The sequence below is a fragment of the Nocardia terpenica genome (genome assembly GCF_013186535.1).
GTDB lineage: Bacteria > Actinomycetota > Actinomycetes > Mycobacteriales > Mycobacteriaceae > Nocardia > Nocardia terpenica.
Genome location: NZ_JABMCZ010000002.1, coordinates 629,634 through 853,608, shown reverse-complemented (window position 1 = coordinate 853,608; position 223,975 = coordinate 629,634). Strand labels below are relative to the sequence as shown.

224 protein-coding genes, 3 tRNA genes, 1 pseudogene and 1 riboswitch (2 of these 229 only partly in view) are annotated in these 223,975 nt (G+C 69.5%); of the genes and pseudogenes, 133 read left to right on the top strand and 95 right to left on the bottom strand.

Features of this window, described 5'->3' with window-relative positions; translation table 11 throughout:
- Positions 1-225: the 5' portion of a Pls/PosA family non-ribosomal peptide synthetase gene (locus HPY32_RS15410; RefSeq protein ID WP_231951393.1), read on the bottom strand. 3,813 nt of this gene lie to the left of the window's left edge; the window shows 225 of its 4,038 coding nt (coding positions 1-225); the start codon lies at positions 223-225; the stop codon falls past the left edge of the window.
- Positions 226-644: 419 nt separating this feature from the next.
- Between HPY32_RS15410 and HPY32_RS15405 the strand changes: the two genes are divergently transcribed.
- Positions 645-1,403, top strand: a complete 759-nt coding sequence (locus HPY32_RS15405; RefSeq protein WP_197696364.1) for a BPL-N domain-containing protein — start codon at positions 645-647, stop codon at positions 1,401-1,403.
- A 150-nt stretch (positions 1,404-1,553) separates the two neighbouring features.
- On the opposite strand, the gene HPY32_RS15400 is transcribed toward HPY32_RS15405, so the two are convergent.
- The 3 genes from HPY32_RS15400 to HPY32_RS15390 all read right to left on the bottom strand — a co-directional run bounded on the left by HPY32_RS15400 (position 1,554) and on the right by HPY32_RS15390 (position 3,936).
- A tRNA-Pro gene (locus HPY32_RS15400) sits at positions 1,554-1,627 on the bottom strand.
- A 55-nt stretch (positions 1,628-1,682) separates the two neighbouring features.
- Positions 1,683-2,942, bottom strand: a complete 1,260-nt coding sequence (locus HPY32_RS15395; protein ID WP_067580433.1) for a DUF8017 domain-containing protein — start codon at positions 2,940-2,942, stop codon at positions 1,683-1,685.
- A 31-nt stretch (positions 2,943-2,973) separates the two neighbouring features.
- On the bottom strand, positions 2,974-3,936 hold the full coding sequence (locus HPY32_RS15390; protein ID WP_067580435.1) for a metallophosphoesterase: 963 nt from the start codon (positions 3,934-3,936) through the stop codon (positions 2,974-2,976).
- Between the two features lie 116 nt (positions 3,937-4,052).
- On the opposite strand from HPY32_RS15390, the gene HPY32_RS15385 reads away from it, so the two are divergent.
- Complete coding sequence (locus HPY32_RS15385; protein ID WP_067580438.1) at positions 4,053-4,517, top strand: GatB/YqeY domain-containing protein; 465 nt, start codon at positions 4,053-4,055, stop codon at positions 4,515-4,517.
- Positions 4,518-4,529: 12 nt separating this feature from the next.
- On the opposite strand, the gene HPY32_RS15380 is transcribed toward HPY32_RS15385, so the two are convergent.
- Positions 4,530-6,899, bottom strand: a complete 2,370-nt coding sequence (locus HPY32_RS15380; protein ID WP_067580441.1) for a penicillin-binding protein — start codon at positions 6,897-6,899, stop codon at positions 4,530-4,532.
- A 334-nt stretch (positions 6,900-7,233) separates the two neighbouring features.
- Between HPY32_RS15380 and HPY32_RS15375 the strand changes: the two genes are divergently transcribed.
- Complete coding sequence (locus HPY32_RS15375; protein ID WP_024800988.1) at positions 7,234-7,557, top strand: WhiB family transcriptional regulator; 324 nt, start codon at positions 7,234-7,236, stop codon at positions 7,555-7,557.
- 96 nt (positions 7,558-7,653) lie between these two features.
- Here the strand turns inward: HPY32_RS15375 and bagB are convergent, their stop codons facing one another.
- Together bagB and bagA are read right to left on the bottom strand one after the other, a co-directional pair.
- Positions 7,654-8,787, bottom strand: a complete 1,134-nt coding sequence (bagB, locus tag HPY32_RS15370) for an ATPase BagB (protein WP_067580444.1) — start codon at positions 8,785-8,787, stop codon at positions 7,654-7,656.
- Positions 8,787-9,806, bottom strand: coding sequence for an ATPase BagA (gene bagA, locus HPY32_RS15365; protein WP_067580446.1), 1,020 nt, complete (start codon positions 9,804-9,806; stop codon positions 8,787-8,789). The genes bagB and bagA overlap by 1 nt, the downstream gene beginning before the upstream one ends.
- A 105-nt stretch (positions 9,807-9,911) precedes the next feature.
- On the opposite strand from bagA, the gene sp36 reads away from it, so the two are divergent.
- Genes sp36 through HPY32_RS15350 form a run of 3 tightly spaced genes read left to right on the top strand, consistent with a single transcriptional unit; the run spans position 9,912 to position 11,377 of the window.
- The gene (gene sp36 / locus HPY32_RS15360; protein ID WP_156674076.1) at positions 9,912-10,076 is read left to right on the top strand and encodes a Sp36 family protein; all 165 of its coding nucleotides are present in this window, start codon (positions 9,912-9,914) and stop codon (positions 10,074-10,076) included.
- Complete coding sequence (locus HPY32_RS15355) at positions 10,076-10,543, top strand: RidA family protein (RefSeq protein WP_067580448.1); 468 nt, start codon at positions 10,076-10,078, stop codon at positions 10,541-10,543. The genes sp36 and HPY32_RS15355 overlap by 1 nt, the downstream gene beginning before the upstream one ends.
- Before the next feature lie 42 nt (positions 10,544-10,585).
- A complete protein-coding gene (locus tag HPY32_RS15350) occupies positions 10,586-11,377 on the top strand; it encodes an MBL fold metallo-hydrolase (RefSeq protein ID WP_067580449.1) in 792 nt (263 codons plus the stop codon).
- A gap of 67 nt (positions 11,378-11,444) precedes the next feature.
- Here the strand turns inward: HPY32_RS15350 and HPY32_RS15345 are convergent, their stop codons facing one another.
- Both HPY32_RS15345 and HPY32_RS15340 read right to left on the bottom strand, forming a co-directional pair.
- Positions 11,445-12,119 carry a Crp/Fnr family transcriptional regulator gene (locus tag HPY32_RS15345; protein WP_011206875.1) on the bottom strand — a complete coding sequence of 225 codons (675 nt, stop codon included), beginning with the start codon at positions 12,117-12,119 and terminating at the stop codon, positions 11,445-11,447.
- Between the two features lie 179 nt (positions 12,120-12,298).
- A complete protein-coding gene (locus tag HPY32_RS15340; protein WP_067580450.1) occupies positions 12,299-12,541 on the bottom strand; it encodes a hypothetical protein in 243 nt (80 codons plus the stop codon).
- A 241-nt stretch (positions 12,542-12,782) separates the two neighbouring features.
- Here HPY32_RS15340 and nth point away from each other — a divergent pair, with 241 nt between their 5' ends.
- From nth to HPY32_RS15320, 4 genes are read left to right on the top strand one after another with little or no spacing between them, the layout of a single operon-like run.
- Entirely contained in the window at positions 12,783-13,490 is a 708-nt protein-coding gene (gene nth, locus HPY32_RS15335; protein WP_067585039.1) for an endonuclease III, read from the top strand.
- Positions 13,487-14,122, top strand: coding sequence for a TlpA disulfide reductase family protein (locus HPY32_RS15330; RefSeq protein ID WP_067580452.1), 636 nt, complete (start codon positions 13,487-13,489; stop codon positions 14,120-14,122). Before nth ends, HPY32_RS15330 begins: the two co-directional genes overlap by 4 nt.
- Positions 14,119-14,847, top strand: a complete 729-nt coding sequence (locus HPY32_RS15325; protein ID WP_067580454.1) for an NUDIX hydrolase — start codon at positions 14,119-14,121, stop codon at positions 14,845-14,847. Before HPY32_RS15330 ends, HPY32_RS15325 begins: the two co-directional genes overlap by 4 nt.
- Positions 14,844-16,037: a MarP family serine protease gene (locus tag HPY32_RS15320; protein ID WP_067580457.1), complete on the top strand. Its 1,194-nt coding sequence runs from the start codon at positions 14,844-14,846 to the stop codon at positions 16,035-16,037. The genes HPY32_RS15325 and HPY32_RS15320 overlap by 4 nt, the downstream gene beginning before the upstream one ends.
- A 12-nt stretch (positions 16,038-16,049) precedes the next feature.
- On the opposite strand, the gene HPY32_RS15315 is transcribed toward HPY32_RS15320, so the two are convergent.
- The 4 genes from HPY32_RS15315 to acs all read right to left on the bottom strand — a co-directional run bounded on the left by HPY32_RS15315 (position 16,050) and on the right by acs (position 21,186).
- Positions 16,050-17,012 (bottom strand): alpha/beta fold hydrolase, encoded by a 963-nt coding sequence (locus HPY32_RS15315; RefSeq protein ID WP_067580460.1) that lies wholly within the window; start codon positions 17,010-17,012, stop codon positions 16,050-16,052.
- A 22-nt stretch (positions 17,013-17,034) separates the two neighbouring features.
- Positions 17,035-17,535, bottom strand: a complete 501-nt coding sequence (locus HPY32_RS15310) for a phage holin family protein (protein WP_067580463.1) — start codon at positions 17,533-17,535, stop codon at positions 17,035-17,037.
- Complete coding sequence (gene nhaA / locus HPY32_RS15305) at positions 17,532-18,779, bottom strand: Na+/H+ antiporter NhaA (protein ID WP_067580465.1); 1,248 nt, start codon at positions 18,777-18,779, stop codon at positions 17,532-17,534. Before nhaA ends, HPY32_RS15310 begins: the two co-directional genes overlap by 4 nt.
- Before the next feature lie 445 nt (positions 18,780-19,224).
- Positions 19,225-21,186: an acetate--CoA ligase gene (gene acs / locus HPY32_RS15300; protein ID WP_067580467.1), complete on the bottom strand. Its 1,962-nt coding sequence runs from the start codon at positions 21,184-21,186 to the stop codon at positions 19,225-19,227.
- Between the two features lie 381 nt (positions 21,187-21,567).
- Here acs and HPY32_RS15295 point away from each other — a divergent pair, with 381 nt between their 5' ends.
- The 5 genes from HPY32_RS15295 to HPY32_RS15275 all read left to right on the top strand — a co-directional run bounded on the left by HPY32_RS15295 (position 21,568) and on the right by HPY32_RS15275 (position 27,676).
- Complete coding sequence (locus HPY32_RS15295) at positions 21,568-23,160, top strand: peptide ABC transporter substrate-binding protein (RefSeq protein WP_067580468.1); 1,593 nt, start codon at positions 21,568-21,570, stop codon at positions 23,158-23,160.
- A gap of 50 nt (positions 23,161-23,210) precedes the next feature.
- On the top strand, positions 23,211-24,137 hold the full coding sequence (locus tag HPY32_RS15290) for an ABC transporter permease (RefSeq protein ID WP_067580470.1): 927 nt from the start codon (positions 23,211-23,213) through the stop codon (positions 24,135-24,137).
- The gene (locus HPY32_RS15285; protein ID WP_067580471.1) at positions 24,130-25,095 is read left to right on the top strand and encodes an ABC transporter permease; all 966 of its coding nucleotides are present in this window, start codon (positions 24,130-24,132) and stop codon (positions 25,093-25,095) included. Before HPY32_RS15290 ends, HPY32_RS15285 begins: the two co-directional genes overlap by 8 nt.
- Before the next feature lie 5 nt (positions 25,096-25,100).
- Positions 25,101-26,792, top strand: a complete 1,692-nt coding sequence (locus HPY32_RS15280; protein WP_067580473.1) for a dipeptide ABC transporter ATP-binding protein — start codon at positions 25,101-25,103, stop codon at positions 26,790-26,792.
- Between the two features lie 65 nt (positions 26,793-26,857).
- Positions 26,858-27,676 (top strand): Fic family protein, encoded by an 819-nt coding sequence (locus HPY32_RS15275; RefSeq protein ID WP_067585041.1) that lies wholly within the window; start codon positions 26,858-26,860, stop codon positions 27,674-27,676.
- Positions 27,677-28,305: 629 nt separating this feature from the next.
- Here HPY32_RS15275 and HPY32_RS15270 read toward each other — a convergent pair.
- Positions 28,306-29,139 (bottom strand): HAD family hydrolase, encoded by an 834-nt coding sequence (locus HPY32_RS15270; RefSeq protein ID WP_156674307.1) that lies wholly within the window; start codon positions 29,137-29,139, stop codon positions 28,306-28,308.
- Between the two features lie 383 nt (positions 29,140-29,522).
- Between HPY32_RS15270 and ssd the strand changes: the two genes are divergently transcribed.
- The 7 genes from ssd (at position 29,523) to HPY32_RS15235 (ending at position 34,442) form a co-directional block, all read left to right on the top strand.
- Complete coding sequence (gene ssd, locus HPY32_RS15265; RefSeq protein ID WP_067580475.1) at positions 29,523-30,611, top strand: septum site-determining protein Ssd; 1,089 nt, start codon at positions 29,523-29,525, stop codon at positions 30,609-30,611.
- The gene (locus tag HPY32_RS15260) at positions 30,608-31,795 is read left to right on the top strand and encodes a TadA family conjugal transfer-associated ATPase (RefSeq protein ID WP_067580477.1); all 1,188 of its coding nucleotides are present in this window, start codon (positions 30,608-30,610) and stop codon (positions 31,793-31,795) included. Before ssd ends, HPY32_RS15260 begins: the two co-directional genes overlap by 4 nt.
- Before the next feature lie 262 nt (positions 31,796-32,057).
- Positions 32,058-32,858: a type II secretion system F family protein gene (locus tag HPY32_RS15255; RefSeq protein WP_067580479.1), complete on the top strand. Its 801-nt coding sequence runs from the start codon at positions 32,058-32,060 to the stop codon at positions 32,856-32,858.
- On the top strand, positions 32,855-33,454 hold the full coding sequence (locus HPY32_RS15250) for a type II secretion system F family protein (RefSeq protein WP_082870775.1): 600 nt from the start codon (positions 32,855-32,857) through the stop codon (positions 33,452-33,454). The genes HPY32_RS15255 and HPY32_RS15250 overlap by 4 nt, the downstream gene beginning before the upstream one ends.
- A 75-nt stretch (positions 33,455-33,529) precedes the next feature.
- A complete protein-coding gene (locus HPY32_RS15245; RefSeq protein WP_373686646.1) occupies positions 33,530-33,721 on the top strand; it encodes a DUF4244 domain-containing protein in 192 nt (63 codons plus the stop codon).
- Entirely contained in the window at positions 33,718-34,077 is a 360-nt protein-coding gene (locus HPY32_RS15240) for a TadE family type IV pilus minor pilin (RefSeq protein WP_067580483.1), read from the top strand. The genes HPY32_RS15245 and HPY32_RS15240 overlap by 4 nt, the downstream gene beginning before the upstream one ends.
- A complete protein-coding gene (locus tag HPY32_RS15235) occupies positions 34,074-34,442 on the top strand; it encodes an Rv3654c family TadE-like protein (RefSeq protein WP_067580486.1) in 369 nt (122 codons plus the stop codon). Before HPY32_RS15240 ends, HPY32_RS15235 begins: the two co-directional genes overlap by 4 nt.
- 296 nt (positions 34,443-34,738) lie before the next feature.
- Here the strand turns inward: HPY32_RS15235 and sftH are convergent, their stop codons facing one another.
- Positions 34,739-37,135 carry a DEAD/DEAH box helicase gene (sftH, locus tag HPY32_RS15230; protein ID WP_067580488.1) on the bottom strand — a complete coding sequence of 799 codons (2,397 nt, stop codon included), beginning with the start codon at positions 37,133-37,135 and terminating at the stop codon, positions 34,739-34,741.
- Between the two features lie 435 nt (positions 37,136-37,570).
- On the opposite strand from sftH, the gene HPY32_RS15225 reads away from it, so the two are divergent.
- The 5 genes from HPY32_RS15225 (at position 37,571) to HPY32_RS15205 (ending at position 43,010) form a co-directional block, all read left to right on the top strand.
- On the top strand, positions 37,571-37,777 hold the full coding sequence (locus HPY32_RS15225; protein ID WP_019044597.1) for a cold-shock protein: 207 nt from the start codon (positions 37,571-37,573) through the stop codon (positions 37,775-37,777).
- A gap of 287 nt (positions 37,778-38,064) precedes the next feature.
- Positions 38,065-40,962 carry a type I DNA topoisomerase gene (gene topA / locus HPY32_RS15220; protein ID WP_067580489.1) on the top strand — a complete coding sequence of 966 codons (2,898 nt, stop codon included), beginning with the start codon at positions 38,065-38,067 and terminating at the stop codon, positions 40,960-40,962.
- Between the two features lie 116 nt (positions 40,963-41,078).
- A complete protein-coding gene (locus HPY32_RS15215) occupies positions 41,079-41,603 on the top strand; it encodes a DinB family protein (protein WP_067580491.1) in 525 nt (174 codons plus the stop codon).
- A 69-nt stretch (positions 41,604-41,672) separates the two neighbouring features.
- On the top strand, positions 41,673-42,878 hold the full coding sequence (locus tag HPY32_RS15210) for a DNA polymerase III subunit delta' (protein WP_067585047.1): 1,206 nt from the start codon (positions 41,673-41,675) through the stop codon (positions 42,876-42,878).
- 56 nt (positions 42,879-42,934) lie between these two features.
- Positions 42,935-43,010 (top strand) — tRNA-Thr (locus tag HPY32_RS15205).
- Positions 43,011-43,100: 90 nt separating this feature from the next.
- Here the strand turns inward: HPY32_RS15205 and HPY32_RS15200 are convergent.
- Both HPY32_RS15200 and HPY32_RS15195 read right to left on the bottom strand, forming a co-directional pair.
- Positions 43,101-44,474, bottom strand: a complete 1,374-nt coding sequence (locus tag HPY32_RS15200; RefSeq protein WP_067580493.1) for a site-specific integrase — start codon at positions 44,472-44,474, stop codon at positions 43,101-43,103.
- Between the two features lie 23 nt (positions 44,475-44,497).
- Entirely contained in the window at positions 44,498-45,187 is a 690-nt protein-coding gene (locus HPY32_RS15195; protein ID WP_156674077.1) for a hypothetical protein, read from the bottom strand.
- 58 nt (positions 45,188-45,245) lie between these two features.
- Here HPY32_RS15195 and HPY32_RS15190 point away from each other — a divergent pair, with 58 nt between their 5' ends.
- The 3 genes from HPY32_RS15190 to HPY32_RS15180 are packed head-to-tail and all read left to right on the top strand — an operon-like array spanning position 45,246 to position 47,271.
- Positions 45,246-45,497: a helix-turn-helix domain-containing protein gene (locus HPY32_RS15190; protein ID WP_067580496.1), complete on the top strand. Its 252-nt coding sequence runs from the start codon at positions 45,246-45,248 to the stop codon at positions 45,495-45,497.
- A complete protein-coding gene (locus HPY32_RS15185) occupies positions 45,494-46,018 on the top strand; it encodes a hypothetical protein (RefSeq protein ID WP_156674079.1) in 525 nt (174 codons plus the stop codon). The genes HPY32_RS15190 and HPY32_RS15185 overlap by 4 nt, the downstream gene beginning before the upstream one ends.
- Positions 46,015-47,271, top strand: coding sequence for a DUF3631 domain-containing protein (locus HPY32_RS15180; protein WP_231951396.1), 1,257 nt, complete (start codon positions 46,015-46,017; stop codon positions 47,269-47,271). The genes HPY32_RS15185 and HPY32_RS15180 overlap by 4 nt, the downstream gene beginning before the upstream one ends.
- Positions 47,272-47,486: 215 nt before the next feature.
- Here HPY32_RS15180 and HPY32_RS15175 read toward each other — a convergent pair whose 3' ends face one another.
- From HPY32_RS15175 to HPY32_RS15155, 5 genes are all read right to left on the bottom strand, one after another.
- Entirely contained in the window at positions 47,487-47,984 is a 498-nt protein-coding gene (locus HPY32_RS15175) for a hypothetical protein (protein ID WP_156674080.1), read from the bottom strand.
- A complete protein-coding gene (locus HPY32_RS15170) occupies positions 47,981-48,319 on the bottom strand; it encodes a hypothetical protein (RefSeq protein WP_067580501.1) in 339 nt (112 codons plus the stop codon). The genes HPY32_RS15175 and HPY32_RS15170 overlap by 4 nt, the downstream gene beginning before the upstream one ends.
- The gene (locus HPY32_RS15165) at positions 48,316-48,462 is read right to left on the bottom strand and encodes a hypothetical protein (RefSeq protein WP_156674081.1); all 147 of its coding nucleotides are present in this window, start codon (positions 48,460-48,462) and stop codon (positions 48,316-48,318) included. Before HPY32_RS15165 ends, HPY32_RS15170 begins: the two co-directional genes overlap by 4 nt.
- Positions 48,459-48,695, bottom strand: a complete 237-nt coding sequence (locus tag HPY32_RS15160) for a hypothetical protein (protein WP_156674082.1) — start codon at positions 48,693-48,695, stop codon at positions 48,459-48,461. Before HPY32_RS15160 ends, HPY32_RS15165 begins: the two co-directional genes overlap by 4 nt.
- Positions 48,696-48,866: 171 nt before the next feature.
- On the bottom strand, positions 48,867-50,027 hold the full coding sequence (locus tag HPY32_RS15155; protein WP_067580503.1) for a helix-turn-helix domain-containing protein: 1,161 nt from the start codon (positions 50,025-50,027) through the stop codon (positions 48,867-48,869).
- Between the two features lie 620 nt (positions 50,028-50,647).
- On the opposite strand from HPY32_RS15155, the gene HPY32_RS46805 reads away from it, so the two are divergent.
- A protein-coding gene (locus HPY32_RS46805; protein ID WP_444939652.1) for an IS630 family transposase occupies positions 50,648-51,720 on the top strand; the annotation gives its coding sequence in 2 pieces (ribosomal slippage) (positions 50,648-51,185 and positions 51,185-51,720; 1,074 coding nt in all).
- A 132-nt stretch (positions 51,721-51,852) separates the two neighbouring features.
- Positions 51,853-52,191 carry a hypothetical protein gene (locus HPY32_RS15140; protein WP_171982872.1) on the top strand — a complete coding sequence of 113 codons (339 nt, stop codon included), beginning with the start codon at positions 51,853-51,855 and terminating at the stop codon, positions 52,189-52,191.
- Here the strand turns inward: HPY32_RS15140 and HPY32_RS15135 are convergent.
- Entirely contained in the window at positions 52,188-53,267 is a 1,080-nt protein-coding gene (locus HPY32_RS15135; RefSeq protein ID WP_067580508.1) for an NAD(P)H-dependent amine dehydrogenase family protein, read from the bottom strand. The two genes, HPY32_RS15140 and HPY32_RS15135, sit on opposite strands and share 4 nt — an antisense overlap.
- Before the next feature lie 13 nt (positions 53,268-53,280).
- Positions 53,281-54,069, bottom strand: coding sequence for an SDR family oxidoreductase (locus HPY32_RS15130; RefSeq protein ID WP_067580510.1), 789 nt, complete (start codon positions 54,067-54,069; stop codon positions 53,281-53,283).
- Between the two features lie 81 nt (positions 54,070-54,150).
- Between HPY32_RS15130 and HPY32_RS15125 the strand changes: the two genes are divergently transcribed.
- The 3 genes from HPY32_RS15125 to HPY32_RS15115 are packed head-to-tail and all read left to right on the top strand — an operon-like array spanning position 54,151 to position 55,257.
- A complete protein-coding gene (locus tag HPY32_RS15125) occupies positions 54,151-54,528 on the top strand; it encodes a glyoxalase superfamily protein (protein ID WP_067580512.1) in 378 nt (125 codons plus the stop codon).
- A gap of 39 nt (positions 54,529-54,567) precedes the next feature.
- Entirely contained in the window at positions 54,568-55,014 is a 447-nt protein-coding gene (locus tag HPY32_RS15120; RefSeq protein WP_082871117.1) for a DUF2752 domain-containing protein, read from the top strand.
- Positions 55,015-55,068: 54 nt separating this feature from the next.
- Positions 55,069-55,257, top strand: coding sequence for a hypothetical protein (locus HPY32_RS15115; RefSeq protein WP_171982871.1), 189 nt, complete (start codon positions 55,069-55,071; stop codon positions 55,255-55,257).
- 22 nt (positions 55,258-55,279) lie between these two features.
- Here the strand turns inward: HPY32_RS15115 and HPY32_RS15110 are convergent, their stop codons facing one another.
- The 4 genes from HPY32_RS15110 to HPY32_RS15095 all read right to left on the bottom strand — a co-directional run bounded on the left by HPY32_RS15110 (position 55,280) and on the right by HPY32_RS15095 (position 58,322).
- A complete protein-coding gene (locus tag HPY32_RS15110; protein WP_171982870.1) occupies positions 55,280-56,599 on the bottom strand; it encodes an aminotransferase class V-fold PLP-dependent enzyme in 1,320 nt (439 codons plus the stop codon).
- Between the two features lie 48 nt (positions 56,600-56,647).
- Positions 56,648-56,761, bottom strand: a riboswitch (SAM riboswitch).
- A gap of 102 nt (positions 56,762-56,863) precedes the next feature.
- On the bottom strand, positions 56,864-57,328 hold the full coding sequence (locus HPY32_RS15105; RefSeq protein ID WP_082871118.1) for a flavin reductase family protein: 465 nt from the start codon (positions 57,326-57,328) through the stop codon (positions 56,864-56,866).
- Between the two features lie 147 nt (positions 57,329-57,475).
- Entirely contained in the window at positions 57,476-57,949 is a 474-nt protein-coding gene (locus HPY32_RS15100; protein ID WP_067580515.1) for a YbaK/EbsC family protein, read from the bottom strand.
- Between the two features lie 52 nt (positions 57,950-58,001).
- The gene (locus HPY32_RS15095; RefSeq protein WP_067585050.1) at positions 58,002-58,322 is read right to left on the bottom strand and encodes a 2-oxo-4-hydroxy-4-carboxy-5-ureidoimidazoline decarboxylase; all 321 of its coding nucleotides are present in this window, start codon (positions 58,320-58,322) and stop codon (positions 58,002-58,004) included.
- 139 nt (positions 58,323-58,461) lie between these two features.
- On the opposite strand from HPY32_RS15095, the gene HPY32_RS15090 reads away from it, so the two are divergent.
- Both HPY32_RS15090 and HPY32_RS15085 read left to right on the top strand, forming a co-directional pair.
- Complete coding sequence (locus tag HPY32_RS15090; protein WP_067580517.1) at positions 58,462-59,283, top strand: crotonase/enoyl-CoA hydratase family protein; 822 nt, start codon at positions 58,462-58,464, stop codon at positions 59,281-59,283.
- Between the two features lie 6 nt (positions 59,284-59,289).
- Positions 59,290-62,235, top strand: a complete 2,946-nt coding sequence (locus HPY32_RS15085; protein ID WP_067580520.1) for an AfsR/SARP family transcriptional regulator — start codon at positions 59,290-59,292, stop codon at positions 62,233-62,235.
- 35 nt (positions 62,236-62,270) lie between these two features.
- On the opposite strand, the gene ppa is transcribed toward HPY32_RS15085, so the two are convergent.
- Complete coding sequence (ppa, locus tag HPY32_RS15080; RefSeq protein WP_067580521.1) at positions 62,271-62,762, bottom strand: inorganic diphosphatase; 492 nt, start codon at positions 62,760-62,762, stop codon at positions 62,271-62,273.
- Positions 62,763-62,961: 199 nt separating this feature from the next.
- Here ppa and HPY32_RS15075 point away from each other — a divergent pair, with 199 nt between their 5' ends.
- The 5 genes from HPY32_RS15075 to HPY32_RS15055 all read left to right on the top strand — a co-directional run bounded on the left by HPY32_RS15075 (position 62,962) and on the right by HPY32_RS15055 (position 68,984).
- Entirely contained in the window at positions 62,962-64,425 is a 1,464-nt protein-coding gene (locus tag HPY32_RS15075; protein ID WP_067585053.1) for a D-alanyl-D-alanine carboxypeptidase/D-alanyl-D-alanine-endopeptidase, read from the top strand.
- A gap of 14 nt (positions 64,426-64,439) precedes the next feature.
- Complete coding sequence (locus tag HPY32_RS15070) at positions 64,440-65,561, top strand: Rv3626c family coenzyme F420 biosynthesis-associated protein (protein WP_082870777.1); 1,122 nt, start codon at positions 64,440-64,442, stop codon at positions 65,559-65,561.
- Positions 65,562-66,093: 532 nt separating this feature from the next.
- Entirely contained in the window at positions 66,094-67,077 is a 984-nt protein-coding gene (gene tilS, locus HPY32_RS15065; RefSeq protein ID WP_309247528.1) for a tRNA lysidine(34) synthetase TilS, read from the top strand.
- Positions 67,078-67,110: 33 nt separating this feature from the next.
- Complete coding sequence (gene hpt / locus HPY32_RS15060) at positions 67,111-67,665, top strand: hypoxanthine phosphoribosyltransferase (RefSeq protein ID WP_067580523.1); 555 nt, start codon at positions 67,111-67,113, stop codon at positions 67,663-67,665.
- Positions 67,666-68,096: 431 nt separating this feature from the next.
- The gene (locus HPY32_RS15055) at positions 68,097-68,984 is read left to right on the top strand and encodes a LysR family transcriptional regulator (protein ID WP_067580525.1); all 888 of its coding nucleotides are present in this window, start codon (positions 68,097-68,099) and stop codon (positions 68,982-68,984) included.
- Between the two features lie 106 nt (positions 68,985-69,090).
- Here HPY32_RS15055 and HPY32_RS15050 read toward each other — a convergent pair whose 3' ends face one another.
- Complete coding sequence (locus HPY32_RS15050; RefSeq protein ID WP_231951398.1) at positions 69,091-70,452, bottom strand: amidase; 1,362 nt, start codon at positions 70,450-70,452, stop codon at positions 69,091-69,093.
- Positions 70,453-70,965: 513 nt separating this feature from the next.
- On the opposite strand from HPY32_RS15050, the gene HPY32_RS15045 reads away from it, so the two are divergent.
- From HPY32_RS15045 to HPY32_RS15030, 4 genes and pseudogenes are all read left to right on the top strand, one after another.
- On the top strand, positions 70,966-71,493 hold the full coding sequence (locus HPY32_RS15045; protein ID WP_171982869.1) for a hypothetical protein: 528 nt from the start codon (positions 70,966-70,968) through the stop codon (positions 71,491-71,493).
- A pseudogene (locus tag HPY32_RS15040) lies at positions 71,409-73,532 on the top strand (serine/threonine-protein kinase); the annotation flags it as partial. The gene HPY32_RS15045 and the pseudogene HPY32_RS15040, both read left to right, overlap by 85 nt.
- The gene (locus tag HPY32_RS15035) at positions 73,529-74,236 is read left to right on the top strand and encodes a cyclase family protein (protein ID WP_082870780.1); all 708 of its coding nucleotides are present in this window, start codon (positions 73,529-73,531) and stop codon (positions 74,234-74,236) included. The pseudogene HPY32_RS15040 and the gene HPY32_RS15035, both read left to right, overlap by 4 nt.
- Positions 74,237-74,275: 39 nt before the next feature.
- Positions 74,276-74,968, top strand: a complete 693-nt coding sequence (locus tag HPY32_RS15030; RefSeq protein ID WP_067580531.1) for a nucleoside/nucleotide kinase family protein — start codon at positions 74,276-74,278, stop codon at positions 74,966-74,968.
- Here HPY32_RS15030 and HPY32_RS15025 read toward each other — a convergent pair.
- The 3 genes from HPY32_RS15025 to HPY32_RS15015 are packed head-to-tail and all read right to left on the bottom strand — an operon-like array spanning position 74,962 to position 78,273.
- A complete protein-coding gene (locus tag HPY32_RS15025; RefSeq protein ID WP_067580534.1) occupies positions 74,962-75,843 on the bottom strand; it encodes a PfkB family carbohydrate kinase in 882 nt (293 codons plus the stop codon). The two genes, HPY32_RS15030 and HPY32_RS15025, sit on opposite strands and share 7 nt — an antisense overlap.
- Positions 75,844-75,883: 40 nt before the next feature.
- On the bottom strand, positions 75,884-76,738 hold the full coding sequence (locus HPY32_RS15020) for an SDR family oxidoreductase (protein ID WP_067580538.1): 855 nt from the start codon (positions 76,736-76,738) through the stop codon (positions 75,884-75,886).
- Positions 76,735-78,273, bottom strand: coding sequence for an aldehyde dehydrogenase family protein (locus tag HPY32_RS15015; protein WP_231951399.1), 1,539 nt, complete (start codon positions 78,271-78,273; stop codon positions 76,735-76,737). Before HPY32_RS15015 ends, HPY32_RS15020 begins: the two co-directional genes overlap by 4 nt.
- 145 nt (positions 78,274-78,418) lie before the next feature.
- Here HPY32_RS15015 and HPY32_RS15010 point away from each other — a divergent pair, with 145 nt between their 5' ends.
- Positions 78,419-79,660, top strand: a complete 1,242-nt coding sequence (locus tag HPY32_RS15010) for a PucR family transcriptional regulator (RefSeq protein WP_067585063.1) — start codon at positions 78,419-78,421, stop codon at positions 79,658-79,660.
- 18 nt (positions 79,661-79,678) lie between these two features.
- Here HPY32_RS15010 and HPY32_RS15005 read toward each other — a convergent pair whose 3' ends face one another.
- A complete protein-coding gene (locus HPY32_RS15005; RefSeq protein WP_067580543.1) occupies positions 79,679-79,930 on the bottom strand; it encodes a DUF2277 domain-containing protein in 252 nt (83 codons plus the stop codon).
- Between the two features lie 195 nt (positions 79,931-80,125).
- Between HPY32_RS15005 and HPY32_RS15000 the strand changes: the two genes are divergently transcribed.
- A complete protein-coding gene (locus HPY32_RS15000) occupies positions 80,126-80,956 on the top strand; it encodes a DUF1266 domain-containing protein (RefSeq protein WP_067580544.1) in 831 nt (276 codons plus the stop codon).
- On the opposite strand, the gene HPY32_RS14995 is transcribed toward HPY32_RS15000, so the two are convergent.
- Positions 80,953-81,894, bottom strand: a complete 942-nt coding sequence (locus HPY32_RS14995) for a hypothetical protein (RefSeq protein ID WP_231951400.1) — start codon at positions 81,892-81,894, stop codon at positions 80,953-80,955. The two genes, HPY32_RS15000 and HPY32_RS14995, sit on opposite strands and share 4 nt — an antisense overlap.
- A gap of 308 nt (positions 81,895-82,202) precedes the next feature.
- On the opposite strand from HPY32_RS14995, the gene ftsH reads away from it, so the two are divergent.
- The 19 genes from ftsH (at position 82,203) to HPY32_RS14900 (ending at position 100,686) form a co-directional block, all read left to right on the top strand.
- Positions 82,203-84,602: an ATP-dependent zinc metalloprotease FtsH gene (gene ftsH, locus HPY32_RS14990; protein ID WP_171982868.1), complete on the top strand. Its 2,400-nt coding sequence runs from the start codon at positions 82,203-82,205 to the stop codon at positions 84,600-84,602.
- 74 nt (positions 84,603-84,676) lie between these two features.
- A complete protein-coding gene (gene folE, locus HPY32_RS14985) occupies positions 84,677-85,297 on the top strand; it encodes a GTP cyclohydrolase I FolE (protein ID WP_082870783.1) in 621 nt (206 codons plus the stop codon).
- A 7-nt stretch (positions 85,298-85,304) separates the two neighbouring features.
- Positions 85,305-86,174, top strand: a complete 870-nt coding sequence (gene folP, locus HPY32_RS14980) for a dihydropteroate synthase (protein ID WP_067580550.1) — start codon at positions 85,305-85,307, stop codon at positions 86,172-86,174.
- Complete coding sequence (folB, locus tag HPY32_RS14975) at positions 86,171-86,566, top strand: dihydroneopterin aldolase (protein WP_067580552.1); 396 nt, start codon at positions 86,171-86,173, stop codon at positions 86,564-86,566. The genes folP and folB overlap by 4 nt, the downstream gene beginning before the upstream one ends.
- On the top strand, positions 86,563-87,096 hold the full coding sequence (gene folK, locus HPY32_RS14970; protein ID WP_067580553.1) for a 2-amino-4-hydroxy-6-hydroxymethyldihydropteridine diphosphokinase: 534 nt from the start codon (positions 86,563-86,565) through the stop codon (positions 87,094-87,096). Before folB ends, folK begins: the two co-directional genes overlap by 4 nt.
- Before the next feature lie 5 nt (positions 87,097-87,101).
- Entirely contained in the window at positions 87,102-87,572 is a 471-nt protein-coding gene (locus HPY32_RS14965) for a DUF3180 domain-containing protein (protein ID WP_067585069.1), read from the top strand.
- A gap of 70 nt (positions 87,573-87,642) precedes the next feature.
- On the top strand, positions 87,643-88,428 hold the full coding sequence (locus tag HPY32_RS14960) for a DUF6779 domain-containing protein (RefSeq protein ID WP_067580554.1): 786 nt from the start codon (positions 87,643-87,645) through the stop codon (positions 88,426-88,428).
- Between the two features lie 115 nt (positions 88,429-88,543).
- Positions 88,544-89,476: a Rossmann-like and DUF2520 domain-containing protein gene (locus HPY32_RS14955; RefSeq protein ID WP_216676123.1), complete on the top strand. Its 933-nt coding sequence runs from the start codon at positions 88,544-88,546 to the stop codon at positions 89,474-89,476.
- Entirely contained in the window at positions 89,476-90,405 is a 930-nt protein-coding gene (gene panC, locus HPY32_RS14950) for a pantoate--beta-alanine ligase (protein WP_067580556.1), read from the top strand. The genes HPY32_RS14955 and panC overlap by 1 nt, the downstream gene beginning before the upstream one ends.
- Positions 90,406-90,419: 14 nt before the next feature.
- Complete coding sequence (gene panD, locus HPY32_RS14945) at positions 90,420-90,839, top strand: aspartate 1-decarboxylase (protein WP_067580557.1); 420 nt, start codon at positions 90,420-90,422, stop codon at positions 90,837-90,839.
- A gap of 14 nt (positions 90,840-90,853) precedes the next feature.
- A complete protein-coding gene (locus HPY32_RS14940) occupies positions 90,854-91,645 on the top strand; it encodes a type III pantothenate kinase (RefSeq protein WP_067580559.1) in 792 nt (263 codons plus the stop codon).
- Positions 91,646-91,808: 163 nt separating this feature from the next.
- Positions 91,809-92,393 (top strand): cysteine dioxygenase, encoded by a 585-nt coding sequence (locus HPY32_RS14935; protein ID WP_082870784.1) that lies wholly within the window; start codon positions 91,809-91,811, stop codon positions 92,391-92,393.
- A 5-nt stretch (positions 92,394-92,398) separates the two neighbouring features.
- Positions 92,399-92,821: a rhodanese-like domain-containing protein gene (locus tag HPY32_RS14930; protein ID WP_067585077.1), complete on the top strand. Its 423-nt coding sequence runs from the start codon at positions 92,399-92,401 to the stop codon at positions 92,819-92,821.
- A gap of 299 nt (positions 92,822-93,120) precedes the next feature.
- A complete protein-coding gene (lysS, locus tag HPY32_RS14925; RefSeq protein ID WP_067580561.1) occupies positions 93,121-94,587 on the top strand; it encodes a lysine--tRNA ligase in 1,467 nt (488 codons plus the stop codon).
- Positions 94,588-94,701: 114 nt separating this feature from the next.
- Complete coding sequence (locus tag HPY32_RS14920; protein ID WP_067580563.1) at positions 94,702-95,067, top strand: histone-like nucleoid-structuring protein Lsr2; 366 nt, start codon at positions 94,702-94,704, stop codon at positions 95,065-95,067.
- A gap of 205 nt (positions 95,068-95,272) precedes the next feature.
- Entirely contained in the window at positions 95,273-95,896 is a 624-nt protein-coding gene (locus HPY32_RS14915; protein WP_067580565.1) for an FHA domain-containing protein, read from the top strand.
- A 42-nt stretch (positions 95,897-95,938) separates the two neighbouring features.
- The gene (locus HPY32_RS14910) at positions 95,939-96,880 is read left to right on the top strand and encodes an esterase/lipase family protein (protein ID WP_067580566.1); all 942 of its coding nucleotides are present in this window, start codon (positions 95,939-95,941) and stop codon (positions 96,878-96,880) included.
- A gap of 336 nt (positions 96,881-97,216) precedes the next feature.
- On the top strand, positions 97,217-99,760 hold the full coding sequence (locus HPY32_RS14905; RefSeq protein WP_067580567.1) for an ATP-dependent Clp protease ATP-binding subunit: 2,544 nt from the start codon (positions 97,217-97,219) through the stop codon (positions 99,758-99,760).
- Between the two features lie 134 nt (positions 99,761-99,894).
- On the top strand, positions 99,895-100,686 hold the full coding sequence (locus tag HPY32_RS14900; RefSeq protein ID WP_067580569.1) for a phytanoyl-CoA dioxygenase family protein: 792 nt from the start codon (positions 99,895-99,897) through the stop codon (positions 100,684-100,686).
- Here HPY32_RS14900 and HPY32_RS14895 read toward each other — a convergent pair.
- The 3 genes from HPY32_RS14895 to HPY32_RS14885 form a co-directional block, all read right to left on the bottom strand.
- Positions 100,674-101,468 (bottom strand): LLM class flavin-dependent oxidoreductase, encoded by a 795-nt coding sequence (locus tag HPY32_RS14895; protein WP_216676122.1) that lies wholly within the window; start codon positions 101,466-101,468, stop codon positions 100,674-100,676. The two genes, HPY32_RS14900 and HPY32_RS14895, sit on opposite strands and share 13 nt — an antisense overlap.
- Before the next feature lie 77 nt (positions 101,469-101,545).
- The gene (locus tag HPY32_RS14890; protein ID WP_067580570.1) at positions 101,546-102,220 is read right to left on the bottom strand and encodes a response regulator; all 675 of its coding nucleotides are present in this window, start codon (positions 102,218-102,220) and stop codon (positions 101,546-101,548) included.
- Entirely contained in the window at positions 102,217-103,434 is a 1,218-nt protein-coding gene (locus tag HPY32_RS14885) for a sensor histidine kinase (RefSeq protein WP_067580572.1), read from the bottom strand. The genes HPY32_RS14890 and HPY32_RS14885 overlap by 4 nt, the downstream gene beginning before the upstream one ends.
- Before the next feature lie 126 nt (positions 103,435-103,560).
- Between HPY32_RS14885 and HPY32_RS14880 the strand changes: the two genes are divergently transcribed.
- The 4 genes from HPY32_RS14880 to HPY32_RS14865 all read left to right on the top strand — a co-directional run bounded on the left by HPY32_RS14880 (position 103,561) and on the right by HPY32_RS14865 (position 108,916).
- On the top strand, positions 103,561-104,571 hold the full coding sequence (locus HPY32_RS14880; protein ID WP_171982866.1) for an ABC transporter ATP-binding protein: 1,011 nt from the start codon (positions 103,561-103,563) through the stop codon (positions 104,569-104,571).
- 152 nt (positions 104,572-104,723) lie between these two features.
- Complete coding sequence (locus HPY32_RS14875; RefSeq protein ID WP_309247526.1) at positions 104,724-105,419, top strand: ABC transporter permease subunit; 696 nt, start codon at positions 104,724-104,726, stop codon at positions 105,417-105,419.
- 165 nt (positions 105,420-105,584) lie between these two features.
- Complete coding sequence (locus tag HPY32_RS14870) at positions 105,585-106,028, top strand: OsmC family peroxiredoxin (protein ID WP_067580573.1); 444 nt, start codon at positions 105,585-105,587, stop codon at positions 106,026-106,028.
- A gap of 158 nt (positions 106,029-106,186) precedes the next feature.
- Positions 106,187-108,916, top strand: a complete 2,730-nt coding sequence (locus HPY32_RS14865) for a discoidin domain-containing protein (protein ID WP_067580575.1) — start codon at positions 106,187-106,189, stop codon at positions 108,914-108,916.
- An 18-nt stretch (positions 108,917-108,934) separates the two neighbouring features.
- On the opposite strand, the gene mhuD is transcribed toward HPY32_RS14865, so the two are convergent.
- Positions 108,935-109,252, bottom strand: a complete 318-nt coding sequence (mhuD, locus tag HPY32_RS14860) for a mycobilin-forming heme oxygenase MhuD (RefSeq protein ID WP_067580576.1) — start codon at positions 109,250-109,252, stop codon at positions 108,935-108,937.
- A 36-nt stretch (positions 109,253-109,288) separates the two neighbouring features.
- On the opposite strand from mhuD, the gene HPY32_RS14855 reads away from it, so the two are divergent.
- The 3 genes from HPY32_RS14855 (at position 109,289) to HPY32_RS14845 (ending at position 112,229) form a co-directional block, all read left to right on the top strand.
- On the top strand, positions 109,289-110,041 hold the full coding sequence (locus HPY32_RS14855) for an alpha/beta fold hydrolase (protein WP_067585089.1): 753 nt from the start codon (positions 109,289-109,291) through the stop codon (positions 110,039-110,041).
- 92 nt (positions 110,042-110,133) lie between these two features.
- Entirely contained in the window at positions 110,134-111,306 is a 1,173-nt protein-coding gene (locus HPY32_RS14850) for an acyl-CoA dehydrogenase family protein (protein WP_067580578.1), read from the top strand.
- A 116-nt stretch (positions 111,307-111,422) separates the two neighbouring features.
- The gene (locus HPY32_RS14845; RefSeq protein WP_067580579.1) at positions 111,423-112,229 is read left to right on the top strand and encodes an enoyl-CoA hydratase/isomerase family protein; all 807 of its coding nucleotides are present in this window, start codon (positions 111,423-111,425) and stop codon (positions 112,227-112,229) included.
- Between the two features lie 3 nt (positions 112,230-112,232).
- Here HPY32_RS14845 and HPY32_RS14840 read toward each other — a convergent pair whose 3' ends face one another.
- The 6 genes from HPY32_RS14840 to carD form a co-directional block, all read right to left on the bottom strand.
- On the bottom strand, positions 112,233-112,535 hold the full coding sequence (locus HPY32_RS14840; protein ID WP_067580580.1) for a DUF4190 domain-containing protein: 303 nt from the start codon (positions 112,533-112,535) through the stop codon (positions 112,233-112,235).
- Positions 112,536-112,609: 74 nt separating this feature from the next.
- On the bottom strand, positions 112,610-113,566 hold the full coding sequence (gene rlmB / locus HPY32_RS14835; protein WP_067585094.1) for a 23S rRNA (guanosine(2251)-2'-O)-methyltransferase RlmB: 957 nt from the start codon (positions 113,564-113,566) through the stop codon (positions 112,610-112,612).
- Entirely contained in the window at positions 113,566-114,957 is a 1,392-nt protein-coding gene (gene cysS, locus HPY32_RS14830) for a cysteine--tRNA ligase (protein ID WP_067580581.1), read from the bottom strand. Before cysS ends, rlmB begins: the two co-directional genes overlap by 1 nt.
- A 101-nt stretch (positions 114,958-115,058) precedes the next feature.
- Positions 115,059-115,544 carry a 2-C-methyl-D-erythritol 2,4-cyclodiphosphate synthase gene (gene ispF / locus HPY32_RS14825; RefSeq protein ID WP_067585097.1) on the bottom strand — a complete coding sequence of 162 codons (486 nt, stop codon included), beginning with the start codon at positions 115,542-115,544 and terminating at the stop codon, positions 115,059-115,061.
- Positions 115,545-115,558: 14 nt separating this feature from the next.
- Positions 115,559-116,260: a 2-C-methyl-D-erythritol 4-phosphate cytidylyltransferase gene (gene ispD / locus HPY32_RS14820; protein WP_067580582.1), complete on the bottom strand. Its 702-nt coding sequence runs from the start codon at positions 116,258-116,260 to the stop codon at positions 115,559-115,561.
- 20 nt (positions 116,261-116,280) lie between these two features.
- Positions 116,281-116,769: an RNA polymerase-binding transcription factor CarD gene (gene carD, locus HPY32_RS14815; protein WP_019931623.1), complete on the bottom strand. Its 489-nt coding sequence runs from the start codon at positions 116,767-116,769 to the stop codon at positions 116,281-116,283.
- A 268-nt stretch (positions 116,770-117,037) separates the two neighbouring features.
- Here carD and HPY32_RS14810 point away from each other — a divergent pair, with 268 nt between their 5' ends.
- From HPY32_RS14810 to disA, 3 genes are all read left to right on the top strand, one after another.
- Entirely contained in the window at positions 117,038-117,742 is a 705-nt protein-coding gene (locus tag HPY32_RS14810) for a copper chaperone PCu(A)C domain-containing protein (RefSeq protein ID WP_309247525.1), read from the top strand.
- Between the two features lie 64 nt (positions 117,743-117,806).
- A complete protein-coding gene (radA, locus tag HPY32_RS14805) occupies positions 117,807-119,201 on the top strand; it encodes a DNA repair protein RadA (protein WP_067580584.1) in 1,395 nt (464 codons plus the stop codon).
- On the top strand, positions 119,198-120,352 hold the full coding sequence (disA, locus tag HPY32_RS14800; RefSeq protein WP_082870785.1) for a DNA integrity scanning diadenylate cyclase DisA: 1,155 nt from the start codon (positions 119,198-119,200) through the stop codon (positions 120,350-120,352). Before radA ends, disA begins: the two co-directional genes overlap by 4 nt.
- Before the next feature lie 81 nt (positions 120,353-120,433).
- Here the strand turns inward: disA and HPY32_RS14795 are convergent, their stop codons facing one another.
- Entirely contained in the window at positions 120,434-121,102 is a 669-nt protein-coding gene (locus HPY32_RS14795) for a hypothetical protein (RefSeq protein ID WP_067580585.1), read from the bottom strand.
- 61 nt (positions 121,103-121,163) lie between these two features.
- The gene (locus HPY32_RS14790; RefSeq protein WP_067580587.1) at positions 121,164-121,787 is read right to left on the bottom strand and encodes a carbonic anhydrase; all 624 of its coding nucleotides are present in this window, start codon (positions 121,785-121,787) and stop codon (positions 121,164-121,166) included.
- A gap of 101 nt (positions 121,788-121,888) precedes the next feature.
- On the opposite strand from HPY32_RS14790, the gene HPY32_RS14785 reads away from it, so the two are divergent.
- Complete coding sequence (locus HPY32_RS14785; RefSeq protein ID WP_067580589.1) at positions 121,889-122,767, top strand: HhH-GPD family protein; 879 nt, start codon at positions 121,889-121,891, stop codon at positions 122,765-122,767.
- Between the two features lie 240 nt (positions 122,768-123,007).
- Here the strand turns inward: HPY32_RS14785 and HPY32_RS14780 are convergent, their stop codons facing one another.
- The 5 genes from HPY32_RS14780 to kstR form a co-directional block, all read right to left on the bottom strand.
- The gene (locus HPY32_RS14780; protein ID WP_156674310.1) at positions 123,008-123,856 is read right to left on the bottom strand and encodes a metal ABC transporter permease; all 849 of its coding nucleotides are present in this window, start codon (positions 123,854-123,856) and stop codon (positions 123,008-123,010) included.
- A 29-nt stretch (positions 123,857-123,885) separates the two neighbouring features.
- Positions 123,886-124,749: a metal ABC transporter ATP-binding protein gene (locus HPY32_RS14775; RefSeq protein ID WP_082870786.1), complete on the bottom strand. Its 864-nt coding sequence runs from the start codon at positions 124,747-124,749 to the stop codon at positions 123,886-123,888.
- Positions 124,750-124,764: 15 nt separating this feature from the next.
- On the bottom strand, positions 124,765-125,640 hold the full coding sequence (locus HPY32_RS14770; RefSeq protein WP_156674084.1) for a metal ABC transporter solute-binding protein, Zn/Mn family: 876 nt from the start codon (positions 125,638-125,640) through the stop codon (positions 124,765-124,767).
- A gap of 151 nt (positions 125,641-125,791) precedes the next feature.
- Positions 125,792-128,368 carry a trehalose-phosphatase gene (gene otsB / locus HPY32_RS14765; protein ID WP_067580593.1) on the bottom strand — a complete coding sequence of 859 codons (2,577 nt, stop codon included), beginning with the start codon at positions 128,366-128,368 and terminating at the stop codon, positions 125,792-125,794.
- 182 nt (positions 128,369-128,550) lie between these two features.
- On the bottom strand, positions 128,551-129,210 hold the full coding sequence (gene kstR / locus HPY32_RS14760; protein ID WP_067580595.1) for a cholesterol catabolism transcriptional regulator KstR: 660 nt from the start codon (positions 129,208-129,210) through the stop codon (positions 128,551-128,553).
- 147 nt (positions 129,211-129,357) lie between these two features.
- On the opposite strand from kstR, the gene HPY32_RS14755 reads away from it, so the two are divergent.
- From HPY32_RS14755 to HPY32_RS14700, 12 genes are all read left to right on the top strand, one after another.
- Entirely contained in the window at positions 129,358-131,658 is a 2,301-nt protein-coding gene (locus HPY32_RS14755; protein ID WP_373686645.1) for an acyl-CoA dehydrogenase family protein, read from the top strand.
- Positions 131,659-131,740: 82 nt separating this feature from the next.
- A protein-coding gene (locus tag HPY32_RS14750; protein ID WP_373686626.1) for an IS5 family transposase occupies positions 131,741-132,546 on the top strand; the annotation gives its coding sequence in 2 pieces (ribosomal slippage) (positions 131,741-132,071 and positions 132,071-132,546; 807 coding nt in all).
- A gap of 40 nt (positions 132,547-132,586) precedes the next feature.
- A complete protein-coding gene (locus HPY32_RS14745) occupies positions 132,587-133,651 on the top strand; it encodes an acyl-CoA dehydrogenase family protein (protein WP_067580600.1) in 1,065 nt (354 codons plus the stop codon).
- Positions 133,636-134,805, top strand: coding sequence for an acyl-CoA dehydrogenase family protein (locus tag HPY32_RS14740; RefSeq protein ID WP_067580601.1), 1,170 nt, complete (start codon positions 133,636-133,638; stop codon positions 134,803-134,805). Before HPY32_RS14745 ends, HPY32_RS14740 begins: the two co-directional genes overlap by 16 nt.
- A 20-nt stretch (positions 134,806-134,825) precedes the next feature.
- The gene (locus HPY32_RS14735; protein ID WP_067585112.1) at positions 134,826-135,758 is read left to right on the top strand and encodes a bifunctional MaoC family dehydratase N-terminal/OB-fold nucleic acid binding domain-containing protein; all 933 of its coding nucleotides are present in this window, start codon (positions 134,826-134,828) and stop codon (positions 135,756-135,758) included.
- Positions 135,755-136,171: a MaoC family dehydratase gene (locus HPY32_RS14730; protein ID WP_067580604.1), complete on the top strand. Its 417-nt coding sequence runs from the start codon at positions 135,755-135,757 to the stop codon at positions 136,169-136,171. Before HPY32_RS14735 ends, HPY32_RS14730 begins: the two co-directional genes overlap by 4 nt.
- Positions 136,168-137,340, top strand: a complete 1,173-nt coding sequence (locus HPY32_RS14725; RefSeq protein WP_067580606.1) for a lipid-transfer protein — start codon at positions 136,168-136,170, stop codon at positions 137,338-137,340. The genes HPY32_RS14730 and HPY32_RS14725 overlap by 4 nt, the downstream gene beginning before the upstream one ends.
- Positions 137,341-137,520: 180 nt before the next feature.
- Entirely contained in the window at positions 137,521-138,648 is a 1,128-nt protein-coding gene (locus HPY32_RS14720) for a DUF4129 domain-containing protein (RefSeq protein WP_231951401.1), read from the top strand.
- A complete protein-coding gene (locus HPY32_RS14715) occupies positions 138,645-139,172 on the top strand; it encodes a hypothetical protein (protein ID WP_231951402.1) in 528 nt (175 codons plus the stop codon). Before HPY32_RS14720 ends, HPY32_RS14715 begins: the two co-directional genes overlap by 4 nt.
- Before the next feature lie 38 nt (positions 139,173-139,210).
- Positions 139,211-140,161 carry an AAA family ATPase gene (locus HPY32_RS14710; protein ID WP_373686644.1) on the top strand — a complete coding sequence of 317 codons (951 nt, stop codon included), beginning with the start codon at positions 139,211-139,213 and terminating at the stop codon, positions 140,159-140,161.
- Positions 140,158-141,432, top strand: a complete 1,275-nt coding sequence (locus HPY32_RS14705; protein WP_067580611.1) for a DUF58 domain-containing protein — start codon at positions 140,158-140,160, stop codon at positions 141,430-141,432. The genes HPY32_RS14710 and HPY32_RS14705 overlap by 4 nt, the downstream gene beginning before the upstream one ends.
- Complete coding sequence (locus HPY32_RS14700) at positions 141,429-141,866, top strand: hypothetical protein (protein WP_067580613.1); 438 nt, start codon at positions 141,429-141,431, stop codon at positions 141,864-141,866. The genes HPY32_RS14705 and HPY32_RS14700 overlap by 4 nt, the downstream gene beginning before the upstream one ends.
- Before the next feature lie 90 nt (positions 141,867-141,956).
- Here the strand turns inward: HPY32_RS14700 and chsH3 are convergent, their stop codons facing one another.
- A complete protein-coding gene (gene chsH3 / locus HPY32_RS14695) occupies positions 141,957-142,820 on the bottom strand; it encodes an enoyl-CoA hydratase ChsH3 (protein ID WP_067580615.1) in 864 nt (287 codons plus the stop codon).
- Positions 142,817-144,508 (bottom strand): 3-oxosteroid 1-dehydrogenase, encoded by a 1,692-nt coding sequence (gene kstD / locus HPY32_RS14690; protein ID WP_067580616.1) that lies wholly within the window; start codon positions 144,506-144,508, stop codon positions 142,817-142,819. Before kstD ends, chsH3 begins: the two co-directional genes overlap by 4 nt.
- Before the next feature lie 110 nt (positions 144,509-144,618).
- On the opposite strand from kstD, the gene HPY32_RS14685 reads away from it, so the two are divergent.
- The 3 genes from HPY32_RS14685 to dmpG are packed head-to-tail and all read left to right on the top strand — an operon-like array spanning position 144,619 to position 147,381.
- Positions 144,619-145,404 carry a 2-keto-4-pentenoate hydratase gene (locus tag HPY32_RS14685; RefSeq protein ID WP_067580618.1) on the top strand — a complete coding sequence of 262 codons (786 nt, stop codon included), beginning with the start codon at positions 144,619-144,621 and terminating at the stop codon, positions 145,402-145,404.
- 10 nt (positions 145,405-145,414) lie between these two features.
- Entirely contained in the window at positions 145,415-146,326 is a 912-nt protein-coding gene (locus tag HPY32_RS14680) for an acetaldehyde dehydrogenase (acetylating) (RefSeq protein WP_067580622.1), read from the top strand.
- A gap of 14 nt (positions 146,327-146,340) precedes the next feature.
- Positions 146,341-147,381: a 4-hydroxy-2-oxovalerate aldolase gene (dmpG, locus tag HPY32_RS14675; protein WP_067580623.1), complete on the top strand. Its 1,041-nt coding sequence runs from the start codon at positions 146,341-146,343 to the stop codon at positions 147,379-147,381.
- A 17-nt stretch (positions 147,382-147,398) separates the two neighbouring features.
- On the opposite strand, the gene HPY32_RS14670 is transcribed toward dmpG, so the two are convergent.
- From HPY32_RS14670 to HPY32_RS14650, 5 genes are all read right to left on the bottom strand, one after another.
- The gene (locus HPY32_RS14670) at positions 147,399-148,577 is read right to left on the bottom strand and encodes a serine hydrolase domain-containing protein (RefSeq protein ID WP_067585118.1); all 1,179 of its coding nucleotides are present in this window, start codon (positions 148,575-148,577) and stop codon (positions 147,399-147,401) included.
- Between the two features lie 87 nt (positions 148,578-148,664).
- Positions 148,665-149,639 (bottom strand): hypothetical protein, encoded by a 975-nt coding sequence (locus HPY32_RS14665; protein ID WP_156674085.1) that lies wholly within the window; start codon positions 149,637-149,639, stop codon positions 148,665-148,667.
- Complete coding sequence (locus tag HPY32_RS14660; RefSeq protein ID WP_067580627.1) at positions 149,636-150,175, bottom strand: ImmA/IrrE family metallo-endopeptidase; 540 nt, start codon at positions 150,173-150,175, stop codon at positions 149,636-149,638. Before HPY32_RS14660 ends, HPY32_RS14665 begins: the two co-directional genes overlap by 4 nt.
- 7 nt (positions 150,176-150,182) lie before the next feature.
- Positions 150,183-150,584, bottom strand: coding sequence for a hypothetical protein (locus HPY32_RS14655; protein ID WP_067580629.1), 402 nt, complete (start codon positions 150,582-150,584; stop codon positions 150,183-150,185).
- The gene (locus tag HPY32_RS14650) at positions 150,581-151,282 is read right to left on the bottom strand and encodes a hypothetical protein (RefSeq protein WP_067580631.1); all 702 of its coding nucleotides are present in this window, start codon (positions 151,280-151,282) and stop codon (positions 150,581-150,583) included. The genes HPY32_RS14655 and HPY32_RS14650 overlap by 4 nt, the downstream gene beginning before the upstream one ends.
- Before the next feature lie 599 nt (positions 151,283-151,881).
- Here HPY32_RS14650 and HPY32_RS14645 point away from each other — a divergent pair.
- The 3 genes from HPY32_RS14645 to HPY32_RS14635 all read left to right on the top strand — a co-directional run bounded on the left by HPY32_RS14645 (position 151,882) and on the right by HPY32_RS14635 (position 154,044).
- The gene (locus HPY32_RS14645; RefSeq protein ID WP_156674086.1) at positions 151,882-152,139 is read left to right on the top strand and encodes a hypothetical protein; all 258 of its coding nucleotides are present in this window, start codon (positions 151,882-151,884) and stop codon (positions 152,137-152,139) included.
- A gap of 15 nt (positions 152,140-152,154) precedes the next feature.
- Positions 152,155-153,306: an FAD-dependent monooxygenase gene (locus HPY32_RS14640; RefSeq protein ID WP_067580635.1), complete on the top strand. Its 1,152-nt coding sequence runs from the start codon at positions 152,155-152,157 to the stop codon at positions 153,304-153,306.
- 81 nt (positions 153,307-153,387) lie between these two features.
- Entirely contained in the window at positions 153,388-154,044 is a 657-nt protein-coding gene (locus tag HPY32_RS14635) for a peroxiredoxin-like family protein (RefSeq protein WP_067580636.1), read from the top strand.
- Between the two features lie 147 nt (positions 154,045-154,191).
- On the opposite strand, the gene HPY32_RS14630 is transcribed toward HPY32_RS14635, so the two are convergent.
- From HPY32_RS14630 to hsaA, 6 genes are read right to left on the bottom strand one after another with little or no spacing between them, the layout of a single operon-like run.
- Positions 154,192-154,986, bottom strand: coding sequence for an enoyl-CoA hydratase/isomerase family protein (locus HPY32_RS14630; RefSeq protein WP_067580638.1), 795 nt, complete (start codon positions 154,984-154,986; stop codon positions 154,192-154,194).
- The gene (locus tag HPY32_RS14625) at positions 154,925-156,004 is read right to left on the bottom strand and encodes a TIGR03617 family F420-dependent LLM class oxidoreductase (protein WP_082870787.1); all 1,080 of its coding nucleotides are present in this window, start codon (positions 156,002-156,004) and stop codon (positions 154,925-154,927) included. Before HPY32_RS14625 ends, HPY32_RS14630 begins: the two co-directional genes overlap by 62 nt.
- Position 156,005: 1 nt before the next feature.
- On the bottom strand, positions 156,006-156,575 hold the full coding sequence (hsaB, locus tag HPY32_RS14620) for a 3-hydroxy-9,10-secoandrosta-1,3,5(10)-triene-9,17-dione monooxygenase reductase subunit (RefSeq protein WP_067580641.1): 570 nt from the start codon (positions 156,573-156,575) through the stop codon (positions 156,006-156,008).
- Between the two features lie 17 nt (positions 156,576-156,592).
- Positions 156,593-157,498 carry an iron-dependent extradiol dioxygenase HsaC gene (hsaC, locus tag HPY32_RS14615; protein WP_067580643.1) on the bottom strand — a complete coding sequence of 302 codons (906 nt, stop codon included), beginning with the start codon at positions 157,496-157,498 and terminating at the stop codon, positions 156,593-156,595.
- On the bottom strand, positions 157,498-158,376 hold the full coding sequence (gene hsaD / locus HPY32_RS14610; protein ID WP_067580644.1) for a 4,5:9,10-diseco-3-hydroxy-5,9,17-trioxoandrosta-1(10),2-diene-4-oate hydrolase: 879 nt from the start codon (positions 158,374-158,376) through the stop codon (positions 157,498-157,500). Before hsaD ends, hsaC begins: the two co-directional genes overlap by 1 nt.
- Positions 158,377-159,540: a 3-hydroxy-9,10-secoandrosta-1,3,5(10)-triene-9,17-dione monooxygenase oxygenase subunit gene (hsaA, locus tag HPY32_RS14605; RefSeq protein ID WP_067580645.1), complete on the bottom strand. Its 1,164-nt coding sequence runs from the start codon at positions 159,538-159,540 to the stop codon at positions 158,377-158,379.
- Positions 159,541-159,752: 212 nt separating this feature from the next.
- Here hsaA and HPY32_RS14600 point away from each other — a divergent pair, with 212 nt between their 5' ends.
- Entirely contained in the window at positions 159,753-160,937 is a 1,185-nt protein-coding gene (locus tag HPY32_RS14600; RefSeq protein ID WP_067585122.1) for a 3-ketosteroid-9-alpha-monooxygenase, oxygenase component, read from the top strand.
- Positions 160,937-161,257, top strand: coding sequence for a hypothetical protein (locus HPY32_RS14595; RefSeq protein WP_067580646.1), 321 nt, complete (start codon positions 160,937-160,939; stop codon positions 161,255-161,257). Before HPY32_RS14600 ends, HPY32_RS14595 begins: the two co-directional genes overlap by 1 nt.
- 4 nt (positions 161,258-161,261) lie before the next feature.
- On the opposite strand, the gene HPY32_RS14590 is transcribed toward HPY32_RS14595, so the two are convergent.
- From HPY32_RS14590 to HPY32_RS14570, 5 genes are all read right to left on the bottom strand, one after another.
- Positions 161,262-161,669 carry a cupin domain-containing protein gene (locus HPY32_RS14590; RefSeq protein WP_067580648.1) on the bottom strand — a complete coding sequence of 136 codons (408 nt, stop codon included), beginning with the start codon at positions 161,667-161,669 and terminating at the stop codon, positions 161,262-161,264.
- A gap of 37 nt (positions 161,670-161,706) precedes the next feature.
- Positions 161,707-162,339 carry a TetR/AcrR family transcriptional regulator gene (locus tag HPY32_RS14585; RefSeq protein ID WP_067580649.1) on the bottom strand — a complete coding sequence of 211 codons (633 nt, stop codon included), beginning with the start codon at positions 162,337-162,339 and terminating at the stop codon, positions 161,707-161,709.
- A gap of 106 nt (positions 162,340-162,445) precedes the next feature.
- Positions 162,446-162,844 (bottom strand): type II toxin-antitoxin system death-on-curing family toxin, encoded by a 399-nt coding sequence (locus tag HPY32_RS14580; RefSeq protein ID WP_067580651.1) that lies wholly within the window; start codon positions 162,842-162,844, stop codon positions 162,446-162,448.
- Entirely contained in the window at positions 162,841-163,041 is a 201-nt protein-coding gene (locus HPY32_RS14575) for a hypothetical protein (protein ID WP_067580653.1), read from the bottom strand. The genes HPY32_RS14580 and HPY32_RS14575 overlap by 4 nt, the downstream gene beginning before the upstream one ends.
- 54 nt (positions 163,042-163,095) lie before the next feature.
- Positions 163,096-163,848: a DUF427 domain-containing protein gene (locus tag HPY32_RS14570; RefSeq protein WP_067580654.1), complete on the bottom strand. Its 753-nt coding sequence runs from the start codon at positions 163,846-163,848 to the stop codon at positions 163,096-163,098.
- 175 nt (positions 163,849-164,023) lie between these two features.
- Here HPY32_RS14570 and HPY32_RS14565 point away from each other — a divergent pair, with 175 nt between their 5' ends.
- Positions 164,024-165,442, top strand: coding sequence for an amino acid permease (locus HPY32_RS14565; protein ID WP_171982865.1), 1,419 nt, complete (start codon positions 164,024-164,026; stop codon positions 165,440-165,442).
- Between the two features lie 25 nt (positions 165,443-165,467).
- Here HPY32_RS14565 and HPY32_RS14560 read toward each other — a convergent pair whose 3' ends face one another.
- The 6 genes from HPY32_RS14560 to HPY32_RS14535 all read right to left on the bottom strand — a co-directional run bounded on the left by HPY32_RS14560 (position 165,468) and on the right by HPY32_RS14535 (position 172,066).
- Positions 165,468-166,079 carry an LLM class oxidoreductase gene (locus tag HPY32_RS14560; protein WP_067580658.1) on the bottom strand — a complete coding sequence of 204 codons (612 nt, stop codon included), beginning with the start codon at positions 166,077-166,079 and terminating at the stop codon, positions 165,468-165,470.
- Positions 166,080-166,099: 20 nt separating this feature from the next.
- Complete coding sequence (locus HPY32_RS14555; protein WP_067580660.1) at positions 166,100-167,155, bottom strand: acyl-CoA dehydrogenase family protein; 1,056 nt, start codon at positions 167,153-167,155, stop codon at positions 166,100-166,102.
- A 110-nt stretch (positions 167,156-167,265) separates the two neighbouring features.
- Positions 167,266-168,270 carry an acyl-CoA dehydrogenase family protein gene (locus tag HPY32_RS14550; RefSeq protein WP_067580661.1) on the bottom strand — a complete coding sequence of 335 codons (1,005 nt, stop codon included), beginning with the start codon at positions 168,268-168,270 and terminating at the stop codon, positions 167,266-167,268.
- A 27-nt stretch (positions 168,271-168,297) separates the two neighbouring features.
- Complete coding sequence (locus tag HPY32_RS14545) at positions 168,298-169,428, bottom strand: acyl-CoA dehydrogenase family protein (RefSeq protein ID WP_067580662.1); 1,131 nt, start codon at positions 169,426-169,428, stop codon at positions 168,298-168,300.
- Positions 169,428-170,312 (bottom strand): enoyl-CoA hydratase, encoded by an 885-nt coding sequence (locus HPY32_RS14540; protein ID WP_067580663.1) that lies wholly within the window; start codon positions 170,310-170,312, stop codon positions 169,428-169,430. Before HPY32_RS14540 ends, HPY32_RS14545 begins: the two co-directional genes overlap by 1 nt.
- Positions 170,309-172,066, bottom strand: coding sequence for an AMP-binding protein (locus tag HPY32_RS14535; protein WP_171982864.1), 1,758 nt, complete (start codon positions 172,064-172,066; stop codon positions 170,309-170,311). The genes HPY32_RS14540 and HPY32_RS14535 overlap by 4 nt, the downstream gene beginning before the upstream one ends.
- A 53-nt stretch (positions 172,067-172,119) precedes the next feature.
- Between HPY32_RS14535 and HPY32_RS14530 the strand changes: the two genes are divergently transcribed.
- The 6 genes from HPY32_RS14530 to HPY32_RS14505 all read left to right on the top strand — a co-directional run bounded on the left by HPY32_RS14530 (position 172,120) and on the right by HPY32_RS14505 (position 179,065).
- Complete coding sequence (locus tag HPY32_RS14530; protein WP_373686635.1) at positions 172,120-173,349, top strand: acyl-CoA dehydrogenase family protein; 1,230 nt, start codon at positions 172,120-172,122, stop codon at positions 173,347-173,349.
- Positions 173,350-173,362: 13 nt separating this feature from the next.
- On the top strand, positions 173,363-174,157 hold the full coding sequence (locus tag HPY32_RS14525; RefSeq protein ID WP_067580664.1) for an SDR family oxidoreductase: 795 nt from the start codon (positions 173,363-173,365) through the stop codon (positions 174,155-174,157).
- A gap of 158 nt (positions 174,158-174,315) precedes the next feature.
- Positions 174,316-175,053 (top strand): hypothetical protein, encoded by a 738-nt coding sequence (locus tag HPY32_RS14520; protein WP_067580667.1) that lies wholly within the window; start codon positions 174,316-174,318, stop codon positions 175,051-175,053.
- A gap of 224 nt (positions 175,054-175,277) precedes the next feature.
- Positions 175,278-175,892 carry a TetR/AcrR family transcriptional regulator gene (locus tag HPY32_RS14515; RefSeq protein WP_067580668.1) on the top strand — a complete coding sequence of 205 codons (615 nt, stop codon included), beginning with the start codon at positions 175,278-175,280 and terminating at the stop codon, positions 175,890-175,892.
- A 46-nt stretch (positions 175,893-175,938) separates the two neighbouring features.
- Entirely contained in the window at positions 175,939-177,090 is a 1,152-nt protein-coding gene (locus tag HPY32_RS14510; RefSeq protein ID WP_067585128.1) for an acetyl-CoA C-acetyltransferase, read from the top strand.
- A gap of 13 nt (positions 177,091-177,103) precedes the next feature.
- Positions 177,104-179,065, top strand: a complete 1,962-nt coding sequence (locus HPY32_RS14505) for a molybdopterin-containing oxidoreductase family protein (protein ID WP_067580669.1) — start codon at positions 177,104-177,106, stop codon at positions 179,063-179,065.
- 33 nt (positions 179,066-179,098) lie between these two features.
- On the opposite strand, the gene HPY32_RS14500 is transcribed toward HPY32_RS14505, so the two are convergent.
- The 4 genes from HPY32_RS14500 to HPY32_RS14485 are packed head-to-tail and all read right to left on the bottom strand — an operon-like array spanning position 179,099 to position 182,601.
- On the bottom strand, positions 179,099-180,199 hold the full coding sequence (locus HPY32_RS14500) for an NAD(P)H-dependent flavin oxidoreductase (RefSeq protein ID WP_067580670.1): 1,101 nt from the start codon (positions 180,197-180,199) through the stop codon (positions 179,099-179,101).
- The gene (locus HPY32_RS14495) at positions 180,196-180,954 is read right to left on the bottom strand and encodes a CoA-transferase subunit beta (protein WP_067580672.1); all 759 of its coding nucleotides are present in this window, start codon (positions 180,952-180,954) and stop codon (positions 180,196-180,198) included. Before HPY32_RS14495 ends, HPY32_RS14500 begins: the two co-directional genes overlap by 4 nt.
- Complete coding sequence (locus tag HPY32_RS14490) at positions 180,951-181,820, bottom strand: CoA transferase subunit A (RefSeq protein WP_067580676.1); 870 nt, start codon at positions 181,818-181,820, stop codon at positions 180,951-180,953. The genes HPY32_RS14495 and HPY32_RS14490 overlap by 4 nt, the downstream gene beginning before the upstream one ends.
- 19 nt (positions 181,821-181,839) lie before the next feature.
- Positions 181,840-182,601 (bottom strand): enoyl-CoA hydratase family protein, encoded by a 762-nt coding sequence (locus tag HPY32_RS14485; protein WP_067580678.1) that lies wholly within the window; start codon positions 182,599-182,601, stop codon positions 181,840-181,842.
- 50 nt (positions 182,602-182,651) lie between these two features.
- Here HPY32_RS14485 and HPY32_RS14480 point away from each other — a divergent pair, with 50 nt between their 5' ends.
- From HPY32_RS14480 to HPY32_RS14460, 5 genes are all read left to right on the top strand, one after another.
- Positions 182,652-183,455, top strand: coding sequence for an SDR family oxidoreductase (locus HPY32_RS14480; RefSeq protein WP_373686634.1), 804 nt, complete (start codon positions 182,652-182,654; stop codon positions 183,453-183,455).
- A gap of 11 nt (positions 183,456-183,466) precedes the next feature.
- On the top strand, positions 183,467-184,384 hold the full coding sequence (locus tag HPY32_RS14475; protein ID WP_067580680.1) for an SDR family oxidoreductase: 918 nt from the start codon (positions 183,467-183,469) through the stop codon (positions 184,382-184,384).
- A gap of 411 nt (positions 184,385-184,795) precedes the next feature.
- Complete coding sequence (locus tag HPY32_RS45675) at positions 184,796-186,070, top strand: hypothetical protein (protein ID WP_171982863.1); 1,275 nt, start codon at positions 184,796-184,798, stop codon at positions 186,068-186,070.
- A gap of 10 nt (positions 186,071-186,080) precedes the next feature.
- Positions 186,081-186,593: an ImmA/IrrE family metallo-endopeptidase gene (locus HPY32_RS14465; protein WP_067580684.1), complete on the top strand. Its 513-nt coding sequence runs from the start codon at positions 186,081-186,083 to the stop codon at positions 186,591-186,593.
- The gene (locus tag HPY32_RS14460; protein ID WP_067580686.1) at positions 186,590-187,612 is read left to right on the top strand and encodes a hypothetical protein; all 1,023 of its coding nucleotides are present in this window, start codon (positions 186,590-186,592) and stop codon (positions 187,610-187,612) included. Before HPY32_RS14465 ends, HPY32_RS14460 begins: the two co-directional genes overlap by 4 nt.
- Before the next feature lie 232 nt (positions 187,613-187,844).
- On the opposite strand, the gene HPY32_RS14455 is transcribed toward HPY32_RS14460, so the two are convergent.
- From HPY32_RS14455 to HPY32_RS14445, 3 genes are all read right to left on the bottom strand, one after another.
- A complete protein-coding gene (locus HPY32_RS14455; RefSeq protein WP_011207048.1) occupies positions 187,845-188,261 on the bottom strand; it encodes a helix-turn-helix domain-containing protein in 417 nt (138 codons plus the stop codon).
- Positions 188,262-188,344: 83 nt separating this feature from the next.
- Positions 188,345-189,150, bottom strand: a protein-coding gene (locus HPY32_RS14450) for an IS5 family transposase (RefSeq protein ID WP_373686626.1) whose coding sequence is annotated in 2 segments (ribosomal slippage) — positions 188,345-188,820 and positions 188,820-189,150 — 807 coding nt in all. Because the reading frame shifts where the segments join, the coding sequence is not laid out codon by codon here.
- 366 nt (positions 189,151-189,516) lie between these two features.
- A complete protein-coding gene (locus tag HPY32_RS14445) occupies positions 189,517-190,680 on the bottom strand; it encodes a steroid 3-ketoacyl-CoA thiolase (RefSeq protein WP_067580688.1) in 1,164 nt (387 codons plus the stop codon).
- A gap of 227 nt (positions 190,681-190,907) precedes the next feature.
- Between HPY32_RS14445 and HPY32_RS14440 the strand changes: the two genes are divergently transcribed.
- Complete coding sequence (locus tag HPY32_RS14440; protein ID WP_228786212.1) at positions 190,908-192,074, top strand: cytochrome P450; 1,167 nt, start codon at positions 190,908-190,910, stop codon at positions 192,072-192,074.
- A gap of 265 nt (positions 192,075-192,339) precedes the next feature.
- Here HPY32_RS14440 and HPY32_RS14435 read toward each other — a convergent pair whose 3' ends face one another.
- Genes HPY32_RS14435 through HPY32_RS14420 form a run of 4 tightly spaced genes read right to left on the bottom strand, consistent with a single transcriptional unit; the run spans position 192,340 to position 195,930 of the window.
- Positions 192,340-192,756 carry a nuclear transport factor 2 family protein gene (locus tag HPY32_RS14435; RefSeq protein ID WP_067580692.1) on the bottom strand — a complete coding sequence of 139 codons (417 nt, stop codon included), beginning with the start codon at positions 192,754-192,756 and terminating at the stop codon, positions 192,340-192,342.
- Positions 192,753-193,922: a thiolase family protein gene (locus HPY32_RS14430; RefSeq protein ID WP_067580694.1), complete on the bottom strand. Its 1,170-nt coding sequence runs from the start codon at positions 193,920-193,922 to the stop codon at positions 192,753-192,755. The genes HPY32_RS14435 and HPY32_RS14430 overlap by 4 nt, the downstream gene beginning before the upstream one ends.
- Positions 193,919-194,950, bottom strand: a complete 1,032-nt coding sequence (locus HPY32_RS14425) for a thiolase family protein (RefSeq protein ID WP_067580696.1) — start codon at positions 194,948-194,950, stop codon at positions 193,919-193,921. Before HPY32_RS14425 ends, HPY32_RS14430 begins: the two co-directional genes overlap by 4 nt.
- A 17-nt stretch (positions 194,951-194,967) precedes the next feature.
- Positions 194,968-195,930: a Zn-ribbon domain-containing OB-fold protein gene (locus HPY32_RS14420; RefSeq protein WP_197696446.1), complete on the bottom strand. Its 963-nt coding sequence runs from the start codon at positions 195,928-195,930 to the stop codon at positions 194,968-194,970.
- 80 nt (positions 195,931-196,010) lie between these two features.
- Here HPY32_RS14420 and HPY32_RS14415 point away from each other — a divergent pair, with 80 nt between their 5' ends.
- The 4 genes from HPY32_RS14415 (at position 196,011) to HPY32_RS14400 (ending at position 201,495) form a co-directional block, all read left to right on the top strand.
- Positions 196,011-197,048, top strand: coding sequence for an LLM class F420-dependent oxidoreductase (locus HPY32_RS14415; protein WP_067580700.1), 1,038 nt, complete (start codon positions 196,011-196,013; stop codon positions 197,046-197,048).
- A gap of 30 nt (positions 197,049-197,078) precedes the next feature.
- Positions 197,079-198,620, top strand: coding sequence for an acyl-CoA synthetase (locus HPY32_RS14410; RefSeq protein ID WP_067580702.1), 1,542 nt, complete (start codon positions 197,079-197,081; stop codon positions 198,618-198,620).
- Positions 198,621-198,790: 170 nt separating this feature from the next.
- Positions 198,791-200,440 carry an acyl-CoA synthetase gene (locus HPY32_RS14405; RefSeq protein WP_067580704.1) on the top strand — a complete coding sequence of 550 codons (1,650 nt, stop codon included), beginning with the start codon at positions 198,791-198,793 and terminating at the stop codon, positions 200,438-200,440.
- A 62-nt stretch (positions 200,441-200,502) separates the two neighbouring features.
- The gene (locus HPY32_RS14400; protein ID WP_067580706.1) at positions 200,503-201,495 is read left to right on the top strand and encodes a sigma-70 family RNA polymerase sigma factor; all 993 of its coding nucleotides are present in this window, start codon (positions 200,503-200,505) and stop codon (positions 201,493-201,495) included.
- On the opposite strand, the gene HPY32_RS14395 is transcribed toward HPY32_RS14400, so the two are convergent.
- Together HPY32_RS14395 and HPY32_RS14390 are read right to left on the bottom strand one after the other, a co-directional pair.
- Complete coding sequence (locus tag HPY32_RS14395) at positions 201,496-201,903, bottom strand: VOC family protein (protein WP_067580708.1); 408 nt, start codon at positions 201,901-201,903, stop codon at positions 201,496-201,498.
- Between the two features lie 84 nt (positions 201,904-201,987).
- Positions 201,988-202,578, bottom strand: a complete 591-nt coding sequence (locus HPY32_RS14390) for a TetR/AcrR family transcriptional regulator (RefSeq protein WP_067580710.1) — start codon at positions 202,576-202,578, stop codon at positions 201,988-201,990.
- A 99-nt stretch (positions 202,579-202,677) separates the two neighbouring features.
- Here HPY32_RS14390 and HPY32_RS14385 point away from each other — a divergent pair, with 99 nt between their 5' ends.
- Entirely contained in the window at positions 202,678-203,577 is a 900-nt protein-coding gene (locus HPY32_RS14385; protein WP_067580712.1) for an aldo/keto reductase, read from the top strand.
- A 62-nt stretch (positions 203,578-203,639) separates the two neighbouring features.
- Positions 203,640-204,200 carry an AAA family ATPase gene (locus HPY32_RS14380; RefSeq protein WP_231951403.1) on the top strand — a complete coding sequence of 187 codons (561 nt, stop codon included), beginning with the start codon at positions 203,640-203,642 and terminating at the stop codon, positions 204,198-204,200.
- Here HPY32_RS14380 and HPY32_RS14375 read toward each other — a convergent pair.
- Together HPY32_RS14375 and HPY32_RS14370 are read right to left on the bottom strand one after the other, a co-directional pair.
- Positions 204,189-205,304, bottom strand: a complete 1,116-nt coding sequence (locus HPY32_RS14375) for an acyl-CoA dehydrogenase family protein (RefSeq protein ID WP_067580716.1) — start codon at positions 205,302-205,304, stop codon at positions 204,189-204,191. The two genes, HPY32_RS14380 and HPY32_RS14375, sit on opposite strands and share 12 nt — an antisense overlap.
- Before the next feature lie 27 nt (positions 205,305-205,331).
- Positions 205,332-206,525: an acyl-CoA dehydrogenase family protein gene (locus tag HPY32_RS14370; RefSeq protein ID WP_067580718.1), complete on the bottom strand. Its 1,194-nt coding sequence runs from the start codon at positions 206,523-206,525 to the stop codon at positions 205,332-205,334.
- 175 nt (positions 206,526-206,700) lie between these two features.
- Here HPY32_RS14370 and HPY32_RS14365 point away from each other — a divergent pair, with 175 nt between their 5' ends.
- From HPY32_RS14365 to HPY32_RS14310, 12 genes are all read left to right on the top strand, one after another.
- Positions 206,701-206,889 (top strand): ferredoxin, encoded by a 189-nt coding sequence (locus HPY32_RS14365; protein ID WP_067580720.1) that lies wholly within the window; start codon positions 206,701-206,703, stop codon positions 206,887-206,889.
- A 43-nt stretch (positions 206,890-206,932) separates the two neighbouring features.
- Positions 206,933-207,838, top strand: a complete 906-nt coding sequence (locus tag HPY32_RS14360) for a 3-oxoacyl-ACP reductase (RefSeq protein WP_067580722.1) — start codon at positions 206,933-206,935, stop codon at positions 207,836-207,838.
- Between the two features lie 271 nt (positions 207,839-208,109).
- Positions 208,110-208,874: an MlaE family ABC transporter permease gene (locus HPY32_RS14355; RefSeq protein ID WP_067580723.1), complete on the top strand. Its 765-nt coding sequence runs from the start codon at positions 208,110-208,112 to the stop codon at positions 208,872-208,874.
- A gap of 4 nt (positions 208,875-208,878) precedes the next feature.
- Positions 208,879-209,730 (top strand): MlaE family ABC transporter permease, encoded by an 852-nt coding sequence (locus HPY32_RS14350; RefSeq protein ID WP_067580725.1) that lies wholly within the window; start codon positions 208,879-208,881, stop codon positions 209,728-209,730.
- A gap of 5 nt (positions 209,731-209,735) precedes the next feature.
- A complete protein-coding gene (locus tag HPY32_RS14345) occupies positions 209,736-210,953 on the top strand; it encodes an MCE family protein (RefSeq protein ID WP_067580727.1) in 1,218 nt (405 codons plus the stop codon).
- Positions 210,950-211,978, top strand: a complete 1,029-nt coding sequence (locus tag HPY32_RS14340; protein WP_067580729.1) for an MCE family protein — start codon at positions 210,950-210,952, stop codon at positions 211,976-211,978. The genes HPY32_RS14345 and HPY32_RS14340 overlap by 4 nt, the downstream gene beginning before the upstream one ends.
- On the top strand, positions 211,978-213,039 hold the full coding sequence (locus tag HPY32_RS14335) for an MCE family protein (protein ID WP_067585133.1): 1,062 nt from the start codon (positions 211,978-211,980) through the stop codon (positions 213,037-213,039). The genes HPY32_RS14340 and HPY32_RS14335 overlap by 1 nt, the downstream gene beginning before the upstream one ends.
- A complete protein-coding gene (locus HPY32_RS14330; RefSeq protein ID WP_067580730.1) occupies positions 213,036-214,289 on the top strand; it encodes an MCE family protein in 1,254 nt (417 codons plus the stop codon). The genes HPY32_RS14335 and HPY32_RS14330 overlap by 4 nt, the downstream gene beginning before the upstream one ends.
- Positions 214,286-215,536 (top strand): MCE family protein, encoded by a 1,251-nt coding sequence (locus tag HPY32_RS14325; RefSeq protein ID WP_171982862.1) that lies wholly within the window; start codon positions 214,286-214,288, stop codon positions 215,534-215,536. The genes HPY32_RS14330 and HPY32_RS14325 overlap by 4 nt, the downstream gene beginning before the upstream one ends.
- Positions 215,533-216,945: an MCE family protein gene (locus HPY32_RS14320; protein ID WP_067580732.1), complete on the top strand. Its 1,413-nt coding sequence runs from the start codon at positions 215,533-215,535 to the stop codon at positions 216,943-216,945. The genes HPY32_RS14325 and HPY32_RS14320 overlap by 4 nt, the downstream gene beginning before the upstream one ends.
- Positions 216,942-217,706 carry an Rv1363c family protein gene (locus tag HPY32_RS14315; protein ID WP_067580734.1) on the top strand — a complete coding sequence of 255 codons (765 nt, stop codon included), beginning with the start codon at positions 216,942-216,944 and terminating at the stop codon, positions 217,704-217,706. Before HPY32_RS14320 ends, HPY32_RS14315 begins: the two co-directional genes overlap by 4 nt.
- Positions 217,703-218,191, top strand: a complete 489-nt coding sequence (locus HPY32_RS14310) for an Rv1363c family protein (protein ID WP_067580736.1) — start codon at positions 217,703-217,705, stop codon at positions 218,189-218,191. The genes HPY32_RS14315 and HPY32_RS14310 overlap by 4 nt, the downstream gene beginning before the upstream one ends.
- Positions 218,192-218,195: 4 nt before the next feature.
- Here HPY32_RS14310 and HPY32_RS14305 read toward each other — a convergent pair whose 3' ends face one another.
- Positions 218,196-219,704: an alpha,alpha-trehalose-phosphate synthase (UDP-forming) gene (locus HPY32_RS14305; protein ID WP_156674315.1), complete on the bottom strand. Its 1,509-nt coding sequence runs from the start codon at positions 219,702-219,704 to the stop codon at positions 218,196-218,198.
- 69 nt (positions 219,705-219,773) lie between these two features.
- Positions 219,774-219,941 carry a hypothetical protein gene (locus HPY32_RS14300; protein WP_167484840.1) on the bottom strand — a complete coding sequence of 56 codons (168 nt, stop codon included), beginning with the start codon at positions 219,939-219,941 and terminating at the stop codon, positions 219,774-219,776.
- 207 nt (positions 219,942-220,148) lie between these two features.
- Between HPY32_RS14300 and HPY32_RS14295 the strand changes: the two genes are divergently transcribed.
- From HPY32_RS14295 to HPY32_RS14285, 3 genes are all read left to right on the top strand, one after another.
- A complete protein-coding gene (locus HPY32_RS14295) occupies positions 220,149-220,982 on the top strand; it encodes an alpha/beta fold hydrolase (protein WP_067580739.1) in 834 nt (277 codons plus the stop codon).
- Positions 220,983-221,134: 152 nt separating this feature from the next.
- A complete protein-coding gene (locus tag HPY32_RS14290; RefSeq protein ID WP_019931522.1) occupies positions 221,135-221,377 on the top strand; it encodes an MbtH family protein in 243 nt (80 codons plus the stop codon).
- 116 nt (positions 221,378-221,493) lie between these two features.
- Positions 221,494-221,565 (top strand) — tRNA-Thr (locus HPY32_RS14285).
- 109 nt (positions 221,566-221,674) lie between these two features.
- Here HPY32_RS14285 and HPY32_RS14280 read toward each other — a convergent pair.
- Positions 221,675-222,766 (bottom strand): alpha/beta fold hydrolase, encoded by a 1,092-nt coding sequence (locus HPY32_RS14280; RefSeq protein WP_231951404.1) that lies wholly within the window; start codon positions 222,764-222,766, stop codon positions 221,675-221,677.
- A 342-nt stretch (positions 222,767-223,108) separates the two neighbouring features.
- Between HPY32_RS14280 and HPY32_RS14275 the strand changes: the two genes are divergently transcribed.
- Entirely contained in the window at positions 223,109-223,285 is a 177-nt protein-coding gene (locus HPY32_RS14275; protein WP_156674089.1) for a hypothetical protein, read from the top strand.
- 43 nt (positions 223,286-223,328) lie between these two features.
- Here the strand turns inward: HPY32_RS14275 and HPY32_RS14270 are convergent, their stop codons facing one another.
- A protein-coding gene (locus HPY32_RS14270; RefSeq protein WP_067580743.1) for a multicopper oxidase family protein crosses the window boundary here: on the bottom strand, positions 223,329-223,975 show its 3' portion. 874 nt of this gene lie beyond the right edge of the window; the window shows 647 of its 1,521 coding nt (coding positions 875-1,521); its start codon lies beyond the right edge, outside the window; the stop codon is at positions 223,329-223,331.

The window sequence follows — 223,975 nt, the reverse complement described above, 5'->3', positions numbered from 1 at the left end:
GCCGACGCCGAGCGAGTGCAGGTGCCACGCCAGCCGATTGGCGCGTGCCTCGAGATCGCGATAGGTGTACCGTGTCCCTTCCCAGATCACCGCGATCGCGTCGGGCGTTGCGTCGCAGCTGTTTTCGAACAGTCGATGCATCCGCCGCGCCGACCGGTCGGCACCGCGGTCGGCCGTGGCAACCGCCGAATTTCCCGGACCGGTCGCCCTCTCGTCGCCAGTCACCAGAGCCCTCCCTCGAGATCGGAACCCGCACAGGACGCGTTTGCCCGGCTCGGCTCATACGCCGAAGCGGGTATTCTCGAATGTCTGTGAAATGCCTGTGGATTACCCTGCGCCGTCGCAGATCCGCCACGAAAATCGTTATGTTACAGAAGCTTTCACATTCATGTGATGTTTCGGTAACGAAGCTAGCATTACCCCTTCGCTGCGAGCTAGCTGTGGGAGGAGATGTTCGAGGGATGGACATTTCCCCGCGGAAGGGCCGTCACCAAGACTTCGATGCCTATTCAAAATCGATTTTGCGAGCGACCACTAAGGTGTGGGACGTAGTGCGATACACAACCGCGACAGTCGAAAGCGGGCGGGCAAGGAACCAGCAAATTGCCCGATACCCCTAGTCGTCCCCTACCCGAGGAGACACGATGATCCGACGCCGCAGCGTGCTGGGCGGTTCGATCCTGGCCGGTCTACTGCCCCTGCTGGCGCGCGGCGGCGCGCTGGCCGACGGATTCGACCCGCGCCCACTGGCGCTGGTGTACCGCGGTCCGGCGGCGTACCGCCGCAGCAGCAATGCCGTGGCCGCGCTGCTGTCGGGCAGCGGGCTGCCGCTGCGGGTGGAGTTCGTCGGGCCGGACGAGCCGCGGCGGCTGGACGCCGGAACCCTCGCGGGCGCGGTGGTGTACGCGCAACCCGGCGGCGGCACCCTCGCGCACGCGTGGGGCATCATGGCCGACCACGCCGACGACATCCGCGGCTTCGTCGATGGTGGCGGCCACTATCTCGGCTTCTGCCTGGGCGGCTATCTGGCCGGTGCCACACCGGGTTTCGACCTGCTGCCCGGGGACACCTACCGCTACATCGACTCCCCGGACGCCGAGGCCGACACCCCGGAGGACGCGGTGATCTCGGTGCGCTGGCGGGGTCGGCCGATGCGAATGTTCTTCCAGGACGGTCCGGGCTTCCGGGTCGCGCCCGACCGGGTCTCGGTGCTGGCGACCTACGACGACGGATCGCCCGCGGCGCTGGTGTGCCGATACGGTCGCGGCCGCGTCGGGGTGTCCGGGCCGCACCCGGAGGCGACCGCGGGCTGGTTCACCGCCGCGAATCTGGACGATACCGATGCCGTGCACATCGGCACGGGACGCGATCTGCTCGACACGGCGCTGTTCGGTCTGCCCTGACCGCCAATTCGGGTGCGTCCGCGAATACCTGGCATTCGGTACCGGTTTACCGGTACCCGCGCAAGGCGTTTCGCGGCGGCGGCCGGAAACGAAAAACCGCCCCCGGCCTTGTGGACAGGCCAGGAGCGGTGTCGTGTCTCCACACACGAGTCGGGGTGACAGGATTTGAACCTGCGACCTCCTCGTCCCGAACGAGGCGCGCTACCAAGCTGCGCCACACCCCGTGGTTGAGCCTGTAGCAGCTTACAACAGGGGAGCTTCAGGAGTTAAATCGGCTGGTCATCGGTCCGGGAGCGGGCGGATGCTGGCGAGGATCTTCTTCGCGGTCGCCTTGTCGACGGCCTTGGGCACGCCGGTGTCGGCGGCGATGGTCATCACGAAGTTCCCGTTCTCGCTCGCGAAGGCGAAGGTGTAGACCGAGAAGGTCGAGGCGCAGCTGGGCGCGGGCGGCGGGGCGCTGCCGGTGGTCTCCACGAACGCGCCGTGCAGCTGACCGTCCAGGGACATCACCTGCTCGGCCTTGCCCGGGGTTCCCGCGACGGACCAGCCCGCCCGCGCCATGCGCTGGCCCACGTCGGTGGCCGCGGCCGCCGGGTCCGCCTGCGGGGACATGGTGAGGAAGGCGTGGGTGCGGGTGTAGGTCGGGCAGTAGTTCTTGCCGTCGGTCGCCAGCCCGGCCAGATCCACGGTGTCGGGCGGATTGCCCCACAGCGCGGTGCCGACCGGATCGATCGTCCAGTCCTTCGGAATGTCGTACGCCGCGCCACGATCGGGGACCATGACCACCTGATACCCGGGGATCAACGGTGTCATGGTGGCCGGATTGGGGGCCGGAACCGGCGTGGCGGGGCGATTGGGCGTCGGCGCGGACCGTCCCGACGGCGGGGCGCTGCGGGCGGTGGTGAGCGCGCTCACCATGGACGGCGCGGCCGCCTGCGGGGACGTGGCGCCGCCGGAGTGCCTGCCCAGCGCGACGACCGCGCCCGCGGTGGCGACGGCCACGACGACCGCGAGGCCGGTCCCGATGAGAATCCAGCGGGTGCGCCCGCCGCCCGCGGCCGGTTCGGGCGGGGCGTCGGGCGCGGGGATCCGATAGGTGGCCGTGGCCGGATACTGCGATCCGTCCGGCCGCCGCGGCGAATTCGACTGGGGCGCGGTCTGTTCCGAGGTGGCGCCGAGCTGCCACGTCTGCTCCGGTTGCCGCGGCGGAACCGGCCGGGGCGCAGGGGGATTCGCCGCACGCGCGGCGGGATTGCTCGAAAACTGTTGCGTGGGTCCGGAATTGGATAAGGTGCCTAGCTCCACCGTGGCGGCGTCGCGCGACCGGTTCACGGCGCGCTGGAACATCTCGGTGCGGTTGGTGTCCATCGGGGAGGTCGGTTGGACCGCGCCCTGCTGCGGGGCGACCCGCCGGATGGCCTCGGTCGGCGCGGCGCCGTCGGCCGGGCCGAACTCGCCGGGCCGCGGCCCGCTCGACGGTCGCGGTGGCTCGCGCCGGATCTTCTCGGTCGCGGCCGTCTCGTCTTCGGGTGTGGTCACCCTCTACCTGCCGTTTCGCTCGAGCGCGCCGTCAGCGCGCGATCGCCTCCGACTCCGAAAACCCGTGGCCGCGTTCGGACAGCGGCCGGCGCGGCGGGGCCGCCACCAGGGTGAGCAAGGTCGCCTCCGGGCGGCAGCAGAAACGGTACGGCGCCCACGGCGAGGTGCCCAGGCCCGCCGACACGTGCAACCGGGTGTGCGCACCCCAGCGCGACGCGCCCTTGACCCGGGAGCGGTCGATGCCACAGTTGGTGACCAGCGCGCCGAAGCCCGGCAGGCACAGCTGCCCGCCGTGCGTGTGCCCGGCCAGCACCAGGTCGTATCCGTCGGTGGCGAACCGGTCCAGCACTCGCGGCTCCGGCGAGTGGGTGAGCCCGACGCTCAAGTCCGCCAACGGATTCGGGGCCCCGGCGATGGTGTCGTACCGGTCGCGGCGCAGGTGCGGATCGTCGACCCCCGCGGCGGAGATCTTGATGCCGCCCACCTCGAGGTCGCGGCGCACGTGCGTGAGGTCCTGCCAGCCGCGCTCGGTGAACGCCGCGCGCAGATCCTGCCACGGCAGCGGCGCGCCGTAGACGCGCTTGTGGTTCTTCTTGAAGTACTTCAGCGGATTCTTCGGCACCGGCCCGAAATAGTCGTTGCTGCCGAACACGAAAAGGCCGGGCCGCGACAGCAGTCCGGACAGCGACTGCACCACCGCGGGCACCGCCCGCGGATGGGCGAGATTGTCGCCGGTGTTGATCACCAGGTCCGGTTCCAGCCGCTCCAGCTCCCGCACCCAGTCCTGCTTGCGCCGCTGGCCGGGCGTCATGTGCAGATCGCTGAGGTGCAGCACGCGCAGGCTCGCCGAACCCGGTTGCAGCACCGGCAGCGTGGCCTCGCGCAGAACGAAGGCATTGCGTTCGATCAACGAGGCGTAGCCGATTCCGGCGGCTGCGGCCCCGGCGGCGCCCAGCGCGGCTCGTCGGAGAACGGGGGACGAGAGTACGGGCATTCGCTCAGGATAGGCGACGGGTGTGACGACCGCCGAGTGCTATTGGGCACAGGACACAACCGAATGCGGGGCAAATGGGGTGAGCGCAGCGAATCGGACCGGCTACCGTTTGGCGCATGTCGGAACTCAAATCGAAGCTGCGCGCCGATCTCACCGCCGCGATGAAGGCCAAGGACGCCCTGCGCACCAACACCCTGCGCATGCTGCTGGCCGCCGTCCAGACCGCGGAGGTCGCCGGACCGCAGGCGCGCGAACTCAGCGACGCCGACGTGATCGCCGTGCTCGGCAAGGAGGCCAAGAAGCGCAACGAGGCGGCCGTGGTCTTCGAGCAGGCCGGGCGCGGTGAACTCGCCGCCAACGAGCGGGCCGAGGAGGAGATCATCGACGAGTACCTGCCGACCCCGCTGACCGACGCCGAGGTCGCCGATCTCGCCGACACCGCCATCGCGCAGGTCGCCCAGGACCTCGGCGAGCGACCCGGCATGCGGCAGATGGGGCAGGTCATGAAGATCGCCACCGCGCTGGCCGCCGGTCGCGCCGACGGCTCGCGCGTCTCCGCGGCGGTCAAGGCCCGGCTCTAGCGCCCGAAAACGCTATCGCGGTATCGGAATCGGGATGGGGATCGGGGGCAGGCGCGGCGGCGGGGGCAGCGGCGGCAGGCCCGGCGGCAGCGCGGGCGGTCCCGGTGGCGGCGCCTCGCGCTGGGTGCCGTCGCTGACATTGACCGTGATCACCGAGCCCGGGATGGCCGACCCGTTGGGCGTGGTGCCGAGCACGGTGCCCTTGGCCGCCGACCCGGCCACCGTCACCATCGTCACCTGGAACCCGGCGCCGGTCAGGGCGGAGCGGGCCTCGGCCTCGGTCATCCCGGTCACGTCCGGGATCTGCGAGTCGTTCGAGCCGCGCACGTACTTGTCGTCCAGCGGCGGCAGCGCGGGCGGCGGGAAGTGGTCGAGCACCGGTTTGATCCCGGCGAACCAGCTGCGGGCCGGTTCGTTACCACCGAACAGGTTGCCGTCCGCGCAGTTTCGCAGCGGGAACGAGCAGATCGCGTCCGGCGTGGGGGAGTCGCCGTAGATGTAGGCCGACCCGGCCAGCGAATTGGTGAAACCGAGGAAGGCCGAGGACCGGTTGGTCTCGGTGGTACCGGTCTTCGCCGACATCGGCGCGGTCCAGCCGACCGCCCGCGCCGAACCGGCCGCGGTGCCGTCGATCGGGTCGTGGCTCAGGGCATTGGCCAGGGTGTTGGCCAGGCCGGGCTCGATGACCTGTTCGCACGCCTGCTGGGTGAGCGGCACCGACTTGCCGTTGCGGTCGAGCACCTCCCGGATCGGGTTCGGCGGGCACCACTTACCGCCCGAGGCCAGCGTGGCCGACACGTTCGACAGTTCCAGCGGGTTGATCGCGAACGGGCCGAGGGTGAACGAGCCCATGTTCTGCTGCTTGACCATGTCGGCCAGGCTCTGCTTGCCGTGCCCGGAGGTGCCCGGGTCGGCGTAGGAGCGCATGCCGAGCCGGACCGCCATATCGACGGTCGGGGTGACGCCGACCTGCTGAATGAGCTTGACGAAGGCCGTGTTCGGCGACTGCGCCAGCGCCTCGGTCACCGACATGGGCGAGCGATAGTTACCGGCGTTCTTCACGCAGTACGAGTCGGCCGGGCAGCCGGGCGTATTGCTGTAACCCATGCCCTTGGCCGAGAAGAACGAGGGCACGTCGAGCTGGGCGTTGATCCCCAGCCCCTTCTCCATGGCCGCGGCGGTGGTGAAGATCTTGAAGATCGAGCCCGCGCCGTCGCCGACCATCGAATACGGCTGGGGCTGCACGGTCTGATGCGCGGCCGCGTCCAGGCCGTAGGCGCGGCTCGAGGCCATCGCCAGCACCGGGTGCGAATCCTGGCCCGCGCCGATGATGTTCATGACCTCGGCGATGTCGTCGAGGCCGGGATTGGTCACCTGGTCGATCGCCGCCTTGACCGAGTTCTGCACCACCGGGTCGAGGGTGGTGCGGATGAGGTAACCCCCCTTGTCGATCTGGTCCTTGCTGATGCCCGCGTTCTCCAGGTACTGCATCGCGTAGTCGCAGAAGAAGCCGCGATCGTTGGCCGCGATGCAGCCGCGCGGCAGCTCCTTCGGCTCCGGCAGCACGCCCAGCGGCATCTCCTTGGCGGCGCGGAACTCCTCGGCGCGGCCCGGGATGTTCTGGATCATGGTGTCCAGCACGGTGTTCCGGCGCTCCAGCACGCCCTGCGGGTTGGTGTAGGGGTTCAGCTTGGAGCTGGACTGCACCATGCCGGCCAGCATCGCGGCCTGCGGGACGGACAGATCCTTGGCGTCCACGCCGAAGTAGGTCTGCGCGGCGTCCTGGATGCCGTAGGAGCCGTTGCCGAACGGCACCAGATTCAGGTACCGGGTGAGGATCTCGTCCTTGGTGAGCTCCTTCTCCAGGGTCAGCGCCATCCGGATCTCACGCAGCTTGCGGGCCGGGGTGGTCTCGATCGCGGCCCGGCGTTCGGCGTCGGTCTTGGCCACCACCAGCAGTTGGAAGTTCTTCACGTACTGCTGGTCGATGGTCGAACCGCCCTGCTGCACAGCGCCACTGGAGGTATTGCGCAGGAACGCGCGGAAGGTGCCCTGCCAGTCGACGCCGCCGTGCTCGGCGAAGCGCTTGTCCTCGATGGACACGATCGCCAGCTTCATATCGTTGGAGATCTTGTCGCTGGGCACCTCGAACCGTCGCTGCTCGTACAGCCAGGCGATCGGAGCGCCGGTGGCGTCGACCATCGTCGACACCGCGGGCACGGTGCCCTCCACCAGTTCCGCGGAGACATTGTCGACGGCGTCGGCGGCCCGGTTGGAGACGTACCCGAAGCCGCCGGCGATCGGGAAGAGCAGCCCGGCGATGAGCACGGCCGCCAGGACGCACGCACCGGCCAGCCTCGCGAGCGTTTGTGAGATCGGCACGTTCCCAAGCCTAAAGGCCCGTCTTCGTCTCGGTCGGGGCGCGGTCGCGGCGGCCGGTTCCGTGCCTGTTCCGGGCGTGCCGTCCCGGGCGTGTCGCCCTATTGATTCCGACTGCCCGGTTCGCTGTTGATTTTGCAGGGACGGGCGTACCAGAAATTCCGGGGACGGTCTTGCGCTGCCCCCATACCTTTACCTAGATTGAGAACCCAGTGTGATAGAGCTAACACTCAAAGTGGAATGTGGTGCAGTTCGCAGCGGGGTTGGGTTGCTGCGAACTGCGCGCGATTCTGGAGCGCCGTTGACCCGGTGTTCGGACTGCAAAGGGGCACACCAAATGCACATGACTACCCCCATCGCTCGATTGGACGTGGAGCAGGCCGAAGCGAGAATCGCCTGGGTTTCCCAGGCCCGATGCAAGGAAGTGGATCCCGATCAGTTGTTCGTCCGCGGCGCGGCGCAGCGCAAGGCCGCGACGATCTGTCGGCACTGCCCGGTGCTCATGGAGTGCGGTGCCGACGCCCTCGACAATCGTGTCGAGTTCGGTGTGTGGGGTGGGATGACCGAGCGGCAGCGGCGCGCGCTGCTCAAGCAGCATCCCGAGGTGACGTCCTGGGCCGAATTCTTCCGTGCCCAGCGCCAGCAGAAGGTCGCGATGTAACCCGAGTGCGGTACCGGTCCGGGCTCGTGTGCGGGCTCGGACCTTTCTCTTCGTTCCCGGACTCGGATCCCGCCCCCACCCTCGGAAGTCCGCCGATCAGGCGGGCTCGCCGATCAGCTGAGCGCCGACCGCGCGCAGCGCCTCCAGATCCGAGACCTCGAACGGCAGAGCGGTCACCGCGACCATCGGCACCCGCGGGTGTGCGCCGGTGAAGCGGTGCAGCAGATGCTGTTCCCGCTTCGCGGTCGTCGCGCGGTGGGCGTGGATGCGCAGCACATCCGCGGCCAGCGCGGCCGGATCGCCGTCCGCCGCGGCCGATTCGGCGGCGAGCCGGTCGGCGGTCGCCAGCGCGGTCTCCGGCGACAGCGAGCACAGCGCCGGGTGCGTGCGATTGAGCACCAGCCCGGCCAGCGGCATGCGATCGGTGGACAGCCGGTCGACGAAGAACGACGCCTCGCGCAGCGCATCGGGTTCGGCCGCGGCCACCACCAGAAAGTGCGTGCCCGGCCGGGACAGCAGGGCGTAGGTGCGGTCCGCGCGGTCCTGGAAGCCGCCGAACATCGACTCCAGCGACTGCAGAAACAGCGACGCGTCCTTGAGCATCTGGCCGCCCACCACCGTCGACACGCCGCGCACCGCCAGGCTCATCGCGCCGGTGACGAACTTGCCCACCCCGCGCCCCGGGGCCATGATCACGCGAATCATGCGGCCGTTGAGGAAGTTTCCGAGCCGCTGGGGGGCGTCCAGGAAGTCCAGCGCGTTGCGCGAGGGCGGGGTGTCCACCACGATCAGGTCCCACTCCCGCCGGGACACCAGCTGGCCCAGCTTCTCCATCGCCATGTACTCCTGCGTCCCGCCGAAGGAGGAGGCCACGGTCTGGTAGAAGGGGTTGGCGAAGATCTGCTCGGCCTTCTCCGGGGTGGTGTGCTCGAGCACCATCTCGTCGAAGGTGCGCCGCATGTTGAGCATCATCGCGTGCAGTTCGCCCTTCGCCTCGGGCCCGAGCGGCACGCGCTGCGGGGCGTTTCCGAGATCGCTCACGCCCAGTGACTGGGCCAGCCGGCGCGCCGGATCGATGGTCAGCACCACCACCTTTCGGCCCTGCTCGGCGGCGCGCAGCGCGATGGCCGCGGCCGTCGTGGTCTTGCCGACGCCCCCGGAGCCGCAGCAGACCACGACCCGGGCGGCCGGATCGGCGATGATCGACGCGATGTCGAGGGGGGTGGTCATCAGCGGACTCCCTGCGCGCTCAGGTGTTCGGCCAGCTCGTACAGTCCGCCCAGGTCCATGCCGTCGGGTAGGGCGGGCAGATACAGGCGGCTGATGTCGACCCTGGCCAGCTCGGCGGAGCTGTCGTCCTGGGCCTGCAGGGTCGCCGAATGCTCCACGGTCTCCTGCACCAGGCCCTGGAAGTCGTCGTCGGACAGGGTGATTCCCGCGGCCCGCAGTCCCGCGCGCAGGGCGTCGGCGTCCACGTCGCCGGTGGCCGCGCGGGCGCGTAACTCGGCGGGCAGGTAGCCCTCGGCGGCCCGGTTCACGATCACGGTGCCGATTCGGAAGTCGGCCTCGGTCAGCTCGGCGACCGCGTCGGCGGTCTCCTGCACCGGCAGCGCCTCCAGCAGCGTCACCAGGTGCACGACCGTCTGGTCGGAGTGCAGCAGCGCCGAGACGCCCTCGGCCTGCGAGGCGATCGGGCCGCCCTTGGCGACCTCGGCCATGGCCTTGGTGACATCGAGGAATCCGGCGATGCGGCCGGTCGGCGGCGCGTCCACGACGATCTCGTCGTACACCTGCTTACCCGACTTGTCCACGCGCACAACGCATTCCTTGATCTTGCCGGTGAGGATGACATCCCGCAGGCCCGGCGCGATCGTGGTGACGAATTCGATGGCGCCCATCCGCCGCATGGCCCGCCCGGCGAAGCCGAGGTTGTAGAACATGTCGAGGTATTCCAGGAAGGCGTGCTCGATGTCGAGCGCCAGCGCCATCACCTCACCGCCGCCGTCGGCGGTCGCGATCTTGGTTTCGGTGGGCGGCAGCGGCGGCAGGTCGAACAGTTGCGCGATGGACTGCCGCCCCTCCACCTCGACCAGCAGCACCCGGCGGCCACCGGCCGCCAGTGCGAGGGCCAAAGAGGCGGCGACCGTGGACTTTCCGGTCCCGCCCTTCCCGGAGACGTAGTGCAGGCGTGCCCGGTCCGCCCGTTCCGGCCACCCTCGCTTCAGCCCCGGCTGCTCCGAAACGGGCACTGCTGTCGGTACTCCCACGTGCGCGAGCCTATAGCCCGCGCCGAAATCCGGGCCAGAGGATCCGCCGACTGTCTGGTACACCACAGGGGATATACGCTCAGCGACATGAGTGATGTGACGCTGTGGGAGTACGCGACGGTGCCGCTGCTGACCCATGCCACCAAGCAGATCCTCGACCAGTGGGGCGCCGACGGGTGGGAACTGGTCACCGTGCTGCCGGGGCCGACCGGTGAACAGCACGTCGCCTATCTGAAGCGGGAGAAGCACTGATGACCGACTCGACCCTGTGGCGTAAGAACCTGGAGCGGCTGGGCCTGGAGCTGCCGCCGGTGGCCGCCCCGGCGGGCGCGTACGTTCCGGCCGTGCGTAGCGGCTCGTTCGTCTACACCTCCGGCCAGCTGCCGTTCGTCAACGGTGAGCTGTCCGCCACCGGCAAGGTCGGCGCCGAGGTGAGCCTGGAGCAGGCCCGCGAGGCCGCCAAGCTGTGCGCGCTCAACGCGCTGGCGGCGGTGGACGCCCTGGTCGGGCTGGACCAGGTGGTGCGGATCGTGAAGGTCGTCGGATTCGTGGCGTCGGCGCCCGGATTCAACGACCAGCCGCTGGTGATCAACGGCGCCTCGGAGTTCCTGGGCGAGGTGCTCGGCGAGGCGGGCGTGCACGCGCGCTCCGCGGTCGGCGTCTTCGAACTTCCCAAGAACACCCCCGTCGAGGTGGAGCTGATCGCCGAGGTGCGGTAGAAAGTCCGGAAGTTCGTTGCAGCGCAGGGCGTTAGGACCACCATGACCCTCACCCATCCCGCATACGGGCGGTTGCGTCCGGTGACTCCGACGGCATCGGTGCTGCTGGCGAACAATCCGAACCAGATGACCCTGCAGGGCACCAATACGTGGATCCTGCGTGCCCCGGGCCGATCCGACTGCGTCGTGGTCGATCCGGGGCCCAAGGACCGCGACCACAGCGCGGCCATCGCCCGGGAGACCGGGGGAGACATCGCGCTGACGCTGATCACCCATCACCATCACGATCACACCGGCGGCATCGACCGGCTGGTGCGGCTGACCGGTACCGAGGTGCGCGCACAGGACCCGCGCTATCTGCGGGGTTCGGACGCGCCGCTGGCGGACGGCGAGGTGATCGAGGCGGCCGGACTGCGGATCGCGGTGCTCGCGACGCCGGGCCATACCGAGGATTCGGTGAGTTTCGTGCTCGACGACGCCGTGCTGACCGGTGACACGGTGCTCGGCAGCGGGACCACGGTGCTGGAATCGCGCGACGGCGCGCTCGGCGACTATCTCGACTCGCTGGATCGGCTGGCCGCGGTGGCGCCCGGCCGGGCGCTGCTGCCCGCGCACGGGCCCGATCATCCGGAGGCCGAGCCGGTGATCGCGTACTACATCCGGCACCGGCGAGAACGGCTCGACCAGGTGCGGGCGGCGCTGCGGGAGCTCGGCCCCGATGCGCGGCCGCTGCAGATCGTCGCGCGGGTCTACGCCGATGTGGACAAGCGCCTGTGGCCGGCCGCGCGCAGCTCGGTCAAGGCACAGCTGGCCTATCTCCGCGCCAGGGGCTGAGGCACACCCGACCCGGCCGCGCCCCTCCCGGAAGGGAGAAAGGCCGCGCCGGATGCCCGGGTGTGTCTCAGCGTGCCCGGCGGGCCAGTCGCTCGGAGTCGGAGATCAGCACGCTCTTGCCCTCGAGCCGTAGCCAGCCGCGATGCGCGAAGTCGGCCAGGGCCTTGTTCACGGTCTCGCGGGAGGCGCCGACCAGCTGGGCGATCTCCTCCTGGGTGAGGTCGTGGGTCACCCGCAGGGCGCCCGCCTCCTGGGTGCCGAACCGCTGCGCCAGCTGCAACAGCGCCTTGGCGACCCGGCCCGGGACGTCGGTGAAGATCAGGTCGGCGAGGTTGTTGTTGGTGCGGCGCAAACGGCGCGCGAGAACCCGCAGCAACTGCTCGGCGATCTCCGGCCGCTGGTCGATCCACGACTTGAGCGCGTCGCGGTCCATGGTGACCGCGCGGACCTCGGTGACCGTGGTGGCCGTGGAGGTGCGCGGGCCCGGATCGAAGATCGACAGCTCGCCGAACATGTCCGACGGGCCCATGATGGTCAGCAGATTCTCCCGGCCGTCCGGGGACCGCCGGCCGATCTTCACCTTGCCCGACGTGATGATATACAGCCGGTCGCCGGGCTCGCCCTCGTTGAAGATGACGTGGCCGCGTGGAAAGTCCACGGGCTGAAGCTGTTTGGCGAGAGCCGCCACCGCGGTGGGCTCTACGCCTTGGAAGATGCCTGCTCTGGCGAGGGCCTCGTCCACGAATGTGCTCCTTTTGGGAATTGGCTCTGTACTGGACCGAAGCAATTCGGCCGACAGTGCAGTCTACTTGGCATCCGGGCAGCGCAGTGACAGACACCACGGTACGTGCGGTTTGTGAAACGCTCGTGATGCTTAGAAGGTTCCCCGTGTCGGTCGCGGAAAACGGACCGGGGGACCGATCAGCTGGCGGCGGCGACATCCAATTCGTCGTCGCCTGCGCGTCGGCGGCGCAGGCGGGCCGCGTGCGCCGGGACACCGAGCTTTGCCAGCTCGTTGACCTCGGCATTACTGGCTCGATCGAGGTACTGCTGGACCTCCTCCTCCGGTTCGAGCAGTTTGCGTAGCCGGTTCTCGACCCGTTCCATGAACAGCGCGAACAGCATCAACACCACCGGGAAGAGCACCACAGCGAGTCCTTGCATATCGAGGAGTAAACACGGAGAAGGTCTCAGATGGAACACGGGAGGTCTTCGCGGGCGCGCTGGAGTCGGTGGGGTTCCGTATGGTGGACGGGTGCGTGTACCCAGATCCACCGCCGTGAACGGGCACGAACCGGCCGCCCCCGATGCCGATCCCGAAACCGCCGCCACCCCCGAGGCGAAGCCCGCTCGCCGCCGCAAGGCCGCCGACTCCGCCGCGTCCACATTCGCGAACGAGACCCCGCTGGGCCGGGTGCGCCGCGCCCGCCGGATGAATCGGATGCTGGCGCTGGCATTTCCGGACGCGCACTGCGAGCTGGATTTCACCACCCCGCTCGAATTGGCCGTTGCCACAATTCTTTCCGCCCAGTGCACGGACGTCCGGGTGAATCAGACGACGCCCGCGCTGTTCGCCCGCTACCCCGACGCGCGGGCCTACGCGCAGGCCGATCGCACCGAACTCGAGGAGTACATCCGGCCGACCGGATTCTTCCGCAACAAGACGTCCGCGCTCATCGGCCTGGGGCAGGCGCTGATGGAACGCCACGACGGCGTGCTACCGCACACCCTGGCCGAATTGGTGAAGCTGCCGGGCATCGGCCGCAAGACCGCCAACGTCATTCTCGGCAACGCCTTCGATGTGCCCGGAATCACCGTCGATACTCACTTCGGCCGCCTGGTGAATCGGTGGCGGTGGACGACGGAGCAAGATCCGGTGAAGATCGAGCACGCCGTCGGCGAGCTGATCGAGCGCAAGGAGTGGACGATGCTGTCGCACCGGGTGATCTTCCACGGTCGCCGGGTGTGCCATGCCCGCAAACCCGCCTGCGGCGCCTGCCTGCTGGCCAAGGACTGCCCGTCCTACGGCGTCGGCCCCACCGACCCCGCCACCGCCGCCGCACTGATCAAGGGTCCCGAGGCCGAGCATCTGCTCGAACTGGTGGGCCGGTGAGATCCGTTCCGGCCGCCTGGCGGTGGACGCTGGTCGCGTTGATCGCCGTCGTCGCGCTGGGTATCGCGCTCTGGCCGCGGGACGGCCGGACCACCGGCCGCGACGCGGCGACCGCGCCCACGGTCGACCCGGTCACCGCGGTGTCCAGCGAGGCGCGCGCCGGGGCCCGGCTGGCCCTGTGCCCGCGCTCCGGAGACACCGGCGCGGGCCCGTTGGCCGGCATCACCGTCGACTGCCTGGCCGACGGTCGCCCGATCGATCTGGCCGCCGCCCTCGCCGGGCGCCCGGCGCTGCTGAATCTGTGGGCCTGGTGGTGCACGCCGTGCGCGCACGAACTGCCCGCGCTGCAGCAGTACGCCGACCGCGCCGGCTCGGCGATCACGGTGCTGACCGTGCACAGCGATCCGGACGAGGGCAGGGCGCTGGCCCGGCTGACCGACCTGGGGGTGCGGCTGCCCGGCGTGCAGGACCCGAACGGGCAGGTCCGCAAGGTCGTGTCCGCGCCCAACGCGCTGCCGGTGTCGGTGCTGGTCCGGCCCGACGGCGCGATAGCGAAGATGGTGGTCCGGCCGTTCCGCGACGTCGACGACATCGCGAGCACGGTGGCGAGCGAACTGGGGGTGTCGGCATGATGCCCGACGTGGTGACCGACGGAATCCCGACGTGGCTGCGCGCGGTGACCGAGCGCGAACCGGCCGACCCGACCGGCGTCAACCCGGTGCTCGACCGCGGCTCGATGCACCGGTTCGCGGCCGCGGCGCTGCGCCCGCGGCAGGCGGCGGTGCTGGTGCTGTTCGGCGGCTCGCCCGACGCCGACCCGCAGGCTCCCGGCGGCCTGCCCGCCGATGCCGACGTGCTGCTCACCCAGCGCGCCGCGACGCTGCGTCAGCACCGCGGCCAGGTGGCCTTCCCCGGCGGCGGCGTGGAGCCCGGCGACGACGGTCCGATCGATACCGCGCTGCGCGAGGCCCGCGAGGAGACCGGCCTGGATCCGGCCGGTGTGGAGCCGATCGCGGTGCTACCCAAGATCTTCGTGCCGCCCTCGCGGTTCGACGTGACCCCGGTCGTCGCCTACTGGCGCACGCCCGGCGAGGTCGGGGTGGTGAGCGAGGCCGAGGCCGCCCGCGTGGCGCGGGTGCCGCTCGCCGAGCTGATCGATCCCGCCAACCGATTCGTCGTGCGACACCCGCTGGGCTATCGGGGCCCGGCGTTCGCCGTCGACGGCATGCTCGTGTGGGGATTCACCGCCGGCGTGCTCGCGGGGCTGCTGGCGGTGTCGGGATGGGAACGGGAGTGGGATTACCACGATGTGCGTGACCTGCAGGCTTCGCTCACGGCAGTGGGGATGACGCTATGAGTTCCTCGGCCTGGCTCGATTTGGCGGTGCTGATCCTGGCGCTGCTGGCCGCCTCCTCCGGGTGGCGGCAGGGCGCCGTCGCCTCGGCGCTGGCGTTCCTGGGCGTGGTGCTGGGTGCGGTGGCCGGGATCTTGATCGCGCCGCACATCCTCGTGCATGTCAGCGAGGGCCGGAAACGCGTGCTGGTCGGAGTGGTGCTCATTGTGGCGCTGGTGATCGTCGGCGAGGTCGCGGGCATGGTGTTGGGCCGGGCGGCGCGCAGCGGCCTGCGGCATCCGTTCGCCCGCAGCGTGGACAGCGTGGTCGGCGCGGCGCTGCAGTGCGTCGGCGTGCTCGCGGTGGCGTGGCTGCTGGCGCTGCCGCTGGCCTCGTCCTCGCAGCCCGCGATCGCCGAGGCGGTCAACGGTTCCCGCGTGCTCTCCGACGTGAACCAGATCGCGCCCAACTGGCTGCGGCGGATGCCCAACGAATTCTCCAAGCTGCTCAACACCTCCGGGCTGCCGGAGGTCATCGGCCCGTTCGGCCGCGCCCCGATCGCCGCGGTGCAGCCGCCGGACCCGAGCGTGCTGGAGTCCCCGGTGGCGCGGAACCTGCAGTACAGCGTGCTGCGCATCCGCGGTGTCGCGCCGAGTTGCCAACGCGCGCTGGAGGGTTCGGGCTTCGTGGTGGCGCCCGAGCGGATCATGACCAACGCGCACGTGGTCGCGGGCACCACCACCGTCCAGGTCGACACCGCCCGCGGTCCGCTGGATGCCAGCGTGGTGCTGTTCGACCCGGACAAGGATGTGGCGATCCTCGCGGTGCCGGGCCTCAACGCGCCGGTCATCCCGCTGGCGCCCGCCGCGGCGAAGGCGAGCGAGAGCGCCATCGTGCTCGGTTATCCGGGCGGCGGGAACTACACCGCCAGCGCCGCCCGCGTCCGCGAGACGCTCGACCTGAGCGGCCCGAACATCTACAAGAGCGGCACCGTCACCCGCGAGGTCTACACGGTGCGCGGCCGCGTGCGCGCGGGCAATTCCGGTGGGCCGCTGGTGGATACCGACGGCGAGGTGCTGGGCGTGGTGTTCGGCGCCGCGGTCACCGACGAGGACACCGGCTACGTGCTGACCATGCGGGAGGTCCAGTCCGACCTGAACGCGGCGACCTCCTCCGGCACGCCGGTGCCGACGGGGGAATGCGTGCTCAGCTAGCGAAATTCGAGATCAGGCCAGCAGCTTGGCGAGCTCGGCGGTGACCGCCGCCGGGTTCTCCTGGTGGGCGAAGTGCCCGGCGTCGGGGATGGTCGCCACCCGGCGCCGGGGCGAGAGCCGCTGGCCGCGGCGCACCGTGCGGTCGAGGATGTAGTTGTCCACCGCGCCGTGCAGGGCCAGCACCGGCACCCCGACCGGCTCCCGCATCGCGGTCATGAACCGGTGACCGTCGGGCCGCCACTGGCTGCGGAAGGCCCAGCGCTGGTACTCCAGGGCGCAGTGCGCGGCGCCGGGGATCCGGATGGCCGAGCGCATTCGCCGTGCGGTGTCGACGAATTCGGCGCTGCCCGCCCAGGACGCGCCGACCCGCTGCCGCAGCAGCCGCTCCATCTCGAAGCCGCCGCCGCGGGTCAGCAGGCGCTCGCCGTAGCGCGGCGGCTGGTAGCGCAGGAAATTCGGCAGCCAGGCCGCGCGCTGGCGCCGGTCGCGCAGCACGGCCCGCCTGAGCGTGACCGGATGCGGGGAGCTGACCAGCGCGATCGACCGGACCAGCCGCGGGTGCAGCACCGCGGTCGCCCAGCACACCAGCCCGCCCTCGGCGTGCCCGACCAGGGTGGCCTCGCTGTGCCCGAGCGCGCGGATCAGCCCCGCGACGTCACCGGCCAGGGTCCAGCCGTCGTAGCCGCGCGGCGGCTTGTCGGAGTCGCCGTAGCCGCGCAGATCGACCGCGACCGTGCGAAATCCCAAGTCGGACAGTCCCGTCAGCTGATGCCGCCACGACCACCAGAAGTCGCCGAAACCGTGGAGCAGCACCACCAGCGGCCGTTCCGGATCGACCGGCGCCGCGTCCCCGGCCGGGCGACGGGCCGCCGTCGCCTCGACCACGTGGAAGCGAATACCGTTGGCGTGGACGTCCTTATGGGTCCACGGGCCGTCGTAGCGGACGCTGGACGGGTCCGGGCTCGGGTTCGACACGCCGAAAAGCGTAATGGGCGAATCAGGCGTCGGGCTGGTCGGCGTCGACCGTCGCGGTGTGCGAGCCCAGGCCGTGCGGCAGCACCGAGCGGGTCTCCTTCAGCGATTCGATGGTCTTCGCCGGGGCGCGCAGCCTGCGCACCTTCAGATACCCGAGGAAGGCGAACGCGCCCACCGCCGCCAGCATCAGCCCGAACACGATGAGGAAGGCCGCCCAGCGCACCAGCCACACATCCAGTAGCTCGGCCAGGAAGAAGAAAAAGAAGAAGGTCGAGAACAGCAGGATGGTCAGCGCCACGATGAAATACACGCTGCCCTGCAGGCCCTTGCGGATCTCACCGGTGACCTCGGCCTTGGCCAGCGCCACCTCGGCGCGCACGAGGGTCGACATCTGCTCGGCGGCATCGCGGACCAGATCGCCGATGCTGGCGCCCGCGGTGGTGTCGACTTCGGACAGCGGAATCGAGGTGATGGTCCGGTTGCGGTCCTTGTCCTGCCCGTTACCGCCCTGCGTGAAGCTCAATTGCTCGACCCTTCTCCATGTCCCGATGCTGCTCGGCCTTCGCTGGTTCCGGCAGCCGCGCTCTGCTGCCGTGCCCCGTGAGCGCGGCCCCGTCGCAACAGTAGCGCCGAACCCAGCAGGGAAGCCGCCATTGATGTCATCAACACGGCGGCTTTCGCCAGTTCGGCGGCGGCGACATCGGTCGCCAACGCGAGTTCTGCCACCAAGAGGCTAACGGTGAAGCCGATCGCGCCCAGTACCGACAGGGCGAACATGTCTCGCCACCCGAGCCCGTCCGGCCGCCGCGCCACACCGAGCCGCACCGTCAGCCAACTCATGCCGAAGATGCCGACGGTCTTGCCCACCAGCAGCCCGACCACCACCGCCAGCGCCAGGCGCTCGGTGAACAGATCGCCCAGGACCGTGGTGGACAACGGAACTCCCGAGGCGAACAGCGCGAACAGCGGCACGCACACCGCCGCGGAGACGGGCTGGAACAGATGCTCGAGCCGGGTGGCGGGCGCCTCGTCCTCGCCCGGATCCGGTCGCACCCGGGTCAGCAGGCCGCACATTACACCGGCGAGCGTGGGGTGAATTCCGGCCTCGTGCAACGCATACCAGGCCAGCAGCGCCAGCGGCACGTACAACAGCGGGGTGCGTACCCGCCGGTGCTGCGCGAACGCCCACGCCGCGAAGCAGGCCGCCGCGGCCAGCAGCCAGCCGACCCCGATCGAGGTCGTGAACAGCACCGCGATCAGCACGATGGCGATCAGATCGTCGACCACCGCCAGGCTGAGCAGGAAAACCCGTGCGGTGGTGGGGATCCGGGACCCGGTCAGGGCGAGCACGGCCAGCGCGAAGGCGATATCGGTGGCCACCGGAATGGCCCAGCCCCGATCCATGCCGTCGACCCCGTATCCGATACCCAGCGCCAGCACCGCCGGAACCACCACCCCGCCGACGGCCGCGAGGATCGGCAGCGCGGCCCGCTTGCGATCCGCGAGCTCCCCGACCACCAACTCCCGCTTGAGCTCCAGCCCCGCCACGAAGAAGAACACCGCGAGCAGCCCATCCTTGGTCCACTCGGCCACCGTCAATTCCAGATGCAACGGCGAAATCGGCACCAGAGCCTCGGTCACCGCCACATAACTGTCCCCCCACGGCGAATTCACCCACAACAACGCCCCCGCCGCCGCCACCAACAACAACGCCCCACCCACGGTCTCGGTCCGCAAAAACCGCGAAATCTCGGAGCGCAACACCACAACACCTTCCGGCCGGAACGGACACCTAACACACGCCGACCAGACTTCCCGGCACTCCTAACAAGATCTTAACGGCAAAGATCCCGTTGTTTCGGCCCCGGGGGGGGCCGAAACAACGGGAACAGAAGTGATCCGGCCATGTTGGGAGAGGGCCCCACCGCCCGATGAGCGCCGACTTCATGTGGTGAGTGCAGTCCTCCTGCGATGGCCGCCGTCTCATGCGATAGCTGCCGTCTTCGTGTAGTAAGCGCTGGTTTCGTGTGGTGAGCGCTGGCCTCATGTGATGAGCGCTGGCCTCATGTGATGAGCGCTGGTTTCGTGTGGTGAGCGCTGGCCTCATGTGATGAGCGCCATTCTCCTGCGATGAGTGCTGCCGTCATGTGCGGCCAGACTTTTCCCGTCGTTCCGGCCCCCTGGGGCCGGAACGACGGGATCCGACTCGCCCCTACCAGTTGGCCTTCCTAGCCCGAATGGCCTCGAACACATTCGGGTCCACCAGTGTCGACGTATCTCCGAGCTCTCGCCCCTCGGCCACGTCACGCAGCAAGCGGCGCATGATCTTTCCGGAGCGGGTCTTGGGTAGTTCGGGGACGATGTGGATTTCCCGGGGGCGGGCGATCGGGCTGATCTCGCGAGAGACCTCCGCCTTCAGCTGGTCGACCAGGTCCTGGCCGGGGGTGGTGGCCTCGCCGGTGAGGATGACGAAGGCCACAATGCCCTGGCCGGTGGTGGCGTCGCTGGCGCCGACGACCGCGGCCTCGGCCACGCTGTGGTGCCCGACCAGCGCCGATTCCACCTCGGCGGTGGAGATGCGGTGGCCGGAGACGTTCATGACGTCGTCCACCCGGCCCAGCACCCACAGGTCCCCGTCGGCGTCGAGCTTGGCGCCGTCGCCGGCGAAGTACCAGCCCTGGGCGCCGAAGCGCTCCCAGTAGGTGGCCCGGTACCGGTCCATGTCACCCCAGATGCCGCGCAGCATCGACGGCCACGGCCGATCGAGCACCAGGTAGCCGTTGGCCTCGGTGGCCCCCAGTTGCACCGGCTTGCCCTCCTCGTCCACGACCTGCGCGCTGATGCCGGGCAGCGGCGCCATGGCGGCGCCGGGCTTGGCGGCGGTCACGCCGGGCAGCGGCGAGATCATGATCGCGCCGGTCTCGGTCTGCCACCAGGTGTCCACGATCGGGGTCCGGCTCGCGCCGATGACCTCGCGGTACCAGCGCCACGCCTCCGGATTGATCGGCTCGCCCACCGAACCCAGCACCCGAATGCTGGACAGATCGTGCGCGTCGGGAATCTCGCGGCCCCACTTCATGAACGTGCGGATCAGCGTCGGCGCGGTGTAATAGATTGTGACACCGTACTTTTCGATGATCTCGAAGTGCCGGTGCTCGTCCGGGTAATTGGGCGTGCCCTCGTAGACCACCTGCGTGGCCCGATTGGCCAGCGGCCCGTACACGATGTAGCTGTGCCCGGTCACCCAGCCGATATCGGCGGTGCACCAGTACACGTCCTGGCCCGGCTTGTGGTCGAACACGTTGTGATGGGTGTACGCCGCCTGGGTCAGGTAACCGCTGGAGGTGTGCAGAATGCCCTTCGGCTTCCCGGTGGTGCCCGAGGTGTAGAGGATGTACAGCGGATGCTCGGCGTCGAACGGCTGCGCCTCGTGCTCCGGGGAGGCCAGCGCGACGGTCTCGTGCCACCACAGGTCGCGGCCCTCGGTCCACGGCACCTCGAGGTCGGTGCGGCGCACCACCAGCACGTGCTCGACGCTGGACGGGGTGCCGCCGTGCGCGTACAGCGCCTCGTCCACGGCCTCCTTCAACGGGGCCGCCTTACCGCGCCGCCACTGGCCGTCGGTGGTGATCACCAGCCGGGCCTCGGCGTCGTCGACGCGCTGGCGCAGCGCGCTCGGGGAGAACCCGGCGAACACCACCGAGTGCGTCAGGCCCAGCCGCGCGCACGCCAGCATCGAGACGATGGCCTCGGGCACCATCGGCATGTAGATGGCCACGCGGTCGCCGGCCTCGAGCCCCAGCTCGGTGAGGTAATTGGCGGCCCGCGACACCTCGGCCAACAACTGGTTGTAGGTGATGTCGCGGGAGTCGCCCGGCTCGCCCTCCCAGTGGATGGCCACGGTCTCGCCGAAGCCGTCCCGCACATGGCGGTCCACGCAGTTGTACGCGACATTGAGTTTGCCGTCGACGAACCAGCGCGCGACGGGGGCGTCGTCCCAGTCGAGCACGCGGGTCCAGCGCTCGTGCCAGTGCAGCCGGTCGGCCTGGCGCGCCCAGAACGCCTCCCGGTCGGCGGTGGCTTGGTCGTAGAGAGACGCATCGGCGTTGGCCGCGGCGGCGAACTCCGCGGTCGGCGGATATACGTCCCGGTGATCAGCGGTGGTTTCGGTCATCTCGTCTCTTCTTTCGCATGCCTGAGCCGCGGGGTGAGCACGGCCACGTCGACAGTATCGAACTGTGATCTGCGCCGCGTCGTGGTCCGCCGCGATGTCCAGTACCGAACCCTGACAGACCGGGTATGACCGAACGATGAACACGGATGCCTAGCTGATCGTGCAATATGTCACATCTGCTGCCGGTCGTGGGTCGATCATGTTGCCGTATTGCTAACAGCGGCGACAAACCACGAGCGATCAGCTGACAACGACGTGCCGGATCACTACTGTCCGTTTCACCCAAGGCGGATCGTCGTCGCGTGCACGGGTGAACCTCTGCGTGCGCCGAGGTACCCGCTTTTCCTGGAACTTGGAGTAACTGCGTTGAGATTCAAGACGATGACCGCGTTGACCGCGGCAGCACTGTTGGCCACGAGCCTCGCTTTGACAGGCTGCTCCACGGGCGGCGGCAATGATGCCAATATCGTCACCGTGAACGGGGGTGAGCCCCAGAATCCGCTGGTGCCCACCAATACCAATGAGAACATGGGCGGTCGCGTCGTCGACCGGTTGTTCGCCGGGCTGAAGTACTACGACGTCGACGGCAAGGCGTACAACGAGGTCGCCCAGTCGATCGACACCACCGATCGGCAGCACTACAAGATCACGATCAAGCCCGACTGGAAGTTCTCCGACGGCACCCCCGTCACCGCCAAGTCGTTCGTCGACGCCTGGAACTACGGTGCCCTCGGCACCAACGCGCAGTTGCAGAACTGGGCGTTCGCCAATATCGCCGGCTACGACGAGGTCTCCGCGAAAACGCCCACGGCCCAGACCATGTCGGGGCTGAAGGTCATCGACGACCACACCTTCACCGTCGACCTGAAGCAGCCGTCCATCGACTTCGAAATGGAACTGGGCTTCGCCCCGTTCTATCCGCTGCCCGAATCCGCCTACAAGGACATGAAGGCGTTCGGCGCGGACCCGATCGGCAACGGCCCGTACAAGTTCGCCAGTCCCGATGCGTGGCAACACAATGTGAAGATCGACCTGGTGCCCAACCCGGACTACCACGGCGGCCGCCCGGCCAAGAACAAGGGCCTGCGGTTCGTGATGTACCAGTCCTACGACACCGCCTACGCCGATCTGCAGGCGGGCAACCTCGACGCGCTGGACATCATCCCCGACACCGCCATGTCCAGCTACAAGAAGGACCTGGGCGACCGCGCGATCAGCAAGCCGATCGCCTACAACCAGCACATCGGCATCCAGTCCACCGTGCCGCACTTCGGCGGCCAGGAGGGCGTGCTGCGCCGCAAGGCCATCTCGATGGCGATCAACCGGCCGCAGATCGCGGAGAACATCTTCCACGGCGCCCGGGTTCCGGCCCAGGACTTCACCGCGGCCACCCTGCCGGGCTTCAAGGCGGACCTGCCCGGCGCCGACGTGTTGAAGTTCAACCCCGACCAGGCCAAGAAGCTGTGGGCGCAGGCCGACGCCATCTCGCCGTGGTCGGGCACCTACCAGATCGCCTACAACTCCGACGGCGGTCACCAGGCGTGGATCGAGGCGGTCGCCAACAGCGTCAAGAACGTGCTCGGCATCGACGCGGTCGGCACCCCCTACCCGACGTTCAAGAACATCCGCGACGAGATCAACGCCAAGACCATCGGCAAGGCGTTCCGCTACGGCTGGCAGGGTGACTACCCGTCCATCTTCGAGTTCCTCACCTCGCTGTATCTGACCGGCTCGGCGACCAACGACACCGCCTACAGCAACCCGGAGTTCGACCGGCTGCTCGCGCAGGCGCAGGCCGCGCCGACCCCGGACCAGTCCTACGCCATCGTGCAGCAGGCGCAGGAGACGCTGTTCAAGGACATGCCCGACATCCCGGTCTTCGACTACAACGTCGCCGCGGGCGTCTCGGACAAGGTCAAGAACGCCAAGGTCAACTGGTCCGGTCTGTTCGACTTCGAGAACATCGAGAAGTAGCCGCCCGGGCCGCGCCGGAAGGCGCGGCCCCCTAGCTCATGGAGTGAAACATGGCTTGGTATGTCGTGCGGCGCCTGCTCCAGATGATCCCCGTCTTCCTCGGGGCGACGCTGCTCATCTACGGAATGGTGTTCCTGCTCCCCGGTGACCCGATCCGCGCCCTGGCCGGTGACCGGCCGATGACACCGGCGGTCGAGGCCGCCCTGCGCGCCCGCTATCACCTGGATCAGCCGTTCATCATCCAATACCTGGAATACCTCAAGGGCATCGTCACCCTGAATTTCGGCACCGCGTTCTCCGGCAGGCCGGTGAGCGAGGAACTGGCCCGGGCGTTCCCGATCACCTTCCGCCTGGCGATCATGGCGGTGGCCGTCGAGGGCATCTTCGGCGTGGTGTTCGGCCTCATCGCCGGGCTGCGCAAGGGCAGGCTGTTCGATTCCACGATGCTGGTGCTCAGCCTGATCATCATCGCGGTGCCGATCTTCGTGGTCGGTTTCCTCGCCCAGTTCCTGCTGGGCGTGAAGTGGGGCATCGCCCCGGTGACCGTGACCGGTCAGGCCACCTGGGGTCAGCTGCTCGTCCCGGCCTTCGTGCTGGGCTCGCTGTCGTTCGCGTACGTGCTGCGGCTGACGCGAAACTCGGTGGCGGAGAACATGACCGCGGATTACGTCCGGACCGCCTCCGCCAAGGGCCTGAGCCGGCGGCGGGTGATCGTGGTGCACATCCTGCGCAATTCGATGATCCCGGTCGTCACCTTCCTCGGCACGGACCTCGGCGCGCTCATGGGCGGCGCGGTCGTGACCGAGGGTATTTTCAACATTCCCGGTGTCGGTGGAACGCTCTACCAGGCGATCGTCCGCGGCGAGCCGCCCACCGTGGTGGCGTTCGTGACGGTGCTGATCGTGATCTTCCTGATCTCCAACCTGATCGTCGACCTGCTGTACGCCGCACTCGATCCGAGGATCCGCTATGCCTGACCAAGACACCGACGTGCGGGCGGCCGACAGCAGGCCCGGACAGGAGCACTTCGTGGCCCCGCCGGACGAGGTGGAGGTGCTCGCCACCGACAAGCTGGACGAGACCACCGCCCCGACCAGCGTCTGGCGCGACGCCTGGCGGCAGCTGCGGCGCAACCCGATCTTCGTGGTGGCCGCGCTGCTGATCGCGTTCGTGCTGGTGGTGGTGATCTGGCCGGACCTGTTCACCAGCCAGGATCCGCGCTACTGCAACGGCGATTTCAGCATGAATCCGCCGTCGGGCGGGCATCTGTTCGGCTTCGACAAGCAGGGCTGCGACATCTTCGCCCGCACCGTCTACGGCGCGCGGGCCTCGGTGACCACCGGCCTGCTGTCCACGCTGATGTTCGTGGTCCTCGGCGGCGTGCTGGGCGCGGTGTCGGGCTACTACGGCGGCCTGCTGGATTCGATCGTGTCGCGCATCGCGGAGATCTTCTACGCGCTGCCGCTGATGCTGGCCGCGATCGTGATCATGCAGCTGCTGGCGTCGCGCACCGTGTTCACCGTGGTGCTGATCCTGGCCTCGTTCACCTGGCCGCAGGCCGCCCGCATCGCCCGCGGTGCGGTGATCCAGGCCAAGAACAGCGAATACGTCACGGCGGCAAAGGCGTTGGGCGTTTCCCGATTCCGGACGCTGGTGCGGCACGTGCTGCCGAACGCGGCCGGGCCGCTCATCGTGATCACCACGATCTGGCTGGGCGTGTTCATCGTCACCGAGGCGACGCTGTCCTACCTCGGTGTCGGCCTGTCCCGCACGATCGTGTCCTGGGGTTCCGATATCGCCGCGGACCAGAAGGAGATTCGCACCTCGGCGATCCTATTCTATCCGGCGACGGCGTTGGCGCTCACCGTGCTCAGCTTCATCATGCTGGGCGACGCGGTGCGCGACGCGCTGGATCCCAAGGCGCGCAAGAGGTGACGGCGATGGATCAACCACTGCTCGAGGTCCGCGACCTCAATGTGTCCTTCACCTCGGAGGGCCGCCTGATCCCCGCGGTCCGCGGGGTCGACCTGTCGGTCTATCCCGGGCAGACCGTGGCGATCGTGGGCGAGTCCGGCTCCGGCAAGTCGACCACCGCGCACGCGGTCATCGACCTGCTCCCCGGCACCGGCAAGGTGACCTCCGGCTCGATCATGTTCGACGGCAAGGATCTGGCCACGGCGTCCAAGCGCGATGTCGTCGCCGTGCGCGGCCGCGGCATCGGCTTCGTCCCGCAGGACCCGATGTCGAACCTGAATCCGGTGTGGAAGATCGGCTTCCAGATCCGGGAGACGTTGGAGGCCAACGGGATCGCCAAGGGCAAGGCCGCCCGGCAGCGTGCCATCGAACTGCTCGACGAGGCGGGCATGTCCGATTCGGCGCGCCGGGTCAACCAGTATCCGCACGAGTTCTCCGGCGGCATGCGCCAGCGCGCGCTGATCGCGATCGGGCTCTCGTGCCGGCCGAAGCTGCTGATCGCCGACGAGCCGACCTCCGCGCTCGACGTCACCGTACAGCGGCAGATTCTCGACCACCTCGACGTGCTCACCGGCGAACTGGGCACGGCGGTGCTGCTGATCACCCACGACCTCGGGCTCGCCGCCGAGCGGGCCGAGCACCTGGTGGTGATGTATCGCGGCCGGGTCGTGGAATCCGGTCCGGCGCTACAGATTCTGCGCGATCCGCAGCACGAGTACACCCGCAAGCTGGTCAATTCGGCCCCGTCGCTGGCCTCTCAGCGGCTGTCGTCGGTGCGCAAGCGCGCCGAGGTGCGCGAGCAGGCCGTGCAGGTGGCCGAGCAGCTGGCCGAGGTCGATGCCGAATTCACCGCCGCCACCGACGATGTCGTGGTCGCGTCGAACCTGACCAAGGTGTTCAAGATCCGCGGCAACACGCCGTGGAAGTCGTCGAATCTGGTGGCGGTCGACGATGTGTCGTTCCGGCTGCGGCGCGGTACCACCACCGCCATCGTCGGTGAATCCGGCTCCGGCAAGTCGACGGTCGCGCAGATGGTGCTGGGCCTGCTCGAGCCGACCTCCGGCTCGGTCACCTTCGACAACCGCGAGGTGGCGAAGCTGGACAGCAAGGCGGCGTTGGCATTTCGCCGCCGGGTGCAGCCGGTGTTCCAGGATCCCTACGGCTCGCTGGACCCGATGTACTCCATCTACCGCACCATCGAGGAACCGCTGCGCACCCATCGCATCGGGTCACCGAAGGAGCGCGAGGCCACGGTCCGCGATCTGCTCGACAAGGTGTCGCTGCCGGCCACGGTGATGCGGCGCTATCCGAACGAGCTGTCCGGCGGTCAGCGCCAGCGCGTGGCGATCGCGCGCGCCCTGGCGCTGTCGCCGGAGGTGGTGGTGTGCGACGAGGCGGTCTCCGCGCTCGACGTGCTGGTGCAGGCCCAGATCCTGAACCTGCTCAACGAGTTGCAGGCCGAGCTGGGCCTGTCGTACCTGTTCATCACCCACGACCTGGCGGTGGTCCGGCAGATCGCCGACGACGTCGTGGTGATGCAGAGCGGCAAGATCGTGGAGCAGGCCACGACCACCGAGGTCTTCGACTCTCCCCAATCGGAGTACACCCGGAGGCTGCTCGACGCCATCCCGGGCCGGGAACTGCTCACCAAGGCGTGAGCCGCCGCGCCGCCTCGTGACCCCCGAGGCGGCGCCGGCGTGTCCGGTCTCGCTAGCGTGTGGGCGTGACCGACGTGCTCCAACCCCTTGTCGACCTGCCCGGTGTGCGCGATGCGGCCGACCGGGCCCGCGACGCCCTCGCCGAGGTGCACAGGCATCGGGCGAACCGCCGAGGCTGGCCGACCACGGCCGCCGAGGCGGCGGTGCGGGCGGCCCGCTCGTCGGCGGCCATCGACGGCGGCAGCACCGATCTCTCCGCAGTGTTCGATGCGGCGTCCGCGGGTCCCTCCGTGGTTACGCAAGCTGCCGCCTCCGGGCCCGTCGCTCCCGCCGGTGGCCGAGTGGCCGATCCGATCCTGGCGGGCGCGCTGCGGGTCGGCCAGGCTCTGGACGGCGACGCGCTGCGCACGCTGACCGGGGTGTGGCAGCGCGCGCCGCTGCAAGCGCTGGCCCGGCTGCATCTGCTGGCCGCCGCCGACCTGGTGGCCGACGAGCAACAGTTGGGTCGCCCGCGCACCGCCCCCGGCGTGGCCGAGCGGCTCGACCTGCTGACCCAGACGGTGCTCACCTCCGCCGCGCCCGCCCCGGTACTCGCCGCCGTCGTGCACGGAGAACTGTTGGCGCTGCGCCCTTTCGGCACCGCCGACGGCATAGTGGCACGCGCGGCCTCGCGCCTCGTCGCGGTGTCGAGCGGCCTGGACCCCCACTCCCTGGGCGTCCCGGAGGTCTTCTGGCTGCGACGACGACAGGCCTACCAGGACGCCGCCGCCGCATTCGGCGCGGGCACACCGGAGGGCGTAGGCGGCTGGGTGATGCTGTGCTGCGGAGCCCTGGAAGACGGCGCCCGCGAGGCCCACTCCATCGCCGACTCGGCTGCGGGGTAAGCGTTTTCGCATCAAATTCGGGCCATGATCCCAGGGCGCTCGGTCCCCACCGTCATCACTGTGCTCGGTCCACCGTCATCCCGGCGCTCGGTCCACCGTCATCACTGTGCTCGGTCCACCGTCATCCCGGCGCTCGGTCCACCGTCATCCCGGCGTGCTCGGTTCCATCATGATCCCGGCGCGCTTTTGGCCGGGATCCCTTTTCACACATTAAAAACGGGCGGCGTTGTCGTTTCCGACCTCACCGCCCGCTAGCACGGACCACCCGGTTACCAAGCGTGCTTGTCGGGTTGTGTTCTGCGGCCTCGGCGATCCTCCGGATCCCGCTGGTTCATCCCCGCAACTTGTGCGAGGCGCTCGCCGACGAGCCTCCGGTCTTCGCAGGCCCACAACGCTGCTGCCCTGTCGCGGCGCGCTCCGCGTGGGTGCCTGGCGTCCGTGCCGGGAAGGGTGGGATGGGGAATCGAAACTTCTCTTCCGCTCCGATCCTGGCCTTCCGTCCTTCCGTGGCTCCATTGTTACTCTGTGAGCCTGCTCACAGCAAGACCTGGGGAAACATTGCAATTATCGGCGTGTCGCGCGGTGTTTCGTGATGCCATCGATAGGTTGTGCGTCTCGCGCCCTCGCGCTCAGCGCCGCCGGCGTAGCAGGCGGTAACTCACCGCCCCCGCCACCACCGCGCTCAGCCCCACCACCGCCGTCGCGGCCACCGTGGTCGAGGACGGGGCCTGGATGCGCGCCCACAGCGAGACCGGGTCGGAGAAGGTCAGGATCGGCCAATTCCGCTGCACCGCTTCGCGACGCAGGGCGCGATCGGGATTCACGGCCGTCGGGTGCCCGACCGCGCCGAGCATCGGCAGATCGGTGATCGAATCGGAATACGCGTAGCAGCGCGGCAGATCGTAGCCGTACTCGGCGGCCAGCTTCTCCATCGCGGTGACCTTGCCCTCGCCGTAGCAGTAGAACTCGACTTCGCCTGTGTACCTGCCTTTTTCGACGACCATGCGGGTCGCGGCGGTGTGCGTGGCGCCGAGCGCGGCCGCGATCGGTCCGACGATCTCCTCGCCGGAGGCCGAGACGATGATCACGTCGTGGCCCCGGATCCGATGGTCGGCAATCAGATCCGCGGCCTCGGCGTAGATCAGCGGATCCACCAGGTCGTGCAGGGTGTCGGCGACGATGGCCTGCACCTGGTTCACATCCCACCCGGCGCACATCTTGGTCAGATGCTCACGCATCCGCTCCATCTGATCATGGTCGGCGCCGGACAGCAGGAACAGGAAGTGCGCATAGCTGCTCTCCAGCACCGCGCGGCGGTTGATCAGGCCCTGCTCGTAGAACGGCTTGCTGAACACGAAGGCGCTCGACTTGGCGATCACCGTCTTGTCCAGGTCGAAGAAGGCGGCCACCCGCCCACGCCGGTCCGCCACTGTCGCATCGCCTTCGGCCGTCACGCGGTCCAGGATAGGGAGCTTTGCGCGGGATGCGGTGATCAGGTCGGTAAGCGGATTCGCGGAGTCATCGCTGCCCCGGTTTGCCGCCGCGATGCGGATGCCCGAAGCGGAAAACTTCCTCGGTTGGTGGACTTGCGTTTCCGCCGGGGCCTGGGTGTAGTATTGCTGACACCTGGACATGGTCCAGGCGCGTTCAGCCCGACCCCCCGGGGCTGAACCCCGACGGCCCCAGCCTCCTCCCCCCCCGGCTGGGGCCGTCCTCTATTTCCGGGACGTGCGCCCCGATCGTCGTGTGTAACCGGTCGTCTCGTCTTCGCCCACACCCCCGCAGTTATCCACAATCGGTGCTCGGGCTCTGGTGCCGCCGCATCGCTCGAGCGAGTCTGACCTGCATGAATTCCGTTGCAGCGCGCCAGACTCCGGCCCTGGTCCTGGTCTCCGACCACCGGCTGCGCGACGAGGTCCACCGCATCGCCGCCGCGGCCGACCGACACCTCGACGAGCCGCCCACCCCCATCGGCCGCCACCACTGGGTCGACGCCCCCGTCATCGTGGTCGACCTCACCGCCGCCCGCGACTGCGCGGCCGCCGGATATCCCCGCCGCGCCGACACCGTCCTCGTCACCGGCGAGGAACCGGGCCTGCCCGAATGGCAGGCGGCCGCCGCGCTCGGCACCGAACGGGTCGTCGCGCTCCCGGCCGCCGCCGAACGACTCATCGCGGCCTTCGCCGACCCCGCCCGGCACGGACCCGGAAACGGACTCGTGCTCGCCGTCGTCGGCGCGAGCGGCGGGGCGGGCGCGTCCACCCTCGCCGCGGCCGTCGCACTCACCGCCGCCAGCACCGACTTCCGCCCCGACACCCTGCTCGTCGACGGCGACCCACTCGGCGGTGGCCTGGACCTGCTGCTGGGCATAGAATCCGCGACCGGGCCGCGCTGGCCCGACCTCGTCATCGAGGACGGGCGGGTCGCGGCCGCGGCGCTGCACGCCGCGCTCCCGTCCGCGGCCCCGAGGCTCGCGGTGCTCGCCTGCGGCCGGGCGACGGCCGGTGCGCCACCCGCCGAGATCGGCGCCGGTGCCGTCCGCGCCGTGCTCGAGGCGGGCCGTTCCGCGGGCGACCTGGTGGTCTGCGACGTGTCCGGCGCGCGCGGCCCGCACGCCGACCACATGCTCGACACCGCCGACCTGGTCGTGCTGACCTTGCCCGCGCAGCTGCGCTCGGTCGCCGCGGCCCGTGCCGTCCTCGCGAACATCCGGCGGCGAAATCGCAACCGGGGCTTGATCGTTCGCGGCCCCGCGCCCGGCGGCCTGCGCGGCCCCGACATCGCCGAGGCGCTCGGCGTTCCGCTGCTGGCCGCCGTCCGCGGCGAACCCGGCCTGGCCGGCCGGCTCGAACGCGGCGGCCTCACCGTGCCGCGCGGGCCGCTGCGCACCGCCGCCGAAGCCGTGCTCACCGCGCTGTCCGAGGGCATCCGATGACCACCCTGGTCACGGCCGACCTGCTCGACCGCGTGCGCGAGCGCCTCGCCACGGGCGCCGCCGACCCGGATCCGGCACGCGTGGCCGCCGCCATTCGCGCCGAGGCGGGCGGCGTCCTCGGCGACAACGAACTGCTCCGGGCGCTGCGCCTGCTGCAGACCGAACTCACCGGCGTCGGCGTGCTCGAACCGTTGCTGCACGACCCCGAGGTGGCCGACGTGCTGGTCACCGGCCCGGACGCGGTCTGGGTGGACCGCGGCCACGGCCTGCGGCGGACCTCGATCAGCTTCCCCGACGAGGCCGCCGTACGCCGCCTGGCACAGCGCCTGGCCCTGGCCGCGGGCCGCCGCCTCGACGACGCCCAGCCGTGGGTGGACGGGCGTCTGCCGGATCTCGAAGGGGCGCCGGGGGATTCGTTCGGCGTGCGGCTGCACGCCGTGCTCGCGCCCATCGCGCACGGCGGCACCTGTCTGTCCCTGCGGGTGCTGCGCCCGGCCGCCCAGGGGCTCGACGCGCTGGCCGCGTCGGGATCGGTCCCGGCCGCCGCGCAGCGCCTGCTGGAGCGCATCGTCGCCGCGCGCCTGGCCTTCCTCGTGGTGGGCGGCACCGGCGCGGGCAAGACCACGCTGCTGTCCGCCCTGCTCGCGAAGGTCGATGCGGCCGAACGCATCGTCTGCGTCGAGGACGCGGCCGAACTCGCCCCGCCGCACCCGCACGTGGTGCGCCTGGTCGCCCGCACGCCGAACGTCGAGGGCGCCGGCGCGGTCACCGTCCGCGACCTGGTGCGCCAGGCCCTGCGCATGCGCCCCGACCGCATCGTGATCGGCGAGGTTCGCGGCGCCGAGGTCGTCGACCTGCTCACCGCCCTCAACACCGGCCACGACGGCGGCGCCGGCACCGTCCACGCCAACTCCCCGCGCGAGGTCCCCGCCCGCCTGGAAGCCCTTGCGGCCCTGGGCGGAATGAGCCGCACCGCGTTGCACAGCCAGCTGGCCGCCGCCGTCCAAGTGGTCCTGCACGTCCACCGGCACGCCGACGGCACCCGCCTCCTCCGCGAAATCGGCCTGGTCACCCGCGACGACACCGCCCGGGTCCACATTCAGCCCGCCTGGCGCGCCGACGACACCCCCACCCCCGCGGCCGCCGCTCTCGAACACCTCCTCACGGAACGAGCCAACCCATGACCCGGAAGACGGTCCCAAGCGCATTCGGATCGGCGCTTTCCGGCCCTCCAGCGCGCGATCTGCGATGTTTTCGGGCACCTGTGCGGTTACGGGGCGGCAGGGCGGGCACCGCGACGCAACGGCGCAGATCCGGGCCGCGCGGCGTCACGGTGGTAATTGCCGAGACGGACGCCCAGATGACAAGAGCACGAAAACTGTTGTCACCCCTGGTAACCGGCGGCCGGCTCGAGGGGGTCGTAGGGGTTTCTGCGGGAGTGGCCGCATGAGTGCTGGTGTCGCTTGCCTGGCGCTTGCGCTACTCGTGCTGCCGCCGTCGGCCGCCCGGCGGCGGCGCGCGGTGCTGTTCGGCGGCCCCGCGCCGCACCGGCTCCCGCCACATCTGCTGCCGTGGCTCGCCGTCGCGGCCGCGCTGGTCGCGTCGGCGGCCATCGGGCCGGGCGCCCTGATCGCGGCCGCGTCGGCAGCCGCCACACTCGGCGTGCGCCGCCGCAGAGCCACCCGGGACCGCCGCCGCGACAACGGCATTCGCGCCCTGCTGGACGGGCTCGAGGTGGTAATCGGCGAACTGCGCGTCGGCGCCCACCCCAGCGCCGCGGCGGCAGCGGCGGGTGCCGAACTCGACGGCGCGGCGGCGCGGGCATTCACCATCGGCTCCGCCCGCAGCCGCCTCGGCGGCTCGGCGGCCGAGGGCCTGCGGGCGCCGGGAACCCCGATCGCCGCCGAACTGTCCCGCATCGCCGACGCCTGGCAGGTCGCCGAGCGGCACGGGCTGGCGCTCGCCGAGCTGCTCGCCGCCGCCCGCGCGGACCTGCTCGCCCGCAAGCGATTCCGCGACCGCACCGCCGCCGCCCTCGCCGGTCCGCGCGCCACCGGCGCGGTCCTGGCGGCCCTCCCGCTGCTGGGCATCGCCCTGGGGCAAGCCCTGGGCGCACAACCACTCCGGGTCCTGTTCGACCCCGGCCTCGGCACGCTGCTGCTCCCGCTGGGCACCGCCCTGGCCTGCGCGGGCCTGCTCTGGACCGACGCGATCACCCGGGGAAACCGAGACGAGGAGACGGGATGAACGGCCCACCGATGGCCTTGCTGCTCTTGGCAATCGCACTCACGATCGTCCCGCCCGGCGTGACACCGCTCAGGCGGTTGGTGGCAGTGCCGGGTGGACATGGAAAGCGAACTACATTGTCCCGCAAGGGAATACGACAGGATGCCCTGGCGACGGCCTCGACCCTGGATCTGTTGGCGGCCTGCCTGCGGGCCGGTCTACCGGCGGCAACGGCGGCCCGCGCCGTCGCCGCCGTCGGCCCCGGCGCACTCGGGGCGGGGCTGCGCCGGGCGGCCGACCTGCTCGCACTCGGTGCGGACCCGGATGCGGCCTGGCAGCACGTCGCGCCCGACGCCGCGGCACCCGAACTGCACGCGCTCGTCCGGCTGGTGCGCCGATCGGCCCGCTCGGGAGCATCGCTGGCCGAGGCGGTGAGCGAACTGGCCGAGCAGTGCCGCCATGCGGTCGAGGACGCCGCCGTGGCCCGGGCCGAGCGGGCGGGCGTGCTGATCGCAGGCCCGCTCGGCCTCTGCTTCCTGCCCGCCTTCGTCTGCCTGGGCATCGTGCCGGTCGTGGTGGGCCTGGCCGGCCGGGTGCTCGGCGGTGGGCTGCTGTGACCCCGCGAGACTCTCGGCGCGGACCGGCCGCGCCGAGCAGAGAGAAGGGAGAGACCGGTGCTGGCAGTTCGAACCCTGCTGTGGGACATCCGCACCCGCCTGATCCGGGCGATCGTCGCCGACGAGGGAATGTCCACCGCCGAATACGCCATCGGCACCTTGGCGGCCGCGGCCTTCGGCGCGATCCTGTACACGGTGGTGACCGGCGATTCGATCGTCGCCGCCCTCACCGGAATCATCGACAAGGCGCTGAAGACGTCGGTGTGAGGCCGTCCGGGCCGCCGAGCCCCGGCGCGGGCGATCGCGGTGCGGTCACGGTCGAGGCGGCGATCGCCCTCGCCGCGCTCGTCGTCGCGGTGCTGGTGTGCCTGGGTGCCCTGCTGGCGGTGTCGGCGCAGATCCGCTGCGTCGACGCCGCCCGCGAGGCGGCCCGGCTGGCCGCCCGGGGCGCCGACACCGACGCGGTGCCCGCCGCCCACCGGATCGCCCCGCCGGGCGCGCGGATCAGCGTCCGCACCGACGGCGACCGCGTCGTCGCCGTGGTCTCGGCCCGGGCCCCGGCCCTGCCGATGCTGATGCTGCGTGCCGAGGCGGTCGCGGCGCGCGAACCGGGGGAGCCGTGAGCGCCCGGCGGTGGCGGGCCGACTCCGGTGTCGCGACCGTCGCGGCCTGTCTGGCCCTGACCGGGCTGCTCGCGGCGTCGGTGCTGATCGGGCAGGTCGGCGCGGTCGTGGTGGCCCGCCACCGCGCCCAGGCCGCCGCCGACCTGAGCGCCCTCGCCGCCGCGGGCGCCGTGGACTCCGGCGCCGAGGCCGCGTGCACTCGGGCCCGGGAGATTGCCGCGGCGATGCGGGTCGGCGTGCGGTCCTGCACGATCACCGGCTGGGACGCCACGCTCACCGTCGAATCGAGTGTCACCGCGGGGCCACTCGGAACCCATGCGGTAAAGGCGGTCGCCCGCGCCGGACCCGTCGACGACAACTCTTGACGAATACCGAGCGGTCTGTGTCAGAACATTGGTGACGCGGGCCACATACTTCCAGGTGGTGGCGTCGAGATCGCCGAATTCAACTGCCAAAAATTTACGGTCTCGCTGATTTTTCAATTACCGCGCGAGGTGTCATGCCATTCCATGGGAGTGCTGCCTTTAATCAATGGAGCAACCGTGCAGTTAACATGAGCGCTCTCCTCTTTATTCGATCTTGGCATCCACGCCCATCCCGAGACCATCGCGGCAAGGACGCGGATCGGTTGCGGATCGGTCTCGGGCCGGTGGTCGTGCCGTCACGGCCGGGGTTCGTCGTCGCCGTCCACCGGATCGTCGGGCAGCTCGGACAGGATCGCCGCGAGCAGCGCGGCGGCCCCGGCCTTGTCCAGCGGATGATTGCCGTTGCCGCACTTGGGCGACTGCACGCAGGACGGACACCCGCTCGGGCAGCCGCACGATTCGATGACCTCGCGCGTCGCCGCCAGCCACGTCCGCAGCCGGGCGAACCCCCGCTCGGCAAAACCCGCGCCGCCCGGGTGACCGTCGTAGACGAAGACGGTGGGCAGCCCGGTATCGGGATGTTCCGCCGTCGACACCCCGCCGATATCCCATCGATCGCAGCTGGCGACCAGGGGCAGCATGCCGATCGCGGCATGCTCGGCGGCATGCAGCGCCCCGCCCGCTCGCCGCGGATCGATCCCGGCCCGGGCCAGCAGCCCCGGCGTCACGGTGTACAGCACGGCCCGGGTCGGCAGGGTTTGCCCGGGCAGTTCGAGCTCGATCAGGTCCAGCACCTCACCGGTCGGCAGCGTGCGCAGATAACCCACCACCCGCCGGTCCACCCGCACCCGCGCCAGGGCGGCGGTGACCTCGCCGTACACCCGCTCCGTACCCACCTCGTCGACGATGATCGAGGTGAGCGCGCGGGCGCTGGTCGTCCACCCCGGCTGCTCGGCGTGGACGAATGCCACCCCGGCCTCCAGATCCAGCTCGTCGACGATGTAGGTCTCGCCCTGATGCAGATGCACCGCGCCCGGATGCAGGGTCGCGGGCGCCCGCCCGGCATCGGTGGTCCCGAGCAGTCGCCCGCTCTGCTCGTCCACGATCGCGACGGGCGTGCCGATCCCGCCCCGCACATCGACGGCGTCGTGCGGATGCGCGGCCCCGGTGACGTACCAGCGGGCCGGGCCCTTCCCGCTCTCGCGCCGCCGGATCAACCCCTCCGCGGCGAGCTCGGCGGCCAGCTCCCCGGCGCCGAACTCGGTCACCTCGGCATCGGTGAGCGGTTCCTCCAGGGCCGCGCACAGCAGATGTGGCTCCAGCACATAGGGATTGCGCGGATCGGTGATGGTCGCCTCCACCGGCCGCCCGAGCAGCGCCTGCGGATGATGGACCAGGTAGGTATCGAGCGGATCGTCGCGGGCCACCAGCATTACCAGCGAGCCCTGCGTGCGCCGCCCCGCCCGCCCGGCCTGCTGCCAGAACGAGGCGACCGTGCCCGGGAAGCCCGCGATCACCACCGCGTCCAACCCGGCGATGTCCACGCCCAGTTCCAGCGCGGTCGTCGTCGCGGCGCCGACCAGCGAGCCGTCGGACAACCCGGCCTCCAGTTCGCGGCGATCGTCGGCGAGATATCCGGCCCGGTAGGCGGCCACCCGGGTGGCCAGATCGGGGTCGAACTCGCCCAGCATGCGCCGCGTCTCCAGTGCCACGACCTCGGCCGCCCGCCGCGAGCGCACGAAGGTCAGCGTCCGCGCGCCCTCGGCCACCAGATCGGTCATGATCCGGGCGGCCTCGGCGGTGGCCGATCGTCGCACCGGTGCGCCGTTCTCCCCGGTCACCGCCGTGAGCAGGGCGGGTTCCCAGAGCGCGACGGTGCGCGCCCCGTGCGGCGAGCCGTCCTCGGTGACCGCGACACACGGCGCGCCGACCAGCCGGGACGCGGCCGCCGCCGGATCGGCGGTGGTGGCCGAGCACAGCACGAACACCGGATTCGCCCCGTAGCGCGCGGCCAGCCGCCGCAGCCGCCGCAGCACCAGCGCCACGTGCGAACCGAAAACCCCACGGTAGGCATGGCATTCGTCGATCACGACGTAGCGCAGCCGCCGCAGCAGCCGCCCCCACCGCCGGTGCGACCGCAGAATCCCCAGGTGCAGCATGTCCGGATTGGTGAACACCCATCGCGCATTGGCCCGGACCCACTGCCGGACCTCGGCCGGGGTGTCGCCGTCGTAGGAGGCGGGCTGGATGTCGCGCAGCGGGCCGTCCTGGGTGAGCGCGCTCGCCGCGCGCAGCTGATCGGCCCCGAGCGCCTTGGTCGGCGACAGATACAGCGCCGTAGCGCGCGGATCCCGCTGCAGCGCCGTCAGCACCGGCAGCTGGTAGCCCAGCGATTTGCCCGAGGCCGTCCCCGTGCACACCACCACGTGCTGCCCACCGGCCGCGAGCTCGGCGGTCCGCGTCTGATGCGACCACGGCGCGGAGATTCCGGCGGTGTGTAACGCCGCAACCACGTCCGGCGATACCCAGGACGGCCAGGTCGTGACCCGTGCCGCGCGCGCCGGAAGCTCGGTGGCGTGCGTGAGCCGGGCATCGCCGTCGGGAAGTCCCGACAGGACACGAGTAAGTAACGATCTGCCATAGCTTGCGCCCACGCTCGTCGCTACTCCCGTGATCGGATCGGCAGGATTCATCGGATCGCCGCCCCGACGCACAGGGAATGTGTGAAAGGTGTGTGTTGCGCGGGCTCCACCTGCCATTTCAACACAGAGTAGCGATCTGGGTCACAGTCGTTTTCCCGGATACGCGACCGGTTATCTGAAGGCAAACCTACTCCAAGTCTGGATTTGGGCATTGTGCCCCTCACCTGCGCATTCGCAAGATCATCTTTTTTGCAAATTGTCGGTAACTCGACTGTTGAATTGCCCGGAGACATGGTTCACTGGTTCCTGGTCGCAAGCTTCTGTGTTCGAGGGAACGGATCCAAAGTCCAAACCATCAGCAGGATCGATGTTGCGAACGGTGTGCTTGATGCTTCCTGCAGGGGGAACAGAGTACAGCGGTCGGAACGGACCCGGTGGACGAACCTAACTTGTCCGCCGTTCCGGTATGGAAAGAGAAGGAACAGAATGGCACAGGGAACTGTGAAGTGGTTCAACGCGGAGAAGGGGTTCGGCTTCATCGCGCCCGAGGACGGCTCCGCTGACGTCTTCGTCCACTACTCCGAGATCCAGGGGACGGGCTTCCGCACCCTCGAGGAGAACCAGAAGGTCGAGTTCGAGGTCGGCCAGGGCACCAAGGGCCCGCAGGCCACCGGTGTCCGCGCGCTCAGCTGAGCGGGTCGACCCAACAGGTCAGATTGCTCGTCCCTCACCGCCCACCAGCGGTGGGGGACGAGTCATATCCGGGGCAGTACACTCGACCGCGGAACGGGGCCGACTTTCTGCCGTGCCGGGGGCGGCAGCACCCGAACCTTCCGGGCCGCGGACACGCCGTACCGGAGGCGCGGTAACAAACACGGTATAAACGTCTCTGGCAGGGGACACTTGTCTCCGCCGCTGGCCCCAGCCGCGCGCTGCGTACACCTGCGCCGCGCGGGTCGACAGGAAAGGTGTGTTCGCCGGTGGCAACACGAGACCGCGGTGCAGCGCCGAACTCCCAGGCAGCGCCTGGCCAGGGCCGTCCCCTGCGTCGTCTCGTCATCGTCGAGTCACCGACCAAGGCCAAGAAGATCGCCCCGTACCTCGGCCGCGGCTACACCGTCGAGGCATCCGTGGGCCACATCCGCGATCTGCCGCGCGGCGCGGCCGACGTGCCGGCCAAATACAAGGGCCAGCCGTGGGCGCGCCTGGGCGTGGACGTCGACAACGACTTCGAACCCATCTACGTCGTCAGCCCGGACAAGAAGGCCAAGGTCTCCGAGCTGAAGAGCCTGCTCGCCGACGCCGACGAGCTGTATCTGGCCACCGACCCCGACCGCGAGGGCGAGGCCATCGCCTGGCACCTGCTCGAGACGCTCAAGCCCAAGGTGCCGGTCCGGCGCATGGTGTTCCACGAGATCACCGAGCCCGCCATCCGCGCGGCCGCCGCCGACACGCGCGAGCTGGACAACGATCTGGTCGACGCGCAGGAGACCCGCCGCATCCTGGACCGGCTGTACGGCTACGAGGTCAGCCCGGTGCTGTGGAAGAAGGTCATGCCGCGGCTGTCGGCGGGCCGGGTGCAGTCGGTGGCGACCCGGATCGTGGTGCAGCGCGAGCGTGAGCGCATGGCGTTCCGATCCGCCGAGTACTGGGATATCGCGGCCAAGTTCGACGCCGGGAGCGGCGAGGGCGACGAGGCCAACCCGCGGACCTTCGGGGCCCGCCTGGTCACCGTCGACGGGTCGCGCGTGGTGGGCGGCCGCGACTTCGGCTCCGACGGGCAGCTGCGGACCAAGGGCGTCACCGTCCTCGACGAGGGGTATGCGCGCCGACTGGCGGAGGCGTTGCAGGCCAGCGACTTCCAGGTCTCCTCGGTCGAGTCCAAGCCCTACACCCGTCGGCCGTACGCCCCGTTCATGACGTCCACGCTGCAGCAGGAGGCCGCGCGCAAGCTGCGGTTCGGCTCCGAGCGCACGATGCGGGTGGCGCAGCGGCTGTACGAGAACGGCTACATCACCTATATGCGTACCGACTCGACCACGCTGTCCGAGTCGGCCATCGCCGCCGCCCGCGCCCAGGCCACCCAGCTGTACGGGCCGCAGTTCGTGCATCCGACGCCGCGGCAGTACAACCGCAAGGTCAAGAACGCGCAGGAGGCACACGAGGCGATCCGGCCCGCCGGTGACACCTTCGCCACGCCCGGACAGCTGCACGCGCGGCTGGACCAGGACGAATTCCGGCTCTACGAGCTGATCTGGCAGCGCACGATCGCCTCCCAGATGGCCGACGCCCGCGGCACCACGCTGACCGTGCGCATCACCGGCGTCGCCGATACCGGCGAGGAGTGCGTGTTCTCCGCCTCCGGCCGCACCATCACCTTCGCGGGCTTCCTCAAGGCGTACGTGGAGAGCGTCGACGAGGAGACCGGCGGCCAGTCCGACGACGCCGAATCGCGGCTGCCCGCGCTGGCCGAGGGCCAGGGCGTCACCGCCACCGAGCTCACTCCGGACGGGCACACGACCAACCCGCCGCCGCGCTACAACGAAGCGTCGCTGATCAAGGCCCTGGAAGAGCTGGGCATCGGACGCCCGTCGACCTACTCCTCGATCATCAAGACGATCCTGGACCGCGGGTACGTCTACAAGCGCGGCAACGCGCTGGTGCCGTCGTGGGTGGCGTTCGCGGTGGTCGGGCTGCTCGAGGAGTACTTCGGCCGACTGGTCGACTTCGACTTCACCGCCGCCATGGAGGACGATCTCGACGCCATCGCGGGCGGGCGCGAACAGCGCGGAAACTGGTTGTCCAGCTTCTACTTCGGCGGCGACAACGGCGTCGAGGGTTCGGTGGCGCGTTCGGGCGGCCTGAAGCGGATGGTCGGCGAGCGCCTCGACGACATCGACGCGCGCGAGGTCAACTCGATCAAGCTGTTCAGCGACGACGAGGGCCGCGACGTGGTGGTGCGCGTCGGCCGGTTCGGTCCCTATCTGGAGCGCATGGTCGCCAACCCGGACGATCCGGCGGGCGGCCCGGTCTCGCAGCGGGCCAATCTGCCCGACGACCTGCCGCCCGACGAGCTCACCCCCGAGGTGGCCGAGAAGCTGTTCTCGACCCCGCAGGAGGGGCGCGAGCTAGGCGTCGATCCGGGGACCGGGCATCGCATCGTCGCCAAGGAGGGGCGTTTCGGCCCGTACGTCACCGAGGTGCTGCCCGAGCCGGTGGAGGAGCCGGAGGCCAAGAAGGGCGCGAAGAAGGCGGCCGCGGTCAAGCCGCGCACCGGGTCGCTGTTCAAGTCCATGGACCTGGCCACCGTCACCCTCGAGGATGCGCTGAAGCTGCTGTCGCTGCCGCGGGTGGTGGGCGTCGATCCGGCCTCCAACGAGGAGATCACCGCGCAGAACGGCCGCTACGGGCCGTATCTGAAGAAGGGCACGGACTCGCGGTCGCTGGCCACCGAGGACCAGATCTTCAGCGTGACGCTGGACGAGGCCCTGAAGATCTATGCCGAACCCAAGCGCCGGGGCCGCCAGGCCGCGAGCACGGCGGCGCTGCGCGAGCTCGGCGCGGACACGGCCACGGGCAAGCCGATGGTGATCAAGGACGGGCGCTTCGGTCCGTATGTCACCGACGGCGAGACCAATGCCAGCCTGCGCAAGGGCGACGAGGTGGAGTCGATCACCGACGAGCGGGCCTCGGAGCTGCTGGCCGAGCGCCGGGCGAAGGGGCCGGTGAAGAAGGCGGCTAAGAAGACCACCAAGAAGGCGGCCGCCAAGAAGACGACCGCCGCCAAGAAGACGGCGACCAAGTCGACGGCCAAGAAGGCCACGGCCGAGAAGGCCGTCAAGAAGGCCGCGAAGTCGTCCTCCTCGCCCAAGGCGTGAGGCGCGCCGCCCGAGCGGCGTGTCGCCTCGCGGAAATCGGCCGGTGTCCGATTTCCGTGCGGGTCCTCCCGTAGCGTGTCCAGCCATCCGGACACCCTTCAGCGGAAGGACATTCGATGATCGCACCCTCCCCCGAGCGAAACGACCAGGAGCGCGAGGACCTCATCGCCATGCTCGCCAGCCAGCGCGAGCTGTTCCGATTCACGGTGCGCGGTATCGAGGACGACCAGGCCCGGCAGCGCACCACGGTCAGCGAGCTGACCCTCGGCGGGCTGCTGCATCACATCGTCAAGAGCGAGCGACACTGGACTACCGTTGTCGTCGAACGCGACGAGAACGCGAAAGTCGATGTCTCCCAGCTCAATTCGGAGTATCGGATGGGCCCGGAGGAGACGGTCGCGGGCCTGCTCGAGGAATGGGATGCGGTCGCGGAGAACACCGCCCGGGTGATCCGCACGGTCGACAGCCTCGATACCTCCATTCCCACGCCCACCGCGCCGTGGCGGCCCGAAAGAGTGTGGTGGACAGTGCGTTTCACGCTGCTGCACCTGTTCCGGGAGATCTCGCACCACTCCGGGCACGCCGACATCATCCGCGAATCCCTCGACGGGGCGAACACCTCCTATCAGCGCGCGTCCTAGCACCGTCGCCGCGGGAGTCGCCCGGCGGGCGCACGCGGGCTGTCGGTGGTGGCGGCTAGGGTGTACGGCGTGGCGGGAGTCTTCGATCGGTTGGTCGGCCAGGAGGCGGTCGAGTCCGAGCTGACCGCTGCCGCGGTGGCCGCGCGCGGCGGGGTGGCGTCGTCGGCCATGACGCATTCGTGGCTGTTCACCGGGCCGCCCGGATCGGGCAGATCCGTTGCGGCGCTGTGCTTCGCCGCGGCACTGCAGTGCACCGACCCGGGCACGCCCGGCTGCGGGCACTGCCACGCCTGCACGACGACCATGGCCGGAACCCACGGCGACGTGCGTCGGGTCGTGCCGGAGGGGCTCAGCATCGGCACCAAGGAGATGCGCGGGATCGTGCAGGTCGCCTCCCGCCGCCCGAGCACCGGCCGCTGGCAGGTGGTCGTCGTCGAGGACGCCGACCGGCTCACCGAGGCCGCGGGCAACGTGCTGCTGAAGGTGGTCGAGGAGCCGCCGGAGCGCACCGTCTTCCTGCTCTGCGCGCCGTCGACCGACCCCGAGGACATCTCGGTCACCCTGCGCTCCCGGTGTCGGCACATGCACCTGGTGACCCCGTCCGTCGACGCCATCGCCCAGGTGCTGCGCGAGCGCGACGGCCTCCCCGCCGACACCGCCGCGTGGGCCGCCTCGGTGAGCGGCGGCCACGTCGGCCGCGCCCGCCGCCTGGCGACCGACGAACAGGCGCGCGCCCGTCGCAAGCGCGCCCTGGCCCTGGTCGCGGCCACCGCGCGCCCGGCCGCCGCCTACGCCGCCGCCGACGAACTGGTCAAGGCGGCCGACGAGGAGGCCAAACAGGTCAGCGCGACCCGCGACGAGCGCGAGAAGGAGGAGCTGGCCACCGCACTCGGCGCGGGTGGCACCGGCAAGGGCGCCGCCTCGGCCACCCGCGGCTCGGCGGGCGCCCTGAAGGACCTCGAGCGCCGCCAGAAATCCCGCGCCACCCGCACCGGCCGCGACGCCCTCGACCGCTCCCTCATCGACGTCGCCGGCCTCTACCGCGACGCCCTCGCCGTCTGCCTCGGCGCCGCCACCCCGTCCACGGGCGTCACCCTCACCCACCCCGACCTCCCCGACCAGATCCGCGAACTCGCCACCGACATCCGCCCCGAGGGCCTACTCCGCTCCATCGAGTCCGTCCTGGCCTGCCGCGAGGCCCTGGACCTCAACGTCAAACCCCGCTTCGCCGTAGCCGCCATGGTCGCCGCCCTGCTAGCCGCCCGCACCCCCTGACCACCCGTTTTCACAATCCGCCCCCGAGACGATAGACTCGCACCGCCACAAGGCACGCCGCCTTAGCTCAGTCGGTAGAGCGCTTCACTCGTAATGAAAAGGTCGGGGGTTCGATTCCCCCAGGCGGCTCCAGGTCAGAGGCTGTATTCAGCTCTCCGCGTGATCAATTGGCACAGTCAGTGTGCCGACAGTGTGCCAACGCGCGGAGGGCACCCCCTCAGTTCATCCGAAGAGAGCGGCCCCCGCCGCCTTCAAATCCTCGGGTTGTGCGTCGCTGTAGATCGACAGTGCGACTGCAGGGTCGTGGCCGTGCCAGGCCGCGACGATGTGCACCGGGATGCCCAGCGCCAGCATGAGGGACACGGAGGTGTTCCGCAGCCCCTTCAACGGGATTCGGCGAAGTCCGGCGCGCTTGCTGATCCGCTGGAACTCGTCCGAGTACCACTCGGGCCGGACGGGCGTTCCGTCCTCGTGCACTGCGATCAGCCGATCGTCGGACCACGGGATACCCAGCGCCAGGCATTCGGCCTTCTGGAGGGTCTTCAACGCGCGCAGTGCGTCCGCCAGGTCGGCGGGCGGTGGAAGGTCGCGACGGCTGCGCCTGGACTTCGGAAGGCTCTCCTCCGTCTCGGTGCCGATCGCAACCCGGCCGCGCCGCACCTTCAGTTTCTCGTCCTCGAATCGAGTCCATCGCATCCCCAGCACCTCCGAGCGCCGCGCGCCGTAGGTGGACAGCAGCCAGCATGCGTGTAGTCGGTGGCCGCGCGCTTCCTCTCGGAAGCGCTCCACTTCGGCCACAGTCCACGACTTCGCCGCTTCGGCTGCGTCGTCGTCCTCGGGGATCTCATCGCTTGGGCGTTCCACGAGCGCGATCACGTTGCGCGGCAGCGCACCCTGATCGACGTAGGACTGTACGACCGCACCGAGCGCGGTCAGGGTGGACCGGACCGTGACCGGCTTGACTCCGCGCGTGGCCGAGATCAGCTCGGTAGCCGTGTACATCGCGCGGCCGGTCCGCGCGATCCGACCTGCCCGGACGAGCGCCGACAGGGAGGTGTGGATGTCCTTGCCGGGGAACTCCGCCCGAATCTCGCGGGTCGAGATGCCTTCGGAATGCTGAGCGATGAATGCGGCAATCCGAGAGGCGAGCGAATCGGGGCGGGTCGTAAGCCGTTGGTCTACACGCCCTTTGGTCAGCATCCATGCTACGAGCGCGTCCCCGTCCGCCTTGGTGAGCTGCGCCAACTTCTTGCCGCCCATGAACCGCCGCACGGGCAACAGGTGGCGCGTGTAGTTCGAGAGCGTGACCCGACGGATCTTGCGTCGCCCCTTCAGCCACTCGTCGCACCCTTCGTCAACGGTGAGATTCGTGAGGCGGATGTACTTGCCTTCGGCCACCTCCGTTGTGATCCGGCGGTATTCGCGCCGCGCCTCCGTGAAGGTGCGGTAGGTGAACCGCTGCCGGTCTCGTGTGCCGTCCGGCTTGGCCCCCACGTCCACCTGGAACGTGTAGGTCACCGTCCCGTTCTTGGCTGTCCGTTTGTCGATCGGTTCGGCGCGGCGCGTGCGTGTCTTGGTAGCGCTCGGATCGGTCATTGCTTTGAATTTCCTTGTTGCTGTTACTTTTTCGGTTGTGTGACTTCGAGATTGCTGATCGTTGCTCGTGGCAGGTCGTCGGCTGGTTCGTCGCTGACTACTGCATCGGGAAGCATCCTGAGTTCGCGCTCGGTCTCCTCGAGATGGCGCTGAATGGCCGTGAGTTCCGCCAGGATCGCTGGGGCCGCGTCGGGCATCTCTTCCTGAAGGTCGGCCAGCATCTTGGCGGTCGAGTGAATGCGGCTTCGCAAGTGCAGGCGCCGCCGGGACAGTTCGACTGGGTTCTGTCCCTCAACGAGAGCCACCAAACGGTCACTCGCCTTCTGGGATTCGGCGCGCCGCTCGTCGGCGTCAGCAAAGCCTGTCGATGCCACCGGTGGGGGAGTGAACACTGTCTCCCCGGAGAACCAGGTAATCGCGTGGGTTGCCGACTTGTGGACTCCGGGTACGACCTCGGTGTCGCCGTCCGGTAGGGCGGGATACAGCAACCGCACGGGCGGGACCGCTAGTACCCAAGCGATCACGCTCAGTTCCGCAGTCGAGATGTACTTGCGCCGCCTGTTCTCGATGTCGGTGATGGTCGAGCGAGAAACCTTGTAGCCCAATGCTTCTGTTTGATCCGACAGCCATTGCGCCGAGCGATCTCCGCGCAGTTTCCGGATCGCGTCGCCCACGATCGCGAGGTGTCTAGCACCCCAGTCTGTTTGCGTCATATACCACAGATTAGCAGAATATTGCGTATATGAACGCTACGGCGTACGAATGAGAAGTATGGAAACGAACTACATGGATGTGATTCGGCGACTGGACGCCGGAGAGCCAACCATCTCGATCGAGGATCTGGGCGTGGTCCTGGGCCTCAGTCGCTCCACGGCCTACAACGCGGCCAAGGACGGAGACGTCCCGGTGATCAAAGTGCGTGGCCGGTATCGGATTCCGAGCGCCTGGGTTCGTCAGCTTCTACGGCTACAGCCACCAGCGCGCCCCGCTGAGCCGTACACGCAGGGGTCGGGGGTCGCGTGATCTCGGACATTCCCTCCGCCGATGCGGCCCCCGTCGTGAACCCCGCAGTTGCAGCTGCGGGCGACGAGGGCCGGAACCCGAACGGTCTGGACAACCCTGAGTTCGTGGTGACAATACCCGCTGGCGACAGGACAGTCGGCGCATTGGTCCTGTACGGATCGGATGCGTTGCTCGGTCGGGCGTTAGCTCGGAGCGTCGCCGATAGGGCGGCGCGTCGGGCGGCCGTTCGCGTTGTGGATGACGACTACGCCTGCACCGAGATCGGCCTCCAATTGCGCAACCGCGCTGAGGCGGCGCGGCGTCTGCCCGGCGGTGATCCCTGGCCGGAGAGTGCACGCGAGTCCGGTAGTGCGCCAACGGCAATGCAATTGTCGGCATGGGCGGCGGCCAGCGCCGATCTCAATGGCGCGGGCTACCCGCCGATCATTCCGGCATCGATCGCACGTCTGCTGTGGAGTCGCGGTGGGGATGGCCGTGCCCTGATGGAGCGGGTGCACCGAGCCGGAGGTGTCACCCAATGAGTGAAATCCGCGGACCGGCCGACGTGAAGCGGGTTGCCGACCGACATCGGCGGCGCGTCCGATCGGTGCCTATCGACGCGGTTGTGTCAGCGGGTGATCCTACGTCGGCACCCGCGCCGCTTACCGCTTTCGAGCTGTTGGATCGAGTGCAGGCAATGATCGAGAAGTACGTTCGCTTCCCGTCCGAGCACTGCTCGGTAGCCGTCGCATTGTGGGCCGCGCACACGTGGGCCGTGCGGGCGTTTTACGTGACGCCGCGCTTGGTGCTCGATTCGCCGGAACCGGGTAGCGGCAAGACGCGCGTGCTCGAGCTGCTGGCGCTGCTGTGTCAGTCTCCCAAGCTGACGCTTTCGACTACGACCGCGGCGTTGTACCGTCGCATCGCGTTGGCTGGCGATGCCCCGCCGACGATCTTGCAGGACGAGGCCGATGCCGTATTCGGGCGGACGGCCAATCCGCAAACCGAGGACCTGCGAGCGTTGTTCAATGCCGGATACAAGCGCGGCGCGACCGTGGATCGGTGCGAGGGCGACAGTCGCAATATGAAGGTGCGCGAGTTCCCGGTATTCGCACCGCTGGCGTTGGCGGGGATCTCCGGTCATCTTCCGGCGACGATCCTCACGCGAGCCGTCACCATTCACATGCGCCGCCGTGCGCCCGGTGAAACGGTGGCCCCGTTCCGTGAACGGGATGCCGAATTGGAGGCGGCACCGATCCGGGAAGCTCTGGAGCAATGGGCAACCGACAACCTGGACGTGCTCGCGGGCGCGCGGCCCGAGATGCCGGAGGGGGTAGCCGACCGGCCCGCCGAGGTGTGGGAGGCATTGCTGGCCATTGCCGACCTTGCGGGCGGTCATTGGCCGACTCTCGCTCGCGCCGCCTGCGCGCATTTCGTGCTCGACACCGATGCTGGTGAACAATCGCGCGGTATCCGGCTGCTCGGTGACCTTCACAAGATGTTCGGTGATCGCACGACAATGTTCTCCGCCGATGTCGTCGCCGCTCTCACCTCTGACGAGGAGGCGGAATGGTCCGATATACACGGCAAGTCGATCAATCAGCGCTGGCTTGCAAAGGAACTCGGTCGGTATGGCGTGTTGTCCAAACAGGTCAAGATCAATGGTGCGGGTGCCAAGGGCTATCGGATCGACGGCGAAACCGGCCTGATACAGGCGTGGGAACGCTACCTGCCCGGCTATCAGCGAAACCGGCGAAACGAGCGAAATGACGCAGGCCAGCAAGTTTCGGCGTGAGATTCGGTTTCGGTTCGACCGAAACCTCGCCAGTCATCGAAACCGGCCGAAACGCGCCTGAACTGCGAAAACGACAGAGGTTTCGTCGGTTTCGGCTGTTTCGTGCAGGGAGGTGGGGGGTGTCCCCCACTCCCTTACAACGGTGACCGGGAGGCATACCGCCGCCCTTGGTGTACGGGTTCCGGGATCAGTAGTCCCCGGAGCGACCGGGCGGCCTACAGCACGTCGGGTGGGGTGCCGGGTGGCCGCAGTGTGATCTGTCCGGAGAGCAGACGGGCGCGCAGACCGTTGTAGGCATCGCACAGCTCGCCGAGTTCCGAACCATTCCTCGATCCGCCAAGCGCGCGTTCGGTAGCGTCGCGGGCGAGGACGAACGCCAGCCACCCCGCCGCCTCGCCGAGGCGCGCCGCCGACTGCGTGGTGCCAGGCACGGTGTCGATGTGGCGCAATCGTTCGGCGGCGTAGTAGTCGATCGCGTAGGCCAGCCGGGACAACGCGACGACCGCGCTGGTCAACAGCACTCCCGCGCGTTGGATCTCGTCCACTGCGGGCAGGGCGCTGTGGATCAGTACCCCAGCTGCGAGGTATCTCTGACGGTTGAGGGGCAGCATTTGCGCTGCGGCGGTAAGCAATTGGTCATCGCTGGGCTTGCCTGCCATCGCGTCGAGCAGATCTTCGGCGGTTGGCAGCAGAGCCGAAGGCGGTTGGCTCACATTATCCCCTGATCCGGTGGCTGGTGTTCGTAGATCCATTGCTGGCCAAGCTGTTTCGCGTACTCGACACTGCTCGCCGACGCCTCGCGGACCAGCGCACCGTCCCGGCGTACCCGCATCGCACATGACCGCTGAGTGGTGGCCCGAATCTCCATGTCGCAGAGTCCATGTCGGCGTGCCAGCCACCATTCGCGGCTGTCGCCCCGCAGTTCCCATCCGTCGGTAGCGTGCTCGGGAAGGATCGGCCCGAACGGCAGCGGCGTAACCGCGCCGTCGCTGCCGGTGTGAGTGTGAGCCGCTGCGGCAGACTCGGGTTGGAACTCCGCACCGGTCACTGCTCGCCGTCCTCGGACTCGATACGCTCCCGTATAGCGTCCACCGACCGCTCACGCGGAATTCGCTGCGGCCACAACGTCACCACCGCGTACACCAGCGCCGACGCGGCCAGGCATGCGAAAAGCAACCCGACGAATGTCACGGCCGCTCACCGCCTGTCCATCCCGCGCGAGCCAGACGGCCGCGCGCAGTAATCGACCAGCGAGACCGATGCGCTACCGGCATGATCAGGCCACGTTGCGCGAGTTGCTCGATGGCATGTCGTGTCGCCCAACCGGTTAGCTCCGCCTGGTCGCTGATCTGCTGCGCGGTCAGCATCCCGCCCGGCGCAAGCACATTCAATACCGCCGATTCCGCTGCCTGTCCGATCGCCATCCAAGCCCCCTTGGTGCATCGATTGGGATGGCCCCGCCGCTGGTGGAGGGAGGTGGTGCGCAGAGTCGGAGCCTGAAATCGAGCGTCACATCCGGGGTGAGTGCAAACAATGGCAATTCACGAAGCGACGATTTCGAAATGCCACACGGTAAGCGAGATGTGGTGTGCTGGTTAGTATTCCAGCTGGAGCAGGTCGGACAGCTGTCTCATCTCATCGGTAAGAGTGCGACGGCGACCCACGATCCTGCCGAGCAGATCCTTCGCCATTCGATGCTCGACCAGCCACGGCCGAGCCTCGCGTGCCAGCTGCCACAGCACTTCGAATGCGGCGTCGTAGTGACGGAGCTCGGTGTGCGCGGCGGCGACGTCGAGGAGGTGGCGATTGCGGTTATCGGACGTCGGTCGCAAGCCCGGAGGCACGTCGCGTGTCAGCCGCAGCGCAAGGTCGGGCCGGTCGTCCACCACGGCATTCTCGACACGCTTCATAGCCACCGTGGCCGGTCCGAACGTTGTCCAATACTGGTGGTAGCCACCGGATTCGCGGCCGATCGCCACGGCGGCGGCGTGCGCGAGGCGCATCATGTCCGATGCCTCGTCCGGCCGGTTGTCGCGGATCGCGGCAGCCGAGCCACGCAGTAGCAACCAACCCCATGTCGAGATTTCCTGCGGCGTCGCCACAGAAAGCCGTGGCTCGACCCGATCGGCCCACTGGGCGGCAAGCTTGCGCACCTTCTCGAACTGTCGTTCCACGAGCAGCAGCCAGCACAGCGTAATGACCGCGGACGCGGCGTCGAGCACGTTCCCGGTCGCTTCCGCTTCGGCAAGCGACTGGTCGAGTGCGACTCGCGCGGCTTCCCGCTGCCGTGTCTGCACCATGACAGATCCGGCGAGCTGCAAAATCCGTGACCGCAGAAGCGGTGTCGATGCCTGCCCGTCCGCAATCAAGCGCGGGAGCACGCGAGCGAGGATTTCGTACTCGTTGTCGTGGTACAGCTTCACAGCCGCAGCCAGAGCTTCCTCCAAACTGCGATCCGCCAATGGCTCCGTCGTACCTACGGCAAGCGGCGCGGTGATCGCTTGCCGGGTGGGCAACCACAGCTCGCCGTTGCTGCTCTCGGGTGGCTGCGGGTTCGGCCCGAGAAGGGTTGTCACTGGGCAGCCGAGCGCGACGGCGAGGCGGCGGAGCGTGTCGATCCGGGTGTCTTCGCGCTCACCCTGCTCGATCTTCCGAATCAGGGACACAGAGACCCCGGAAGCCTGTGCAAGCTCCTTCTGGTTGAGTCCGCGACGCTTCCGAACCGACCGGAGACGTTCACCGAGATCTGTGCCCATGACTCGAGGCTATGGCCGATCGACGTCCGACGTACAGGGGAAGTCCGGCATGGATCGCTTCGCGCGGCCAGCGGGTCGTGTAGTCAGGTCGGCACCTCGCTGGAAAATTCGGACCGCCCGCCCTCCTGACTCCGCGCGCGTCAGGCGTTTTTACGCGGGGGCGAAATTGCCGCCGACCGACGGGTGTGAACGGTCCTGCCGGTTGTGCCATGACGCCCACGAGAGGGCAGCTCAGGGGTGGTATCCGGCGTGCCGACAGTGTGCCAAGACAAGCACGTACGGGTTGGATATGGACCTACACGTTAGACGCGAAACAGCCTCTGGCCTGGACTGTTTGGACCTTCAAGGACGAGAGACTATGAAAATGGGTCACTCGTAATGAAAAGGTCGGGGGTTCGATTCCCCCAGGCGGCTCCAGGTCACCGTTGCGGGGCCGGGTTGTCGGTTCCGCGTTCTTCGGGCGCATCCGTATGTACTGTGCCATCGCCCATTCCCGCGTAGGTTGCTCGCATGCAATGGGTTTCGCTGGCTGGGACTGCGCTTGGGGCGGTTACAGCGGCTGAATTCGTGTTGTCGCTGGGCTTGACGGCCGTGGCTGGTGGGTGGGGTACATCTGGTGGGTGCGGTATCCGCAAGGCGGTGGGCTGACCGCCGAGCGACGGATGTTGCGGGAGCGGTTGCGGCTGGAAGCCGCGGACGCTTTCGCCCGGGGCGAGGACAATGCGGTGATCGCCCACCGGCTGCGAGTCAGCGTGCGGTCGGTGCAACGGTGGCGCCAGGCGTGGGGATCGGCGGGGCGGGAAGCGTTGCGGTCCAAGGGCCCCGCGTCGCTGCCGTTGCTGTCCGACGAACAGTTCCAGGTACTCGAACACGAGCTGGCCAAGGGCCCGGCCGAGCACGGCTGGCCGGACCAGAAATGGACTCTGGCCAGGATCAAGACCGTGATCGGGCGCCGGTTCCACATCTCCTACACGATCAAGGGGGTGTCGTTGTTGTTGCACCGGCACGGGTGGAGCCGTCAGCAACCTGCCCGCCGGGCGGTCGAACGCGACGACGCGGCGGTCGCGACGTGGGTGAAGGACGTGTGGCCGCACGTAAAACCGCCGCGGCGGCGCTCGGAGCCTGGGTCGTGTTCGAAGACGAAGCCGGGTTCACGATGACGCCGCCGACCGCACGGACCTGGGCGCCACGCGGGCACACCCCGATCGTGCGGGTCCGGGGCCGAACCACCCGCCGGATATCGATCGCCGCGCTGACCTGCTACAAGCCCGGCCATCGGTCCCGGCTGATCTGGCGACCGTATCGGCACGACCGAAATAGTTCGGGCAGGAAGAGCTTCGCCTGGACCGACTACCGGGACCTGCTCATCGCCGCCCACCGGCAACTCGGCGGGCCGATCGTGGTCTGCTGGGACAACCTCAACACCCACCTCACCGCCGGCATGCGCCGATTCGTCACCGGCCACGACTGGCTCACTGTCTACCAACTGCCCGCCTACGCGCCCGATCTGAATCCGACCGAAGGCATCTGGTCACTACTGCGGCGAGGCCGGCTGGCCAACCGCATCATCACCGACCCCGACCACCTCATGCGCATCGTGCGCAGCGACCTGCACCGCATCGGCTACCACCCCAACCTGATCGACGGCTGCCTCACCGCAACCGGACTCACACCCACCCCGAAACGATCATGACGACAACACGAAATCAGCCTCTGTATTGCGTTGTTGGCTACTGCGCTCAATGAGCGGGTCAAGTGGGGGCGGGAGCAGGTGGTGGGGCGGCGGAAGTTGTGTCAGGAGGCTTACTCTCGGTTTTTGGCGGCGTTGACCGATGCGCATGAGCGGATGCGGGTTGTGGCGTTGGCGGGGGATGGTGGGGACGGGGGGCGGGCTGCGGCGGTGCTCGATGTTTTTCGGGATGCGGGGTGCTATCAGGTGCGGTACGAGATGTCGCTGGTGGCGGGGCAGGAGGTGTTGGACGGGGCCGAGAAGTGTTTTCAGTTGCTGCGGGATATTCGGGACGAGTTCGCGGGTGGGGCGGTTGTGGAGTCGCCGGAGTATGTCGCGCTGCGGCGGGCTTACCGGACCGCGCTGCGTGAGTTGCAGGCGGCGATGCGGGTCGATCTCGGGGCGGGGGCGGTCGACTTCGCCGGAGGGTCTTAGGCGCTGCACTGTCCGGACACCAATCCGCGGGCGGGGGTGAGGGGGAGGTCGGTGGCGGTGAGTAGGCCGGGGCGGGCCTCGATCACCGCGGGGACCGCGTTGACCAGGCGGGCGGCGGTGCCGACCACGCCGCCGAGGGCGTGGTCGCCGTCGCTGTCCAGCCGCAGGTCGAGCAGGTAGTGCGGGTCGCCGGTGATTTCGACCCGGTAGCAACCCTTTCCGGCCGGTTGCGGCCAGTCGGGGGCCAGGGCGGGGTGCAGGCGGGTGATGTGTTCGAGGGTGAGGGCCGGGTGGTCGTCGCGCAGGCCGACGACTTGGAAGCGGAGGGCGGCGGCGGTGCCGGGGGCGATGGTGCGGTCGCCGACGCGCAGCGGCTCGGGGGTGGGGAGGCGCTCGAAATGCTGTGTGACGGAATCCAATCGGAGGTCCAGGGCCGCTGCCAGCTGATGGATCACGCTGCCCCAGGCGAGGGTGAGGACGCCCGGTTGCAGGAGCAGCGGCAGATCGTCGAGGGCGCTGCCGAAGCCCATGATGTCGAACAGGACCTTGGCGTTGTCGTAGGTGGAGTAGTCCAGGATCTCCGAGCACACGATCGCGTCGATGCGTTCGGAGCCGCTGGTCAGCAGCAGGGGCAGCCAGTCGTTGGCCCAGCCGGGATCGATGCCGTTGACCCACAGCGAGGCGCCGCCCGCCGCCGCGGCCGCCTCGATCTCCTCGATGGTCTCCGAAGGCAGTGTGCCGTACGGGTATTGCAGGAAGACGGGGCTGCTGGACACCACATTGATGCCCGCGCGCAGGAAACGCTTCAGATCCTCCACCGCCTCGCCCAGCCGGTCGTCGGCCATGGCGGTGTAGACGACGCAGTCCGGCCGCAGCTCCAGCAGCGCCTGCGCGTCCGTCGTTGCGGCGACGCCGATTTCGCGATCCAGGCCCGCCAGTGCTCCGGCGTCGCGCCCGGCCTTGGCCGGACCGGACACCCACACGCCGACCAGCTCGAGATCCGGCCGGGCGATGATCGTCCGCAGCGCGCGCCGCCCGACATTGCCGGTACTCCACTGCACCACGCGATAGGTCATGCGAAAGCTCCTGCTACAGATCGGGAAGACCGAGTTCGAGATTGGGATGTTCGATGCCGCCGTCGATTTCGAGCACCTTGCCGGTCAGGTAGCCGCCCGCCGGTGCGCACAGGTAGACGATGCCGGCCGCGATCTCCCACGGCTCGCCCAGCCGGCGCAGCGGCGTCGCCGCCTCCATGCGCTGCTTGATCTCCGGCTGCTGCGCCACCACCTCCAGCGCCGAGGTGAGCACCGAGCCGACCGCGATCGCATTGACCCGGATGCGCGGGGCCAGATCGGTGGCGGCCAGCCGGGTCCAGTGCGCGAGTGCGGCTTTGGCGGTGCCGTAGGCGAGGAAACCGCGGCCGGGGGAGCGGCCCATCATCGAGGAGATATTGACCACCGACCCGCCGCCTGCCGCCAGCAGATGCGGGACCGCGGCCCGGGTGAGCGTGTGCGCGGTGGACACATTGAACCGGAACGCCTCCTCGAGGAATTCCGGCGTCGTGGTCAGGAAGGTGTTCGGCATGGTGCCGCCGACATTGTTGACGACGATGTCGAGGCGGCCCAGTTCGGCGGCCGCGGTCTCGGCCGGCGCCGCCACCGCGGACAGGTCCGACAGGTCGCAGGGGACGGTGATCGCCCGCCGACCCAGCGCGCGCACCTTCTCGGCGACCTCGTCGAGCTGGGTCGCGGTGCGGGCGGCGATGACGACATCGGCGCCCCCCTCGGCCAGGGCCAGCGCGGTCGCCGCGCCGATGCCGCGTCCGGCACCGGTCACCACGGCCACCCGGCCGTCGAGTCGGAAGCGGTCCAGGATCATCGGTACCTCCCAGTGACGGCGATCACAAGCAGTGTTTAGAACAAGTTCTAGTCTGTCAAGGGGCGGGGCTAGCATCGGGGTATGGCAGCCGAATCTTCGAATTTGTCCACGCCCGTTCCGATCCTGCGCATCTTCGACGTCGCCAAGGCGTACGAGTTCTACCGTGACTACCTGGGATTCACCGTCGACTGGGAGCATCGTTTCGAGCCCGGGCTGCCGCTGTACGCGCAGGTGTCCCGGGCGGCGGCGACGCTGCACCTGAGCGAGCACCACGGTGACGGCACCCCCGGCACCACGCTGTGGATCGCTGTGGACGATATCGGCGCCCTGCATGCGGAATTGGCTTCGAAGCAGTACGGATTCGCGCGGCCGGGCGCGCCGGAGGACGGGCCGGGCGGGCCGGGATTCGAGGTCATCGACCCGTTCGGTAATACGCTGCGGTTCGCCCAGCCCGACTGACCTGGCGGGCCACGGTCGTTCGTCGCTACCGTGAACATCGTGGATACCGCGCATGCCCTGCCCGCCGGGCCGACCCGCAGCGGTTGGCGCACCCTCGCAGTCCCGCTGCTCGTCGGCGGTGCCGCGGCGGGCTCGATCGCGCTGCTGCATGTGCGGGATCCGCATGTGCAGGGGTCGTACGGGATCTGCCCGTTCTATGCGCTGACCGGACTGTGGTGCCCGGGGTGCGGCGGATTGCGGGCCGTGCACAACCTCACCGACGGGCGGCTTCTCGACGCCGTGCACAGCAATGTGCTGGTGCTGCCGCTGCTGGTGGGCTTCGCGGTGGTCTGGGGCCGCTGGGCGCTGCGCCGGTGGCGCGGCCTGCCGCCGAATCCGTTCCCGTTCGCCATGAGCTGGGGGTCCCTGTGGATAATCGTCGCGGTGCTGACCGCATTCACCGTGCTGCGCAATACGCCCTGGGGCACGTGGCTCGCGCCGGTGTGATCCCGCCCGGCGTGGTGCGGCGAATTCCACTGCCGCACTGGGCATGCTGACGACATGGCCGATTCACTGAAGGCACGCGTGCGCGAGAAGCTGCTCCGCCAGCTCCTGGAGGACGGCATCCCCGACCCCGAGCAGGACGACACGCGGCAGGTGTCGGTGGAGGCCGATCTGGACGCGCTCGATGCGGTGGGGGAGGACGATCCGTTGGTGGAGGAGCTGGCGGCGCGGTATTTGATGCCGTGAGGGGTGGGTGATGGGCTTGGGGTTAGAAGGTGCAGGGGGCTGCGCCGGGGGTGGGGGTGGTGGTGAGGCCGGGGCGGGTTTCGGGGGTGGGGTTCCACTGGCCGTTGGTGGTGGTGTAGTTCCAGGTGGGGCCCTGGGTGGTGAGGGTTGTGAGGGCGGCGATGAGGCGGTCTATGTCGGTGGGAGTGGTGCCCAGGCCGATGCTGGCGCGGAGGGCGGCGGGGATGCCGAGTTTGGCGAGGAGGGGGTGGGCGCAGAAGCGGCCGTCGCGGACGCCGATGGCGTGCTCGGCGGAGAGGTAGGCGGCGACGCGGCCGGGCTCGAAGCCATCCACGGTGAAGGCGACGATGCCGACGCTGTCGGGGCTGTCCGGCCAGATCTGCAGGAAACGCACGCCCGCAACGGTTTTCAGGCCGGAGCGCAGGCGGTCGGCGAGGGTGCGCTCGTGGTCGGCGACGGCCTGCGGGTCGAGGGCGGCCAGGGTGTCGCAGGCCGCGGCGAGGGCGGCGACACCGAGCACGTTCGGGGAACCGGCCTCGTGGCGCTGCGGGGCGGGCGCCCACTGCGCGCCGGTGGTGGTGACCTCGGTGACCGCGCCGCCGCCCGCCAGGTACGGGGCCGCGGCGTCGAGCCAGTCGCGGCGGCCCACCAGTACCCCGGCTCCGAACGGCGCGTACAGCTTGTGCCCGGAGAACGCCAGATAGTCGATTCCGGTGGCCTGCAGGTCGATTCGCCGGTGCGGGGCCAACTGCGCGGCGTCGACCAGGATGCGGGCCCCGCACTGGTGCGCGACGGCGGCCAGCCGCTGCAGCGGCAGCACCTCGCCGGTGACGTTGGAGGCCCCGGTGATCGCCAGCAGCGCAGCGGGTTTGGCGCACAGCTCGGCGACGAGGCGGCGGATGGTCTCCTCCACGGTGTCGGCGGCGGGCACCACCCGGCGGCCGTGCCGGGTCCAGGGCAGCAGGTTGGCGTGATGTTCGATGTCGAGGACCACGGTGTCGCCGGGCACGCAGCCCGCCAGCAGATTCAGCGAATCGGTGGTGTTGCGGGTGAACACCACGACCTGGTCGTCGGCGGCGTTGAGCAGGCGCGTCACCGAGCCGCGGGCGGCTTCGTAGCACTCGGTGGAGACGCGGGAGGCGTATCCGGCGCCGCGGTGGACGCTGGCGTAGAGCGGGAGCAGTTCGGTCACCCGGTCGGTGACCTGGGCCAGGGCGGGGGCGCTGGCGGCGTAGTCGAAATTGGCGTAGGTGCGGGTTCCCCCCTGTACCAACGGAACTCGCAGATCGCATCCGGAGACGCGGGCGAGGGCGGTACAGGTCTGGTCGAGAACGGCGGGCATCACGCAATCCCTTCGGCTCAGGGACTCCGGTGCAAGGTGCGGTTTCGGAGTCCGCGCTTGCCGTGCCCTTGTGGACGACGGCCCGGTCGTCACCCGGAGCACCCCACCGCGGAGGAGGGTTGCCGGCCAGCAAGCCGGGGCTTGACGCTGGCACTCATGACCTGAGCCGAGATTGTCAGATGCCGGGAGCGGTTGTCAACCCCCCCCCGTTCGAAACATGCTGTGCCCCATAGCCGTGGGTTCACTGCTGCGTTAGCGGCGGGTTCACTCCAGCCCGGTGGGCCGGTGATAGCTGCCGTTGTAGTACAGCAGCGGCGCCGCGATCGGCTCGTCGCCGGTGTTGTCGTGCACCCGGGTGACCAGGCCCACCACCAGGGTGTGGTCGCCGATCGGGATGAGCTGGTGCACGGTGGCCCGGACCCAGATCGGGGTGCCGTGCAGCACCGGCTCGCCGGTGTCCAGCGGGGTCCACAGCGACCGGTCGGCGAAGCGCTCGTCGGCGGCGCGGGCGAACCGCTGGGCCAGATGCTGCTGATGCTCGCCGAGGAAGTGCACCACCACCGACCGGGCCTGCAGCATGGCATCGATGCTGGAGGAGGTGTGCGCGATATTGAACGAGATCAGCGGCGGCTCCGCCGACAGCGAGGCGAACGAGGTCGCGGTGAAACCCACCGGCCGGGCCTCGGAATTCAGGGTCACGATGGTGACACCGGCCGGGTAGTGCCGCATGGCCCCGCGGTACTGGGCCGCGGTGATCCCGCTCAGATCGTCGGGTACCTGCAGACCGGTGTCGGGTGAACTGTCCACAGCCCTAACCTACGTCGCGCGCGCGGCCGATATTCCGGGCCGTGCCTCGGTCCACGGTGAACATGCAGGTCAGTCCACGTCGATGGCCAGGCCCGCCGTGATGCGGACCAGCTCCGGGAACGAGGTGCGGAACACCGTGTTGGGATGCCCGCCGGCGGCCCATAATTCGCGGTGCCCGGACAGCGCGTTGTCCACGAACATCGGCAGGTTGGTGGGATGCCCGACGGGGGCCACGCCGCCCAGCGGCTGCCCGGTGACCTCGCGCACCAGCTCGGCCGGGGCGCGAGTGAGCGTGCCCTCCAAGCGTTCTCCGGTCCGCGCCAGATCCACCTGGTGGGCGCCGGAGACCAGCAGCAGCACCGGATCGTCGTCGAGCAGGAAGACCAGCGACTTGGTGATCGCGCCCACTTCGACGCCGAGGGCCTGCGCGGCCTGCTCGGCGGTGTGGGTGGGCTCGGACCGGGTGACGATCACCCCGTGGTGGCCGCGCGCGATGAGCGTGTCCGACACCCGGGCTGCGACGGGAGGCAACGACCTGCGCATGGCACCCAGGGTAGAGGCGATCACCGACGCCCGCCGGAAGATCGGCGGCGGATCAATACTCGGGGTAGCCCTCGGCCGGGCCGAGCATCCGGTCGATGCGCCGGTGCGTGACCCGCGCCAGCTCCGGCGCGGACCGCTCCGAAACCGATTCGTGGGCAAGCGAATCGAAGACCCGGTCGAGGTCGCGGCCGGACAGCGCGCGCAGTTCGGCGTCGGCGGCGGCGAGCAGCGCCTCGGTGTCGGCGTACGGGCGGTGATCGGCGATCCGCTCCGCCCAGGTGACACAGCAGCAGCATTCGTAGAGCGCGTGCACGGCTCGGCTGCGGGGGAGCGCATTGAATCGTTCCAGGCCGATACCCTGGTGCATCATCAACATGGCGGCCTCCGGCATCGATGGCTGACATGTCCATGATCCGTTGCGAATGCCGGGCAAAACCACTGCGGCGCAGCATATTTAGCGTACCTTTTACACGCCGCGCGGAGCGTCCGAAACCGGTCGCTACGCTGGTCGGATGACCGAATGGAAGGCTTTCACCGTCGAGCGTGCCGGCCACGTCGCCACCGTGACGCTGACCGGCCCGGGCAAGGGCAATGCCATGGGCCCGGACTTCTGGCGCGAGCTGCCGCTGATCTTCGGCGAGCTCGATGCCGATCCGCAGGTGCGGGCCGTGGTGCTGACCGGCTCCGGCGCGCACTTCTCCTACGGACTGGATCTGCCCGCGATGAGCCCGCTGTTCGGGCCGCTGCTGGGCGACAAGGCGCTCGCCGCCCCGCGCACCGATTTTCTCGTCGAGCTGCGGCGCATGCAGGCCGCGGTGACCGCGGTCGCCGACTGCCGCAAGCCGGTGATCGCCGCGGTGTCGGGCTGGTGCGTCGGCGGCGGCCTGGACCTGATCGCGGCCGTCGACATCCGGTTGGCCAGCGCCGACGCGCAGTTCAGCCTGCGCGAGGCCAAGGTGGCCATCGTCGCCGACATCGGGTCGCTGCACCGGCTGCCCGGGATCATCGGCGAGGGGCATCTGCGCGAACTCGCCTACACCGGCAAGGACATCGACGCCGCGCGCGCCGAGCGGATCGGCCTGGTCAACGACGTGTATCCGGATCGGCAGGCGGTGCTGACCGCGGCCGCCGAGCTGGCCCGCGAGATCGCCGCCAATCCGCCGCTGGTGGTTCAGGGCGTCAAGGATGTGCTCGAACAGCCGCGAGTGGGCCGCATCGCCGACGGATTGCGCTACGTTTCCGCGTGGAATGCCGCCTTTCTGCCGTCGGAGGATCTCACCGAGGCCGTCCAGGCGGTGTTCGAGAAACGACCGCCGGAGTTCAAGGGCAGGTAATCGAGGATGCTCCGTTTCGCCGTGCTGGGTGAGGTACGTGCTTGGCACGGCGAGCGGCCACTCGACCTCGGGCCCAAACAGCGCCGGGCCGTGCTCGCGGCGCTGCTGCTGCGGCGGGGGCATTCGGCGACGGTCCCGGACCTCATCGATGACGTGTGGGGTAAGCGCGCCACGCCCACCGCGGTCGGCGCGCTGCGCAATCACATCCTGCACCTGCGCCGCGCGCTGGAACCGGACCGGGTCGCCGGTGCGGCGCCGAGCGTGCTGGTCGGGTTCGCCGGTGGCTACGCGCTGCGGGTGCCGCCCGGCGTGATCGACGTCGAACTGGTCGATCGGTATGTGGCCGAGGCCGAGACCGCCGAATCCGACGCCGCCGCGGAGCTGCTGGCGGCGGCGCTGCGGCTATGGGAGGGCACGCCGCTGGCCGGGTTGCCAGGACCGCATGCCGAACGGTTGCGGGCCCAACTGCTGGAGCGCCGGCTGGCCGTGCTGGAGCGGCGAACCGAGGTCGATCTGCGGCTGGGCCGCTGCGCCGCGGTGATCGCCGAGCTGCAACCGCTGGCCGCCGAGCATCCGCTGCGCGAACAGACCCGCGAACTGCTCATGACGGCGCTCTATCACGCCGGTCGCCAGGCCGAGGCGCTCGAGGTGTACGCCGATACCCGCCGCGTCCTGATCGATCGGTTGGGCATCGAGCCGGGCCCGCGGCTCACCGAGCTGCATCAGCAGATCCTGCGGGCCGAGCTGGCGCCGCTGCGGCCCGCGATCGCCGCGCCCGAGCGCGTCGTGCGCGCGGCCCAATTGCCCGCGGACATCGTGGATTTCACCGGTCGCGACGACTGCGTGCGACGGCTGGTCGACCGGCTCACCAGCACCGGCCACGGCGCGGTCGCGGTGTGCGCGATCGCCGGAATGGGTGGGGTCGGCAAGAGCACGCTGGCCGTGCACGTGGCCCATCGCGTCCGCGAGCACTTCCCGGACGGGCAGTTGCACGTCGACCTGCACGGCGTCGAGCGACCGCCCGGCACCCCGGCCGATACGCTGGGCGACTTCCTGCGCGCGCTCGGCGTCCCCGAGGGCGAGATCGCGGCGACGCCGCAGCAGCGCGCGGCGCAGTTCCGCAGCGAACTCGACGGCAAGCGGGTGCTGGTGCTGCTCGACAACGCCCGCGACGCCGAACAGGTGGCGTCGCTGATCCCGGGCACCGCGGGCTCGGCGGTGCTGATCACCAGCCGGTCCGCGCTGCCGGAGCTGCCGGGCGTGCTCAGCGTCCGGCTCGCGGAGATGAGCACCGAGGAGGCGCTGGTGCTGCTGGCCCGGATCGTGGGCGCGGAGCGGGTCGCGGCGGAGCTGGAGGCCGCCACCGCGGTGACGCGCGCCTGCGGGCGACTTCCCCTGGCGGTCCGCATCATCGGCGCGCGGCTGGCGACCCGGCCGCGCTGGACCGTCGCCTCGATCGCCGAGCGGCTGGCCGACGAGCATCAGCGACTGGACCTGCTGCGCACCGGCGAACTCGCGGTGGCCGCGGTGTTCCGGCTCGGCTACGATCAGCTGGATCCGCAGCAGGCCACGGCCTTTCGGCTGCTCGCCATGCCGGAGGTGGAGGACCTGCCGCTCGCGGGCGCGGCCGCGGTGCTCGATCTCGACCTCGCCGCGGCGGAGGAGCTGTGCGAGTCGCTGGTGGATCTGAGCCTGCTCGACAGCATCGCCGCGGGCCGCTACGGCTATCACGATCTGCTGCGGCTGTTCGCCCTCGAGCTGGAGCCGGACGCCGAGGCCGACACCGTGGCCCGGCTGATCGACTTCTACCTCGCCACCATGAAAAACCTACTGGCCGTGTGCAATCCGGGCACCCGGCTGCCCAGCTATCTGCGACCGACCCGGGTGCGGGGGCTGTCGTTCGGTTCGGGCTCGGACGCGCAGGCGTGGCTGAATGCCGAGCGGCTCAACCTGATCGCGCTGTTCCGGCAGTCGGCGCGGCTGGGCGGGGAGGCGCTGGCGATGTCCGCCGACGTGGCCTGGGCGATGGCGGAACTGATCGATGCCGGGCCGAACGCGCAGGAATTGGGCAGGGCCCTGACGGATCTGCTGGACGCGGCGCTGCGCGCGGGCGACCGGGATCTGGAGTGCCGCGCGCGGGTGGCGCTCGGCTCGGTGCTCACCTACGCGCTGGCCCGGATGCGGTCCGGGCGCGACCACCAGCGCATCGCCCTATCGTTGGGCGGGGAGTCCGGGGACGACGCCCGGCTGCGGCTGACCGCTTTCGCGGCACAATTGCTGGCCAGCTCGACCCGGATGGGTGTGGAGGCCGCCGCCTCGCTCGGGCACGCCGAGCGGGCGATCCGGCTGGCGCGGCGGATCGGCGATCCGGCGGTCGAATGCGCCTGCCTGATCCACGCGGCCAAGACGCTGTCGGACGCGGGCCGCTACGACGAGTCGGCCGAGCACGCCGTGCGCGGGCGCGAATTGGCCCGGCGCATGGGCAATCTCGGGCTCGAGGCGATGGCCACCCATGAGCTGGGCGCCGCGGTGGCGTTCCGCGGCGAGCACGAGCGCGCCATCGAGCTGTGCCTGCACGCCGTGGAGGTGGCGCGGCGCAGCGGCATGCGGGTGCGGCTGGGTTTCGCGCTCGGGCGGCTGGCCCAGGTGTACATGGTGACGGGGCGGCTCGAGCAGGCCGAGCCGCGCGCGGCCGAGGCGGTGCGCAATGTCACCCAGGCCGCGGGACCGCTGCACCGCGCCCGAATCCTGTTGCTGCACGCGCTGATTCTGGAGGGCATGGGCCGGGTGGACGCGGCGCAGCGCGTGCTGCGCAATACCGCCGAGATCGTCGCGGAGCTCGACGACGTCCATCTCGTGCACGAGCGGGTCGACGAGGAGCTGGAGGCGCCGGTGCTCGCGATCCTGCGCGACCATCTGGACGCGGTCCTCGCGGCCCGGGCGTCGCGCTGAGACCCCCGGGCCACGCCGAAGTCACCGGGGACGGCTCAGTGGCCGCCCTGCTCCTTCAGCCGCGCGAACGCCTCGTCGACCAGCGTCTCGGCCTTGGCCCGGTCGCCCCAGCCCTCGACCTTGACCCACTTGCCCGGCTCCAGGTCCTTGTAGTGCTCGAAGAAGTGCTCGATCGCCTTGCGATCGAATTCGCCGATGTCGGAGACGTCCTGGATGTGGTTCCAGCGCTTGTCGCCCGCCGGGACCGCCACGATCTTCTCGTCGCCGCCGGCCTCGTCGCTCATGATCAGCACGCCCACCGGGCGGGCCTCGACGATGACGCCCGGGAACACCGACTCCGGCAGCAGCACCAGGCAGTCCAGCGGATCGCCGTCGGAGCCGAGGCTGTTCTCGACGTAGCCGTAATCGGCGGGGTAGACCATGGGGGTGTAGAGGTAGCGGTCCAGCCGCACCCGACCGGTCTCGTGGTCGACCTCGTACTTGTTGCGCTGACCCTTGGGGATCTCGATGGTGACGTCGAACTCCACGTCATCTCCTTCGTCTGGTGCGTATGGCCTGCCGACTCGCCAGCTCGTTCGGAGGAACGCCGGCGAGGTGAGGATAGTGTGGTCGATGGGCGCATGGGTGCGGCAGGGATCGGGGCCCGCCGGAATACCGCGATGCGTGGGTGCCAGGCAGGTGAATTCAGGAGACGGCGGTTACGTGGTAGGTCGAGGTAGGAAGAACATCGGTGGTCTGGCTGCCCGGCGGCGCCGCAATATCTGGATCGGGGTGAGTGCGGGTCTGGTCGTGGTGGTCGCGGCCGCGGCCGTGGTGGCGATCACGCTGAAGCCGTGGACCGAGGAGTTCCGGCACGGCGGCCTGAAGATCGCCGCGCCGCCCGCCCCGGTGAAACCGTTCCCGCAGTTGACACCCGCGTCCGCGACCGCCCCCGAGCCGACCCGCCAGGGCCTGGCCACCGCGCTCGCCCAGGTGACCGGCAGCCCCGATCTGGGCGCGTTCAGCGGGTCGGTGTCGGATGCCGACACCGGGACCGTGCTGTGGAGCACCGATCCGGACAAGCCGATCATCCCGGCGTCCACCGCCAAGGTGCTGACCGCGGCCGCGGCGCTGCTGGTGCTGCCGCCCGACCACCGGGTGACCACCCGGGTGGTCGCGGGCGCGAATCCGGGCGAGATCGTGCTGGTCGGCGGCGGCGATCCGACGTTGACCGCGCAGGCCGACGGCAAGGGCTATTACCCGAACGGGCCGAAGCTGTCGGACCTGGTCGCGCAGATCCGTGTCTGGGGCCAGCCGGTGACCTCGATCCTGGTGGACAACTCGCTGTACACGGGGCCGGGCTGGCCCGCGGGCTGGGATCCGGCCGATATCGGCGGCGGTTCCTGGGCGCCGATCGAATCGGTGATGATCGACGGCGGGCGGCTGGATCCGCTGGTCGAATACTCGCCGCGCACACCGACTCCCGCGCTGGACGCGGGCAAGCGGCTGGCGCTGGAGCTGGGCCTGGACGCGAACAAGGTGCGGGCGGGCAAGGCGCCCGCGGGTGCGGCCGAGATCGCGCACGTGGACTCCGCGCCGCTGCGGGATCGGCTGCGCGACATGATGGTTCACTCCGACGACGTGCTCGCCGAGACCATCGGCCGGGAGATGGCCGCCGCCACCGGCAACGAGCAGTCCTTCGCCGGGGCCGTGCGCGCGACCATGACCGCCATGAACGCCGCGGGATTCGACACCACCGGCGTCACCATGCTCGACAACAGCGGACTGTCCACCGACGACCGGATTCCGGCCCGCCTGCTGGACCGCATTCTCACCGAGGCGGCCACCCCGCAGCCGGGCGCGCGGCCGAGCGGCGCGGCGACACAGACCGATTCGCGCACCTCGGTGGTCGAGACCGACCCGCCGACCTCCGGTTCGCCGCTGGCGCCGCTGCTGGACTACCTGCCGGTCGCGGGCGGTTCGGGTTCGCTGGCGGGACGGTTCACCGCCCCGCAGGACCGCGGCGCCGCGGGGTGGGTGCGGGCCAAAACCGGAACTCTGTCGGTATCGAGCGCGTTGGCAGGGTATGTGCTCGACAACGATGGGCGCGTGCTGACCTTCGCGCTGATGTCCAACGACCGGCCGCCGGAGGCGAGCCGACCGGCCCTGGACGCGATCGCCGCGACACTGCGCAACTGTGGCTGCTCCTGACGGGTGGATGAACGATGACCGGATCCGATAATGCCCCCGACCGCGCCGAGCAGGTGGTGGTCGACGTCGAGACCGGTCAGCTGGTTCGCAAGCCGCGCCGCCCGGCCCTGGCCGGTGCCGTGGACTGGCGGCTGGCCGCCCGCACCGGCGTCGCGCTGGTGCCCACCGGCCCGCGCACCTCGCGCTATTCGGCCGAGCAGGTGGTCGCCGAGCTGATCAGCGCCTCCGCCCGCGCCGAGGGCCCGGTGCGCGAGGTGAGCGGGCTCGCCGACGACCGCCCGGTGCCCGCCGCCCGGGTGGTGGATCGGCCGGGCTGGATTCACGCGGCCGCCGAGTCCATGGCCCAGCTCACCGGCGGCGAGGGCGAGGGCGGCCGGTTCACCGGCAAACCCGCGGGCGTGCAGGCCGGTGCGATGCTGGCGTTCCTGTCCACCGCGATCCTCGGCCAGTACGACCCGTTCAGCGGCCCGGACGGCACGCTGCTGCTGGTGGCGCCCAATATCGTGGCGGTGGAGCGCGCATTGGGCGTGTCGCCCAGCGACTTCCGGCTCTGGGTGTGCCTGCACGAGGTGACCCATCGGGTGCAGTTCTCCTCGGCGCCCTGGCTGGCGGACTACATGCGCACCAATGTCGAGGTGCTCGGCGAGGTCGGCGACGAGCCGCTCGACGCGATGCTGTCCCGCCTGCTCGACGAGGTCCGCGAGCGCCGCCGCGGCACGCGCGACGCCGACGATCCGGCCAACCGCGGTGTGCTCGGGCTGCTGCGCGCCACCCAGGCGCCCGCGCAGCGCGAGGCCCTGGACCGCCTGCTGATGCTCGGCACCCTGCTCGAGGGCCACGCCGACCACGTGATGGACGCGGTCGGCCCCGCCGTCATCCCCTCGGTCCGCCACATTCGCCAGGCCTTCGACCAGCGCCGCCGCCGTCCCACCAACCCACTGCAACGCCTGCTGCGCGCCCTGCTCGGCGTGGACGCCAAGGTCGCCCAGTACGTCCGCGGCAAGGCCTTCGTGGACGAGGTCGTGACCACCGTCGGCATGGACCGCTTCAACACCGTCTGGACCGACCCCGAAACCCTCCCCCGCCCCGACGAAATCGACCACCCACACCGCTGGGTGACCCGAGTCCTGGACTGACCATGCCCGTGCCCGCCCCCGGCGACACGACCCCCCGCACCCTAGCCGCCGAGACCACGTCGGCCCGGCGGCTGTCACCTGTCGGCCGGACGATTGCCGCCGCGCGAGCCACGCTCTCTGTCCCCCCGTCCCCGACCGCGGAGATCATGTTCGGCCGCCCGTTACCCATCTGCCGGACGATTGGCGTCGTCGGGCGCGGCATCATGCCCCTCGTCCGGGTGCGGATCGCCGAGGCCGCGTTGGTCCGGTGGCTGTCTCCTCGTGACAGAACGGTTGGTGTCGTCGGGCGCGGCATCATGCCCCTCGTCCGGGTGCGGATCGCCGAGGCCGCGTTGGTCCGGTGGCTGTCTCCTCGTGACAGAACGATTGGTGTCGTCGGGCGCGGCATCATGTCCCTCGCCTGGGTGCGGGCCGCGGAGGCCGTGTCGGTTCGGCGGCTGTCATCTCGTCGCCGGGTGATTGTTGCCGTCGGTCGTGCTTCGGCCCTCGGCGGGGCGGTGGTGGGACCTGTTGGGCGAGAGGGGAGTTGGCGGTGAGCGTGGGGGAGGCGAGGGGGCTGCCGGAGACTTCGGCGGTGTTGGCGGTGCGGCATGCGGTGCGGGGGTGGGTGCGTCGGTATGCGCCGAATGGGGTGGTGGCGGTGGGGTTGTCGGGTGGGGCGGATTCGTTGGCGTTGACCGCGGGGGCGGTGGCCGAGGCGGGGGTGGTGGATGCGCTGGTTGTCGATCACGGGTTGCAGGAGGGGTCGGCCGGGGTTGCGGCGGAGGCCGCGGAGCGGGCGTTGGGGCTGGGGTGTCGGTCGGCGCGAGTGCTTGCCGTTGAGGTGAGCGGGCCGGGCGGGGTGGAGGCCGCGGCGCGGCGGGCGCGGTATGCGGCGCTGGACGCGGCGCGCGACGGGTTGCCGGTGCTGCTCGGGCATACGCTCGACGATCAGGCCGAGACCGTGCTGCTCGGGCTGGGGCGCGGGTCCGGCGGGCGCTCGCTGCGGGGGATGGCCGAGTTCGCCGATCCGTGGGGGCGGCCGCTGCTCGGGGTGCGGCGGGACGTCACCCGGCGGCTGTGCGCCGACCTCGGGCTGACCCCGTACGAGGACCCGCACAACAGCGCGCCGGAATTCACCCGGGTGCGGCTGCGCACCGAGGTGCTGCCGCTGCTGGAGGAGGTGCTCGGCGGCGGCGTGGCGCCCGCGCTGGCCCGCACGGCCGAGCAGTTGCGCGCCGACGGAGCCGTCCTCGATGAGCTAGCTGAGAGATTGCTACACGAGGCGGACGATGGTTCGGGGCTCTCGATCGAGACGCTCGCCACTGCCCCGGCGGCGCTGCGGCTGCGGGCGGTGCGCGCCTGGTTGCTGGCTGGCGGCGCAAAGGCATTGACGGACAAGCACTTACGCGCGGTGGACGCGCTGGTCACGGACTGGCACGGGCAGGGCGGGGTCGCCGTCGGCGGTGGAACGCCGGGGACGAGGTTGGTTGCCACGCGCAAACATGGCAGGCTGACGCTGGGCCTTGCGCCGTGATCACACGACATCACTGAAGGGACACCAGCGGACGTGTACGGGGACGACATCGCGTCGGTGCTGATCACCGAGGAGCAGATCAAGGCGAAGGTCGACGAGCTGGCCGGCCTGATCGCCAAACGCTATCCCGCCGATGCGCCCGAGGGGGATCTGCTGCTGGTCGCCGTCCTCAAGGGCGCGATCTTCTTCATGGCCGATCTGGCGCAGGCGCTGCCGATTCCGACGCAGATGGAGTTCATGGCCGTCTCGTCGTACGGCTCGTCCACCTCGTCGTCGGGCGTGGTGCGCATCCTCAAGGACCTGGACAAGGACATCGCCGGGCGCAATGTGCTGATCGTCGAGGACATCATCGACTCCGGTCTCACGCTGTCCTGGCTCAAGCGCAACCTGTCCAGCCGCAACCCGGCCTCGCTCGAGGTGGTGACGCTGCTGCGCAAGCCCGACGCCCTGCGCACGCACGTGGAGGTCGCGCACGTCGGCTTCGACATCCCCAACGAGTTCGTGGTCGGCTACGGCCTGGACTACGCCGAGCGTTATCGGGACCTGCCTTACATCGGCACGCTGGATCCGAAGGTGTACAGCGACTGATCCCGGCCAAAAGCATGCCGGGATGACGAGGTGGAGCGCGGCGGGGTGAAGGGGCCGCGATCGAGAACATAGGTCCGGCGTGTCTGTGAACGACATGCCGAAGGTGTGACGAACCTCACTGTTTGGGGCGTGTCGCCTGCATGTCCGGTTCGGGGCGTTGTTGCTGACCCTGTGATCCGGGCATCGTGGTGATGTCATCCGCTCGGGGAATGGCGGCAGTGGGCGGCGTTACTGCTGGTCGCGTGACCGTATGACCACCGTGTGCTGGGAGTAGCCAGGTTGGCCGCGGATTCGCGGAGGTGGTTGCGCGCCCGTTTTGTCTAGGCCATATGCTATCATTAACAAACCTGATGGCTGTTTCCGCGCCTCTATTCAAACTTAGAGGTCTGATACGGCTGGATTTCCAAGACCGATTCTGATAGCAAGGGGCTATGGACCCGCATTTGCGCGACTTGCGGTACTTTGTCGCCGTCGCTGAGGAACTGCATTTCACCAACGCCGCTCAGCGGCTGCACATCGCTCAACCCACCCTCTCGCGGCAGATCCGCCAGCTCGAGCGGCAGCTCGACGTGGTGCTGTTCGACCGGAACCAGCGCAGCGTGGCGCTGACCGTCGCCGGTAAGGAACTGCTCGAGGGCGCCCGCAAGATCCTGGAGCTGTGGGAGGTCACCAATGTGGCCCTGCAGGAGGCGGGCGAGGTGCTGCGGGTCGGCATCCAGAGCTCGATCGGCCGCGGCCTGATCGCGGATCTGGAGAGCGCGAGCGGCCATCGGCTGGCGCTGCACTCGGCGTCGTGGACAGACCCGTCCAGCGGCCTGGCCGGGCGCCAGGCCGATCTGGCGCTGATGTGGCTGCCGGTGCCCGACGCGGGCCGCTACCGCTGGCAGGTGCTGCGCACCGAGGCGCGCTGGGCCCTGCTACCGGAGAACCACCGGCTGGCCGATCGCGAGAGCATCGACTTCGCCGACCTGAGCGACGAGCCGTTCATCGCCATGCCGACGGAAGCCGGTGCGGCGCGCGACTTCTGGCTCGGCAACGACGCCCGGTCCGGTCGCCAGGCCAGGATCGGCGGCGAGGCCGCGACGGCCGAGGAGCGCCTGGAGGCGGTCAGCCTCGGCCTCGGCGTCTGCCTGCTGGCCGAGAGCAATGTGCCGATGTACCGCTGGCCCGGCCTGACCGCCCGCCCGATCACCGCCCTGCCCCCGTGCGAGCTGGCCGTGGCCTGGCGCGCCGACGACGACCGCCCCACCATCCTCGATTTCGCCAACCGCGTCCTCGCGGGCGGCTTCGCCGGAGTCCCCGCCGAGTCCCACGTCTGACCGCATCGCCGGTGCCGGTTCGCCCCGGAAGCCTTGGGATTTCGAGTCGAGGACCGTGGCGGATCGATCGGCGGCGCGGCCTGCGGAGGGCCGGGTCGATTCGGTGTCAGGGCGCGACGCGCCGCCAGGGGTGGGCGGATTCGAGTTGGGTGGCCAGTCGTAGGAGCGTGGATTCGCTGCCGGGCGGCCCGGCCAGTTGGGCGGCGACCGGGGTGCCGGTGCGCGGGTGCAGGCCCATGGGGACGGTCACGGCGGGCCAGCCGACCAGGTTCCACAGCGGGGTGAACGGTGAATAGCGGGCGCTGGCAAGCACATTGGCGAGCCAGCCGCGCTCGTGCCAGGCGCGCGCCGCGGGCGGCGGGCAGGCCAGGGTGGGGGTGATCACCACGTCGTGCAGTTCGAAGTAGTCCAGCAGCCGCGCCTCGATGCGGTCGACCTGCCGGGCGCGAATCAGCCCGGCGCGCACCACCGCCCGTCCCAGCGCGATGTGCCGCCGGGTGCGTCGCAGGAGCCGCTCGGGGTGTGCGACGGTGACGGCGTCGCGGGCCGCGTTGGCCACCCAGCGCAGCGCCAGCGCCGTGGTCGCGCCGGTGTAGGGCAGGGCCGCGGGGGCCACCGTGTGCCCCGCCGCCGCGGCGAGCTGCCCGGCGGTGCGCGCCGCGGCCGTCCACTGCCGATCGATCCGGATCAGCGGGGACGGGGAGCCCACCGCCAGCCCGATGCGCAGCGGCGCGGGGGGCTCCAGGTCGGCCAGCGCGGGCCGGTCCGCGAGCACCGACAGCACCAGCGCGGCATCGGCGACAGTCGTTGCCAGCACGCCGTTCTCGGTCATGCCGCCCCAGGAGTCGGGGCCCACCTCGGCGGGCACCACGCCGCGGCCGGGCTTGATGCCGACGACGCCGCAGCAGGCGGCCGGGATGCGCACCGAGCCGAGCCCGTCGTTGCCGTGCGCCACCGGAACCAGCCCGGCGCCCACCGCCGCACCCGACCCGCCCGAGGACCCACCCGCGCTGTAGCGAATGTTCCACGGCGAGCGGGTGATGCGTTCGGGAGTGTCGGTCACCCCGAACAGCCCGAATTCGGGCATCTCGGTGAGCCCGACGACGACCGCGCCGGCCGCGCGCAGCCGCCGCACCACCGGATGGTCGGCGGTCGCGGGGACGTCGTCGCCCGCGGCCGAACCGCCGCGGGTGATCTCGCCGGTGACATCGACATTGTTCTTCACCGCGATGGGAACCCCGGCCAGCGGCAGCGCCTCCAGGTCGGAGCGTTCGGCCAGCGCCCGGCTCTCCGCGAGGGCCGACTCGGCGCGAACCACCGCGAACGCGTTCACCTTCGGATCGCCGACGCGGATGCGCTCGAGGGCGGCCTCGACGACCTGCTCGGGCCGCACGGTGCCGTCGCGCACCGCCGCGGCGATCGCCGTGGCCGTGCTCGGTTGCACGCTCACCGTCTCGTTCGCGCTCACCGGTACCTCCTGCGTGGCGCCGCCGGGTGTCGCGTCCGCTAGTGCGGTGCCCTCGTTGTTCATGCTCTACCCCCGTCGCGTCGTGGTCGAAATGGGGCGTTTGGGTATCGACGCGCAAATTATCATTTCCCGCGACGCACAGGGGGATGATGGTGTCGGGTGTGGCGAATTCTATTCGTCAGATCACCGACCGACCAGTGCGAATTTGTGGGCCGCGGGCGGTCCGACGGTCCGGAGGCGACAGGTGCGCAGACGTGAGTGACCAGCCCGAACCCGCCCTCGGTTCCGGGCGGCCAACGGCCGGAACCGAATTCGATGCGCTGTCCGCCTTCGCCGCGGCCTGGGAATCCGGCGACCGGCCGCCGGAACTCGCCGACTATCTACCCGACGCCCGGACGCTGCGGCTGGGGGCGCTGGTGGAATTGATCCGGATCGATATGTGGTACCGGTGGCTGCGGGGTAGCTGTCGGGTTGCGGCTGAGGTCCCGGCCAAAAGCATGCCGGGACCTGGAGATGCTGGTGCGCCGGGGCCTGGAGGTGGTGGTGTGCCGGGGCCTGGAGATGCTGGTGTGCCGGGGCCTGGAGGTGGTGGTGTGCCGGGATCTGGCGGTGGTGGTGCGCCGGGACCTGGGGGTGCTGGTGTGTCGGGACTTGGGGGTGGTGTGTCGGGACCTGGCGGTGGTGGCGTGCCGGGATCTGGCGGTGGTGGTGCGCCGGGACCTGGGGGTGGTGCGCCGGGATCTGAAGGTGGTGGTGCGCCGGGATCTGGCGGTGGCGGTGTGTCGGGACCTGGGGGTGCTGGTGTGTCGGGACTTGGGGGTGGTGGTGTGCCGGGGCCTGGGGGTGGTGGTGTGCCGGGGCCTGGGGGTGGTGGTGTGCCGGGGTCTGGCGGTGGTGGTGTGCCGGGGCCTTTGGGTGGTGGGCTGGGAACTGGGGGTGGTGGGGGGCCCGAGCGGAAGAGATTGCGCGAATACTGTTCGGAATTTCCGGAATTGGGGGCGGGGATGGTGCCTGCGAGTCTGGTGTACGAGGAGTTTGTGATTCGGCGGCACAGCGGGGAGCAGGTCGATCCTCGGGAGTGTCTGCGTGAGTATCCCGAACAGGCAGCGCAGTTGCGGGAATTGCTCAATGCCGACGAGGAGGAGTGCAGTACCCGGCGGTCGGCGCCGCCCGGGAGCGCGGCCACCTGGGCCAGCGCGACGACTCGCGCCGCGGCCGACCGCTTTCGGCCGACCGCGCAGCGCGAGAACGGGGGTGGTCTCGTGGCCGGTGAGCTGTCGGGGATCGAGATCGGCGGCAGCATAGCCGATTTCGATCTGCTGACCGATCTGGGCAGCGGGGCGTTCGCGCGGGTGTTCCTGGCCCGGCAGCGGACGCTGCAGCGGCTGGTGGCGGTGAAGGTGTCCGCCGATCACGGGGCCGAGCCGCAGACGCTGGCGCAGCTCGACCACGACTACATCGTGCGGGTGTTCGACCAGCGCGTGCTGGCCGGGCCGGGCGGACGCCCACTTCGCCTGCTGTACATGCAGTTTCTGCCCGGTGGCACGCTGCTGGGGGTGCTGCGCTGGGTGCGGGCGACCCCACCCCCGCAGCGCGACGGGCGCCTGCTGCTGGACGCGGTAGACGCGGCGATGGAGGAGAAGGGCGAGATCCGGCCGACCGATTCCAGCGTGCGCGCGGGGCTGGCGGAGCTGTCGTGGCCGGAAACCGTGGCGTGGCTGGGCCGCCGGTTGGCCGAGGCGCTGGCCTACGCCGACGCGCAGGGCGTGCTGCACCGCGACATCAAACCGGCCAATGTGCTGCTCACCGCGGAGGCGGTACCGAAACTGGCCGATTTCAATATCAGTTTCAGCCGCGCCCTGGCCGGGACCGGCCCGGTGGCGTACTTCGGCGGATCGCTGTCGTACATGTCGCCGGAGCAGCTCGAGGCGTGCCACCCCGGCTACGAGCGGACCGCCGCCGATCTCGACACCCGCGCCGACATCTACTCCCTCGGCGTGGTGCTGTGGGAATTGCTCACCGGCAGTAGACCTTTCGATGATGCGACCGCCGCAGAGCACGGCGACGCGACCACGCTGGCGGCCATGCTGCGCCGCCGCCTGGCGGGCGTGGACCGGGCCGCGCTCGCCGAGCTGCCGCCCGACTGCCCGGCCGCGCTGCGCCGGGTGCTGCTGAGCTGCCTTGCGCCGCAGCGGGATCGGCGCTGGGCCGACGGGGCGGAGCTGGCCCGGCAGCTGGAGCTGTGCGGGGACGAGCGGGCCCGCGAACTGGTCGATCCGCGGCCGGACAGCTGGCGGCTGCGCTTGCGGCCGTGGCTGGTTCCGGTGGTGCTGCTGGCCGTCGGCGTGCCGAACGCGGTGGCGTCGCTGTTCAATATCGGCCACAACCGGTCGCTGATCGTCGATCGGCTCAGCGTGCCCGCGCAGCACTCGTTCCTGATCATCACGGGCGTGGTGAACGGGGTGTTCTTCCCGGTGGGCATCGCGGTGCTGGTGTATCTGTCGCGCTGCCTGATCACGGTGCCGTACGGGCTGCGGCGCGGGCGCGACTACGACCCGCGGGTGCTGGCCCGGGCCCGCTCGGACGCGCTGCGGCTCGGCGATCGCGCGGTGCTGGTGGCGTTTTCGCTGTGGGGGCTGGCGGCCGTGGTGTTCCCGGTCGCCCTGCAGGTGACGACCGGCGAGGTCACCGCGGCGGTGGTGGTGCACTTCCTGGCCTCGCTGCTGGTGTGCGGGGCGATGGCGGTGGCGTACCCGTTCTTCCTGGTGACGTTCTATATGGTGCGTTGCGTATACCCGATGTTCCTGCGCTACGGCGACATCGACCCCGGGGATGCGGTGCTGCTGCGCCGCCTGGACCGCCGCAGCACCGCCCTGCTCGCGGTCGCGGCATCGGTGCCGCTGCTGGCGGTGGCGGTGACGACCCTCCTTCCGCCGGACGATATTCCGCATGTGATCGTCGCGGTGCGAGTGCTGTGCGTCGGCGCGACCGTCGCCTTCGTGGTGGCCTACATCCTGTTCCGGGCGCTGGAGGCGGACCTGCACGCGCTGTCGCGGGTGATTCCGCGGGGGATCCGGTGACCGCGCCCTTCGCCCTGGTGAACCTGTCGCACGTGCACGATCCGGCGACCACCCCGCTGTATCCGGGCGATCCACCCTTCCGCACCGAGACGGTGGCGACCATCGCCGCGGACGGCCACTTCCTGCGCTACATCCACCAGGCCGAGCACACCGGAACCCATTGGGGCGCACCGATTCACTTCGATCCGGCCGGATTGGCCGCCGATCGACTCGACCCCGAGGACCTGCTGCTGCCCGCGGTGAAGCTCGACGTGCGCGAGAAGTGCCGCGACAACCGCGATTACGCCGTCACCGTCGGCGATATCGAGAACTGGGAGCGAGACCACGGTCCGATCCGGGCGGGTACCGCGATCGTCGCCTGGACCGGCTGGGACGCGAAATGGGGCACCCCGGACTTTCTCGGCATCGGCGAATCCGCCGGTCGCCAACCGGGATTCGCGCCGGAGGCGGTGCGCTGGCTGCTGGCCACCGGCCGCCTCGGCACCCGCGGCGCCCTCGGCATCGACACCTTCGGGCCCGATGTCGGCGGCGACGACACCTACGCGGTGTCCCGATTGCTGTACGGCGAGCACCGGATCAGCCTGGAGTGCCTGGCCAATCTGGCGGATCTGCCGGTGACCGGGGCATCCGTGCTGGTCGGCGGCCCGCTGTATCGGGGCGGTTCGGGCGGACCGGCCACGGTTTTCGGACTCGTCCCGCGATAGCGCCCCGGTATCGCCGCGGGACGCCGGTAGGGTCACTGCATGGGCCCCGATGCTGCCGAGTCGACACCGGAGGAGCTGGCCGCGCGGGTACTGGACCGGATCGGCACCCGCACCGAGCGTTTCGTGCTGGGCATCGCCGGACCGCCGGGCGCGGGGAAATCCACCCTCGCGACGGCCGTGCGCGACGCGCTGAACGCCGCCGCCGGGGCGGGCACCGCCGAGGTCGCGCCGATGGACGGCTTCCACCTCGGCACCGCCGAACTGCGGGCGGCCGATGCCCTGGCGCGCAAGGGCGAACCCGACACCTTCGACGTCCCCGGCTACCTGGGCGCGCTGCGCCGACTGCGGGAAACCCCGGTGGGGCAGCGGGTTTCGTGGCCGACCTACGATCGCCGCCGCCACGAGCCGGTGCCCGCCGGGGTGTGGTTCGACCGGCAGCGCATCGTGATCAGCGAGGGAAACTATCTGCTGCTGGACGATTTCGGCACCGCGCGCTGGTCGGCGGTGCGGGAATGCCTCGACGAGACCTGGTATCTCGACGCCCCGATCGAGGTCCTACAGCGCCGCCTGCTGCGCCGCCACCTTCGCGGCGGCAAGAGCCGGGAGGTCGCCAGAACCAAGGTGGCGCAGAGCGATCTGATGAATGCCGAACTGGTCGCGAAGACCCGGGAGCGCGCGGATCTGGTGCTGTGCGCGGCGGGCCGCCGCTATCGAATTCTGTCCGATCACTGAGCCTCGGCGGGCAGCTCCCGCATCCACGCGCGGGTGCCCAGGAATCCGCAGGAGAGCGTGGCGACGGTGGCCGCGCTGCGCAGCGCCTCCGGAAACGACTGTCCCGCAATATGATAGTGACAGAACGCGCCGTGCAGAATATCGCCCGCCCCGAGCGTGTCGATCACCCGCGACGGCGGGATCTCCAGCTCGCCCCGCTCGCCCGGCATCGAATACCGAATCGGCTTGCCGCCCCGGGTGATCGCCGCATGGCGGACGCCCTGCCCGTGCAGGAAGTCGAAAATCGCGTCCGGGTCGCCCGGCACGCCCGGCGGCACGAACGCGGCCGAGCAGATGGCGATGTCCACCAGCGGCAGCAGTTCCGTGTGCACGGGCCGCCAGCGGCCGCCGTCCAGCACCACCGACACGCCGGATTTCCGTGCGGCGGTGGCGAATCCGACCGCCAGATCCGGAAAGTGACCGTCGATCAGCAGGACCTCGGCATCGTTGAGCGGGCCCAGCATCGCCGAGTGGAACGGCGCCGAGATCTCGGCCCCGTCCAGCGATACGACGGTCCGGGTGCCGGTCGCCGTCGCCACCACGATCGAGGAGATGGGCGGGCGGTGCACGGCGCCGGGCGTCGCATCCACCGCGGCCACGCTGTGCTCGGCCAGATCGCGATTGACCAGCAGCGCCAACTGGTGATCCCCCAGCGGTGTGATCAGCGCCGGGGTCCGCCCCGATAGACACGCGCAGGCGACGGCCGCGGTGGCGGCCGGGCCACCGGCGCCGAGGTATTGATCGTTGGCCTGTGTCTTGCTGTCCTCGGCCGGATATCGCTCCACCGCATAGGCGATATCGAGCGTCGCGAGCCCGACGAACACCGCTGTTGCCATGACATCCGACGATAGCGCGGCAAGCTCGAGACAGGCGTCGCTACTGGTCGGTGTCGGTGCGCACGCGTTGCTCGTACGCCTTGCGCGCGGACTGGTCGACGTCGTCGAGGAAGGCGCGCTGGGAGCCGAGCGCCCGCGCCAGGCCGTCGCCCACCGCCTCCGGCAGCGCCCCCACCACGCGGGCCAGCAGTCCGGCCGCGAAGGTGACCCGCACCTTGGCGCGCCTGGTCACCAGCAGTGCGACGATGGCGTCGGCGATCTGTTCCGGTTCGGCCGGGGCCAGCACCCGGCTCACCAGCGGCGGGGCCGAAACGCCCGATCCCAGTTCGGTATTCGTCAGCGTCGGCAGCACCGAGGACAGCGCCACCCCGCTGCCGCGGTACTCCTCGCGCAGCGTGTCGGTGAAGCCGAGCACCGCGTGTTTGCTGGCGTTGTAGGTGGCCAGGCCGGGAACGTGGGACTCACCGGCCAGCGAGGCGATGTTCACGATGTGCCCGCTGCGCCGCGGCAGCATGCGCGCCAGCGCCAGCTTCGAGCCGAGAATCACGCCGTAGACATTGATGTCGAGAATGCGGCGGGTGAGCGCGTCCGGCTCGTCCACCACCCGCCCGGTCGGCATGATGCCCGCATTGTTGATCAGCACGTCGATCGGGCCCAGCAGCCGCTCCACCTCGTCGAGGAAGTCCGCGAACGACTGCTGATCGGTGACGTCGAGGCGGCCGTAGTGTTCGAAATCCCCTGCGGCGCCGGAGGTTTTCACCGTGGCCTCGTCGATGTCGCCGATGGCGACGCGCGCGCCGAGCCGGTGCAGGGCGGTCGCGGTGGCCAGGCCGATGCCGCGCGCCCCGCCGGTGATCACCACGACCTTGCCGCGAATGCTGCCGAAATCGGTCATTTGCCCTTCCCTCCCACGGTGTCGAACACGTCCCGGACGCCGATGCGGCGCAGCCCGCGCGCCCCGGCGGCCCGCATGGCCGCCATGGCGAGCGCGAGTTTGGTGGTGTTGTACGGGAACCAGAACAGTTCCTTGCGCTGCGTCGGCAGGATCGGCGTGGTGATCGCCTGCTGGCGGCAGTATTTGCGCACGCCCGCGGCGCCACCCCAGCGCGCGCCGATGCCGGACTGCTGCCAGCCGCCCATCGGCAGCGCGAAGCTGAACAGGTTGGCGAACACGTCGTTGATGTTCACCGCGCCCGCATTCAGTTGCCGCGCAATGCGTTCCCCGCGCGCCCGGTCGCCGGTCCATACCGAGGCGGACAGGCCGTAGATCGAATCATTGGCCAGCGCAACGGCTTCGGTCTCGTCGGCCACCTTCATCACGGGCAGCGTGGGCCCGAAGGTCTCCTCGGTCATGCAGCTCATGCCGTGATCGACGTCGACCAGCACGGTCGGCTCGTAGAAGGTGCCGACCTCGGTGGACCTGCCGCCGGTCAGCGCCCGCGCGCCCTTCGCGAGCGCGTCCTCGACATGGTCGCTCACGATCCGCCGCTGGGCCTCGTTGGCGAGAGCGCCCACGTCGTAACGGGATTCGCGGCCGTCGGCGCCCTGGCGCAGCTCGCGCACGTGCGCGGTGAGCTTGGCGACGAACTCGTCGTACACCGGCGCCTCCACGTACACCCGCTCCACCGAGATGCACACCTGGCCCGCGTTGAACAGCCCGCCGAACGCGATGCCGTAGGCGGCCCGGTCCAGGTCGGCGTCGGCGAGCACGATGGCCGGATCCTTGCCGCCCAGTTCCAGGCTGTAGGGCAGCAGGCGCCGCGCGCAGGCGGTGGCGATCGCGCGGCCGGTCCGGGTGGAACCGGTGAACTGCACGTAGTCGACGGAGTCCACGACCGCGGCCCCGGTCTCGGCCGCGCCGGTCAGCACCGCGAACACCGGTGGCGCGCCGATCTCGGCCCAGCCGCGGGCCAGCTCGAGCGCCGACAGCGGGGTCACCTCGGAGGGTTTCAGCAGCACCGCGGCCCCGGCGGCCAGCGCCGGGACCACGTCCAGCGCGGGCATGGCCAGCGGGAAGTTCCACGGCGTGATCACGCCGACCACCGGGTACGGCCGATACACCGTGGTCAGCCGCTTCACCCGGGCCAGCGGGCTGTGCGGGGACGGATGCTCGTCGGCCAGGAAGCCGCCCGCGCGGCGGGCGTAGTAGCCGAGCAGATCGACCGCGAAGCTGGCATCGATGAGCGCGTCCACCCGCGGCTTGCCCGTCTCGGATTGCACGATGTCGGCGATCCGGTCGGTGTTGTCGATCAGCCAGTCCTGCAGCGTCAGCAACCACCGCTTGCGCCCCTCGGCCCCGATCGCCTCCCATTCCGCTTGATACAGGCGCAGTTCCGCGACCTTGGCCGCCACCTCGTCCGCCGTCGCCGCCGGGACCTGTCCGGTGACCGCACCGGTCGCCGGATTGCGCACCTCGATGAACGTCTCCACGGGCACCTTCTTCGCGGTCGAATCGAGGCATTGTGAATCGCCTCACCGAACTATGATCGTGACACAATCCGGCCTCGACTTCTTGGCCGTCCCGGTCAACAATTCGATCGATATTTGGCTCCCGAACACAAATTCCGGAGGTTCGATGGCGACGGCGGCCGATCCCGTGGAGATCCGGCAGTGGCTGGCCGATCTCGTCGCCGAGACACTGCGGCCCGAGACGCTCGACCTGGTCGTGCACCGCCTGGACGCCGCGATCATCGCCCGCGTGCCGGAGCTGGTGGATCGGGACATGCGCCGCGATCTGGAGGCCAGTACCCGCGCCCACGCCCTGGCCGTGCTCAGCAATCTCACCCGCGACGGCCACGACTACCCGGTTCCCGAGCAGGCGCACGCGTTCGCGCGCACCATTGCCCGGCGCGGCCACGACCTGCGGCTGCTGCTGCGCGTGTATCACCTCGGCCAGGAGGCGGTGCACGAGTACATGACCGAGGTCCTCGACCACCGCCGACTGCCGCCCGAGGTGGAGCGGACGGCGCTGATGTGGCTGTTCGACCGGTCGATCCGCTGGATCAGCACCTCGGTGGAGGCGCTCACCGACACCTATATGGAGGAGCGCGAGCGCGGCCTGCGCGCGGCCCTGAACCAGCGCGCCGAGATCGTGCGGGCGCTGCTGGCGGGGGAGGAGGTGGACCCCGACTACGCCTCGGCCCGGCTGGGGTATCGGCTCGGGCAGCGGCATCTGGCGTGTGTGCTGTGGCTCGACGACAGCGCGACCGGCGCCGGTTCCGGCGACAGCGAGGCGCTCGGCCTGCTCGACCGGACGGCCGCCCGGCTGGCCGCATCGCTCGGCGGCAGCGTCCTGACCATCCCGTCCGGGGCGCGCGCCGTCTGGGCCTGGATCGGGCTGGAATCCGACGCCGAACCGGATCGGCTGTCGGTGCGAGCACCGGTGCGCATCGCGGTGGGCACGATCGACGCGCAGATCGCCGGTTTTCGCGAGAGTCATCGGGAGGCGGTCGCGGCGCGGCAGGTGGCCGAGCGGGCGGTCGGGGATCCGGGCCGGGTGGTGCGCTATCCGGAGGTCGAGGTGGCCTATCTGGCCGGAGCCGACGAGGCGGCGATGCGGGCGCTGATCGCCCGGGAACTGGGCCCGCTGGCGGGGCCGGACGGCAACTCGGCGCGGCTGCGCGAGACCCTGCACGCCTATCTGCGCTGTCACCGCAGCCCGGACGCGGCCGCGAAAAAGCTTGGGGTGCACAAGAACACGGTGCGCTACCGGATCCAGCGCAGCGAACAGCTGCTCGGTCACCCGATCGAGCAGCGCAGCCTGCGACTGGAGATCGCCCTGGACTGCGTCGCGGTCTACGGCGTCACGGCGTCGTAGACCAGCGGCGGCGGCGAGTCAGTCCGCGGCGGCCAACCGGCGCAGCGGCGGTTCGGTGGACGGCGGTACCCGGCGGTCGGGTAACTCGGCCAGCAGCGTGCTGGTCGCGGCGGCGACGGCCGCGACGGCCTTGTCGAAGGCCGGTTTGGTGGTGGACGACAGGCCCGTCAGACCACCGACCTTCCGCACGTATTGCTGTGCGGCCGCGTAGATTTCCTGCTCCGTGGCCGGGGGTTCCAGCCCTCGCAGGACGGTGATGTTCCTACACATGGCGCCGAGAGTAGCCCTCGATACCCACCCGCAACAGGCCGAGAACTCTCCGAGAATGGTGTGAGCTCGCTGTGCGCCCGCCCAGGGCTCGCGCCGGGTTCCGGACAGGGGTCCGCGCGAAGTTTTGCGGCAACGCCGAACGCACCCGGTGCATAAGCCGACACAGACCAAGATCGATGCAGCACAATCGGAGGCATGGCTGCCCGCGACGTGCCGACCCTGACCACCTTCCCCTACGAGGAGCTGGACCGGCGCGAGGACGATCACTGGTCCGGCGCGCAGATCTCCGACGACGAACTGCGGGCGCTGTCGCTGGGCGCCTTCTACTCCGCGCGCTGGGACGCCTTCCACGACGCGCTGCTGCTCGGCCCCGAACGCGAACATCCGCTCGGCGACCGCCGCGAACTGGCCATCGACACCCTGACCGGCGCGTGGGGCATCACGGACGGCACCGAGGCGATGGCCTCGATGGAACAGCTGCTCGACGGCATGCACGGCCCGCTCTACGCGCTGGTGCATCCGCTGGTGATGGCCGGTATCAACTCCGCCGAGCGCGACCGCTTCGGCGAGCGCGCCGACCGGCACCGCGCCTTCCTGCGCCAGGTGGGGTCGTTCCGCGGCATGGAGAACCCGGAGGCGCTGGTCCGCGACTACGACATCTGGTCGCAGGCGGTGAAGCTGGGCCTCACCGACCACCTGGTGCAGCCGCTGCCCGCCGACATCCAGGCGTGGGACCTGGCCCGGGTGGTCGCGGTGGCGCGAATGGCGTTCACCGCGGGCTATCTCGACGCCGACGTCGCCTGGGACTACGTCATGCGGGCGCTGCCGCCGACACAGCGCCGCTACCGCAACTGGCGGCAGTTCGGCGAGTCCTACCTGACCGGCTGGACGTACTGGCAGGCGTGCGAGGACCTGGCCGAACTCAAGTCCGGCGGCATGGATCGCCGACTGGAACTGGTGCGGCTGTGGCTGCGGCCCACCAGTCCGTGGCGCCGGATCGCCCTGCAGCCCGACGAGGCGAGCTAGTCCGGTAGCGACCGCAGGATGCCGCGCCCGTAGCGCTGGAACTGCGAATCGTCCACCATGCCCAGCGAATGCCGCTCGACCAGCAGCTCCCACTCCGAATACAGGTGCGACACACCGGGATCCGGCGCCGCCACCGCGCCGTCGGCGGCCTCGCGCTGAATGGCGAAGTTGATCGCCCCGACCACTCGGTCGGTATCGGCGTGGTCGGCGCCGGTGAAGTGCAGGACCAGATGACCGTCGGAGACGTCGACCCCGTACTCGCCGGGCGCGGCGGCCCCGGGGCCACCCTCGGTCGGCTTGGCGGACAGCAGCGCCGAGACCGGCATCTCGTGGGCGTAGCGGGTCCCGGCGCCGATCGAGACGAACAACACCCGCTGCGTGGTCACCGCCAGCAGCCCGCGCCCGCGCCCGGCGGGCGGCCGCGCGGTGACCAGGGCCGTCTCCAGGGCGAACTCGTCGGCCCGGACCATCCGGTGCAGCGCGTCGACGGCCGGGGCGGTCTCGCGGCGCGGCGCCATCCGCCGCACCGCGCGATCCACGTCGGCGCGGGTGGGCCCGGTCTTACCCCAGGCCGGTGCGGGCGGGGTGAGGTCGGGCAGGGACATATCGATGCGCTGCGTCGCGATGATCTGGGTGTTGATCCGCTCGACGATCACCGTGGCGGCCGGTACGTCGTGCTCGGCGATCAGCACCGGCAGCGGCGTACGGTCGGCGGGCACCCCGGTCAGCACCGGCGTCGGATACCGCAGATAGATCTCGATCACGACGGCGTCGTCGGCGCGGCGGTTCAGCCGCACCTTGAGCAGGTCCGAGACCGGCACGTCGAGCACGCGCTCGCCGTCCGTCCCGGGCCGCAGGACCTGTAATCGGCCACCGCCGTGACGCAGGATCGCTGTGGGTGTCCGTAGTTCGACTATGTCCATACCCCCTGCACTCATCTTGTGTCGTCGCTCACAATAGGACGTACATGCCATGATTGTGACCACTTGGGGCAGACAGCAGGCGTCCTCAGCCTGTGTCGGCTCCGGGGCGGGTCGGGAACCACCAGCGTTCTCCGGCCGTTTACTTGTTGAACTGCATCAGCTGCCGAACTGCGCGATGTATCGAGTAGACCGTACGCGGTAACGTGGCTTGTCCGCATCCGATCCCGCGGACCCGCACGGGATCGACGGTGCGGGCGCAGCCCGACGCAACGCAGGCACGCACCGGAAACACCGGAAAGGACTGGCCCGCCGGCCGACGCTCTATGAACCGCAAGACAGTGTTTCGCAACCTGGCCATAGTCGCGGGCATCCTGCTCGTGATCTATCTGGTCAGCTATTTCAGCAACGACACGCGCGGCTGGAAGAACGTCGATACCTCGGTGGCGCTCACCCAGCTCCAGGACAAGCAGAACGTCAAGCAGGTTCAGATCGATGACAAGGAGCAGCAGCTCCGCATCACCCTGAACAAGGGCGACGACGCGACCAGCGGCCAGACCCAGATCATCGCGAAGTATCCGGGCGGCAGCGAGGTCTCCGCGCAGATCCTCAAGACCGTGCAGGACTCGGGCGCGCCCTTCAACACCTCGGTCAAGCAGGACAGCTGGTTCACCCAGGTGCTGCTGTTCGTGCTGCCCATGGTGTTCCTGCTCGGCCTGTTCATCTTCGTGATGGCCCGCATGCAGGGCGGTGGCCGGGGCGGCATGCTCGGCTTCGGCAAGTCCAAGGCCAAACAGCTGTCCAAGGACATGCCCAAGACCACCTTCGCCGACGTGGCGGGCGCCGACGAGGCCGTCGAGGAGCTCTACGAGATCAAGGACTTCCTCCAGAATCCGGCCCGCTACCAGGCCCTGGGCGCGAAGATCCCGAAGGGCGTGCTGCTGTACGGCCCGCCCGGCACCGGTAAGACGCTGCTGGCCCGCGCGGTCGCGGGCGAGGCCGGGGTGCCGTTCTTCACCATCTCCGGCTCCGACTTCGTCGAGATGTTCGTCGGCGTCGGCGCCTCCCGCGTGCGCGACCTGTTCGACCAGGCCAAGCAGAACAGCCCCTGCATCATCTTCGTCGACGAGATCGACGCGGTGGGCCGCCAGCGCGGCGCGGGTCTGGGCGGCGGTCACGACGAGCGCGAGCAGACCCTGAACCAGCTGCTGGTCGAGATGGACGGCTTCGGCGACCGCACCGGTGTGATCATCATCGCGGCCACCAACCGCCCCGACATCCTGGACCCGGCGCTGCTGCGCCCCGGCCGCTTCGACCGTCAGATCCCGGTCGGCAACCCGGACCTGGCCGGGCGCCGCGCCATCCTGCGGGTGCACTCGCAGGGCAAGCCGATTGCCCCCGAGGCCGACCTGGACGGCCTGGCCAAGCGCACGGTCGGCATGTCCGGCGCGGATCTGGCCAACGTCATCAACGAGGCCGCGCTGCTCACCGCGCGCGAGCACGGCAACGTGATCACCGGCGCCGCGCTCGAGGAGTCGGTGGACCGCGTCATCGGCGGGCCCCGCCGCAAGAGCCGCATCATCAGCGAGCACGAGAAGAAGATCACCGCCTATCACGAGGGCGGCCACACGCTGGCCGCGTGGGCGATGCCCGATATCGAACCCGTCTACAAGGTGACCATTCTGGCCCGCGGTCGCACCGGCGGTCACGCCATGACCGTCCCCGAGGACGACAAGGGCCTGATGACCCGCTCGGAGATGATCGCCCGCCTGGTGATGGCGATGGGCGGCCGCGCGGCCGAGGAACTGGTGTTCCACGAGCCGACCACCGGCGCCTCCTCCGATATCGACCAGGCCACCAAGATCGCCCGCGCGATGGTGACCGAGTACGGCATGAGCGCGCGCCTGGGCGCGGTGCGCTACGGCCAGGAGCAGGGCGACCCGTTCCTGGGCCGCTCGATGGGCATGGGCTCGGACTACTCCCACGAGGTCGCCCGCGAGATCGACGAGGAGGTGCGCAACCTCATCGAGGCCGCGCACACCGAGGCGTGGGCCATCCTCAACGAGTACCGCGACGAGCTGGACTCGCTGGCCACCGCCCTGCTCGAGCGAGAAACGCTGCACCGCAAGGAACTCGACGACGTCTTGTCGACGGTCGAGAAGCGGCCGCGGATCACCGCGTTCAACGACTTCGGCGAGCGCACCCCGTCCGACCGGCCGCCGGTGAAGACCCCGCGCGAGCTGGCCGCCGAGCGCGGCGAGCCGTGGCCCGACGAGACCGAGACGAAGGCCGTGCCCCGCCCCGCCGCGCAGCCGGTCCCGGCCAACGGCTACCCCGACAGCGGCTACCGCCCGGCCGAGCCCGGCTACGGCTACCCGCCCGCGCAGCCCGGCGGCTACCCGCTGCCCGGTGGGCCGTCGTATCCGCGGCACGGCACGCACGGTTCGCGACCCGACTACGGCGCCCCGGCCGGTTGGTCGGCGCCCGGCTGGCCGCCGCAGGAGGAGGACCAGTCCGGTCAGCAGCAGGGTTACGGCGCGCCGGGCGGGCCCGGTTCGCGCGGTGGTGCGCCGCAGGGTTCGGGCGGCGGCTGGGCGCCCGCGGGCGGTCAGCGCTACGGCCGCGGCGGCTGGAATCAACCGAACGACCAGGAGGGGCCGGGCTATTCGGCCCCGAACGGCGAGAGCGACAACGGCGAGTGGGACGGTCCGAACGGTCGGCACTGACCGACGGTGATTAGGCTCGATGATCGGGGTACCGGGGAACAGCCGGTACCCGTGAGCTTTTGGAGGTGTCTCGAGTGTCGGCCAACAACCGTGTCGTCCCCGGGCCGGTCGCGCTGGACACCGGTCGTTCCTTCGACCAGCCGCGCGCCGAGGCGGCGATCCGCGAACTGCTGATCGCCGTCGGCGAGGATCCGGATCGCCCGGGTCTCGCCGAGACCCCGTCCCGCGTCGCGCGTGCCTACCGGGAGATGTTCGCGGGCCTGTTCACCGAGCCGGACGCGGTGCTGGACACCACGTTCGAGGAGGGCCATCAGGAGATGGTCCTGGTCCGCGACATCCCGATGTACTCGACCTGCGAGCACCACCTGGTGTCCTTCCACGGCGTCGCGCACGTCGGATACATCCCGGGCTCGCACGGCCGGGTCACCGGCCTGTCCAAACTGGCCCGGCTGGTCGATCTGTACGCCAAGCGGCCGCAGGTGCAGGAGCGGCTGACCAGTCAGGTCGCCGATGCGGTCATGCGCAAGCTGGACCCGCGCGGCGCGATCGTGGTGATCGAGGCCGAGCATTTATGCATGGCGATGCGCGGCATCCGCAAGCCCGGCGCCAGCACCACCACCTCGGCGGTGCGCGGAATCCTGCAGTCCAGCGCCTCCACCCGGGCCGAGGCCCTCGACCTGATCCTGCGCAAGTGAGCGGCCGATGAGCGCCCTGATCGCTCCGCGCGGCGGCCGGTCCTGTGTGGTGATGGGCGTGGTCAACGTCACCAGCGACTCGTTCTCCGACGGCGGTCGCTACCTCGATCCCGCGCGCGCGATCGCGCACGGGATCGAGCTGTACCGGGCGGGGGCGGACATCGTCGACGTCGGCGGCGAGTCGACCCGGCCGGGCGCGGTGCGGATCGATCCGGAGACCGAGGCCGAGCGGGTGGTCCCGGTGATCCGCGGGCTGGTCGAGGCGGGCGTGCCGGCCAGCGTCGACACCATGCGGGCCAGCGTGGCCGAGGCCGCGGTGGCCGCGGGCGTCTCGGTGGTCAACGACGTCTCCGGCGGCCGGGCCGATCCGGACATGGTGAAGGTCGTTGCGGCGACCGAGATTCCGTGGATCCTCATGCACTGGCGCGCGGACGCCGACTATCGGCACGCCGGTCCCGCCGAGCGGTACACCGACGTGGTGGCCGAGGTGCTGACCGAACTGTCCGCCCAGGTGGATCTGGCGATGGCGGCCGGGGTGCATCCGGGCAAACTGGTACTCGATCCGGGATTGGGCTTCGCCAAGAACGCCGACCACAACTGGGCGCTGCTGGGCGCGCTGCCGGAGCTGGCCGCGCAGGGCCTGCCGATCCTGATCGGCGCCTCCCGCAAGCGTTTCCTGGGCGCGCTGCTCGCCGACGACCAGGGCCCCCGCCCGCCCGACGGCCGCGAGACCGCGACCGCCACCATCTCCGCGCTGGCCGCGCTGCACGGGGCCTGGGGCGTGCGGGTGCACGATGTCCGGGCGTCGCTGGACGCCATCGCCGTCGCGGACTCCTGGCGGGCCGCCGATCACGCACGGATTCGGGGAGACCGGTGAGCACCGACCGCATCGAGCTGCGCGGCCTGCGCGCCTTCGGATACCACGGCTGCTTCGACTTCGAGCGCCGCGACGGCCAGGAGTTCGTCGTCGACATCACGCTGTGGCTGGACTTCGGAAAGGCCGCGGCCACCGACGATCTCGCCGCGACCGTCGACTACGGCGCGCTGGCCGGGCGGGCCGTCGCCATCGTGGCGGGCCCGCCGCGCAATCTGATCGAGACGGTGGTCTCCGAGATCGCCGACGACGTGATGACCGATCCGCGCGTCGCCGCCGCCGAGGTGGTGGTGCACAAGCCGTCCGCGCCGATTCCGCACACCTTCGCCGACGTCCGGGTGGTCGCCACTCGCCGCCGCACCGGACCCGACGTCACCGCCGGGGCCGTGGCATGACCCGCGCCGTCCTGTCGATCGGTTCGAACCTGGGCGACCGGCTCGCCCAGTTGCGCAGCGTGGTGGACGGCCTCGCGCCGTGGCTGACGGCGGTGTCGTCGGTGTACTCGACGCCGCCGTGGGGCGGGGTGCCGCAGCAGGACTACCTCAATGCCGTTCTGGTGGTGGAGGATCCGGCGGCCGAGGCGCGCGACTGGCTGCACCGCGGCCAGCGGCTGGAGCAGGCCGCCGGTCGGGTGCGCGAGGTGCGCTGGGGCGCACGGACACTCGATGTCGACGTGGTCTGGTGCGCGGCGCTGCGCCCGGCGGGCCCGCACCCGTGCCGCAGCACCGACCCCACCCTGACCCTGCCGCATCCGCAGGCGCACAACCGGGCCTTCGTGCTGGTGCCGTGGCTCGAGGTGGAGCCGGAGGCGCTGCTCGAGGTGGACGGCGTCCCGCGCCCGGTGCGCGAGTGGCTGGCCGCGCTCGACCCGGCCGAGGTCGAGGGTGTGCGGCGCACCGAGCATTCGCTGCGCGGGGCGTCATGAATGTCATGAAGCCGACGCGGGCACTGGATCTCACCGCGAACGTGCTGATCGCCGCGATCGTCGCGTGGTTCGCGACGCGCTGGGCGTACTCCAGCTTCCCGCCGATCACCGTGTTCGCGGGCGCCTCGCTGTATCCGGTGGCGGCGCTGGAGGCGGTGCTGGCCTTCGTGATTCGCGCCCGGGTCAACGACGAGCGCATCGGCGACGGCCCGCGGCACCTGCATCCGATCACCGCCGCGCGGGCGGTGGCGCTGGCGAAGGCGTCGGCGCAGGTGGGGTCGCTGGCGGCCGGGGTGTGGCTGGGCTTTCTGATCTGGGTGCTCCCGCAGCGCTCGACGCTGCGCGCCGCCGCGTCGGACACCCCGGGGGCGATCGTGGGCCTGGTGGCCGGGTTCGCCCTGGTGGCCGCCGCCCTGTGGCTGGAGTATTGCTGTCGTGCGCCGAGTGATCCGCCCGATGAGCCAGCAACCTCGTAGCGAAAGGGGTGTGCGGGGTCGCCGACCGGTGTCCGAGCCGGAATCCGCCGTGCAGGCTACCCTTGCGGGCATGGTTTCACCCTCCCGTAGCAGTGCCTCCACGCGACCAAGGGAGAACGCGGGACGATTCGTCGTCGGCGGATTGATGCTGCTCGGTCTGATTGCCAGCGTGTTTCCGATTTTCAGCAGCAATCTGCAATTGGTGCGGGTCGGCCTGGTCGCCGCGCTGTGGGCCGCGGTGATCGCCGCGCTGGTGGCCACCCGCTATCGGCGCGAGGCCGCGGTCGACCAGGCCAAGGCCCATGACCTGCAAACCGTCTACGAATTGCAGCTGGAGCGCGAGATCACCGCCCGGCGCGAGCATGAGCTCGCCGTCGAGGCCCGGGTGCGCCAGGAGGTGGGCGCCGACGCCGCCGAGATCGCGGCCCTGCGCGCCGAGCTGACCGTGCTGCGCGAAAGCCTGCAGCGGCTTTTCGACGGCGACCTGCCGATCGACCGGCCCGCCCTGCACGCGGACGCCTTCCGCGTCCAGGAGCTGCCGCGCGCCGCGGCGAACGGTAACTCGGCGGAAGCCGACACCTGGGACGCCTGGAGCGCCCCCGCGGTGCCCGTCTTCGAGCCCGACCACCCCGAACCCCCGGCCTTCGCCAGCCCCGACGACGACCCGGTCACCGCCGAAACCTCCATCGTCGCACCGGAACCCGAAGCGCCCGAGGAGCCCGCCCCCGCATCCCCCGTGGGCACCGCCGCGCGCCGCCGCCGACGCGCCGAATCCGATACCGACGACTACCCGGGCCGCAAACTCTCGGTCGCCGAGATCATGGCCAACCTCCGCTCCGAGCAGAACGGCGGCTGAGGGGAATCTCACCGGGGCCGCCCTGGTCACGGGTGGGCGGTGGGCCTATCCTCGACTGCAGCAACGTCTGGTACCTGCGGTTTTGCGGGACTGGAACGGAACTTTCGAGAGGACAATGGTGACCTCGGGCAAGGTTGTCTCAGGGACCGACCCTGCGCCCGCACGGCTGACGGTGGGAATCGTCTCGGCGGGACGCGTGGGCTCCGCGATCGGCGCGGCACTGGAGCGTGCCGGTCACATCGTCTTCGGCGTCTCGGCCATCTCCGACGCGTCGCGGCTGCGCGCCCGCACCCGGCTGCCGGATTCGCGGATTCTCCCGGCCGAGGAGGTCGCCGCGCGCAGCGAGCTGCTGATCCTGGCCGTGCCGGATGCCGAATTGGCCGGGCTGGTGGCCGGTTTGGCGGCGGCGCGGGTGGTGCGGCCCGGCACCATCGTGGCGCACACCTCCGGCGCGAACGGCATCGGCGTGCTGGCCCCGCTGACCGCGCGCGGCGCGCGGGCGCTGGCCATCCACCCGGCCATGACCTTCACCGGCCACGACGAGGACCTGTCCCGGCTCGGCAACGCCTGCTTCGGCATCACCGCCGCCGACGAAATCGGTTACGCCATCGCGCAATCGCTGGTCATCGAGATGGGCGGCGAACCGGTGCGGGTGCCGGAGGAACACCGCACGCTCTATCACGCCGCCCTCGCGCACGGCAGCAATCATCTGGTCACGCTGATCGTGGACGCCGTGGACGCGCTGCGCGCCGCCCTGGCGGGACCGGGCCTGCTGGGTCAGCAGACCGTCGACGAACAGCCGGGCGGCCTGGCCGAGCGCATCCTCGCGCCGCTGGCCTCCGCCGCGCTCGAAAACGCCCTGCGCCGTGGCCAATCCGCGCTCACCGGCCCGGTCGCCCGCGGCGACGCCGACGCGGTCGCCGCCCACCTCGACGCCCTCGCGGCCGTCGACGCACGCCTGGCCGCGGGCTATCGCGCGCAGTCGCTGCGCACCGCCGAGCGGGTGCGCACCAATCCCGCCCTGATCGAATTGCTGGAGGGACGCTGATGCCCGATCCGAAGACCCTGCGCGGCGCGTACACGCCGGGCGAACTGACCGTGGTGCACGAGCCCGCGACGCTGTCCGCGGTGACCACCGCGCTGCGCTCGGTGGGCCGCACGATCGCCCTGGTGCCCACCATGGGCGCCCTGCACGAGGGGCACCTGGAGCTGGTGCGCCGCGCCAAGCGCACCAACCGGGTCGTGATCGTCTCGATCTTCGTCAACCCGTTGCAGTTCGCGGCGGGGGAAGACCTGGACCGGTACCCGCGCACCCTGGACGCCGACGTGGACCTGCTGCGCGGCGAGGGCGTCGAGCTGGTGTTCGCCCCCAGCGCCGCGCAGATGTATCCCGTCGGCCCGCGCACCTCGGTGCATCCGGGACCGCTCGGCGCCGAGCTCGAGGGCGCCAGCCGCCCGACCCATTTCGCGGGCGTGCTGACCGTGGTGGCCAAGCTGCTGCAGATCGTCCGCCCGCACGAGGCGTTCTTCGGCGAGAAGGACTACCAGCAGCTCACCCTCATCCGGGACATGGTGCGGGACTTGAACTTCGACGTCTCCATCGTCCCGGTGGCCACCGTCCGGGAGCGGGACGGCCTGGCGCTGTCCTCGCGCAACCGCTATCTCGACCCGGCCCAGCGCGAGCTGGCGACCACGCTGTCGGCCGCCCTGGCCGCCGGTCGGCACGCCGCGGGCCTGGGCCCGGACGGGGTGCTGGCCGCGGCCCGCGCCGTGCTCGACGGCGTGCCCGGCATCGATGTCGACTACCTGGAGCTGCGCGGCGCGGACCTGGGCGACATCCCGCCGAGCGGCAATGCCCGGCTGCTGGTCGCCGCCCGCATCGGCGCCACCCGCCTGATCGACAACATGCCGGTCACCGTCGGCGTGGCGATCGACGGCCACCCCACCACCCCCGACACTGCCGAAGCGTCCGCGTAGGAAAGGCGACCGCGATGTTGCGCACCATGATGAAGTCGAAGATCCACCGCGCCACCGTGACGCACGCGGATCTGCACTACGTCGGCTCGGTGACGGTGGACCAGGATCTGCTGGACGCCGCCGATCTGCTCGAGGGCGAGCAGGTCTGCATCGTCGACATCGATAACGGCGCCCGGCTCGAGACCTACGTGATCGCGGGCGAGCGCGGCTCCGGAGTCATCGGAATCAACGGCGCCGCAGCCCATCTGGTGCATCCGGGCGATCTGGTGATCCTGATCGCCTACGGTCAGCTGGACGAGCGGGAGGTACGCGAGTACGCGCCCCGGGTGGTGTTCGTCGACGAGCGCAACCGGCCGGTGGACCTGGGCTCGGATCCGGCGCACGCGCCCGACGGCTCGGACCTGTCGTCCCCGCGCTCGCTGACCGTCGCCTGATCGGCGGGGACGGCATGCTTCTCGCGATCGACGTCCGCCCCACCAGCATCGAGATCGGCCTGTTCTCCGGCAGCGGCTCGCATTCGACACTGGTGCAGACCTGGCGCATGCACACCAATCCGCTGCTGACCGCCGACGAATTCGCCATGCAGGTGCGCGGCCTGATCGGCGACCGGCTCGAGCAGGTCACCGGCGTCGCGGCGCTGTCCACCATGGCGCCGGTGCTGCGCGAGCTGCGCGGCATGCTGACCCGCTACTGGGCCACCGTCCCGCACGTGCTGGTGGAACCCGGTGTGCGGACCGGGATTCCGCTGCTGGTGGACAATCCGAAGGAGGTGGGCGCGGACCGCATCGTCAACTGCCTGTCCGCCTTCCACCGCTTCGACGCCCCGGCCATCGTGGTCGACTTCGGCACCGCCATCTGCGTGGACGTGGTGTCGGGCAAGGGCGAATTCCTCGGCGGCACCATCGCGCCGGGCGTGGAGATCGCGACCGAGGCGCTGGTGGCCCGCACCGCGCTGCGGCGCGCCGAGCTGACCCGCCCGCGCTCGGTGGTGGGCAAGAACAGCCTGGAATGCATCCAATCCGGCGCGGTCTTCGGCTTCGCCGGGCTGGTCGACGGCCTCATCGATCGCATCCGCGACGAGCTCGACGGCTTCTCCGGCAACGACGTCGCCGTGGTCGCCACCGGCACCGCCGCCCCGCTCATCGTCCCGGAATCGGAGACCATCGAGCACCACGAACCACACCTCACCCTGGACGGCCTGCGCCTGGTGTACGAGCGCAACCAGCAGCGACGGCGCTGACTGTGGCGAGCGCAACACGGTTCTTGCACACCGGACCGTCGCTGCTAAGCTGTCGCTCGTGTCTTTCCGCATGAGCACCCAGGAGTGTTGTCGAGGCTGATTCGCCTCGGCCGATGTCGGGGCTTCGCATCCCCCGACCGTTCACTCTCCTGGAGATTCGCTCATGCGTTCCTCTGTAGTCACCCACCCTGTTCGTCTCGCGCCCGAGATCACCGACCGTGCCGTCGCCTCGGCGCTGCCCACCCGGCTGCGCCCGGCCGACCTGCTGCGGCTCACCGACGAGGGCGCCGAGGACGTGCTGGCCGGGCGCTACGACCACCTGCTGCCGTCCGACGGCCGCTGGCCCACCGACAATCGCTGGGCCACAAGGCTGCTCGCCGACGAGGAGGTCGACGTCTGGCTGATCAGCTGGGTGGCCGGTCAGGCCACCGAGCTGCACGACCACGCCGGTTCCCTCGGCGCGCTCACCGTGCTCAGCGGCGCGCTCTCGGAACTGCGTTGGAACGGAAGCGAATTGCGCCGGCGCACGCTGTCGGCGGGGGACCAGGCGTCGTTCCCGCTCGGCTGGGTGCACGACGTGGTCCGCGCCCCCGGCGAGCCGCCCACCGGTCCACCGGACCCGACGCTGTCGATCCACGCCTATTCACCACCGCTCACCGCCATGTCCTATTACGAGGTCACCGGCCACGGCACGCTGCGGCGCACCCGGACCGTCCTCACCGACCAGCCCGAAGGCGATGTGAAATGACCCACTTGACGATCGACCGCATGCTGGAGAACGCGCGGACGCAACTGAAGCGCGTGTACGCGTTCGAATTGCCGCAGGCGATCGAACGGGGCGCGCTGCTGGTCGACATTCGGCCGCAGGCGCAGCGGGTGAAAGAGGGCACGCTGCCCGGCGCGCTGGTGATCGAGCGAAATGTCCTCGAATGGCGCCTGGACCCGAGCAGTTCCGCGCGCCTGGCGGCGGCCACCGACCACGATGTGGAATGGATCGTGGTCTGCTCCGAGGGCTACACCTCCAGCCTGGCCGCGGCCTCGCTACAGCAGCTGGGATTGCACCGGGCCACCGATCTGGTGGGCGGCTATCAGGCGTTGAAGGCGGCCGGATTGTTGTCGGTCGCGGCGGGCGCCCCGCACTTCGTGCGCGAGGTCGGCGCACTGGTCTCGCTGTAATTCTCCCGGCCGGTCGGTGAATCGGCGCGCGGCGCAGGCGTTTTCGCGATAGCGTCCGATGCGCCGCAATTCTTCGACCGGTCGGTGGGTGCGGTGAATCGGTCTCGGATCCGTACTCGAAACGATGCCGATTCGTTACGGGCCGCAACTGTCCGGGCGGCGCGCAAAACGATTTCCGGCGCACGATAGGGTAGGTGTCCGTGAGCACCCCGAACACCCCTTCGTCCGGCCGCTCCACGGGTTCGGTTCCCGCGGAGCAATCCCGTCCTGCCGCAGCGGAAGTCGACGTTCCCGAGCAGATGCGGATTCGCCGGGAGAAGCGTGAGCGGCTGCTCGGGGAGGGCCGCGAGGCGTATCCGGTGGTGGTGCCGCGCACACATACCCTGGCCGAAATTCGCGCCGCCTATCCCGACCTCGCCCCCGACACGCAGACGGGGCTGCGGGTCGGCGTCGCCGGGCGCGTCATTTTCATGCGTAATACCGGCAAGTTGTGTTTTGCGACGCTCCAGGAGGGCGACGGCACCAAGTTGCAGGCGATGATCAGCCTGAACGGTGTCGGCGCCGATGCGCTGGCGGCCTGGAAGGCCGATGTCGACCTGGGCGACTTCGTATTCGTGCACGGCGAGGTGATCTCCTCGCGAACCGGCGAATTGAGCGTCATGGCCGATTCCTGGTCGATGGCGGCGAAGTCGCTGCGCCCGCTGCCGGTGGCGCACAAGGAGCTGAGCGAGGAGTCGCGGGTCCGCCAGCGCTACGTCGATCTCATCGTGCGGCCGGAGGCGCGGGAGATGGCGCGCACCCGGGTGCGGGTGGTGCGCGCGCTGCGAAACGCCTTGGAGCGCAGGGGTTTCCTGGAGGTCGAGACCCCCATGCTGCAGACCCTGCACGGCGGCGCGGCCGCGCGCCCGTTCGTCACCCACTCCAATGCGCTGGATATGGATCTGTACCTGCGCATCGCGCCGGAGCTGTTCCTCAAGCGCTGCGTGGTGGGCGGCATCGAGAAGGTCTTCGAGATCAACCGCAACTTCCGCAACGAGGGCGCGGACTCCACCCATTCGCCCGAGTTCGCGATGTTGGAAACGTATGAGGCGTACGGCACCTACGACGATTCCGCGCGGATGATGCGGGAATTGATCCAGGAGGTGGCCCAGGAGGTCTACGGGACGCAGGTGGTCACCCTGGCCGACGGCACCGAATACGACCTGGGCGGCGAGTGGAACACCGTCCAGATGTACCCCTCGCTGTCGGACTCGCTGGGTGTGGCCGTGACACCGGAAACGACGGTACCGGAATTACTGGCGCTGGCCGATCGGGTCGGCCTGGAAATTCCCCAGGACAAGGGCTACGGGCACGGCAAACTGGTCGAGGAACTGTGGGAGCATGTCTACGGCGACAAGCTGTACGCGCCGACTTTCGTGCGCGACTTCCCGGTGGAGACCTCGCCGCTGACCCGCCAGCACCGCAGCAAGCCCGGCGTGACCGAGAAGTGGGATCTCTACGTCCGCGGCTTCGAGTTGGCCACGGGCTATTCGGAACTCGTGGATCCGGTGATTCAGCGCGACCGGTTCATCGATCAGGCCAGATTGGCGGCCGCGGGTGACGACGAGGCGATGCGGCTCGATGAGGACTTCCTTTCGGCCATGGAACATGGTATGCCACCGACAACGGGGACCGGTATGGGAATCGACCGGTTGCTGATGGCGTTGACGGGTCTGGGAATCAGGGAAACGATACTGTTCCCAATTGTGCGTCCGGCCGCGCGCTGAGTGGTCGGATTCATTGCCGAAGTCCCGTGTTGGAAATCTCGGAATTCGAGGTATTCTCAACTCGGGTATCGGCCTAGTATGCGGGTCGCACGATTTCGAGAGGACGTTCATCTCATGGCAAAGAAGGTCACCGTTAGCCTGATCGACGATGTCGACGGTGAGTCCATCGCGGACGAGACCATCGAGTTTGCGATCGACGGTGTGTCGTACGAGATCGACTTGTCCGCGGCAAATGCGGCGAAGCTGCGTGACGGGCTGGAACAGTGGGTCACCAACGCGCGCCGGACGAGCGGGCGTCGGCGCAGCAAGCCGGCCGGTGCCGGTGCGGGCGCGCCGAAGAGCCGGGTGTCGATGGATCGGGAGCAGAGTGCCGCAATTCGGGAATGGGCGCGGCGCAAGGGTCACAAGGTCTCCGCGCGCGGTCGTATCTCCGCCGACATTACCGAGGCGTACAACAAGGAAGTCGGTCGCGCGAACTAGCCGACCGCATTCGCCGCTGCCACTCGGAGGAATCGTGCGCCGTCCGGGTGGCAGCGGCGTATTCCATGCGTATTCCGCATAACCGATGAAACACCCCGTTTCGCGACGCGCGGTATGCGATCTTGCCCGCTTCGATCCGGCGCGGCACCATGGAAACTGTGCGAATGACGTCACTGGCGCGGTGGAGAGCTGAGGTATCGGCACAGTGACCGGATTTCACGGATCGTTCCTACGATTCACCGATGGCGCCGGGCAGCACCAGGAAGTGACGCTCACCCCCGAGCGGCAGCGCATCACCATCGGCCGCTCGCCGCAGGCGGATCTCACGCTGGCCTGGGACGCGGAGGTGTCCCGGCTGCACGCCTCGGTGGAGTACCTGGGCGCGCACTGGACCATCGTGGACGACGGCCTTTCGCGCAACGGCACTTTCGTCAACGGCGAGCGGCTGGTGGGCCGGCGGCGGCTGGTCGCGGGCGATCGCATCCGCATGGGCACCTCGATGCTGTCGTTCCACGACTTCGGCGGCGCGGTCGACGATCAGACCCGCACCTCCGCCATGTCGCTGCCGCCGCTGCGCTCGCTCACCGAGACCCAGCGCTCGGTGCTGATCGCGCTGTGCCGCCCCTACAAGAACAACGCCGGGTTCGCGTCGCCCGCCTCCAATCAGCAGATCGCCACCGAGCTGTTCCTCAGCGTGGACGCGATCAAAACCCATATGCGCACGCTGTTCTCGAAGTTCGGCGTCGAGGACCTGCCGCAGAACCAGAAGCGGGTGCGTCTGGCCGGATTGGCATTACAGAGCGGAATCATCTCCGACCGCGACCTGTAGCGGCTACCCTCCTAGAACGAGTTCTAGTTCTGGGAGGCTCCCATGCGTCGACTGCCGGGAACGATGCTGATCATGGCCGTCCTGACCACGCTGTGGCTCGGATCGGCGACGACGGCCCGGGCGGAGTATCCGGTCGCCTACAACTTCTTCGCCGGAATCCCGGACGAGCTCGCGCATCCCGGCGGCTCGCTGCCGGGCTCGAACGACCGGTCCTGCCGCCCGAGCGCCGCGCACCCCGATCCGGTGGTGCTCGTACACGGCACCGGCGGTGGGGCACAGACCAATTGGGGCGCGTACGTGCCGCTGCTCGCGAACGCCGGGTACTGCGTGTTCGCGCTCACCTACGGCGCCTACGACCTGCCGTGGCCGATCTCGGCCATCGGCGGCATGCAACCGATCGAATCGAGCGCCGCGCAGCTCGCGGCCTTCGTCGACCGGGTGCGAGCCGAGACCGGCGCGGCGCGGGTGGACCTGATCGGCCACTCCCAGGGCAACATCGTCGGCAACTACTACATCAAGCGGCTCGGCGGGGCGGGGCGGGTGCACGCCTTCGTCGCGATCGCCGCGCCGTGGCTGGGCACCGACGCCTTCTCACTCGGGGAACTCACCGCCTTCACCCGGCAGCTGGGGGTGGGCCCGCAGTTCGAGGCGGCCGCGGGCGCGCTGTGCCACGCCTGCGCGCAGATGCTGAAGGGCTCGGACTTCATGCGCGGGCTGCTGGCCGACGGGGTGTACGACCCGAGTGTGACCTACACCAATATCGAGACCCGCTACGACGAGCTGGTGGTGCCGCCCTCGATCGCGCTGGTGCCGGGCCCGCGCACCACGAATGTGCTGGTCCAGGACGGATGCCCGGCCGATCTGACCGAGCACGCGGGCATCGCGGGCAGCGCCCGCGCGGCGGCGTTCGCGCGCAACGCCCTCGACCCGGCGCATCCGGTGCCGGTCCCCTGTCACCCGGCGCTGCCGCTCGTCGGCGGGTAGCGTGAATTCGGCTGCTCCGGTGACTCGGAATCCAGTCGCAACGTTTCCGCGCGGAGGTCACCGTGCGGTTCCGGCATTCCGGGCCCGACCGGGTGATACCCGCACCTCTGTTCGCTCTGGGCGTATCGAGAAGGAAACGAACCCGGCAACAGCTGCGTTATGACTGAATGAGTCGCGCTGTCGGCGGTTCGCAATAGGGTGGACGGACGACGGGCGAGACCCCCGCCAACTAGAGTGGAGGCGGGGGATGCAACCCCAGGGCTTCATGGCAGGCTGGCGCTCAGTCGACTGAAGCGCCGGAACGCCGTAGATAGCGGAGCAGGAAGTGAGGGAGCGATGTTCGAGAGGTTCACCGACCGCGCGCGGCGGGTCGTTGTCCTGGCCCAGGAAGAGGCCAGGATGCTCAACCACAACTACATCGGCACCGAGCACATCCTGCTGGGCCTGATCCACGAGGGTGAGGGTGTGGCGGCGAAGTCCCTGGAATCCCTGGGGATTTCGCTGGAGGGTGTGCGCAGTCAGGTGGAGGAGATCATCGGGCAGGGCCAGCAGGCGCCGTCCGGTCACATTCCCTTCACCCCGCGGGCCAAGAAGGTGCTGGAGCTGAGCCTGCGCGAGGCGCTGCAGCTCGGCCACAACTACATCGGCACCGAACACATCCTGCTCGGCCTGATCCGCGAGGGCGAGGGCGTCGCCGCCCAGGTCCTGGTCAAGCTCGGCGCCGACCTGAATCGGGTGCGCCAGCAGGTCATCCAGTTGCTGTCGGGCTACCAGGGCAAGGAGCCCGTGGAGTCGGGGGCGCGCGGCGAGTCGGGCACCCCGTCCACCTCGCTGGTGCTCGACCAGTTCGGCCGCAACCTCACCCAGGCCGCGCTCGAGGGCAAGCTCGACCCGGTCATCGGCCGCTCGAAGGAGATCGAGCGGGTCATGCAGGTGCTCAGCCGCCGCACCAAGAACAACCCGGTGCTGATCGGCGAGCCCGGCGTCGGCAAGACCGCGGTCGTCGAGGGCCTGGCCCAGGCGATCGTGAACGGCGAGGTGCCGGAGACGCTGAAGGACAAGCAGCTCTACACCCTGGACCTGGGTTCGCTGGTCGCGGGCAGCCGCTACCGCGGCGATTTCGAGGAGCGCCTGAAGAAGGTGCTCAAGGAGATCAACACCCGCGGCGACATCATCCTGTTCATCGACGAGCTGCACACGCTGGTGGGTGCGGGCGCGGCCGAGGGCGCCATCGACGCGGCCTCCATCCTCAAGCCCAAGCTGGCCCGCGGCGAGCTGCAGACCATCGGCGCGACCACCCTCGACGAGTACCGCAAGTACATCGAGAAGGACGCCGCCCTCGAGCGCCGGTTCCAGCCGGTGCAGGTGGGCGAGCCGACCGTCGAGCACACCATCAACATCCTCAAGGGCCTGCGCGACCGGTACGAGGCGCACCACCGCGTCTCCATCACCGATTCCGCGCTGGTCGCGGCCGCCACGCTGGCCGACCGCTACATCAACGACCGCTTCCTGCCGGACAAGGCGATCGACCTCATCGACGAGGCGGGCGCCCGCATGCGCATCCGCCGGATGACCGCGCCGCCGGACCTGCGCGAGTTCGACGACAAGATCGCCGAGGCGCGCCGGGAGAAGGAGTCCGCGATCGACGCGCAGGACTTCGAGAAGGCCGCGCGGCTGCGCGACAAGGAAAAGCAGCTGGTCGCCAAGCGCGCCGAGCGCGAGAAGCAGTGGCGTTCGGGCGATCTGGACGTCGTGGCCGAGGTCGACGACGAGCAGATCGCGGAGGTGCTGGCCAACTGGACCGGTATCCCGGTGTTCAAGCTCACCGAGGAGGAGACCACCCGTCTGCTCCGCATGGAGGACGAGCTGCACAAGCGGATCATCGGCCAGGAGGACGCGGTCAAGGCCGTGTCGAAGGCCATCCGCCGCACCCGCGCCGGTCTGAAGGACCCCAAGCGCCCGTCCGGTTCGTTCATCTTCGCCGGTCCGTCCGGTGTCGGTAAGACCGAGCTGTCCAAGGCGCTGGCCAACTTCCTGTTCGGCGACGACGACGCGCTCATCCAGATCGACATGGGCGAGTTCCACGACCGCTTCACCGCCTCGCGGCTGTTCGGCGCCCCTCCGGGCTACGTCGGCTACGAGGAGGGCGGCCAGCTCACCGAGAAGGTGCGCCGCAAGCCGTTCTCGGTCGTGCTGTTCGACGAGATCGAGAAGGCCCACCAGGAGATCTACAACACCCTGCTGCAGGTCCTCGAGGACGGCCGCCTGACTGACGGTCAGGGCCGGACCGTGGACTTCAAGAACACGGTGCTGATCTTCACCTCCAACCTCGGCACCTCCGACATCTCGAAGGCCGTGGGTCTGGGCTTCACCCAGTCCAACGCCGAGGGCTCGAACTACGAGCGGATGAAGCTCAAGGTCAACGACGAGCTGAAGAAGCACTTCCGCCCCGAGTTCCTCAACCGCATCGACGACGTGATCGTCTTCCACCAGCTCACCACCGACCAGATCGTGGAGATGGTGGACCTGATGATCAACCGCGTCGGCAACCAGCTGCGGAACAAGGACATGGAGATGGAGCTGTCCGACCGGGCCAAGAGCCTGCTCGCCAAGCGCGGCTTCGATCCGGTGCTGGGCGCCCGCCCGCTGCGCCGGACAATCCAGCGCGAGATCGAGGACCAGCTGTCGGAGAAGATCCTCTTCGGCGAGATCGGCCCCGGCCAGATCATCACGGTCGACGTCGAGAACTGGGACGGCGAAGGCGCCGGCGAGGACGCCAAGTTCACCTTCACCGGCCGGGAGAAGGCCAAGGTCGACGCTCCCGTCGAGGAGAAGCCGGTCGCGGCGCTCGCCGGTGAGGCGAAGGCCGCCGGAGAGTAGTCGAGTCTCTCCCCGCCGAGGGCCCCTCTCGCAGTGTGCGAGAGGGGCCCTCGCGCATGCACGGCCGAAAATCGGTGGCGCATACCGGTGCGTGTGGCCGACCCTCGTAGGGACGCTCGACGCGAAAGGACCGCATGCTCACCGAATCTCAGATCGAGGCGTTCATTACCGATGGGTTCGTGAAGATCGAACAGGCGTTCTCGCGCGAGACGGCCGATGCGGCGCGGGAGATTCTCTGGCGGGCGACGGGGTGTGATCCCGACGATCGCTCGACGTGGACGCAGCCCGTGATCCGGTTGTGGGATCACGCCGAGGAGCCGTTCCGGGACGCGGTCACCGCCCCCGTCCTGCTCGAGGCCTACGACCAGCTGGTCGGGCAGGGGCGCTGGCTGCCGCGAAACACCCTGGGCACCTTCCCGATTCGCTTCCCGAGCGAGGAATCGCCGGGCGACGACGGCTGGCACGTGGACGCCAGTTTCGGCGACGACCTGAACGACCCCCTGTCGTGGCGGGTCAATGTGCGGTCGAAGGGACGGGCATTGCTGATGCTGTTCCTGTTCTCCGACGTGGACCCCGACGACGCACCGACTCGCATCAAGGTCGGTTCGCACCTGCGGCTTCCGTCAATGCTCCAGCCCTACGGCGACGAGGGGACGCGGATGGGGGATCGGACGATGATCGAGTTCTACAACGATGGCGCCGCCGACCTTCCCGTGGCGCTGGCCACCGGATGGGCGGGCGACGTCTACCTGTGCCACCCCTTCCTGGTGCACGCCGCGCAGCCGAATCTGATCGGGCGGCCGAAATTCATGGCCCAGCCCCCGCTGCTGCTGCGCGAGCCGTGCGAATTGGAGCGGCCCGACGCCGCGTATTCACCAGTGGAGCAGGCCATTCGGCGCGGGCTGGGCGTGAATCAGCGCATTTGATGCCGCACCGGCGCCAACTCGGCCAGCAGGTCCTCGGGCACCACGATCTCGTCGATGCCGTATTGCTCGTTCCAGCGCCGCAATTGGTCGGCCGCCGCCACCGGATCCTCGGGAAGCAGGCCGACCCCTCCGACGGCCCGAACATCCTCGATCCGCATCCCGAATGCCGAGCCCAGGAACGGTGAGAGTCGATCGCCGATGCCGACCACGGTGTGGGTGAACGGAATTGGGCGATCGGTGTGGTCGCGGACCACGCCGACCAGCGTGGCCAGCTGCGGCTCGGTGGCGAACGGCGGCAGGGCGGCCATGAAGCGGTCCGCGAATTCGGCTGCGGCGGTGAGGGTGCGCGGCCCGCTGGCGGCGACCATGACGGCCGGCGCCGGATCGACCTCCGCGCGAACGGCTTTCACGGTATCGGCCAGCGCGCGCCGACGATCCGCGCCCGATCCCCATGCCATGCCCAGTCGTTCGGCCTCCGCCTCGGCGTCCGGGCGGCCCAGGCCCAGGCCGAGTTCGAAACGACCGTCGGAAAGCAGTTGCAGCGCAGCCGTTTCCCGCACCACCGCCGCGGGCGTGCGCAGCGGGACGGCGAGCACGTTCGGCCGCAGCCGCAGCGTGCTCGTCACCGCCGCCGCGGCCGCCAGCGCCGGGAACGGGGACGCGGTGCGCAGTGTGTCCGGCAGCAGCAGCGTATGAATGCCCTGCTCCTCCACGGCCCGCACCGCGCGGACCCAGCCCGCCCGCGGAACCACGATCGCCCCGAAACGAATATCCGTTCTCATTCCTCCACCCTCCGCCACCCCTCGCCCGGAGACATCGGCACCGACGCGACATCTGCCGTACGTCTCGACGCGTATGTCTACTGCCAGCCCGGTCGTACCAGGCCGGATTCGTAGGCCATGACGACCAGCTGGGTGCGGTCGCGGGCGGCGAGTTTGAGCAGGATTCGGCTGACGTGGGTGCGGGCGGTGGCGGGGCTCAGGAACAGGCGTTCGGCTATTTCGGCGTTGGTGAGGCCCTCGGCTACCAGGGTCATGACCTCGCGTTCGCGGTCGGTGAGTGCGGAGAGGGCGGCGGTGGGGGCGGGCTTTGCGCGGGAGGCGAATTCGGCCACCAGGCGGCGGGTCACGCTGGGGGACAGCAGGGCGTCACCGGCCGCCACCACGCGCACCGCGCGGACCAGGTCGGCGGGCTCGGTGTGTTTGACCAGGAAACCCGTTGCGCCCGAACGCATTGCCTCGAAGACGTACTCGTCCAGCTCGAAGGTGGTCAGCACGACCACCTTGACCCCGGCCAGCCGGGCGTCCTCGGCGATGAGCCGGGTCGCGCACAGGCCGTCCAGCACCGGCATTCGGATGTCCATCAGCACCACGTCCGGGATCAGCTCGCGGGTCATCAGGAGTGCCTGCTGGCCGTTGTCGGCCTCGCCGACCACCTCGATGCCGTCCTGCGCGTCCAGCAGCGCGACGAAGCCGCCGCGCACCAGCGCCTGATCGTCGGCCACCAGCACCCGGACGGCGCGGTCGTCGGTCATCGGTTCTCCTGCGTGAGGTCGGTCCGGAGCGGGAGCCGCGCGCCGACGTGGAAGCCGCCGTCGGCCCGCGGCCCGGTCGTTACGGCGCCGCCGAGCGCGTGCGCCCGCTCCCGCATGCCCGCAATTCCGTTGCCGCCCACGGTTGTGGACGGCTGTGGAGCATTCGGCGGCCGCTCGTTGTCGACCGTGACGATCAGCGCGTCGGGCGAATACTCCACGGTGACAACGGCTTCGGCGCCGGGCGCGTGCCGCAGCACATTGGTCAGCGCCTCCTGCGCGATGCGCGCGGCCGCGCCGTCCACCACCGCGGGCAGCCGCTGCGGCGTGCCCCGCACGACGGCCCGCACCGCCAGCCCGGCCGTGCGGGCGGGCCCGAGCAGGGTGTCCAGATCGGTGATGCCGACCGTCGGACTGGTCGGCGCCACACCGTTTTCCGCGCCCGCGCGCAGCGAGTGCAGCAGCGCGTGCACCTCGCCGAGCGCGTCCCGGCTGACCGTCTTGATCGCCGCCAGCGCGGTCGCGGCCTGCTCCGGCCTGCGGTCGAACAGTTCCAGCGCGACCGAGGACTGCACATTGATCACCGACAGGCTGTGCGCGAGCACATCGTGCAGGTCCCGGGCGATCGCGAGCCGCTCCTCGGTGGCGTGCTGTTCGCGTTCGGCCAGCTCGCGGGCGCGCTCGGCCTCCCGATTGCGGCGCGCGGCCTCGGCGCGCTGCCGCCGGGCCACCACCACCGCGCGCCGCTGCCGCACCCCCTCGGCGACCGCGACCAGCACGCACAGCCACGCGAAAAGCCCTGCTAATTGCCAGCTTTCGGCGGGGCGCCCGCGCAGCGCGGGCACCGGCCACACCATCAGCGCGTAGCCGACCGGCACGAACGGGTAGGTGTACCAGCGCGATACGCGGGTCGCGGCGGTGAGGAAGGCGACGATCAGCGAGACGAACACCGGACCGTAGCCGTAGTCGGCGAACAGGTAGCCGACCGCGATCGCCAGCACGGTGAAGAACACGGCCCGCGGATAGGCCCGGCGCAGCACCAGCACCAGCGGACCGGCCAGCAGCAGCGCGTAGCCGAGCCCGTCGACCGGGCGCACCCCGGCCACGCCGTGCGCCAGGGCGAAGCGGTTGGCCGCGTGCCCGCCGACCAGCTGCGCGGCGGCCACGACGGCCGCCACCAGCAGATCCCGGCCGCAGGGCCGCGCCGTCGACGTCACCTCCGAACGGTAACGCCGCCGGCCCGGCGGCGGGGCGCACGCGCCGCGAATTACGTCCGGATACGTATGCCGGATCGCGCCGGTCGGCCGATGCGTTTCCCCGGGCTCGGGCGCAGGCTCGATGCCATGAACGGTTCGATTGTGGTCACCGATGCGCTGACCAAACGATACGGCTCGCACACCGCCGTCGACGCGGTCGCCATGACGGTCCACGCGGGCGAGATCTACGGCTTCCTAGGCCCCAACGGCGCGGGCAAGACCACCACGCTGCGCATGCTGGTCGGCCTGATCCGGCCGACATCGGGCACCGCAACGGTGCTCGGCGGGCGCCCCGGCGATCCGGCCGTCACGCGCCGCATCGGCGTGCTCATCGAGGGCCCCGGCTTCTACCCGTACCTGTCCGGCCGCGACAACCTACTGGTACTGGCCCGCTATCGCGGCTGCTCGGCCGCCGACGTGACCGAGGCCCTGCGGCGGGTCGGCCTGTCCGACCGCGCCGACGACAAGTTCCGCACCTACTCGCTCGGCATGAAGCAGCGCCTCGGCGTCGCCGTCGCCCTGCTCGGCACCCCCGACCTGCTGATCCTCGACGAACCCACGAACGGCCTCGATCCGGCCGGAATGGCCGAGATGCGCGCCCTCATCACCGGACTCGCCGCCGACGGGCACACCGTGGTGCTGTCCAGCCACCTGCTCAGCGAGGTGCAGGAAATCTGCGACCGCGTCGGCGTCATCTCCCGGGGCCGCCTCCTCACCGAATCCACGGTGACCGAATTGCGCGGCGCGGCAACCCTGTTCGTCCGCGCCGAACCGCCGGAGCTGGCCTACCCCGCGATCCGCCGCGTAGTAGGCGACCACTCCGCCCTACTCACCGCCGCCGGTATCAGAGTCGACGCCGATGCGGCAACGGCACCGCGACTCGCCCGCGCGGTGATCGAGTCCGGCGCCGACCTCTTGGAACTGCGCACCGATGAAAAGTCGCTGGAGGAAGCGTTTTTCGAGATGACGGAGGAGGCCCCGGCCAAAAGCGTGCCGGGGCCGGGGAGTGGGGGTGTGCCGGGGCCAGGGAGTGGGGGTGTGCCGGGATCGGGGGTTTCGGGGGCACAGCATGAGACAGCGCGGAAGGTGGTGGCGTGATGCGGGATTTGTTGGCTTGTGGGCGGGCGGAATTGGTTCGGCTGGGGAAGTGGCCTGCCATGTGGATTTTGTTGGGGACGTGGATTCTGTTGAATCTTGTGTTCGCCTATCTGTTCAATTATTTGGCGTTTACGACCGGGTCGGGGACGCGGATGTCCAATGGGCTGCCGCGGGATCTGTTGTTGCGGCAGATGCTGCCGGGGGCGGTGCCGGAGGTGTTCACGCAGGGGATGGCGATGTTCGGTGGGGCGCTGATTCTGGTGCTGGGGGCGCTCGCGGTGGGGAGCGGGTACGGGTGGGGTACCTGGAAGACGGTGTTCACCCAGGGGCCGTCGCGGGTGAGTGTGGTGGGGGGCACCGTGGTGGCGCTGGCGGTCGTGGTGGTCGGGCTGGTGTGCGCGGCATTCGTGGTGGACACCGGGGTGGCGGCGGTGATCGGTGTGGTGCAGCACCAGTCGCTCGCGCTGCCGTCGGCGAGTCGCGTCCTGCTCGGAATCGTCACGGGCACGGCCATTCTCGGCATGTGGACGCTGGCGGGGGCGCTGATCGGCGCGCTGGCCCGCGGACCGGCCCTCGCCGTGGGACTGGGGCTGGTGTGGGTGCTGGTGGTGGAGAACCTGCTGCGCGGGGTGGCGGCGATCTTCTCGCCGATCCGCGCGATCACCGACCACCTGCCCGGCACCGCCGCCGGTTCCCTGGCGGGCGCGATGCGCACGGTCGAGGGATCGGCGACGCCCGGCGTCCTCGACATCCTGTCGCGGCCCGCCTCGTTCGCGCTACTCGCGGGCTACCTGGTGGTCTTCGCCGCCACCACGGTGTGGCTGCTCCGCACCCGCGACATGGTGTGAGGGACAAGCGGATACGACACCGCTCGCGAGATCGTCACGCGGGCGGTGCGCTCGCGTCCGGCCCCCTGGCACCCCCTCTCCTCGCCGCGAAGGGGTGGGGGCGAACGGCTCCAGCGGGTAGGTTCGATCGCGACGGCGACCCTATCCCACTGAGAAAGGACAGCGATGCCCACACGTACCGCCCGGACCGCCTGGACCGGAGGACTGCAGGACGGCTCCGGCCAGGTCGAGCTGGCCAGCTCGGGCGTCGGCAAGTTCGACGTGTCGTTCCCGAAGCGCACCGCCGACTCCGCCGACGGCACCACCAGCCCGGAGGAGCTCATCGCCGCCGCGCATTCCTCCTGCTACGCCATGGCGCTCTCGGCGCAGATCGGCAATGCCGGTGGCACCGTGCAGAGCCTGGACGTGAACGCCGACGTGACGCTCGGTCCGGACCCGGCCGGCGGCTTCCACATCTCGACCATCAAGCTGACCGTGCGCGGCAAGGCCAGCGGCATCGACGCGGCCGCGTTCCAGACCGCCGCCGAGGCCGCCAAGGCGGGCTGCCCGATCAGCAAGGCCCTCGCGGGCGTCGGCACCATCGAACTCGACGCCACATTCGAGGGCTGAGCACTCCACTGAAGTAACGCGGTCGGGCCCGGGGTGCCGAGCCCGACCGTGATTCGTTCGCTCGCCGTTCGCCCGCCGCGTCATCGCCCACCGGCGATTCCTCCCCGGGGGATTCCACGTCTCGCGCCGACCGGTTTGTCTGTGGCACCCTGGCGACCATGTCTTCCGCTGCGCGACCACGGATCGGTAGGCCCTCCCGGCTGGTGATCGGTGTCGTCGCGGCGCTCGTGGCCGTGGTGGTGGTTGTCGCGATCGCGGTCGCGGTGCGGCCCGAGCAGGGTGGCCAGGCCCGGGCGGCGGCCTGCCTGGGCGACGAGATCTCCGAACGCTCCGACTGGGCCCCGTTCTCGACGAACTACGCCGCGACCTACGACCAGCATCCGTTCGTCGGCAACGGCTACCTCGGCCTGCGGGTGCCGCCCGCGGGCGCGGGCTACCTGGAGACGGGGGAGCGGACCGGCTGGCCGCTGTACACGCCGCGGTTCGACGGGGCCTTCGTGGCCGGGCTGTACGGGCGCGACCCGGCGGTCGCCGACGGGCTGACGGTGGCCGCGGCGGTGCCGAACTGGTCCACGCTGCTGGTCGGCGTGGGCGCGGAAACCTATTCGCCGACAACGCCGTCCGGACAGGTGACGAACTTCCGGCAGACCGAGTTCCTGCGCTGCGGAATGGTCCGCACCGCACTGACCTGGACGACCCGCGACGGCCGCGCCACCGACCTGACCTACGACGTGCTCGCCGACCGCGCCGATCAGCACGCGGCCGCCGTGCACCTGACCGTCACGCCGCACTGGGCCGGGCAGCTCACCGTCACCGACCTGCTCGACCACGCGGGCGCCCGCCGTCTCGACCCGGTCGGCGCCACCACCTCCGCCCCCGCCACCCAGACCCTCGAATTCCGCACCAAGGCAACGAATGTCGTCGGCGACATCGCCGCCACGCTGACCGCGCCCGGCGCGCGGGTACAGCAGCACGCGGAACCGGCGAGCACGACCCAGCGGGCGGCACTGGACGTGACACCCGGAAAGCCGTACGAATTCACCAAATTCGTCGGCGTCGACACCGCGCTGACCGCCCCCGATCCCGCCCGAGCCGCGCTCGACGCCGCACACCGGGCCGCCGCACAGGGGTGGCCGAATCTCCTTGCCGCCCAGGGCAAGGCGTGGCGCGCGCTGTGGGCATCCGATATCGAGACACCGGGTAAGCCGGACGTGCAGCGCTGGGCGCGCGGCGCGCTGTACTCGCTGTACTCCGCGTCGAATCCGCAGCAGGACAACAGCATTTCCCCGACCGGGCTGAGCAGCGACAACTACGGTGGCCTGATCTTCTGGGACGCCGACATCTGGATGTATCCGGGGCTGCTGCAACTCGCGCCCACCCTGGCGCGCTCGGTCGTCGACTACCGCTACCGCACACTGCCCGCCGCGCAGGAGAATGCGAAGCGACTCGGCTATCCGGGCGCGTTCTACCCGTGGACCAGCGCGGCCACCGGCGACCTGTGGACCGACTGCCACAGCTGGTCGCCGCCGCACTGCCTCACCCAGATCCATCTGCAGGGCGATGTGTCGCTCGCGGCCTGGCAGTACTACCTGGCCACCAGGGACACCGACTACCTGCGCACCCGGATCTGGCCGATCGTGTCGAATCTCGCCGAATTCTGGGCGGCGCGGGCGACCCCGAACCCGGACGGCAGCTACTCCATCCGCAATGTGGCCGGGCCGGACGAGTACAGCAACGGCGTCGACGACGGCGTGTACACCAACGGCGTTGCCGCCGAGGCGCTTCGCAATGCCACCGCCGCGGCGCGGGTGCTCGGGCAGCCCGCCCCGCCCGCCTGGAATACCGTCGCCGACCACCTGCGCATGCCGTTCGATCCGGCGAACGGGGTATATCTGCAGTACGACGGCTATCGCGGATCGCAGATCAAACAGGCCGACACCGTGCTGCTGGAATACCCGCTGGCCTGGCCGATGCCGCCGGAGGTGGCGGCGAAGACGCTGGACTACTACGCCGCCCGCACCGATCCCGACGGCCCGGCCATGACCGATTCGGTGCACGCCATCGACGCCGCCCAGGGCGGCGAGCCCGGCTGTTCGGTCGGCACCTACCTGGACCGATCCGCCCGCCCGTTCGCGCGGGAGCCGTTCGGCCAGTTCGCCGAGGCGCGCGGATCGAAGGCCGGGGCCACCGATCCGCTGGCCGGTTCGCCCGCCTTCGACTTCACCACGCTCGCGGGCGGATACGTGCAGGAGTTCACCAACGGCCTACTGGGCCTGCGCATCTACGATGATCGCGTCCGGCTCGACCCGCTGCTGCCGCCGCAGCTGGCACAGGGTCTTACGGTGCGCGGAATACACTGGCAGGGACGCGTTTTCGACGTCGCCGCCGGACCCGAGCACACCACCGTCACGCTCACCTCGGGGCCGAGTCTCCCGGTGGAGACGAGCGCCGGTGTGCGGCAGGTGGATTCGGGCCGGTCGCTGCGATTGCCCACGCGCCGACCGGATCTGACGCCGACCGACGACGCGGCCCGCTGCCGGACCGCGACGGCGAGCAGCGAGCAGCCGGGCGACTACGCCGAGGCGGCCGTCGACGGCGACTCCGGCACCGAATGGCTGCCCGCCACCTCCCGGGCCGACCTGACCGTCGACCTGGGGGCGGTCGCGGCGGTGACGCGGGTGGCCCCGCAGTGGACCGACCCCGCCCCGGCCGCGTGGGATGTCTCCGTCTCCCGCGACAACAGCACCTGGACGCCGCTGTCACTCACGCAGGGCGGTGCCGTGGCCTACCCGATGTACGCGCGTTATGTGCGCGTCCATGTGTCGGCGGCGGACCCGAACGGCCGCCCCGGCATCCGAGAGCTGAACGTCGCTACCCGTCCCGGATAGGCTCGGGCGAACGGCGACTCAGCCGTCCTTGGCCGCGCCCGCCACGTCCAGCACGACCTCGAATTCCAGCAGCGACGAACCGGTCGCCACCGGCTGCCGGGCCTGGCCCGCATGCGCCGCGACGGCCGGACCGTCCCGCCACGCCGCAAAGGACTCCTCCGAATCCCACTGCGTAACAACGAAGTACCGATTCTCACCCGCCACCGGCCGGAGCAACTGAAACCCGAGAAACCCGGGCGAATTCTCCACCGCATGCGCCCGGTGCGCGAACCGCTTCTCCAACTCCGGCCCCGCCCCCTCGGGAACCTCGATCGCATTGATCTTCACAACAGCCATGGGCCCAGGCTAATACCGACCGTATTGTCGGTGCTGATGCTGTACGACGAGGGTGGTAAAGGTAACCCGATTCTGCTACTGCACGGGCTGATGGGTAGTGCGCGGACCTGGCGGGCGCAGGTGGAGTGGTTGCGGGGGTTCGGGCGGGTGTATTCCTTCGACGCCGCCGGGCACGGGCGCCCGGCGCCGCCGGAGTTGACCACCGAGGCGTTCGTCGCCGATCTCACCGCGGCCGTGGCCCGGATCGCCGAGCCGATGGTGGTGATCGGGCACTCCATGGGTGGCCTGCACGGATGGATGTTCGCCGCCGCCCACCCCGAGCGGGTGCGGGCGCTGGTCGTCGAGGACATGGCGCCCGACTTTCGCGGCCGCACCGCGCGCGACTGGGCGGCCATGATCGAAGCCTGGCCGCAACCGTTTCCGGACGCCGACGCGGTGCTGGACTTCTTCGGCCCGGTCGCGGGGCGCTACTTCCTGGCCGCGTTCACCCGCGGCCCGGACGGTTATCGGCTGCACGGCGCGGTGCCCACCTTCCGGGACATCTCCGAGGAGTGGGGGACCCGCGATTTCTGGTCCCAGTGGCGCGCGGTCCGCGCCCCGGCCCTGCTGCTCGAGGGCGAGCACGGCATCACCCCGCCGGGGCAGATGCGGGCGATGGCCGAGACGCACCCGAACGCACGCCATGTCCTGGTCGCCGGTGCCGGGCATCTCGTGCACGGCGATCGACCGTCCGTGTATCGAACGCAGGTGGAACGCTTCCTCCGCGAGGTGCTCGTGCCGAGCCGGTAGCCCGCCGCCCATATATGAAGGCGGCTGCCTTCAGTCCCGGTGTGGTTGCGCTTATGCTCGTCCCACGCACCCCCGAACGAAGGTGACCACCGATGATCGACTTCTCGATTCCCGCCGACCTCGCCGCCGAACGCGACCGGATTCGCCAGTTCGTCATCGACAAGATCGTTCCGTACGAGCGTGATCCGCGCCTGACCGCGCACGGACCCAACGACGAACTCCGGCAGGAATTGGTGGAGCTGGCGCGGGCCGAGAAGCTGCTCACCATCCAGGCGCCGGTGGAACTGGGCGGGCGCGGGCTCACCCACATCGAGCAGGCGGTGCTGTACGAGGCCGCGGGCTGGTCCACGCTCGGCCCGGTCGCCATGAACTGCGCCGCCCCGGACGAGGGCAACATGTTCCTGCTGTCCAAGGTGGCAAACCCGGAGCAGATCGACCGCTACCTCATGCCGGTGATCACCGGGCGGCAGCGTTCGGTATTCGCGATGACCGAGCCGGGCGGCGCGGGCTCGGATCCGGGCCAGCTCGCCACCACCGCCGAATTCGACGGCGAGAACTTCACCGTCAACGGCCGCAAGTGGCTGATCACCGGCGCGGACGGGGCGAAGACCTGGATCGTCATGGCCCGCCTGGCCGCGAATCCGCATCTGCCCGAGGGCCCCACGCTGTTGCTCACCGACGGCGACGCCCCCGGCATCGTCGTCGAACGCACCATGAACACGATGGACCGCAACTACGTCGGCGGGCACGGCGTGGTGCGGTTCGAGAATCTCACCCTGCCGCGGGAGGCCGTGCTCGGCGAGACCGGTCAGGCGCTGCGCTACGCCCAGCTGCGGCTGGCGCCCGCCCGGCTGACCCACTGCATGCGCTGGCTGGGCGCCGCCGAACGGGCGCAGAGCATCGCCGTCGCGCACGCCCGCACCCGCACCGCCTTCGGCAAGCCCATCGGCGAGCACGAGGGCGTGTCGTTCCTGTTGGCGGACAACGAGATCGCGCTGCACCAGTGCCGCCTCACCATCTGGCACGCCTGCTGGCTGATGGATCAGGGCCACAAGGCCCGCCACGAGAGCTCGATGGCCAAATCCTTCGTCTCCGAGGAGCTGTTCCGCGTCGCCGACCGCTGCGTCCAGGTCCTCGGCGGCATCGGCATCAGCGACGAAACCGTCGTAGAAATGATCTTCCGCGACATGCGCGCCTTCCGCCTCTACGACGGCCCCACCGAGGTGCACAAGTGGGCCATCGGCCGAAAGATGTTGCGCGGATAGCCCGCACTAGCCGGATTGTCCACTCGGCGGCGATCATGTTGCGAGAGCACGCGCGATTGTGTTCTGCTCGTTCGCGGTACCCACCGGCGACTTCTCCACGGCTAGGATCGCATCGTATGAGTTCGGAACTGCACGTCGATGTTTCCTCCGGGGTCGCCGTGCTCACGCTTCATCGTCCCGCTCAGCAGAATGCCTTCACCCCGACGATGGCGGCCGAACTCGGTGCGGCACTGCGGCGTTGCGACGGCGAGGACGCCGTCCGCGCCGTCGTCGTCACCGGCACCCCGCCCGCCTTCTGCGCCGGGGCCGACCTGTCCGATCGGGTCGGCGAGGCCAGCGCCACCATCGATCCGCCGCCGTGGCGGGTGCGCAAGCCGGTGATCGCCGCGGTGAACGGGCACGCGGTCGGCATCGGCCTGGCGCTGGCGCTGCAGTGCGACCTGCGCTACATGGCCCGCGACGCGGTGTACGGGCTCAACCAGGTTCGCCGCGCCGCGCTCGCCGACGGCTACGCGCACTGGACGCTGCCGCGTTTGGTCGGCATGGCCAACGCCGCCGACATCATGCTCACCGGCCGCACCTTCGACGGCGACGAGGCCAAGGCGATGGGCCTGGCCAATGCCTGCCTCCCCGCCGGTGAGGTGCTGCCCACCGCCCTCGCCGTGGCCCACGACATCGCCGGTGGCGCCGCCCCACTCCCGGCGGCGCTGTCCAAGCGGCTGCTGTGGGAGGGGCTGGGGATGAGCCCGGAGGCCGTCGGCCGACTGGAGACCGAACTGCACGACTACGTGGCCGCCAGCGTCGACGGCAGCGAGGGCATGGCCGCGCTGCGCGACCGGCGCCAGCCCAAGTGGACCGGCAGCATCAGCACCGACTGGCCCGCCTGGGAACTCCCGGAACCGGAACGGCCGCGGCTGGATTGATGCTCAGGCGTGGCCGCCGAGCAGGATCAGCAGGTAGATGAGGGCGATGCACACCATGAGCACCGTGCCGATGATGCCCAGCACATAGCCGACCAACACCTGGGAGCGACCGCCGTACGCGCCGCCGGACATCTCGATCTGATCGAGTGCCCGCTTGCCCATCGCCCACGCCACCGGACCCAGTGCGCCGCAACAGAACACGCTCAGCGCCCCGAGCAGCAGCACGGTGGTCGCGTGCGGATGCTCGACCGGGTTCCCGATCGGCTGGTCGGGAAACGGGCCCCAGTACGGAGGCTGGTTCGGCATCACCCGCCCGATTTTATGGTGCGGGACACGCGAAAGCGCGCGGACGCGCAAACCGCGAGGTAATGGTTATGGAGTCAGGCGCGTCGTTGCCGCGCGACATCGGCGAGCACCACGCCCGCCGCGACCGACGCGTTCAGCGACTCCACCGGTCCCGCCATCGGAATGCCGAGGATGGTATCGCAGGTCTCGCGCACCAGCCGGGACAGGCCCTTACCCTCCGAGCCGACCACCACGACCGTCGGTGTGGTGCCGTCGAATTCGTCGAGGGTGGTGTCGCCGCCCGCGTCCAGCCCGACGATCTGCAGCCCGGCGTCGGCGTAATCCCTCAGCGTGCGAGTCAGATTCGTGGCGCGCGCGACGGGCAGCCGGGCCGCCGCACCGGCGCTGGTCCGCCACGCCACCGCGGTCACGCTGGCGCTGCGCCGCTGCGGGATCACCACGCCGTGCCCACCGAAGGCCGCCACGGAGCGGATCACCGCGCCGAGGTTGCGCGGATCGGAGATGTTGTCCAGCGCCACGATCAGCGCGGGTTCGGCCGAGCCCCGCAGGGATTCGAGCAGATCGCCCGGATGCGCGTAGCGGTACGGCGGCACCTGCAGGGCCATGCCCTGGTGCAGGCCGTTGGTGCTCATCCGGTCCAGGTCGGTGCGCGGCACCTCGAGGATCGAGATGCCCGTATCGGCGGCCAGTTTCACCGCCTCGGTGAGCCGCTCGTCGTTCTCGGTGCCCACCGCCACATACAGCGCGCTCGCCGGGACACCGGCGCGCAGGCACTCCACCACCGGATTGCGGCCCAGCACCAGTTCGGGACCGTCGTCCTTGCGCGACGCCGGGCGCGCCGGGGCGCGCGAGGCGGCCTTCTTGGCCGCCGCCGCCCGCTTGGCCGCCGGATGATGGACGCGCTTGTGCGCGGGCGGGGTCGCGCCCTTGCCCTCCAGGCCGCGCCGCCGCTTGCCGCCGGAACCGACGGTCGCGCCCTTCTTGGTGCCGCTCTTGCGGATTGCGCCGCGTCGCTGCGAATTGCCTGCCATCAGTGCGCCTTTCTCAGCGACCACTCCGGGCCGTCCGGCGTGTCGGTAATCTCGATGCCGGCCGTGTTGAGCCGGTCCCGGACCGCGTCGGCGGCCTGCCAATCCTTGGCGGCGCGCGCCTGCTGGCGCAGCTCGAGTTCGCCGCGCACCAGCACATCCAGCGAGTCCACGGCCGCCGAGGAATCCTGCGGGCCCGCCCAGTGCGGATCCAGCGGGTCCACGCCGAGGACGGCGAGCATCGCCCGCACCTGACCGGCCGCCTCGCGCACGGCGTCGAGCCCGCCCGCGTCCAGTGCCTTGTTGCCCTCGTGCACCACCCGGTGGATTTCGGCCAGCGCCTTGGGAATTCCGAGATCGTCGTCGAGCGCCTCGGCGAACGCGTCGGTCCACTTGCCGACCGGGATCTCGCCCGCCCGCTCGACGGACCGCTGCACGAACGCCTCGATGCGCTGATAGGTCTGGGCCGCGTCCTGCAGCGCCTGATCGGAGTACTCCAGCATCGAGCTGTAGTGCGCGCTGCCCAGATAGAACCGCAGCTCCACGGCCCGCACGCGGGTCAGCACATTCGGCACCGACAGGGTGTTGCCCAGCGACTTGGACATCTTCTCCCCGCCGAGGGTCACCCAGCCGTTGTGCAGCCAGTAGCGGGCGAAGCCGTCGCCCGCCGCGCGCGACTGGGCGATCTCGTTCTCGTGGTGCGGGAACACCAGGTCCCTGCCGCCGCAATGGATGTCGAACTCGGGCCCGAGATAGTACCGGGCCATCGCGGAGCATTCCAGATGCCAGCCGGGGCGGCCGGGGCCCCACGGCGACGGCCAGTGCGGCTCGCCGGGCTTGGCGGCCTTCCACATGGTGAAGTCGCGCGGGTCGCGCTTGCCCTCGCCGACGCTCTCGCCCTGGTGCACATCGTCGAGTTTGTGTCCGGACAGGACACCGTACGCGGGGAAGCTGCGCACGTCGAAATACACGTTGCCGCAGGAGTCGTAGGCGTGCCCGCGGTCGATGAGCCGCTGCATCAGCTCCACCATCTGGGTGATGTGCCCGGTCGCACGGGGTTCCGCCGACGGCGGCAGCACACCCAGCGCCTCGTAGGCGCGGTCGAAGGCGCGCTCGTGCGTGGCGGCCCACTCCCACCAGGGGCGGCCAGCGGCGGCGGCCTTGTTCAGGATCTTGTCCTCGATATCGGTGACGTTGCGGATGAACGCGACGTCGAAACCGTTGGCGCCGAGCCAGCGCCGCAGCACGTCGAACGCGACTCCGCTGCGGACGTGTCCGATGTGAGGTTCGCCCTGCACGGTGGCGCCGCACAGGTACACCGATACGTGGCCGGGGACCAGGGGCGTGAAATCACGCAGGGTCCGCGTCTCGGTGTCGAACAGGCGCAGAGTCACGACCAGCCATCCTAGCTGTTGGGAAATCGGAGATACGGAGCGGTGCAATGCAGGGTACGGGCCGGAGATCCGGCGCACACCCCACGAAAAGGGGGTCGGGATCAGTGCGAGCCCGGACAGGAGGGGCGGCGACACAGCAGCGCGTTCGCCACCGCCGCGATCCCCTCACCGCGCCCGGTCAATCCCAGGCCGTCGGTGGTCGTCCCGGACACCGCGACCGGTGCGCCGATCAGATCGGAGAGCACCCGCTGGGCCTCCGCGCGGCGCGGCCCCATCTTGGGCCGGTTGCCGATCACCTGCACCGCGGCATTGACGACGTCGTATCCGGACTCGTCCAGCAGCCGCCGCACCTGTTTCAGCATGGCCGCGCCGGACACGCCCTCCCATTCGGGACGGCCGGTGCCGAAGACCGCGCCCACATCGCCGAGCCCGGCCGCCGACAGCAGGGCGTCGCACAGCGCGTGCGCGGCCACATCGCCGTCGGAGTGCCCCGCGCAGCCGCTGTCGCCCTCGAACAGCAGGCCCGCCATCCAGCAGGGCCGCCCGGGTTCGATGGGATGCACATCGCTGCCGATGCCGACGCGCAGCGCCGTCATATCCGTCATGGGCGGACCACCGCCCGGGTCGGGTTGTCGGCCAACAGCGTTCGGGCCAGCCGCAGATCGAGCTGAGTGGTGATCTTGAAAGCCAGGGGATCGCCGGGGATCACGCGCACGGGCGCGCCGAGCATCTCGACCAGACCCGCATCGTCGGTGGCGGGCAGATTCTGGGCGTAGGCGTCGCGCAGCAGCCGGGCGTCGAAACCCTGGGGAGTCTGGATCGCGCGCAGGCCCGCGCGATCGGGGGTACCGGTGACTACGGAGTCGGCGTCGACCGCCTTGACGGTGTCGGTCACCGGGAGGCCGGGCACGACCGCGGGGTGGCCCGCGACCAGTTCGGCGACCACCCGCGCGATGAGCGACGGCGGCGTCAGGGCGCGGGCCGCGTCGTGCACGAGCACGTGGGTGGCCAGCGGCGCGGCCGCCAGCCCGGCGCGCACGGAATCGGTGCGCTCGACGCCGCCGGCGACCACGCTCACCGGCACGGGACCTGCGGGGAGCATTGCTACGGCGGCATCGATCAGCGCGTCCGGCGCCATGATCACGATGTGATCCACGACGCCGGACGCGATCAAACCATCGACCGCCAGGGTGAGCATGGGCGTACCACCGACCGGGACGAAGGCCTTGGGCAGCTGTTCACCCAGGCGCACACCCTGGCCGGCGGCAGGCACCAGCGCGACGATATGGCGGGGAGAACCCATTGTGTTCGCAGGGTTCACGGTCAGGAGGCGGCGGCCAGAACCTCGTCGAGCAGGGTCTCGGCCTTGACGTCGTCGGTGCCCTCGGCGAGCGCCAGCTCACCGACGAGGATCTGCCGGGCCTTGGCCAGCATGCGCTTCTCGCCGGCGGACAGACCGCGGTCCTGCTCCCGGCGCCACAGGTCGCGGACGACCTCGGCCACCTTGTTCACATCGCCGGAGGCGAGCTTCTCCAGGTTGGCCTTGTATCGGCGAGACCAGTTCGTCGGTTCCTCGGTGTGCGGAGCGCGCAGCACCTGGAAGACCCGATCGAGACCCTCCTGACCGACGACGTCGCGGACGCCGACGTATTCCGCGTTCTCGGCGGGAACCCGAACGGTGAGGTCGCCCTGTGCGACCTTCAGGACCAGATACTCTTTCTGCACACCCTTGATGGTGCGGGTCTCGATTGCTTCGATCAGCGCCGCTCCGTGGTGGGGGTAAACGACGGTGTCTCCGACCTTAAAAATCATGTGTCCCGTGCCCCTTTCGATGTTCACAGTTTAACATGCGACTCGGTAACGGCGCGATCAACGACGCAGGTCAGGGCCACAACGGGTGAGTGCCGGGGGTTGACAGAACGCAATGGGTGTGCATCCCGTTGTGCCAGAAGGAGTTACGCGCGAGTGGCGTCGCGCGTGCAATATCGCCCACCCGACACGGGGGGTGCGCTGCCGACTACTACGCTCCCTACTACTACTCTCCATCGTGGAGTGAGCCGGTCGACATGGAGGACAACCCGTGACTGCCCTGAAAGCCACCACAGCGTCGAAGAGTCCCCGGCGTGGCGCGACGCGGAGTGCGATCGCGGTCGCCGCGCTGGCGGCGGGTGCGGCGCTGGCGTTGTCCGGCTGCAGCGCCGGCCAGATCTCGCAGACCGCCGACCAGGTCGCGGCCGTGAACGGCAACACCGCCAACGTCGGGCAGGTGGCGCTGCGCAATGTGCGCATCCTGCTGCCGCAGTCGGAGGAGTACACCAACGCCAAGGGCGGTAAGGCCGTGCTCGCCTTCAGCGCCATCAACAACAGCGGGTCCAAGATCGACGAGCTCACCAGCATCACCAGCGACCTGGGCGCCGTGAAGATCACCCCGGCGAATCCGGCCATGGCCCCGCTGCAGACCGTGGTCGCGGCGAGCCCGCAGGCCGGTGTCGCCGCCGCTGCCCCGTCGACGTCGGCGGCCGCCCCGACGACCGCGGCCGCGTCGAGCGCGACCGCGCAGGCCGAGGCCGCGGGCGGCGCCGAGCACCCGGCCAACCCGGAGTCCAAGCCGCTGCTGGTGGAGATCACCGGCCTGACCAAGGACGTCACCCCCGGCCTGACCTATCCGGTCACGTTCAACTTCAAGGAGAACGGCACCGTGCTGGTCAACGTCCCGGTCGACGCGGGCCCGGATCTGGCACGCCACGAGCCCGCTGCCGCCGCCGAGAACAAGGGCGGTCACTGACCGGGATCTGCTCGCTCTGCATGTCGTTCCGCGACGTGTCGGACCGCATCCCTAGGCTGCGCACGTGGCCAAGCTGAAGTCGCTGTACCGGTGTTCCGCGTGCGGGCACGAGGTTGCCAAGTGGGTGGGACGATGCCCCGGCTGCGGCGAGTGGGGGTCCGTCGACGAGGCGGCGGCCGCGCCGACGGCGGCCGGAGCGGCCGGGCGGCGGTCGCTGCTGCCGTCCACGGCCGCGGCGCCCATCTCCAGTATCGATTCGCAGACGACCCGGGCCCGCTCGACCGGCGTCGAGGAACTCGACCGGGTGCTGGGCGGCGGGATCGTGCCCGGGTCGGTGGTGCTGCTGTCCGGGGAGCCGGGCGTGGGCAAATCGACGCTGTTGCTGGAGGTCGCGCACCGGTGGGCGCGGCAGCGCGAGGAGCGGTCGCTGTATGTGACGGCCGAGGAGTCGGCGGGGCAGGTGCGGCTGCGCGCCGACCGCACCGGCGCGGTGCACGAACGCGTCTATCTCGCGGCCGAATCCGATCTCGCCACGGTGCTGGGTCACGTCGAGCAGGTCCGTCCCACGCTGCTGGTGGTCGACTCGGTGCAGACCATGCTGGCCGCCGACGCCGAGGGCGTGATCGGCGGCGTCACCCAGGTCCGCGCGGTCACCGCGGCGCTGACCTCGCTGGCCAAGGTGAGCGGTATCGCGGTGCTGCTGGTCGGCCACGTCACCAAGGACGGCAATGTCGCGGGCCCGCGCACGCTGGAGCATCTGGTGGACGTGGTGCTGCAGTTCGAGGGCGACCGGCACTCGACGCTGCGCATGGTGCGCGGCATCAAGAATCGTTTCGGCAGCGCCGACGAGGTGGGCTGCTTCGAACTGCGCGACGACGGGATCGTCGGCGTGTCCGATCCGTCGGGACTGTTCCTGCACCACCGCGCCGATCCGGTTCCGGGCACCGCGATCACGGTCGCCATGGACGGCAAGCGCCCGCTGCTCGGCGAGGTGCAGGGGCTGACCGTGAGCACCCAGGTGCCCGCGCCGCGCCGCGCGGTCAGCGGCCTGGACTACAACCGGGTGTCGATGGTGCTGGCCGTGCTGCAGAGTCGCTGCCACGTCTATCTGGGTAAACACGATGTGTATGCGGCCACGGTCGGCGGCATGCGGCTGGTGGAACCGGCCGCCGATCTGGCGGTGGCGCTGGCCATCGCCAGCGCCGAGCGCGACGCGCCGCTGCGGGAGGGACTGGTGGTGCTGGGCGAGGTGGGGCTGGCCGGGGAGGTTCGGCGGGTCACCGGTCTGGGGCGTCGCCTCGCCGAGGCCGAGCGGCTAGGTTTCACGGAGGCGCTGGTGCCGCCGGGGATCGATCGCTCCCGGACCACACTGCGGGTGCACGAGGTGACCGATGTGCGGACGGCGCTGCGGCGTGGTCTGACCAAGCGTGAACGCGAGCGGGCGGAGGCGGGCGAATGAACCCAGGCCGTTGGGTGACCAACCTGCTCGGCAAGTCCGGGGCAAGCCCGCAGCGAACGAATCCGCTTGCGGCACAGGCGCCCCGGGCCGAGCAGCGGGACGGCGCGCTGCGGGCGGTGGTCGCCCGGCTGGTGCCCGGCACCGAGCTGCGCGACGGCATCGACCGCATCCTGCTCGCCCGCACCGGCGGCCTGGTCGTGCTCGGCTACGACGCGGAGGTGGAGCGCATCTGCGACGGCGGCTTCGCGCTGGACACCGAATTCTCCCCGACCCGGCTGCGCGAGCTGTCGAAAATGGATGGGGCCGTGGTGCTTTCGTCCGACGGTAGCCGGATCCTGCGGGCCAATGTGCATCTGGTGCCGGATCCGTCGCTGCCGACCGTGGAGTCCGGTACCCGGCACAAGGCCGCCGAGCGGTTCGCCGCCCAGACCGGGCATCCGGTGGTGTCGGTGAGCCGCTCGACCGGGTTGGTCACGGTGTACCTCGGCGGCGGTCGGCATCTCATCCAGGCGTCGGAGACCATTCTCTCGCGCGCGAACCAGGCCATGGCCACGCTGGAGCGCTATCGCTCCCGCCTCGACGAGATGACCCGGCAGCTGACCGCCGTCGAGCTGGCCGACTACGTGACCCTGCGCGATGTGCTGGCCGTGGTGCACTGCCTGGAGCTGGTGCGCCGGGTCGCGCGCGAGATCGACTCCGATGTCGGCGAACTCGGCGTCGACGGCAGGCAGCTGGCGTTGCAGCTGGCCGAGCTGGTCGGCAATACCGAGCCGCTGCGGCGGCTGGTGGTGCGCGACTACCTGCAACCCGCCGCGATCGACGAGGCCGCGCTGGATCGCGCGCTGACCGGCCTGGACGAGCTGCTGGAGGTCGAACTGCTGGAGCTCACGAATCTGGCGCCGCCGCTGGGTTTCCCGGCCACCCTGGAGGTGCTGGACACCGCGGTGAGCCCGCGCGGCTACCGACTGCTGGACGAGATCCCCCGGGTGCCGCTACGCCGGGTGGAACAGCTGGTGTCGACCTTCGGCTCGCTGCCGAAACTCCTGGACGCGGGCGCGACCGAACTGGCCGCCGTCGACGGCATCGACCCGCCCCTGGCCGCCCGAATCCGCGAGGGGCTGTCCCGCCTGGCGGAATCGGGGGCGGTCTGATCCCGGCCGAAAGCATGCCGGGATGACGATGATTGGGTCGGCCGGGATGACGGTGGTTGGTCGGCCGGGATGGTGGGTTGGTCAGGCGATATTGAATGGCTCCGGTGTGCTTCGGACGGTGCCGAATTGGGCTACTACGGCGTAGGCGCCCGGGGGGACCGGGACGCGGTCGCCCGCGCAGTTGGGCTGGGAGGTGGTGCCGGACCAGGTGAGTTGGAAGGCTGCCTGCTGGCCGCCGTTGAGGGAGCGGACGTCGGCGGGGCCGCCCTGGTCGCAGTCGGTGCTCGACCACAGCCGCCGCTGGCCGTCCAGCGACTGCACCGCTACCTGCTGTAGCCCCGAACCCATGTCCCGCGAGCACGGGGCGGTACCGATATTGGTGATGACGATGTTGAACACCGGCTGCTCGCCCGACTTGTAGGTCGGCTGGGCCACCGCCACTTTCACCGCGATCGACTGATCCGGGCACTGCGGCGGGGTGCCGTTGGCGGTGGCGTTCACCGAACCGGACGGCTGCGGGGCGCCCGAGCTCGCGCTGGCGGGCACGCCGCTTGCCGACGTCCCGGCCTTGCTGGTGACCGACGACGAGGTCGTCGCCGCAGCCTTGGCCTCGGATTTCCCGCCACTGCCGCGCAGCAGCACGAACGCCAGCCAGACTACGAGCGCCAGGGCGACCACGAGCGCCGCGATGGCGAGCAGGCGGCGGCGCCAATAGATCTCGGGTGGTAGCGGTCCAGTCGGTTCCAACACGGCAACAACGGTAAGCGCAGCATCGAGCACCCCCCGATCAGGGGCGCGGCGTGTCGGCGGCTCAGACGGTTTCGCCCACGTTGCCGATGACCCGGTGCAGCTGCACCCGGCCGTCGGCGAGTTTGTATGTGACACAGGCGATGGCGCACTCACCGGTGGCCACGCGCTGGGAGATGATCATCGACCGCTGCATGAGCAGCCGGGCGGTCTCGACCACGTGCCGGGCCTCGAGCTCGTCGACCTCGGTGAGGCCCTCGCGGCGGCCGATCAGAATGGAGGGGGTGACCCGTTCGACCACGCTGCGGATGAACCCGCCGGGCACGTCGCCGCCGTCGAGCGCGTCGATGGTGGCGCGCACGGCGCCGCAGCTGTCGTGCCCGAGCACGATGATCAGCGGCACGTGCAGGATCTCCACGCCGTACTCGATGGAGCCGAGCACCGAGGCGTCGATGACATGCCCGGCGGTGCGGACCACGAACATATCGCCGAGGCCCTGGTCGAAGATGATCTCCGCGGCCACGCGGGAGTCGCCGCACCCGAACAGGATCGCCCCCGGCTGCTGTCCGCTGACGAGCTTCGCGCGGTCCGCGGCCCCCTGGCTAGGATGCTCCAGCGTGCCGTTGACGAAGCGCTCGTTGCCCTCGCGGAGGGCCTTCCACGCACTGATCGGGTTGTTATGAGCCATGTGTCCCATTTTCCACAGCGCGCCGGTTACCGGCGAGTCCCAAAAGTTACGGCCGAGCAAACTTACCCGGTTTCGACGGCCGATGGAGTGATGACGCGGTAATGAGTATCGACTCCGATGTTCTGATCGACTGGTACGACCGGACTGCCCGGGATCTGCCGTGGCGCCGCCCGGGGGTGAGCGCGTGGCAAATCCTGATGAGCGAGATCATGCTGCAGCAGACGCCGGTGGTGCGGGTGGAGCCGGTCTGGCGGGAATGGGTGGCGCGCTGGCCGGTGCCGTCGGCGATGGCCGCCGCCGCGCCGGGTGAGGTGCTGCGCGCCTGGGGCAAGCTGGGCTATCCGCGGCGCGCGCTGCGGCTGCACGAGTGCGCGCAGGTGCTGGCCGCCGAGCACGGCGACGCGGTGCCCGCCGATGTGGAGGTGCTGCTGTCGCTGCCCGGCATAGGCGCGTACACCGCCCGCGCGGTGGCCTGTTTCGCGTACGGGCAGCGGGTTCCCGTGGTGGACACCAATGTTCGCCGCGTGGTCGCGCGGGCCGTGCACGGGCGCGCCGAGGCCGGGAATCCCGCCGCCCGCGACCTGGCCGAGACCGAGGCGCTGCTCCCCGCCCGAACCGACCGCGCCGCAACGTTTTCCGCCGCCCTGATGGAACTGGGCGCCCTGGTGTGCACCGCCCGCACCCCCGACTGCGATCGCTGCCCCCTGCCCCGCTGCGCCTGGGTCACCGCGGGCCGCCCGGCCTCGGACATCGTCCGCCGCGTCCAGAAATACGACGGCACCGACCGCCAGGCCCGCGGCCGCCTGCTCGACGTCCTGCGCGCCGCCACCGGCCCGGTGGAGCGAATCACCCTGGACCTGGCCTGGACCCGCGACCCCGGCCAGCGAGACCGAGCATTGGATTCGCTGCTGGTGGACGGGCTGATCGAGCAAACTTCCGATGGCCTGTTCGCCCTCGCGGGCGAGGGTGGCGCGAGCTGAGCACCACAGAAGTACCGCTCGTCCTCCCGGCGTGTGGGGTTCCGCTGGTCATCCCGCGGTGTGGGTTCCGCTGGTCATCCCGCGGTGCGGGTCCCGCTCGTTATCCCGCCGTGAGGTCCCGCTCGTTATCCCGGCGTGCTTTTGGCCGGGATCTCCTGCGGCAGGGTGGGTTCCGGCCGAAGCGCGCCGGGATGGCGAGTGAGGGAGGTGCCGGAATGAGGGGAGCTGTCGTCGACGCGCTCAGGCTGTGGCCGGTGTTGGCGTCCGGCGAGAACTGGTGCGGCGGCCGATAATTCGGCAGATCAGGTAGATCGCGAACGAGATGGTCGTGACGAAGGTGGAGACCGGGACGCCGGGGGCCAGGGACAGGAGGATGCCGCCGACGGCGGAGAGTTCGGCGAAGGCCACGGCGAACACGGTGGCGCGGAGCGGGCTCGCGGTCAGTTGGGCGGCGGCCGCGGCGGGGGTGATGAGCAGCGACAGGACCAGCAGCGCGCCGACGATCTGCACGCCGAAGGCGGCGGTGATGCCCAGCAGCACCGCGAACACCACCGACAGCGCCCGGACCGGAACCCCGCGCGCCACCGCCACTTCCGGGTCGGAGCTGGCGAACAGCAGCGGGCGGTAGACCACCGCCAATACCAGCAGCACACCGACGGTGCAGGCGGTCAGCAGCGTCAGGCCGTTATTGCCGACGCTCACCACCTGCCCGGTGAGCAGCGAGAACTTGGAGCCCGCGCGGCTGGGCCCGAGCCACAGGAACAGCACCGACAGGCCGAGGCCGAACGAGAGCACCACGGCGATCACCGAATCCCGTTCCCGCGCCCGCGAACCCAGCACACCGAAGAGCACGGCCGCGATCACCGATCCGGCGATCGCCCCCGCGCCCACCCCGATGCCCGCCAGCAGCGCGGCGGCGGCGCCGGTCAGCGACAGCTCGCTGGTGCCGTGCACCGCGAACGACATCTGCCTGCACACGATCAGCGGCCCGATCACCCCGGCCAGCAGGCCGAGCAGCGCGGCGGCCAGCACCGCCTGCTGGACGAAGTCATAGGACAGCAGATCGGCGGTGGTGGAGAAGTCCAGCATCTTCGACAGCACGTCGCCGAGTGTCCGGTTCACGAGGCCGCCTCCCCGCCGAGCGCGTCGATGGCGTCGCCGGTGCCGACCACCACCAGCCGGTCGCGCACCCGCAGCACGTCGACCCGGGTGCGGTACAGCTCCGACAGCACCTCGGAGGTCATCACCTCGTCGGGCGTGCCGATCCGGAACTCGCCGTCGACCAGGTACAGCACCCGATCCACCAGCGGCAGCACGGGATTGATCTCGTGGGTCACGAAAAGCACCGCGGTGTCGTGTGTGCGGCGGCGGCGGTCGATGAGCTCGGCCACCAGCCGCTGATTCGCCAGGTCCAGGCTCAGCAGCGGCTCGTCGCACAGCAGCACCCGCGGATCGCCGACCAGGGCCTGCGCCACCCGCAGCCGCTGCTGCTCACCGCCGGACAGCGCCTCCAGCGGCGCCCGCGCGAATCGCTCGGCGCCGACCTGCGCCACCGCGTCGGCCACCTTGCGCCGCCGCTCCTTGCGCCCACGCAGGCCCAGCCCCCAGCGGTGCCCGTCCACGCCGAGCCCGACCAGGTCGACCCCGCGCAACTGCACCCCGGCATCGATGGTCTTCTGCTGCGGCACATAGCCGATATCCGGATTGCCCACGCGCGCCGCCGCACCCGCCACCTCGACGCTCCCGGCATCGGGCGCGATCTGGCCCAGCAGCATCCGCAGCAGCGAGGTCTTGCCCGACCCGTTCGGCCCGAGCACCGCCACGAACTCCCCGGCCGCGATATCCAGATTCAGCCCGTCCCACAGCACGCGCTCCCCGAACGACAGCCGTGCACCGCGCAATCGCACCGCGGGAGTGCGGATTTCGCAGAGGGGACAGTCGGTCGGTTCGGTGTGCACCGCGGCGGGGTGGGCGGAGGTCATGACTGGAACTCCTGGTCAGGCGAGGGCGTGGGCCAGGGCCTGGGCGTTGGCCGTCTGCCAGCGGATGTAGTCGGTGTCGCGCGGGAGGGTCTCGGTGACCTCGACCACGGGGACTCCGGCGGAGCGGGCCGCGGCGGCGATGTCGCGGGTGGTCTTGTCCTCGGTCTGAATGTTGTATATCAGCGCACGGACCTGCTTGGCGGTCATCATGTTTCGCACGGCGGCCACCACGGCGGGCGCGGGATCGGTGCCCTGCTCGATGGCCTCGGCGAAGGCGCGCGGGGTGCGATCGTCGGCATCGGCGGCCCGCAGCAGATAGTGCGCGAGCGGTTCGGTCTGCAGCACGGGCGTTCTCGGGTGCGCGGCCGCCAGCCCGGCGGTGATGGCGTCGATGCTCTTCAGCTGTGCCCGGAAGGCGTCGGCGCGGTCGATGTAGTCCCGGGCGTGCGCGGCGTCGAGGGTGCCGAGCGTGGTGGCGATCCTGGTGGACACGGCGTCCACGGTTCTCGTGTCGTACCAGACGTGTTCGTTGTCGTCGGTGCTGACGCGGGTGGCAAACGCGTCGATGGTGGGTTTGCCGCGCCCGGCCGCGGCCTGCTGGGCAAACTCGTCGTAACCGCCGCCGTTGAGCACGACCAGCGCGGCGTCGTGGATCTTGGCGGCGTCGGACGGGGTGGTCGAGTAGGAGTGCGGGTCGTCGGCCGGGTTGCCGATGATCGACTCCACCCGCACGTCCGGCCCGGCGATCGCGGCCGCGATACTGCCCCACACGCTGGTGGAGGCGACGATGGTGAGCCGCCCGGAATCGGTCTTCGGCCCGCCGCAGGCGGTCAGCGCGACGGTGAGTACGCCCATCGCGACGGCCGACCGAACAGCGGAACTTCTGATCACGCGGGGTACTCCTGCACACCTTAAACGGAAACGATTTCCATTTAATGTAACGCAAGCGTCCGATTACTTGGGCATCGGGTCGCAGGGGTGCCCGGGATCCCACGAAAAAGGGCCGGTGATCTGGAGATCACCGGCCCGAACGGGATTCGTATTACTGCTGGGCGAGGGCTGGGACCGGCTGGCTCAGGAGTTGGGCGCAGCGCAGGAGGCCGAGGTGGCTGTAGGCCTGCGGGTGGTTGCCGAGGGAGCGTTCGGCCACCGGGTCGTATTCCTCGCTGAGCAGGCCGGTGGGTCCGGCGACGTCCACCAGCTGGGCGAACAGCGCCTCGGCGTCCTCGCGCTTGCCGATCAGCAGGTATGCCTCCACCAGCCAGGCGGCGCACAGGTGGAATCCGCCCTCGCCGCCGGGCAGTCCGTCGTCGTGGTGGTACCGGTAGACGGTCGACCCGCTGCGCAACTCGGCCTCCGTCGCCACCACGGTGGCGGCGAAGCGCGGATCGGAGGCGTCGATCAGCCCGCTGAGCCCGATGTGCAGGGTGGCGGCGTCCAGGTCGGTGCCGTCGTAGGCCGCGGTGTAGGACTGCACCTGCTCGTTCCAGCCCTTGGCCTTGACCTCCTCGGCGATGGTGTCGCGCAGTTCGGCCCACGCCGGGTCGGCCATCCGGCCGAAACGTGTCGACAGCCGCAGCGCGCGGTCGACGGTCAGCCAGCCCATCACCTTCGAATAGACGTGATGGCGAGGATTGCCGCGAATTTCCCAAATGCCGTGATCCGGTTCGCGCCAGCGACGCTGGACCGCCGACACCATGGCGTGCACCAGCTCCCACTCCCGATCCGGCAGCGCCTTGGCCGGATCGACGATGCCCTTGCGCTCGCGCGCATCGGCCAGGGCGGCAATGAGATCCACGATGGGGCCGAACACGTCCAACTGCACCTGCATGTTCGCCGCGTTGCCCACCCGCACGGGCCGCGAGCCCGCGTAGCCGGGCAGCTGATCGAGCACGGCCTCCGGTCCCAGTGTCTCGCCGTAGAGCGTGTACAGCGGGTGCAGCCGCTCGGGGCCGGACAGCGTCTCCAGCACCCGGTGCACCCAGTCCAGGAATTCCTCGGCCTCGCCCAGCGAGCCCAGCGAGACCAGCGCGTGCGCGGTCAGCGACGCGTCGCGCAGCCAGCAGTAGCGGTAGTCCCAGTTGCGCACGCCGCCGATGTCCTCGGGCAGCGAGGTGGTGGCCGCGGCCATGATCGAGCCCGAGGGCTCGTGCACCAGGCCGCGCAGCGTCAGCGCCGACCGCTTCATCAGATCCGGTTTCAGCGGCGGCAGTTCGAGGTCGTCGGCCCAGCCGCGCCAGTACCGCTCGGCCTCGTGCCGCCGGTCGGCCTCGCTCACCATCGCCGGAGCGAGATCGGAGGTGCCGCAGCGCATCTCCAGCACGACGGGGCCGCGCGAGGGATCGACGACCGCGCGCGCGACGTGGTGGATGCCCTCCTCGAAGATCTCCCACTGCACGCCCGGCGACCGCAGCACGATCGGGTCGTTGGTGCCGTGCACCCGCAGCCCGGCGGGCTCGTGCACCAGCGTCACCGGCACCTGGCCGAACTCCGGCCGCGGCGCGAAGGTCACCACGGCCTTGGCGTCGCCGGTGATGACCCGGGTCAGGTCGGTGCGCTCGGGCGGCACGTCGTGCGGCAGGTAGTCCACGACCTGCAGGCTGGCCCAACGGGTTTCGACGGTCATGGTGCCGTCGAAGTACCGCTGCGACAGCGGCAGGCCGGGCCGCTCCGGCGCGATGGTGAAGTGCCCCGCCTCCGGGCCGCCCAGCAGGTGGGCGAACACGGCCGCCGAGTCCGGTTCCGGATGGCAGAACCAGGTGACGGTCCCGTCGGGCGTGACCAGAACCTTGGCCCGCGGGCTGGCCAGCATGGTCAGTCGCTCGATCCGGGGGGCGGAGGCGCCGGCCAGCCAGGTGCGCCGCTCCTCGAGCAGATACGCCAGGGCCTTGGCCACCTCCTCGGTACTGGTCACCCGATACCCGGCGAGGCTGTCGCCGTCGCCGACCTTGATACCCACGTCCGGTCCGGACAGCCGGGCGAAGGCCTTCTCGTCGGTGACGTCGTCGCCGAAGAAGACCGCGGCCGACGCGCCCTCCTGGTGCCGGATGATGTCCAGCGCCGCACCCTTGTCGGTCTGGATGACGGCCAGTTCGATGACGGCCTTGCCCTCGGTCACCTGCACGCCCACCCAGCTGGCCGGTCCCTGCCGGGCCTGCTGCAGCGCCCGGCGGCCGACCTCGGGGGAGGCGTTGCGGACGTGCAGGGCGACGCTGGCCGGTTTGAGCTCGACCGCGGCGCCGGGGTTGTTCTCGGCGATGTGGGTCAGCGAGTTCTGCACTTCCTGCAGAAGCTGTTTGGCGTCGTTGTCGATGGCGTGGACGAAGCCGACGTCGAATTCCGAACCGTGGCTTCCGATCAGCTGTACCTCGACCGGCAGCCGGGACAGCGCCGCGAGATCACGCAGCGCCCGGCCTGAGATGACAGCCGCCGTGGTGGCGGTCAAGCCGGCGAGGGCGCGTAGCGCGCTCACCGATTCCCGATGGGGATACGCCTTCGCCGGATCGGACACGATGGGCGCGATGGTCCCGTCGTAGTCCGAGGCGACGAGTAGCCGCGGCATGCGGGCTACCCCCGCCAACGCACGGCGAAGTTCCTGTGGCAGATCCTGTGCGCTCACGCATCCAACCTAGTGATCGGAGGAGAATTGTCAGGGCGCGAGAAACTCTACTGGGTGAGGTTTGCTCGCATGTTCGCGCAGTGATACGGGACTTTAACGTTCGCCTCGCCGCGCTCATCCCCGATTGTGCTGTCTCCTGCCGTACGTTAGCTGGTTTGCCACGCGGAATGCGCGGCAAACTTCTAGGACTTGTCGCCCAGCAGCAGGTCGACGGTGAGTTCCAGGCGTTCTGTGACATCCGTCGCCGAGGCCCGGCGGGTCAGCCAGGCGACGAGGTTCGACAGCCACACGTCGCTGATCACGCGGGCGATGGCCAGATCCCGATCGGTCGGCTCGCCGTCGTTGACCGCGCGGGCGAAGAACCGGTCCATGACCCGCCCGACCCGGTCGACCTCCGCGGCGGCCGAGGCGTCGGCGAACATGAACGCTCGCGTCATGGCCTCGGTGAGCAGCGGGTCGCGCTGCATGGCCCGGGTGACCTGGGTGAGCAGGATGTGCATGCGTTCCCTGGCGGTTTGCCCGGCCAGTGGTTTGCGTTTGCTCTCGAATTGCTCGAACTCGCGGGCCAGCGCCGACACCAGCAGATGCACCTTGGACGGGAAGTACCGATACAGGGTGCCGACGGCCACGTCGGCGCGCTCGGCGACGGCGCGCATCTGGACCGCGTCGTAGCCGCCCTTGGAGGCCAGCGCCAGGGTGGCGTCGAGGATCCGCTTGCGACGCTCCCGCTGCGCGGCCGAGCTCAGCTCGTCCTCGCTGAGCGTGGCTACCGGGGTGGCACGCGGGCGGGTGCCGTTCTGCGTGCCCGAGTCGGTTGCCTGCTCTCGGGAGGGACTGGCCATCGGTGAAAGTCCTTTCCTACAAACGTCGTTGTGCGGCGGATGCGGTGCTGCGGCGACGGGACGGTCTCTTGACTTCCGCCCGACGGTGATATTAGAACATGTTCTAGGTGTGGGAGTCACGCCGGGAAGGCGGTATGGACTGTGACCATCGCCACCACTGACGAGCATAAAGCCGTTCAGGAGTCGATGCGCGGATGGGCGGCGACGGTACGCCCGATTGCAACAATGCGCACCGGAGCACCGGATTTCTGGCACGAATTCTGGCCGAGCCTGGTGGGACTCGGGGTGTTCCGGGTCGCGGTGCCCGAGGCGGACGGCGGCGCCGGTGGCTCGGTGGGCGACCTGGCGGTCCTGCTCGAACAGGCCGCACACGACCTGGTGGGCGGGCCGGTATCGGCCACCGCACTCGCCGGCCTCGTCGCCGGCGCGGCACTCGACGAGAATACGCCCTGCGGCGTGGGCCTGGGTGACCCGGTTGCGGTGGCGGCCAACGAAACCGGGGCGTTGGTGCTGTCCGGGGCATGGGAGACGGTGTTCGGGGCGGCCCCCGGGACGGCCGTCCTGCTGCCGGTGCGGGTGGATTCCGGCCAAAAGCACGCCGGAATCATGAAGGCGGACGCCGACTCTCGAGGTTCCCGGCATGCCGACTCTGGAGGTTCCCGGCACGCTGACTCTGGAGGTTCCCGGCATGCCGACTCTGGAGGTTCCCGGCACGCCGACTCTCGAAGTTCCCGGCATGCTTTTGGCCGGGAACTCTGGTGCCTCGTGCAACCGAGCGCCGAGGGCCTGCGCATCGACTCGCTGCCCCCGCTGGATGCGAGCACCCCACTCGCTCGCGTCGAATGCGACGGAGTCGCCGTCCCCGCGGAGCACGTCTTCGAAACCCCCCATGCCGTCGGTGATCTGGTCGCGGTGCTGGTGGCGGCCGAGTTGGCGGGGGTGGCGGGGTGGTGTTTGGAAACGGCGGTCGAGTATGCCAAGGTGCGGGAGCAGTTCGGGCGGCGGATCGGGGAGTTTCAGGCGGTCAAGCATCTGTGTGCGTGGATGCTGTGCCGGACCGAGCTGATTCGGGCGGTGGCCGCGGATGCGGCTGCGGCGGTGGACAATCGGCCCGCCGAGCTGCCGCTGGCCGCCGCCATCGCGATGTCGGTCGCGCTCGACGCGGCGGTGCGGACCGCCAAGGACTGCATCCAGGTGCTCGGCGGCATCGGCTTCACCTGGGAGCACGACGCGCACCTGTACCTGCGCCGGGCGGTGGCGCTGCGCCAGCTGCTGGGCGGCGCGGCCCCGTGGCGCGCCCGGATCACCGACCTGGTCCGGCAGGGGCAGCGGCGAACGGTCGGTGTGGACCTGGGAATCGGCGCGTGGGACGCGCTGGGCCTGGACGCGGCCGACGCCGCCGAACTCGCGGCCGACCTGGCCCGCATCGTCGCCCTGCCGCCGGAGCGGCGGCGCGACGCCCTGGTCGACACCGGGCTGCTGGCCCCGCACTGGCCCGCCCCCTACGGCCGCGGCGCCGGGCCGATCCTGCGCACCGTGATCGACGAGCAGGTGCGCGCCGCCGGAATCACGGTGCCCGACATCCAGATCGGCAACTGGGCGGTGCCCACCCTGCTGCAGTACGGCACCCCCGAGCAGATCGAGCGCTTCGCCCGCCCGACCCTGCGCGGCGAGGTGGTGTGGTGCCAGCTGTTCAGCGAGCCCGAGGCCGGATCGGACCTGGCCGCCCTGCGCACCACCGCGACCCGCGTCGACGGTGGTTGGCGGCTGCGCGGCCAGAAGGTGTGGACCTCGCTGACCAGCGTGGCCACCTGGGCGATCTGCCTGGCCCGCACCGATTCCGCCGCGCCCAAACACCGTGGCATCAGCTACTTCCTGGTCGATATGCGCAGCCCGGGCATCGAGGTACGGCCGCTGGTGCAGATCACCGGCGAGGCACGGTTTTCCGAGGTGTTTCTCGACGAGGTGTTCGTTCCCGACGATTGTCTGGTCGGCGAGTTGGGAATGGGCTGGAAAATCGCGCGCTCCACCCTGTCGTCGGAGCGAGTCGCCATGGGCGGCGGCGGAATCGGCAACGAACTGGAGGCGTTGATCGACGCCGTGCCGACCGCGGGACCGGGCGCGGAATTGATTGCCGACCGGTTCGGGGAATTGGTCGCCGAGGCGGTCGCGGGCACATTGCTCGAGACCCGCGCCGCGCGCCGAATGCTCGCCGGAGTCGATCCCGGCCCGCAAAGCAGCGTACGCAAACTGGTTGGTGTACGACATCGACAGGCGGTGGCCGAATTTGCCGTCGAGCTCGCTGGTGTGGCGGGCGCACAGGAATCCGATGTGGTGAAAGAATTCCTGCTGACACGCTGTTTGTCGATCGCCGGGGGTACCGAGCAGATCCTTTTGACCGTGGCCGGCGAACGGATTCTCGGGCTCCCGCGCGAATCGCACGGCTAAGACCGTGTCTCACATGGATGTAATCCGTTTTGCCTGCACCGAGATTGGTTGTGTTGCATGATGTTCGGTCGTGACGGATGTGTTGTCGCAGCGGTTGGTGCCGGACGAGTTGTGGGAGCTGGTCGAGCCGCTGCTGCCGGAGTTCGCCTCGCGCCCGCAGGGCGGCGGCATCGCCCCGACCGACCAGCGGGCGGTGTTCACGGCGGTGGTGTATGTGCTGACCAGCGGTTGTGCGTGGCGGATGCTCCCGCCGTCGTTCGGTGTGAGTGTGCCGACGGCGCATCGCCGGTTCACGGTGTGGACCCAGGCCGGCGTGTGGCGGCGACTGCACCGGGCGATACTCGACGAGCTGGGCAGCCGGGGCCTGATCGACTGGTCGCGGGCGGTAGTCGATGCGGCGAGCGTACGGGCGAAAAAAGGGGCGATCTGACCGGGCCGAACCCGACCGATCGCGGCAAGCCCGGCTCCAAGCAGCACATCCTGTCCGATCGGACGGGAATCCCGTTGTCCGTGGCGGTTTCGGCCGCCAACGTCCACGACTCCCAAGCGCTCAAACCGTTGGTGAAAGCGATCCCGGCAGTCCGGTCGCGACGTGGCCCGCGGCGACGCCGGCCGGGCAAGTTGCACGCCGACAAGGCATACGACCAGCCCGAACTGCGGCGGTGGGTGCGCCACCGGGGCATCGCAGTCCGCATCGCCCGCAAGGGAATCGAGTCCAACCAGCGACTCGGCCGCCACCGGTGGGTGATCGAACGCACCGTGTCGTGGCTGACCGGCTACCACCGGCTCAACATTCGCTACGACCGCAAGGGAATTCATTATCTGGGCTTCCTGACGCTAGCCGCCGCACTCACCTGCTTCAAGAAGCTGATGAAAGCGGCCATATGAGACACGGTCTAAGTTCCACATCTCACACGGGAGCATCGAATTGGACTTCAACAGGGATGAGAGCCAGGACGCCGTCGCCGAGGTCGTGGTGAGCTTGCTGGAGCGCAACACCGCCCGCGATATCGAGCTCTGGCCCGCCTTGACCGACAGCGGCCTGCTGTCGGTGGCGTTACCGCAGCGCTGCGGCGGCGACGGTATGGGACTGCTCGAGGTGTCGGTCCTGCTGACCGAGCTGGCTACCGACGCGGTGGCCGCACCGGCGCTGGCGACCCTCGGTTTCGGGGTGTTACCGCTGCTAGAGGTCGCGCCGGAGCCGTTGGCGGACAAGATCTTCGCGGCCGTCGCGCAGGGCGCGGTGCTGACCGCGACGCTGCACGAGCCCGGCACGCCGTTCGCGGCCGCACCCGAGACCACGGCCGTCGTCGACGGCGAGCGGGCCACCGTCACGGGCCGCAAGGTCGCGGTCCCCTATGCCGATTCGGCGCGCTGGGTGCTGGTGCCCACCGACTCCGGAATTGCGATCGTCGACGCCGAGGCGCCGGGCATCTCCCGGTTCGAGACCCCGAATTCGACCGGCGCTCCGGAATTCTCGATGCATTTCGAACAGACCGAGATTCCGGCCGAACAATTACTGCCCGGCGGTCTCCGAGCGCTGCATCGGCTGGCGCTGGCCGGAATCGGTTCGGTCGCCGACGGATTGCTGCGCGGCGCGCTCACTCTGACCGCCGAACATGTGCGCACCCGGCACCAATTCGGCCGTCCGCTCGCCGAATTCCAGGCGGTGGCACAGCAGATCGCCGACGTGTATGTCGTTTCCCGGACGCTGCACGCCGCCGCGCTGTCGGCGAATTGGGCGCTGGCCCATGCCGACGACGATCCGGGGCATCAGGAACGTATCGACGACGATCTCGATGTGCTGGCCTACTGCGTCGCCTCGGAACTGCCCGCGGCCATGCAGAAATGTCATCACCTGCACGGCGGAATCGGCGTCGATGTGACCCATCCGCTGCATCGCTACTACTCACAGGCCAAGGACCTCGCCCGCTGGTTGGGCGGCGCGTCGTTTCGGCTGGATCGTTTGGGAGACCGATGTTCATCGACCTGACCGCCGAGCAACGCCGGCTGCGCGACACCCTGCGCGCGTATTTCGCCGATCTCGTGACCGCCGACGAGGAGGCCGAGATGGCGATCAACCGGCACGGCGACGCCTACCGCGCGGTGGTGCGGCGCATGGGCCGCGACGGCTGGCTCGGGGTGGGCTGGCCGAAGGAGTACGGGGGGCAGGGTTTCGGTCCGGTCGAGCAGCAGATCTTCTTCAACGAGGCGGTGCGCGCGGATGTGCCGCTGCCGCTGGTGACGCTGCTGACCGTGGGCCCGACCCTGCAGCAGTTCGGCACCGAGACGCAGAAGCGGAAGTTCCTGCCCGGAATCCTGTCCGGCGACATCCATTTCGCGATCGGCTACTCCGAGCCCGAGGCGGGAACCGACCTGGCGGCGCTGCGCACCAGCGCGGTCCGCGACACCGACGGTGACTGGATCGTCAACGGGCAGAAGATCTTCACCACCGGCGCGCACGAGGCCGACTTCGTCTGGCTGGCCTGCCGGACCGGTTCCGCGGAATCGCGCCACCGCGGCATCACCATCCTCATCGTCGACACCACCGATCCCGGCTACTCGTGGACGCCGATCATCACCTGCGACGGCGCGCATCACACCAACGCCACCTATTTCGACGGCGTGCGGGTGCCCGCGGACATGCTCGTGGGGGAGGAGAACGGCGGCTGGAAGCTCATCACCACCCAGCTCAATCACGAGCGGGTGAGCCTGGGCCCGTCCGGCAAGATCGAACAGCTCTACGACCGGGTGCGCGACTGGGCGCGGCGGGGCGGCGTGCTGGGCGAGCCGGACGTGCGGCGCGCGCTGGGCCGCCTGCACGCCATGGTCCGGCTCAACGAGCTGCTGAACTGGCAGGTCGCCGCGAATGCCGATCACGCACAGGCGGATCCGGCCGGGGTGATCGCCGACGCCTCCGCGACCAAGGTGTATTCCACCGAGGCGCTGCAGGAGGCGGGCCGGCTGGCCGAGGAGATCGTGGGCCGCCACGGCGATCCCGCCGACCCGGCCACCGGCGAGCTGCTGACCTGGCTGGACCGCCGCACCAAACAGAACCTGGTGGTCACCTTCGGCGGCGGCGTCAACGAGATCATGCGCGAGCTGATCGCCACCGCCGGGCTGAAGCTGCCGCGCGTACCGAGATAGGAGTTGCCGTGCCGGAATCCATGACAGCGGAACAGATCGTCGCCGCGGGTGAGCAGATCAAGGCCGCGGGGGAGTGCGCGCCGCGGACGGCCCGCGATCCGGTGAACCAGCCGATGATCAACAACTGGGTCGAGGCGCTCGGCGACACCAATCCGATCTATGTGGACGAGCGGGCCGCCCGCGCCGCCGGACATCCGGGCATCGTGGCGCCGCCCGCGATGGCGCAGGTGTGGACGATGCCGGGGCTGGGTGGGTCGCGGCCGTCGGACGATCCGATGAACGCCGTCAACGATCTGCTCGACGCCGCCGGGTACACCTCCGTGGTGGCCACCAACTGTGAGCAGACCTATCACCGATATCTGCGGATCGGGGAGACGGTGCGGGCCCGGACCCGGCTGCGGGATCTGGTGGGGCCCAAGCGCACCGCGCTCGGTGAGGGCTGGTTCGCCACCTACATCCTGACCTGGTACGTCGACGACGAGCCGGTCACCGAAATGAGCTTCCGCATGCTGAAATTCGCGCCGGGCACGGGGAAGTCCGCGGCGGCGCAGGAGGATTCGGGCGAGCGGGTGCGGCCCATCGTTTCCCGGGACACCGAATTCTTCTGGGAGGGTGCGAAACTCGGCGAGCTGCGCATCCAGCGCCTGCCGGACGGCACGCTGCGGCATCCGCCGATTCCCGCGCTGTGGCAGGACAAGTCGGAGACCCCGGACTATGTGGTGGCCTCCGGACGGGGCACGGTCTTCAGCTACGTCGTGCACCACGCGCCGAAGGTTCCCGGGCGGCGGCTGCCGTTCGTGGTCGCCCTGGTCGAGCTCGAGGAGGGCGTGCGGGTGCTGGGCGAGCTGCGCGGCGTCGAGCCGGACGCGGTGCGGGTGGACCTGCCCGTCGAGGTGGATTTCGAGCGGCTCGACGACGACACCGCGCTGCCGTACTGGAAGGTGACCCGATGACCGCCACGCTGGAACCCGCCGCCGTCCGCGTCGGCACCACCCTGCCCGAGACGGCCATTCACGCCGACCCCACCTTCGTGATCAGTACGGCCCTGGCCACCAGGGACTTTCAGGATGTGCACCACGATCGGGACAAGGCGGTGGCGCGCGGGTCGGCCGACATCTTCGTCAATATCCTCACCGACACCGGCCTGGTGCAGCGCTTCGTGACCGACTGGGCGGGACCGGGGGCGGTCGTGAAATCCATTGCGCTGCGGCTCGGTGTGCCGCTGTACGCGGGCGACACCCTGACGCTGAGCGGCACCGTGACCGCGATCGAGGGCGGTGAGGTCCGGCTCGACGTGATCGGGCGCGACAGCCTCGGGGAGCACATTCAGGCGAAAGTCGTTATCGCACTGCGGGAGAAGGCGTGAGCGCGGGTATCGGCGGCAGGGCCGCCATCGTCGGGATCGGGGCCACCGATTTCTCCAAGGACTCCGGCCGCAGCGAATTGCGCCTGGCCGCCGAGGCGGTCACCGCGGCGCTCGACGACGCCGGGCTGACCTCCGCGGACGTGACCGGGCTGACCACGTTCACGATGGATACCAATACCCAGGCCGCGGTGGCGCGGGCCGTCGGCATCCCGAATCTCACCTTCTTCAGCAATATTCCGTTCGGCGGCGGCGCGGCGTGCGCGACGGTGCAGCAGGCGGCCATGGCGGTGGCGACCGGCATCGCCGATGTGGTGGTGGCCTACCGGGCCTTCAACGAGCGCTCCGGGCATCGCTTCGGCCAGTTCTCCACCCAGCTGGCGGCCGCGCCGACCTCCTCGGGTGTGGATGCGGCGTGGTCGTATCCGCAGGGCCTGGGCACCCCGGCGGCGCAGGTGGCCATGGTGGCGCGGCGCTACATGCACGTCTACGGCGCGACCAGCGCCGACTTCGGCCGGGTCGCGGTCGCGGATCGCAAGCACGCGGCGGTGAATCCGGCGGCGCACTTCTACGGCAAGCCGATCACGCTGGCGGACCACCAGAATTCGCGCTGGATCGCCGAACCGCTGCACCTGCTGGACTGCTGCCAGGAGACCGACGGGGCGGTGGCGCTGGTGATCACGAGTGCCGAACGCGCACAGGACCTTCGCCACACACCCGCCACCATCGCCGCCGCGGCCCAGGGCTCGGGCTCCGACCAATACGTCATGACCAGCTACTACCGCGACGCCCTCACCGGCCTGCCGGAGATGGGCCTGGTGGGCAACCAGCTCTGGGCACAGAGCGGCCTGCGCCCCGAGGACATGCAGGCCGCCATCCTCTACGACCACTTCACCCCCTTCGTCCTGATGCAACTGGAGGAACTGGGCTTCTGCGGCCGCGGCGACGCCAAGGACTTCATCGCCGACGGCGCCATCGAACTGGGCGGCCGCCTCCCCCTGAATACCCACGGCGGCCAACTCGGCGAGGCATACATCCACGGCATGAACGGCATAGCCGAGGCCGTCCGCCTGATCCGGGGAACATCGGTAAACCAGGTCCCCGGCCTGGAAAACGTCGTGGTAACCGCGGGCACCGGCGTCCCGACATCGGGCTTGGTACTGACGGCGTGAACGTGCCGGAATGACGGGTCGGCTTGGGCACCTTCACAAATGGTTGTGATGCGAACCGAACGATAATGCCGTTCACCGAATTGTCGTACGGCCGGTGTTTCGGATTTCCCACCTGACGTACCGCTCGGCATGTAACGATGTGCCTGCTCTGTGCAGTACCGATGCTCTTGGGAGAGGCCGGTGGGCCGAGTGGGAATGGCGATACCGCGCGCCGTCGAGTCGCGGCATCATCCCGGCATGTCGCCGCTACGTCATCCGCGCATGTCGCCGCTACGTCATCCGCGCATGTTGGCGCTACGTCGTCCGGGCATGTTGGCGCTACGTCATCCCGGCAACATGCCGCTACGTCATCCCGGCAACATGCCGCTACGTCATCCCGGCAACATGCCGTTACGTCATCCCGGCATGTTTTTGGCCGGGATCGCGCTGCTGCTGCTCGTCGTGGTCGCGCTGCGCGGGTTCGTGCCGGGAACCGGTGGGCCGCATGCCGTTTCGCCGCCGTCGGTGGTGACCGTGGCGCTCATGCCGGTGTTGTCGCTGGTGTCGGTGGTGATTCTGCTGGCGGGCGTGATGACCAGCCATCATCGGCTGCCGCTGGCCATGCCGGATCGGGAGCCGAAGCGGGCGCGGTCGGCGGGGCTGTCGGGCCGGGCGCTGCTGCTGGTGCTCGCCATCCTGGCGGCCACGGCGCTCGTCGCGGCGTTGGTCTGGGTGGTGTATCTGCTTGCGGGACACGGCGCCTCGCCCGCCGAGACGCACCCGGCGGCCACGGTCACGGCGCGGCCCACGGAGATTCCGTCGCCCACCCCGCTCCCGGCCGCCCCGGAGCTGTCCGGGCGCACCCTGCTGCTGGTCGGCGGGGCCGCGGTCGCACTGGTCGCCACCGCCGTGATCGGCCTGGTGGTCGTCGCCCTCGGCACCCGGCGGGCGCCCGCGCCGGAGCCCGATCCGGCGGCGCCCGCGGCCGCCGAACCCCCGGTCTCGCTCGCCGAGGTGGCCGAGATGGGCCTGGCGGCGATGATGGCCTCCGGCCGCGACGCCCGCCTCGCCGTCATCTCCTGCTATGTCGCCATGGAACGCGGCCTGGCCCAGGCCCGCGAGGTGGCGCCGCTGATCTCCGACACCCCCTCGGAGGTGCTGGCCCGGGCCTTCGAGCGCGGCGCGCTGCACGACGCGTCGGCCCGCGAACTGGTGGCCCTGTTCGAGGAGGCCCGATTCAGCCCACACTCCATGCTGGAGTGGCAGCGCATGCGCGCCGAGCAACTACTCCGCATTGTGCTGAAAGATCTTCGGGGAGAACGGCTGTGAGCGATCGGGCCCCTCAGGTCACCATGATCCGCTCCGTGATCGTCGGCGGTGCGGTCGCTCTGATCCTGGTGATCGACCTGTTCGCACTGGGCCACCTGCGCGCCCTGCTGCCGCTGCTGGTCGGGGGGCCGGTGCTGATCGCGCTGGGCCTGCTGCTGTGGTCGCTGACCGACTGGAGCATTCACCCGCCCGCCGACCCGGCCGACGACGAGATCGAGAACGGTCCGGCGGAGATGCTGCGCCGCTGGCAGGCCCGCGCGCAGATGCTCGCCGACCGCGCCGACGGCTCGCGCGCCGACTGGGACCGGCACCTGCGACCCTTGCTGGCCAAGGAGTTCGAGCTGTCGAGCGGGCACCGGATCGCCAAGAACCGCCGCGCCACCGAGGCGGCGGGACTGCTGCAGTTCGGCCCCGAGCTGTGGCGCTGGGTGGATCCGGCGAATTCCGCGCTGCGCGACCAGCACACCCCCGCCCCGGGCCGCGCCGCCCTGGACGAGATCCTGCGCCGACTACAAGCCATGTGACGAGGACGGCAAACGTGAGCGTGAATATGGAAACCAAGATGGACGCGACCGTCAAACGCACCGAGGCGGTGCTGCGCGAGATCTCGCGGGTCGTGGTCGGCAAGCGCGACGAGCTACAGCTGATCATGGTCGCGGTGCTGGCGGGCGGGCACATCCTGATCGAGGACCTCCCCGGCCTGGGCAAGACCCTCATCGCCCGATCCTTCGCCGCCGCACTGGGTTTGACCTTCACCCGGGTGCAGTTCACCCCGGATCTGTTGCCCGCGGACCTGATCGGCTCCACCATCTACGACATGTCCTCGGGCCGTTTCACCTTCCGCCGCGGTCCAGTGTTCACCCAGATCCTGCTGGCCGACGAGATCAACCGCACCCCGCCCAAGACCCAGGCCGCGCTGCTGGAGGCCATGGCCGAGGGGCAGGTCAGCATCGACGGCGAAACCTTCACGCTGCCACAGCCGTTCGTCGTGCTGGCCACCGACAACCCGATCGAGTACGAGGGCACCTACCCGCTGCCCGAGGCGCAGCTCGACCGGTTCGCCCTCCAACTGCGGCTGGGCTACCTGTCCGAACAGGACGAGACGCAGATGATCCGCCGCCGCCTGGAGCGCGGCACGGTGGTGCCGCAGGTGGGCCAGGTGGTCGACGCGCAGGGACTGCTGGAGATGCGGCAGTCGGTCGAATTCGTCACCGTGCACCCGGATGTCGTCACCTACGTGGTGGCGCTGGCCGCCGCCACCCGCGGCCATCCGCAGGTCGAGGTCGGGGCGAGCCCGCGCGCCGAATTGGATCTGGTGCAGATGGCCCGCGCCCGTGCGCTGCTGCTGGGCCGCGACTACGTCATCCCGGAAGATGTGAAGGCCCTGGCGATTCCGGCCATGGCGCACCGCATCACGCTGCGCCCCGAGATGTGGGTGCGGCGCATTCGCGGCGAGGACGTGATCGCCGAACTGCTGCGCCGCCTGCCCGTCCCGCGCGCCTCGGTCACATGAGGCACCGCGATACCAGCGCCGTCGCCGAGGCCGAATTGCGTTGGCGGCCCGCCCCCCTGGTGTATCTGCTGGCCGCGACGGCGGCCCCGGCCCTGGCCCTGGCCGTGCTGCTGGACCGCTGGCCGCTGGTGGTGTTCGCCGCGCCCATGCTCGGCGTGCTCGCCACCGCCCCGATGCAGGTGTCGCGCACCAGGATTCAGGTGGACGGCGCGGGCCCGCTGCGCTGCTTCGAATCCGAGGAGGTGGTGCTGTCGGTGGCGGCGTTCGTCGAGCGCGGCCACGCCCTGCTGCGCTGCAAGCCCGACGCCGCGCACGGCCTGGCGACCCGGGTGGAGCTGGCGGTGGACTCGGGCGCCGCCCCGGCGGGCCTGCGGCTGGCGCTGGCGACCACCCGCTGGGGCCGCTACCCGGTCACCGTCCGGGTCACCGCGCTCGGTCCCGCCGGGCTGTGGATCGCCTCGGAGACGCTGCCCGCCGGGCAGGTGTACGTGTACCCGATCGCCGACCCGCAGCGAATGCCGTTGCCGCGCACCGAACTTCCCGAGCGCGTCGGCACCCATCCGACCCGCCGCCACGGGCCGGGCGTGGAGTACGCCGATATCCGGGCCTACACCCCGGGCGATCAGCTGCGCACGGTGAACTGGCCGGTGAGCGCGCGGCGCGGGCGGCTCTACGTCACCGAGCGGCTGACCAACCGGGCCGCGGATGTCGTTGTGCTGGTGGACACCTCGATGCAGGCGCCGGGCCCGGCCGCCGAGTCGCTGGAGCTGTCGGTGCGCGGGGCGGCGCAGGTGGCGCAGTCGGCGTTGCAGGCCGGGGACCGGACCGCGGTGGTGTGCCTGGGGCAGGGGCCGCGGTGGTTGCGGCCGGATATCGGCCGCCGCCAGTTCTATCGCATCGTCGACGCCGTGCTCGACGTCGGTGACGAGCACATCGCCACCTCGGGCACGCTGGCCCCGCGCGCCGCGGTGCCGCTGGGCGCGATCGTGGTGGCGTTCTCCACCCTGCTGGACACCCAGTTCGCGCTGGCCCTGATCGATCTGCGCAAGCGCGGTCACGTGGTGGTGGTCGTGGATGTGCTGCGCGGCACGCCCTTTCGCGATGGCCTGGACCCGACGCTGGCGCGGATGTGGCAGCTGGAGCGCGCCGCCATGTACCGCGATATGGGCACGGTCGGCGTCGACATCGTGGCCTGGCCGCAGGACGCCCGCCTCGACCAGGTGATGCGGCTGATCCCGCGCCACCGCCGACCGGTCCGGGTGCGGCGATGACCCGATTCCTGGCAGTGCTGTCCGGCCTGCTGCTCACGATCGCGGTGATCATCGCCCTGCCCTGGGCGGGCCTGCCCGCGCTGGCCCTGGTGGTGGCGGGCTGGTGGCTGCGCCTGTGCGCCGCGGGCGCGGTCCTGGTGGCCCTGGCCGCCCTGGCCTGGTCCGACACCGGCACCCTGACGGCAGCCGCCACAGGCGTGGTAGCCACCACCTACCTCCTCAACGCCGCCACGGTAACGGCCCCCCGAGGCGTAGTCCCCACCACCCTCCCCTCGGTGGCAGGCGCCCTCCTCTTCACCGCCGCCGCGGTATCCGCCACCCTGGTCCCCCTCCACCTGGCCTGGCTCCCCCTCACCGCCCCCATCCTGGTGATCCTGCTGTACGTCTTGATCATTCAGGGACTGTCCACGCGCCCGACGCGCGATGAAAACTAGGCGTGGTGTCCACCGCCCCGGCGGGAACCGGGCCCTTCGGTAGTCGGGCTACCCTCCCTCCGGCACCGGGGCGGCGGAGTCTTCGGGTGCTCAGGCGGTGAACGTCAGGCGGACGTCGCCGAGCACGGGGGCGTCTTCGCGTTCCACGACCGTGGCCGCGATGACGAGTTCACTTCCTTCCAACCACATTCGGGTCCGAATTGTTTCCGCGGGATAGAGAATTCCCGCGAATCGGGCCCGGAAGCCGGTGGCGCGGGCGGCATTCGAGTCCAGGACGGTGTCGACGGCGGTTTTGCAGACCAGTCCGTATGTGCAGAGGCCGTGCAGGATCGGGTTGGGAAACCCGGCGGCGCGGGCGAATTCGGGATCCGAGTGCAGCGGGTTGCGGTCCCCGCACAGCCGGTACAGCAGCGCCTGCTGCGGCAGCGTCGGCGTGCGCACGTCGAAATCCGGTGCCCGGTCCGGCAATTCGGAGCGCAGGCTGGGCCCGCGCTCGCCGCTGAAGCCGCCCTCACCCTTGGCGAAGATGGACGACCGCGCGGTCCACAGCGGTTCCCCGTCCGAGCCGGTGGCGGTGGTCTCCTGCACGATCACCGCGGCCGAGCCCTTGTCCCAGATCTCGCTGATCCGGCCGGTGCTCGTCGCCTTCCCGGACGCGGGAATCGGGCGGTGCAGCACCACCTCCTGGCTGCCGTGCACCACCTTGGCCAGGTCGATCTCCACGCCGGGGAAGCTCACCCGCGGCGGCTCGGTCGCCCGCAGCGTCGCGGCGACGGTCGCGAAGCTCGGCAGCACCTGCGGGTCGCGATCGTCGAGGTAGCGCAGCTCGCCCGGATCGGTCCAGCGCGCCCCGGCCCCCAGGCCCAGGTGGTACAGCTGCACGTCCGAGGGCGTCCACGCGAACTCCTGCGTCGGAAGCGCCGCTCCGAGCGCGACTTTCGGGTCGATCGTCATATCGTTGTCCTCTCGGCGCGGTCGGCGATATCCAAGGCGGCCAGATAGCCGAAGGTGATCGCGGGTCCGATGGTCGCGCCCGGACCGGCGTAGGTGTGACCCATGACCGGCGCGGAGGTATTCCCGGCCGCGTACAGGCCCTCGATGACCGTGTCGTCCTCGCGCAGCACCCGACCGGCGGTGTCGGTGACCAGTCCGCCCTTGGTGCCCAGGTCGCCGGGGAACATCCTGGCCGCGTAGAACGGACCCTGAACCAATGCGGCGAGGCAGGGATTGGGTTTGACGGTCGGGTCGCCGTAGTAGCGGTCGTAGGCGCTGTTACCGCGCCCGAAGTCCTCGTCGACGCCGGTCTCGGCAAATGTGTTGAACCGCCGCACGGTATCGAGGAGGGCCTGTTCCGGCACGCCGATCCGCCCGGCCAATTCGGCCAGGGTCGGCGCCTGCACGATATTGTCGTTCTCCATCCAGCGCTTGGGAATTCGCTGCCCCGGTTGCAGGGTCGCGAAGATGTAGCGGTTGCGGTAGCGCTGATCGAATACCAGCCAGGAGGGCACATGCTCGCCCGGCCCGTCGCCCTGCCCGTACTCGCCGCCGTACATCTTGTGCACGGCCTCGACATAGGGCAGGCACTCGTTGAAGTACCGCTTGCCCTGCGCGTCGACGATGAGACCGCCGGGCAGATTGCGTTCGGCCAGGCAGAACCAGGGCCGCCCGCCCCGGAACACCGTCGGCCCCCACCAGGCGTCCTCCATGAAGCCCACGGCCGCACCGAGTTCCATGCCCGCCCGGATTCCGTCGCCGGTATTGGCCTTGGCGCCGGTGGTCCACTCGGTGCCGATGGGCTCGCGCTGGTATTTGTGCCGCATATCGGCGTTGTGCTCGAACCCTCCGGCGCCGAGCACCACGCCGTAGCGGGCGCGGAAACGCACCGTCTCACCCTCGTGGGTGGCCTCGACGCCGACGACGCGGCCGTCCGCCACGAGCAACCCGGTCATCGGTGTATCCAGCAGAACGGACACGCCGACATCCATCAGTCCCTTGCGCATCGGCGCGATGATCGCCTGCCCCATGCCCAGCAGGTGCTTGCGGGTGAATTTCGCCCAATAGGTCCGCGCGCCCACGCGCAGGGCCCGCAGCACGCCCTTCGGGTGCCGCCGGATCAGGCTCACCCGAACGAAATCCGCCTGCGTGGTGACGACGTTCAACGGTGCCTTGGCGTACGGCGGCTCCAGCTTGAACCGCTCCGCGCCGAGGACCATGGCGTCGAACGGCTTCGGCTCGCAGGATCGGCCGTGCGGGTTGCCGCCGGGAGCCTCCGGGTAGTAGTCCGAATAGCCCGGCACCCACCGCAGTTTCAGCGGGGTGTGCTCGAGAACGAAGTCGATGGCCTCGGGCCCGCGGTCGATGTAGGTGTCGATCCGTTCCTTCGGCACCGCGTCGCCGACGATGCTGTACAGGTAGCGCCGGGCTTCCTCCCGATCGTCGGGCCGTCCCGACGCGAGCAGCGCCCTGTTGCCCGGGACCCACACGCCACCCCCGCTGCGCGCGGTCGACCCGCCGTAGTGCGGGGCCTTCTCGATGATCACCGCGCGCAGACCGTGGTGCGCGGCGGTGAGGGCCGCGGTCATGCCGGCGGCGCCGCTGCCGACCACCACCACGTCGTATTCCCGATCGCTCATGTAGAACACGTTATAGAATCGGGCCGGGTTCGGTCTATATTGGTCTGGCAGAAGGGACCGTCGAGACGAGAAGATGCAGGAAAACTCGTTTCAATTTGCGCCCTGGGAAGGAAACAAGCGTGCTGTCCGACGCGGTACGGAGCGAACTGGCCGCGGATCTCGCGGCCGCCGAGCGGGACCGGGTGCCGGTCGATCCGCTGATCACGCGGTATCCCGGCATCGACGTGGTCGACGCCTACGAGATCCAGCTGATCAACATCCGCCGCCGGCTCGCGGGCGGGGCGCGGGTGGTGGGCCACAAGGTGGGGCTGTCGTCGAAGGCGATGCAGCAGATGATGGGCGTGGACGAACCGGACTACGGTCACCTGCTGGGGGAGATGCGGGTGTTCGAGGACGTGCCGGTCGAGGCCGCGCGGTATCTGTATCCGCGGGTCGAGGTGGAGGTGGGCTTCGTGCTCGGCAAGGATCTGCCGGGCGCGGACTGCACCGAGGCCGACGTGCTGGACGCGACCGTCGCCTACGCGCCCGCGATCGAGCTCATCGACACGCGCATCAAGGACTGGAACATCGCGCTGTGCGACACCATTGCCGACAACGCGTCGTCGGCCGGGTGGGTGCTGGGTGCGCAGCGGGTGGAACCGGATCGCCTGGATATCAAGAACATCGACGCCCGGCTGACGCGCAATGCCGAGGTGGTCGCCGAGGGCCGCAGCGATGCCGTGCTCGGCGATCCGACGATCGCGGTGGCCTGGCTGGCCCGCAAGGTCGCCTCGTTCGGGGTGCGGCTGCGCGCCGGCGACATCGTGCTGCCGGGTTCGTGCACCCGCGCCATCGACGCCCGGCCGGGCGATGTGTTTCGTGCCGAGTTCGCCGGACTCGGTTCGGTCCGTGTGCAATTCAGCTGAGGAGAATGTGTTGACCGCGAATGGAAAGGTTGCCGCCGCGATCGTCGGCTCGGGCAACATCAGTACCGACCTGCTGTACAAGCTGCTGCGGTCGGAGCGGATCGAGCCGCGCTGGATGATCGGAATCGACCCGGACAGCGAGGGTTTGAAGCGCGCCCGCGGGCTGGGGCTGGAGACCTCGCACGAGGGGGTGCAGTGGCTGCTGGCGCAGAGCGAACTGCCGGAGCTGCTGTTCGAGGCGACCTCGGCCTACGTGCATCGCGACGCGGCCCCGAGGTACGCCGAAAAAGGCATCCGCGCGGTCGATCTCACCCCGGCCGCGATCGGGCCCGCCGTGGTGCCGCCGGTGAATCTGGGCGCGCACGTGGATGCGGCGAACGTCAATATGATCACCTGCGGTGGGCAGGCGACGATTCCGATCGTGGCCGCGGTGTCCCGCGTGGTCGAGGTGCCCTACGCCGAGATCGTGGCCTCGGTGTCGTCGGTCTCGGCCGGTCCGGGCACCCGCGCGAATATCGACGAGTTCACCAAGACCACCAGCCGCGGGGTGGAGACCATCGGCGGCGCGCGGCGCGGCAAGGCGATCATCATCCTCAACCCCGCCGAACCGCCGATGATCATGCGCGACACCATCTTCTGCGCCATCCCCGCCGACGCCGACACCGCCGCGATCGCGGAGTCGGTGCACCGCATGGTCGCCGACATCCAGCAGTACGTGCCCGGTTACCGGCTGCTCAACGAACCGCAGTTCGACGAGCCGTCGGTGGTGTCCGGCGGCATGGCGAAGGTGTCGGTGTTCGTGGAGGTGGAGGGCGCGGGCGATTTCCTGCCGCCCTACGCGGGCAATCTCGACATCATGACCGCCGCCGCCACCAGGGTCGGCGAGGTCATCGCCGACCGTATCGTGTCCGCCCGGGTGTAAGGAGCTCTCCGACAATGCCTTTCAGCACAGACCTGGACATCCGCGTCACCGACACCTCGCTGCGCGACGGATCCCACCACAAGCGCCACCAGTTCACCGCCGACGAGGTGCGCGCGATCGTCGGCGCGCTGGACGGCGCCGGTGTGCCCGTGATCGAGGTGACCCACGGCGACGGCCTGGGCGGTTCCTCGTTCAACTACGGCTTCGCCAAAACCCCCGAGCAGGAACTGATCACGATCGCCGCGCAAACCGCCAAGCGCGCCAAGATCGCGGTGCTCATGCTGCCCGGCGTCGGCGTCAAGGAGGACATCAAGATCTCCCAGGACAACGGCGCGTCGATCGTCCGCATCGCCACCCACTGCACCGAGGCCGACGTCTCCATCCAGCATTTCGGCCTGGCCCGCGAATTGGGCCTGGAGACGGTCGGTTTCCTCATGATGGCCCACAGCCAGCCCCCCGAGGTCCTGGCCAAGCAGGCCCGCATCATGGCCGACGCGGGCTGCCAGTGCGTCTACGTCGTCGACTCCGCCGGAGCCCTTGTCCTGGAACAGGTTTCCGACCGGGTATCGGCTCTGGTGGCCGAACTCGGCGCCGACGCCCAGGTGGGCTTCCACGGCCACGAAAACCTCGACCTCGGCTGCGCCAACTCCATCTTCGCCATCCGCGCCGGAGCCACCCAAATCGACGGCAGCGCACGTCGTTTCGGCGCGGGCGCGGGCAACACCCCCGTCGAGGCCCTGATCGGCGTCTGCGACAAGCTCGACATCACCACCGGCATAGACTTTTTCGCCATAGCCGACGCCGCCGAAGATGTTGTCCGCCCGGCCATGCCCCAGGAATGCCTCCTCGACCGCCAGTCGCTCATGATGGGTTATGCGGGGGTCTACTCCAGCTTCCTCAAACATGCCGAACGGCAGGCCGATCGGTACCAGGTGTCGGGGGCCGAACTACTGGTCCGAGCGGGGCAGCGCAAACTCGTTGGCGGGCAGGAGGATCAACTCATCGACATCGCCTTGGAACTCCGGCGCGAACAGCAGGGCGTTACTGCTGGCTAGGCCAGCCGCGGACCGGTTCAGGTGAGTGCCTCCCGGAGGGCCGCCATCCACGGCAGCCAGCGCGGATCGGGGCCTGCCGTGTCACCGCCGGTCATATTGGTGCACGTGTAACCGACCGCGACACCCGATGGGGGATGGGCGAATCCGGTTCGTCCCCCGGTGCCCACATGCCCGAACGATCCGTCCCCGAGCATGGGGTGGACGGGGCGGGTGATCTCGTAGCCGTGGGCGAAGCGATGGGTCACCGGCATCACGTCCAGGGGCGCCGGGTGGCCGAGCCGGTCGGTTTGCGGTTGCCGGGCTCGGTCCACGGTCGCCGGTGTCAGCAGTCGGATGCCGTCGACTTCACCGATGGTCGCCGCATACATCCGGGCCAGCGAGCGGGCATTGCCGATCGCGTTGCCCGACGGGACCTCCGCCGCGTGTCCCTCGCGGGTGTTGAGCATCTTGATCCCGTCGTCCCTGGTCGCCAGGGTGGCAAGGGTCGCCCGGATCAGCCGTGCGCCGACGTCGATCCCCATCCGGGCCAGCACCGGCTCCACCGCGGCGGGCGTGAGCGGGCGGTCGTGCGTGAATTGCGGGACAACACGGTGCTCTCGGCTTTCCGGCAGCCCGATCCACAGGCTGAGCCCGAGCGGCCGCGCGATCTCGGCGTCCAGAAATTCACCCACGCTCTTGCCGCTGACCCGCCGGACCAGTTCACCGGCCAGGTACCCCCAGGTGAGGGAGTGATAGTAGATCGCGGTTCCGGGCTGCCACAGGGGCGTCATCGACTCGAGCGCGGCTACGCACGCCGACCAGTCCGTCAATTCCGACACCGTGATCCCGGCATCGGGATCGAAGCTCGACATGCCCGCCCGATGCGATAGGACATCGGCGACGGTGATGTCGGCCTTGCCGCCCGCCGCGAACTCCGGCCAATACTCCCGAACCGGCGCCGCCAACTCGAGCCGTCCCCGTTCGACCAGCATGTGCACACAGGTCGCGGTCACCCCTTTCGACACCGACATCAGCACCACCAGCGACCGCGCATCCCACCCCTTACCGGCCACCGGATCCCGCCCCGTCCAGAGATCGGCAACAACGCGCCCATGCCGATAAACACACAACTGCGCCGCACCCTCATCACTACCGTGCGCCCGAGCAAAAGCATCCCGAACCGCCTCGAACCCACGCCCGACAAACCCTTCCGCCACCGCCACCACGCCTCCCCGGCAAGCTCCGACGGGGCGCGCCGGATCGGGCGAACCCCTTTTGCTCCCAATACATTACGATACCGCCAGTCATGGTGAGCCCTGTCCGGTCGGCGCAATCTTTACCGCTTGATGTTTGTGGTCGGCCAACTCGATCTGAAGCCGGTATGAGGCTTCGGCCGATCGTGAGGCTTTCCAGCACGCCGACCGTGTGGGGCTGAACTGGTAGTTCTTGTCCAGCACGACGTCCGGACTGGCGGAACGGGCTTCCATCCATGTGCCGCCATGGCGGCGCAGCAGCCGGTAGCGGTGGATTCGATCGGTGAGGATATACCACGCATATGTCCCCGCTGCAAACCCCGCGGCAGCCAGTGACGCGAGGCCGAGCGAGTTCTCGATAAGCTCTGAATTGCGCAGGAAGAAGGAATCTTCACTACGGTATTTAACGGCGAGGGTCATTACGTTGAAGAAGCAGTAGCTGAACCCCAAGAAATTGGCGGCAGCTACGCCGGCCAGCGCACGTACGAATGGCCCTCGGCGAACCCATACAACCTCGCGGATCGTATACACAAAACTCGCGACCATGCTCACGGTGAGTGGTGCGATGAATGCGACCCAGAACGCCAGAACGGAGGCTGTCACCGCAAAGTGGTTCTGCAAATATGGGGTCGCTTTATGTGCCATCGGAGTGCGTACGTACGTTGCGATCATCGCGATGGTAATTACGATTACAGCGCCGAACTGGATCCGCGTGGATAGATTCCGCCCGGTTATGTAGGAGCTGAACGCCAAGACCGGTATGGCCGAGAGTGCTCCGAATGTCAGCCCAGCGAGTGTCATGAGGTTCGCGGTGCCGGTCAATCGTTGCAGGGCTGGACTCAATATGTCGTCTGTGACGTATGGAACTCGACACAGCTTTGCAAGTCCTAAGACCAGCAGGATCTGTGTGAAAGGGTTCCGGATGCCCGTCGACTCTCCCAATAGGTTGCGAGAGTCGGACTTGATGCGGTGTGCTGCGAGTGCGAGTACGACTAGGGGTACGAGCGCGGCGATGGCAAACTTCACGTGGACCATCCGAAGATTGCGGCAGCCCTTTCCAGCATCAGGCGCTTGCGCGCTGTCAGGTTCTCGTCCGAGAACAGGGGGCGGCGAAGGGATTCCGCGGCCTGCATCAGAAGCGTGGCAAACCATTCGGCTTGGCGCTCGATAGGGAGATCGAAGTTGCTGCGCAGACAAGCCTGCTGGGCCATGAGCCGTTGAATGACAGTGTCCGGGATCGACGGTGTAGTCCGCCTGTAGTACTGCAGCCGATCCGCAGTGGTGACCTCGTGCCCGAGTACGACGTGCCCGAGTTCATGCGCGATGAGCCCCTCGCGTTCCAACTCGGTGATACCCGACCAAACCCTGATGCAATCCTTCTCCGGCAGTGGAATCCAAATAGCGGAGAAGTCCTGGCCTTCGTATTCGCCCAGCCCGTCGACGATTTCGATGGGCCGATAGCGCTGAAGACTCAACTCTTCGATGAATCGCTGCATCGACCACGGTCGGCGCAGTGTCAGGCCCGCGATGGCTCGTTCTGCGACAACTCGATCCTGGTCCATGCTGTAGCTACCCGAGTGATTCGATGTATGCCGTCAGCTCCTGCACAGCAGCGTCGCTCAGTTGGTCCGCGGCAGGACGCAGCGCGAGATGCGGGATCTGCCGATCGCGTTGCGCGATCAGAAGTTTCAGATGTAGGTACGTTGTATAGTACTCGTCCGGGTCATCCGAAAGAAAGCTCCCCGGCATGTCAAAGTACTGAGCCAGAGCCAGAAGCAAGTCATCTGCCGGTCTCCGTGCCCCCTGCCTGCGAAGGGCTTCGATGTCTGCGGCCGTAACCAGACGGCCCAAGACCTGCGAGAGCCGGTCTGCCACAGTCGAAGAGGATACTTCGCCGTTTTCATCGATGATGGTTGCGAAGAGCTTGTTCACGCGCTCTTCCAGCGGAACGATTCGGTTGTTCAAGCTCACCGGCGACTTCTTTCACTCAGGCGGATCTGATCCAATTTTGCCCGCCACCTTGCGGTGAAGTATTCGAGTTGGGTGGATTCGAGATCGGTTGCGCGGTGTGCCAGCCACCGCCGGTACAGTTGGTCGTCACGTTCGGCTCCGGTCGCGTCCGGCGGCGGTGCCGTGAGGAACTCTCGGTAGGCGACTTCGATGGCATTCGGGAGCTCACGGTCCGGTCCGCCGGCTCGTTCGAGTACGTCCGTCGCATAGGCTGCCGAGAGCCTGGCGCCAGCGGTTTTAATCTCCCGTTCCACTCTCTGTGCGATTTCCGCTGCCGATTCCGGGAGGTCCGACCGATGGCACAGCTGAATACAGGAGTCGTGAGCGGCGAAGATACTGAGCACGACCTCGACGTCGACCTGCACCTGTCGGAATGTCAACGGGCTACTCTCGACACCGTCATCCTCTTCGAGATCGGCGCCGTGATGAAAGGCCGCTGCGGCGCTTCCTCGGCGCAGGCCCAACCCTGCGTCGTATTTCTCCAGGGTCCCCCTGGTCGGCGCTGGGCCCTTGCCCGCCTCGATCCGTTGCTGCACCTTGTCGGAAGGTCCGCCATTTGCGTACACGTCTGCTTGGTACAGGTTCTTGCTCAGGCGAAACTCCAGGACCTTCTTGCCGAACGACACAATTTTCCGTTCGAGGTTCGCCTGATCTTCCATGGTCTGAATGGTACCCAGAGAGACCTCATCGCAAGACATGTGAAACCCCCATACCTCCTGGGTAGCAAGACGCTCCTTCACTACCCTCCCCTACGGTAGCTGGCTTTCCGTAGTTCCGGGTTGTGTTCCGGCAAAGTTCGCCTCGAGCTCGCCTGACGAGACGGAGCGGTCGCAACACTTCAGCACCATGCCCCAGGAGGCCGACCCTGTGCGCTGCTGGATCCGGCTGCGGTGGGAGCGGCGTGGGGTGATGCTGACCGAAGCGCTCCTGAAAGTTCTGTTGACATTCCCTTGTGATCCGCCTTACATTCGCTTAGGGGGTCGGGTTGCGGAAGGACGGTCGCCTGTACATGCCGCTAGGAGTCCACGTCGAACCGGCGAGGCATGAAAGTGCTTCTGCCTGAATACTTTCGTTGCACAGCGCATGTACGAGGGGTTGCGCTGTACAGACGGTCGCTGAATTGCATGGCGGTACAGGGAGGCTGGTTTCGACAATGTCTTCGAACGTCGGGCCTATCAAAAGACGGTCGCGGACCGGACGCAGATCGAATCCTCACGACTTGCGGGAGATTGCGGCAACACACGGCATGGATGCCATTGTGACGCGAATCAGCGAGTTACATGCTGCGGGTAATCATTTGGCGGCGGACACCATCGAGTACGAGCTGCGGGGGTCGGGTATGGGTGGGGAACTGGTCGACTCCGATTACATCGTCCGCTTGACCAGGCGGCTGACGGCCGCATTGCGTGACGACGCGGTGGATGAGACCACCGCGTTGCGGCTGGTGGGAACGCTGATCGCCCGCGCCGCCGGAGGCGGCGGATGTGGGGACGGGCGGCCCCCGCGCTGGAAATGAAAGGCCACGATCCAGATGAAGCACGCTTTGATCATCGGTGGTGGTATAGCCGGTACCGCGACCGCGATGGCACTCCGGAAGGCTGGTATCTCCTCGACCGTCTACGAGGCATTCGCCCACGGCGCCGACGATATCGGTGCCTTTCTGATGATCATGCACAACGGGATGGATGCGCTGCGGGTCGTCGACGCGGACGGATCGGTTGTGGCCGCGTCGTTCTCGACTCCCAGAGCCGAGTATCTCGATGGTGCGGGGAATGTATTTTCCAGCGGACCGTTCGGAGCTGACCATCCCGACTCGGCCGGTCCGCGAACTCTTACCCGCGCCGATCTCTATCGCACGCTGCACAACGAGCTGCGGCAGCGCGGCGGGCGGATCGAGCATGGAAAACGGTTGGTCGGTGTCGTTACGAGGGCCGATGGTCGAGTGGTGGCGGCATTCGAGGACGGCACCCATGCGGAAGGCGACCTGCTGATCGGTGCGGACGGAATTCATTCCGTCACCCGCTCATTGATCGACCCGGGTGCACCGGCACCGCGCTATACCGGGCTCAATATCGCCTACGGATACACCGACGCCTCGGATATTCCCTTGTCGCCGGGCACTTTTCGCATGATTCGCGGCGGCAGCGGGTTCGGCCACACCACCTCACCCGAAGGCGTCACGTTCTGGGTGGCGCACCTCCCGGGCGCGCCCCTCGACAAGGCCGAGATCGCGGCGACAACCGCTGCGCAATGGCGAGCGCGGGCGACGGAGCTGTTCGTGAATGATGCGGAGACGACCGCGGTGCGCATCATCAACTCGACGACGGACAGGATCATGGTCAGCGCTGTTTACGAGATCCCGTCGCTGCCGCGCTGGCATCGAGACTCGATGGTTCTCGTCGGCGACGCCGCGCACGCCGCCTCTCCGCTCGAAGGTCAAGGCGCCTCAATGGCATTGGAGGACAGCATCATCCTTGCGCAATGCCTGCGCGATCTGCCCTCCCTGCCCGAAGCTTTCGACACGTATGAACGCATCCGCAGGTCGCGCGTCGAACGCCTCGTCACCTTCAGCGGGCGGGCGGCGACCATGGCGGAAGCGAAGGAAAAGGCACGCCCCGAGCGGCGGTCGTGGTTGGTGGATCATCACATCGACTGGGATGCACCGGTCATAGGCAGCGCCTGATTCGGTGTCCGGTTGTGGTTCTCGAAGTAGTCTTCTATCTACTGGACCGTGTAGTCCACTCCGGCTTACCGTGGAGATTCGATGTCACCCAGCATTCGCGAACAGTCCGATCGGCTGAAAGCTGCTGCCGCCGAGCGTCTTCCCGCCGATGTGGTCGCGGTATTCGACCGCAGCGTCCGGCAATTCCTCGCCGATGGGATCCCTGCCGACGCCATTCGGGTCGGGCAGCGGATGGAGTCGTTCACCCTCGATGACGCCACCGGGACACCGGTCACCCTGGACCAGCTCGTCTCGGCCGGGCCGGTCGTGATCGTCTTCTATCGGGGCGGCTGGTGCCCGTACTGCAATGTCGCGCTGCGCACCTACCAGCAGGAATTGCTACACCGGCTGGGCGAATTCGGTGCCCGGCTGGTGGCCGTCAGTCCCCAGCCGCCCGACGAATCCCTCTCCACGGCGGAGAAGGCCGGACTCGAATTCACCGTGCTGTCCGACCCCGGTAGCCGCGTGGCCGACCGGATCGGAATCGCCTTCCAGCAGGCCGACGAGGTGCTCGCCGCCCAGCGCACGCTCGGCATCGACCTGGCCCGAGTCAACGCCGAGGGCGCGACCCGCCTGCCTCGCCCGACCGTCCTCATCGTCGACCGCGACCGCAGAGTCCGCTTCGTCGACGTCCAGCCCGACTACACCGCCCGCACCGAAGTCGCCGACATCCTCACCGCGCTCACCGCCCTACGGTGAGCGAATGTGGTTCCAACTCAACCACATCCATGGTGACGTACGGATAGATCGGCAGCTCCCGCAAGATCTCAGGGAACGTCGGATGCGTGAGCCGGGTGCGGCGCAAGCGTATGAAGCGACACGGCTTGCCCACGCTCTCGACGCGGATCACCGCGGGAGCTGGTCCACGTGGCCGGTCCAGTGTGGTGGGCGGTCTTCCAGGTAGGCGCGCATGGCTTCGCGGGCGTCCGGGTGGTTCATCAAGGTGCGGTGGAGGTTGGTTTCCAGGGTGCCGGTTTCGGGGGCGTTGCGTTCGAATGAGGACCAGAGGAGGCGTTTGCTGGCGGCCACGGCCAGTGGGGCGGTGTTTTCGGCGATGTCTCGGGCGATTGTTGTTGCGGCGTCGAGGACCTGGTCGGCGGGGACGGTGTGTAGGCATAGGCCCATGCTGTGGGCTCGGTGGCCGTCGAAGGTTGCTCCGGTGAGTAAAAGGTATGCGGCCCTGGAGATTCCGATCAGGCGGGGGAGTGCCCAGTGGGAGTAGGCGTCGCCGATCATGCCGCGGCGGACCTGGACGACACCGTATTTGGCGTCGGTCGCCATGATGCACAGGTCGCATTGCAGTGCCAGCGTGAGGCCGATGCCGAGCGCATGACCGTTGACGGCGGCGATGACCGGCTTGCGGACCTGCCAGGCCGGTCGGTCGACACCGGCGGCACTGAAATCCGCGGCGGGCGCGCTGAATGTGCGGTCGCCCGCGCCGAGATCCGCGCCCGCGCAGAAGGCGGGCGGTGTTCCGGTGAGCACGACCACCCGCACCTCGTCCTCGGCATCGCAATATCGGTACGCATCGGCCAGTTCCGCACCCATCTCCGCGGTGAAAGCATTGCGCCGCTCGGGCCTATGCAGGGTTACGGTCGCGATCCGGTCGGTGACGCGCAGTCGCAGAGTCCGGTAATCCACGGAATGAATCCTCCCGATGTAGCTCCGCGGCAAGGGCGGCAATGTGTTCCGGATGCGGTGTGTACCCCGGGAAGTACACGCACACCCGATCGGCGGCCCCGCCGAATCGCCGCCGAATCTGCGCCGCGCACTGTCCGGGCGTGCCGCGCACCGCTATCGCCGACAGCAACGCGTCATCGATCAATTCGCTCATTCGCGCCACCGCACCCTGTTTCGACAGCGTATTGAGTCGACCCTGTAGCTCGGCGCGGCCCTCGACCTCCAAGACCGGCGCATAGGCGGGAGTCGAACCGTAGAAGGCGATCAGCCGACGCACCCCGGCATCGGCGCCGTCGAGTTCCGCCGCCGTGGTGCCGATCGCGGCCATCACCTGCGGCACGATGGCGAAGGAATCCGGATCGCGACCGCTGCGGTCGAGACCCGCCCGGACCGCGCGCAGCGTGCGTTCCCGAAAATGTGTTTCGGTATTGAACGGCATTACCAGCAGGCCGTCGGCGACCTCGGCCGCGGTGCGGACCATGATCGGTCCCAGTCCGCCCATCAGAATCGGCGGTATGCCCAGGGGACTCGGGCCCGGATCGAAGGTCGGCGGCATGAAGGTGTGCGTGGTGAACTCACCGCGAAAATCCAATGCCGTCCCGGTCTGCCACGCCGTCAGGATGGCCTTCGTCGCGGCCACGAATTCACCGAGCCGTGCCGCGGGCCGCGACCAGGCGGCGCCGTAACGCTTTTCGATATGGGGGCGAATCTGTGAGCCGAGCCCGAGCCGGAAACGGCCGCCGCTGAGCAGATGCAGATCGTAGGCCGCGTGCGCGGCGTGCAGCGGGCTGCGCGGTAATGCGATGGCCACATTCGTCATGAGGTCGGTCGGGACGGCCGGGGCGACCGCGGCCAGCGAGACGAAAACGTCGTGCCGCCCCTCGAAGGTGAACAAGCCGTCGACGCCGAGCGCGGCCAGTTCCCGGGCCCGCGCGACGACCCGATCCGGCGGCGCATCCAGCAATATATCGATTTGCACGCTACAACCAGGTGTCCTGGGTGGTCGTGGTGAGGAAATGCTCCAGATCGGCGCGCCAGGGAGCGGGTGTGGTCTTCTCCGGTTCGATAGCGGTGTACTGGCCGCGGTAGAACAGCAGCGGCCTGCCGGAGTCCGTGGATTCCGACAGGGCCTGGACCCGGCCGATCACGATGTGATGATCGCCGCCGTCGACGACGCTCGCCACCGTGCACTGGATCGCGGCGAGGGCGTCGTTCAGGAGTGGGACCTTCAGATCGGAAGTACGCCAACCGATTCCGGCGAATTTATCGGGTTCGCGGGAGCCGAAGCGGGCGCAGATCCGTTGCTGCTCTTCGGATAGAACGTTGACGCAGAAGCGGCCCGCCTGCTCGATCGCCGCCCAGGTGCGCGAGCCCTTGGTGGGGCAGAACAGGATCAGCGGCGGATCCAAGGACAGGGCGGCGAACGACTGACAGGCGAAACCGACCGGGGCACCGGCCTCGTCGAAGGTCGTGACCACGGTGATGCCGGTGCAGAACTGGCCCAGCACATCGCGGAACCGCCGCGCATCGATCGCGGCCTCGTCGGTCATATCGCTCGCCCCCACCGTCACTTGTCGCGGAATTGGATGCTGAAGTCGTGCCCCCACAGGCTGACCGCGGTCGACTCCCGGGCGATCCAGGTCTCGTCCTCCACCTCCAGTCCCTCGCAGCCGAATTCGACGTCGAAGCCGCCGGGGGTCTTCATGTAGAACGACAGCATCTTGTCGTTGACGTGGCGGCCCAGCGTCGCCGACATCTTCACCTTCCGCCGCAGCGCGCGATCCAGGCACAGCCCGACATCGTCGGAATTCTCCACCTCGATCATCAGGTGCACGATGCCGCTCGGTACCGGCATGGGCAGGAACGCCAGCGAATGATGCCGGGGATTGCAGCCGAAGAAGCGCAGCCAGGCCGGATCCGCGTCGGCGGGCCGACCCACCGCCTGCGGGGGCAGCCGCATCGAATCGCGCAGCCGGAATCCCAGCACATCGCGATAGAAATGCAGCGCCGCCCGGTCGTCCTTGGTGCTGAGCACCACGTGCCCCAAACCCTGCTCCGCGGTGACGAATCGGTGCCCGTACGGGCTCACCACCCGCCGATGCTCCAGTGCCGCACCGTGAAACGCCTCCAGCACATTGCCGGAGGGATCCTCGAACCGGATGAGCTCGTCGACCCGGCGGTTGGCCAGCTCCTCCTGGCCGCCCTCCTTGTAGGCTACCCCGGCCGCGTCCAGTCGATCCCGAATGTCTTGCAGCTCCGCGGCATTCGCGGTCTCCCAGCCGGACAGCTGGAGCCGGTCCTGCTCGCCGGGCACGATCACCAACCGGGCCGGGAACTCGTCCATCCGCAGGTACAGGGCCTCGGGATCGGCGCCCTTCCCCTCCACCATGCCGAGCACCTTCAGTCCGTACTCGCGCCAGGCCGCCATGTCGGTGGCCTCGATCCGCATATATCCCAGCGAACGAATGCCCATCACTTCTCCAGGAAATCCAGTGCCAGCTTGTTGAATTCATCGAACTTCTCCAGCTGCGCCCAGTGCCCGCAGCCGCCGAACACGTGCAGTTGCGCCCGCGGAATCGTCTTCAGCGCCACCAGCGCACCGTCCAGCGGATTGACCCGGTCCTCGCGGCCCCAGATCAGCAGCACCGGCTGCCGCAGCCGGAACGCCTCCCGCCAGAGCATGCCCTGCTCGAAATCCGCGCCCGCGAAGGATTTCCCCATCGCCCGCATCGCGGCCAGCGACTCCGGCGTGGCGGCGACGGCGAACCGCTCCTCGATCAGCTCCGGCGTAACCAGCGACTGATCGAAAACCATGATCCGCAGGAACTTTTCGAGGTTCTCCCGGGTGGGCTCGGCATTGAACCGCCCCAGCGCTTTGACGCCCTCGGTCGGATCCGGCGCGAACAGATTGGTGCTCAATCCGCCCGGGCCCATGAGGATCAGCCTGCCCGCGCGGTGCGGATGATCGAGCGCGAACCGCACCGCCGTGCCGCCACCGAGCGAATTGCCCAGCAGGTGAACGCGTTCGGTGATCTGCAACGTATCCAGCAGATCCAGCAGGGCCGATGAGCTGTGCACGAAGTACTGCGGATGCTCGGTCGGCTTGTCCGACAACCCGAATCCCGGCTGATCCACCGCCAGCACGTGGTAGCGCTCGGCCAGCACCGCGATATTGCGGGCGAAGTTCGACCAGGACGAGGCGCCCGGCCCGCCGCCGTGCAGCAGCACGATGGTCGGGCCGTGACCCACCCCCGCCTCGTGGTAGTGCAGCGTCAGGTCGGGGCGTACCTGCGCGTAGCGCGACGTCGACTCGAAGGTCGGCTCGGTGCGCGCGTCCGATGCCGTGGTCATCTACACCATCCCATCCGTGACCGGCAGCCCGAACTCGTGCGTGCCGTACATGATGTAGGCGCGCTCGGGATCGTTGGCCGCGTGTACCCGCCCGGCGTGCGCGTCGCGCCAGAACCGTTGCAGCGGAGTACCGTTCGCCAGCGCCGTGGCGCCCGAACTCTCGAACAGCTTGTCGATGGAGGCAATCGCCCGCCCGGTGGCCCGCACCTGGTCGCGGCGCGCCCGCACCCGCAGATCGAACGGAATCTCCTTGCCCGCCAGCAGCAGCGCGTACTCCTCGGCCACGTTCCCCGACAGCTGCCGCCAGGCCGCGTCGATATCGCTGGCCGCCTCGGCGATGCGCACCTTGGCGAACGGATCGTCCTTGGTCTTCTCCCCGGCGTAGGCGGCGCGAATCCGCTTGCCCTGGTGGTCGATATGCGCCCGCAGCGCGCCGTAGGCCATGCCGACGATCGGTGAGGAGATGGTGGTGGGATGGATGGTGCCCCAGGGCATCTTGTACACCGGATCGGTATTCTGCTCCAGCCCGGGGGATTTCAGGTCGTTCATGGTCTTGTACGACAGGAACCGGTGCCGCGGGACGAAGACGTCCTGCACGACCAGCGTATTGGAGCCGGTTCCGCGCAGCCCCACCACATTCCACACGTCGTCGATGCGATACTCGGTGCGGGGGATGAGGAAACTGCCGAAGTCGACCGGCTTGCCGTCCTTGATCACCGGACCGCCGACGAAGGTCCAGTCGGCGTGATCGCAGCCCGACGACCAGTTCCACGCGCCGTTGACGATGTACCCGCCGTCGGTGACGACGCCCGCCCCCATCGGCGCGTACGAGGACGAGATCCGCACCTCGCTGTCCTCGCCCCACACCTCCTCCTGTGCCCGCTGGTCGAACAGCGCGAGATGCCAGTTGTGCACGCCGACAATGCTCGCCACCCAGCCGGTGGACCCGCACGCGCCCGCGATCGCGCGGACGGTGTCGTAGAAGACGACCGGATCGGCGGCCAGGCCGTCCCACTGCCGCGGTTGCAGTAGCCGGAAGAACCCGGTCTCCTGCAGCGCCTTGATCGTCTCGTCGGGAATGCGGCGCAGATCCTCTGCCTCCTGCGCGCGCTCGCGCAGCGTCGGCAACAGCGCTTCGACCCGCTCTACTACTTCTTGCGTCATCTCGGGGGCTGCTCCTGCCTGGTCGATCGGGACGGGCACGGCTGTCCGCTCGGGACAGGTACTGCCACTGAGATTAGAACAGGTTCTTATTCCTGTCGAGAACGGGTGCCTATGTTGCTAACGGGATGCCCTTTTGCTGGTCGTGCTGGGAATAGCTGGCGCCCGGCAGGACTATTTTGTAACGTGTTCTAGTGAATCTAGAGGAGGTCACCATGGCGGAGACGCCACAGGGGCGCACGGGGAAGATCCGTGAGATCGATATCGGATCCACGCCCACCAGGTATGCGCGGGGCTGGCACTGCCTGGGTCTGGCCGCGTCGTTTCGTGACGGTAAGCCGCATGCCGTGCAGGCGTTCGGCACCAAGCTGGTCGTCTGGGCCGACAGTCACGGCGAGCTGAAGGTGCTCGACGCCTACTGCCGCCATCTCGGCGGCGACCTGAGCATGGGGGAGATCAAGGGCGACTCGGTCGCCTGCCCGTTCCACGACTGGCGCTGGGGCGGCAACGGCCGGTGCACCGCCATTCCGTATGCCCGCCGGGTGCCGCCGCTGGCCCGGACCCGCGCGTGGATCACGTTGGAGCGCAACGGGCAGCTGTTCGTCTGGCACGACCACGAGGGCAACCCGCCGTCGGACGACGTCACCATCCCGCACATCGAGGGCCCCTACACCGACGCCGAGGGCAACCCGACCGACCGGCTCGACGACGGCTGGACCGAGTGGACCTGGAACTCGCTGCTCATCGAGGGCGCCAACTGCCGCGAGATCATCGACAACGTGGTCGATATGGCCCACTTCTTCTACATCCACTTCGCGTACCCGACGTACTTCAAGAACGTTTTCGAGGGCCACATCGCCACCCAGTACCTGGAGACGAAGAACCGCCCCGATGTCGGCATGGGCACGCAGTACGGTGACACGCTGATGAAGTCGGTGGCCGCGTACTACGGCCCGTCCTACATGATCAACCCGCTGCACAACTTCTACGGCGGGTTCGAGGTCAAGAGCGTTCTGATCAACTGCCACTACCCGGTCACCCAGGACTCGTTCGTGCTGCAGTGGGGCATCTCGCTGGAGAAGCCGAAGGGCATCGACGAGCAGGCGTCGGCGAAGCTGGCGGCCAAGATGACCGAGGGCATCAGCGTCGGCTTCCTGCAGGACGTGGAGATCTGGAAGCACAAGTCCAAGATCGACAATCCGCTGCTGTGCGAGGAGGACGGCCCGGTCTATCAGCTGCGCCGCTGGTACGACCAGTTCTACGTGGACGTCGCCGATATCGACCCGAAGATGGTGCAGCGCTTCGAATTCGAGGTCGACACCACCAAGGCGAACGAGGCATGGGAGGCCGAGGTGGCCGAGAATCTGCGCCGCCGGCGCGAGCAGGAGGCGAACGCCTGATGGCCGGCTGGGCGAAGGCACCGGATTTCGCGGATCGTCCGGAGCGGCTCGCGCAGGTGCGCGCCCAGACGGTCGCCGACCGGCAGCGCTATCTGGAGGACGGCCTGACCCCGGTGTGCTGCGGCGACTGCGGCACCCGGGTGCTGGTCCGCAAGGCCAGCTCGCACCAGAAGTCGGTGCAGTGGACGGCCGACCCCGCCGAGCACTGCCCCGTCTTCAAGGAATTGTCCGGCGGCCCCGGCCGTCCCGAGTCCTGCCCGCATCTGGAGCGCAGCATCGATGCGGCCGTGCGGTCGGGAGCGCTGCCGGTCGCCGAGTGAACCGTCAGTCCAGCCGGAAGTCCGCGAAATCGAAGCCGGGCGCGACGATGCAGCTGACCAGGACGTATTCGTCGGTGGCGGGGCGGGCCGCCTGGCTGACCCCGCCGGGTACCACGGCCTGGAGCAACTGGCCGTGTTCGACGTGTGGGCCGAGGGTGATCTCGGTGCCGCCGATATTCAGCAGCAGCGGTCCGCCGCGATGCCACAGCCACAGCTCGTCGGAGCGGACCGTGTGCGGGGCGGAGCGCTCGCCGGGCATGAGCAGGAAGTGGATGGCGGTGGCGGCCGAGCGCGGACCGTCGTATCCCTTCGGCTCGAATTCCACGGGGCTGCGCCAGGTTTCGCGGAACCAGCCGCCCTCGGGATGCGGTTCCAGATCGAGCGTCGCCGCCAGTGCGGGCCTATCGGTCATGGCACCGATCCTAGATCGGGTGCGGCGGACTCGCTCCTCACTGGTTGCGAATCTCGCTGTAGGACAGGGTTACCCGGGTGAAAAGGTCGATGCGCTGAGTGAGGGCTGCCGGGTTGTCCGGCTCCATGAGGCATTGGGTGGCGGTGCCGTCGTGGACGGCTACCAGGGCTCGGCCCAGGGCGGCCGGGTCGGTGACGACGCGGTTGATGCGGGCCAGCAGGGCCTCCAGGACCGGCATCAGGGCGGCGATGATCGTTTCCTCGCGGGCCACCATCACCCGGCGCAGGGCCGGGTTGCGCAGGGCGTGGGCGGTGAATTCGGCGGTGATGCGAAACCACTTGTCGTCCAGGGGGATCACGCGTAATACCCGCTCCACCCCGGCGCGCAGGTCGGGGACCTCGGTCGCGGCGTCCTCCTCGAGCACCGCGGCCACCTCGTGTAACAGCCGCTCGGATCGCTGCTCCCACATGGCCAGGAACAGCTCCTCGAGGGAGCCGAAGTTGGAGTAGAAGGCCCCGCGGGTGTATCCGGCCCGCTCACAGATCTGCTCGACCGTGCACCGCCCGAACCCCTCGGCCGCGAACGCCTCGAAGGCCGCGTCCAACAGCCGCTGCCGAGTCTCGGCCCGACGCTTGGTCACCCGCCGACCGCGCCCCTCGGTGATCGTCACGGCAGATCCTCTCCGTTAATGATCGAATACCGCTGCTGGGGTAGCACCGACCAGATACATGAGCGTATCAAATTCGGACCGCCCCCAGGTCGACAAGCGGATATCCTCAGGCTCGGTGTCCGGCGAATTTGGCCAGCCGCGCCGCTATCTCGCCGATGTCGTCCAACTCGCCCGTGGCGACGGCGATCATGAACGGATAGGTCTCGAGCACGGGGGCATCCGAGAGGGACACGCGGTAACCATTGAGGCCGAGGAACACGACGGCGGAGGTCCATGCGGTTCGCTTGTTGCCGTCCACGAACGCGTGGTTGCGGGCCAGCGATTCGAGTAGCGCCGCCGCCTTCTCGAATACGGTGGGATAGGCGTCTTCGCCGAATACCGTTGTACGGTAACGGAATACGGCCGCCTGGAGCAGGCCGGGGTCGCGAACCACGGCGGTGCCATCGGTGACGGCCGAGGCGATTTCGAGCACGTCCTCGAGCTCGAGGTATCGGACCGAGGTCACTTCAGCTTGTCCAGCAGCTCCCGGTGTTCGGCAATGGCGAACCCGATCTCGGTACGCACGGCGTCGCGGTGCTGCCAGCGCTGTACGTACTCGGCGACGGCCTTGTTGATGAGTGCGTTCATGGACACGCCCTCACGTTCGGCCTGGTCGCGGACGGCGGTTTCGTTGTCGTCGGTGAGTCGCAGGTTCATGGCCATACAAAAATGGTACTACCGTGGTACCACGTTTGGCGATGACGATTCGATCACCCGTCAGCTGAACGGGGACTTCGGGCGTTCCTGGAGTTCGCCGTCGATGTACAGGTCCACCTTCTCGTTGTAGAAGCAGGCCAGTCCCGCGATTTTCTGGCTCTCCGGGAGGGGGGTGCGGTAGTACCACACCAGGTCGGGGTGCTCGGTGTTGTCGATTCGGATGTTGAAGTATTCGGCGGTGCCCTTGTAGGGGCAGCTGGTTCGGGTGGTGGAGTGGGTCAGTAGGTCTTGGCGGATGTCGGTCAGGGGGATGTAGTAGCGCGGGGGTAGGCCGGTTTCGAAGAGGATGTGGGGGCGGGTGGATTCGGCGACGGTCTGGCCGTCGATCTCCACCCGGACGTGCCGGGAGCTGGCGAGGATGTCGACGCGGGTGTAGGGGCTGCGCGGATGGACGTAGACGGGCTCGTCCTCCTCGAACCACTCGTCCATCAGGTTCCAGTCCAGGCGCACCAGGTCGTGCAGCTCCTCCAGCGGCGAGTCCGGATAGCGCAGCGCCGCAGCGGATCTGGTGTGGCTGTCGACCACGACGTCGTATTCCACGCCCTCGCCGCGGCTGGGGGAGTGCCGGGTGCGGCCGGTCGGCTCCAGCTTGGCGCGCAGATCGGCGACCGGCAGGTAGTAGGTCGGGTAGTGGGGGCTCTCCCACACCAGGACCGGCGCGACGGTGTCGACGACCAGCCGTCCCTCGATGTAGGTCCGCACCCGGCGATGGCTCCGCTCGGTCCGGACCCGGCCCCGATTCGTTTCGGTCATACCCTCCGAAGGTACTCCCGAGTCGTGAACGTCCGTGCGGTTCGCGAGGTTTCGCCGCACGGCGGCGATAGCGGATGGGTAGCGGGCTTTACGCCCCCTTACCTGCGGCTACGCTGCCGGACCCCGGGTCGCTATGGTGACGGGTGCAACAACCGGGAGAACAGAGGGTAAACCCATGACGAAGACGACCGGCGTGGCGCGCGAGGGTCTGCGCACCGGCTTACGCCGTCGCCATATGACGATGTTGGCGATCGGGGGCGCGGTCGGCGCCGGCCTGTTCGTGGGCAGCGGTTCGGTGATCAAGACCGCCGGTCCGGCGGCGGTGGTGTCCTACGCCTTCGCGGGCGTGATGGTGCTGTGTGTCTTGCGCGCACTCGGCGAGATGGTGGTGGCCCGCCCGGTGGCCGGCTCGCTTGCCGAATATTCGCGAATGGCATTGGGGCCCTTCGCCGGATTCGTCGTCGGATGGTTGTACTGGTACCTGTACGTGGTGCTGGTCGCCGCGGAAGCGACTGCGGGATCGGCGATTCTGGCGCAGTGGATCGATCTGCCGCCGTGGGTGCTGTCGGCCGGACTGATGGTCGTGATGACCGTGGTGAATCTGATATCGGTGCGCTCGTTCGGCGAATTCGAGTTCTGGTTCGCGTCGATCAAGGTCGTCGCGATCGTGGTGTTCCTGCTGTTCGGTGTGCTCTACATTCTCGGCTGGTGGCCGAACGGCCATGCGGGACTGGGCAATCTGACCGCGCACGGCGGTTTCGTGCCCAACGGCATGAGCGGGGTGCTGTCGGCGATCGTGACGGTGATCTTCGCCTTCGGCGGCACCGAGATCGTGACGCTGGCCGCCGCCGAGAGCGCCGAGCCGGGCAAGGCCGTGGCGCGGGCCACCAGCAATGTGCTGTGGCGGGTCGGCCTGTTCTACGTGGCCTCCATCTTCCTGGTGGTCGCGATCCTGCCGTGGAACGACGCCAAGGTGCTGACCAGCTCGTTCGTCAGCGCGCTGAACGAGATGCGGGTGCCGGGCGCGGGCACGATCATGCAGGTGGTCATCCTGACCGCGGTGCTGTCGGTGCTGAACTCCGCGATCTACGTCTCCTCCCGCATGCTGTACGTGCTCACCCGCGACGGCGACGCGCCCTCCGCGCTGGTGAAGGTGACCCGCCGCGGCGTCCCGGCGCGGGCGGTGCTGCTGGGCACGGTGGCGGCCTGGTTCGCGGTGCTGGCCTCCTATGTGTCGCCGGACCGGGTGTTCTCCTTCCTGGTGAACTCGATCGGCGTGCTGCTGGCCTTCATGTACCTGGCGATCATGTTCTCCCAGCTGCGCCTGCGCTCCCGGTTGCGGCGCGAGAATCCCACCACCCTCACCTACCGCATGTGGGGCTACCCGTATCTGAGCTGGCTGGTGATCGGCGTGCTGGTGACGGTGCTGATCTCGGAGGCGTTCATGTCCTCCCTGCGTCCGCAGCTGATCGCCTCCACGGTCAGCCTGCTGATCGTCGCGGCGGTGTACCCGCTGCGCGCCCGGTTCGGCCGGACCCCGCCGGTGCGCGAGGTCCATGTGCTCGAGCACGCCGAGCGACCGGCCACCGAGTAGTGTCGGAGCCGAATACTGTTTCGTGTCAGGAGATCTCGGTGATCTCGGGGGCGATCTGCTCCAATTGCGCTATGCCGGTGGCATAGTCGCCGCCCGGCGAGGTCATCAGCATGACGTGGTCGGCGCCCGCGGCGAGGTGCGCGCGGATCGCCGCGGCGATGGCGGCCGGGTCGGGGTGGGCGACGATCGAGTCGACCAGGGCGTCGCCGACCTGCTCCAATTCCTCGGCGGAGTAGCCCAGTTCGCGCAGGGCCGCGACATACGAGAGGCGGGCCAGCAGGCCCGTGACCGTCTCCCGGGCGGCGGTGCGCGCCCGCGCGGCGTCGGCGTCGGCGTGCACCGCGAGGCTGGCGACCAGGAGCTTGTCGGGGCCGAGGACCTGCCGGGCGTGTGCGGTGAAGGCGGCGGGGAGCAGGGAAGGGACTGCGCCGTCGGCGATTTCGGCGGCCAGGGCGAGCATGCGGGGCCCGTTGGCGCCGAGGATGCGGGGGTAGGCGGCGTCCGGCGCGGGCGGGAAGGTCGGGGCGGTCATGCGGGCGAGGTAGTCGCGCAGGGTGGCCAGGGGCCTGCCGAATTCCCTTCCGGCGGTGGCCGCCTGCTCCGGATAGCCGACGCCGAGGCCGCGCCTGCGGTCCACAGCCGCCCGAAAGGCGCTGCTCAGGCGGGCCGGGCCAGCGGCCTGTGCGGCATGCCGAACAACTGTGAATCAGCGTGCGCCCGCTTGAAGTACAGATGCGCGTCGTGCTCCCAGGTAATGGCAATGCCCCCGTGCAGCTGCACCGTTTCCCCGACCACCGCCGCGAACGCCTCGGAGCAGTGCCGCCGCGCCGCCGCCAGATCCAATGCGGCGGACGGATTTCCACTGTCCTCCTCCAGCGCCGCAGCGGCCCGGTAAGCGGCCGACCGTGCCGACTCCACCAGCACGTACATATCGGCCATCCGATGCTTGAGCGCTTGAAAACTCCCGATCGCCCGCCCGAACTGCACCCGAGACTTCGTGTACTCCACAGTCATCCACAAACACTCCTCCGCCGCCCCCACCTGCTCCGCCGCCACCGCCGCCCACGCAATATCCCGCAGCCGACCGGTTACCGTCTCGATCCCGAGCGGTCGAGCGGGCGCATCGGTAAACGTGATCGTCGACAACCGTCGTGACGGATCCATCGTAGGAACCACGGACCGAGCGACTTCCGGTGCCGCAGCGTCGATTTCGTACAGCCCGGCATTCGTCACCACCACGAGCGTATCCGCCGCCGCTCCGTCGAGAACGTAATGCGCTGTGCCGGTCAGACGATCGCCGTCCGCGCGCACTCCCGGAGTCTCCCAGCCGTGCTCGTCGGCCCAGCAGAGTGCCAGCGTGCGTGTGCCTTCCGCGACCTCCGGCAGTAGGCGCTCGCAGGCGGCCGTATTGCCGGACAGCAGTATTGCCTGCGCGCCGAGGACGGCCGAACCGAGCATCGGTGGGGCGTGCAGGGTGCGGCCCAGTTCCTCGAGGACCACGAATGCCTCGGGCAGGCCCGCGCCGATGCCGCCGTACTCCTCCGGAATCGCCAGTGCGGCAACGCCTACCTGTTCGCAGAGCAGTGTCCACAGGTGCTCGTCGTAGCCGAGATCGCTGTCGATGGCGCGGCGTAGCGCCGAACGGTCGCCGTGCTTGGCGAGTACGGCGCGCACGGTTCGGGCGAGTTCTTGCCGGTCCGCGGTGTCGCTCATCGCAGTGGTCCTTCCGGCTGGGGGGATCCCGGCCAAAAGCACGCCGGGAACAACGGGGGGCGCGCCGGGAAGAACGGGGGCGCGCCGGGGACAATGGGGGGGCACGCCGTTCACCTTGCGTCCCCGCTCGATGTGCGAAGGGCGGCGGCAATGCGGGCGCGGTGGAAATCGGCTGTGCCCCAGGCGGAGCGGAGGGCGGTTACCTTGGTCAACCACAGCGACAGGTCGTATTCGGCGGTGTAGCCGATGGCGCCGTGGACCTGGAGTGCCGTGCGTGCGGTGCGGTATGCCGCCTCCGCGCATGCCAGCTTGGCCGCCGACACGTCGCGCGCCCGGTTCGGTGAATCGGTGCTCAGCGCCGCTCGATACAGCAGCGGCTCGGCCATTTCCAGGCCGATGAGCGCGTTCGCCAGCTGGTGCTTCACCGCCTGGTACTGCCCGATCGGGCGGCCGAACTGGTGCCGCTGCGTGACGTAGGCGACGCTGGAGTCCAGCAGCGCCCGGCCCGCGCCCAGCAACTGCGCCGCCGTCGCCAGGGCCCCCGCGTCCCTCGCCGCGGCCACCGCGGCACGCACCGAATCCCCTTCGGCCACAATATCGTCCGGTACGACCCGGAACAGCCGCCGGGCGCCGTCGACGGAGCGAAGGTGATCGGTGCGGTGCCCGGTGCATACCCGGTCGCCGTCGGCGACCAGCACCACCTCCGCGGTATCGGCGTCCACGGCCGGGGTGTCGGCGGACAGGGTCACGGTGCCGAGCGCGGTCCCCTCGGCGAGGGCGGGCAGCCAGCGCCGCGCCGCCGCGTCGTCCGCGAGCGCCTGCAGCAGGGCCGGAATCGCCGCGGCGGTCTCCACCAGCGGACCCGGCACCGCCGCCCGGCCCAGCTCGACGAAGGCCACCACGAGATCGATGGTCTCGGCGCCCAGTCCGCCGTGCGCCTCGTCGATCGCCAGCCCCAGCGCCCCGGCCCCGGCCAACTGCCGGATCAGCCCGCGCCCGCCGCGATGATCACCGGCGGTCCAGGCGCGGACGATGCCCGGTGTCCCCGCCGTCTCGCACATCTTGCGCAGGCTCCCGGCGAAGTCGCGGTGTTCGGGGGACAGTGCGAATCTCATCGATGCATCCATTCGAAGATCGGGCCGTCAGCGCGGCAGGCCGAGCAGCCGTTCGGCGATGATATTGCGCTGAATCTCGTTGGTACCGGCGTAGATCGGGCCCGCCAGCGAGAACAGGTAGCCGTCGGTCCACGGCCCGCTGCGCTCCCCGGCCGCGCCGAGCAGATCCAGCGCGGTCTCGTGCATGGCGATGTCGAGCTCGGACCAGAACACCTTGTTCACCGAGGATTCCGCGCCCAGCTTGCCGCCCTCGGCCAGGCGGGTGACGGTGGCCAGCGTGCTCAGCTCGTATGCCTGCGCCCCGATCCAGGCGTCCACCACGCGGTTTCGCGCCGCGGTGTCGGCCGGGTCGGCGGTCTCGCGCCACAGCGCCAGCAGCCGCCGCGCGGTCGCGGTGAACCGGCCCGGGCTGCGCAGCGACAGGCCGCGCTCGTTGCTGGAGGTGCTCATCGCCACCCGCCACCCGTTGTTCGGCTCGCCGATCACGTCCCGATCGGGCACGAAGACGTTGTCCAGGAAGATCTCCGCGAATCCGGGCTCGCCGTCGAGCTGCGGTATCGGCCGCACGGTGACGCCGTCGGCGGACAGCGGGAACATCACGTAGGTGAGACCGCGGTGCCGCTCGGCCTCGGGGTCGCTGCGGAACAGCCCGAAGGCCCAATCCGCGTAGGAGGCACGGGAACTCCACGTCTTCTGGCCGGTCAGCAGCCAGCCGCCGCCGGTGCGGCGCGCGGTGGAGCGGATACCGGCCAGGTCGCTGCCCGCCTCCGGCTCCGACCACGCCTGCGCCCAGATGTCGTCGCCGCGTGCCATTCTCGGCAGGATGCGGTGCAGCTGTTCGGGCGTGCCGTGCTCGAACAGCGTGGGAGCCAGCAGGAAGATCCCGTTCTGGCTCACCCGGCCCGGCGCCCCGGCGGCGTAGTACTCGTCCTCGAACAGCACCCAGTGCAGCAGCGAGGCATCGCGCCCGCCGAACTCCTCCGGCCAGGACACCACCGACAGCCGAGCCTGCGCGAGGGTGCGCTCCCAGCCGCGGTGTGCCTCGAAGCCGACGCGGGTGTCCATCGACGGCAGGGCGGTGGCGGGCAGGTTGGCGCGCAGGAAATCTCGGACCTCCTGCCGGAATTCCCGTGCGGCGGTGTCGAGTGCGAGATCCATCACCGTGCCCCGTTCTGATCCGGTCGCGCGCTCTCCCGCATCGAGCGGGCGTCCATGCCGCCCAGCGAATCCGCGCCGACCTCGGCATTGTGGGCGTGCGCGAAGTGATGCAGGCCGAAGACCGAATCCATGCCCGCGCGCATCCCCATCAGGTCCTCGCACTGGTTGACGGCCTTCTTGGCGAGCGCCAGCCCGAATTGCGGCATGGCCGAGATCTTTTCGGCCAGCGCGAAGGTCTCGGACTCCAGGTCGGCGCGCGGCACCACCCGGTTCACCATGCCCCAGTCGTGGGCCTGGGCGGCGGTGAAGCGGTCGCCGGTGAACAGGATCTCCTTGGCCCGGCGCGGCCCCAGCATCCACGGGTGCGCGAAGTATTCCACACCCGGAATCCCCATGCGCACCACGGGATCGGAGAAGAAGGCGTCGTCGGCGGCGACGATGAGATCGCACGACCACACCAGCATCAGCGCACCGGCGATGCACGCGCCCTGCACCATGGCGACGGTCGGCTTGGGGATCTCCCGCCAGCGGCGGCACATGCCCAGATACACCTCGGACTCGCGGGCGAAGCGCTGATCGCCGCCCGCGCGGTCGACGTGGTCCCACCACAGCACGGCCCGATTGTCATAGTGCACGTGGTGATCCCGGCCGGGGGTGCCGATATCGTGCCCGGCGCTGAAGTGTTTTCCGTTGCCCGCCAACACGATCGACTTCACCTCGGTGTCGTCCACCGCGCGGGTGAAGGCGGCGTCGAGCGCGTAGGTCATCACCGAGTTCTGTGCGTTGCGGTACTGCGGGCGGTTCATCGTGACCAGCGCGACCGGGCCGCGCCGCTCGTAGGTGACGACCTCGCCCTCGTCGGGGACGGTCGGATCCGGGCTCACGAAATCTCCTCACGTAGTTGCCGCTTGAGCACTTTCCCGGCGGCGCTGTAGGGCAGCGCGTCGCGGAACTCGATCCGGCGCGGGACCTTGAAATTCGCCAAAGTCCTTGTGGCGTGGGCGATCACATCCTCCTCGGTCAGCGCCGCGCCGGGCCTGCGCACGATGTAGGCCGCGCCGACCTCGCCCAGCCGCTCGTCGGGCACGCCGATCACGGCCGACTCGGCCACGCCGTCGAGCCGGGCCAGCGCCTGCTCCACCTCGGCGGGATACACATTGAAGCCGCCGCTGATGTACATGTCCTTGAGCCGATCGGTGATCGTCAGGTACCCGCGGTTGTCGAGGACGCCGACATCGCCGGTGTGCAGCCAGCCGTCGGCGTCGATGGTGCGGGCGGTGTTCTCCGGGTCGTCGAGGTAGCCGAGCATGACATTGGGGCCGCGCAACAGCACCTCGCCCTGCTCGCCGATGCGCACCTCGAACCCCGCGATCGCCGCGCCGGAGGTGGTGGCGATGGTCTCCGGATCGTCGTCCGGTCGGCACATGGTCCCGAATCCCGCCGACTCCGACAGCCCGTACGCGGTGACCACCACCTCGAATTCCAGCTCGTCGCGCATTCTTTCGACCAGCGTCACCGGCACCGTCGCCGCGCCCGTGACCGCCACCCGCAGGCTGCTCAGGTCGAACTCGCCGCGGGCCGGATGGTCGAGGATGGTCTGATAGATCGTCGGCGGCCCGGTGAGCACGGTAATGCGCCGGTCACGCACCAGCCGCATGGTCTCGGGCACATCGAAGGTGGCCTGCGGCACGATCGTCGCCCCGCTCACCAGGCAGGCGAGAATCGCGGCCTTGTAACCGAAATTGTGGAAGAACGGCGGAATCACCAGATACCGATCCCCCTCGACCAGCGTCGCCCGCTCCACCCACGCCCGCACCACATCCAGCGCCTGCCGATGCGCGACCAGCGTCCCCTTGCTGCGCCCGGTGGTACCGGAGGTGAACAGAATGTCGGAAATATCCTCGGGAGCAACGGATTCCGCCCGCCGGACGACCTGCTCGATCGATACCCCCGCGGAGATCCGCCCGAGCGCGGACCACTCGACCACCCTCGTCCGCCCCTGATCCCGGCGCTGCTCCTCTTCGTGATCCCGGCGCTGCCCCTCTTCGTGATCCCGGCGCTGCTCCTCTTCGTGATCCCGGCGCTGCTCCTCTTCGTGATCCCGGCGCTGCTCCTCTTCGTGATCCCGGCGCTGCCCCTCTCTGTGATCCCGGCGTGTTTTTGGCCGGGATCCACCGCGAGATTCCGGCCAAAAGCACGCCGGAATCACAGAAGGAGCATCTCCGGGAATGACGATTACCGTGTCAATCGCCAAATCGGGTGCAGTCGAAACCAATTCGTCCAGTCGATCCCGCCCCAGAAACACCCCCGTGACGAACAGCGCCTTCGCTCGCACCCGCCGGAGCACATCCGCCGCCTCCTCGGCGACATAGCGAGTATTCAACGGCGCCAACGCGGCTCCGACATAATGCGTCGCCAAGGCCGCCACCACCCAGTGGTGGGTATTGGGCGCCCAGATCGCCACCCGGTCCCCGCGCTCCACGCCGCGCGCCAGCAGCGCCCCGGCCGCCATCCGGACCTCGTCCAGCAGCCCCGCCCAGCTCAGCAGTACCGCACCGTCGTGGACGGCGGGTGCGTCGCCGTACCGGCGCGCCGCTTCGTGCAGGGCGAGCGGGGTGGTCTGCGCAGGGAGCGTCACGGGCATCCTCGATCGGTCTACAAAGCAAGTGCTTGGTAGGTTACTCTACCGGAGTGAGTGTGATCCAGACCCCGCAATCGGAGTCCGGCCCCGAACGCCGAGCGCCGCTCACCGCGGTCGCCGAGCAGCAGTTCCGCGCCGAGGTGCGGGAATGGCTGACCGAGCAGCTGGACGGGCCGTTTCGCGAGCTGCGCGGGCTCGGCGGGCCGGGCCGCGAGCACGAGGCGTTCGACGAACGGCTGGCCTGGGATCGCCACCTGGCCGCCGCCGGGCTGACCTGCCTGGGCTGGCCGGTCCGGTACGGGGGTCGCGCGGCCACGCTGCGCCAGCAGGTGATCTTCCACGAGGAATACGCCAAGGCCGATGCCCCGAGCCGGGTTTCGCACCTGGGTGAGGAACTGCTCGGCCCCACCCTGCTGGCCTTCGGCACCGAGGAGCAGAAGCGCCGCTTCCTGCCCGGCATCAATACCGTCACCGAGCTGTGGTGCCAGGGGTATTCGGAGCCGGGCGCGGGCTCCGACCTTGCGGCCGTCACCACCGCCGCGCGCCGCGACGGCGACGACTGGGTCGTCACCGGGCAGAAGATCTGGACCTCGCTGGCGCACCTGGCCGACTGGTGTTTCGCCCTGTGCCGCACCGAATCCGGCTCCACCCGCCACCATGGCCTGTCCTACCTACTGATTCCCATGCGGCAGCCGGGGATTCGGGTGCGGCCCATCGTGCAGCTCACCGGCACCGCCGAATTCAACGAGGTGTTCTTCGACGAGGCCCGCACCGCGGCCGATCTCGTGGTCGGCGCGCCCGGCGAGGGCTGGCGGGTGGCCATGGGCACCCTGACCTTCGAGCGCGGCATCTCCACCGTCGGCCAGCAGATCCGCTTCACCCGCGAGCTCGCGAATCTGGAGGCGGTGGCGAAATCGACCGGCGCGCTGGATGATCCGGTGCTGGCCGAGCGCATCGACCGGGCCTGGGTGGGCCTGCGGGTGCTACGCGCCCACGCCCTGCGCACCCTGGAATCCGCGCACGAGAACGCCGATGCCCGCACGGCGGCCGGGCAGGCGTCGGTCGCCAAACTGCTGTGGGCGAATTGGCATCGGGGACTGGGCGAGTTGGCCATGGACGTGCTGGGCGCGCCGGGTCTGGTCGCGCCGCCCGGCGATCTGACCGACTGGCAGCGGCTGTTCCTGTTCAGCCGCGCCGACACCCTCTACGGCGGCTCGAACGAGGTGCAGCGCAACATCATCGCCGAACGCGTGCTCGGACTGCCGCGCGAGGCCCGATAGGGAAGGACCACCCGTGACCGACCTCTTCGTACCGCCGCCACCGGTTTCCGGCCACGGCCTGCTCGCCGGGCGGGTCGCGGTGGTCACCGCCGCCGCGGGCACCGGCATCGGCTCGGCCACCGCGCGCCGGATGCTCGACGAGGGCGCCGACGTCGTCGTATCCGATTGGCACGAGCGGCGTCTGGCGCAGACCGAACAGGAGCTGGCCGCCGCCTTCCCGCGGCGCCGGGTGGCCGCGGTGCCGTGCGACGTGACCAGCACCGAGCAGGTCGACCACCTCATCCGCGCGGCGGCGGAGCGCCTGGGCCGGGTCGACATCATGGTCAACAACGCCGGATTGGGCGGTGAGACACCGGTGGCCGACATGACCGACGAGCAGTGGGACCGGGTTCTCGACATCACCCTCAACGGCACCTTCCGCTGTACTCGCGCGGCGCTGAACTACTTTCGCGGCGCGGGCCACGGCGGCGTGATCGTGAACAACGCCAGCGTGCTGGGCTGGCGCGCCCAGTACGGCCAGGCCCACTACGCCGCCGCCAAGGCCGGGGTGATGGCGCTGACTCGATGCAGCGCCATCGAGGCCGCCGAGCTCGGCGTGCGCGTCAATGCGGTCGCGCCGAGCATCGCGCGGCATCCGTTCCTGGACAAGGTCACCTCGGCCGAACTGCTGGACCGGCTCGCCGCGGGCGAGGCATTCGGGCGTGCCGCCGAGCCCTGGGAGGTGGCCGCCACCATCGCCATGCTGGCCAGCGACTACACCTCCTATCTGACCGGCGAGGTGGTGTCGGTGAGCAGCCAGCGGGCATAGTTCCGGTCGCGATTGTCGTCGCCGGACACGTCCGACCCGCGGGCGCGCATGACATGCCGGGGCGATGGGTAACCGGGAGAAATTAGGTGGCGCCGACCACCCGGACTTGTGCAATCCTGGGAAAGGCCGGTTCCCGATTCTCGAAGGGACCACGACCCATGGGTCTGGACCATCGCCTGGACGACACCGAAGAGCTGGAACTCGAGCTGGTACGCGAGGTGGTACTGGCGCGTCGGCGGCTGGATGGAATCGTGCTGGCCGCGCTCGCCCTCGGGGCCGAACTACTCGACCACACCTCCGAATGCGCGACGGCCATGCGGGCCGCGCAGATCCTGGAGCAGCACGCCGTCGACGAGTCCGAGGTGGTCCGCGATCCGCGCGCCGCGCTGCGCCGCGACATGGCCCGCGACCGCGAACGCGCCCTGCGTATCGGCATGGTGCGTGAACCCGGCTCGACGGAATCCGAGCTGGATCGGCGCCGCCGCAAACAGACGGCACTGCTGCGCGAGGTCCGGGCCGATCTGCTCGAGGTGGTCCGGCGCTGCCGCAAGTTCAGCTTCGACCGGGTCGCCTTCGCCGACGGCATCGCCGAGGGATTGTGTGCTGCCACAGACAAACTCGTGGGCGGGGCCGATATGGAGACCTACCGCGCCTGGCAGCGCGGCATGGTGCTCGGGATCAGCGAGGAGCCCAACCCCGGCGGCCTGCCCCGCGCCATGGCAACCGTCGACGCGGGCCCCGGCCGCGGCCACCTGACCGTCGAATGGGACAGCTGCGAGCGCCGCCTCGCCCTGGTCGCCCGCATGGCCCGAGCGGGCATCTCCCCGGTGGTCATCTGCGACCGCCTCCTCGCCGACCTGTCGGTGTCCTCGCCGCTGCGGTATTCGATTCGCTGATTCGCCGCGCGCCCACCTTTCGGCCCGGCGCGCGCCCACCTTTCGGCCCGGCGCGCGCCCATCTTTTGGCCCCGGCGTGTGCCCACCTTTCGGCCCCGGCGTGCTTTTGGCCGGGGCCTCCGTAGTTCCCGGCCAAAAGCACGCCGGGAACGAGGGGAGGCGCATGCCGGGAACAAGACGCTGGGCGAATGGACCAAGCAAACGCTTGGTTGTATCATGGGCGGGTGACTGCTCCCGATACCTCCAAATCCGCACGTCGTAATGAACTGCTCGACTTGGCGGCCGGGCTGTTCGCCGAGCGTGGGCTGCGTGCCACCACGGTTCGTGACATCGCGGATGCGGCGGGGATTCTATCGGGCAGCCTCTATCACCACTTCGACTCCAAGGAATCGATGGTCGACGAGATCCTGCGCGGCTTCCTCGACGACCTGTTCGGCCGTTACCGGGAGACCGTGGCCTCGGGCCTGTCGGCGCGAGACACGCTGGAGGCGTTGGTGATCGCGTCCTACGAGTCGTTCGACCGCTGGCACGCCGCGGTGGCGATCTACCAGGCCGAGGCCAAACGGCTCGGCGGCACACCCCGATTCGCCTACATCGCCGAGTACAACCGGGAATTCCGGGAGCTCTGGCACAACGTGCTCACCCGGGGCGTCGAGGACGGCAGCTTCCGCCGCGAACTGGATGTGGAGCTGGCCTTCCGCTTCCTCCGCGACACCGTGTGGGTGGCCGTGCGCTGGTATCGGCCGGGCGGCCGCGTCACCGTCGACAGCCTCGCCAAGCAGTACCTCACCATCGTGCTCGACGGACTCACCAATCCCGAAGGGCGACAACGCATCTAGGAGTTGCACCATGTCCGCACCGTCATCCCGCCGCCGCTACGCGCCGCTGCGGGAGGCCTACGTGATCGATGCCGTGCGCACGCCGGTCGGCAAGCGCGGCGGCGGCCTCGCCGGGGTGCATCCGGCCGAGCTGGGCGCGGCCGCGCTGCGGGGGCTGCTGGGCCGCACCCCGATCGATCCCGGGCAGGTCGACGATGTCGTGCTCGGCTGCGTCGACGCGATCGGGCCGCAGGCGGGCAATATCGCCCGCACCGCATGGCTGGCGGCCGGTTATCCCGAGCAGGTCCCCGGCGTCACCGTGGACCGGCAGTGCGGATCCAGCCAGCAGGCAATCAATTTCGGCGCGCAGGCCATCATGAGCGGCACCGCCGAGGTGATCGTCGCGGGCGGGGTGCAGAACATGAGCGCCATCCCGATCTCGGCGGCCATGCTGGCCGGGCGGGAGTACGGCTTCGAGTCGCCGTTCGTCGGCGCGCAGGGCTGGGACCACCGCTACGGCACCGGCGAGGTCTCCCAGTTCCGCGGCGCCCAGCTGATCGCCGAGAAGTGGGACATCAGCCGGGAGGACATGGAGCGCTGGGCACTTCGCTCGCACGAGCGCGCCCGCAAGGCCATCGCCGAGGGCCGATTCGACCGCGAGATCGTGCCGGTCGGCGGCGTCTGGCTCGACGAGGGCCCGCGCGAGACCAGCCTGGAGAAGATGGCGGCGCTGAAACCGCTGTCCGACGGCAGCCGCCTGACCGCCGCGGTGGCCAGCCAGATCTCCGACGGCGCGAGCGCCACGCTGCTCGCCTCCGACTGGGCCGTCGCCGAATTCGGCCTGACGCCGCGGGCCCGCATCCATCACGTGAGCGCGCGCGGCGCGGACCCCGTCTACATGCTCACCGCGCCCATTCCGGCCACCCGGTGGGCGCTGGAGCAGACCGGCCTGACCATCGACGACATGGACGTCATCGAGATCAACGAGGCGTTCGCGCCGGTGGTGCTGGCCTGGTTGAAGGAGACCGGCGCGAATCCGGAGCGGGTCAATGTGAACGGCGGCGCCATCGCGCTCGGCCATCCGCTCGGCGCGACCGGCGCGAAACTGTTCGCGACCCTGCTCAACGAGCTGGAACGGGTGCGCGGCCGGTACGGCCTGCTCACCATCTGCGAGGGTGGCGGCACCGCCAACGTCACGATCATCGAACGACTGGGCTAGTTACCATCGGGCTGTGAAGGTTTTGGGGGCGTGCCCGCTCGACTGCCCGGACGCCTGCTCCTGGGTGGTGACCGTCGAGGACGGGGCCGCGGTCGGCCTGCGGGGCAACAAGGAGCATCCGGTCACCCGGGGCGCGCTGTGCGTGAAGGTGAACCGGTATCTGGAACAGGTCGGTTCGCCGGATCGGATCCGCTATCCGCTGCGGCGGGTCGGCCGCAAGGGCGAGGGCCGTTTCGAGCGCATCACCTGGGACGAGGCGCTCGACGAGATCGCGCGGCGGCTGAGGGGGATCATCGAGGAGTACGGCGGCGAGGCGATCTGGCCGTTCCACGGCACCGGCAGCCTCGGCTACATCCAGGGCCTGGAGGGCTACGCCGGGCGGCGCCTGTTCAATGTGCTCGGCGCCTCCCGGCACGATATGACGATCTGCTCGGCGGCGGGCACCGCCGGGCTGCGGTACACGCTGGGGACCGCGGGCGGCATGGATCCGGAGGACTTCGCGAAGTCGAAGCTGATCCTGCTGTGGGGCACCAATCCGCTCACCTCCGGGCATCACCTGTGGAAGTTCGTGCAGGACAGCGGCGCCTACACGGTCGCGATCGATCCGGTGCGCAGCCGCACCGCCGAGCGCTGCGACGAACACCTCGCGCCGCTGCCGGGCACCGACGCGGCGCTGGCCCTGGGCCTGGCGAACGTCATCGTGTCGATGGGCGCCGAGGACGCCGATTTCCTCGCCGAGCACACCGTCGGCTGGCCCGAATTCCGCGGCCGCATCGAGGAATTCACCCCGGAGCGGGTCGCCGCCATTACCGGCCTGCCGGAGGAGCGGATCGTCGCGCTCGGCGAGCGGATCGCCCGCACCCGGCCGACCGCGATCCGCGCCTCCCAGGGCATACAGCGGCACGCCGGCGGCGGCATGGCGCTACGGGTGCTGGCCTGCCTGCCGGGCGTCACCGGTGACTGGGCGATTCCCGGTGGGGGACTGCACTATTCGACCTCCGACCACTTCCGGCTCGACGACGCCGAACTGCTGCGCTTCGACCTGCTGCCGCATCCGGTGCGCACGCTGTCCATGACGCGCCTGGCCGAGGGCCTGCTCGACGTGCACGATCCGCCGGTCCGGGCGCTGGTCGTGATCGCGGCCAACCCGGTGGGCTCGAATCCCCGGCAGGGCAGGGTGATCGAGGGCCTGCGGCGCGAGGATCTGTTCACCGTGGTGCTGGAGCATTTCGCCACCGACACCGTCGACTACGCCGACATCGTGCTGCCCGCCACCATGCAGCCGGAGCATCTGGACGTGATCGCGGGCTACGGGCACCTGTATCTGGTGTGGAACGAACCGGCCGTGGACCCGCCGGGCGAATGCCTGTCCACCACGGAGACCTTCCGCCGCCTGGCCCGGCGGATGGATTTGACCGAGCCCTCGCTCTACGACTCCGACGAGGAGCTGGCCCGGCAGCTGCTGAAGGGCCACGACATCGAACGCCTGCGCCGCGAGGGTTTCCTGAAGGTCGAGCCGGGCCCGGTGCCCGCGGGCAAGCTGCGCTTCGTCTCCGCGCACGCGGAACGCGACGGGCACGACCCGCTGCCGGACTACACCCCGCCCACCGACCCCGGCGACGGCCTGATCTTGATCTCGGCCGCGTCGCACTACTTCCTGAACAGCACCTTCGGCGGCAATCCCGAATTACGCCGCCGGTCCGGGGAACCCCGGGTCACGCTGCACCCCGACGACGCCGCCGCCCGCGGAATCACCGACGGCGCACCGATTCTCGTCGCCAACGCCCGCGGCTCCTTCGAGGCCCTCGCCGAGGTGTCCGACCGGGTCCGCCCCGGCGTGGCCGCCACCACCAAGGGGCGCTGGGCCAAGTTCACGGGTGGGTCGACGGTGAATGCCACCGTGGCCGAACGGGATTCGGACTACGGCGGCGGCGCGGTTTTTCACGACAACCGGGTGCGCATCACGCTGCGGTAGTTGGCGTGCTCGTCATCCTGGCTGGTGCCCCAGTCATCCTGGCTGGTGCCCCAGTGATCCCGGCGTGCTTTTGGCCGGGATCCCCCCGACCACCTCGATCCGTGCGACAGCCTCCTCGACGATCCGATCGATCAGCTCCCGCACCGTAGGCAGATCCTGAATAATCCCCGTGACCTGCCCCGCCGCCAGCACACCCGCCTCGGTATTGCCCTCCACGAGCCCCGCGCGCAACAGCATCGGGGTGTTGGCGGCCATGATGACCTGGGACCAGGTGAGGTCCTTGGTTTTTCGCATGGCGAGGCCGTCGCGGATCATGGCGGACCAGCTCATACCGGTCATGCCCTTGAATCGGGCGGCATTGGCGGCGGCGGCCAGCAGGGCCCGCCAGCGGCCCGAATGTTCCAGGCGGGCAACGAGTTCGGTGTTCAGGACGCGGTGTGGCATGCCGTCGACCTTCACCGAGACCACGGTGTCGGACAGGCCGCGGCGCAGGTACTCCTGCTTCACCGCGTCGGGGACGGTGCTCTCCCGGGTGAGCAGGAAGCGGGTGCCCATGGCGACGCCCGCGGCGCCGTAGGCGAGGGCGGCGGCCAGGCCGCGGCCGTCGAAGAAGCCGCCCGCGGCGACCACGGGAATATCGACCGCGTCGAGCACCGACGGCAGCAGCAGGGTGGTGGCGACCGGGCCGGTGTGCCCGCCGCCCTCGCCGCCCTGCACGATCACCGCGTCCGCACCCCAGGACGCCACCTTCACCGCGTGCTTGGCCGCGCCGATCGACGGAATCACCACCACCCCGGCCGCTTTCAGCCGGGCGATGAGCTCCTGCTTGGGCGCGAGCGCGAACGAGGCCACCCGGACCCCCTCGCGGATCAGCAGTTCGATGCGCTCTCCGGCGTCGGTGGCGTCGGCGCGGATGTTCACGCCGAACGGTTTCCCGGTGTGCGCCTTGGTCTTCGCGATCGCGGCCGCCAGCTCGTCGTAGGTCATGGTGGCCGAGGCCAGGATGCCCAGCCCGCCCGCCTCGGCGGTGGCCGCCACCAGCCGCGGCCCCGCCACCCAGCCCATGCCGGTCTGCACGATCGGATGCTCGATGCCGACCAGCTCGGTGAGCGGGGTCCGCAGCCGCGCGCTCACGCCGCCACCTCCTTCTCGCGAATACCCTTGGGATCCAGCACCGTTCGGATGAGACGCAGCTCCTCCTCGCTCGGCAGCCGGGTGGTACCCGCCGCCTCGAGGTCCGCGATCTCGAACGAGGTGTGCTCCGCGACCTCCGCCGCGCTCACTCCCGGGTGCAGCGACAGCGCCCGTAGGGTGTGCCCGGGACCGCCGAAGTCGAAGACGCCCAGATTGCTCACCACCCGGTGCAGGTGATGGAACCGGAAGGCCGGATTCTCCGGATCGACACGGTCGTAACCGATTCCGCTCACGATGTCGACCCGCTCGCAGAACACCCGCCTGGTGTGCCGGGGCACGAAGTAGCTGGTGGCATGGTTGACGGTGTTTCCGGGCGCGCCCCGCACCCCGAACATCTGCCGCGTCGGCCGCTGGAGCGGCCCGTACGCCGACAGGTTCTGATTACCGTGCCGGTCCAGCTGATTGGCGCCCATCACCACGTGCCGCCGCCCGGAGGCGACCACGTCGAACACCTTCCCGAACGGAATCCAGCCCTCCGCGGGCGCCTTGGCGCCGAGCGCGGGCACCTCGGCCAACAACAGCGCCTCGCCGTCGGACAGCAGCAGGTCCGGCTCGAACGTCAGCCGCGCCAGCCGCGCCCCGATGGTCGGGGTCGGCGACATGGGGCTGGCCATGATCTCCCCGGCGCCGCGGAAGATCTCCGCGCACGCCACCGCGCAGACCTCGGCGCGGGTGATCGTGCTGGTCTCGGTCATCGGGACTCCTCGGTGGCGGCGAAATCGCGGACGGCGGACTGGTATTCGGCCTCGGACACATCCAGGTAGCGTGCCCGGAACGCCGCCCACGCGTCGGGATCGGCGGCCGATTCGACGTAGTGCCGCTGGAACTTCTCATCGCGCCCGTAGCCGCCGGAGACGGTGAAGTGCGCGCCGCCGGGCGCCTCCACCACCCCGTCGACCATCATCCGATTGAGGAGCAGTGCCTGCGGTGGAACGGCTTTCACCAACTCGTCGGTATCGGCCAGTCGGTCCACCGACAGATAGCGGCGCTCGGCGGCCAGGCAGAACAGGTCGTCCATGTACGGGTCCACGCCGGTGTAGGCCGCATTGCCGTGCCGGTCACCCAGATCCAGATGCACCAGTGCCGCATCCAGATTCAGCGCGGGCATCGCGATCAGCGTCTGCGTGCGTCCGTCGGCGTCCGGGTACGGCGACTCGACGGTGCGCAGCTCGCCCTCCCAGAAGTTCGGCACATCCGAGCCCAGCCCGGCGCGGATCGGCAGGAACGGCAGCCGCGCGGCCGCGGCCTGCAACCCGCACCGCACCATGCCCTCGTCCATCTCGCGGGCCACGATCTCACCGCCGGTGCGCGCCTTCGCGAACCACGGATCGTAGAACGGTGCCGAATCCAGCGACACGAAGCCGTAATACGCCTTGCGCACCTTGCCCGCCGAGCACAGCAGCCCGAGATCCGGTCCGCCGTAACAGACCACGGTCAGATCGGTGACCTCCGACCGCAGCAGCGCCCGCACCAGTGCCATCGGCTTGCGCCGCGAACCCCAGCCGCCGATTCCGATCGTCATCCCGCTGCGCAGCTCACCGACCACCTCGTCGAGCGTCATTCGCTTGTCCCGCACGGTATTACCCCTCCTTACGCGCGGCCAGATCCGCGTCGAACCGGGCCCGGATCTCGTCGGCCACCCCCGCGAGATTCAGCTCGAAGGTGAAGCCCTGCTCGAATCGGTAGCTGCGGTGCACATCCTGGGTATCGATCCCGTTCAGCGCCCGCTTGGCCGCGCGGATCACCCGCCCGTCCTTGGCGGCGATATTCTTCGCGACTTCCAGTGCGGCCGAATCCAATTCGGCGCGCGGCACCACCCGGTACACCGAGCCGAAGTGCTGCAACTGCTGCGCGGTGACCGTGCCCGCGGTGTAGAACAGCGTCCGCATCAGATGCTGTGGCACCAGCCGCGCCAGATGGGTGGCCGCGCCCAGCGCGCCCCGCTCCACCTCCGGCAGGCCGAAGGTCGCGTCGTCGGCGGCCACCACCACGTCCGCGTTGCCCACCAGGCCGATGCCGCCGCCGAGGCAGAAGCCGTGCACCGCCGCGATCACCGGCACCGCGCACTCGTAGATCGCCGAAAACGCCTCGTAGCAGCCGTGATTGGCGTCGATGAGGGCGCCGTGGCCCGAATCCCGCGCGATCTCCTTGATATCCACGCCCGCGTTGAAGCCCCGATTCTCCGCCCGCAGCACCACCACCGTGGTCTCCGGGTCGCGCCCGGCCGCACGGACCGCGTCGGCCAGGGCGAACCAACCGGCCGTGGGGAGCGCGTTGACCGGGGGGTAGTCGATCGTGACGACCTCTATGCCCGAGGTCTCGGTGTGACGGTTGATCCCCATCGCAAGTCCATTCGTTGGCAAAACAAGCAAGTGCTTGGTAGGTTAGCACGGTGGCAATCGCAGTGGACCTGTCCGGAGCCGTCGTCCTCGTCACCGGCGGGGTCCGGGGCGTCGGGGCGGGCATCGGCCGGGTGTTCCTGGACGCGGGCGCGACGGTGGTGACCTGCGCCCGCCACCCCGGCGACGCCCCCGTCGAAAGCTCCGGCCGCACCGCCGAATTCCTGCCGTGCGACGTGCGCGACGGCGAGGCGGTCGCGGCCCTGATCCACGCCGTCGTCGAGCGGCACGGCCGCCTGGATCACGTGGTCAACAATGCGGGCGGCTCCCCGTTCGCCCCGGCCGCCACCGCGAGCCCCAACTTCCACCGCAAGATCGTCGAACTGAATCTGCTTGCCCCGCTGCTGGTTTCGCAGGCCGCCAATGCGGTCATGCAGGAGCAGCCCGGCGGCGGCTCGATCGTGATGATCTCCAGCGTCAGCGGCCACCGCCCCTCGCCCGGCACCGCCGCCTACGGCGCGGCCAAGGCCGGGCTGGACAGCCTGGTCGGCTCGCTGGCCGTGGAATGGGCGCCCAGGGTGCGGGTCAACTCCGTCGTCGTGGGCCTGGTCCACACCGAGCGCAGCCACCTGCACTACGGCGACGAGACCGGGCTGGCCGCCGTCGCCGCCACCGTCCCGTTGCGGCGCATGGCCGCGCCCGAGGACGTCGGCCGGGTCGCCGCCTTCCTGGCCTCCCCGCTGGCCGGGTACGTCAGCGGCGCCACGCTGCCGGTGCACGGCGGCGGCGAGCGCCCCGCCTTCCTCGCCGCCGCCACCGCCGACAACCCCGAAGCCGCAGCACCACAACGGAAATGAGAGCAGGGAATATGGCAGACACGAGCGAGCGGATCTGTGCCGGACGGACCGTCGTGGTGACCGGCGCGGGCCGGGGCATCGGCCGCGCGCACGCGCTGGCCTTCGCCGCCGCGGGGGCCGATGTGGTGGTCAACGATCTGGGCGCGGAACTCGACGGTGTGGGCCGCAGCGATTCCCCGGCCGCGCAGGTGGTCGAGGAGATCCTGGAACTCGGCGGCAAGGCCGTGGTCAACGGCGACGACATCGCCGACTGGGCGGGGGCCAAACGGCTGGTCACCCAGGCCGTGAAGACCTTCGGCAGGCTGGACGTGCTGGTCAACAATGCCGGGATCGTGCGCGACCGGATGCTGGTCAACCTGAGCGAGCAGGAGTGGGACGCGGTGCTGCGCGTGCACCTCAAGGGCCACTTCGCCACCATGCGGCACGCCGCCGAGTACTGGCGCGCCGAGACCAAGGCCGGGCGCGCCGTCGACGCCCGCATCATCAACACCAGCTCCGGCGCGGGCCTGCGGGGCAGCGTGGGCCAGGGCAACTACGCCGCCGCCAAGGCCGGTATCGCCGCGCTGACCCTCACCGCGGCGGCCGAATTCGCGCGCTACGGCGTCACCGTGAACGCCATCGCCCCCGCGGCCCGCACCCGCATGACCGAGGGCGTGTTCGCCGACATGATGGCCAAACCCGAGTCCGGCTTCGACGCCATGGCCCCGGAGAACGTATCCCCGCTGGTCGTCTGGCTGGGCAGCCCGGACTCGGCCGGGGTGACCGGTCGGATGTTCGAGGTCGAGGGCGGCAAGGTGGCGCTGGCCGACGGCTGGCGGCACGGCGTCGCGCAGGACCGCGGGGCCCGCTGGAATCCGGCGGAACTGGGTCCGGTGGTACGCGAGCTGATTGCCCGGGCCACGCCGCCGGAAGCGGTCTACGGGGCCTGATTCACCCCGCGCAACCCCCTCACCAGCACCGCAGCAACTCCGGTCGCCGAATCGCGTTTCGCGTCCCGCCTTCCCCTGCGCGAATCGATCCGAATGCCCGGCCGTATCGAATAACCTTGTGCGAGTAGCGATGATCGAGTGCGGCGGCAACGCCCGTACGGTGCCCGCATGTCGCCGCGTGTCGCCGATTGGCGTGTCGCACCCGGCTCGTCGCCGCCCGTCGATCGTTGTGGCAAGTCATGCAACGTGCCCGGCGGCAGTGGGGCGTCTCACACCCGCTCGCTGCATGAGCAAACAGCTGGCAGTTATGATGATCGACATCCGTTAAAGTCCGGAGTCGATAGCGGCCGGGCCAAGCTCTGCGCTGATGAGCGATGAGGGGAAGGCAGGCGCATGACCGTAGGTCGCGTAATGCGCGTAGTGACGGTAGCCGGGATCATTGCCGGCACCGGCCTGCTCGGCCCGCTCGCCGCCCAGGCCCAGGCGCCCGCGAACCCCTCCGGATGCCCGTCCTGCGGTCCCGACGCGGTCGACAACGGCACCCCCCTATCCATCCCCGGCCGAGCGACCGGCGCGTCCACCGGCTCGGCCGAGTCCACCCCGGCCGCCGCGGCCACCGACCCGGACGCCCCCGCACCGGCCACCCCGGCCGCCGGTGTCGGCTTCGCGGGCCTGGGCTCCATCCTCGGCACCGGCTCGGCCGGTCTGCTCGGCACCGGTTCGGCCGCCGTCGGCTCCGCCGGTGCGGGCTCTGCGGTCGGCTCCGCCGGTGCGGGCACCGGCTCCGCGGTAGGCGGAACCGGTTCCGCCGCAGTGGGTTCCGCCGGAGTCGGCACCGGTTCGGCGGTACTCGGCACCGGCTCCGCACTACCGGGCGCAGGCTCCGCCGCCACCGGATCCGCCGGTGCCGCAACGGGTTCCGCGCTCGCGGGCACGGGCTCCGCCGCCGGTTCGGCGCTCGCGGGTACCGGTTCTGCCGCCGGTTCGGCGCTCGCGGGTACCGGTTCTGCCACGGGGTCTGCGCTGGCTGGTCTCCTCGGTACTGGTTCGGCGACCGGTTCTGCCACCGGGTCGGCGCTGGCCGCTCTCCTCGGTACTGGTTCGGCCACAGGCTCTGCCACCGGGTCCGCACTGGCTGCTCTGCTCGGTACTGGTTCGGCCACGGGTTCTGCCACCGGTTCGGCGCTCGCCGGTCTGCTCGGCACCGGGTCGGCCGCCACCGGCTCTGCCGCAACGGGTTCGGCGGCCGTCGGGTCCGCGGCGGTGCTGTCGCCGCTGCTGCTTCTGCTGCTGCTGCAACCGCCCCCGGTTCCGCCGCCGGTGCCGCCCGCGCCGCCGCTGGCCATTCCGCCCGTGCCGCCGGTGCCCGCCGTCCCCGCGCCGCCGCTGCCGGTGATCGCGCCGATCGTCCCGGCCCCGGCCGCCGCGCCCGCGCCGCCGCCACCGCCCGCGCCGCCCGCGCCCCCGGCCCAGCCGCCCGCGCCCGCCCGGCCGTCCACGCCGAATATCCGCCCGACCGCGGCCAATTCCGCCCTGCCCCCGGCGAAGGTGCTGACCGTGATCGGTGGCCTCGCGGCCATGGCGCTGGTCGCCGCCGGATCCGGCGCGGTCAGCTTCCAGAGTGCCTCCGCGGCGCAGGCGCGCATCGACGCCGCCCGTGCCGAGTTCTTCGGACCGAGGGCATGAGGGGGGACCGATGACGGACAGTCGGGCGCAGAGTAGCCGGTCCTACCGCCGGGTGGCCGCCGCCGTCGACGCGGTGTGCGCGGTCGCCGCCGACTTCGACGCCACCACCCTCGACGAGGTCGTGCTGGCCATCTCGGCGGAGCGCCGCCGCCCCATCGAGATCGCCAGCGCCCACCTGGGCCCCGGCGTCTGCGGCCAGCGCCGCAGCTACCCGGAGAAGGACGTGATCGTGCTGGCCTCGGCGCTGCCCAGCCGCGAACACACGCTCGCACACGAATTGGGGCACATCATCTTCGACCACCCGGGCGAGACGGCCACCGAGGTCACGCTGGAGGCCAGCGACGACCTCATCGCCTACATGCTCAGCCAGCGTGCCCACCAGCAGATCGTCGACGACGGCGAGGACGATCAGGCGGAGTGGGAGGCCGAGACCTTCGCCAGCATGTTGATGACCAGACTGCGCGTATTCCACAGCCGGGGCGCAGGCGTCTCGGTCCTTCGATTCGATGAGGCACTGGGATGACCTTCTGGTTGGTCGCACTGCTGATCTGGATGGCCGCGGGTGCGCGGGTCGGTCGCGTGCTGGTCAAACCCGCCACCACCGCGCGGGTCGCCATCGTGGTGGCGGTCTCCGCGGTGGCGTGCACCGCGACGGTGGCGGTCCCGGAGATCGGGGTGGCGCTCGATCACGCGGCCCCCGGCGGCATTCGCGGCCAGGCGCTGGCCGACCGGGTGGTGGCCGCGGCCTGGCTGCTGTTCGTGGTGGCGACCTCGGTGGTGGCGGCCGCCGCCTGGCCGGTCGTCTCGCGCCGGAACCTGCGCCAGATCGCGCTGACCATCTACGCGGGCGGCCTGATCGCCATCGCGGCCACACTGGCCTGGTCGCTCATGTTCGGCTGGGTGATCACGCTGCTCTGCTGCGTCTTCATCGCGCTCACCGGCCTGCGCAACCTGGACTGGACCACGCTCGGCCGCGGCATCGCGCTCTACACCTCGGGCACCGTGCTGGTCGGTGTGCTGGCGGTGCTGTCGATCCGGCGGCTGGCGCTCGGCGCCGCCCCGGCCCGGCCGAGCGAGCCGGGCTGGTTCTGGCCCGCCTGGCAGGTGGCGAGCCTGCTCATCGCGGTCGGCGCGGTGTGGATCGTCATCGAGCTGTGGGCGCGGGCGCGCCTGCTGCTGCGGCAGATTCGGCTGCTGCACCGCACCATGACCAAACGCTTCCCGGAGGTCGTCGCGCACGATCAGACCGGTTCCACCACACAGCTCAAGGCGTCCGATCAGGTGGCGCAGATCATGGACGCGCTGTACCTGCAGTCCGGCGGTGGCGTCGAACTGGCGGCCGCGGGCGCGCCGCCGGGCTCGGTGGCCGCGCGCGCGGATCGCGTCGCCCTGTGGGCGCACAACCCGCTCGGCGAGGTGGTGATCGACGCGCGCTGGATCGCGCCGCCCGAGGGATTGAGCCCGCGCGGCTGGGTGCAGGCGATTGCCCGCGCATTCGATGCGACGGCGGAACAACGCCCCGCCGCGTCCCGACAGGGCTGAATAACAACTGTCATTTGCAAATGACTTTGCATCCGGCGCAGGCCCGGTGGGCGGTCCGGGTCACAGGACGCCAGCCATTCGCCCAACCGGCCGGTATCGAGTCGTGCATCACATCGCCGCGTATGTGGGGCGGACACGGCTCGGACCGAAGCGGCCCCCCGCTTCGGTTCGAGCCGCAAAACAAACACAGTGCGGCTCCGAGTCACCGCACTGTGTTGCTCTGTCGGACTTCCTATTCCGTGCCGTCCGGCGGAATCTCGGGCAGACCCTCGCTCGCCCGCAGCTTCTCGGCCATGGAGGTCAGGAGGTTCTGCGACTCTTCGGACAAATCGAACGCCCTACTCGACAACCGTCGCAGTCCGTAGCCCTGCAGCTGGGACAGCAGCTCCAGATCGTGATCGATCTTGGCAGCGTAGATGTCGTTGAAGAAGTAGTCCGGTTTGACCTTGAAGAACTTCGCCAGCGCGGCCACCGTCTCATCTGAGGGGTTGGTCCGCTGTCCCGACCGCAACTGCGAGAGGTACGGTTTCGAGATCGGATGGCCGGAGGCCGTCAGCGCAGCCGCCACCTCGGCATTGGTGTGCGGCTTACGCCCCGGGGGATGCACGGTTTCGAACAGCTTGTTCAGCCGCGCCGCGAAATCAGCCATTGTGAGCCGCCCAATTCCCTTCGCTGTACTAACAGTCGTTATCTCGGATACGTATCATTGATATTAGCGGCTAAGACCGTGTCTCATATGGCCGCTTTCATCAGCTTCTTGAAGCAGGTGAGTGCGGCGGCTAGCGTCAGGAAGCCCAGATAATGAATTCCCTTGCGGTCGTAGCGAATGTTGAGCCGGTGGTAGCCGGTCAGCCACGACACGGTGCGTTCGATCACCCACCGGTGGCGGCCGAGTCGCTGGTTGGACTCGATTCCCTTGCGGGCGATGCGGACTGCGATGCCCCGGTGGCGCACCCACCGCCGCAGTTCGGGCTGGTCGTATGCCTTGTCGGCGTGCAACTTGCCCGGCCGGCGTCGCCGCGGGCCACGTCGCGACCGGACTGCCGGGATCGCTTTCACCAACGGTTTGAGCGCTTGGGAGTCGTGGACGTTGGCGGCCGAAACCGCCACGGACAACGGGATTCCCGTCCGATCGGACAGGATGTGCTGCTTGGAGCCGGGCTTGCCGCGATCGGTCGGGTTCGGCCCGGTCAGATCGCCCCTTTTTTCGCCCGTACGCTCGCCGCATCGACTACCGCCCGCGACCAGTCGATCAGGCCCCGGCTGCCCAGCTCGTCGAGTATCGCCCGGTGCAGTCGCCGCCACACGCCGGCCTGGGTCCACACCGTGAACCGGCGATGCGCCGTCGGCACACTCACACCGAACGACGGCGGGAGCATCCGCCACGCACAACCGCTGGTCAGCACATACACCACCGCCGTGAACACCGCCCGCTGGTCGGTCGGGGCGATGCCGCCGCCCTGCGGGCGCGAGGCGAACTCCGGCAGCAGCGGCTCGACCAGCTCCCACAACTCGTCCGGCACCAACCGCTGCGACAACACATCCGTCACGACCGAACATCATGCAACACAACCAATCTCGGTGCAGGCAAAACGGATTACATCCATGTGAGACACGGTCTAAGTAACTGAAAACCTACGCCTGTTTCGTGATTTCCTTGAAGCTTCCAGGCGGCCGGTTGGGGAACCGGCGATGGTCGGGGCGTTTGCGGGGTACCGCCCCGGTTGTTCGGAACCGCTGGCGCAGACCGGTTCTGGCCCGTCGCAAGCGTCTCGGTCGAAGTCCTTCTAGTAACTACAAGATAGCTGACGTCTCATACTCTTGTCTGTACCGTACTTTGTGTGGTGTACGCCACGTTCCTTACGCTCTGAGATGAACGTTCAACCTGCGGCGGAGCGGCCTTTCTACAGGCGTTCGATGATCGTTCCTGTCGCAAGTGCGCCACCGGCGCACATGAGGATCATGGCAATCGAGGAGTCCGATCGCTCGAGTTCGTGCAGCGCGGTGGTGATGAGCCGGGATCCGGTGCTGCCCACCGGATGTCCGATCGCGATGGCTCCGCCGTTCACATTCACGCGGTCCATATCGGGCTTGTGCACCGAGGCCCACGACAGCGGAACCGACGCGAATGCCTCGTTGATCTCGAAGAGATCGATATCGGAGATGCTCATTCCTGACCGCTCCAGCAGCCGGGTGGTGGCCTGCACCGGGCCGTCGAGGTGGAACTCCGGCTCGGAGCCGACCAGGCACTGATGCAGGATGCGCGCCCGTGGCCGCAGGCCCGCGCGGGTGGCGGCCCGCTCGTCCATCAGCAGCACCGCGGCCGCGCCGTCGGAGATCTGCGAGGAGGTGCCCGCGGTGTGAATGCCGCCCTCCAGCACCGGCTTCAGCTTCGCCAGGCCCTCCCGGGTGGTCTCGCGCAGGCCCTGATCGCGGGCCACGTCGAGCTTCTCGCCGGTGAGGTTGCCCTCCCTGTCCACCTGCGGTGCGGTGACGGTCAGCACCTCGCGGTCGAAGCGGCCCTGCGCCCATGCCTGTGCGGCCAGACGCTGTGAGCGCAGGCCGAATTCGTCCACATCGTCGCGAGTGATTCCGCGCCGCTTGGCGATTCGCTCCGCCGCCTCGAACTGGTTGGGCATATCGATGCTCCAGCTCGCGGGCCGCCGCGGTCCGGCGTGCTCGCCGACATTGGCGCCCAGCGGGACGTGGGTCATGGCCTCCACGCCGCAGGCGATGCCCGTGTCGATGGCCCCGGCCGCGATCAGCCCGGCGATCAGGTGGTTGGCCTGCTGGGCGGAACCGCACTGGGCGTCGATGGTGGTCGCGCCCGTCTGCCAGGGCAGGCCCGCGTGCAGCCACGCGGTGCGGGTGACGTTGTTGGACTGTTCCCCGGCCTGGGTCACGCAGCCGCCGATGATCTGCTCCACCAGTGCCGGGTCCAGGTGCGTGCGCTCGAGCACGCCGCGCTGGGCGGCCCCGAGGATCTCGGCGGCGTGCAGACCGGCCAACCGGCCGCCGCGTTTGCCGATCGGAGTGCGCGCGGCCTCGACGATGACGGGTGTGCCCATGACGTTCCTTCCGGACAGAAAATGAAACAAGTTCTCTGGATGGTGGATGCGCGAAAATTGGCTTCTTTACTACTGATACCACCTATGTTGCAATGAAGGTAGAACGTGTTACAGAACGTGTTTTCGCTTGTCGAAGGAGACAGCTGGTGGTAGACACTCGTACCGCGCCGAACCTCCCGGAGGGGTTCGACGTCACCGATCCGGAGCTGTGGGCCCGGCGGGTGCCGATGGAGGAGTTCGCCGAACTGCGCCGGGCGGCCCCGATCTGGTGGAACGCGAAGTCACCGGAGGTGGGCGGTTTCCACGACGAGGGATTCTGGGTGGTCAGCAAGCACGCCGACGTCAAGGAGGTGTCGCGGCGCAGCGATGTGTTCTCCAACTTCGAGAACACGGCCATCCCGCGTTTCAACGACGACATCAAGCGCGAGAACATCGAGATGCAGCGGTTCGTGCTGCTGAACAAGGACGCACCCGAGCACACCAAGCTGCGCAAGCTGATCTCCAAGGGCTTCACCCCGCGCGCCGTCAACGGGCTGCGCGCGGAGCTGTCGGCGCGGGCCCGCTCCATCGTGGAGGCCGCCGCCGCGAGCGGTTCCGGCGACTTCGTCACCCAGGTGGCGTGCGAGCTGCCGCTACAGGCGATCGCGGAGCTGATCGGGGTGCCGCAGGACGACCGGATGAAGGTCTTCCGCTGGTCCAACGAGATGACCGGCTACGACGATCCGGAGATCGACGTCGACCCGCTGGCCTCCGCGATGGAGATCCTCGGCTACGCCTACCAGATGGCCGAGGGGCGCAAGGCATCCCCGGCCGACGATATCGTCACCGAACTGGTCAACGCCGATGTCGACGGTGAGGCGCTGACCTCCGACGAATTCGGCTTCTTCGTGATCCTGCTGGCGGTGGCGGGCAACGAGACCACGCGTAATGCCATCAGCCACGGCATGATCGCCTTCCTGGAGCATCCGGAGCAGTGGGAGCTCTACAAGCGCGAGCGCCCGGCCACCGCCGCCGACGAGATCATCCGCTGGGCCACGCCGGTGAGCTCGTTCCAGCGCACCGCGCTCGCGGATGTGGAACTCGGTGGCGTGCGGATCAAGCAGGGGCAGCGGGTGGTGATGCTGTACCGCTCGGCCAACTTCGACGAGGACGTGTTCGAAAACCCCTACCGCTTCGACATTCTGCGCGACCCCAACCCGCACCTGTCCTTCGGCGGCACCGGCGCGCACTTCTGCATCGGCGCGAACCTGGCCCGCCTGGAAATCGACCTGATCTTCAACGCCATCGCCGACCACCTCCCCGACATCACCAAACTCGGCGACCCCAAGCGGCTCCGCTCGGGGTGGTTGAACGGGATCAAGGAGTTCCCGGTGGATTACGGGGCTCGGGGCTGACGGGGGAGGCCCCGGCCAAAAGCATGCCGGGGCCATAGGTTTGAGCGCCCGCCGGGGCCACAGGGTTGAGCTTCCGCCGGGGCCACAGGGTTGAGCTTCCGCCGGGGCCACAGGGTTGAGCTTCCGCCGGGGCCACAGGGTTGAGCTTCCGCCGGGGCCATACTTCATGATCTCGCCGGGGCCATACTTCATGTTCCCGGCGGGGCCATACTTCATGATTCCGGCGGGGCCATACTTCATGATCCCGGCGTGCTTTTGGCCGGGATCACTCCCGCCGCACAGTCCCCATGGCGCGCTCCGTCTCCCAGTACGCGCGCAGGGCCGCGATTTTCCCCGTCTCGTCCACCCGGTAGGTGAACACCCCCTCGGCGTCGATGATGTGGCCGCCGAGGTGGGTGCGGATGAGGCCGGTGAAGGCTATTTCGTTGCCGCAGGCGAAGGAGTCGGTGAAGCGGAACTCGATGGACTCGGTGGGGGCTATCGCCTTGTCCCAGAAGGCCGCGATGGCATCGCGGCCGCAGTGGCCGCGGCCGTCGGGGTCGAAGGCCGAGGGGCCGATGGGGTCCTCGACGATGCCGTCGGTGGCGAACAGGTCCAGCCACGCCGCCTTGTCGCGGGCGCGGACCGCGGCCTGCGAGGCGCGCCCCGCGAGCCGGGCCGGATGGTCGGTGGCGGTGGTCATGCGGGCTGCTCGCTTCCCACCACCCACATCGAGAAGTATTGCGACCCACCGCCGTACGCGTGCCCGAACGCCTTGCGCGCGTCCTCGACCTGGTAGTCGCCCGCCCGGCCCATCACCTGCTTGGCGGCCTCGGCGAAACGGATCAGGCCGGACGCGCCGATCGGGTTCGAGCTGAGCACCCCGCCGGACGGATTGACCGGCAGCTTCCCGCCGATCGCGGTCTCCCCGGCGTCGGTGAGCTTCCAGCCCTCGCCCTCGGGCATGAAACCCAGGTTCTCCAGCCACATCGGCTCGAACCACGAGAAGGGGACGTAGATTTCGGCCGCGTCGATCTCCTCCAGGGGATCGGTGATCCCGGCCTGCCGCCACAGCGCGGCGGCGGCGTCCCGCCCGGCCCGCGGACTGACCTGATCCCGACCGGAGTAGGCGAGCGGCTCGGTGCGCATGGCGGTGCCGTGCACCCACGCGACCCTCCGGCCCGCCGCCTCCGCGGCCTTGGCTGCCGCCTCGTCACCGATCACCAGCGCGCACGCGCCGTCGGAGGAGGGGCAGGTCTCGTCGAAACGGATGGGGTCCCACAGCATCTGGGAGGCCAGCACCGATTCCATCGTGATATCGGGCTGCTGCAGGTGGGCCAGCGGATTGCGGGCCCCGTTGCGGCGATCCTTCACCGCGACCATGGCCCCGATGTGCAGCGGCGCGCTGGCGCGGCGAATGTAGGCGCGCACGTGCGGGGCGAAGTATCCGCCCGCGCCCGCGCCGACCGGCATGGTGAACGGCACCGGATTCGACAGCGCCCACATGGCATTGGATTCCGACTGCTTCTCCCACGCCACCGCGAGCACCCTGCCGTGCACCCCGGCCTGCACGTGATTGGCGGCCACGACGCCGGTGGAGCCGCCCACCGACCCGGCGGTGTGCACGCGCAGCAGCGGTTTCCCGGTGGCGCCCAACGCATCCGCGAGATAGAGCTCGGGCATCATGACGCCCTCGAACAGATCCGGGGCCTTGCCGACGACCACGGCGTCGATGTCGGCCATGGTGAGCTCGGCGTCGGCGAGCGCGCGGTCGATCGCCTCGCGGCACAGCCCGGCCATCGAGACGTCGGACCGTTTCGTCACGTGATGTGTTTGTCCGGTGCCGAGCACCGCGGCGGGATTCGTCATCGTGCCTCCAGGGTGGCGACCAGATTGTGTTGCAGCGCGGGGCCGCTCGACGCGTGCGCGAGGGCGCGTCCGGCGGCGCCGGTCATGATCTCGGTGGCGGCGAAGCCGATCCGTTCCAGCCCGGCGGCGAACATCGGATTCCCGGCCAGCGGGCCGCCCGAGGGGTTGACGCGGGTGCCGTCGCCCAGCCCGATCGCCTGCTTCAGGATCAGCTGCTCGTGGCTGTACTGCGCGTGCAATTCGGCGACGTCGAATCCGCCCGTGTCGCCACCGGTGACGGCCCGCGCCGCCGCGGTGGTCGAGCTCGATACGGTCAGGTCGCGCGCGCCGAGCATCGGGGTGTCGATGCGGTGCGCGATGCCGGTCAGCCAGGCCGGGCGTTCGCACAGCTCGCGGGCCCGGTCACCGGCGGCGAGCACGATCGCGGCGGCACCGTCGGTGATCGGCGCGATATCGTGCGCGCGCAGCGGATCGGCGACATACGGTGCGGCGAGCCGCTTGTCGATCTCGGCGTCGTCGACGGCCGACACCGCGGCCATCTCCCGCTCGCTCCAGCGCCCGGCGTCCAGCCCGGCGCGGGCCTGCAGGCCCGCGAGGGAGAGCGCGTCCGGCCACAGCGGGGCCACCAGGTAGGGGTCGGTCTGCAGGGTGAGCACCTGGCGCAGCGTGCCCGCCGACGCCTTGCCGAAGCCGTAGACCAGCGCGGCCTTCGCCTGTCCCGAGCGCAGTTTCACCCAGGCCTCGTACAGCGCCCAGGCGGCGTCCATCTCCACGTGCGATTCGTTGATCGGCGGCACCGCGCCGATCGAGTCGATCGCGGAGATGAACGAGAAGGCCCGCCCGGCAAGGTAATCCGAGGAGCCCGAGCACCAGAAGTCGATATCGGCGACGCCGATGCCGAGCGTGTCGTACAGCTGCCGGAAGCAGGGCACCAGCATCTCGACGCCGTTGGTGGTGCCGAAGGTCTCCGGAACATGCGGCGCGTGGGCGAAACCCACCACCGCGATGTCGGTTGCGTTGTCGCTCAACGTAGGTCAGCGCCTCTCTACAGATGGTGGGCGTAGGTGGCGTACTCCGCGTCCGGCTCGCCCGTCGGTTCGAAGTGGTCGACGTTCTCGAGGGTGTAGCCCCACTCCTCGCGCGGCTTCCACACCGCCTTCACCCGCATGCCCATCCGCACCTGCGCCGGGTCGCAGCCCAGCACCCGGTGCAGCACCGGGATGTCCGCGCCGTCGAGCAGGATGTAGGCGGCGACGAAGGGCGGCTTGATCTTCTGGCCCAGGAACGGCACGTTCACGATGCAGAACGTGGTGATGATGCCGGTATCGGGCAGGTCGACGATGTCGTCGGTGGGGCGGCCGTCGATCGGATCCGCGCCGCGCGGCGGGAAGTACACCTTGGATTCGGCGTCGGCCCGCCCGCCGATCAGCCGCCCCTCCGCCAGCGCCCTCAGGTAACCGCTCTCCTGCGGCGAGGCGGTGTGCTTGTAGCGCAGGTCGATCGGGGTGACGATACCCGTAACCGGTTCTCCGGCAACGGAATCGGCCGGTCGCGCGGAGGTATCGCCGGGCTCGAAGCAGGCGATGTCGTGGATGCCGCCGGTCCGCTCGGCGGCCCAGCGCACCCGCACCCGCAGGCCGGTGTGGATGTCCCCGGGCGCGGCGACGTCGACCGCGTGCAGCAGCGTGGTGTCCGCGCCGTCGAGCTGGATCAGCGCCCAGGCGAACGGGCGGTCGAAGGGCTGGCCCGGCAGCGGATCCCGCACCCACGTCCAGGTCCGCACGGTGCCCACGTCGGCGACCTCGACGAACTCCGTCAGCGGGGCCGCGGTGACCGGATCGTATTCGGCGGGCGGCACCAGCACCCGTCCATCCGAGCCGCGCACGCCGACGATGCGGCCCTCGCGCAGCCCGGTCAGGAACCGGCCGACGGTCGGTCCCACCGAGCGGGTGTAGTCGAACGTCATGCGCAATTCGGCGGCGAGCACATCGGCGATTGCGCCGGTCATGGTGTTCCCCTGAGTCACGATATCGAGTAGAACAGGTTCTTATTCTGGTGGCAAGGGTAGGTCCCGACAGGAGGTCGATCATGCGGTTCGGACTGCAACTCGGGTACTGGGGTGCGAGCCCGCCCGGCGGGGTGGGGGAGTTGGTCGACGCCGCCGAGGAGATCGGGTTCGACGCGGTCTTCGCGGCCGAGTCCTGGGGGTCGGACGCGTTCACGCCGCTGGCCTGGTGGGGCGCGCGGACCAGCCGGGTCCGGCTGGGCACCTCGGTGGCGCAGCTGTCGGCGCGCACGCCCGCGGCCACCGCCATGGCGGCGCTGACGCTCGATCACCTCAGCGGCGGCAGGCACATTCTCGGGCTCGGCGTCTCGGGTCCGCAGGTGGTCGAGGGCTGGTACGGGCAATCGTTTGCCAAGCCGTTGCAGAGGACTCGTGAGTACGTCGGTGTCATTCGGAAGGTGCTCGCCCGCGAGGCCCCGGTGACCAACTCCGGCCCGCACTATCCGCTGCCGTACCGGGGTCTGGGCGCGACCGGGCTGGGTAAGCCGCTCAAGCCGATCACCCACCCGCTGCGCGCGGATCTGCCCATCTGGCTGGGTGCGGAGGGTCCGAAGAATGTCGCGCTGACCGCCGAGATCGCCGACGGCTGGCTGGCCATCTACTACACGCCCCGGCTGGCGGGCATGTACGACGAGTGGCTCGACGAGGGATTCGCGCGCCCGGGCGCGCGCCGCTCGCGGGCCGACTTCGAGATAGCCGCGAGTTGTCAGGTCATCGTCACCGACGATGCCCGGGCCGAGATCGAGCGGATCAAACCCGTCATGGCGCTGTACATCGGCGGCATGGGGGCCGAGGAGCTGAACTTCCACGCCCAGGTCTACCGGCGCATGGGCTACGGGACCGAGGTCGACGAGATCACCCGGCTGTTCCGCGCCGGGCGCAAGGCCGAGGCCGCCGCGGTCGTGCCGGACGAGCTGGTCCTGGACACCGCGATCATCGGCGACGAGGCGCAGGTGCGCGCGCAGCTGCGGGTCTGGGAGAAGGCGGGGGTCGGCATGCTGCTGGTGACCGCCCGCGACGCCGACCAGCTGCGCCGGTTGGCGCCCCTTGTCCGGTTGTAGAACACGTTCTAGATTCGAGGAGTGACTTCGATGGAGCCGGCGCAGAAGCTGGGACTGTGGAACATTGCCGCCACTGCACCCGAACGGATCGCGGTCGTCGATCCGTCGGGGCTGCGGGTGAGCTACGGAGAGCTGGCCGCCCAGGCCGACAGACTCGCAAGGGGGTTGCAGGCCAAGGGATTACAACCGGGAGACGTGCTGGTCTCCATGGTGCACAACTGCGCGGAGGCGCTGGCGGTGTACTTCGCCGCCTACGAGGCGGGCCTGTACATCGTGGCGGTGAACTGGCATCTCACCGGCCCGGAGGTCGCCTACATCCTGGGCGACAGCGAGGCCAAGGTGTTCATCGCCGACGAGCGCTTCGCCGCGGCCGCCCGCGTCGCCGCCGACGAGGCGAACCTGCCGGGCGAGGCGCGCTACGCCGTGGGCGCGGTGGACGGTTTCCGGCCGCTGGCGGAGCTGGGCGCGGGCGAGACGGGACGGCCCGATACCCGCACCACCGGCGCGCCGATGCTCTACACCTCCGGAACCACGGGCCGCCCCAAGGGCGTTCGGCGCCCGCTCACCGGGGCCGACCCGGATCAGGTGGGCCCGCAGGCGACCGGATTCTTCGGCCTGTTCGGCATCCGGCCGTTCGACGATCACGTGCACATCTGCGGCTCGCCGCTGTATCACACCGCGGTGCTGAACTTCGCCTCGATCTCGATCCAGTTGGGGCACACGGTCGTTCTGATGGACAAGTGGGATCCGGAGGACATGCTGCGGCTGATCGAGCGGCACCGGGTCACGCACAGCCACATGGTGCCGACCCAGTTCCACCGGCTGCTGGCGCTGCCGGAACAGGTGCGCGCGAAGTACGACGTGTCCTCGCTGCGCTGCATGATCCACGGCGCCGCGCCGTGCCCGCAGGAGACCAAGCGCCGCATGCTCGAGTGGTGGGGCCCGGTGGTCACCGAGTACTACGCGGCCACCGAGGGCGGCGGCACCTCGATCACCGGCGCGGAGTGGCTGCGCAAGCCGGGCTCGGTCGGCAAGGCGTGGCCGTACGCGGTGGTCAAGGTGCTCGGCGAGGACGGGACCGAACTGCCGCCCGGCGCGACCGGTCAGGTCTACATGCGCATGGGCGGGTCCTCGTTCGAGTACCACAAGGATCGGGCCAAGACCGAGGACGCGCGGGTCGGCGACCTGTTCACCGTCGGCGACATCGGGTACATGGACGAGGACGGCTACCTGTACCTGTGCGACCGCCGCTCGGATCTGATCCTGTCCGGCGGGGTGAACATCTACCCGGCCGAGATCGAGGGCGAGCTGATCACCCATCCGAAGGTTGCCGATGTCGCGGTTTTCGGTATCCCGCACGCGGATTGGGGGCAGGAGGTCAAGGCCGTCGTGCAACCCGTGGAGGGGGTGTCGGGCAGCGACGAGCTCACCCGGGAACTGCTCGAGTTCGCGGCCGGGCGGCTCGCGAAATACAAGCTCCCGCGCAGCATCGACTATCTGCCGGAACTGCCGCGCGATCCGAACGGCAAGCTGTACAAGCGCAAACTGCGTGAGCGGTATGTGAGCGCATAGCAGATTCGATTCGAATCCGCTCCGGAATCGCCGAATCGATACGCCCGCCCGGTTTTCCGGGCGGGCTGTCGGGGTTGTGCGTGAAAGTTCCCGGCGCGCGCGGGGATTCGCGGATCCCGGTCGGTAAATCACCTCTTGTCAGGCATAAGAACACGTTCTATTTTTGATCTGTGAGCTACAACATAGCCGATCTTGTGGAACACGCCGTCGACCTCGTGCCGGACCGTGTCGCGCTGGCCGACGACACCCGCGCGCGGACCTATGCGCAGCTGGAGGACCGGACCAACCGGCTCGCGCACTACCTGCAACAACGGGGGGTGCGGCCGGGCGACAAGGTCGGCATCTACTCGCGCAACACCATCGAGGCCGTCGAGGCCATGGTCGCGGTGTTCAAGGCGCGGGCGGTCATGATCAACGTGAACTACCGATACGTCGAGAACGAGTTGCAGTATATTTTCGACAATTCGGATATGGTCGCGCTGATTCACGAGCGCCGCTACAGCGAGAAGGTGTCCGCTGTCCGTGCGAAGGCGCCGAAGCTGCACACGGTGATCGTGGTGGACGACGATACCTCGGGGCAGGTGCCGACCGCGGCCGATTCGGCGGAATACGAAGCGGCACTGGCGACCGTCTCCGGCGAACGGGATTTCGCGCCGCGCTCGCCCGACGACATTTTCATGATCTACACCGGCGGCACCACCGGCATGCCCAAGGGCGTGATGTGGCGGCACGAGGACGTGTGGCGGGTGCTCGGCGGCGGCATCAATTTCATTACCGGCGAGCGCATCCAGGACGAGTGGCATCAGGCCAAGACCGGCGCGGGCAATCCGCAGATGGTGCGCTACCCGATCCCGCCCATGATCCACGGCGGCTCGCAGTGGGCGACGTTCCACGGCCTGTTCGACGGTGGCAAGACCGTCATGGTGCCGGAGTTCAGCGGGCACGGCGTGTGGCAGACCATCGACCGGCACACGGTGAACCTGATCTTCATCACCGGCGACGCCATGGCCCGGCCGATGCTCGACGCGCTGAAGGCCGGGAACCCGGAAACCGGTGAGCCGTACCGGCATTCGAACCTGTACGCGATGGCGTCCAGCGCCGCGCTGTTCTCGCCGACGCTCAAGGACGAGTTCATCGAGCTGCTGCCCAACACCGTGATCACCGACTCGATCGGCTCCTCGGAGACCGGATTCGGCGGATTGTCGATGGTCGCCAAGGGCGCCACGCACACCGGCGGGCCGCGGGTGAAGATCGATGCGTCCACCGAGGTGCTCGACGAGAACGGCAACCCGGTGCGGCCGGGGTCGGGACAGGTCGGGCTGATCGCGCGCCGCGGCCATATTCCGCTGGGCTACTACAACGACCCGGTGAAGACCGCGGCGACGTTCAAGGAGTTCAACGGGATTCGCTACTCCATCCCCGGCGACTTCGCCCGGGTCGAGGAGGACGGCACCGTCACCATGCTGGGCCGCGGCTCGGTGAGCATCAACAGCGGCGGCGAGAAGATCTACCCGGAGGAGGTCGAGGGGGCGCTGAAGTGTCATCCGGAGGTCTTCGACGCGCTGGTCATCGGCGTCCCCGACGAGCGCTGGGGCCAGCGGGTGGCGGCGGTCGTGCAGTGCCGCGGCGGCAAGCGCCCCAGCCTGGAGGAGCTGCGCCCGGTCCTGACCCGGGAGATCGCCGCCTACAAACTCCCGCGCACCCTCTGGTTCGTCGACGAGATCAAGCGATCTCCCGCGGGCAAACCGAACTACCGCTGGGCCCAGGACCACGCGGCCGCCCACCCCGCCGACGAGGACGCTCCGGCTTCGGCGAAGTAGGCGGGCCGACCGGTTCGCTCGCGGTCTGTTTCTTGTCGGAGGGCTGTGCCACAGTGTGAGACATGAGCAAGACGGCCGGTTCCGCGGGCAGTGTCGACGAGGCGCTGCACCAGTTCGAGGCGCATCGGCGCGAGCTGTGCGCGTACGCCTACCGGATGCTGGGCTCCTCGTTCGAGGCCGAGGACGCCGTGCAGGAGACGTTCACCCGCGCGTGGAAGGCGTTCGACTCGTTCGAGGGCCGGTCCAGCGTGCGCTCCTGGCTGTACAAGATCACCACCAATGTGTGCCTGGACATGCTGGACGGCCCGCAGCGCCGGGCCCGCCCGATGGACCTGTCGGGCCCGTCCACCCCCGACGGCCCCATGCCCCCGCCGCAGCCCGACTACGTGTGGATCGAGCCGATCCCCAACAGCCTGGCCTTCGGCGCCGACCCGGCCGAGCACGCCTCGGCGAAGGATTCGCTGCGGCTGGCGTTCGTGGCGGCCGTGCAACATCTTCCGGCCACCCAGCGGGCCATCCTCATCATGCGCGAGGTGCTGCGCTTCTCCGCCAACGAGACCGCCGACATGCTCATGATGTCGCCCGCCTCGGTCAACAGCGCCCTGCAGCGCGCCCGCGCCACCATGTCCAAGGTGCAATCGGCCGCATCGTCGGTCTACGACGAGTCCGACGCCGAGCAGCGCCGACTCGTCGACGGCTTCGTCCGGGCCTTCGAGTCCTACGACATGGACGCGCTCACCACCCTGCTGAAACAGGATGTGGCGCTGTCCATGCCGCCGTTCGACCTGTGGGTCTGCGGCCCGGACAATGTCGCCCGGTTCATGCTGACCACCGGCGAGGGCTGCCGTGGTTCGCGGATGGTCCCGCTCGAGGGCGCCAACGGCCTGCCCGCCTTCGGCCACTACAAGCCCAGCGAGACCGACCCCGCCGTCCTGGTCCCGTGGTCGGTCACGGTCCTGGAGCTCGACGGCGACCGCATCGGCGGCCTGAACTTCTTCCTCGACACCGCCCGCCTGTTCCCCCTCTTCGGCCTGCCGCCGGAATTGCGGGTGTAGTCACCGCACCATCCAAAACGGTTCCCAGTGATGCCCGTCCGGGTCGGTGAAGGCGCGGCCGTGCATGCCGACCGCCGCCTCCTGGGCGCGCTTGACCTCGTCCACCAGCTCGGTCGCACCGGCGCGCACGGCCGAGGCGGTGAGGTCGTCGACCTCCTGGGCGCTGCCCAGCGCCAGCGCGTAGATGGAGCCGGTGGTGGCGGCGGTGTCGGCGATGGGCCGTGCGGTGAACGTGCCGAAGAACGGCTTCACCAGCAGCATCAGGCAGATGTTGTCGTCGACGACGACGCAGGCCGCGTTCTCGTCGGTGAAGTCCTGGTTCACCTTCCAGCCCAGCGCCTCGTAGAAGTTCTTGGACCGTTCCAGATCGGCGACGGGAAGATTGACGAAGATCATCTTGCTGGCCATGCTCGGTCCTCTCGACTGCGCGGTCGATTCACGTACGTACGTCAGTACCGACGAGCCGGGCCGGGCAATCTCATCGGACGGCCGTCACCGCGGGCGTAGCCCGTCCACCAGCAGGCACATCAGCCGATCCGCCTGCGCGCGTTGGTCGGGACCGCAGGCCAGGAAGACCCCGACCAGCGCGGCGACCACATCCTGGGCCCGGGCGTCCGGGCGCAGCGTGCCGTCCGCGGCCCCGGCGTCCAGCAGATCCTGTGCGGCCGTGGACAACTCGGCGCGGACGCCCTCGCGGGTGATCGCCCCGGAGGCGACGGCGACGCGCAGCGCATCCGCCATTTCGCGTTTGGCGGCAATGTAATCCGCGAATCGGTCCATCCAGGCGCGCAGGGCGGCGTCGGCCGGGCGGGTGGTCCGCGCCAGCTCGGTGGCGCTGTCGCACAGCCTGCGGATCTCCGCCCGGTACACCGCCTCGATCAGGGCCTCGCGGGTGGGGAAGTGGCGGTAGAGGGTGCCGATGCCCACCCCCGCCTCGCGGGCGATCGAGTCCAGCGTGACCTTGCCGTCGGTGGCGAAGACGCGCCGGGCGACCTCCAGCAGCCGTTCGCGATTGCGGTGCGCGTCGGCGCGCACCGGCTTGGCCGTCTTCGGTGCGCCGGTGTTCTTCCTGCTCGTTACCAAGCGGAGTGTCCTCCGTTTCTGCTACGCTCGATCCTTAAGCGGAGACTCCTCCGCATATCCCTCGCTTCCGACTATTCCACGGGGAACAGGACGATGCACATGACAAACCCGCCACCCCTGCGCGCCCCCGGCGGAATCGCGGCCCTCGGCGGGCGACCGGTGGCCCGGATCGGCTTCGGCGCCATGCAACTCGCCGAACGGCCGGGCCGAGCGGCCACCGACCGCGCCGCGGCCGTCGCCCTGCTGCGCCGGGCCGTGGACCTCGGCGTGAACCACATCGATACCGCGCAGTTCTACGGCCCGGGCACCTGCAACGAGCTCATCCGCGCGGCGCTGGCGCCCTATCCGGAGGAGCTGACGCTGGTCACCAAGGTCGGTGCGACGCTTCGGGATTCGGCGATCGTCGCGGCGCAGCGGCCCGGGGAGCTGCGCGCGCAGGTCGAGGCGAACCTGGCCACCCTGGGGGTGGAGCAGGTGGCGGTGGTGAACCTGCGCCGCCTCGACGCCTCGCCGGGCCTGCGCGCCGAGGGCGACCAGCTCGTCGACCTGGACAGCCAACTGGCCGAACTGATCTCGCTGCGCGACGCGGGCAAGATCGGCGCGATCGGCCTCAGTCAGGTCGACGCCGACCGGCTCCGCCGCGCCCTGCCCGCGGGCATCGTCTGCGTCCAGAACGCCTACAGCCTGCTCGACCGCGCCGCCGCCCCGGTGCTGGAGGTCTGCCGCGCGCACGATATCGCGTGGGTTCCCTACTTCCCCTTGGGTTCCGCCTTCCCCGGCTACCCCAAGGTCACCGACCATCCCGTGGTCCGCGAGATCGCCGCGCGGCTGGATGCGGCCCCCGTCGCGGTCGGCCTGGCCTGGCTGCTGGCCGACTACCCGCACACGCTGCTGATCCCCGGCACCTCCGATCCGGATCATCTGGCGGAGAACATGGGTGCGGGCGCGGTCCGGCTCGCCGCCGACGACCTGGCCGTGCTGACCGGCATCGGCGCGTGACACGGTCGCTCAGCAGCGAAAGTGGGGTGCGCACAGGCCGTGACGACCGATAGCGTGCGATGGTGAGCGAGACCCGATCCGAACCCGATCGCGGCGGGCGCTTCGGCGCGGTGTACGTGATCACCGGCGTCCAGGCCGCCGGGAAATCCACCGTGGCGCAGGCGCTGGCCGAGCGGCTACCGCGCTCCGCCCACATCAGCGGCGACACCTTCCGGCGGTTCATGGTCGGCGGGCGCGTGGAGATGTCTCCCGACCCGAGCCCGGAGGCACTGCGGCAGTTGCGGCTTCGATACCGCCTCGCCGCCCGATCCGCCGACGAGTACGCCGGGGCCGGTTTCACCGCGATAGTCCAGGACGTGATCCTCGGCCCCGAACTGTCCTACCTGATCGACCGCATCCACACCCGCCCCCTCTACGTCGTGGTACTCGCTCCCCGCCCCGAAGTCGTCGCGCAACGAGAGTCCGCCCGCGCCAAAACCGCCTACGGCTCCTACACCATCGCCGACCTGGACGCGATCCTCCGCGAGGACACCCCACACCTCGGCCTATGGCTGGACTCTTCGGATCTCACCGTCGAGGAGACGGTGGACCGCATCCTCGCCGCCCGCCCCCTACACCGCTGAGGCGTCCTCGGCCAATAGCTCGCCTATGGCGCGGAGGTGGTCCGTTGCTCCGCCCAGGGCGAATTCGTTGTGTTTGGCGGCGGTGAAGTAGGCGTGGACTATGTGGTCGCGGTCGATGCCCACGCCGCCGTGGATGTGGACGACGGTGTGGGACAGGCGGTGGCCCGCGTCGGCGGCCCAGAACTTGGCGGTGTGGATCTCGGCGGCGGCGGGGAGGCCCTCGGACAGGCGCCAGGCGGCCTGGGTAACGGTGAGGCGCAGGCCCTGCAGGTCGATGTAGCCGTCGGCGAGGCGCTGGGCGACGGCCTGGAAGCCGCCGATCTTGCGGCCGAACTGCTCACGCTCGCGGGCGTATTCGGCCACCAGGTCCAGGGCGCGCTCCAGGGTGCCCAGCTGCTGGGCGGCCAGGCCGAGCCAGGCGGTGGACAGCAGCGAGTCCAGCAGCCGCGCACCGGATTCGACGGTGCCCACCAATTCGGCCGGGGCACGGTCGAATTCGAGCTCGGCCTCCGGGCCGCGATCGACCACCTGCTGCGGGCGCACCCGCACGCCCGGCCGCGCCGGATCGACCAGGAACACCGCCGCCGCGCCGGATACCGTGGCGGGCACCAGGATTCGCGACGCCTGCGCGGCGAACGGGACCGCGGTCTTGGTGCCGGTCAGCGTCCAGCCGTCGCCGTCCGCGGTCGCCGTGGTGGTCGGCCGGGCCGGTTCCCAGTTGCGCTCCTCGGACAGCGCCACGGTCAGGATCGTCTCGCCCGCAGCGGCTTTCGTGGCCAGTCCGCGCTGCTCGGGCGACCCGACGCGGGCCAGCGTGCCCGCGCCCAGCGCGATCGACCACAGGTACGGCACCGCGGCCACGTACTTGCCCAGCTCGCGCAGCACCCAGGTCTGCTCCAGCGGCCCGAGATCGCTGCCGCCCACCGCTTCCGGCAGCGCGGCGGCGAGCACGCCGGTCTCGGCCAGCGAGCGCCACAGCTGCTCGTCGAATCGCACCGCCGCGCGGTCGAGTTCGCGCAGCCGATCCGCGGTGACCAGCTTCGCGCACACCTCGCCGGTCAGGCGGGCCAGATCCCGCTGCCCCTCGGTCAGAGTGAAATCCATGATGAATACCCAGCTTTCGAGTCCGTGTCAGCGCGCGGCGGCGGGCTGCTTCAGGGCGGTCATGGCGATGATGTCGCGCTGCACCTCGTTGGTGCCGCCGCCGAAGGTGAGGATCAGGCAGGCGCGGTGCATGCGCTCGAGCCGCCCGCGCAGCGCCGCGCCCGGCGAGTCCTGGCGCAGATACGCCTGCGGCCCCAGCACTTCCATCAGCAGCCGGTACGCCTCGGTGGCCAGCTCCGTGCCGAGCACCTTGCAGGTGGAGGCGTCCCAGGGCCGAGGGGTGGCGTCGCCGCCCGCGTCGGCCCTCGTCGCGATCTCCCAGTTGAGCAGCTTCAGATACTCCACCTTGGCATGCACCCGGGCCAGGTTCAGCCGCACCCACTCGGCGTCGATCACGCGGGCGCCGGTGGAGTCCTTGTTGTCGCGGGCCCAGTCCACCGTCTGGCTCAGCGCCAGCGCCAGGGGAGCGGCCGAGGTCAGCGCCACCCGTTCGTGATTGAGCTGATTGGTGACCAGCGGCCAGCCGCCGTTCTCCGGTCCGACCAGCGCCGTGCCCGGCACCCGCACGTCCTGGTAGTAGGTGGCGCTGGTGTCCGGCCCGGCCATGGTGTGCACCGGCGTCCAGGAGAAGCCCGTGGCCGTGGTCGGCACGGTGAACATGCTGATGCCCTTGTGCTTCTTGGCATTCGGATCGGTGCGCGCGGCCAGCCAGATGTAGTCGGCGTACTGGATCAGGCTGGTCCACATCTTCTGGCCGTTGATGATCCAGTCGTCCCCGTCGCGCACCGCGGTGGTGCGCAGCGACGCCAGATCGGTGCCCGCGCCCGGTTCGGAGTAGCCGATGGAGAAGTGCAGCTCGCCCGCCGCGATCTTCGGCAGGAAGTGCGCCTTCTGCTCGGGGCTGCCGTAGTGCATGATCGTCGGCGCCACCGAGTTGATCGTCAGGAACGGCACCGGCGCACCGGCGATCGCGGCCTCGTCGGTGAAGATCAGCTGATCCAGCATCGGCCGGTCCTGGCCGCCGAACTCCTTCGGCCAGCCCAGCGCCAGCCACCCGTCGCGGCCCATGTCCCGCACGACCTCGCGGTAGACGTCGCCGTGGCCGTAGTCGCCCGTCGGGGCGGACAGCGCCGCCCGCCGCTCCGGCGTGATCAGTCCGGCGAAATACTCCCGCAGCTCGGCACGCAGCCGCTCCTGCTCGGGGCTGTACGCAATCCGCATGGCGCTTTACCTCATCAGTTGTCGATAGCCGACCGGTATGGGGTCAAGGGGTTGTCCCGATCATCGCACACCTACTGGAACATGTTCCAGTATGGCCGCAATCCCGGCTTATTTCGGCGGCGGCGTCCGGGGCGGGCTTGTAGGCTCGGCGCTAACTGCGGTAAAGGAGTCAGCCATGAGGATCGTTGTCGATCACGACCAGTGCGAGGCCAACGGAATCTGCGTCGGAATCGCCCCCGACGTCTTCGAACTCGACGACGAGGACGTCCTGCACCTCACCGTCGCGCAGGTGCCCGCCGACCGGCTCGCCGATGTCGAGACCGCCGTCGCGCAGTGCCCCAAGGCGGCGCTGCGGCTGGAGTGAATCGGTGCTTGCCCTGGACTGAAACGCGTTCTAAAGTCGCGGCGTGGGTGAATTCGAACCGAACCTGTCCGGGCGAGTGGCGATTGTGACCGGCGCCGGTGCCGGGCTGGGGCGGGCCGAGGCGCTCGCGCTGGCCCGCGCCGGGGCCGCGGTGGTGGTCAACGATCTGGTCGACAGCGAGGTCGCCGCGGCGACGCTCGCCGAAATCCGGGCATTGGGCGCGAAGGCCGAATTCGTTCCCGGCAGCGTGGCCGAACGCGCCACCGCCGACCGCCTGATCGCGGTTGCCGACGAGGCGTTCGGCGGCGTCGACATCGTGGTGAACAACGCCGGAATTGTCCGGGACCGGATGCTTTTCAATCTCTCCGACGACGACTGGGACGCGGTGATCGCGGTTCATCTGCGCGGTCATTTCCTGTTGTCCCGCAATGCCGCCGCGTACTGGCGCGGCAAATCGAAACAATCGGGCGAACCGGTATACGGCCGATTGATCAATACCTCCTCGGAGGCGGGTCTGCTCGGTCCCGAGGGGCAGCCGAACTATGCGGCGGCCAAGGCCGGTATCACCGCGCTGACGCTGTCGGCGGCGCGCGGACTGGCCCGCTACGGCGTGCGGGCGAACGCGATCTGCCCGCGCGCCCGCACCGCCATGACCGAGCGGGTGTTCGCCGCGGCGCCCGGCGACGGCGTGGACCCGCTGTCGCCCGACCATGTCGCGCGCCTGGTCGCCTACCTGGCGAGCCCGGCCGCCGAGGCGATCTCCGGCCAGGTCTTCGTGGTCTACGGGCCGATGGTGGCGCTGATGGCCGCGCCGGAGGTGGAGCGGCGCTTCGACGCCGCCGGTGCGGAATGGTCGAATGCCGAACTGGCCGACGCGCTCGGAAATTACTTCGCCGAACGTCCTTCGGGTCGTACGTTTTCCGCGGCGTCGTTGCACAACCTCGGCTGAGCCGACCGGCGGCGTCGACTACCGTCGATCTGTTGATCGGCAGTCGGCGAGTTGGTAGACATGGGTTCGATGGTGTGCGGTGCTCGGCGAATGCCCACCGCACATCTGGTGAACGTGTTCCAGCTTCAGGTCGCTGCTCGAATAAAAAGGGCAGTTGAAAAGTGACAAATCATGTACTTGAAAGCAGTGAACGTGTTCTAATCTTCGGGACGGTTGCGATTCGGTTCGACACCCGTCGCGGCGGTACACGCGAGGTGCAAGGAGGCGCGCGATGAACGAGGTCGTTGCCGTGCCGCTGCGGGCCGTCGGTGGCTTCTTCGACCTCGCCGCCGCGGTGGCGCGGGAGTTGGTCCGGCCGCCGTTCCAGCGCCGCGAATTCATCGACCAGTCCTGGTTCGTGGCGCGGGTTTCCATCGTGCCGACGCTGCTGGTCGCCATTCCGTTCACCGTGCTGGTCAGCTTCACGCTCAATATCCTGCTGCGCGAGATCGGCGCCGCCGACCTGTCCGGCGCGGGAGCGGCATTCGGCGCGGTGACCCAGGTCGGCCCGATCGTGACCGTGCTCATCGTGGCGGGCGCGGGCGCCACGGCGGTGTGTGCGGACCTGGGCGCCCGCACCATTCGCGAGGAGATCGACGCCATGCGGGTGCTCGGCATCGATCCCGTGCATCGGCTGGTGGTGCCGCGGGTGCTGGCGTCGACGTTCGTCGCGGCGATGCTCAACGGTCTGGTGTGCACGATCGGCATCGTCGGCGGCTTCCTGTTCTCGGTCTTCCTGCAGGGGGTGAATCCGGGGGCCTTCGTGAACGGGATCACGCTGCTGACCCATCTGCCGGAGCTGGTGATCTCCGAAGTAAAGGCCGCGCTGTTCGGTCTGGTCGCCGGTCTGGTGGCCTGCTACCTGGGCCTGAACGTGCGCGGCGGCCCGAAGAGCGTCGGCGACGCGGTCAATCAGACGGTGGTGTTCTCCTTCATGGCTTTGTTCGTGGTCAATGTTGTGGTCACCGCCGTTGGGATCAAGTTCACGGCTCGGTGACGGTATGGCTTTCGTGATCGAATCCCGGTTCCCGCGTACTGTTCGACGCGTGCGCCGGATGTCCGACTCGCTCGACAATGTCGGAAGACATGCCCTTTTCTATGCGCAGACGCTGGCCGCGGTGCCGCGGGCGCTGGTGCACTATCGCACCGAGACCATCCGGCTGATCGCCGAAATCAGCATGGGGACCGGCGCTTTGGCGGTCATCGGCGGCACCGTCGTGATCGTGGGCTTTCTGACGCTGTTCGCGGGCGGCACCATTGCCGTGCAGGGCTACAGCTCGCTGGGCAATATCGGCGTCGAGGCGCTCACCGGATTCTTCGCGGCCTTCATCAATGTGCGCATCGCCGCGCCCGTCATCTCCGGTATCGGCCTGGCCGCCACCATCGGCGCGGGTTCGACCGCGCAGCTGGGCGCGATGCGGGTGGCGGAGGAGATCGATGCGCTGGAGTCCATGGCGATTCGGCCGGTGCCGTTCCTGGTCGGGACGCGGGTGCTGGCGGGCATGATCGCGATCGTGCCGCTGTACGCGCTCGCGGTGATCGCGTCGTTCGTGGCCAGCCGGTTCGCGACCGTGGTGATCTACGGGCAGTCGGCGGGCGTGTACGACCACTATTTCAATACGTTCCTGATTCCCAGCGACATTCTGTGGTCGTTCGCGCAGGCACTGTTCATGGCCCTGGCGGTCATGATGATCCACACCTACTACGGCTATCACGCCGCGGGCGGACCGGTGGGTGTCGGCGTCGCGGTCGGTAATGCGGTGCGCGCGTCGCTGGTCGCGGTGGTGAGCGTGACGCTGCTGATCTCGCTGGCCATCTACGGCACCTCCGGCAACTTCCATCTCTCCGGGTAGGCGGTATGGCGGCAAACAAACTCGTCGAGAAGGACGGCGCGGGACGGATCTTCGGCGCGGGCGCGAAGGTGAAGCTGGCCGGGCTGGCGCTGGTGCTGAGCCTGGCGGCGATCGTCGCGGTGGCGCTGACCATGTTCGCCGGCGGCTTCACCACGACCGAGGCCGTGTACATCGACGCGCCGCGCGCGGGGCTGGTGCTCGATCGCGACGCCAAGGTGAAGATGCGCGGGGTGGAGATCGGCAAGGTCACCTCCATCTCCTACACCGGTTCCGGGGCGCGGCTGGCGCTGGCGATCAAACCCGAACAGCTGCGGCTGGTTCCGGCCAATGCGGGCGTGGACATCGGCTCCACCACCGTCTTCGGCGCCAAGTACGTCAATTTCACGGTGCCGCAGCGGCCTTCGGCCCAGGCGCTGCGGCCGGGCGCGATGCTGCGCGCCCAGCAGGTGACCGTCGAGTTCAACACGCTGTTCCAGCACCTGTCCGACGTGCTGGGCAAGATCGCGCCGGAGAAGCTGAACGCCACGCTGACCGCCCTCGGCGGCGCGCTGCAGGGCCGCGGCGACGAGCTCGGAAAGCTGTTGTCCGACAGCGACACCTACCTGCGCGACCTCAACCCGAGCCTGCCCGACCTGCAACGCGACCTGCGGTCCGCCACCGGCGTCACCAACCTCTACGCCGACGCCACCCCGGATCTGTTGCGCACCACCGGCAATGCGGCGGTCACCAGCGACACCCTGGTCGCGCGGCAGGGCAACCTGGACGGGGTGCTGGCGAACCTGATCGGGCTGGCCGACACCTCCGGGGCGGTGCTGCGCGACAACCAGCAGCAGCTGGTGACGGCGCTGGATCTGCTGCGGCCCACCGCGACCCTGCTCAACGAGTACAGCCCGGCGCTGTTCTGCCTCGTCAGCGGTGCGGCCAATGCGCTGCCGCGCGGTAACGAGATCTTCGGCGGCAAGGGGCCGTACGTGACGCTGAACGCCAGCTTCATGCCGGGCGGCACCCCGTACCAGTACCCGCAGGACCTGCCCAAGGTGAACGCCACCGGCGGCCCGCACTGCGAGGGCGTTCTCGACCGGGTGCCGAACAGCCACTCCAACTACCTGGTCACCGACACCTCCCAGGGCGAGGTGTGGACGCCGCCGCTGACCACACACCTCAACGGCCCCAGGGTGTTCCAGCTGCTGTTCGCCGGACTGCCGGGGGTGCCCGCGCCATGAGACTGAAACCGCACGCGAGCACGGTCAAGCTGCTGATCTTCACCCTGGTGATGGTGCTGGTCCTGGCCGGGCTGGGAATCGTGTTCAGCCAGATGCGTTTCGCCCGCGAGTCCGGGTACCACGCCGTCTTCACCAACTCCTCCGGCATGCTGCCCGGCTCCAAAGTGCGCATCGCCGGGGTGCCGGTGGGCTCGGTGCGGCGGGTGTCGGTGGGCCGCGACCATCTGGCGCACGTCGACTTCGACGTGGACCGTAAATACCGGATCCTGGTCAGCACCCGGGCCACCATCCGCTACGAGAACCTGGTCGGCGACCGGTATCTGGAGCTGCTGGAGGGGCCCGGCAGCGCGCAGGCGCTGCCCGCGGGCGGCACCATCGGCGTCGACCGGACCAAGCCCGCGCTCGATCTGGACCTGCTGCTGGGCGGCTTCAAACCGCTGCTGCGGGGCCTGGATCCGACGCAGGTCAACAGCCTGACCAATGCGCTGCTGCAGGTGTTCCAGGGCCAGGGCGGCGCGCTGGTGGCGCTGCTGAACAGCTCCGGGTCGTTCACCAAGACCCTCGCCGACCGGGATGCGTTGATCGGCAGCGTGATCGAGAACCTGAAGACCGTGCTGGGCACCATCGACGACCGCAACAGGGAGTTCGCGACCACGCTGGACGAATTGCAGCGGCTGGTGAGCGGCCTGGCGGCGGACAAGGATCCGATCGGCGCGGCGCTGCCCCGATTGGCGGGCGCGACGGGCGATCTCACCGATCTGCTGCAGCAGGCGCGGCCGGATCTGAAGCAGACCTTCGCCCAGCTGGGCCGCCTGTCGCAGAACCTCGACGACCGGTCCGCCGATGTGCAGTGGGTGCTGGAGCGGCTGCCCGACACCTACCGGAAGCTGGTCCGGGTCGGCTCCTACGGCTCGTTCCTGAACATGTACATCTGCGGAACCAACTTCCTGGTCCAGGGCCCGAACGGGGAGCCGATGCACGTGAACATGCCCGGTATGCAGACCACCGGAAGGTGCGCCCCCTGATGAACGGATCGCGCCTGCTTCATATCGGCATCATCGGAGTCGTTCTGGCGGTGACGATCTCGCTGTCGGCCCTGCAGTTCGGGCGGCTGCCGTTCGTGCGCTCCGGGGCCGAGTTCACCGCCTACTTCGCCGATGCCGGCGGCCTGGTCCCGGGCGATCCGGTGCAGGTGGCGGGGGTGCGCAGCGGCCGGGTGGAGCAGGTGCGGCTGGCCGGGGCGAAGGTGCGGGTGCGGTTCAGCCTGGACGAGTCGATCGTGCTGGGGCGCAAGACCTCCGCCGCCATCAAGACCAATACCGTGCTGGGCCGCAAGTCGCTCGAGGTGACCCCGGCCGGGGACGGCGTCATCCGCCGCGACGATCCGATTCCGCTGGAGCGCACCACCTCTCCGTACTCGCTCAACGAGGTGCTCGGCGATCTGGCCACCACCGTGCACGGCCTGGACACCGATCAGGTCGACAAGACTCTCGACGCGCTGTCGCAGGCGTTCGCCGACACCCCGGGCCCGCTGCGGCAGGCCCTCGACGGCGTCACCGCGCTCTCGCGCAGCCTGAACGCGCGCGACAAGGCGCTCATCGACCTGCTCTCGCACGCCCAGAACGTCACCAAGGTGCTGTCGGACCGGGCCAACCAGATCGACGCGCTGCTGGTCGACGGCAACAACCTGCTCGGCGAACTGGACGCCCGCCGCGCCGCGCTGAGCCAGCTGATCGTCTACGTCAACGGCCTGGCCCAGCAGCTCACCGGGTTCGTCAACGACAACGAGGCACAGCTGAAACCCACGCTGGAGAAGCTGAATTCGGTGCTGGCGCTGCTGCAGAAGAACAAGGACAATATCGGCCGCGCCCTGCAGGCCCTCGGACCCTTCGAGGCCGCGCTCGGTGAGCAGGTCGGCAGCGGCCCGTACTTCCAGGCGTACGTGTCGAACGCCACCAGCAAGGGGTTGCAGATCCTGGTCGACGCCATGGTGTGGCCGGAGCACGTGCCCGACTCGCTGCGCAATTTCTTCCTCGAACCGGCGCCGCCGTCGATCGGCCCCGCCACCCAGGAGCCGCCGCGATGAACGCATTCCGCAAGGTGCCGCGCTGGACCCGGATCGTGGTCGGCGTGCTCGCCGTCGCGCTGGCCGGGTGGGTGGTCTACGGCGCGGTGACCAGTATCGGAAAGACCCACATCACAGCGTATTTCCCGTCGACCACCGGCCTGTACGCGGGCGACGACGTGCGAGTGCTGGGGGTGAAGGTCGGCAAGATCAATTCCATCGAGCCGGGCAAGGACCGGGTCAAGGTGACCATGACCGTGGACCGCGGCGTGGACATCCCCGCCGACGCGCGCGCGGTGACGATCTCGCCGAATCTGGTGTCGGCGCGGTTCGTTCAGCTCGCCCCCGCCTACACCGGCGGCCCCAGGATGCGCGACCGGGCCGAGATTCCGATCGAGCGCACCGCGGTGCCGGTGGAGTGGGACGACATCAAGGCCGAGCTGACCAAGCTGTCGGCGGCGCTGGGCCCGGTCGGCGACGACAAGCAGGGCTCGCTCGGGCGGTTCGTCGACACCGCCTCGGCCAACCTCGGCGACGGCAACGCCCAGGCGCTGCGCGACACCCTGAAGGAGCTGTCCGGCACGCTGAACACGCTGTCCGACGGCCGCACCGACCTGTTCGGCACGGTGCGCAATCTGCAGCAGTTCGTCGACGTGCTGTCCAAGAGCAACGATCAGATCGTGCAGTTCGGCGGGCGGCTGGCGTCGGTGTCGTCGGTGCTGGCGGGGGTGTCCGGCGATCTGGGCGCGGGCCTGGACAATCTGGACTCCGCGGTGGCCGACGTGCACCGGTTCCTGGACGAGCGCGGCGGCGCGCTGACCGAGGGCGTGCAGCGGCTCGCCGACGCCACCCAGGTGCTGGCCGACAAGCGGCCGGAGCTGGAACGCATCCTGCACTCGGGCCCGACGGCGCTGGTGAACTTCTATCAGATCTACAAGCCCGCGCAGGGCTCGCTGACGGGTTCGGTGGTGCTGCCGAACTTCTCCAACCCGTTCGCGTTCCTGTGCGGCGCGGTGGAGGCCGAGGTGGACAACCAGGCCCAGCGCAGCGCCGACCTGTGCCGCCAGTACCTGGCCCCGGTGATCCAGTCGCTGATGATGAACTACCCACCGCTGCTGGCGAATCCGGCCTCCGGCCAGGGCGCGTTCCCGAACCAGCTCACCTACAGCACGCCGGACCTGGCCGACCGCGTGCAGGCCCAGCAGGGTCCGCCGCCGGTCAGCGTGCCCGATGGCATTCTGGGACTGGCCATTCCGGGAGGGGCGAGATGACGGCCCGGCTGCGTACCCGCCTCGCGGGCGTCGCGCTGGGGCTGGCCGTATTGCTCGGCGTCACCGGCTGCCAGTGGGACGGGCTGAACACGCTGCCCATGCCCGGCGCCGCCGGGACCGGGTCGGGGTCGTGGCAGGTGCGCATCCAGATGCCGAATGTGACCACGCTGACCCGTAATTCGCCGGTGAAGGTGGACGACGTCACCGTGGGCACGGTCACCGGCATCGACGTCGAGAACTGGCACGCGCTGGTCACCGTCAGCCTGGATCGAGACGTGCGGCTGCCCGCCAACGCCGTCGCGCGGATCGGGCAGACCAGCCTGCTGGGCAGCAACCACGTGGAGCTGTCGGCCCCGAAAGACGCGCCGCCGCAGGGGCAGCTGCGCAACGGCGACGTGATCCCGCTGGATCGCGCCGGGGACTACCCGACCACCGAGCAGACGCTGTCGTCGCTGTCGGTGGTGCTCAACGGCGGCGGCATCTCCCAGCTGGAGACCATCACCCACGAACTGAACGCCACCTTCGCGGGCCGCACCGACGCCATTCGCGACCTGCTGCCCCAATTGACCCGACTGACCAGCACTCTCGACCAGCAGACCGCCGACATCATCGCGGCGATGAACGGGCTGGACCGGCTCTCCGGTCAGCTGGCGCAGCAGAAGGACCAGGTGACCGCGGCCATCACCAAGATCCACCCGGGTCTCACGGTGCTCGCCGACCGGCGCGAGAACATCACCAGAACCATTACCGCCCTGGGTGATCTGAGCGATGTGGTGCAGAAGATCATCGCGCAGGGCGGCGACAACCTGAAGGCCGACCTGGCCAACCTGCATCCGGTGCTGACGTCGCTGGCCGACACCGGCGGCAAGCTCGCCGACTCGCTGCAGTGGCTGTTGACCTTCCCGTTCCCGATGAAGAATCTCGACCGCGCGCTGCAGGGCGACTACCTGAATCTGCTGATGACGGTGGACATCACGCCCGCCCGCATCGATTCGAACTTCCTGACCGGCACCCCGCTGGGCGGGCGCTTCGGCGGGGTCGAGGGCATGCTCGGCTCGTTCGCCGGAACCGCGGAGGGCAAGGGCGATCCGGTCACCGGGCCGCTGCAGGCGTCGCCCCCCGCCCCCCCGCCCCCGGCCACCCCGCCGCCGGCGCCGAGTATTCCCGGCCTGCCGCCGATTCCGGGCCTGCCCGCCATTCCCGGACTCACCGTGCCGAATCCGCAGCAGGGAGGGCCGGGCCGATGAAACTCACCCGATTCGTCCGGATCCAGCTCACCATCTTCGCGGTGCTGACCGTGATCGGCTTGGTCGTGATGGCGGGCAGCTATGTGCACCTGCCCGCCATGGTCGGCATCGGGCGCTATCGCGTCACCGTGCAGCTGGCCGCGACCGGCGGGCTGTATCCGACCGCCAACGTGGCCTACCGCGGCACCAATGTGGGGAAGGTGGACGAGGTCCGGCTCACCCCCGACGGGGTCGACGCACGGCTGTCGATCAACAGCGACTACAAGATTCCCAGCGATGTGGACGCCTACGTCAAGAGCGTGTCCGCGGTGGGGGAGCAGTACGTGGACCTGGTCCCGGTCGACCATCCCCGGGGCGGAAACCTGCGTAACGGGTCGGTGATCGCGGTGCAGCGCACCCGATTGCCGCAGGACGTCGGGGCCATGCTCGACCAGGCCGACCGGCTGCTGGCCAGCGTGCAGAACACCAAGCTGCGGCAGCTCATCGACGACGCGTTCGTCGCGTTCAACGGCGCCGGACCGGATCTGCAGAAGTTCATCGACTCGGCGTCGCTGCTGGTGCAGGAGGCGCAGGCCAATACCCAGCAGACCAAGGATCTGCTGAACAAGATCGGCCCGCTGCTGGACACCCAGAACCGGTCCGCCGCCGCCGTGCGCGCCTGGACCCACGATCTGGCCACCGTCACCGATCAACTGCGCCAGCACGATCCGTCGCTGAGCCAACTGCTCGAGCGCACACCGTCGGCGGCGGCGAAGGTGAGCAAGACCTTCCAGGACATGAAGCCGACGCTGCCGCTGCTGCTGTCGAATCTGGTGAGCGTCGGACAGGTCGGCGTCACGTATCACGCGGGGCTGGAACAGATCCTGGTGGTGTACCCGCCGCTGCTGGCCTCGCTGCTCACGGTGATCCGCGGGCCCACCGAATACGGCGCCATGGTCGACTTCATGCTCGGGCTCAACGATCCGCCGGGCTGCACCACCGGCTTCCTGCCGCCGGATCAGCGGCGCTCCCCGGCCGACACCAGCGAAACCGACTCGCCCAGCGGCATGTACTGCAAGGTGCCGCAGAACGCGAAGGAGGCGGTCCGCGGTATCCGAAACACCCCGTGCCAGGATGTACCCGGTAAACGGGCGCCGACACCCGAGCTGTGCCGCGATCCGAACGGCTATGTCCCCGAGGGCGACAACCCGCCGTTCGGCCCGCCGCGGCCGGTCGACAATTCCGGCGCCCCCACCGGAGCCGACCCGGCGCAGACCCACCCGGCCGCCATGTCCGGCCGCCTCGACCCGAGCAGCGGAACCTTCCTCGGGCCCGACGGCCGCACCTACCGCCAGGGCGACGTCTCGACGAACGGCTCCGGCAAGGTCCCGACCAGTTGGCAGGCGATGCTCGAGGAGCAACAGCGATGACCGAAACCCCCACACCCCCCGGCCGCCCCCGCCGCCGCGCCAGCCGCCGAGCGGGCCCACCCGTCGACGACCAACGCACCACCCCGGCAACGGCGGCCACCACCGTCGTCATCGGGAAGACCCCCGCGGCGAAAACCCTTGCGCCGACCGATGCGAAGCCGATCGACGCCGAGGCGTCGTTGTGGTCGCCGGATCGGGTACCGGAGGTGACCGGGGAATCCGACGCGGGCGCAGCGGAATCCGAGGGTACGGCCGAGGCCGGGAAGCGGGGACTGGGACCGCTGGGGTGGGCCGCGGCGGCGGTCGTGGTGCTGTCGATCATGGGCCTGATCGGGTCCGGTGGGTTCGCGTTCTATCACCATCGGCAGGTGGAGCAGGTCCAGGCGCGGCGGGCGGAGTATGTGCAGACCGCTCGGCAGGCGGTGCTGGATCTGACGACGATCAACGACAATACGGCCGGCCAGGACATCGACCGGGTGCTGTCGGTGCTGTCCGGTGACCTGAAGAAGGACCTGACGCAGAACCGGGACGCGTATCAGAAGGTGGTGCAGCAGATAAAGATCAAGGCCACCGGTCAGGTCACCGAGGCCGCGATCGAGAGCGACGACGCCAACTCGGCCCGCGTGCTGGTGGTGGCCAAGCAGACGCTCACCAATGCCGGTACCAACGACGGGCCGCAGGAGCGCAACTACCGCTTCCGGGTCACCCTGACCCGCGGCGACAAGGGCGTGACCGCGTCGGATGTGGAGTTCGTGGCATGAGCAGAAATTTGCGCCGAATCCTGTTCGCCTGCGCCGCCGCGCTTTTCCTGGCGGCCGCGGTGGCGGGCACCCTGACCTGGTACGACTACCGCTCCGACCGGCAGGCCGAACAGGCCCGCGCCGACGCCACGGCCGCGGCCCGTCGCACGCTGGAGGCGATGTTCTCCTACGACTACAAGAGCATCGACACCGAACTGCCCAAGGTCGTGGACAACCTGGAAGGCTCGTTCCGGGACGACTATTCGAAGATCATCACCGGTTCCATCATCCCCGGGGCCAAGCAGAAGGAACTGACCGTCCAGGCCACCGCCGAGGCCGCGGGCGTCGTCTCCGCCGCCGCCGATCACGCGGTCGTGCTGGTCTACCTGAACCAGGTCACCACCGGCAAGGACATCCCGAAGGGCACCATCACCGCCAGCCGGGTGCGGGTGGTCCTCGACAAGAACAACGGCCGCTGGCTCGCCGCCCAGGTCACACCGATCTGACCGCTCAGCGGTCGTGGTCCATGTCGTCGACGCCGCTGAGCAGCGCGCCGCCCCCGACCCGGTCCTGAGCCAGCGCGTCCAGGAACGCCCGCGCCCACCGGTCCACATCGTGGGTGAGCACCTGGCGGCGCAGCGCCCGCATCCGCCGGCGCCGGGTGTCCGGATCGTCGTTGATCGCGTGCACGATCGAATCCTTGACGCTGTCCAGGTCGTGCGGGTTGCACAGATACGACTGCCGCAATTCCGCCGCGGCGCCGGTGAATTCGCTGAGCACCAGCGCGCCGTTGAGCCCGCTGTGGCAGGCCACGTACTCCTTGGCGACCAGATTCATGCCGTCGCGCAGCGGCGTCACCAGCATGACGTCGGCGGCGATGAAGAAGGCGACCAGTTCCTCGCGCGGAATCGGCCGGTGCAGATAGTGCACGAACGGGTAACCGACGCGGGCGTATTCACCGTTGATGCGGCCCACCTGGCGCTCGATGTCGCTGCGCATCTGGATGTAGCTCTCCACCCGCTCCCGGCTCGGGGTGGCCAGCTGCACCATCACCGTCTCCGACGGATCGATGCGGCCGTCCTGCAGCAGCTCCTCCAGCGCCGCCAGCCGGATATCGATGCCCTTGGTGTAGTCCAGGCGGTCCACACCCAGCAGGATGTGCTTGGGGTTGCCCAGCTCCGCGCGGATCCGGGCGGCGCGCTCGCGCACCGACCGCCGCCGCGAATACTCGTCCAGCTCGGCCGAATTGATCGAGATGGGGAACGCGCCCACCCGCACGGTGCGGAAGCCCACCTGCACCACACCGAGTTTCGAGCGCACGCCCACGGTCCCGCGCGAGGTCGGCTGCCCGGCCAGCCGCCGGGCCAGGTAGAGGAAGTTCTGCGCGCCGCCGGGCAGGTGGAAGCCGATGAGGTCCGCGCCCAGCAGACCCTCGACGATCTCGGTCCGCCACGGCAGCTGCATGAACAGCTCCACCGGCGGGAACGGGATGTGCAGGAAGAAGCCGATGGTCAGGTCCGGCCGCAGCATCCGCAGCATCTTCGGCACCAGCTGTAACTGGTAGTCCTGCACCCAGACGGTGGCGCCCTCGGCGGCCACCTTCGCGGTGTGCTCGGCGAAGCGGCGGTTGACGTTGACGTAGGCCGACCACCACGAGCGGTGGTACTCCGGCCGCACGATCACGTCGTGGTAGAGCGGCCACAGCGTGCCGTTGGAGAAGCCCTCGTAGTACTCCTCGACCTCTTCGGCGGCCAGCGGCACCGGATGCAGCTCCAGGCCGTCCTCGATGATCGGGTCGACGTCGACGTCGGGCACCCCCGCCCAGCCGACCCACGCGCCACTGTTGGTGCGCAGCACCGGTTCCAGCGCGGTCACCAATCCGCCGGGGCTGCGCTTCCAGCGAGTGGTGCCGTCCGGCAATCGCTCCAGATCGACCGGCAGTCGATTCGCGACCACGACGAAACCGGATCCGGCTCCGTCGCGGTCCTGGCTCGATCGGTCGGTGTGGGTGTCACTGATCTGGTCCACGGCGGGATCCTCCGGTCGCTCGAGCCCGTTGTAGTTGTCGCGGGGGTGGGTTCGACGCCCCTAGTCGGTGCGGACGCTGGGCCCGATGCCGAGCATGGACAGCAGCATCCGGCACTCGTCGGCGTCGGTGGCGTAGGCGGCTACCACGCGCTGGGCCTGCCGAGCGGTTTCGTCGGCGAGCGGCTCCAGATCGTCGTCCGCGATGTCGTTGGCGCCCTTCGCGGCCATCGGTGTGTCCTCTCGGCTGGTGTGTCACGTTTACGGTTTGTCACGGTTTCGAGAAGTCAATGGTATCGGTCCCGGAACCCGGGACCACCCGCCTCGGTCGCACCGCGTCCTGACCGCAATAACCCACATCGGACCGGAGAAACGCCGACGGTCGCTGTGCCTATACCGTGGAAGGAAGTCTAATGTCCGCAGAAAGGGTCCAGCATTATGCCGTTGGCCACGGTAAACGGAATCGCGCTGAACTATCAGCTGAAGGGAGACCGGGCCAAGGGCTCCGACGCCAAGGGCGCTGCACCCCTGGTCGTCCTGATCATGGGCACCGGCAGCCCGGGCCGGGTGTGGGAGCTGCACCAGGTGCCCGCGCTGGTCGCCGCCGGATATCGGGTGTGCACCTTCGACAATCGCGGCATCGCCCCGTCGTTCGAGTCCGCCGACGGGATCACCATCGATGACCTGGTCGCCGACACCGCCGCGCTGATCGAGTTCCTCGACGAGGGCCCGGCGCTGGTCGCGGGCACCTCGATGGGCGCGCGGGTGGCGCAGGAGCTGGCGCTGACCCGGCCCGACCTGGTGCGCAAGGCCGTGTTCATGGCCGGGCACGGCCGCATGGACCAGCTGCAGAAGACGCTGTCCGCGGGCGAGCACGACCTGGACGCCAGCGGTATCACGCTGCCGCCGAAGTACGAGGCCGCGGTGACCGCGGTGCTGAACCTGTCCCCGGCGACACTGGCCGACACCCACGCCGCCCGCGACTGGCTGGACCTGTTCGAGTTCACCGGCGGGCCCGTCCCGCCCGGTATCCGCGCCCAGCGCCGGATGGACCACGAGTTCGACCGCCTGCACGCCTATCGCGGCATCAAGGTCCCTTGCCTGGCGGTCGGTTTCGCCGACGACCGGATGCTCCCGCCCTACCTCGCGCGCGAACTGGCCGAGGTGATCCCGGGCGCGCGCTATCAGGAGATCCCCGACGCCGGGCACTACGGGTACCTGGAGCGTCCGGAAGCGGTCAACAAGGTCCTGCTCGACTTCTTCGCGGGCTGAGGGTCGGGGCTCGCGGTAATCCGGCGGGCCCCGAGGTAACCGCCCTCCCGTAACGCCGACCTTGCTAGGGTCGACACAACGCTCGGACGCCGATCCCTGTCGGACCGCGCACCGGCGTTCCCGTACACAGCGCCAGTATCCAGTGAGGTGAAATGAGCACCAACCCCTTCGACGACGAGGACGGCCGCTTCTTCGTCCTGGTCAACGACGAGGAACAGCATTCGCTGTGGCCCGCCTTCGCCGAGGTTCCGGCCGGATGGCGAGTCGTCTTCGGCGAGGACAGCCGCGCCGCCTGCGTCGAATACGTCGAGAAGAACTGGACCGACATGCGGCCCAAGAGCCTGCGCGACGCGATGGCCGCCGACGACGCGGCCCGGCAGGCCGCCCAGTCCTGACCCGCGGTTCGACGATACGGCGCGGGCAGTAGACCGGCGGCCGGGCAACGCCCGGCCGCCATCTCGCCCATTTTTACCCCCAAGGTGCCCCCGGTTATGATGGGCACCGCTTTTCCGCCTCCTTAGCTCAGTGGTAGAGCACTCGCCTTGTAAGCGAAAGGTCGTCAGTTCAATCCTGACAGGGGGCTCGAAAGGGCTCCGACCTGCGGAATCTGGTCGGAGCCTTCTTTTGGATTGCGTTCGTTATGCGCCGTTGACCTGACACGCTGAGGCGTGTAGGTCTCTGGCTCCGTGTTGCTATGACGGAGGGCGGCGGTGCGATGTGTCTGGGCGCTGGGTCGCGGTCCAGTCGCGGATCGCGGTGACGAACTCGTCGGGTGCGTCGGACTCCACGTAGGTTCCGGCGCCCGCGACGATCACGGTCTTGTGGTTGGGGAAGGTCGCTTCCAGGCGCTCGCGCTCCTGGGGGCGGAAGGCGATATCGGCGTCACCCCACACGATCAGCGTCGGCAGGTGGGCGATGTCGGCGAGGCCGGCCTCCACCTCGGCGAAGAAGGCGCGGCTGGCGAGGACCCGGCGGGGGAATACCGCGGAGGCCATGCGTCGCTCGGGGGTGTCCATAGCCCGGCGGTAGTGGGTCATCTCGGCTGCGGTGGGCTTGCGCCGCCGGTGGCCCAGGGGGATGAACACGTTGACGAGGAAATTCAGGTGCCGGGCCAGGAAGCGGCCGGGGGGTCCGCCGAAGATGCGTGAGAAGTACTCGAAGTGGAGAACACCATTGGTCGGCCAGGCCCAGGTGTCGGCGAGTACCAGCCGATCGAAGACGCCCGGCCGACGCTGCACGGCGGCCAGGCCGATCAGGCCGCCCCAGTCCTGCCCGACCAGGGTGACCCCCTCCAGGCCGAGGGAGTCGACGAACCCGGTGACGACGTCCGCGTGCTCCTCGGGCAGATAGCGGTAGCCGGGCATCGGCGTCGACAACCCGAAGCCCGGGTAATCCAGGGCGACGCACCGGAAGTCGTCGCGCAGCGCGCGGATCACGTCGCGCCAGAGGAACGACCAGGTCGGATTGCCATGCAGAAAAAGCAGAGTGGGACCCGACCCCTCGTCGACGTAATGCACGGTGTGCCCGTCGATATCGACGAAGCGACTCTCGAACGGGAACAGGTCGTCGTCGACCCAGGCGGGCCGCACGCTCTCGGTGACCCCGCCTACATCCTCGGCCTCGCCGCCGGCGCCCTCACCCTCAGCGGCGCCCGCGCCCTCGGACTGGTAGAGATCGACGGCGACGAATCCGTCGTCCGCACCGTCTTCGCCGCCTGACGGAGCCGCCCCGATCGGCGACGGTTCGTCCGGATGCGGATGCTCGTCCTTACCGGATGTATCCATCTTGATGTTGCTGTGGTCGGCGTGATCGACGGTCGCGGTGCGACCTTTGCGCGTGACGACAAATTCGCTGCGCCTATCGGCAACCGGAGCGCAACGACCGTGCGTACTCTCACCGATGCCCGATCCCGGATGTCGTGCCCACGACCGCCCGGCCACCCGTCGGGTCCCACTCGGAACGAGCAATCATCAGGAGCGTCAATGCGCAGGAAGAACACCAGCAGACTGCTAGCCGGAGTCGCTATTGTCGCTGCCTCGGTCGGTGTCTCCGTCTTCACCGCTTCCCCCGCCTCCGCCGAGAGGGGAGAAAGCGGCTGTTTCACCTACTCGTACGAGAACGGCAGCATGACAACGACGGTGTACTACCACAACCGCTGTGACGCGGTCGAGACCCTCTATATTCGCCGCCACACCGAGTCGCTGTGCGACGACTCCCCCATCCAGCTTTCCGTCGACGCCAATGCCAAGGGCAGCGAGGTCGTCCGGTGCGGCGACGTCACCTCCGTCGACGACCATTGGTGAAATTCCCGAAGTCGGTGGCTCCGGCCGGTGTCCGGCGCGGGTATCAGCGAACGTAGGACAGCACGGTCATCATGCCCGACTCGGCGTGATAGACGTTGTGGCAGTGCAGCATCCATTGGCCGGGGTTGTTCGCGTCGAGGTCGACCTCGACGGTGCGCATCGGTAGCACGATCGAAGTGTCCTTGCGGGGGCCGGTGCCGGCCGGGGTGACGAGCTCGAAGGTATGCCCATGCAGGTGCATCGGGTGGAACATCATGGTCTTGTTGACGAACCGCAGCCGGACCCGTTGTCCCTGAGTCACATCCAGCGGGGTGCGCTTGTCGTAGACCTGCCCGTTGATCGTCCAGATGTACTGCTTGGAGTCCGCGGCCAGGGTGAGGTCGAGGGTCCGGTCCGGGGTTCGCTTCGGCAGACGCACCGCGTCCAGGGCGACGAGCCGGTCGGCGGTCAGCGGCGGGGCCGACAGTTCGGCGGGCTGTACATCGGCCGCGGGCGGGGCGCCGCTGCCGGTGCGGATCAGTGCGAACCCTTGACCGGCCTTGCCTTCCGCGGCCGCGACGAGCGGGAAGACGCCGTCCGCGAGATCGACGATGACGTCGTAGCGTTCACCCATGCCGAGCAGCACGCTGGAGGTGGTGACCGGTTGCACGGGGAAGCCGTCGGTGTGGATGATGCGCAGCCGGTGGCCCC

Excerpts from the sequence above, each read along its gene's own strand:
- HPY32_RS15405 (WP_197696364.1), top strand. The coding sequence starts at position 645 with ATGATCCGACGCCGCAGCGTGCTGGGCGGTTCGATCCTGGCCGGTCTA.
- HPY32_RS15390 (WP_067580435.1), bottom strand. The coding sequence starts at position 3,936 with ATGCCCGTACTCTCGTCCCCCGTTCTCCGACGAGCCGCGCTGGGCGCC.
- HPY32_RS15385 (WP_067580438.1), top strand. The coding sequence starts at position 4,053 with ATGTCGGAACTCAAATCGAAGCTGCGCGCCGATCTCACCGCCGCGATG.
- HPY32_RS15375 (WP_024800988.1), top strand. The coding sequence starts at position 7,234 with ATGCACATGACTACCCCCATCGCTCGATTGGACGTGGAGCAGGCCGAA.
- bagB (WP_067580444.1), bottom strand. The coding sequence starts at position 8,787 with ATGACCACCCCCCTCGACATCGCGTCGATCATCGCCGATCCGGCCGCC.
- sp36 (WP_156674076.1), top strand. The coding sequence starts at position 9,912 with ATGAGTGATGTGACGCTGTGGGAGTACGCGACGGTGCCGCTGCTGACC.
- HPY32_RS15355 (WP_067580448.1), top strand. The coding sequence starts at position 10,076 with ATGACCGACTCGACCCTGTGGCGTAAGAACCTGGAGCGGCTGGGCCTG.
- HPY32_RS15350 (WP_067580449.1), top strand. The coding sequence starts at position 10,586 with ATGACCCTCACCCATCCCGCATACGGGCGGTTGCGTCCGGTGACTCCG.
- HPY32_RS15340 (WP_067580450.1), bottom strand. The coding sequence starts at position 12,541 with ATGCAAGGACTCGCTGTGGTGCTCTTCCCGGTGGTGTTGATGCTGTTC.
- HPY32_RS15325 (WP_067580454.1), top strand. The coding sequence starts at position 14,119 with ATGATGCCCGACGTGGTGACCGACGGAATCCCGACGTGGCTGCGCGCG.
- HPY32_RS15320 (WP_067580457.1), top strand. The coding sequence starts at position 14,844 with ATGAGTTCCTCGGCCTGGCTCGATTTGGCGGTGCTGATCCTGGCGCTG.
- acs (WP_067580467.1), bottom strand. The coding sequence starts at position 21,186 with ATGACCGAAACCACCGCTGATCACCGGGACGTATATCCGCCGACCGCG.
- HPY32_RS15295 (WP_067580468.1), top strand. The coding sequence starts at position 21,568 with ATGACCGCGTTGACCGCGGCAGCACTGTTGGCCACGAGCCTCGCTTTG.
- HPY32_RS15290 (WP_067580470.1), top strand. The coding sequence starts at position 23,211 with ATGGCTTGGTATGTCGTGCGGCGCCTGCTCCAGATGATCCCCGTCTTC.
- HPY32_RS15285 (WP_067580471.1), top strand. The coding sequence starts at position 24,130 with ATGCCTGACCAAGACACCGACGTGCGGGCGGCCGACAGCAGGCCCGGA.
- HPY32_RS15280 (WP_067580473.1), top strand. The coding sequence starts at position 25,101 with ATGGATCAACCACTGCTCGAGGTCCGCGACCTCAATGTGTCCTTCACC.
- ssd (WP_067580475.1), top strand. The coding sequence starts at position 29,523 with ATGAATTCCGTTGCAGCGCGCCAGACTCCGGCCCTGGTCCTGGTCTCC.
- HPY32_RS15260 (WP_067580477.1), top strand. The coding sequence starts at position 30,608 with ATGACCACCCTGGTCACGGCCGACCTGCTCGACCGCGTGCGCGAGCGC.
- HPY32_RS15255 (WP_067580479.1), top strand. The coding sequence starts at position 32,058 with ATGAGTGCTGGTGTCGCTTGCCTGGCGCTTGCGCTACTCGTGCTGCCG.
- HPY32_RS15250 (WP_082870775.1), top strand. The coding sequence starts at position 32,855 with ATGAACGGCCCACCGATGGCCTTGCTGCTCTTGGCAATCGCACTCACG.
- sftH (WP_067580488.1), bottom strand. The coding sequence starts at position 37,135 with ATGAATCCTGCCGATCCGATCACGGGAGTAGCGACGAGCGTGGGCGCA.
- HPY32_RS15225 (WP_019044597.1), top strand. The coding sequence starts at position 37,571 with ATGGCACAGGGAACTGTGAAGTGGTTCAACGCGGAGAAGGGGTTCGGC.
- HPY32_RS15215 (WP_067580491.1), top strand. The coding sequence starts at position 41,079 with ATGATCGCACCCTCCCCCGAGCGAAACGACCAGGAGCGCGAGGACCTC.
- HPY32_RS15200 (WP_067580493.1), bottom strand. The coding sequence starts at position 44,474 with ATGACCGATCCGAGCGCTACCAAGACACGCACGCGCCGCGCCGAACCG.
- HPY32_RS15195 (WP_156674077.1), bottom strand. The coding sequence starts at position 45,187 with ATGACGCAAACAGACTGGGGTGCTAGACACCTCGCGATCGTGGGCGAC.
- HPY32_RS15190 (WP_067580496.1), top strand. The coding sequence starts at position 45,246 with ATGGAAACGAACTACATGGATGTGATTCGGCGACTGGACGCCGGAGAG.
- HPY32_RS15180 (WP_231951396.1), top strand. The coding sequence starts at position 46,015 with ATGAGTGAAATCCGCGGACCGGCCGACGTGAAGCGGGTTGCCGACCGA.
- HPY32_RS15160 (WP_156674082.1), bottom strand. The coding sequence starts at position 48,695 with ATGGCGATCGGACAGGCAGCGGAATCGGCGGTATTGAATGTGCTTGCG.
- HPY32_RS15155 (WP_067580503.1), bottom strand. The coding sequence starts at position 50,027 with ATGGGCACAGATCTCGGTGAACGTCTCCGGTCGGTTCGGAAGCGTCGC.
- HPY32_RS15135 (WP_067580508.1), bottom strand. The coding sequence starts at position 53,267 with ATGACCTATCGCGTGGTGCAGTGGAGTACCGGCAATGTCGGGCGGCGC.
- HPY32_RS15130 (WP_067580510.1), bottom strand. The coding sequence starts at position 54,069 with ATGATCCTGGACCGCTTCCGACTCGACGGCCGGGTGGCCGTGGTGACC.
- HPY32_RS15125 (WP_067580512.1), top strand. The coding sequence starts at position 54,151 with ATGGCAGCCGAATCTTCGAATTTGTCCACGCCCGTTCCGATCCTGCGC.
- HPY32_RS15115 (WP_171982871.1), top strand. The coding sequence starts at position 55,069 with ATGGCCGATTCACTGAAGGCACGCGTGCGCGAGAAGCTGCTCCGCCAG.
- HPY32_RS15110 (WP_171982870.1), bottom strand. The coding sequence starts at position 56,599 with ATGCCCGCCGTTCTCGACCAGACCTGTACCGCCCTCGCCCGCGTCTCC.
- HPY32_RS15105 (WP_082871118.1), bottom strand. The coding sequence starts at position 57,328 with ATGCGGCACTACCCGGCCGGTGTCACCATCGTGACCCTGAATTCCGAG.
- HPY32_RS15100 (WP_067580515.1), bottom strand. The coding sequence starts at position 57,949 with ATGCGCAGGTCGTTGCCTCCCGTCGCAGCCCGGGTGTCGGACACGCTC.
- HPY32_RS15090 (WP_067580517.1), top strand. The coding sequence starts at position 58,462 with ATGACCGAATGGAAGGCTTTCACCGTCGAGCGTGCCGGCCACGTCGCC.
- HPY32_RS15085 (WP_067580520.1), top strand. The coding sequence starts at position 59,290 with ATGCTCCGTTTCGCCGTGCTGGGTGAGGTACGTGCTTGGCACGGCGAG.
- HPY32_RS15070 (WP_082870777.1), top strand. The coding sequence starts at position 64,440 with ATGACCGGATCCGATAATGCCCCCGACCGCGCCGAGCAGGTGGTGGTC.
- HPY32_RS15055 (WP_067580525.1), top strand. The coding sequence starts at position 68,097 with ATGGACCCGCATTTGCGCGACTTGCGGTACTTTGTCGCCGTCGCTGAG.
- HPY32_RS15045 (WP_171982869.1), top strand. The coding sequence starts at position 70,966 with ATGCTGGTGCGCCGGGGCCTGGAGGTGGTGGTGTGCCGGGGCCTGGAG.
- HPY32_RS15030 (WP_067580531.1), top strand. The coding sequence starts at position 74,276 with ATGGGCCCCGATGCTGCCGAGTCGACACCGGAGGAGCTGGCCGCGCGG.
- HPY32_RS15025 (WP_067580534.1), bottom strand. The coding sequence starts at position 75,843 with ATGGCAACAGCGGTGTTCGTCGGGCTCGCGACGCTCGATATCGCCTAT.
- HPY32_RS15020 (WP_067580538.1), bottom strand. The coding sequence starts at position 76,738 with ATGACCGATTTCGGCAGCATTCGCGGCAAGGTCGTGGTGATCACCGGC.
- HPY32_RS15010 (WP_067585063.1), top strand. The coding sequence starts at position 78,419 with ATGGCGACGGCGGCCGATCCCGTGGAGATCCGGCAGTGGCTGGCCGAT.
- HPY32_RS15005 (WP_067580543.1), bottom strand. The coding sequence starts at position 79,930 with ATGTGTAGGAACATCACCGTCCTGCGAGGGCTGGAACCCCCGGCCACG.
- HPY32_RS15000 (WP_067580544.1), top strand. The coding sequence starts at position 80,126 with ATGGCTGCCCGCGACGTGCCGACCCTGACCACCTTCCCCTACGAGGAG.
- HPY32_RS14995 (WP_231951400.1), bottom strand. The coding sequence starts at position 81,894 with ATGAGTGCAGGGGGTATGGACATAGTCGAACTACGGACACCCACAGCG.
- ftsH (WP_171982868.1), top strand. The coding sequence starts at position 82,203 with ATGAACCGCAAGACAGTGTTTCGCAACCTGGCCATAGTCGCGGGCATC.
- folP (WP_067580550.1), top strand. The coding sequence starts at position 85,305 with ATGAGCGCCCTGATCGCTCCGCGCGGCGGCCGGTCCTGTGTGGTGATG.
- folK (WP_067580553.1), top strand. The coding sequence starts at position 86,563 with ATGACCCGCGCCGTCCTGTCGATCGGTTCGAACCTGGGCGACCGGCTC.
- HPY32_RS14965 (WP_067585069.1), top strand. The coding sequence starts at position 87,102 with ATGAAGCCGACGCGGGCACTGGATCTCACCGCGAACGTGCTGATCGCC.
- HPY32_RS14960 (WP_067580554.1), top strand. The coding sequence starts at position 87,643 with ATGGTTTCACCCTCCCGTAGCAGTGCCTCCACGCGACCAAGGGAGAAC.
- HPY32_RS14955 (WP_216676123.1), top strand. The coding sequence starts at position 88,544 with ATGGTGACCTCGGGCAAGGTTGTCTCAGGGACCGACCCTGCGCCCGCA.
- panC (WP_067580556.1), top strand. The coding sequence starts at position 89,476 with ATGCCCGATCCGAAGACCCTGCGCGGCGCGTACACGCCGGGCGAACTG.
- panD (WP_067580557.1), top strand. The coding sequence starts at position 90,420 with ATGTTGCGCACCATGATGAAGTCGAAGATCCACCGCGCCACCGTGACG.
- HPY32_RS14940 (WP_067580559.1), top strand. The coding sequence starts at position 90,854 with ATGCTTCTCGCGATCGACGTCCGCCCCACCAGCATCGAGATCGGCCTG.
- HPY32_RS14935 (WP_082870784.1), top strand. The coding sequence starts at position 91,809 with ATGCGTTCCTCTGTAGTCACCCACCCTGTTCGTCTCGCGCCCGAGATC.
- lysS (WP_067580561.1), top strand. The coding sequence starts at position 93,121 with ATGCGGATTCGCCGGGAGAAGCGTGAGCGGCTGCTCGGGGAGGGCCGC.
- HPY32_RS14920 (WP_067580563.1), top strand. The coding sequence starts at position 94,702 with ATGGCAAAGAAGGTCACCGTTAGCCTGATCGACGATGTCGACGGTGAG.
- HPY32_RS14910 (WP_067580566.1), top strand. The coding sequence starts at position 95,939 with ATGCGTCGACTGCCGGGAACGATGCTGATCATGGCCGTCCTGACCACG.
- HPY32_RS14905 (WP_067580567.1), top strand. The coding sequence starts at position 97,217 with ATGTTCGAGAGGTTCACCGACCGCGCGCGGCGGGTCGTTGTCCTGGCC.
- HPY32_RS14900 (WP_067580569.1), top strand. The coding sequence starts at position 99,895 with ATGCTCACCGAATCTCAGATCGAGGCGTTCATTACCGATGGGTTCGTG.
- HPY32_RS14895 (WP_216676122.1), bottom strand. The coding sequence starts at position 101,468 with ATGAGAACGGATATTCGTTTCGGGGCGATCGTGGTTCCGCGGGCGGGC.
- HPY32_RS14890 (WP_067580570.1), bottom strand. The coding sequence starts at position 102,220 with ATGACCGACGACCGCGCCGTCCGGGTGCTGGTGGCCGACGATCAGGCG.
- HPY32_RS14880 (WP_171982866.1), top strand. The coding sequence starts at position 103,561 with ATGAACGGTTCGATTGTGGTCACCGATGCGCTGACCAAACGATACGGC.
- HPY32_RS14875 (WP_309247526.1), top strand. The coding sequence starts at position 104,724 with ATGTCCAATGGGCTGCCGCGGGATCTGTTGTTGCGGCAGATGCTGCCG.
- HPY32_RS14870 (WP_067580573.1), top strand. The coding sequence starts at position 105,585 with ATGCCCACACGTACCGCCCGGACCGCCTGGACCGGAGGACTGCAGGAC.
- HPY32_RS14865 (WP_067580575.1), top strand. The coding sequence starts at position 106,187 with ATGTCTTCCGCTGCGCGACCACGGATCGGTAGGCCCTCCCGGCTGGTG.
- mhuD (WP_067580576.1), bottom strand. The coding sequence starts at position 109,252 with ATGGCTGTTGTGAAGATCAATGCGATCGAGGTTCCCGAGGGGGCGGGG.
- HPY32_RS14855 (WP_067585089.1), top strand. The coding sequence starts at position 109,289 with ATGCTGTACGACGAGGGTGGTAAAGGTAACCCGATTCTGCTACTGCAC.
- HPY32_RS14850 (WP_067580578.1), top strand. The coding sequence starts at position 110,134 with ATGATCGACTTCTCGATTCCCGCCGACCTCGCCGCCGAACGCGACCGG.
- HPY32_RS14845 (WP_067580579.1), top strand. The coding sequence starts at position 111,423 with ATGAGTTCGGAACTGCACGTCGATGTTTCCTCCGGGGTCGCCGTGCTC.
- HPY32_RS14840 (WP_067580580.1), bottom strand. The coding sequence starts at position 112,535 with ATGCCGAACCAGCCTCCGTACTGGGGCCCGTTTCCCGACCAGCCGATC.
- rlmB (WP_067585094.1), bottom strand. The coding sequence starts at position 113,566 with ATGGCAGGCAATTCGCAGCGACGCGGCGCAATCCGCAAGAGCGGCACC.
- ispD (WP_067580582.1), bottom strand. The coding sequence starts at position 116,260 with ATGGGTTCTCCCCGCCATATCGTCGCGCTGGTGCCTGCCGCCGGCCAG.
- carD (WP_019931623.1), bottom strand. The coding sequence starts at position 116,769 with ATGATTTTTAAGGTCGGAGACACCGTCGTTTACCCCCACCACGGAGCG.
- disA (WP_082870785.1), top strand. The coding sequence starts at position 119,198 with ATGAACCCAGGCCGTTGGGTGACCAACCTGCTCGGCAAGTCCGGGGCA.
- HPY32_RS14790 (WP_067580587.1), bottom strand. The coding sequence starts at position 121,787 with ATGGCTCATAACAACCCGATCAGTGCGTGGAAGGCCCTCCGCGAGGGC.
- HPY32_RS14785 (WP_067580589.1), top strand. The coding sequence starts at position 121,889 with ATGAGTATCGACTCCGATGTTCTGATCGACTGGTACGACCGGACTGCC.
- HPY32_RS14780 (WP_156674310.1), bottom strand. The coding sequence starts at position 123,856 with ATGCTGGACTTCTCCACCACCGCCGATCTGCTGTCCTATGACTTCGTC.
- HPY32_RS14775 (WP_082870786.1), bottom strand. The coding sequence starts at position 124,749 with ATGACCTCCGCCCACCCCGCCGCGGTGCACACCGAACCGACCGACTGT.
- kstR (WP_067580595.1), bottom strand. The coding sequence starts at position 129,210 with ATGGCCAGTCCCTCCCGAGAGCAGGCAACCGACTCGGGCACGCAGAAC.
- HPY32_RS14740 (WP_067580601.1), top strand. The coding sequence starts at position 133,636 with ATGTTCATCGACCTGACCGCCGAGCAACGCCGGCTGCGCGACACCCTG.
- HPY32_RS14735 (WP_067585112.1), top strand. The coding sequence starts at position 134,826 with ATGACAGCGGAACAGATCGTCGCCGCGGGTGAGCAGATCAAGGCCGCG.
- HPY32_RS14730 (WP_067580604.1), top strand. The coding sequence starts at position 135,755 with ATGACCGCCACGCTGGAACCCGCCGCCGTCCGCGTCGGCACCACCCTG.
- HPY32_RS14710 (WP_373686644.1), top strand. The coding sequence starts at position 139,211 with ATGGACGCGACCGTCAAACGCACCGAGGCGGTGCTGCGCGAGATCTCG.
- HPY32_RS14705 (WP_067580611.1), top strand. The coding sequence starts at position 140,158 with ATGAGGCACCGCGATACCAGCGCCGTCGCCGAGGCCGAATTGCGTTGG.
- HPY32_RS14700 (WP_067580613.1), top strand. The coding sequence starts at position 141,429 with ATGACCCGATTCCTGGCAGTGCTGTCCGGCCTGCTGCTCACGATCGCG.
- chsH3 (WP_067580615.1), bottom strand. The coding sequence starts at position 142,820 with ATGACGATCGACCCGAAAGTCGCGCTCGGAGCGGCGCTTCCGACGCAG.
- dmpG (WP_067580623.1), top strand. The coding sequence starts at position 146,341 with ATGCCTTTCAGCACAGACCTGGACATCCGCGTCACCGACACCTCGCTG.
- HPY32_RS14660 (WP_067580627.1), bottom strand. The coding sequence starts at position 150,175 with ATGGACCAGGATCGAGTTGTCGCAGAACGAGCCATCGCGGGCCTGACA.
- HPY32_RS14650 (WP_067580631.1), bottom strand. The coding sequence starts at position 151,282 with ATGGAAGATCAGGCGAACCTCGAACGGAAAATTGTGTCGTTCGGCAAG.
- HPY32_RS14640 (WP_067580635.1), top strand. The coding sequence starts at position 152,155 with ATGAAGCACGCTTTGATCATCGGTGGTGGTATAGCCGGTACCGCGACC.
- HPY32_RS14635 (WP_067580636.1), top strand. The coding sequence starts at position 153,388 with ATGTCACCCAGCATTCGCGAACAGTCCGATCGGCTGAAAGCTGCTGCC.
- hsaB (WP_067580641.1), bottom strand. The coding sequence starts at position 156,575 with ATGACCGACGAGGCCGCGATCGATGCGCGGCGGTTCCGCGATGTGCTG.
- hsaC (WP_067580643.1), bottom strand. The coding sequence starts at position 157,498 with ATGGGCATTCGTTCGCTGGGATATATGCGGATCGAGGCCACCGACATG.
- hsaD (WP_067580644.1), bottom strand. The coding sequence starts at position 158,376 with ATGACCACGGCATCGGACGCGCGCACCGAGCCGACCTTCGAGTCGACG.
- hsaA (WP_067580645.1), bottom strand. The coding sequence starts at position 159,540 with ATGACGCAAGAAGTAGTAGAGCGGGTCGAAGCGCTGTTGCCGACGCTG.
- HPY32_RS14600 (WP_067585122.1), top strand. The coding sequence starts at position 159,753 with ATGGCGGAGACGCCACAGGGGCGCACGGGGAAGATCCGTGAGATCGAT.
- HPY32_RS14595 (WP_067580646.1), top strand. The coding sequence starts at position 160,937 with ATGGCCGGCTGGGCGAAGGCACCGGATTTCGCGGATCGTCCGGAGCGG.
- HPY32_RS14590 (WP_067580648.1), bottom strand. The coding sequence starts at position 161,669 with ATGACCGATAGGCCCGCACTGGCGGCGACGCTCGATCTGGAACCGCAT.
- HPY32_RS14575 (WP_067580653.1), bottom strand. The coding sequence starts at position 163,041 with ATGGCCATGAACCTGCGACTCACCGACGACAACGAAACCGCCGTCCGC.
- HPY32_RS14570 (WP_067580654.1), bottom strand. The coding sequence starts at position 163,848 with ATGACCGAAACGAATCGGGGCCGGGTCCGGACCGAGCGGAGCCATCGC.
- HPY32_RS14565 (WP_171982865.1), top strand. The coding sequence starts at position 164,024 with ATGACGAAGACGACCGGCGTGGCGCGCGAGGGTCTGCGCACCGGCTTA.
- HPY32_RS14555 (WP_067580660.1), bottom strand. The coding sequence starts at position 167,155 with ATGAGCGACACCGCGGACCGGCAAGAACTCGCCCGAACCGTGCGCGCC.
- HPY32_RS14550 (WP_067580661.1), bottom strand. The coding sequence starts at position 168,270 with ATGAGATTCGCACTGTCCCCCGAACACCGCGACTTCGCCGGGAGCCTG.
- HPY32_RS14545 (WP_067580662.1), bottom strand. The coding sequence starts at position 169,428 with ATGGATCTCGCACTCGACACCGCCGCACGGGAATTCCGGCAGGAGGTC.
- HPY32_RS14520 (WP_067580667.1), top strand. The coding sequence starts at position 174,316 with ATGGGTCTGGACCATCGCCTGGACGACACCGAAGAGCTGGAACTCGAG.
- HPY32_RS14495 (WP_067580672.1), bottom strand. The coding sequence starts at position 180,954 with ATGACCGAGACCAGCACGATCACCCGCGCCGAGGTCTGCGCGGTGGCG.
- HPY32_RS14490 (WP_067580676.1), bottom strand. The coding sequence starts at position 181,820 with ATGACGCTCGACGAGGTGGTCGGTGAGCTGCGCAGCGGGATGACGATC.
- HPY32_RS14485 (WP_067580678.1), bottom strand. The coding sequence starts at position 182,601 with ATGGGGATCAACCGTCACACCGAGACCTCGGGCATAGAGGTCGTCACG.
- HPY32_RS14475 (WP_067580680.1), top strand. The coding sequence starts at position 183,467 with ATGGCAGACACGAGCGAGCGGATCTGTGCCGGACGGACCGTCGTGGTG.
- HPY32_RS45675 (WP_171982863.1), top strand. The coding sequence starts at position 184,796 with ATGCGCGTAGTGACGGTAGCCGGGATCATTGCCGGCACCGGCCTGCTC.
- HPY32_RS14465 (WP_067580684.1), top strand. The coding sequence starts at position 186,081 with ATGACGGACAGTCGGGCGCAGAGTAGCCGGTCCTACCGCCGGGTGGCC.
- HPY32_RS14460 (WP_067580686.1), top strand. The coding sequence starts at position 186,590 with ATGACCTTCTGGTTGGTCGCACTGCTGATCTGGATGGCCGCGGGTGCG.
- HPY32_RS14455 (WP_011207048.1), bottom strand. The coding sequence starts at position 188,261 with ATGGCTGATTTCGCGGCGCGGCTGAACAAGCTGTTCGAAACCGTGCAT.
- HPY32_RS14445 (WP_067580688.1), bottom strand. The coding sequence starts at position 190,680 with ATGGGCACACCCGTCATCGTCGAGGCCGCGCGCACTCCGATCGGCAAA.
- HPY32_RS14440 (WP_228786212.1), top strand. The coding sequence starts at position 190,908 with ATGGAGGAGTTCGCCGAACTGCGCCGGGCGGCCCCGATCTGGTGGAAC.
- HPY32_RS14435 (WP_067580692.1), bottom strand. The coding sequence starts at position 192,756 with ATGACCACCGCCACCGACCATCCGGCCCGGCTCGCGGGGCGCGCCTCG.
- HPY32_RS14430 (WP_067580694.1), bottom strand. The coding sequence starts at position 193,922 with ATGACGAATCCCGCCGCGGTGCTCGGCACCGGACAAACACATCACGTG.
- HPY32_RS14420 (WP_197696446.1), bottom strand. The coding sequence starts at position 195,930 with ATGACCGGCGCAATCGCCGATGTGCTCGCCGCCGAATTGCGCATGACG.
- HPY32_RS14415 (WP_067580700.1), top strand. The coding sequence starts at position 196,011 with ATGCGGTTCGGACTGCAACTCGGGTACTGGGGTGCGAGCCCGCCCGGC.
- HPY32_RS14410 (WP_067580702.1), top strand. The coding sequence starts at position 197,079 with ATGGAGCCGGCGCAGAAGCTGGGACTGTGGAACATTGCCGCCACTGCA.
- HPY32_RS14400 (WP_067580706.1), top strand. The coding sequence starts at position 200,503 with ATGAGCAAGACGGCCGGTTCCGCGGGCAGTGTCGACGAGGCGCTGCAC.
- HPY32_RS14395 (WP_067580708.1), bottom strand. The coding sequence starts at position 201,903 with ATGGCCAGCAAGATGATCTTCGTCAATCTTCCCGTCGCCGATCTGGAA.
- HPY32_RS14385 (WP_067580712.1), top strand. The coding sequence starts at position 202,678 with ATGACAAACCCGCCACCCCTGCGCGCCCCCGGCGGAATCGCGGCCCTC.
- HPY32_RS14375 (WP_067580716.1), bottom strand. The coding sequence starts at position 205,304 with ATGGATTTCACTCTGACCGAGGGGCAGCGGGATCTGGCCCGCCTGACC.
- HPY32_RS14370 (WP_067580718.1), bottom strand. The coding sequence starts at position 206,525 with ATGCGGATTGCGTACAGCCCCGAGCAGGAGCGGCTGCGTGCCGAGCTG.
- HPY32_RS14365 (WP_067580720.1), top strand. The coding sequence starts at position 206,701 with ATGAGGATCGTTGTCGATCACGACCAGTGCGAGGCCAACGGAATCTGC.
- HPY32_RS14355 (WP_067580723.1), top strand. The coding sequence starts at position 208,110 with ATGAACGAGGTCGTTGCCGTGCCGCTGCGGGCCGTCGGTGGCTTCTTC.
- HPY32_RS14350 (WP_067580725.1), top strand. The coding sequence starts at position 208,879 with ATGGCTTTCGTGATCGAATCCCGGTTCCCGCGTACTGTTCGACGCGTG.
- HPY32_RS14345 (WP_067580727.1), top strand. The coding sequence starts at position 209,736 with ATGGCGGCAAACAAACTCGTCGAGAAGGACGGCGCGGGACGGATCTTC.
- HPY32_RS14340 (WP_067580729.1), top strand. The coding sequence starts at position 210,950 with ATGAGACTGAAACCGCACGCGAGCACGGTCAAGCTGCTGATCTTCACC.
- HPY32_RS14335 (WP_067585133.1), top strand. The coding sequence starts at position 211,978 with ATGAACGGATCGCGCCTGCTTCATATCGGCATCATCGGAGTCGTTCTG.
- HPY32_RS14330 (WP_067580730.1), top strand. The coding sequence starts at position 213,036 with ATGAACGCATTCCGCAAGGTGCCGCGCTGGACCCGGATCGTGGTCGGC.
- HPY32_RS14325 (WP_171982862.1), top strand. The coding sequence starts at position 214,286 with ATGACGGCCCGGCTGCGTACCCGCCTCGCGGGCGTCGCGCTGGGGCTG.
- HPY32_RS14320 (WP_067580732.1), top strand. The coding sequence starts at position 215,533 with ATGAAACTCACCCGATTCGTCCGGATCCAGCTCACCATCTTCGCGGTG.
- HPY32_RS14315 (WP_067580734.1), top strand. The coding sequence starts at position 216,942 with ATGACCGAAACCCCCACACCCCCCGGCCGCCCCCGCCGCCGCGCCAGC.
- HPY32_RS14310 (WP_067580736.1), top strand. The coding sequence starts at position 217,703 with ATGAGCAGAAATTTGCGCCGAATCCTGTTCGCCTGCGCCGCCGCGCTT.
- HPY32_RS14300 (WP_167484840.1), bottom strand. The coding sequence starts at position 219,941 with ATGGCCGCGAAGGGCGCCAACGACATCGCGGACGACGATCTGGAGCCG.
- HPY32_RS14295 (WP_067580739.1), top strand. The coding sequence starts at position 220,149 with ATGCCGTTGGCCACGGTAAACGGAATCGCGCTGAACTATCAGCTGAAG.
- HPY32_RS14290 (WP_019931522.1), top strand. The coding sequence starts at position 221,135 with ATGAGCACCAACCCCTTCGACGACGAGGACGGCCGCTTCTTCGTCCTG.
- HPY32_RS14280 (WP_231951404.1), bottom strand. The coding sequence starts at position 222,766 with ATGGATACATCCGGTAAGGACGAGCATCCGCATCCGGACGAACCGTCG.
- HPY32_RS14275 (WP_156674089.1), top strand. The coding sequence starts at position 223,109 with ATGACAACGACGGTGTACTACCACAACCGCTGTGACGCGGTCGAGACC.